The 230,686-nt window shown below is 64.0% G+C and carries 203 protein-coding genes and 2 pseudogenes (2 of these 205 only partly in view); 119 read left to right on the forward strand and 86 right to left on the reverse strand.

From position 1 onward, the window contains the following. The 6 genes from QCE83_RS21505 to QCE83_RS21530 form a co-directional block, all read right to left on the reverse strand. Positions 1-1,102: the 5' portion of an amidase gene (locus QCE83_RS21505; RefSeq protein WP_309815788.1), read on the reverse strand. The gene continues 380 nt to the left of window position 1, outside the view; the window shows 1,102 of its 1,482 coding nt (coding positions 1-1,102); the start codon lies at positions 1,100-1,102; its stop codon lies off the left edge, out of view. A 26-nt stretch (positions 1,103-1,128) separates the two neighbouring features. Further along, positions 1,129-2,061 carry an LLM class oxidoreductase gene (locus QCE83_RS21510; RefSeq protein ID WP_309815791.1) on the reverse strand — a complete coding sequence of 311 codons (933 nt, stop codon included), beginning with the start codon at positions 2,059-2,061 and terminating at the stop codon, positions 1,129-1,131. Positions 2,062-2,184: 123 nt separating this feature from the next. Then, entirely contained in the window at positions 2,185-3,666 is a 1,482-nt protein-coding gene (gene mctP, locus QCE83_RS21515) for a monocarboxylate uptake permease MctP (protein WP_309815794.1), read from the reverse strand. Beyond that, the gene (locus tag QCE83_RS21520; protein WP_309815799.1) at positions 3,663-3,863 is read right to left on the reverse strand and encodes a DUF3311 domain-containing protein; all 201 of its coding nucleotides are present in this window, start codon (positions 3,861-3,863) and stop codon (positions 3,663-3,665) included. The genes mctP and QCE83_RS21520 overlap by 4 nt, the downstream gene beginning before the upstream one ends. 205 nt (positions 3,864-4,068) lie before the next feature. Further along, on the reverse strand, positions 4,069-4,812 hold the full coding sequence (gene mnmD, locus QCE83_RS21525; protein WP_309815802.1) for a tRNA (5-methylaminomethyl-2-thiouridine)(34)-methyltransferase MnmD: 744 nt from the start codon (positions 4,810-4,812) through the stop codon (positions 4,069-4,071). 17 nt (positions 4,813-4,829) lie between these two features. Then, entirely contained in the window at positions 4,830-5,543 is a 714-nt protein-coding gene (locus QCE83_RS21530) for a YceH family protein (protein ID WP_309815807.1), read from the reverse strand. Positions 5,544-5,940: 397 nt separating this feature from the next. Here QCE83_RS21530 and QCE83_RS21535 point away from each other — a divergent pair, with 397 nt between their 5' ends. Together QCE83_RS21535 and QCE83_RS21540 are read left to right on the forward strand one after the other, a co-directional pair. After that, the gene (locus QCE83_RS21535; protein WP_309815810.1) at positions 5,941-7,413 is read left to right on the forward strand and encodes a circularly permuted type 2 ATP-grasp protein; all 1,473 of its coding nucleotides are present in this window, start codon (positions 5,941-5,943) and stop codon (positions 7,411-7,413) included. Between the two features lie 75 nt (positions 7,414-7,488). Next, a complete protein-coding gene (locus QCE83_RS21540) occupies positions 7,489-8,529 on the forward strand; it encodes an alpha-E domain-containing protein (protein WP_309815813.1) in 1,041 nt (346 codons plus the stop codon). Between the two features lie 16 nt (positions 8,530-8,545). On the opposite strand, the gene QCE83_RS21545 is transcribed toward QCE83_RS21540, so the two are convergent. Further along, positions 8,546-9,619 (reverse strand): putative zinc-binding metallopeptidase, encoded by a 1,074-nt coding sequence (locus QCE83_RS21545; protein ID WP_309815816.1) that lies wholly within the window; start codon positions 9,617-9,619, stop codon positions 8,546-8,548. Positions 9,620-9,755: 136 nt separating this feature from the next. Between QCE83_RS21545 and QCE83_RS21550 the strand changes: the two genes are divergently transcribed. From QCE83_RS21550 to QCE83_RS21560, 3 genes are read left to right on the forward strand one after another with little or no spacing between them, the layout of a single operon-like run. Then, entirely contained in the window at positions 9,756-13,202 is a 3,447-nt protein-coding gene (locus QCE83_RS21550; RefSeq protein ID WP_309815819.1) for a transglutaminase family protein, read from the forward strand. A gap of 36 nt (positions 13,203-13,238) precedes the next feature. Next, complete coding sequence (locus QCE83_RS21555) at positions 13,239-15,860, forward strand: circularly permuted type 2 ATP-grasp protein (protein WP_309815822.1); 2,622 nt, start codon at positions 13,239-13,241, stop codon at positions 15,858-15,860. Further along, positions 15,857-16,753, forward strand: a complete 897-nt coding sequence (locus QCE83_RS21560; protein ID WP_309815826.1) for a transglutaminase family protein — start codon at positions 15,857-15,859, stop codon at positions 16,751-16,753. Before QCE83_RS21555 ends, QCE83_RS21560 begins: the two co-directional genes overlap by 4 nt. Before the next feature lie 12 nt (positions 16,754-16,765). On the opposite strand, the gene QCE83_RS21565 is transcribed toward QCE83_RS21560, so the two are convergent. Further along, positions 16,766-17,620 (reverse strand): oxidoreductase, encoded by an 855-nt coding sequence (locus QCE83_RS21565; RefSeq protein ID WP_309815829.1) that lies wholly within the window; start codon positions 17,618-17,620, stop codon positions 16,766-16,768. A 232-nt stretch (positions 17,621-17,852) separates the two neighbouring features. Between QCE83_RS21565 and QCE83_RS21570 the strand changes: the two genes are divergently transcribed. Further along, positions 17,853-18,830: an aldo/keto reductase gene (locus tag QCE83_RS21570; RefSeq protein WP_309815832.1), complete on the forward strand. Its 978-nt coding sequence runs from the start codon at positions 17,853-17,855 to the stop codon at positions 18,828-18,830. 30 nt (positions 18,831-18,860) lie between these two features. Here the strand turns inward: QCE83_RS21570 and QCE83_RS21575 are convergent, their stop codons facing one another. The 3 genes from QCE83_RS21575 to QCE83_RS21585 all read right to left on the reverse strand — a co-directional run bounded on the left by QCE83_RS21575 (position 18,861) and on the right by QCE83_RS21585 (position 22,859). Beyond that, the gene (locus tag QCE83_RS21575) at positions 18,861-20,417 is read right to left on the reverse strand and encodes a phospholipase D family protein (RefSeq protein WP_309815834.1); all 1,557 of its coding nucleotides are present in this window, start codon (positions 20,415-20,417) and stop codon (positions 18,861-18,863) included. Continuing rightward, positions 20,414-21,799 (reverse strand): TAXI family TRAP transporter solute-binding subunit, encoded by a 1,386-nt coding sequence (locus QCE83_RS21580; protein ID WP_404985282.1) that lies wholly within the window; start codon positions 21,797-21,799, stop codon positions 20,414-20,416. Before QCE83_RS21580 ends, QCE83_RS21575 begins: the two co-directional genes overlap by 4 nt. Positions 21,800-21,953: 154 nt before the next feature. Continuing rightward, positions 21,954-22,859 carry a hypothetical protein gene (locus tag QCE83_RS21585; RefSeq protein WP_309815839.1) on the reverse strand — a complete coding sequence of 302 codons (906 nt, stop codon included), beginning with the start codon at positions 22,857-22,859 and terminating at the stop codon, positions 21,954-21,956. 273 nt (positions 22,860-23,132) lie between these two features. On the opposite strand from QCE83_RS21585, the gene QCE83_RS21590 reads away from it, so the two are divergent. Then, the gene (locus QCE83_RS21590; RefSeq protein WP_309815842.1) at positions 23,133-24,086 is read left to right on the forward strand and encodes a D-2-hydroxyacid dehydrogenase family protein; all 954 of its coding nucleotides are present in this window, start codon (positions 23,133-23,135) and stop codon (positions 24,084-24,086) included. A 9-nt stretch (positions 24,087-24,095) separates the two neighbouring features. Here the strand turns inward: QCE83_RS21590 and QCE83_RS21595 are convergent, their stop codons facing one another. After that, positions 24,096-24,518, reverse strand: coding sequence for a hypothetical protein (locus tag QCE83_RS21595; protein ID WP_309815845.1), 423 nt, complete (start codon positions 24,516-24,518; stop codon positions 24,096-24,098). 176 nt (positions 24,519-24,694) lie between these two features. Here QCE83_RS21595 and QCE83_RS21600 point away from each other — a divergent pair, with 176 nt between their 5' ends. After that, positions 24,695-25,843, forward strand: coding sequence for a peptidyl-alpha-hydroxyglycine alpha-amidating lyase family protein (locus QCE83_RS21600; RefSeq protein ID WP_309815848.1), 1,149 nt, complete (start codon positions 24,695-24,697; stop codon positions 25,841-25,843). Here QCE83_RS21600 and QCE83_RS21605 read toward each other — a convergent pair whose 3' ends face one another. Both QCE83_RS21605 and QCE83_RS21610 read right to left on the reverse strand, forming a co-directional pair. Then, positions 25,844-27,865 (reverse strand): MFS transporter, encoded by a 2,022-nt coding sequence (locus tag QCE83_RS21605; RefSeq protein ID WP_309815852.1) that lies wholly within the window; start codon positions 27,863-27,865, stop codon positions 25,844-25,846. A gap of 232 nt (positions 27,866-28,097) precedes the next feature. Further along, positions 28,098-29,021, reverse strand: a complete 924-nt coding sequence (locus tag QCE83_RS21610) for an AlkA N-terminal domain-containing protein (protein WP_309815855.1) — start codon at positions 29,019-29,021, stop codon at positions 28,098-28,100. Between the two features lie 206 nt (positions 29,022-29,227). Between QCE83_RS21610 and QCE83_RS21615 the strand changes: the two genes are divergently transcribed. After that, positions 29,228-29,395, forward strand: coding sequence for a hypothetical protein (locus QCE83_RS21615; protein ID WP_309815856.1), 168 nt, complete (start codon positions 29,228-29,230; stop codon positions 29,393-29,395). A 27-nt stretch (positions 29,396-29,422) separates the two neighbouring features. Here QCE83_RS21615 and QCE83_RS21620 read toward each other — a convergent pair whose 3' ends face one another. Both QCE83_RS21620 and QCE83_RS21625 read right to left on the reverse strand, forming a co-directional pair. Continuing rightward, entirely contained in the window at positions 29,423-29,746 is a 324-nt protein-coding gene (locus tag QCE83_RS21620) for a hypothetical protein (RefSeq protein WP_309815861.1), read from the reverse strand. 145 nt (positions 29,747-29,891) lie between these two features. Next, the gene (locus tag QCE83_RS21625) at positions 29,892-30,632 is read right to left on the reverse strand and encodes a GntR family transcriptional regulator (RefSeq protein WP_309815866.1); all 741 of its coding nucleotides are present in this window, start codon (positions 30,630-30,632) and stop codon (positions 29,892-29,894) included. A 162-nt stretch (positions 30,633-30,794) separates the two neighbouring features. Between QCE83_RS21625 and QCE83_RS21630 the strand changes: the two genes are divergently transcribed. The 5 genes from QCE83_RS21630 to QCE83_RS21650 all read left to right on the forward strand — a co-directional run bounded on the left by QCE83_RS21630 (position 30,795) and on the right by QCE83_RS21650 (position 38,739). After that, positions 30,795-32,015 (forward strand): aminotransferase class V-fold PLP-dependent enzyme, encoded by a 1,221-nt coding sequence (locus QCE83_RS21630; RefSeq protein ID WP_309815868.1) that lies wholly within the window; start codon positions 30,795-30,797, stop codon positions 32,013-32,015. Next, a complete protein-coding gene (locus tag QCE83_RS21635) occupies positions 32,012-32,776 on the forward strand; it encodes a 2-keto-4-pentenoate hydratase (protein WP_309815871.1) in 765 nt (254 codons plus the stop codon). Before QCE83_RS21630 ends, QCE83_RS21635 begins: the two co-directional genes overlap by 4 nt. A 25-nt stretch (positions 32,777-32,801) precedes the next feature. After that, positions 32,802-35,855: an FAD-linked oxidase C-terminal domain-containing protein gene (locus QCE83_RS21640; RefSeq protein ID WP_309815876.1), complete on the forward strand. Its 3,054-nt coding sequence runs from the start codon at positions 32,802-32,804 to the stop codon at positions 35,853-35,855. A gap of 249 nt (positions 35,856-36,104) precedes the next feature. Continuing rightward, positions 36,105-37,394 carry an MFS transporter gene (locus QCE83_RS21645; RefSeq protein WP_309815879.1) on the forward strand — a complete coding sequence of 430 codons (1,290 nt, stop codon included), beginning with the start codon at positions 36,105-36,107 and terminating at the stop codon, positions 37,392-37,394. Between the two features lie 196 nt (positions 37,395-37,590). Next, positions 37,591-38,739, forward strand: coding sequence for a DSD1 family PLP-dependent enzyme (locus QCE83_RS21650; RefSeq protein WP_309818686.1), 1,149 nt, complete (start codon positions 37,591-37,593; stop codon positions 38,737-38,739). Positions 38,740-38,746: 7 nt separating this feature from the next. Here QCE83_RS21650 and QCE83_RS21655 read toward each other — a convergent pair whose 3' ends face one another. The 3 genes from QCE83_RS21655 to QCE83_RS21665 form a co-directional block, all read right to left on the reverse strand. Then, the gene (locus QCE83_RS21655; RefSeq protein ID WP_309815883.1) at positions 38,747-39,784 is read right to left on the reverse strand and encodes an FUSC family protein; all 1,038 of its coding nucleotides are present in this window, start codon (positions 39,782-39,784) and stop codon (positions 38,747-38,749) included. A 174-nt stretch (positions 39,785-39,958) separates the two neighbouring features. Then, entirely contained in the window at positions 39,959-40,603 is a 645-nt protein-coding gene (locus QCE83_RS21660; RefSeq protein ID WP_309815886.1) for a LysE family transporter, read from the reverse strand. A gap of 75 nt (positions 40,604-40,678) precedes the next feature. Continuing rightward, positions 40,679-41,746, reverse strand: coding sequence for a hypothetical protein (locus tag QCE83_RS21665; RefSeq protein ID WP_309815891.1), 1,068 nt, complete (start codon positions 41,744-41,746; stop codon positions 40,679-40,681). Between the two features lie 48 nt (positions 41,747-41,794). Between QCE83_RS21665 and QCE83_RS21670 the strand changes: the two genes are divergently transcribed. The 11 genes from QCE83_RS21670 to QCE83_RS21720 all read left to right on the forward strand — a co-directional run bounded on the left by QCE83_RS21670 (position 41,795) and on the right by QCE83_RS21720 (position 53,793). Continuing rightward, positions 41,795-43,003, forward strand: a complete 1,209-nt coding sequence (locus QCE83_RS21670) for an efflux RND transporter periplasmic adaptor subunit (RefSeq protein ID WP_404985289.1) — start codon at positions 41,795-41,797, stop codon at positions 43,001-43,003. A 1-nt stretch (position 43,004) separates the two neighbouring features. Next, positions 43,005-43,697 (forward strand): ABC transporter ATP-binding protein, encoded by a 693-nt coding sequence (locus QCE83_RS21675; protein ID WP_309815897.1) that lies wholly within the window; start codon positions 43,005-43,007, stop codon positions 43,695-43,697. A gap of 6 nt (positions 43,698-43,703) precedes the next feature. Next, positions 43,704-44,858, forward strand: coding sequence for an ABC transporter permease (locus tag QCE83_RS21680; protein ID WP_309815900.1), 1,155 nt, complete (start codon positions 43,704-43,706; stop codon positions 44,856-44,858). Between the two features lie 9 nt (positions 44,859-44,867). Beyond that, the gene (locus QCE83_RS21685) at positions 44,868-46,034 is read left to right on the forward strand and encodes an ABC transporter permease (RefSeq protein ID WP_309815903.1); all 1,167 of its coding nucleotides are present in this window, start codon (positions 44,868-44,870) and stop codon (positions 46,032-46,034) included. A 141-nt stretch (positions 46,035-46,175) separates the two neighbouring features. After that, positions 46,176-46,568, forward strand: coding sequence for a tautomerase family protein (locus QCE83_RS21690; RefSeq protein ID WP_309815905.1), 393 nt, complete (start codon positions 46,176-46,178; stop codon positions 46,566-46,568). Positions 46,569-46,721: 153 nt separating this feature from the next. Then, the gene (locus QCE83_RS21695; RefSeq protein WP_309815908.1) at positions 46,722-48,191 is read left to right on the forward strand and encodes an alkaline phosphatase family protein; all 1,470 of its coding nucleotides are present in this window, start codon (positions 46,722-46,724) and stop codon (positions 48,189-48,191) included. A gap of 149 nt (positions 48,192-48,340) precedes the next feature. After that, the gene (locus tag QCE83_RS21700) at positions 48,341-49,426 is read left to right on the forward strand and encodes a linear amide C-N hydrolase (protein WP_309818687.1); all 1,086 of its coding nucleotides are present in this window, start codon (positions 48,341-48,343) and stop codon (positions 49,424-49,426) included. Between the two features lie 88 nt (positions 49,427-49,514). Further along, the gene (locus QCE83_RS21705; protein ID WP_309815911.1) at positions 49,515-50,234 is read left to right on the forward strand and encodes a DUF3348 domain-containing protein; all 720 of its coding nucleotides are present in this window, start codon (positions 49,515-49,517) and stop codon (positions 50,232-50,234) included. A gap of 10 nt (positions 50,235-50,244) precedes the next feature. Further along, positions 50,245-52,581, forward strand: coding sequence for a DUF802 domain-containing protein (locus QCE83_RS21710; protein ID WP_309815914.1), 2,337 nt, complete (start codon positions 50,245-50,247; stop codon positions 52,579-52,581). Next, a complete protein-coding gene (locus QCE83_RS21715) occupies positions 52,578-53,225 on the forward strand; it encodes an OmpA family protein (protein ID WP_309815917.1) in 648 nt (215 codons plus the stop codon). The genes QCE83_RS21710 and QCE83_RS21715 overlap by 4 nt, the downstream gene beginning before the upstream one ends. Next, the gene (locus tag QCE83_RS21720) at positions 53,218-53,793 is read left to right on the forward strand and encodes a DUF2894 domain-containing protein (RefSeq protein ID WP_309815919.1); all 576 of its coding nucleotides are present in this window, start codon (positions 53,218-53,220) and stop codon (positions 53,791-53,793) included. Before QCE83_RS21715 ends, QCE83_RS21720 begins: the two co-directional genes overlap by 8 nt. A 15-nt stretch (positions 53,794-53,808) precedes the next feature. Here the strand turns inward: QCE83_RS21720 and QCE83_RS21725 are convergent, their stop codons facing one another. The 10 genes from QCE83_RS21725 to QCE83_RS21770 form a co-directional block, all read right to left on the reverse strand. After that, the gene (locus QCE83_RS21725) at positions 53,809-54,792 is read right to left on the reverse strand and encodes a transketolase C-terminal domain-containing protein (protein ID WP_309815921.1); all 984 of its coding nucleotides are present in this window, start codon (positions 54,790-54,792) and stop codon (positions 53,809-53,811) included. Further along, positions 54,789-55,631 (reverse strand): transketolase, encoded by an 843-nt coding sequence (locus QCE83_RS21730; protein WP_309815925.1) that lies wholly within the window; start codon positions 55,629-55,631, stop codon positions 54,789-54,791. The genes QCE83_RS21725 and QCE83_RS21730 overlap by 4 nt, the downstream gene beginning before the upstream one ends. A 26-nt stretch (positions 55,632-55,657) precedes the next feature. Continuing rightward, the gene (locus QCE83_RS21735) at positions 55,658-56,986 is read right to left on the reverse strand and encodes an MFS transporter (RefSeq protein ID WP_309815928.1); all 1,329 of its coding nucleotides are present in this window, start codon (positions 56,984-56,986) and stop codon (positions 55,658-55,660) included. Positions 56,987-57,069: 83 nt separating this feature from the next. Next, positions 57,070-57,819: an SDR family NAD(P)-dependent oxidoreductase gene (locus QCE83_RS21740; RefSeq protein ID WP_309815931.1), complete on the reverse strand. Its 750-nt coding sequence runs from the start codon at positions 57,817-57,819 to the stop codon at positions 57,070-57,072. Positions 57,820-57,912: 93 nt separating this feature from the next. After that, positions 57,913-58,806 (reverse strand): LysR substrate-binding domain-containing protein, encoded by an 894-nt coding sequence (locus QCE83_RS21745; protein ID WP_309815934.1) that lies wholly within the window; start codon positions 58,804-58,806, stop codon positions 57,913-57,915. 4 nt (positions 58,807-58,810) lie between these two features. Continuing rightward, complete coding sequence (locus QCE83_RS21750; protein WP_309815937.1) at positions 58,811-59,401, reverse strand: peroxidase-related enzyme; 591 nt, start codon at positions 59,399-59,401, stop codon at positions 58,811-58,813. A 39-nt stretch (positions 59,402-59,440) separates the two neighbouring features. After that, complete coding sequence (locus tag QCE83_RS21755) at positions 59,441-62,065, reverse strand: PAS domain-containing protein (protein ID WP_309815939.1); 2,625 nt, start codon at positions 62,063-62,065, stop codon at positions 59,441-59,443. Positions 62,066-62,304: 239 nt separating this feature from the next. Further along, positions 62,305-62,481 (reverse strand): hypothetical protein, encoded by a 177-nt coding sequence (locus tag QCE83_RS21760; protein WP_309815941.1) that lies wholly within the window; start codon positions 62,479-62,481, stop codon positions 62,305-62,307. 75 nt (positions 62,482-62,556) lie between these two features. Next, positions 62,557-63,933, reverse strand: coding sequence for a gluconate:H+ symporter (locus QCE83_RS21765; RefSeq protein ID WP_309815943.1), 1,377 nt, complete (start codon positions 63,931-63,933; stop codon positions 62,557-62,559). Next, positions 63,930-64,304, reverse strand: coding sequence for a hypothetical protein (locus tag QCE83_RS21770; protein ID WP_309815944.1), 375 nt, complete (start codon positions 64,302-64,304; stop codon positions 63,930-63,932). The genes QCE83_RS21765 and QCE83_RS21770 overlap by 4 nt, the downstream gene beginning before the upstream one ends. A 47-nt stretch (positions 64,305-64,351) precedes the next feature. Here QCE83_RS21770 and QCE83_RS21775 point away from each other — a divergent pair, with 47 nt between their 5' ends. The 6 genes from QCE83_RS21775 to treA all read left to right on the forward strand — a co-directional run bounded on the left by QCE83_RS21775 (position 64,352) and on the right by treA (position 69,807). Then, positions 64,352-65,233 (forward strand): RNA polymerase sigma-70 factor, encoded by an 882-nt coding sequence (locus tag QCE83_RS21775; RefSeq protein ID WP_309815947.1) that lies wholly within the window; start codon positions 64,352-64,354, stop codon positions 65,231-65,233. Positions 65,234-65,374: 141 nt separating this feature from the next. Beyond that, complete coding sequence (locus QCE83_RS21780; RefSeq protein ID WP_309815950.1) at positions 65,375-65,854, forward strand: carboxymuconolactone decarboxylase family protein; 480 nt, start codon at positions 65,375-65,377, stop codon at positions 65,852-65,854. Between the two features lie 56 nt (positions 65,855-65,910). Then, positions 65,911-66,300: a cupin domain-containing protein gene (locus QCE83_RS21785; RefSeq protein ID WP_404985683.1), complete on the forward strand. Its 390-nt coding sequence runs from the start codon at positions 65,911-65,913 to the stop codon at positions 66,298-66,300. A gap of 98 nt (positions 66,301-66,398) precedes the next feature. Continuing rightward, positions 66,399-67,403, forward strand: a complete 1,005-nt coding sequence (locus QCE83_RS21790; protein ID WP_309815957.1) for a LysR family transcriptional regulator — start codon at positions 66,399-66,401, stop codon at positions 67,401-67,403. 109 nt (positions 67,404-67,512) lie between these two features. Beyond that, positions 67,513-68,022 carry an Ohr family peroxiredoxin gene (locus QCE83_RS21795; protein WP_309815958.1) on the forward strand — a complete coding sequence of 170 codons (510 nt, stop codon included), beginning with the start codon at positions 67,513-67,515 and terminating at the stop codon, positions 68,020-68,022. A gap of 204 nt (positions 68,023-68,226) precedes the next feature. Continuing rightward, complete coding sequence (gene treA, locus QCE83_RS21800; protein ID WP_404985299.1) at positions 68,227-69,807, forward strand: alpha,alpha-trehalase TreA; 1,581 nt, start codon at positions 68,227-68,229, stop codon at positions 69,805-69,807. An 18-nt stretch (positions 69,808-69,825) separates the two neighbouring features. On the opposite strand, the gene QCE83_RS21805 is transcribed toward treA, so the two are convergent. Both QCE83_RS21805 and QCE83_RS21810 read right to left on the reverse strand, forming a co-directional pair. Next, complete coding sequence (locus QCE83_RS21805; RefSeq protein WP_309815964.1) at positions 69,826-70,062, reverse strand: 4-oxalocrotonate tautomerase family protein; 237 nt, start codon at positions 70,060-70,062, stop codon at positions 69,826-69,828. Positions 70,063-70,099: 37 nt separating this feature from the next. Beyond that, the gene (locus tag QCE83_RS21810) at positions 70,100-70,810 is read right to left on the reverse strand and encodes an SDR family oxidoreductase (protein ID WP_309815966.1); all 711 of its coding nucleotides are present in this window, start codon (positions 70,808-70,810) and stop codon (positions 70,100-70,102) included. A gap of 205 nt (positions 70,811-71,015) precedes the next feature. On the opposite strand from QCE83_RS21810, the gene QCE83_RS21815 reads away from it, so the two are divergent. After that, the gene (locus QCE83_RS21815; protein ID WP_309815968.1) at positions 71,016-71,738 is read left to right on the forward strand and encodes a haloacid dehalogenase type II; all 723 of its coding nucleotides are present in this window, start codon (positions 71,016-71,018) and stop codon (positions 71,736-71,738) included. Between the two features lie 41 nt (positions 71,739-71,779). Here the strand turns inward: QCE83_RS21815 and QCE83_RS21820 are convergent, their stop codons facing one another. From QCE83_RS21820 to QCE83_RS21835, 4 genes are all read right to left on the reverse strand, one after another. Further along, positions 71,780-72,073, reverse strand: coding sequence for a DUF1330 domain-containing protein (locus tag QCE83_RS21820; protein ID WP_309815970.1), 294 nt, complete (start codon positions 72,071-72,073; stop codon positions 71,780-71,782). Between the two features lie 107 nt (positions 72,074-72,180). Further along, positions 72,181-73,062: an oxaloacetate decarboxylase gene (locus tag QCE83_RS21825; RefSeq protein ID WP_309815973.1), complete on the reverse strand. Its 882-nt coding sequence runs from the start codon at positions 73,060-73,062 to the stop codon at positions 72,181-72,183. A gap of 108 nt (positions 73,063-73,170) precedes the next feature. Then, on the reverse strand, positions 73,171-74,034 hold the full coding sequence (locus tag QCE83_RS21830; protein WP_309815975.1) for an amidohydrolase family protein: 864 nt from the start codon (positions 74,032-74,034) through the stop codon (positions 73,171-73,173). A 6-nt stretch (positions 74,035-74,040) separates the two neighbouring features. Further along, positions 74,041-75,324, reverse strand: a complete 1,284-nt coding sequence (locus tag QCE83_RS21835) for an MFS transporter (RefSeq protein ID WP_309815977.1) — start codon at positions 75,322-75,324, stop codon at positions 74,041-74,043. Between the two features lie 147 nt (positions 75,325-75,471). Here QCE83_RS21835 and QCE83_RS21840 point away from each other — a divergent pair, with 147 nt between their 5' ends. Both QCE83_RS21840 and QCE83_RS21845 read left to right on the forward strand, forming a co-directional pair. Continuing rightward, on the forward strand, positions 75,472-76,353 hold the full coding sequence (locus QCE83_RS21840; RefSeq protein WP_309815979.1) for a LysR family transcriptional regulator: 882 nt from the start codon (positions 75,472-75,474) through the stop codon (positions 76,351-76,353). Positions 76,354-76,377: 24 nt separating this feature from the next. Continuing rightward, positions 76,378-77,556: an alpha/beta fold hydrolase gene (locus tag QCE83_RS21845; RefSeq protein ID WP_309815981.1), complete on the forward strand. Its 1,179-nt coding sequence runs from the start codon at positions 76,378-76,380 to the stop codon at positions 77,554-77,556. 16 nt (positions 77,557-77,572) lie between these two features. Here the strand turns inward: QCE83_RS21845 and QCE83_RS21850 are convergent, their stop codons facing one another. Then, positions 77,573-78,478, reverse strand: a complete 906-nt coding sequence (locus QCE83_RS21850) for a phytanoyl-CoA dioxygenase family protein (RefSeq protein ID WP_309815984.1) — start codon at positions 78,476-78,478, stop codon at positions 77,573-77,575. 699 nt (positions 78,479-79,177) lie between these two features. On the opposite strand from QCE83_RS21850, the gene QCE83_RS21855 reads away from it, so the two are divergent. Next, complete coding sequence (locus tag QCE83_RS21855) at positions 79,178-80,398, forward strand: acyltransferase (protein ID WP_309815987.1); 1,221 nt, start codon at positions 79,178-79,180, stop codon at positions 80,396-80,398. Here QCE83_RS21855 and QCE83_RS21860 read toward each other — a convergent pair. Beyond that, positions 80,359-81,723: an MATE family efflux transporter gene (locus QCE83_RS21860; RefSeq protein WP_309815990.1), complete on the reverse strand. Its 1,365-nt coding sequence runs from the start codon at positions 81,721-81,723 to the stop codon at positions 80,359-80,361. The genes QCE83_RS21855 and QCE83_RS21860 overlap by 40 nt on opposite strands. 336 nt (positions 81,724-82,059) lie before the next feature. Next, the gene (locus QCE83_RS21865; RefSeq protein ID WP_309815995.1) at positions 82,060-83,433 is read right to left on the reverse strand and encodes a sigma 54-interacting transcriptional regulator; all 1,374 of its coding nucleotides are present in this window, start codon (positions 83,431-83,433) and stop codon (positions 82,060-82,062) included. A gap of 443 nt (positions 83,434-83,876) precedes the next feature. On the opposite strand from QCE83_RS21865, the gene QCE83_RS21870 reads away from it, so the two are divergent. Next, on the forward strand, positions 83,877-84,740 hold the full coding sequence (locus tag QCE83_RS21870; RefSeq protein ID WP_404985306.1) for a response regulator: 864 nt from the start codon (positions 83,877-83,879) through the stop codon (positions 84,738-84,740). Here the strand turns inward: QCE83_RS21870 and QCE83_RS21875 are convergent. Continuing rightward, positions 84,698-85,708, reverse strand: coding sequence for a diguanylate cyclase domain-containing protein (locus tag QCE83_RS21875; RefSeq protein ID WP_309816003.1), 1,011 nt, complete (start codon positions 85,706-85,708; stop codon positions 84,698-84,700). The genes QCE83_RS21870 and QCE83_RS21875 overlap by 43 nt on opposite strands. A 1-nt stretch (position 85,709) precedes the next feature. Next, entirely contained in the window at positions 85,710-89,693 is a 3,984-nt protein-coding gene (locus QCE83_RS21880; RefSeq protein ID WP_309816006.1) for a response regulator, read from the reverse strand. A 480-nt stretch (positions 89,694-90,173) separates the two neighbouring features. On the opposite strand from QCE83_RS21880, the gene QCE83_RS21885 reads away from it, so the two are divergent. Both QCE83_RS21885 and QCE83_RS21890 read left to right on the forward strand, forming a co-directional pair. Beyond that, positions 90,174-90,350 (forward strand): DUF3563 family protein, encoded by a 177-nt coding sequence (locus QCE83_RS21885; RefSeq protein ID WP_309816009.1) that lies wholly within the window; start codon positions 90,174-90,176, stop codon positions 90,348-90,350. 25 nt (positions 90,351-90,375) lie between these two features. Then, the gene (locus tag QCE83_RS21890; RefSeq protein WP_309816014.1) at positions 90,376-91,203 is read left to right on the forward strand and encodes an alpha/beta hydrolase; all 828 of its coding nucleotides are present in this window, start codon (positions 90,376-90,378) and stop codon (positions 91,201-91,203) included. On the opposite strand, the gene QCE83_RS21895 is transcribed toward QCE83_RS21890, so the two are convergent. The 3 genes from QCE83_RS21895 to QCE83_RS21905 form a co-directional block, all read right to left on the reverse strand. Beyond that, complete coding sequence (locus QCE83_RS21895) at positions 91,192-91,839, reverse strand: VC0807 family protein (RefSeq protein WP_309816016.1); 648 nt, start codon at positions 91,837-91,839, stop codon at positions 91,192-91,194. The two genes, QCE83_RS21890 and QCE83_RS21895, sit on opposite strands and share 12 nt — an antisense overlap. A gap of 136 nt (positions 91,840-91,975) precedes the next feature. Next, entirely contained in the window at positions 91,976-92,305 is a 330-nt protein-coding gene (locus QCE83_RS21900) for a hypothetical protein (protein ID WP_309816020.1), read from the reverse strand. A gap of 151 nt (positions 92,306-92,456) precedes the next feature. Next, entirely contained in the window at positions 92,457-93,347 is an 891-nt protein-coding gene (locus QCE83_RS21905) for a LysR substrate-binding domain-containing protein (protein WP_309816023.1), read from the reverse strand. 82 nt (positions 93,348-93,429) lie between these two features. Between QCE83_RS21905 and QCE83_RS21910 the strand changes: the two genes are divergently transcribed. Continuing rightward, a complete protein-coding gene (locus tag QCE83_RS21910; protein ID WP_309816026.1) occupies positions 93,430-94,197 on the forward strand; it encodes a sulfite exporter TauE/SafE family protein in 768 nt (255 codons plus the stop codon). Between the two features lie 177 nt (positions 94,198-94,374). On the opposite strand, the gene QCE83_RS21915 is transcribed toward QCE83_RS21910, so the two are convergent. Beyond that, positions 94,375-94,728: a hypothetical protein gene (locus QCE83_RS21915; protein WP_309816030.1), complete on the reverse strand. Its 354-nt coding sequence runs from the start codon at positions 94,726-94,728 to the stop codon at positions 94,375-94,377. 89 nt (positions 94,729-94,817) lie between these two features. On the opposite strand from QCE83_RS21915, the gene QCE83_RS21920 reads away from it, so the two are divergent. Beyond that, positions 94,818-94,994: a hypothetical protein gene (locus QCE83_RS21920; protein WP_309816032.1), complete on the forward strand. Its 177-nt coding sequence runs from the start codon at positions 94,818-94,820 to the stop codon at positions 94,992-94,994. A gap of 109 nt (positions 94,995-95,103) precedes the next feature. On the opposite strand, the gene QCE83_RS21925 is transcribed toward QCE83_RS21920, so the two are convergent. The 6 genes from QCE83_RS21925 to QCE83_RS21950 all read right to left on the reverse strand — a co-directional run bounded on the left by QCE83_RS21925 (position 95,104) and on the right by QCE83_RS21950 (position 101,309). After that, on the reverse strand, positions 95,104-95,307 hold the full coding sequence (locus QCE83_RS21925; RefSeq protein WP_008347993.1) for a cold-shock protein: 204 nt from the start codon (positions 95,305-95,307) through the stop codon (positions 95,104-95,106). 324 nt (positions 95,308-95,631) lie between these two features. Continuing rightward, the gene (locus tag QCE83_RS21930; protein ID WP_309816035.1) at positions 95,632-96,903 is read right to left on the reverse strand and encodes an ABC transporter permease; all 1,272 of its coding nucleotides are present in this window, start codon (positions 96,901-96,903) and stop codon (positions 95,632-95,634) included. 33 nt (positions 96,904-96,936) lie between these two features. Beyond that, a complete protein-coding gene (locus tag QCE83_RS21935; RefSeq protein WP_309816039.1) occupies positions 96,937-98,454 on the reverse strand; it encodes a sugar ABC transporter ATP-binding protein in 1,518 nt (505 codons plus the stop codon). Positions 98,455-98,471: 17 nt separating this feature from the next. Continuing rightward, a complete protein-coding gene (locus tag QCE83_RS21940) occupies positions 98,472-99,446 on the reverse strand; it encodes a substrate-binding domain-containing protein (protein WP_309816041.1) in 975 nt (324 codons plus the stop codon). Between the two features lie 75 nt (positions 99,447-99,521). Continuing rightward, complete coding sequence (locus QCE83_RS21945; protein WP_309816044.1) at positions 99,522-100,631, reverse strand: LacI family DNA-binding transcriptional regulator; 1,110 nt, start codon at positions 100,629-100,631, stop codon at positions 99,522-99,524. Between the two features lie 96 nt (positions 100,632-100,727). Further along, a complete protein-coding gene (locus QCE83_RS21950) occupies positions 100,728-101,309 on the reverse strand; it encodes a DUF1349 domain-containing protein (protein WP_309816047.1) in 582 nt (193 codons plus the stop codon). A gap of 144 nt (positions 101,310-101,453) precedes the next feature. On the opposite strand from QCE83_RS21950, the gene QCE83_RS21955 reads away from it, so the two are divergent. After that, a complete protein-coding gene (locus tag QCE83_RS21955) occupies positions 101,454-102,815 on the forward strand; it encodes a DUF308 domain-containing protein (protein WP_309816048.1) in 1,362 nt (453 codons plus the stop codon). A 15-nt stretch (positions 102,816-102,830) separates the two neighbouring features. Here the strand turns inward: QCE83_RS21955 and QCE83_RS21960 are convergent, their stop codons facing one another. The 3 genes from QCE83_RS21960 to QCE83_RS21970 all read right to left on the reverse strand — a co-directional run bounded on the left by QCE83_RS21960 (position 102,831) and on the right by QCE83_RS21970 (position 106,403). Further along, entirely contained in the window at positions 102,831-103,088 is a 258-nt protein-coding gene (locus tag QCE83_RS21960; RefSeq protein ID WP_309816050.1) for a hypothetical protein, read from the reverse strand. Between the two features lie 128 nt (positions 103,089-103,216). Continuing rightward, on the reverse strand, positions 103,217-104,278 hold the full coding sequence (locus QCE83_RS21965; protein ID WP_309816052.1) for a glycosyltransferase family 2 protein: 1,062 nt from the start codon (positions 104,276-104,278) through the stop codon (positions 103,217-103,219). A gap of 1,072 nt (positions 104,279-105,350) precedes the next feature. Next, positions 105,351-106,403, reverse strand: coding sequence for a LacI family DNA-binding transcriptional regulator (locus tag QCE83_RS21970; RefSeq protein ID WP_309816055.1), 1,053 nt, complete (start codon positions 106,401-106,403; stop codon positions 105,351-105,353). Between the two features lie 147 nt (positions 106,404-106,550). Between QCE83_RS21970 and QCE83_RS21975 the strand changes: the two genes are divergently transcribed. From QCE83_RS21975 to QCE83_RS21985, 3 genes are read left to right on the forward strand one after another with little or no spacing between them, the layout of a single operon-like run. Continuing rightward, positions 106,551-107,630 carry a fatty acid desaturase family protein gene (locus tag QCE83_RS21975; RefSeq protein ID WP_309816057.1) on the forward strand — a complete coding sequence of 360 codons (1,080 nt, stop codon included), beginning with the start codon at positions 106,551-106,553 and terminating at the stop codon, positions 107,628-107,630. Positions 107,631-107,657: 27 nt separating this feature from the next. After that, the gene (locus QCE83_RS21980) at positions 107,658-107,966 is read left to right on the forward strand and encodes a non-heme iron oxygenase ferredoxin subunit (RefSeq protein ID WP_309816061.1); all 309 of its coding nucleotides are present in this window, start codon (positions 107,658-107,660) and stop codon (positions 107,964-107,966) included. A 4-nt stretch (positions 107,967-107,970) separates the two neighbouring features. Then, a complete protein-coding gene (locus QCE83_RS21985; protein WP_309816065.1) occupies positions 107,971-109,212 on the forward strand; it encodes an FAD-dependent oxidoreductase in 1,242 nt (413 codons plus the stop codon). Between the two features lie 9 nt (positions 109,213-109,221). Here QCE83_RS21985 and QCE83_RS21990 read toward each other — a convergent pair whose 3' ends face one another. Then, the gene (locus QCE83_RS21990) at positions 109,222-111,177 is read right to left on the reverse strand and encodes a Cache 3/Cache 2 fusion domain-containing protein (RefSeq protein ID WP_309816068.1); all 1,956 of its coding nucleotides are present in this window, start codon (positions 111,175-111,177) and stop codon (positions 109,222-109,224) included. Positions 111,178-111,272: 95 nt separating this feature from the next. Continuing rightward, on the reverse strand, positions 111,273-112,145 hold the full coding sequence (locus QCE83_RS21995; RefSeq protein ID WP_309816071.1) for a DMT family transporter: 873 nt from the start codon (positions 112,143-112,145) through the stop codon (positions 111,273-111,275). 375 nt (positions 112,146-112,520) lie between these two features. Between QCE83_RS21995 and QCE83_RS22000 the strand changes: the two genes are divergently transcribed. Further along, positions 112,521-113,810 (forward strand): MFS transporter, encoded by a 1,290-nt coding sequence (locus QCE83_RS22000; protein ID WP_309816074.1) that lies wholly within the window; start codon positions 112,521-112,523, stop codon positions 113,808-113,810. Between the two features lie 49 nt (positions 113,811-113,859). Here QCE83_RS22000 and QCE83_RS22005 read toward each other — a convergent pair whose 3' ends face one another. Beyond that, entirely contained in the window at positions 113,860-114,849 is a 990-nt protein-coding gene (locus tag QCE83_RS22005) for a LacI family DNA-binding transcriptional regulator (RefSeq protein ID WP_309816077.1), read from the reverse strand. A gap of 199 nt (positions 114,850-115,048) precedes the next feature. On the opposite strand from QCE83_RS22005, the gene QCE83_RS22010 reads away from it, so the two are divergent. The 3 genes from QCE83_RS22010 (at position 115,049) to QCE83_RS22020 (ending at position 118,364) form a co-directional block, all read left to right on the forward strand. Beyond that, a complete protein-coding gene (locus tag QCE83_RS22010; RefSeq protein WP_309816080.1) occupies positions 115,049-115,879 on the forward strand; it encodes an NAD(P)-dependent oxidoreductase in 831 nt (276 codons plus the stop codon). After that, positions 115,876-116,784 (forward strand): SMP-30/gluconolactonase/LRE family protein, encoded by a 909-nt coding sequence (locus QCE83_RS22015; RefSeq protein ID WP_309816083.1) that lies wholly within the window; start codon positions 115,876-115,878, stop codon positions 116,782-116,784. Before QCE83_RS22010 ends, QCE83_RS22015 begins: the two co-directional genes overlap by 4 nt. Positions 116,785-117,017: 233 nt before the next feature. Further along, entirely contained in the window at positions 117,018-118,364 is a 1,347-nt protein-coding gene (locus QCE83_RS22020) for an MFS transporter (RefSeq protein ID WP_309816086.1), read from the forward strand. An 84-nt stretch (positions 118,365-118,448) separates the two neighbouring features. On the opposite strand, the gene QCE83_RS22025 is transcribed toward QCE83_RS22020, so the two are convergent. Beyond that, positions 118,449-119,126, reverse strand: coding sequence for a FadR/GntR family transcriptional regulator (locus QCE83_RS22025; RefSeq protein ID WP_309816088.1), 678 nt, complete (start codon positions 119,124-119,126; stop codon positions 118,449-118,451). 252 nt (positions 119,127-119,378) lie between these two features. Between QCE83_RS22025 and QCE83_RS22030 the strand changes: the two genes are divergently transcribed. From QCE83_RS22030 to poxB, 6 genes are all read left to right on the forward strand, one after another. Beyond that, complete coding sequence (locus tag QCE83_RS22030) at positions 119,379-120,224, forward strand: NAD(P)-dependent oxidoreductase (protein WP_309816090.1); 846 nt, start codon at positions 119,379-119,381, stop codon at positions 120,222-120,224. A 122-nt stretch (positions 120,225-120,346) separates the two neighbouring features. After that, complete coding sequence (locus QCE83_RS22035) at positions 120,347-121,093, forward strand: amino acid ABC transporter permease (protein ID WP_309816093.1); 747 nt, start codon at positions 120,347-120,349, stop codon at positions 121,091-121,093. Next, positions 121,090-121,743, forward strand: a complete 654-nt coding sequence (locus QCE83_RS22040; RefSeq protein WP_309816097.1) for an amino acid ABC transporter permease — start codon at positions 121,090-121,092, stop codon at positions 121,741-121,743. Before QCE83_RS22035 ends, QCE83_RS22040 begins: the two co-directional genes overlap by 4 nt. After that, the gene (locus tag QCE83_RS22045) at positions 121,727-122,455 is read left to right on the forward strand and encodes an amino acid ABC transporter ATP-binding protein (protein ID WP_309816100.1); all 729 of its coding nucleotides are present in this window, start codon (positions 121,727-121,729) and stop codon (positions 122,453-122,455) included. Before QCE83_RS22040 ends, QCE83_RS22045 begins: the two co-directional genes overlap by 17 nt. Positions 122,456-122,528: 73 nt before the next feature. Further along, positions 122,529-123,326 (forward strand): transporter substrate-binding domain-containing protein, encoded by a 798-nt coding sequence (locus tag QCE83_RS22050; RefSeq protein ID WP_309816103.1) that lies wholly within the window; start codon positions 122,529-122,531, stop codon positions 123,324-123,326. 420 nt (positions 123,327-123,746) lie between these two features. Further along, complete coding sequence (poxB, locus tag QCE83_RS22055) at positions 123,747-125,468, forward strand: ubiquinone-dependent pyruvate dehydrogenase (protein WP_309818688.1); 1,722 nt, start codon at positions 123,747-123,749, stop codon at positions 125,466-125,468. Between the two features lie 89 nt (positions 125,469-125,557). Here the strand turns inward: poxB and QCE83_RS22060 are convergent, their stop codons facing one another. The 3 genes from QCE83_RS22060 to QCE83_RS22070 form a co-directional block, all read right to left on the reverse strand. Then, positions 125,558-126,220 (reverse strand): hypothetical protein, encoded by a 663-nt coding sequence (locus QCE83_RS22060; protein ID WP_309816106.1) that lies wholly within the window; start codon positions 126,218-126,220, stop codon positions 125,558-125,560. 195 nt (positions 126,221-126,415) lie between these two features. Further along, positions 126,416-127,210 carry a DUF899 domain-containing protein gene (locus QCE83_RS22065; protein ID WP_309816109.1) on the reverse strand — a complete coding sequence of 265 codons (795 nt, stop codon included), beginning with the start codon at positions 127,208-127,210 and terminating at the stop codon, positions 126,416-126,418. A 126-nt stretch (positions 127,211-127,336) separates the two neighbouring features. Then, entirely contained in the window at positions 127,337-127,846 is a 510-nt protein-coding gene (locus QCE83_RS22070) for a DUF6622 family protein (protein WP_309816112.1), read from the reverse strand. Between the two features lie 432 nt (positions 127,847-128,278). On the opposite strand from QCE83_RS22070, the gene QCE83_RS22075 reads away from it, so the two are divergent. After that, a complete protein-coding gene (locus tag QCE83_RS22075; protein WP_309816114.1) occupies positions 128,279-129,238 on the forward strand; it encodes a bile acid:sodium symporter family protein in 960 nt (319 codons plus the stop codon). A gap of 82 nt (positions 129,239-129,320) precedes the next feature. On the opposite strand, the gene QCE83_RS22080 is transcribed toward QCE83_RS22075, so the two are convergent. Continuing rightward, complete coding sequence (locus QCE83_RS22080) at positions 129,321-129,881, reverse strand: thioredoxin family protein (RefSeq protein WP_309816119.1); 561 nt, start codon at positions 129,879-129,881, stop codon at positions 129,321-129,323. A 615-nt stretch (positions 129,882-130,496) separates the two neighbouring features. On the opposite strand from QCE83_RS22080, the gene QCE83_RS22085 reads away from it, so the two are divergent. From QCE83_RS22085 to QCE83_RS22125, 9 genes are all read left to right on the forward strand, one after another. Then, positions 130,497-131,783, forward strand: coding sequence for a glycine betaine/L-proline ABC transporter ATP-binding protein (locus tag QCE83_RS22085; protein ID WP_309816122.1), 1,287 nt, complete (start codon positions 130,497-130,499; stop codon positions 131,781-131,783). Further along, positions 131,780-132,673, forward strand: coding sequence for a proline/glycine betaine ABC transporter permease (locus QCE83_RS22090; protein WP_309816124.1), 894 nt, complete (start codon positions 131,780-131,782; stop codon positions 132,671-132,673). The genes QCE83_RS22085 and QCE83_RS22090 overlap by 4 nt, the downstream gene beginning before the upstream one ends. Positions 132,674-132,770: 97 nt before the next feature. Next, positions 132,771-133,652, forward strand: coding sequence for a glycine betaine ABC transporter substrate-binding protein (locus QCE83_RS22095; RefSeq protein WP_309816127.1), 882 nt, complete (start codon positions 132,771-132,773; stop codon positions 133,650-133,652). A gap of 46 nt (positions 133,653-133,698) precedes the next feature. Then, a complete protein-coding gene (glyA, locus tag QCE83_RS22100; protein WP_309816130.1) occupies positions 133,699-134,976 on the forward strand; it encodes a serine hydroxymethyltransferase in 1,278 nt (425 codons plus the stop codon). Between the two features lie 45 nt (positions 134,977-135,021). After that, on the forward strand, positions 135,022-135,909 hold the full coding sequence (locus tag QCE83_RS22105; protein WP_309816133.1) for a dihydrodipicolinate synthase family protein: 888 nt from the start codon (positions 135,022-135,024) through the stop codon (positions 135,907-135,909). Between the two features lie 6 nt (positions 135,910-135,915). After that, positions 135,916-137,247: an FAD-binding oxidoreductase gene (locus QCE83_RS22110; RefSeq protein WP_309816136.1), complete on the forward strand. Its 1,332-nt coding sequence runs from the start codon at positions 135,916-135,918 to the stop codon at positions 137,245-137,247. A gap of 18 nt (positions 137,248-137,265) precedes the next feature. Beyond that, positions 137,266-138,759 carry an aldehyde dehydrogenase gene (locus QCE83_RS22115; protein ID WP_309816139.1) on the forward strand — a complete coding sequence of 498 codons (1,494 nt, stop codon included), beginning with the start codon at positions 137,266-137,268 and terminating at the stop codon, positions 138,757-138,759. Between the two features lie 16 nt (positions 138,760-138,775). Then, on the forward strand, positions 138,776-139,543 hold the full coding sequence (locus QCE83_RS22120; RefSeq protein WP_309816143.1) for a pyrroline-5-carboxylate reductase: 768 nt from the start codon (positions 138,776-138,778) through the stop codon (positions 139,541-139,543). A 119-nt stretch (positions 139,544-139,662) separates the two neighbouring features. Further along, a complete protein-coding gene (locus QCE83_RS22125) occupies positions 139,663-140,664 on the forward strand; it encodes a LysR substrate-binding domain-containing protein (protein WP_309816144.1) in 1,002 nt (333 codons plus the stop codon). Between the two features lie 6 nt (positions 140,665-140,670). On the opposite strand, the gene QCE83_RS22130 is transcribed toward QCE83_RS22125, so the two are convergent. Then, positions 140,671-141,123 (reverse strand): YaiI/YqxD family protein, encoded by a 453-nt coding sequence (locus QCE83_RS22130; RefSeq protein WP_309816148.1) that lies wholly within the window; start codon positions 141,121-141,123, stop codon positions 140,671-140,673. Between the two features lie 3 nt (positions 141,124-141,126). Beyond that, complete coding sequence (locus QCE83_RS22135; protein ID WP_309816151.1) at positions 141,127-141,831, reverse strand: GntR family transcriptional regulator; 705 nt, start codon at positions 141,829-141,831, stop codon at positions 141,127-141,129. 169 nt (positions 141,832-142,000) lie between these two features. Here QCE83_RS22135 and QCE83_RS22140 point away from each other — a divergent pair, with 169 nt between their 5' ends. The 14 genes from QCE83_RS22140 (at position 142,001) to QCE83_RS22205 (ending at position 157,262) form a co-directional block, all read left to right on the forward strand. Then, positions 142,001-143,275: a glucarate dehydratase family protein gene (locus QCE83_RS22140; RefSeq protein WP_309816154.1), complete on the forward strand. Its 1,275-nt coding sequence runs from the start codon at positions 142,001-142,003 to the stop codon at positions 143,273-143,275. Positions 143,276-143,320: 45 nt separating this feature from the next. After that, the gene (locus QCE83_RS22145) at positions 143,321-144,637 is read left to right on the forward strand and encodes an MFS transporter (protein WP_309816158.1); all 1,317 of its coding nucleotides are present in this window, start codon (positions 143,321-143,323) and stop codon (positions 144,635-144,637) included. Between the two features lie 107 nt (positions 144,638-144,744). Continuing rightward, positions 144,745-144,987 carry a hypothetical protein gene (locus QCE83_RS22150; protein ID WP_404985685.1) on the forward strand — a complete coding sequence of 81 codons (243 nt, stop codon included), beginning with the start codon at positions 144,745-144,747 and terminating at the stop codon, positions 144,985-144,987. Positions 144,988-145,126: 139 nt separating this feature from the next. Further along, positions 145,127-146,722: an ABC transporter substrate-binding protein gene (locus QCE83_RS22155; RefSeq protein ID WP_309816161.1), complete on the forward strand. Its 1,596-nt coding sequence runs from the start codon at positions 145,127-145,129 to the stop codon at positions 146,720-146,722. 11 nt (positions 146,723-146,733) lie between these two features. Further along, positions 146,734-147,714: an ABC transporter permease gene (locus QCE83_RS22160; protein WP_309816164.1), complete on the forward strand. Its 981-nt coding sequence runs from the start codon at positions 146,734-146,736 to the stop codon at positions 147,712-147,714. A gap of 17 nt (positions 147,715-147,731) precedes the next feature. Continuing rightward, a complete protein-coding gene (locus tag QCE83_RS22165) occupies positions 147,732-148,664 on the forward strand; it encodes an ABC transporter permease (RefSeq protein ID WP_309816167.1) in 933 nt (310 codons plus the stop codon). Between the two features lie 12 nt (positions 148,665-148,676). Then, entirely contained in the window at positions 148,677-150,365 is a 1,689-nt protein-coding gene (locus tag QCE83_RS22170; RefSeq protein ID WP_309816170.1) for an ABC transporter ATP-binding protein, read from the forward strand. A gap of 37 nt (positions 150,366-150,402) precedes the next feature. Further along, on the forward strand, positions 150,403-151,614 hold the full coding sequence (locus QCE83_RS22175; RefSeq protein ID WP_309816173.1) for an acyl-CoA dehydrogenase family protein: 1,212 nt from the start codon (positions 150,403-150,405) through the stop codon (positions 151,612-151,614). Positions 151,615-151,648: 34 nt separating this feature from the next. Further along, positions 151,649-152,992 (forward strand): LLM class flavin-dependent oxidoreductase, encoded by a 1,344-nt coding sequence (locus QCE83_RS22180; RefSeq protein ID WP_309816174.1) that lies wholly within the window; start codon positions 151,649-151,651, stop codon positions 152,990-152,992. A 112-nt stretch (positions 152,993-153,104) separates the two neighbouring features. After that, positions 153,105-153,365 (forward strand): hypothetical protein, encoded by a 261-nt coding sequence (locus tag QCE83_RS22185; RefSeq protein ID WP_309816177.1) that lies wholly within the window; start codon positions 153,105-153,107, stop codon positions 153,363-153,365. Between the two features lie 119 nt (positions 153,366-153,484). Beyond that, positions 153,485-154,459 (forward strand): sulfonate ABC transporter substrate-binding protein, encoded by a 975-nt coding sequence (locus tag QCE83_RS22190; protein WP_309816180.1) that lies wholly within the window; start codon positions 153,485-153,487, stop codon positions 154,457-154,459. A 58-nt stretch (positions 154,460-154,517) separates the two neighbouring features. After that, positions 154,518-155,666, forward strand: coding sequence for an FMNH2-dependent alkanesulfonate monooxygenase (gene ssuD, locus QCE83_RS22195; protein ID WP_309816183.1), 1,149 nt, complete (start codon positions 154,518-154,520; stop codon positions 155,664-155,666). Between the two features lie 7 nt (positions 155,667-155,673). Beyond that, positions 155,674-156,459: an aliphatic sulfonate ABC transporter permease SsuC gene (ssuC, locus tag QCE83_RS22200; RefSeq protein WP_309816188.1), complete on the forward strand. Its 786-nt coding sequence runs from the start codon at positions 155,674-155,676 to the stop codon at positions 156,457-156,459. Next, positions 156,456-157,262, forward strand: coding sequence for an ATP-binding cassette domain-containing protein (locus tag QCE83_RS22205; protein WP_404985327.1), 807 nt, complete (start codon positions 156,456-156,458; stop codon positions 157,260-157,262). The genes ssuC and QCE83_RS22205 overlap by 4 nt, the downstream gene beginning before the upstream one ends. 51 nt (positions 157,263-157,313) lie before the next feature. Here the strand turns inward: QCE83_RS22205 and QCE83_RS22210 are convergent, their stop codons facing one another. After that, positions 157,314-157,952 carry an NAD(P)H-dependent oxidoreductase gene (locus tag QCE83_RS22210; protein ID WP_309816191.1) on the reverse strand — a complete coding sequence of 213 codons (639 nt, stop codon included), beginning with the start codon at positions 157,950-157,952 and terminating at the stop codon, positions 157,314-157,316. Positions 157,953-158,144: 192 nt separating this feature from the next. Between QCE83_RS22210 and QCE83_RS22215 the strand changes: the two genes are divergently transcribed. From QCE83_RS22215 to QCE83_RS22265, 11 genes and pseudogenes are all read left to right on the forward strand, one after another. Further along, the gene (locus tag QCE83_RS22215) at positions 158,145-158,738 is read left to right on the forward strand and encodes a nitroreductase family protein (protein ID WP_309816193.1); all 594 of its coding nucleotides are present in this window, start codon (positions 158,145-158,147) and stop codon (positions 158,736-158,738) included. An 82-nt stretch (positions 158,739-158,820) separates the two neighbouring features. After that, positions 158,821-159,519 (forward strand): annotated as a pseudogene (locus QCE83_RS22220) (GNAT family N-acetyltransferase); the annotation flags it as partial. 187 nt (positions 159,520-159,706) lie between these two features. Then, on the forward strand, positions 159,707-161,059 hold the full coding sequence (locus tag QCE83_RS22225) for an LLM class flavin-dependent oxidoreductase (RefSeq protein WP_309816196.1): 1,353 nt from the start codon (positions 159,707-159,709) through the stop codon (positions 161,057-161,059). Between the two features lie 150 nt (positions 161,060-161,209). After that, on the forward strand, positions 161,210-162,217 hold the full coding sequence (gene deoC, locus QCE83_RS22230) for a deoxyribose-phosphate aldolase (protein ID WP_309816199.1): 1,008 nt from the start codon (positions 161,210-161,212) through the stop codon (positions 162,215-162,217). Positions 162,218-162,244: 27 nt separating this feature from the next. Further along, a complete protein-coding gene (locus tag QCE83_RS22235; protein WP_309816200.1) occupies positions 162,245-164,635 on the forward strand; it encodes an aldehyde dehydrogenase family protein in 2,391 nt (796 codons plus the stop codon). Positions 164,636-164,701: 66 nt separating this feature from the next. Next, a complete protein-coding gene (locus QCE83_RS22240) occupies positions 164,702-165,184 on the forward strand; it encodes an RbsD/FucU family protein (RefSeq protein WP_309818695.1) in 483 nt (160 codons plus the stop codon). Continuing rightward, complete coding sequence (gene rbsK, locus QCE83_RS22245; protein ID WP_309816203.1) at positions 165,181-166,113, forward strand: ribokinase; 933 nt, start codon at positions 165,181-165,183, stop codon at positions 166,111-166,113. The genes QCE83_RS22240 and rbsK overlap by 4 nt, the downstream gene beginning before the upstream one ends. Continuing rightward, on the forward strand, positions 166,110-167,150 hold the full coding sequence (locus QCE83_RS22250; protein WP_309816206.1) for an ABC transporter permease: 1,041 nt from the start codon (positions 166,110-166,112) through the stop codon (positions 167,148-167,150). The genes rbsK and QCE83_RS22250 overlap by 4 nt, the downstream gene beginning before the upstream one ends. 58 nt (positions 167,151-167,208) lie before the next feature. Beyond that, complete coding sequence (locus tag QCE83_RS22255; RefSeq protein ID WP_309816209.1) at positions 167,209-168,213, forward strand: substrate-binding domain-containing protein; 1,005 nt, start codon at positions 167,209-167,211, stop codon at positions 168,211-168,213. Between the two features lie 53 nt (positions 168,214-168,266). Further along, complete coding sequence (locus tag QCE83_RS22260; protein ID WP_309816212.1) at positions 168,267-169,796, forward strand: sugar ABC transporter ATP-binding protein; 1,530 nt, start codon at positions 168,267-168,269, stop codon at positions 169,794-169,796. A gap of 2 nt (positions 169,797-169,798) precedes the next feature. Beyond that, positions 169,799-170,854: an ABC transporter permease gene (locus QCE83_RS22265; protein ID WP_309816215.1), complete on the forward strand. Its 1,056-nt coding sequence runs from the start codon at positions 169,799-169,801 to the stop codon at positions 170,852-170,854. 172 nt (positions 170,855-171,026) lie between these two features. Here QCE83_RS22265 and QCE83_RS22270 read toward each other — a convergent pair whose 3' ends face one another. Then, positions 171,027-171,749 (reverse strand): DeoR/GlpR family DNA-binding transcription regulator, encoded by a 723-nt coding sequence (locus QCE83_RS22270; protein ID WP_309818697.1) that lies wholly within the window; start codon positions 171,747-171,749, stop codon positions 171,027-171,029. 143 nt (positions 171,750-171,892) lie between these two features. Continuing rightward, positions 171,893-172,573, reverse strand: coding sequence for a dihydrofolate reductase family protein (locus tag QCE83_RS22275; protein WP_309816219.1), 681 nt, complete (start codon positions 172,571-172,573; stop codon positions 171,893-171,895). Between the two features lie 164 nt (positions 172,574-172,737). Here QCE83_RS22275 and QCE83_RS22280 point away from each other — a divergent pair, with 164 nt between their 5' ends. Further along, positions 172,738-173,952, forward strand: a complete 1,215-nt coding sequence (locus QCE83_RS22280; protein ID WP_309816223.1) for a YeeE/YedE family protein — start codon at positions 172,738-172,740, stop codon at positions 173,950-173,952. A 39-nt stretch (positions 173,953-173,991) separates the two neighbouring features. Here QCE83_RS22280 and QCE83_RS22285 read toward each other — a convergent pair whose 3' ends face one another. From QCE83_RS22285 to QCE83_RS22305, 5 genes are all read right to left on the reverse strand, one after another. Further along, complete coding sequence (locus tag QCE83_RS22285; protein WP_309816226.1) at positions 173,992-174,861, reverse strand: type II secretion system F family protein; 870 nt, start codon at positions 174,859-174,861, stop codon at positions 173,992-173,994. A 232-nt stretch (positions 174,862-175,093) separates the two neighbouring features. Continuing rightward, a complete protein-coding gene (locus tag QCE83_RS22290) occupies positions 175,094-176,788 on the reverse strand; it encodes a POTRA domain-containing protein (RefSeq protein WP_309816229.1) in 1,695 nt (564 codons plus the stop codon). Between the two features lie 115 nt (positions 176,789-176,903). Then, the gene (locus QCE83_RS22295) at positions 176,904-178,364 is read right to left on the reverse strand and encodes a collagen-like triple helix repeat-containing protein (protein WP_309816232.1); all 1,461 of its coding nucleotides are present in this window, start codon (positions 178,362-178,364) and stop codon (positions 176,904-176,906) included. A 233-nt stretch (positions 178,365-178,597) separates the two neighbouring features. Beyond that, positions 178,598-178,768: a Flp family type IVb pilin gene (locus QCE83_RS22300; protein ID WP_309816234.1), complete on the reverse strand. Its 171-nt coding sequence runs from the start codon at positions 178,766-178,768 to the stop codon at positions 178,598-178,600. Positions 178,769-178,913: 145 nt separating this feature from the next. Continuing rightward, complete coding sequence (locus tag QCE83_RS22305; RefSeq protein ID WP_309816239.1) at positions 178,914-179,135, reverse strand: hypothetical protein; 222 nt, start codon at positions 179,133-179,135, stop codon at positions 178,914-178,916. Positions 179,136-179,268: 133 nt separating this feature from the next. On the opposite strand from QCE83_RS22305, the gene QCE83_RS22310 reads away from it, so the two are divergent. The 5 genes from QCE83_RS22310 (at position 179,269) to QCE83_RS22330 (ending at position 183,293) form a co-directional block, all read left to right on the forward strand. Next, on the forward strand, positions 179,269-179,523 hold the full coding sequence (locus tag QCE83_RS22310; protein ID WP_309816242.1) for a hypothetical protein: 255 nt from the start codon (positions 179,269-179,271) through the stop codon (positions 179,521-179,523). A 301-nt stretch (positions 179,524-179,824) separates the two neighbouring features. Continuing rightward, complete coding sequence (locus QCE83_RS22315; protein WP_309816245.1) at positions 179,825-180,148, forward strand: DUF3649 domain-containing protein; 324 nt, start codon at positions 179,825-179,827, stop codon at positions 180,146-180,148. Between the two features lie 47 nt (positions 180,149-180,195). Continuing rightward, positions 180,196-181,773, forward strand: coding sequence for a PepSY-associated TM helix domain-containing protein (locus tag QCE83_RS22320; RefSeq protein ID WP_309818699.1), 1,578 nt, complete (start codon positions 180,196-180,198; stop codon positions 181,771-181,773). After that, on the forward strand, positions 181,773-182,051 hold the full coding sequence (locus QCE83_RS22325) for a DUF3325 domain-containing protein (protein ID WP_309816249.1): 279 nt from the start codon (positions 181,773-181,775) through the stop codon (positions 182,049-182,051). The genes QCE83_RS22320 and QCE83_RS22325 overlap by 1 nt, the downstream gene beginning before the upstream one ends. A 72-nt stretch (positions 182,052-182,123) precedes the next feature. Next, positions 182,124-183,293 carry an L-dopachrome tautomerase-related protein gene (locus tag QCE83_RS22330; protein WP_309816251.1) on the forward strand — a complete coding sequence of 390 codons (1,170 nt, stop codon included), beginning with the start codon at positions 182,124-182,126 and terminating at the stop codon, positions 183,291-183,293. Positions 183,294-183,303: 10 nt separating this feature from the next. Here QCE83_RS22330 and QCE83_RS22335 read toward each other — a convergent pair whose 3' ends face one another. Next, positions 183,304-184,428 carry an alanine racemase gene (locus tag QCE83_RS22335; protein WP_309816256.1) on the reverse strand — a complete coding sequence of 375 codons (1,125 nt, stop codon included), beginning with the start codon at positions 184,426-184,428 and terminating at the stop codon, positions 183,304-183,306. Positions 184,429-184,444: 16 nt separating this feature from the next. Further along, positions 184,445-185,347 (reverse strand): annotated as a pseudogene (locus QCE83_RS22340) (DMT family transporter). A gap of 189 nt (positions 185,348-185,536) precedes the next feature. Here QCE83_RS22340 and QCE83_RS22345 point away from each other — a divergent pair. The 13 genes from QCE83_RS22345 to QCE83_RS22405 all read left to right on the forward strand — a co-directional run bounded on the left by QCE83_RS22345 (position 185,537) and on the right by QCE83_RS22405 (position 199,374). Next, positions 185,537-185,842: a non-heme iron oxygenase ferredoxin subunit gene (locus QCE83_RS22345; RefSeq protein ID WP_309816258.1), complete on the forward strand. Its 306-nt coding sequence runs from the start codon at positions 185,537-185,539 to the stop codon at positions 185,840-185,842. Positions 185,843-185,867: 25 nt separating this feature from the next. After that, a complete protein-coding gene (locus tag QCE83_RS22350; RefSeq protein WP_309816260.1) occupies positions 185,868-187,112 on the forward strand; it encodes an FAD-dependent oxidoreductase in 1,245 nt (414 codons plus the stop codon). Beyond that, entirely contained in the window at positions 187,099-188,391 is a 1,293-nt protein-coding gene (locus tag QCE83_RS22355) for an aromatic ring-hydroxylating dioxygenase subunit alpha (RefSeq protein WP_309816262.1), read from the forward strand. The genes QCE83_RS22350 and QCE83_RS22355 overlap by 14 nt, the downstream gene beginning before the upstream one ends. After that, complete coding sequence (locus QCE83_RS22360; RefSeq protein ID WP_309816265.1) at positions 188,392-188,901, forward strand: aromatic-ring-hydroxylating dioxygenase subunit beta; 510 nt, start codon at positions 188,392-188,394, stop codon at positions 188,899-188,901. It abuts the gene before it with no gap. 30 nt (positions 188,902-188,931) lie between these two features. Beyond that, complete coding sequence (locus tag QCE83_RS22365) at positions 188,932-191,337, forward strand: xanthine dehydrogenase family protein molybdopterin-binding subunit (RefSeq protein ID WP_309816268.1); 2,406 nt, start codon at positions 188,932-188,934, stop codon at positions 191,335-191,337. Further along, positions 191,334-192,170, forward strand: a complete 837-nt coding sequence (locus QCE83_RS22370; RefSeq protein ID WP_309816270.1) for an FAD binding domain-containing protein — start codon at positions 191,334-191,336, stop codon at positions 192,168-192,170. Before QCE83_RS22365 ends, QCE83_RS22370 begins: the two co-directional genes overlap by 4 nt. 19 nt (positions 192,171-192,189) lie before the next feature. Continuing rightward, the gene (locus tag QCE83_RS22375; RefSeq protein WP_309816273.1) at positions 192,190-193,374 is read left to right on the forward strand and encodes a 2Fe-2S iron-sulfur cluster-binding protein; all 1,185 of its coding nucleotides are present in this window, start codon (positions 192,190-192,192) and stop codon (positions 193,372-193,374) included. A gap of 79 nt (positions 193,375-193,453) precedes the next feature. Next, positions 193,454-194,419: an amidohydrolase family protein gene (locus QCE83_RS22380; RefSeq protein WP_309816276.1), complete on the forward strand. Its 966-nt coding sequence runs from the start codon at positions 193,454-193,456 to the stop codon at positions 194,417-194,419. A gap of 50 nt (positions 194,420-194,469) precedes the next feature. Further along, a complete protein-coding gene (locus QCE83_RS22385; RefSeq protein WP_309816277.1) occupies positions 194,470-195,222 on the forward strand; it encodes an Asp/Glu racemase in 753 nt (250 codons plus the stop codon). An 11-nt stretch (positions 195,223-195,233) separates the two neighbouring features. Beyond that, entirely contained in the window at positions 195,234-196,073 is an 840-nt protein-coding gene (locus QCE83_RS22390) for an alpha/beta hydrolase (protein ID WP_309816280.1), read from the forward strand. Beyond that, positions 196,060-197,094, forward strand: coding sequence for a 2,5-dihydroxypyridine 5,6-dioxygenase (locus tag QCE83_RS22395; protein WP_309816282.1), 1,035 nt, complete (start codon positions 196,060-196,062; stop codon positions 197,092-197,094). The genes QCE83_RS22390 and QCE83_RS22395 overlap by 14 nt, the downstream gene beginning before the upstream one ends. 17 nt (positions 197,095-197,111) lie before the next feature. Further along, complete coding sequence (locus QCE83_RS22400) at positions 197,112-197,735, forward strand: N-carbamoylsarcosine amidohydrolase (RefSeq protein WP_309816284.1); 624 nt, start codon at positions 197,112-197,114, stop codon at positions 197,733-197,735. A 43-nt stretch (positions 197,736-197,778) separates the two neighbouring features. Next, the gene (locus QCE83_RS22405) at positions 197,779-199,374 is read left to right on the forward strand and encodes an MFS transporter (RefSeq protein WP_309816287.1); all 1,596 of its coding nucleotides are present in this window, start codon (positions 197,779-197,781) and stop codon (positions 199,372-199,374) included. A 22-nt stretch (positions 199,375-199,396) separates the two neighbouring features. Here the strand turns inward: QCE83_RS22405 and QCE83_RS22410 are convergent, their stop codons facing one another. Then, the gene (locus QCE83_RS22410) at positions 199,397-199,903 is read right to left on the reverse strand and encodes a MarR family winged helix-turn-helix transcriptional regulator (protein ID WP_309816291.1); all 507 of its coding nucleotides are present in this window, start codon (positions 199,901-199,903) and stop codon (positions 199,397-199,399) included. Positions 199,904-200,309: 406 nt separating this feature from the next. Here QCE83_RS22410 and QCE83_RS22415 point away from each other — a divergent pair, with 406 nt between their 5' ends. Continuing rightward, a complete protein-coding gene (locus QCE83_RS22415; protein WP_309816294.1) occupies positions 200,310-201,632 on the forward strand; it encodes an MFS transporter in 1,323 nt (440 codons plus the stop codon). Between the two features lie 78 nt (positions 201,633-201,710). Continuing rightward, positions 201,711-202,940 carry a benzoate/H(+) symporter BenE family transporter gene (locus QCE83_RS22420; protein WP_309816297.1) on the forward strand — a complete coding sequence of 410 codons (1,230 nt, stop codon included), beginning with the start codon at positions 201,711-201,713 and terminating at the stop codon, positions 202,938-202,940. 7 nt (positions 202,941-202,947) lie between these two features. Here QCE83_RS22420 and tssM read toward each other — a convergent pair whose 3' ends face one another. The 10 genes from tssM to tssH form a co-directional block, all read right to left on the reverse strand. Continuing rightward, entirely contained in the window at positions 202,948-206,964 is a 4,017-nt protein-coding gene (gene tssM / locus QCE83_RS22425; protein ID WP_309816300.1) for a type VI secretion system membrane subunit TssM, read from the reverse strand. 66 nt (positions 206,965-207,030) lie between these two features. Beyond that, a complete protein-coding gene (gene tssL / locus QCE83_RS22430) occupies positions 207,031-208,329 on the reverse strand; it encodes a type VI secretion system protein TssL, long form (RefSeq protein ID WP_404985688.1) in 1,299 nt (432 codons plus the stop codon). Positions 208,330-208,418: 89 nt separating this feature from the next. After that, positions 208,419-209,765, reverse strand: coding sequence for a type VI secretion system baseplate subunit TssK (gene tssK, locus QCE83_RS22435; protein ID WP_309816305.1), 1,347 nt, complete (start codon positions 209,763-209,765; stop codon positions 208,419-208,421). A gap of 11 nt (positions 209,766-209,776) precedes the next feature. Then, complete coding sequence (gene tssJ / locus QCE83_RS22440; RefSeq protein ID WP_309816308.1) at positions 209,777-210,364, reverse strand: type VI secretion system lipoprotein TssJ; 588 nt, start codon at positions 210,362-210,364, stop codon at positions 209,777-209,779. Between the two features lie 67 nt (positions 210,365-210,431). Next, positions 210,432-210,914 (reverse strand): type VI secretion system tube protein Hcp, encoded by a 483-nt coding sequence (locus tag QCE83_RS22445; RefSeq protein WP_309816312.1) that lies wholly within the window; start codon positions 210,912-210,914, stop codon positions 210,432-210,434. Between the two features lie 29 nt (positions 210,915-210,943). Next, a complete protein-coding gene (locus tag QCE83_RS22450; RefSeq protein WP_309816314.1) occupies positions 210,944-211,480 on the reverse strand; it encodes a hypothetical protein in 537 nt (178 codons plus the stop codon). Beyond that, a complete protein-coding gene (locus QCE83_RS22455; RefSeq protein ID WP_309816317.1) occupies positions 211,477-211,839 on the reverse strand; it encodes a tlde1 domain-containing protein in 363 nt (120 codons plus the stop codon). Before QCE83_RS22455 ends, QCE83_RS22450 begins: the two co-directional genes overlap by 4 nt. A 20-nt stretch (positions 211,840-211,859) precedes the next feature. Further along, positions 211,860-213,362: a type VI secretion system contractile sheath large subunit gene (gene tssC, locus QCE83_RS22460; protein ID WP_309816321.1), complete on the reverse strand. Its 1,503-nt coding sequence runs from the start codon at positions 213,360-213,362 to the stop codon at positions 211,860-211,862. A 75-nt stretch (positions 213,363-213,437) separates the two neighbouring features. After that, positions 213,438-213,977: a type VI secretion system contractile sheath small subunit gene (gene tssB, locus QCE83_RS22465; RefSeq protein WP_309816323.1), complete on the reverse strand. Its 540-nt coding sequence runs from the start codon at positions 213,975-213,977 to the stop codon at positions 213,438-213,440. 52 nt (positions 213,978-214,029) lie between these two features. Next, positions 214,030-216,738 (reverse strand): type VI secretion system ATPase TssH, encoded by a 2,709-nt coding sequence (tssH, locus tag QCE83_RS22470; protein WP_309816326.1) that lies wholly within the window; start codon positions 216,736-216,738, stop codon positions 214,030-214,032. A 713-nt stretch (positions 216,739-217,451) separates the two neighbouring features. On the opposite strand from tssH, the gene QCE83_RS22475 reads away from it, so the two are divergent. Genes QCE83_RS22475 through QCE83_RS22495 form a run of 5 tightly spaced genes read left to right on the forward strand, consistent with a single transcriptional unit; the run spans position 217,452 to position 222,655 of the window. Continuing rightward, positions 217,452-218,054, forward strand: a complete 603-nt coding sequence (locus tag QCE83_RS22475; RefSeq protein ID WP_309816330.1) for a TagK domain-containing protein — start codon at positions 217,452-217,454, stop codon at positions 218,052-218,054. After that, positions 218,051-218,569 (forward strand): type VI secretion system baseplate subunit TssE, encoded by a 519-nt coding sequence (gene tssE / locus QCE83_RS22480; RefSeq protein ID WP_309816333.1) that lies wholly within the window; start codon positions 218,051-218,053, stop codon positions 218,567-218,569. The genes QCE83_RS22475 and tssE overlap by 4 nt, the downstream gene beginning before the upstream one ends. Before the next feature lie 50 nt (positions 218,570-218,619). Then, positions 218,620-220,515, forward strand: coding sequence for a type VI secretion system baseplate subunit TssF (gene tssF, locus QCE83_RS22485; protein WP_309816336.1), 1,896 nt, complete (start codon positions 218,620-218,622; stop codon positions 220,513-220,515). Further along, a complete protein-coding gene (tssG, locus tag QCE83_RS22490) occupies positions 220,515-221,621 on the forward strand; it encodes a type VI secretion system baseplate subunit TssG (protein ID WP_309818701.1) in 1,107 nt (368 codons plus the stop codon). The genes tssF and tssG overlap by 1 nt, the downstream gene beginning before the upstream one ends. Beyond that, positions 221,618-222,655: a type VI secretion system ImpA family N-terminal domain-containing protein gene (locus QCE83_RS22495; protein ID WP_309816339.1), complete on the forward strand. Its 1,038-nt coding sequence runs from the start codon at positions 221,618-221,620 to the stop codon at positions 222,653-222,655. The genes tssG and QCE83_RS22495 overlap by 4 nt, the downstream gene beginning before the upstream one ends. 30 nt (positions 222,656-222,685) lie before the next feature. On the opposite strand, the gene QCE83_RS22500 is transcribed toward QCE83_RS22495, so the two are convergent. Both QCE83_RS22500 and QCE83_RS22505 read right to left on the reverse strand, forming a co-directional pair. Next, entirely contained in the window at positions 222,686-223,081 is a 396-nt protein-coding gene (locus QCE83_RS22500; RefSeq protein ID WP_309816342.1) for a hypothetical protein, read from the reverse strand. After that, positions 223,078-224,493 carry a GMC oxidoreductase gene (locus tag QCE83_RS22505; RefSeq protein ID WP_309816345.1) on the reverse strand — a complete coding sequence of 472 codons (1,416 nt, stop codon included), beginning with the start codon at positions 224,491-224,493 and terminating at the stop codon, positions 223,078-223,080. Before QCE83_RS22505 ends, QCE83_RS22500 begins: the two co-directional genes overlap by 4 nt. Before the next feature lie 386 nt (positions 224,494-224,879). On the opposite strand from QCE83_RS22505, the gene QCE83_RS22510 reads away from it, so the two are divergent. From QCE83_RS22510 to QCE83_RS22525, 4 genes are all read left to right on the forward strand, one after another. Next, positions 224,880-225,728: an ABC transporter permease gene (locus tag QCE83_RS22510; RefSeq protein ID WP_309816348.1), complete on the forward strand. Its 849-nt coding sequence runs from the start codon at positions 224,880-224,882 to the stop codon at positions 225,726-225,728. Positions 225,729-225,768: 40 nt separating this feature from the next. Continuing rightward, positions 225,769-226,872, forward strand: a complete 1,104-nt coding sequence (gene wecB, locus QCE83_RS22515; protein WP_309816352.1) for a non-hydrolyzing UDP-N-acetylglucosamine 2-epimerase — start codon at positions 225,769-225,771, stop codon at positions 226,870-226,872. Positions 226,873-227,051: 179 nt separating this feature from the next. Then, on the forward strand, positions 227,052-228,473 hold the full coding sequence (locus QCE83_RS22520; protein WP_309816357.1) for an ABC transporter ATP-binding protein: 1,422 nt from the start codon (positions 227,052-227,054) through the stop codon (positions 228,471-228,473). Next, positions 228,470-230,686, forward strand: partial view of a glycosyltransferase gene (locus QCE83_RS22525; RefSeq protein ID WP_309816359.1) — the 5' portion only. It continues 1,032 nt past the right edge of the window; only the first 2,217 of its 3,249 coding nucleotides appear in the window; its start codon is at positions 228,470-228,472; its stop codon lies beyond the right edge, outside the window. Before QCE83_RS22520 ends, QCE83_RS22525 begins: the two co-directional genes overlap by 4 nt.

Here is a 230,686-nt window from a genome sequence, read left to right on the forward strand (position 1 = left end):
TTGTCAGCTTCAAGCCGCGTTCTATCTCCCATACCGCCTCGGGCTTGAGCAGCGCACGTTTGGCGGGGTCGCGCCAGAGCGGGCCGTTGGTCCCTGAAAAGGTCAGGCTGCGCAGATCGATCCAGGCACGCCAGAGACGTTCCGCATCGAAGTCCACGCGCACGTCTTCCACCACACAGCCGATGGTTTCGAAGTGGCGCAAGGCCGCTTCGCAAGTGGCCATCAAGCCCGGCTCGGTCGGCAAGTGTCCGTTCAGGTCCCCAAGCCAGCCGATGCGCTTGCCCCGCAGGTCGCACTCCAGCGCGTGGGCGAAGTCCGCCGGTTGTTCGCTTCTGCGTGAAAGCGGCGCGCGGCTGTCGAAGCCGGCTTGCACGGATAACAACAAACCAAGGTCCGGTATCGAACGCGCCATCGGGCCCGCCACGCTGAACTGCTGGAAGAACACGTCATCGCTCGGCGCATAGGGCACGCATCCGGGCGTCGTGCGAAAGCCGAATACATTGTTGAATGCGGCCGGCGTGCGCAGCGATCCCATCATGTCCGATCCATCCGCGCAGGGCAGCATGCCCAACGCCACGGCAACAGCCGCACCGCCGCTGCTGCCGCCGGCGGAGCGCGTCGGGTCGAAGGCATTGCGCGTGGTGCCATACACCGGGTTATAGGTATGGCCGCCCAGGCCGAATTCCGGCGAATTCGTACGGCCCACGAAGAGCGCGCCGCCCTGGCGCATGCGCTCGAAGATCACCGCATCGGTCTGGCTGACTTCTCCGGCATAGATAGGCGAACCCTTGGTCGTGACCATGCCGGCAACGGGCAGGATATCTTTCGGCGCCTGGGGAAAGCCATGCAGCGGCCCGAGGCTCTTGCCCGCGGCCAGTTGCGTGTCACGTTCGCGGGCTTGCTCGAGCAGGGCGTCCCGGTCCTGCAAGGCCACGATGGCATTGACCACCGGATTGAGCCGGTCGATCTGCGCGAGATGAGCCTGCATGACCTCGACGCATGAAACCGCGCGTGAATGAATCGCGCGGGACAGCGCGACGGCGCCGAGGGACACGATATCGTCGCTCGGCGGAAGATCGGGAGTGGCGTCGGATGCGGTCATGGTCTCGTTGAAGATAAGCCGTGGGTTCAATGATGAAACTGCGGAAGCACGCTGGTTGCGAGTTCTTCGATGATGTCGCGCGCAGGCCGCCGCTCTGACGTCACGTTGAGCGTGACATGGTGCGTGCCGTTGTCGCGCATCCGTTGCAGGATGTCGATCAGCGCGCGGTGCCCGGTGCGATAACCCAGCGCGAGCTCGTGCGCCGGTTCGGCGGGATCGTCGGCGAGGTCGAGGCGCATCGCGACGCCGAAGGCCCGAAACGCGCCGCCCGCCGCGCGCTCCACGGCCGCACGCCACATGCTGTAGCGGCCGCGCTGTGCTTGCGGTTCGCGGTGATAGGTCATCCAGCCGATCGAATGGCGCGCGATCCAGTCCACGCTCTGGCCGCCCGAGCCCACGGCAAGCAACGGAATGGGCGCGGCCTGGCGGGGCAGCAAAGTGAACTCGGGCGCAGCGTCGCTTGCGTGATCGGGAATGACGGTCGAAGGCGTTGCAACGGCCGCTGAAAGCGTGTCCCAATGCCGTCGATACAACTCGCGCCGCTCCTCCGGATCGCGGCCGAATGCGGCATATTCCGGCGGCCGGTCGCCTGAGCCCACGCCAAGCACGAAGCGTCCGCGCGACAGATCATTGACCGAGAACGCCGCCTTGGCGATATGCAACGGATGCCGCAGCGTCAGCACGATCGCGCCGCTGATCAGCGCGGCGCGCTGTGTGTTCGATGCAAGCGCGCCCAACAGCACCCAGGGGTCGAGGTGTCCGACGGGGTCCGGGTAATCGGCGCTGTTGAGCGGCACGTCGCGCACCCAGAGCGCACGAAAACCCAGCTGATCCGCCAGCCGCGCGAGCTCGATCTGCTCGTTGAAGTCGACCACGCTCTGATGGTCGCCGGTGATCGGCAAGGTCAGGCCGATGGAAAGCGCATTGGGAGCGAACACGTGGTTCGCGATGGAGGACATGACACGAAGGGCATCGGAATGGATTCGCCGTCGATGGTATCACCGCGACCCGTATTGGCGCGTGGATGAAAAAGAGCCCGGCGCCTGTATGGGGCCGGGCTCCTTCGTGCCGCTGACGCGGGATCAGGCGGCAGCGACTGCCGTGCGTCGCGTGACCAGCGACACCGCGAACGTCACGATCACATTCACGACGAGCGCGATGATGCCGATGTACAGCGGCCAGCTGGCGTCGCCGGCATGCAGCACATAGACAGGCTTGAGTCCTTGCGAGATCGCGAGTCCGGTGCCGAGCACGATGCCGCAGAGCCAGCCGAGGAACAGCCCCGGCGTCGTCAGGCGGCGCGTGAAGAGCGTGAACACGATGGCGGGGAAGATCTGCAGGATCCACACGCCGCCGAGCAATTGCAGGTCGATCGCATATTGCGTCGGCAGGAACACGATGAACAGCAACGCGCCGAACTTGACGACCAGCGACACGACCTTGGCCGTCGATGCTTCCGAAGCCGACGTCATGTCGGGCGATACCAGCGGACGCCAGAGATTGCGCGTGAAGAGGTTCGCGGCGCCGATCGACATGATGGCGGCGGGCACAAGCGCGCTGATCGCGATGGCGGCGGCCGCGAAGCCGACGAACCACGACGGAAACAGCGTGCCGAACAGCGCCGGCACGACATCGGATGCCGACTTCACGTGGATGCCGGCTGCAATCGCCATATAGCCGAGCAGGGCGATCAGACCGAGCAGCAGTGTGTAGGCGGGCAGGAAGATCGCGTTCTTGCGCACCGTTGCGGCCGACGACGACGACAGCACCGCGGTCATCGTATGCGGATACATGAACGCGGCAAGCGCCGAACCCAGCGCGAGCGATGCATAAGCCGTGAACTGGCCGGGCTTGAGAATGATGCCGGTCGGACCGCCCTTCGCCTTGAAGTATTGATCGGCGGCGTCGAAGACGTGGCCATAGCCGCCCAGCTTGGCCGGAATCAGCCACACGGCGGCGATCACCACGATATAGATCATGATGTCCTTCACGAAGGCGATCATGGCCGGCGCGCGCAGGCCGCTGGTGTAGGTATAGAGCGCGAGGATCACGAACGCGACGATGAGCGGCAGTTCACCGGTCACGCCGAGCCCCTTGATGACGACCTGCATGCCCACCAGCTGCAGCGCGATGTAAGGCATCGTGGCCACGATGCCGGTAATCGCCACGGCTGCCGGAAACCATTTGCCGCCATATTCGCCCTGCACGTAATCGGCGCCGGTGATGTGGTTCTTCGCATGCGCGATTTTCCACAGCTTGGGCATCACGGCAAACACGAACGGATACACGATGATCGTATAAGGCAGCGCGAAGAAGCCGTACGCGCCCACCGAATAGACGAGCGCCGGCACGGCAATGACGGTGTAGGCCGTATAGAAATCGCCGCCGACCAGGAACCACGAAATCACCACGCCGAATTGACGGCCGCCGAGGCCCCATTCATGCAACTGGGTGAGATCGCCGCGTTTCCAGCGTGCAGCAAAGAAGCCGACGATGGTCACGAGCGCAAAGAACGCGATGAAGATGGTCATCGCGAGCGGATCGACTGGAGTGAGATCGTTCATTTGAGGCCCCTGTACACGACATAAAGCAGGAGCGACGTGAGCGGCACCCACAGGAACTGATACCAGTAGAAGAATGGGAATCCGCCGATTGAAGGACGGGTGTCGTTATAGAACGGCAGCCACAGCAAGGCTACGTACGGAATGAGTAGCGCAATCCACAGCCAGGGGCTGCGTGGCGCATCGTTATTGGGTTCCAAGACCTTTCTCCTCGTGAATCTGCGCTGACAAGAACTTGCCGGCGCGTCCGCGCCATTCGATTCGCCGATCGAAGCGAGTACCGCGCCGCCAACGGGTGCGCATTATCCGGGATATTCCGGATTATTGCCGGGAGCTTCAGAGAAGAGTTGAACGATAAAAGCTGTATTACTGATAGCTTTCTGTTGCGAGCAATAACCGCGAAGATTACAAAACAATTTCATCGCTAACCGATGCGCGCTTGCCGACAAGCATCGCGCGCTTGCCGCCAAAGCCGCGCACCTTGCGATATTCGAAACCGTTCTGAAGCAGCGCGCGCTTGACCTGGCCCGCGCTCGTATAAGTGGCGAAGCTGGCGTCGTCGCTTGCGATGGCGGCCAGCGACGCGAACAGCGCAGGCGTCCACATGTCCGGATTCCTGGCAGGCGCGAAGCCGTCGAGATAGATCGCGTCCGCTGTCGTGCCGTCCTGCTTCAGGCGCGGCATGACATCGATCACATCGCCGAAAGCGAGCGTGAGCGTCACTGCGCGTTGTTCCAGTTCAATCCGGTGAATGCCCGTCACGAGCACCGGCCACGCAGCCGCGAGCGTGTCGGCCAAGGGCATGACGGAGGCATCGTCGAAGATTGCCGCATGCGCGCGGCGCAGGTCGGCGGCATTGAACGGATACTTCTCCACCGAAATGAAGTGGAGAGCAGCGGGACGTTGAGGATCGATGCGCCACGCAGCCCAAGTTGCAAGGAAGTTGATGCCCATGCCGAAGCCCGTCTCCAGCACATTGAAGCGCGGCTTGCCGCGCCATCGTTCGGGCAGGCCATTGCCGTTCAGGAATACATGCCGCGCTTGCGACAGCGCCCCGGCGGCGCTGTGATAGATGTCGTCGTGACGGGGCGAGTAAGGCGTGCCGTCGTCGCGAAACACGAGCGGTGCCGGGACAAGCGGTTCGTGCATGGGCGCATCCCGATGGATCAGGCATCCGGCGACGGTTGATCGAGCGCAATGCCCAGTTCGCCGGCCATGCGCACGACCATCGCACGCAGTTGCACGACTTCGTGAGCCAGCCGCTTCTGTTCCGACTTGAGCGCTTCGAATTCCGAAGCCGAAAAGCCTTCGCCGCCTTGTGCCTCGCGTGCTAAAGGCTCGCTTGCGCTCACGCTGACTTCGCCGCACAGCAAGTGCATCCAGCGGCTTTCGCGCTCGCCGGGTACGCGCGGCAACCTGACGACACGGGGCGGCTCGTTGCCGGCCAGTTCATCGAGAAAGCTTTCCACCGACGATATGTCCGCGAACGCGTGCAGCCTTGCGCTATTCGCGCGCAGTTCGGCTGCTGTCTGCGGTCCGCGCAGAAAGAGCGTGGCGAGCAGCGCGACCGACTGGCTCGGCACGCCAAGCACGCGATTGACATTGTGTTCAAAGCGCGGCACACGGCTGCTGCTGCCCTCGATCACGAGGCTTAGCCGCTTGAGGCCGTCGATGGTCGTCAGCACTTCGTCTTCGCTGACGCTCATCACGGGAAAGCGCGCGGTCTTCTGATTGCAACCGGAGGTCAGGGAATTCAGCGACAGCGGATACGTGTCCGGCACCGTATGCTGTTTCTCGACGAGCACGCCGAGCACGCGCGCTTCGAGCGGGGTGAGTTCGCGCAACGCGGGGCGGGGAGCGGCTTCGGATGGAGTGTTCATGGCGTCGTTCGGCTTGCTGGAAGACGCCTATCATACCGGTGGGGCGCGCACCGTCTTGCGGCATGGACCAGGATGGCGCGTCGTTCTGGTGCATGAGGCGGCATCTGGTTTATCGGCTTAAGCGTTTTTACGAGGATCCAACCCGTTTTATCGATTGGCATTGAAGTTGCTTTTTTGTATTCGGCACTGGGCTGCCCACGCAAACGATGCGCGGTTCGATCGATCTTGTTGAGTCGACTTACCTGCGCGCATCTCGCTTCGAGGTCGCCTAACGGCGTGACCGGTATCACCGGCGCGCCGCGTCTTTCAGGCTCTTCAGGCATTGCGGGAGTGCAACCAGAAATATGAACGCCGGGGCACCGCCATCCCGGCATGCACTTCATATGGAAGACCGGTTATGACGCAAGCATTCTTCAACGAGATGTTCGAGCGCAACGATCTCGAAGCGCGAGGCATGCCGGCATCGGCGTTCCGCGCGGCGGGCGATCCTCGCACGCATTACCGCGACTTCATGAACTGGCTGACCGTGCAAAGCGAGCAGCAGATCGATATCAAGCGTGCGGAAGCCGATCTCAACTTCAGGCGCGTCGGCATCACCTTCGCGGTGTACGGCACCAGCGACGTGCCGGGCATCATTCCCGAACGCACGATTCCCTTCGACGTGATCCCGCGCATCTTTCCCGCCGATGAATGGCGCGCGCTCGAACGCGGCTTGCGGCAACGCGTGAATACGCTCAATCGCTTCATTCACGACATCTATCACGAGCAGGACATCATCCGCGCGGGCATCATTCCCGAGGCGCAGATTCTAGGCAATGCGCAGTATCGGCCGCAGATGCGCGGCGTGAACGTGGCGCGCAACATCTATGCGCATATTGCCGGCATCGATATCGTGCGTGCCGGACAAGGCGAGTTCTACGTGCTGGAGGATAACCTGCGCGTGCCGTCGGGCGTGTCGTACATGCTCGAGAACCGCAAGATGATGATGCGGCTCTTTCCGGATCTCTTCGCGCGCAATCGCGTCGCGCCGGTCGCGCATTATCCGGATCTGTTGCTCGATACCTTGCGCGCCGCCGCGCCCGCCGCTGCCGGGAATCCGACCATCGTCGTGATGACGCCCGGCATGTATAACTCGGCCTATTTCGAGCATGCGTTCCTGGCGCAGCAGATGGGTGTGGAACTGGTCGAGGGACAGGATCTGTTCGTCGATGACCATCAGGTCTTCATGCGCACGACGCAGGGACCGCAGCGGGTCGATGTCATCTATCGTCGCGTGGACGACGACTTTCTCGATCCGCTCGTCTTCCGTCCGGATTCGGCGCTCGGGGTGCCGGGTCTGATCGACGCATACCGGATGGGCAATGTATCGCTATGCAATGCGGTGGGCACCGGCATTGCCGATGACAAGTCCATCTATCCGTATGTGCCGGACATGGTGCGTTTCTATCTGGGTGAAGAACCCATCCTGAACAACGTGCCGACCTGGATGTGCCGCAAGCCCGACGATCTCAAGTATGTGCTCGATCATCTGCCCGAACTCGTCGTGAAGGAAACGCACGGTGCGGGCGGCTATGGAATGCTGGTGGGGCCTGCGTCGACTGCTGCGCAGATCGCGGAATTCCGCGCGGTGCTGGAGGCACATCCGGAAAAGTACATCGCGCAGCCGACGCTCGCGCTGTCCACCTGTCCCACTTACGTTGAAGCGGGCATTGCACCGCGTCATATCGACCTGCGTCCGTTCGTGCTCTCGGGCACTGAAGTGCGCATGGTGCCGGGCGGACTGACGCGAGTCGCGTTGCGTGAAGGATCGCTGGTGGTCAATTCGTCCCAAGGCGGCGGAACCAAGGACACGTGGGTACTGGAGCGCTAGAACATTCACTGACGAACGCTTGAGCATGGCACGCCATGCGGTATTGAAGACAACGACAAACCACCGGGAACACCCATGCTGAGCCGCACCGCGGATCATCTCTTCTGGATGGCGCGCTATACCGAACGCGCCGAAAACACTGCCCGGATGCTCGACGCGAACTATCAGCTTTCGCTCCTGCCGCAGTCCGACGAATACGCGGAACTCGGCTGGCGCGCGATGTTGTCGATATCGGAGTTGAGCGGGATCTATTCAGCGGCGCACCATGGCATGAAGAGCCGTGACGTGATCGATTTCATGGCGGCCGACCTGACCAATCCTTCGTCGATCATCAGTTGCCTGCGGGCCGCGCGCGAGAATGCGCGCGCCGTGCGCAGCTCCACCAACAGCGAGTTGTGGGAGTCGCTCAATACGACCTGGCTCGACGGTCAGCGCATGCTCGCCGACGGCATTCTCGAACGCGAGCCTTATACCTTCTTTGAATGGGTGAAGTTCCGCTCGCATCTGTCGCGCGGCGTGCAGCTGGGCACGCTGGTGAAGGACGATGCTTTTTATTTCATGCGTCTCGGGACGTTCATCGAACGCGCCGACAATACGGCGCGGATTCTCGACGTGAAGTTCGAGATGATGGAACAACGCGACGATACCGCTGCGCAACCGTTCGACTATCACCACTGGGTGGCGGTGCTGGGTTCGGTGTCGGGCTTCGAGGTGTATCGCCGGGTGTATCGAGATGTCATTACGCCGGAGCGCGTCGCCGGGCTGCTGATCCTGTATGGCGACTGGCCGCGGTCGCTTGCCGCGAGCATCGCCGAAGTCGAGCAGCTGATCGCGCACGTCACGAAGGGCCGCGACACGGATGCCGGGCGGCTGGCGGCGGAATTGAGCGCGGAACTGAAGAACGGGCGCATCGGCGACATTCTGCAAGCCGGATTGCATGCCTACCTCGTCAGTTTCCTTGCGCGCGTAAATGATCTGGCGGGTCGGGTGAGCCGCGAATTCCTGTTGCCGATTGCGCCCGAGCCTAAGCCTGAGCAGACCCAGTCTCAATCCCAGACGCAGCCGTTGTCGGAGCCGTTGTCGCAAACCCAGACGCAATCGCAGAGCAAGGGCTGAACGCGTGCCTCGGGGTTCAGCGCTTGGCGGCCGCCGCGACGACGCGATGCACGAAGCGCAGCTTGTCGACGACCGGCGGCGCGAGCGTGAACGGATAACCGTCCGGCATGCCGAGGCTGCGGTTCAGGCTGTTGAGCACATAGGTCAGCGGATACCAGCGCTTCATCAGGTTATCGAAGCTGGCGTCTTCGACCGGCGTCTGGTCGGTGAGCGTCGGCTCGTTCGGCGTGTCCGGCACGAGCGCGAGGCCGCAGGACACGGCCGTGTCGAGCGTATCGACGATATGCAGGTAGTGCGCCCAGGTTTCCGCCCAGTCTTCCCATGGATGCATCGTCGCGTATGCGCTGATGAAGTTGTCCTCCCACTGCGCGGGCGGACCTTCGTGATAGTGGCGGTCGAGTGCGGCGGCGTAGTCGGCCTGTTCATCGCCGAAGGCCGTGCGGTACGGGCCGATGCGCCCGGTATCGGCGATCAGCCGGTCGAAGAAGTAATGTCCGGACTCGTGCCGGAAATGCCCGAGCAGCGTGCGATACGGTTCGTGCAGCGAGGCGCGCGTCTTCTCGCGATGCGCGTCGTCGGCTTCGGCGACGTTGAGCGTAATGATGCCGTTGTTATGTCCCGTCATCACGCCGTGGCCTTGGGCATCGGCTTCGAGGAACTGGAATTCGAGGCCGCGCTCGGGGTCGGTCTGGCGCGAGACGACTTCAAGGCCGAGTTCGGCGAAGGTATAAAGCAGCCGGCGCTTGGCGGATTCGATGCGATACCAGAAGACGCGGTTATCCGGATTCGACAGATTGGGGATCACGCTGGTGAGCTGGCAGGAACAACACAGGGCATCCGCAGGCGTGTCTTCGTCAGTAGCGGGAACGACCCAGTTGCAGACGTTCTCGACGGCGTAGTTGTGGCACGGCCGATAAAGCTGATCATTCGCGAGCGGATGCAGACTGCGCCAGCGGCCGTCTTCGGTTTCGTCGAATGCGCTGATCTGATTGATCTCGGGGATGTAACCGAGTCGCGCGCCACACTTTTCGCAATGCGTGTTTTCGAAAAAAACAAGCTGATTGCAACGGTTGCAGTGGAAGGTTTTCATCGTGTGGCCGGTATGAGTGAAGCCGCGCGGGATGGAGAGGTGCGGGCGCTGGCGGCGGACCATGCGCAAGCTTTGTGCCGCGCAGGCCTCGCTGTACTGCCTGCGGCGTCATTCGATTTGAACAAAGGAGTGCGGTGTGTCCATTCGTGTCGCGTTGAACCATGTCACGCATTATCGTTACGACCGGCTCGTCGGTCTCTCGCCGCAAGTTGTGCGTCTGCGGCCGGCTCCGCATTGCCGTACGCCGGTCGTGTCGTATTCGATGCGCGTGGAACCTGAAGAACATTTCATCAACTGGCAGCAGGACGCGTTCGCCAATTATCAGGCGCGGCTCGTGTTTCCCGAGAAAACGCGCGAGTTCAAGGTGACCGTCGATCTCGTCGCCGAGATGGCCGTCTACAATCCGTTCGACTTTTTTCTGGAACCGGCCGCCGAAAAATTTCCGTTCGCTTATGCGCCGGAATTGCTGCACGACCTCGCGCCCTACATGGTCAAGCGCGAGCCGACGCCGCGCTTTGCGGCTTTCGTCGACAGTATCGAGCGCACGCCGCAGCCGACGGTGGATTTTCTCGTCGCGCTGAACCAGCGGCTGGCGAATGAAATCCGCTATCTGATCCGTATGGAGCCCGGCGTGCAGACGCCGGAGGAAACGCTCGAAACGGCGGCGGGATCGTGTCGCGATTCGGGCTGGCTGTTGGTCGAGGCACTGCGGCATCTCGGACTGGCTGCACGTTTCGTGTCGGGCTACCTGCTGCAACTGGCGCCGGACACGAAATCGCTCGATGGTCCGAGCGGAACCGAAGTCGACTTCACCGACCTCCATGCCTGGTGCGAGGTGTACTTGCCGGGGGCGGGCTGGATCGGCTTCGATCCGACTTCTGGCCTGCTGGCGGGAGAGGGCCACATTCCCGTCGCCTGCACGCCCGAGCCCGACAGCGCCGCGCCTGTCTCCGGCGCGGTGGACAAGAGCGAAGTGGCGTTCGATCACACGATGTCCATCGCACGCGTGCTGGAAACGCCGCGCGTGACCAAGCCCTACAGCGAAGAAGACTGGCAGGCCGTGCTGCGCATGGGCGAGCAGGTAGACGTGAAGCTGGACGAAGGCGATGTGCGCCTGACGATGGGCGGGGAACCGACCTATGTATCGGTGCGTGACCGGGATGCACCGGAATGGAACACCGACGCGCTGGGTCCGACGAAGCGTGCCTACGCCGTTTCGCTGATGGACAAGTTGCGCGCGCAGTACGGTGCCCGCGGCTTTTTGCATATCGGGCAAGGCAAGTGGTATCCCGGCGAACAGCTGCCGCGCTGGGCGCTTTCCCTGTTCTGGCGCGCGGACGGCGAGCCATGCTGGCACGATCCCACGCTGTTCGCGGACGAGCGTCAAAACGCGTCATTCACCTCGGACGATGCCGGGCGTTTCATCCGGCATCTTGCATGCAAGCTTTCGCTGGATGCGAAATACGTTCAGCCCGCCTACGAGGACACGTGGTACTACCTGTGGCGCGAGCGCCGGCTGCCGGTGAACGTCGATCCGTTCGACTCGCGTCTCGACGACGAACTCGAACGCGCACGCCTGCGCCGGGTTTTCGACGCCGGTCTGCCTTCCGTGACCGGCTACGTGCTGCCGATTTCCCGCGACGAAGGGCTCGCGTTGCAGCCGGGCGAATGGGTGAGCGGTCCGTGGTTTTTCCGCGATGAGCGCATGTACCTGATTCCCGGCGATTCGCCGATGGGCTACCGCTTGCCGCTGGAGTCGCTGCCCTGGGTTTCGCAGGCCGACTATCCGTGGCAGCACCAGCACGATCCGTTCGCTCCGCCGACGCCGCTGCGTACGGCAACGGAATTACGCATGCAATATGCCGATCTGGATGTTGCATCAGGCATGCAAGATACCGGCTCGACGGACTCGGTTGCCTCAGGCGAAAGTGGTAGTTCACCCGGCGGCGCAAGTGCAGGCCTTCCCCGGCGCGGTCAATCCGCCGCCGACACCCTTCGTACGGCGCTCTGCGTGGAAGCACGCGATCCGGCGCGCGCCGCCGGCCCCAAAGCGGAAGCCGAAGCATTCGAGAAACTCGGCAACGGCAACAAGCTGATCCACGTATTCATGCCGCCGCTCACCGCGCTCGATGACTACCTGGACCTGCTGGCCGCCGTCGAATCGACCGCCGCCGATCTCGCCATGCCGGTGATCGTCGAGGGCTATCCGCCGCCGCGCGATCCGCGTCTGAAGATGCTGCAGGTCACGCCGGACCCGGGCGTGATCGAAGTGAACATTCATCCGGCGGCAAACTGGACAGAACTGGTCGAGCACACCGAGTTCCTGTACGGGGCGGCCCACGAGACCTACCTGAGCCCGGAGAAGTTCATGCTCGACGGCCGCCACACCGGCACTGGCGGCGGCAATCACTTCGTGCTCGGCGGGGCCACGCCGGCGGACAGCCCGTTCCTGCGGCGTCCTGATGTGCTCGCCAGCCTCATCGCGTACTGGCTCAATCATCCTTCGCTGTCGATGCTGTTCTCGGGTCTCTTCATCGGGCCGACCAGCCAGGCGCCGCGTGTGGATCAGGCGCGCAACGACCAGGTCTTCGAACTCGAGCTTGCGTTCGCCGAGTTGCAGCATCAGCTTGACCGGCTTGGCGGACGCGACAGTGCGACGGTGCCGCCATGGCTCATCGACCGCATCCTGCGCAATATCCTGATCGACGTGACGGGCAACACGCATCGCGCGGAATTTTGCATCGACAAGCTGTATTCGCCGGAGGGCGCCACAGGCCGGCTCGGGCTGCTCGAACTGCGCGGCTTCGAAATGCCGCCGCATGCGCGCATGAGTCTGGTGCAGCAACTGTTGCTGCGCGCGCTGGTGGCGCGCTTCTGGGACACGCCCTACACGACGCGCCTGACGCGCTGGGGCACCGAACTGCATGACCGCTTCATGCTCAGTACCTTCGTGCAAATGGATTTCGACGACGTGCTCGCCGAGTTGCGCGAGGCCGGCTTCGCGTTCGAGCGCAGCTGGTTCGAACCGCATTTTGAATTCCGTTTCCCGCTGGTGGGTTCATACGACACCAACGGCATCGCGCTGACCATCCGCAACGCGCTCGAACCGTGGCACGTGATGGGCGAAGAGGGTTCCGCCGGCGGCACGGTGCGTTACGTGGATTCGTCCGTCGAACGGCTGGAAGTGCGCGCGCTGGGGTTGAACGGCAACCGGCACGTCGTGACCGTGAACGGCGCGGCACTGCCGTTGCAGCCGACCGGACGCGTCGGCGAATACGTCGCGGGCGTGCGCTTTCGGGCGTGGTCGCAGGCGGCGTCGCTGCATCCGACCATCGGCGTGCATGCGCCGCTCACCTTCGATATCGTCGACACCTGGACGGGGCGCGCCATCGGCGGATGCCAGTACCATGTCGCGCATCCCGGCGGACGCAACTACCAGACTTTTCCCGTCAACGCCTATGAAGCAGAAAGCCGCCGCCGCGCACGCTTCTTCGCGACCGGACACACGCCCGGCACGATGTCCGTCGAAGCGCGCGAGCGCAGCCTTGAATTTCCGTTCACGCTCGACCTGCGTTATCGTTGAAATGCATTCATCATTCAAAAGATAAGCGGGAAGACTTTGGCCTATCAATCGACCTTGCCCTTCGACATCGCCGCCGCCCGCGCCGATGCGCTCGCGCTGCTGCGCACGCTGCCGGGGCGGCCGGGGCACTGGGACGAGTTGCGCGATGCCTCGGGCGCATTGCGCGAGCCGTGGCGGCAGTTCTTCGATCTGCTGGGCGAGCAGGGCATCGCGCGTCTCGACGACGGCGTCGCCGCGGTGGCCCAGCAAGTGCGCGACAACGACATCACCTACAACGTCTATGCCGACAACGGCAAGCCGCGCGCGTGGTCGCTCGATCTGTTGCCGCTCATCATCGACGAAGCGGAGTGGGCGGGCATCGAGCGCGGCGTCGCGCAGCGCGCACGGCTGATGGAAGCCATCGTCGCCGATGTCTATGGTCCGCAGACCTTGCTGCAGCGTGGTCTGCTGCCCGCTGCGCTCGTGTTCGGAAATCCAGGCTATCTGCGTTCGGTGAAGGGCTTCGTGCCGCCGCTCGGGCGCTTCCTGCAGATCGTCGCGGTCGATCTCGCGCGTGCGCCCTCGGGCGAGTGGACCGTGATCGCGCATCGCACCGAGGTGCCGTCGGGTCTGGGCTATGTGCTGGAGAACCGGCTGATCGTCGCGAGCCTGTTCGCCGATCCGTTCCGCGCCATGCGCGTGAGCCGGCTCGCGGCGTCGTATGCGCAGCTGATCGCGACCATCGCGCAGGCCGCGCGCGCCACGATGCGCGACGACGAAGGCGGCCGCAGCAGCGCGGACGACGTGCCGCACATTGCGCTGCTCAGTCCCGGCCCGTTCAGCGAAACCTATTTCGAACATGTGTTCCTGGCGCGCTATTTCGGCGTGACGCTCGTCGAAGGCAAGGACCTCACGGTGCGTCACGACAAGCTCTATCTGAAGACGCTGGCCGGCCTGTCGCGCGTGCATGCCGTACTGCGCCGTCTCGACGACGCCTTCTGCGACCCGGTCGAACTGCGCGCCGATTCGAGCATCGGCGTGCCCGGTCTGCTGCAGGTCATGCGCGCGGGCAACGTGATGGTGTCGAACGTGCCGGGCGCGGGCTTCACGGAATCGCCCGCATTGAATGCGTTCCTGCCGGGCATCGCGCAGGCCCTGCTCGGCGAGACGCTCGAGCTGCCCACCGTGCCGACCTGGTGGTGCGGCGAGGAAGCGGCCCGTCGCGAGGCCTTCGAACGATTCGACAGCGCACTCATCGCGCCCACCTGGCCGGGTGCGCAGGCGGACCGGGCGCCGGGCATCGACGCGGGCGTGCAAGTGCTGGCGGACTGGCGCGAACGCATCGAGCGCGCGCCGGATGTCTTCACGATTCAGGCGCATCAGCCGTTCTCGTGCGCGCCGCGCTTTCACGATGGCGCGCTGGGATCGCGCCCGTGCGTGCTGCGCGCCTACGCGGTCGCCAATCCTGATGGCGGCTGGAGCGTCGTGCCGGGCGGCTTCACGCGGCTGGCGGCCGATCATCGCGCGACGGTGTCGATGCAGTTCGGCGGCAGCAGCGTCGATACCTGGGTGATGTCGAGCCAGCCGGGCAGTTCGGTATCGCTGCGTCCCACGCCGATCCGGCCCGGCGATCTTCGCAAGCATCGGACCGTGTCGAGCCGGGCTGCCGAGAACCTGTTCTGGGCCGGCCGCTACGGCGAGCGCGCAGAGAACAATGTGCGCCTGTGCCGTCTGCTGCTCGGCATGCTCGAAGGAAGCGATGCCGAGGAACTGTTTCCGACGCTGGCCGAACTGGCCGCGCAAAGCGGCCTGATCCCGTCGGGCGATACGCTCGCGCGCGCCACGCCGCAAGCATTCGAACGCGTGTTGATCGCGGGCTTGCCGGAGACGAGCATCGGCACCAGCATCGGCGGCAATCTCGCGGACCAGGCGCGCGTGGGCGGCGAGATTCGCGACCGACTCTCGACCGATCACTGGCGCGTCATTCTCGCGTCGCGCAACGACTTTCGTGATGCGCTCGTGCGTCTCGATCTCGACGAGTCCCGCGCCGAAGGCATCCCGCGTCTCGGCCGCAGCTACGATCGCGTGTTGCTGATGAATGCGCTCGAACATCTCGCGACCCAGCTGTGCGCAATCAGCGGCGCACAGGGCGACCGCATGACGCGCGACGAAGCATGGCGCCTGCTGTTCATCGGCCGGCACATCGAACGCGTCTCGACGATGGCGACCATCCTGCGCGTGGTCGCCGAATGCGGCACGCTGGCTTCACCGGCAGGCTTCGATCTGTTGCTGCAATTGTTCGACAGCACGCTGACCTATCGCTCGCTGTATCCGGGAAGGCTCGAAGTGCCGGCGCTGATCGATCTGATCGTCGTCGATCAGACGAACCCGCGCGGCCTGTACGGCGTCCATGCGCGCTTGCGCGTGAAGCTCGAGGAAATCGCGGCGGCGGCGGGCGGCGCACGGCGCATGCAGGCCACGCGTTTCGCCGATCTGCTCGCGCCTGCCGACGCCTTGCCGCCGCTCGCCACGCTGTGCGAGACGCGCGGCGACGGCCTCCATGTTGCGCTGATTGCGTTGTGCGACAGGCTGGTTGCATCGATGAGCGCTGCGTCCAACGAAGTGAGCGCGCGCTATTTCAGCCACGCGAACACGCCGGCCGCGCAGGTGTCGTCATGAACATCGGCATGCACGATACCGTGCTCGCGGTGACGCACCGCACGACCTATCGCTATTCGACGCCGGTGGAGATCGCGCAGCACCTGGCGACCATCCGGCCGCTGCACTGTCCGTGGCAACAGGTGATTTCGCATACAGAACGCATTGAACCAGTGCCGTCCTATGTGCATAGCCGCGTCGATGCATTCGGCAACGACGTGCTGTACTTCTCGCTGGACGCGCCGCACGAGCGTCTTTCGATGACGAGCGAAACCACCGTGCGCCTGACGCCGCGCTGGACCGCACTAGATCCGGATGCGACGCCACCTTGGGAAACCGTCGCGGAACGGCTGCGCTATCACGCAGGCGAAGCGTTTCTCGCGCAAGGCGAGTTCTGCTTCGCGTCACCCAATATCCCAATCGCGCACGCGTTTCGTGAGTATGCGCAGGCGAGCTTTCCGGCGGGCAGGCCGCTCGTCGCGGGTGCAATCGATCTGATGCACCGCATCCACGCGGATTTTGAATACAAACCGTCTTCCACATCGGTCGATACGCCGGCTTCGCGCGCGTTCGAACTGCGGCATGGCGTATGCCAGGACTTCTCGCAGGTGATGATCGGCTGCCTGCGCGCGCTGGGCTTGCCCGCGCGCTATGTGAGCGGCTATCTGCGCAACGATCCGCCGCCGGGACAGCCGCGCCTCATCGGCGCGGATGCCTCGCATGCATGGGTGTCGGTGCATTGTCCGCAGAGTGGTTGGATCGATCTCGATCCGACCAATGACGTGCTGGCCGATCTGGATCATGTGACGCTCGCCACGGGCCGCGACTATAGCGACGTGTCGCTGTTGCGCGGCATGATACTGGGCGGCGGCGCGCATCACATGGATGTCGCGGTGAACGTGCTGGCCTTGTAACGGCTCCTTGCGTCACTCGCCTTCGGGAAAGTCCGCGCCCACGGAAACCGCTTCCCAGCCGTCGAAGTCCTTGCGCAAGGCGTCGATCTTCACGCGTGCATTCGTCACCGCGGCCTTGCCGAGCAGCAGGCGCAGCGGCGGGTCCTTGCTTTCCACGGCCTGGATGATCGCTTCGGCGGCGCGCACCGGATCGCCGGGTTGCTTGCCGCTGTAGCCGCGCATCGTATCCGTGCGCGCCTGCGCGGTGCCGGCGTAATCGGCGATCGTGCGCGGCGCCTCGTTCGCCGAGCGTCCCGCCCAATCCGTGCGGAACGGACCCGGCTCGACGATCAGCACCTTGATGCCGAGCGGCGCCAGTTCGTGCGACATCGACTCCGACATGCCTTCCACCGCGAACTTCGTCGCGTGATAGAAGCTCACGCCGGGGAACGCGATGATGCCGCCAATCGACGAGACATTCACGATGGTGCCGTGCTTCTGCTTGCGCATCTGCGGCAGCACCGCGCGCGTCATGTCCACCAGGCCCCAGACGTTGATGTCCACCATCTTGCGCACTTCGTTCAGGTCGCTCTCCTCGAACGAACCGAAATAGCCGATGCCCGCGTTGTTCACGAGCACGTCGATGCGCCCGAACTTGTCTGTCGCTGCCTTCACGGCGGCCTGAACCTGCTCGGGCTGCGTGACGTCGAGTTGCAGCACGAGCGCGAGGTCGCCGTATTGTTCGGTGAATGCCTCGAGTGTCTTCGGATTGCGCGCGGTGACCACGGTCGGATAGCCGAGCGCGAGAGTCTTTGCGGCAAGATCGCGGCCGAAGCCGGTCGAGCAGCCGGTGATGAACCAGATGGGTTGAGTAGCGGGTGTCGTCATGGGAAGCATCTTCAGTTCAGTCAAGGGAATGAAAGCGTTCGGCGGGATGATGCGACGCAGGGCATGTTAGCAGGGGCGGTCTGTTTCGGTGCAAATGGTCCGGATGGTTCACCCCTGGCTTAACATGACAGGCAGCGCGATTCGCTGCATTGTTATAAGGTGCGAAGTTTCGCAGCATGCGCACGAGCATGCGCGCTCGCAGTTCCTTTCGCTTCGCAAGGAGATTCGCACGATGGATTACGTGAAACTGGGTACGACCGGCCTCGACGTCTCGCGGCTCTGTCTCGGCTGCATGACCTATGGCGTGCCGGAACGCGGCACGCATCCGTGGTCGCTCGACGAGGAGAAGAGCCGTCCGCTCATCAAGGAAGCGCTGGACGCAGGCATCAACTTCTTCGATACCGCCAATGTCTATTCCGACGGTACGTCTGAAGAAATCGTTGGACGCGCACTGCGCGACTTCGCGAAGCGCGACGATATCGTGATTGCGTCGAAGGTGTTCAACCGCATGCGGCCCGGCCCGAACGGCGCGGGCCTGTCGCGCAAGGCCATTTTCAACGAGATCGACAACAGCCTGCGGCGCCTGGGCACCGATTATCTCGACCTGTACCAGATCCATCGCTGGGACTATGCGACGCCGATCGAAGAAACCCTCGAAGCGCTGCACGATGTCGTGAAGGCGGGCAAGGTGCGTTATATCGGCGCGTCGTCGATGTATGCCTGGCAGTTCAGCAAAGCGCTTTATACGTCGCGCGCGAACGGCTGGACCGAATTCAGGACCATGCAGAACCACCTGAACCTGCTCTATCGCGAGGAAGAGCGCGAGATGCTTCCGCTGTGCAAGGATCAGGGCATCGGCGTCGTGCCGTGGAGCCCGCTTGCTCGAGGCCGTCTCACGCGTGACTGGGACACGACCAGCGCGCGTCAGGAAACGGACGCCTTCGGCAGCACGCTGTACAAGACCGACGAAGCCGATCGCGCCGTAGTCGAAGCCGTGGCCGCGCTGGCTCAGAAGCGCGGCGTGCCGCGCGCGCAGGTGGCGCTGGCATGGGTCGCGCAGAAGGCGCCGGTGAGCGCGCCGATCATCGGGGCCTCGAAGCCCGGTCATATCGGCGATGCGGTCGCGGCCTTATCGCTGAATCTCACAGCGGAAGAGATTGCTGCTCTGGAAGCACCGTATGTGCCGCACGCGGTGTCGGGATTCAAATGAAGCGCGTGCGGTAGAGCCAGGCCGCGCGGCTCATAACTGCGATTCGATCGGCAGCAGCCCGAGCATCCAGATGCCCGCGCGTTTCAGCGTGGACACCTCGGGCTCCGCGTTAAGCACGCGTGTCGTGCCATCGGCGGCGGTGTCGATCCAGACCATCCGTTGATGGCCGGCGCCGTCGTCTTGCCACTCGACGCGCCAGGCAATGCGGTCGATCTGCTTGCCGATGCCGTCCGCCACTTCCGTGGCCGCCTGCGCACTCTCGCAATACACGCCGATTTCCGTATTCAACTGCACGGAGCGCGGATCGAGATTCATCGAGCCGATGAAGATGCGCGTCCGGTCGAACACATAGGTCTTCGCATGGAGCGAAGCCTTGGACGAACCGAATGTGCTCTGCTTTTGCATTTTGTCTTCATTATTCGATGTGACGGGTTTGAGTTCATAAAGCGTCACGCCGGCTTCGAGCATGTCGCGGCGATAGCGCTGATAACCCGCATGCACCGCCGCCACATCCGTGGCCGCGAGTGAATTGGTGAGCACGGTGACGTGCACGCCGCGCGCGGTCATCGAACGCAGCCATTGCACGCCTTCGCTGCGCGGCACGAAATACGGCGACACGATCAACATGTCCTTGCCGGGCGCGAAGTCCAGCGCCTTGAATTGCGACATCAAATGCCCTTCGCTGTCGCCGGGCGCGCGGGTGATCTTCGCGGGATCGTCGTAGAGCAGCGTGGCTTTGCCCCATGAGAAGGCTTCATCGTGTGCCTGAAGCACGTCGGCCATGCGCTGGCGAACTTGCGCGACATAAGGCGAATGACGTTCCGCCAGCAGATAGGCCTCCAGCTTGTCGCGATAGCTTCGCAGCGCGTCGGGATCGGCGGAACGGCCCACGAGATGCTCGATGGGATAAGCCGCGGCCGAATTCCAGTAGAGGTCGAACGCATCCGACACATCGCGCACCACCGGTCCGTGCACGAGCACATCGAGATCGCCGAACGCCACCGTGCTCGACGCGCCAAAGTATTCGTCGCCGATATTGCGGCCGCCGAGAATGGCCGCCTGGTTGTCGGCGATGATCGCCTTGTTGTGCATGCGGCGATTCACGCGAAAGAACTCCATCGCCGAGCCGAGCTTCTTGAAGGTGCGGTTCGCCACCGGGTTGAAGAGCCGCACCTGGATGTTCGGATGTGAGGCGAGCGCGAGCAGGAAGCGGTCGTCGGCATTGGTGCCGAGGTCGTCGAGCAGAAGACGCACGCGCACGCCGCGATCGGCCGCCCGCATGATCGAAGCCGCCATTTCGCGGCCGGTCAGGTCGTCGTGCCAGATGTAGTACTGCAGGTCGAGCGAACGTTCGGCGCGCTCGCTCAGGATCACTCGCGCAATGAGCGCGTCCATGCCGTTCGGAAGCAGATGGAAGGCGTTGTCGCCCGGATGCGCTTGTTCGCTCGTCGAGAACGCCCGGCCCAGGGACGTGCCGGCGGTGTCGGTGAAGGCTTGCGTCTGCACGCGTCCCGCCTGCGGCGGCAGGCTGGCGCAAGCGCCCAGCAACAGCAGCGCCAGCGCGGCCAGCCATGCGCGCAGGCTCATCGCGGGCTCTCCGCCGCGCGATCATGCAGCGGCGCCGTACCGGCACGCCGCCTGCCTTCGCTGAGACGCGCGCGCACGAAGCCGATGTGTTCGCGCAGTACGTAGAGTGCATCGACATGGGCGAGCGGCATCTTGAGCGTGTTGAGCGACTCCTCGATGTAGTCGAGTTCGACGAGGAGCGTACGCCGTTCGTTTTCATCGACGAGCTTCATCGCGCCGCGTTCCACCGCGATCAGCGCGCCGTAGTAGCGATAGATGCGGGAACGCACGCGCCAGCGATAGAGCCAGGGCACGATGCGCAGCGCCGGAAGGATCAGCACCGCGACCGGCAGCAGCAGCACGAGCGCGCGGTCCGCAACATTGGCAAGCCAGAACGGCAGCGTGCGATACAGGAAGCTCTTGCCCGAACGATAGTATCGGCTGGCATCCTCGCTGATCGGAAACTCATGCGCGACTGCGCGCGGAAACTGCCCGGCGGGTTGCAGCAAGCTCGCCGTGCCGTGGACCTCCTGCGCGGCTTCGATGAGCAGATCGGACAGCGCGGGATGCAGGCTCGGCCGCGCGACCAGTTCGAGCATCGGGCTCACCAGATGCACGGTCTCGGGCGGAATGAGGCGGCCCAGGTCGAGTATGCCGGGCGGCAATTCGATGTCGTCCAGATATGGGAAGAGGCGCGTATAGGCGCGCGCTTCCGTGAAGTTCATCACGGAGATGCCGGGCACGCGCAACAGACGCAGCATGAGGTCGCGCGTCGCGGAGTCGCCGGAGAGCAGCACGGCGTCCGCTTCGTTGCTGACGAGTTGCGTGGCGGCCTCGAGGCCGTCGGTCGGAAGCAACTGCGTGTCGGCGCCCGGATAGATGCCGTTTGCTGCGAGCAGTTTGAGCGACAGCGTGCGCGTGCCGCTGCCTTCACGGCCGATGGCAATCCGCTTGCCCTCCAGTTGCGACAGCAGGCTGAGCCCCTTGCCGCGATAGAACACCACCAGCGGCACATACGACACGCTGCCGAGCGAGACCAGCTTCGACACCTGTTCCTTCGTCGCGATGCCGCCTTGCACGAGCGCGAGATCGACATGCTGTTGCGGATCGAGCAGACGATCGAGGTTCTGCACGGAGCCGTCCGAAGGCAGCACTTTGAGCGTGATGCCGTTGCGCGCGAGGATGGCCGCGTATTGCTTCGAGATGACGTAGAACGAGCTGTCGGGCTGGCCCGCACTCATGGTGATGGTGCGGGGCGGCGCGGGATCGACGAGCCAGTAGACCAGCGCGGAGATGATCGCAATGACCAGCACGACGGGGCCCGCGGTCCAGATGACGTCGTGCAGGACCCCTTTCGCGTGATCGTCGGGCAGGTGAGGACGCTTCATGCGATGTCTCGTCATGAGCGCTTGCTCGTGGTTGCCTGGGCGTCGGGGAAGACATCGGGCATGGCGTGCCTCTGCCGGAAGCGGCGTTGATCCGCAGTGTAACGCCTCGTGCCGGCAAAGCGACAGGGCCGGCGCACAGGCGTTCGAACCTCGGGTTCGCGGCTGCCGGTCATGCCCAGTGCGCAGGCACCCACACCGCGCCGGCATAGTGGCCCGGAATCCAGATGGCGCGGCGCGGTGCGACATAGATGACCTTGACCGGCGGCGGGGGCGGGGCGACATACACCGTCTTGACCGGCGGCGGCGTCGTCACGACGACTGCCGGCGGCGGCGGGGGAGGCGTCGTCACGACCACGGTCGCCGGCGGCGGAGGCGGCGGCACGATCAAGGGCGCGGCAACCACGGCAGCCGATCCCGTGACGACAGCCGTGCTCGTCGTGGTGACCGTGCCGCCGCCCGATACCGTCGTGACATGCGCGCCGTTCGTGGCCGTCGCGCTGCCCGACGTGACCACGACGCCCGGCGCCACGCTCGTCGCGCTGCCCGAATGCGTGACGGTGCCGCCGCTGGCCGTATTGACCGTTCCGGAGCGGTTGCAGGTATAGCCCGCGCATTGGGTCGATGCCGTATGCGTCGACGTGTTGCCGTTCGGACCCGTCACCGAGCCCGACGAGTTGTATTGGCCCGGCGCGGTGCGCGTGACGGTATCGGTGCCGGACGCGGTCTTGCCGTTCGGGCCGGTCGCGCTGCCGCTGTGCGTGCAGCTGCCGCTGGCGCAGCTCGTGTCGCCGGCATGCTGGACGGAGCGGCCGTTCGGGCCGTATGCAGTGCCGCTGTTGCTGAACTGTCCCGGCGCGGTGCGTGTCACCGTGCCTGAATTGGTGGCCGTGCGGCCCCAGGGATTTTCGACGCCGCCTGCATGCGAGCAGCTGCCGCCGCCGCAGGAACCGACATGCGCGCCCTGATACTCGCCGCGCCCGGTATAGGCGGTGCCGCCGCGCGCCCAGCCCGCGAAGGCGGAGCCGCTGCACAGCGTGAGCGCTGCGGCGGTGGCGGCAACGAGCAGGGTATGCATGCCGCGCTTCTGAAGACTTCTGTTTGATGCGAAAGTCGAACGGGTATTCACGGGATGTTCCTCTCGGTTGCCTGAGCCACGTTGTGTTTCGTGTGGCGACGGAACGGACTATAGAGGCAGCCTCATCCAAAGTCCCGCGATGACTTGTTTCACGCGATGTCATCGGTCGCAGCGGCCGGCCGCAAGGCGTCCCGACATGATTTCGCGGCTTGCGTCACACTAGCGGCTGCCGCGGATTCGCGCATTCGTCACAACAAAATCGAAGGCTTCATCATGTCCAGTTCTTCACGCATCAAGGTCGCGGTGCTCGACGATTATCAGAACCTCGCCCGCTCGATGGCCGACTGGTCGGCGCTCGAATCGCGCGCCGACATCACCGTCTTCAACGATCACATCGCCGAGCGCGAGGCGCTGCTCGAACGACTTCAACCGTTCGATGTGATCTGCGCCATGCGCGAACGCACGCCGTTGCCGCGCGACATCATCGAGCATCTGCCTAACCTCAAGCTGATCGCATCCACCGGCTCGGCCAATGCATCGATCGATCTCGACGCTGCGGCGCAACGCGGCGTTGAAGTGCGGCACACGGGCTATTCGTCCGCGCCGACGATCGAGTTCACCTGGGCGCTGATCCTCGCCATGGTGCGCGACATTCCCGGCGAGAACCGCTCGCTCAAAGAGGGCGGCTGGCAGATCGGTCTCGGCACCGAGCTTGCCGGCAAGACGCTCGGGTTGCTCGGGTTGGGGCGCGTGGGGTCGGCGGTCGGTGTGATCGGCCGGGCGTTCCGCATGAACGTGATTGCGTGGAGCCAGAACCTCACCGCCGAACGCGCGGCGGAGAAGGGGATTGAACGCGTCGACAAGGACACGCTCTTCAAGACCTCGGACGTGCTATCGGTTCACGTGCGTCTGAGCGAACGGACGCATCATCTCGTCGGCGCAACGGAACTCGGTCAGATGAAGCCGACCAGCCGCATCGTCAATACATCGCGCGGGCCGATCATCGACAATGCAGCGTTGATCGATGCACTGAAGTCCAAGCGTCTGGCAGGCGCGGCCATCGACGTGTACGACCAGGAGCCGCTCGCCGCAGACGATCCGCTGCGCTCGTTGCCGAACCTGCTCGCGACGCCGCATATCGGTTATGTGTCGGAGGAGCTGTATCGCACGTTCTATGGCGATACGGTGCGCAATGTCGTCGAATGGCTCGATGCCCGCGAGGGCTGAATGCAACGCCTATTGGCCCTGTGAAGGCGGTTGCGGATTGTTCGCGGGATTCGTATCGTACTTGCGGATCTCCGTGATCGCGTCGCTGGCCAACGCGTGGAGATCCGCTTCCAATGCATCGGCCAGGGCCTTTTCATAGACCTCGTCGCCGTTCACGTAGAAGGTGAACGCTTCGAGGTACTTCGCCTTCTTCGCGGGATTCTCGATGGTGTCGCGCGTCCATCGATACAACGGATAGCCTTCGACGCCATCCCGCTCCGCCTGCGCCACATAGTCCGCGAAGGCGTCGTACTGGCAGATCAACGTCGCGCGATGTTTCGCGAGCAAGGCGCCGAGCGGCGCGAGCTTGCCATCGAAGCGATCCTGACGCGCCATCGCGGCGCATTCAGGCGTGAGCCTGATACGAACCTGATACAGCAAACTTGAGTTCATGACGTCCTTTCAGTATTGAAAGCGATGGAAGCGCTCGCGTGCGCGCGCTGCAACTCTTGCACTACACTCCCGAAGCATCGCGCAGCACGCCAGCCCACGCCAGCCATCACCGTCTCTTCATTGCAGTTCTTCATCGCAGTTCTTCATTGCACGCGACGAACAGAAGGAGGGTAACAATGAGTCTTCGGCATTCGATGTACTGTCCATGTTGCGATACTCAACCGGCTGGCGCAAGCCGCCGCCGTTTTCTTGCGCTGGCGGGTCAGGGCGCCGCGGCGCTCGCGCTGTTCCCGCATCTCGCGTACGCCGATAACGACGTGCCGTCGATTCCCTACGGCTCCGTGCCCGATCCCGTGCGCTTGCCGCGCGACATGTACTTCGGCGAATGCTCGGGCGTCGCGGTCAATTCGGCGGGTCATGTGTTCGTGCTGTCGCGCGGCAACAGCACCGGGCCGGCCTATGGCGCGGCCGCTGCGCAGCTGCTGGAGTTCGACCGCAATGGACGCTTCGTGCGCGAGATCGGTCATCGTCTCTATGCGTGGTCGTTCGCGCACACCGTGAAGGTGGACCGGCAGGACAACGTCTGGGTCACGGACAAGGGCTCGGACATGATCATCAAGTTCACGCCGGAAGGGCGTGTGGCGATGGTCTTCGGCCGCAAGCAGGAAGCAGCGGATGAAGAGACCGCTCCGCTCAAGCATCCGAACCCGCCCTTGCCTTCGGAGCCGGGACGCTTCCGCCAGGTCACGGACGTCGCATGGGATACCTCGGGCAACACGTACATCAGCGATGGCTACATCAATTCGCGCGTGGCGAAGGTGGATCGCGACGGCAACTGGCTCAAGTCATGGGGCGACCGCGGCACGGGACCGGGGCAGTTTCATACGCCGCACAGCATTGCCATCGATGCGAACAACATGGTCTATGTCGCGGACCGCAGCAACCGCCGCATCCAGGTCTTCGACGGCGAGGGCAACTTCCAGCGGCAATTCACCATCGACGTGCCGGTGCCGCCGGATGCGCGGCCGGCCATCGGCAACATGCCCGATGAGGCGGCGCTTGCAGCAGGCACCTTCGCGCCGGGATCGCCGTGGGCCATCTGCATCTCGCCGGGTCCGAATCAGGTGCTCTATTCCGCCGATGCGTTCCCCGGCCGCATCTACAAGCTGTCGCTCGACGGCAAGCTGCTCGGCGTGCTCGGCCGCTCCGGCAAGCAGCTCAAGCAGTTCGGCTGGATTCACGAGATGGCATGTCCTGCCGAGAACACGCTGTTCGTCGCCGAGTTGCTCAACTGGCGCGTGCAGAAGCTGGTGCTGCATGCGTGATCATTGACCGGTGCGTCGCCTGGAACCCATCGACATGATGGGTTTGGGCTGTGCGTCGCGCCGGTCTTCGCGCCATGCCCGCAGCGTGTCGAGGGCCACCGAGTTGCGCACATAGCGATGCCAGACGAAGGCGAGATCGAAGATCAGGATGGCGAGCCACCACGCATAAAGAAAGAACAGTCCGCCGAGCACGACGGGCCACAGCGGCTTGCCCGCGAGATCGCCCCATAGCCTCACGCCGACGATGAGCACCATCATCAGCGTGCCCAGCGCGACGAGCACGCGCCGTCCCCAATGCGGTTTGCGCGGCGCTATCCAGCCGCTGAGCGCGCAGACGAGTCCGGCCAGCACGAAGACCGCTTTGCCGACGAGTGGATCCGCGACATCGCGATGGAGGATGTTAGCGAACGGGCTCGCGAGGAACGCGGCGACGCCGCTCACGAGGACGAACCAGAAGAGGAGTGCGCCGGCTGCGAATGCCGCGAGCGCGACGATGCGCCATCGCAGCCATGCGCCCGTGCGATGCGTGCCGCGTGCTTTCACCAGCCGTGGAATGCGTGCGGCGATGGTGGTGCCCATCAGCAGGCAAGCGAGGGCGAATACCGAGCGCGTGAGATAGATGAACTCCGGCGCCGTGCTGGCGGAACCGGCGCCCGCATCCGATGAAGCCGTGACGGCCTTGTAGATGAAGAACACAGCAAGAAGATGCAGGGCAAAGCTGAGCAGGTAGGGGATCGCGGTGCTGACGAAGCCGCGGGCGCGCCTGTTTCCCGGCGGGGTTGCTGTCTGCTCGCCGAGCACGACGTTGTCGATGAAGTGGCCGAAGACTTCGGAGTCGGTCCAGTAATCGGTATGCGCCTTGCCGGGCAGCCAGTAGCGCGAGAAGCCGATGTCGTCGGCGTGTTCGTCGAACTCGAATGCGCGGCAGCCATGGTGATCCAGGAACGCGCGCGCCGTGTCCAGCGCGAAGCCGACGGGATCGCCGTAATCGTAGTAGTTGCGCCACTTGATCTGAGCCGGCAGCGCGAGCGGCCCGCCTGGACGGTCGACCTGCGTGACCGTGTCGCCCTGTGTTTCGCTCCTCAGTTGCATGCCTTCCCATAGCTTGGGCCAGAGCAGGATGTGCTTGTCGATGGGCGAGCCGATGGTCATGAAGCCGCGCAGGCTTTGCACCCAGTCGGTGCTGATGACCTGCTTGCCGTCCTTCGGATCCGCCACGGTGGGCGTGGACAGCGCCTGCAGGATACCGAGGAAGCTGATCACGGTGCCTTCGCTGTGCGCGACGACGTAGACCTCGGGCGCGCACTGGCAACGCTCCGTGGCGAGCGCCACGAGTCGTTCCATCACGCGATGAAAGCGGAAGACGATGGTGTCGCGATGCTGCTTGAAGTCCGCGACGAGCTGCACGTCGCCGACGTAGTCGCGCAGCATCGGCGCGAGATCGAACTTGAAGATGCCCGCTTTCTCCGCAACGGCAAGCAGGCTTTGCATGACGGCGACGGTCTCGACGATTTCTTCCACCACGCCTGCGGCCAGCGAGAAATCGGCGGGCTCGAGCTTGCGTTCTTCGACGTTGAGCATGTAGGCCGCTTGCGCGCGGCTGACGATGGAAAGGCCCCAGGCCTTGCTCTCCTCGAGCGTGTCGTCCTGCTTGACGACCTCGCGCGGGATGTCGGCCCAGTAGACCTCGGCGAAGCCCAGTGCCGAGTAGAACTCGCGCTGCGCCGGCGTATAGGAGCCGGTTGCCGGGAGATCGAGCTGGCGCACGTCCACTTCGCCGACACCCGCGATATCGAAGTAGCCGAGCGGCATGACGGGGAGCGGCGGATCATAGCGCGCACCGAACTGGCTGGCGACCGAGCGCACCGTGTCGCTGTGCAACTGGTTGCCGATGCCGTGAATCGCAACGACGATCTTCTGCACGCGTGGTGCAACAGGCAGTTCAGCTGCCGATGCGGTGGAGGGTGAGGCGGACCATGCGTTGCCAGAGCCGGCTTGTGCGTCGAGGGATGAGGCGTTCATGTGCGTCTCCCGATGGCGTTGCGTCAGCGCTTCTTCGTGTCCCTGCGTGGTATGGCATGAATGGGCCGGTAGGGTGGGTCGCCTGCGTGCCCCGGCCGCGTTCGCGATGCTCGAAGGAGATTAGTTCATTTTCAAGACAAGGGGACGACTTTGGGCATGCGGGGCATACGCGGGCATTCGCGGGCTGACGCGGCGCCTTGGCATTTTGCGTGCGTAATGCTGCATGCAAGATTCAACCGCCGCGCGACTGTCCCGTGGCGATGGCCACGCCGTTCCACAGATGCATTGCCGCGTAGGCGCGCCACGGCCGCCAGCGTTCCGTGCGAGCGCGTTGCTGCGCGGGTTTGACGAGCGACGGATCCCGTCTGGCGATGGCCTGCATGAGCACGAGGTCGGCATCGGGCCAGGCATCGGGATCACGCAACGCGCGCATCGCGACATAGCCGACCGTCCAGGGTCCGATGCCGGGCATCGCGAGAAGATCGCGCTGCAGTTGGACGGTATCGGCGCCGGGTGTGTCGAGCGGCAGCGCGCCGGAAGCGACGGCCTGCGCGAAGTTCTGCACGGCCTGGACGCGCTTCGTCGGCATGCCGATCTTGTCGAGATCCGCGGCGGCGAGTTCGGCCGGTGTCGGAAAGCGCCACGCGGTGCCTTCATGCGGGTGCCCTTCGATACGCCTCCCCGCACGCTGGACGATGCGGTTCATGATCGTCGAAGCGCCTTTCACGCTCACCTGCTGTCCGACGATGGTGCGCACCACCAGTTCGAAGCCCGACCATGCGCCCGGCACGCGCAGGCCGGGTGCGGCTTCGACGAGGGGGGCGAGGATAGGATCGGCGGACAGGCAGCGAGTGATTTCACGCGGGTCGGCGTGCAGGTCGAACATGCGGGATAGCGGCGTGGCGAGTTCCTGCGCGTGGCGGGCCGCGGCGCCTTCCACTGTCACGACCAGGCGATGTTTGCGTGCATGCGGCCGGACTTCGATCGTACCGTCGTCGCCGCGCCATTCGATCGCCCGCCGATAGATGCCGTCACTGACCGATTCCACGCCCGCGGACGCGCGCCCGCCGATGAAGCCCAGCATGCGGGTCCAGTCGAACGGGCGCTTGAAGGGAAGCTCGAGCGAGGCGGACGGTGCGTCGATGGTCGAATGCATTTTGAATGCAGGATGCCGGATGGTCGAATGAACGCCGATCTTAACCCGGTTGTTTACCCGATAGGCCAGGATGGCCGGGCGCGACATGGCAAGCGGATGAAGCCGCGGCGCACTCATTCCCTGCTAAGTCTCGGCGACGACAATGCTTCTCACAGGCAGCGCAACACGCAGCCCGATCCAGCCAACGCAAGATAAAGGAGCTTGTCATGAACGCCTTCTCGATCAGCATCGCCGCCATCCTCTTGACCGCCGCTCTTGCCGCCGTGGCGCCCGTGACGCACTATGCGCAGCACGAAATCGCCGCGCTGCGCGCACACGAAGCCAACACCCGCGCCCTGGTGCAACCGGGTGCGGGAAGCGGTCTTCAGGCCTGAGAGGGCTGGTGAGTCAGCGGAGGCGCGTTACGGGCGGCGCGCGAGGTGCAGGGTTTGCGCGTTCACGAGCTGCCTGAACTCCGCATCCTGGGACAGCAGCTGGCGCGCACTCGTGACCAGTTGCGGACGGCGGTCCCACTGATCTGAACGCACGATGCAGCGCGACAGTACATCGGTATAGATGGGCCGCATCCCTTCCCGGTCATGGCCGGCGGTGAGATGGGCGAGGCGGAATTTCTCGTCGCGCGTGAGACTGCGGCTGAGGCAGTCGACGGTCTGCCGGTCCATCGCGGCCTGCGCCGCTTCGAAATCCGGCGAACGGTAGGTCGCGAAAGCTGTAATGGCGAGCACTGCCCCTGACACAATGCACGCACCTCGAAATCCGGTCACGATGATCCCCCCAGTGGATGGCTCTGACGGCCAATCGGGTCGTATCGTACCTTACATCTGACGTTATGGTGCGGACGCTACATTGCTTCGTGTGGTCTGACGCGCGTTAGTCTTCGACCGACTTCCTCTTCCTCGCCGCCGGGGCCTTCACTGTCGTCAGCGTGCGTTCGGCCAGCACCGCATCGCGCTTGGAAAGCAGGTGCCGGCGCAGGATCTCGCCCATGCGCTTGCCGTCGCGCGTCTCGAGCGCCTCGATCATGTCTTCATGATCGTGAATGGCGCTGTCCCACTTGGGCGTCTGGAAATTCGAGCGAAACCGCAGCGCCATCAGGCGACGGTTGATCGACACATAGGTCTGGCGCAAGGCCGTGTTACGCGCGGCTTCGTTGATCTTGTCGTGGATGGCCTGATTGCGGCTGTAATAGCCGGAGAGGTCGTTCTGCGCGCGGCAGGCGAGCATTGCATAGTGCAGCGCCTTGATTTCCGCGATTTCGAGCGGCGTGATGCGCTCGCACGCCAGTTCGCCTGAAAACGCCTCGAGCCCGCTCATCAGTTCGAACATCTCGCGGATTTCCAGCTCGCTCATTTGCGATACCGACGCGCCGCGATTCGGCGAGATATCGATCAGGCCTTCGGCGGCCAGCACCTTGAGCGCTTCGCGCAGCGGTGTGCGCGAAATCCCCAGCGTCTCGCAGAGCTTGCGTTCATTGAGCTTCACGCCAGGCGCGAGCAAGCCTTCGACGATGAATCCGCGCAAGTGATCGACCACGGTGTCGTGCAGGCGCAGACGCTCGACCCTCGGCAATGACTGGGCAAGATGCGATGAAGGTAAATCGGGATTTTGCATTCAATACCTCGAATTTCATTTGCGGCAATTTTAACCCAGCCCGATTGAAAAAAACCGCCAGCGGGTTATCCCTAGGCCGTTCGGCCGATGTTTTCCTTTACCCCGGCAAGTCACCGCGTTATTGTATTTTGCATGCAAAATCACATTCAAGGACGCGATTTCATGCTCAAGCTCGACTTCCATCCCGCCGGCCGTCACTTCCTGCAGATTCCCGGACCCAGCCCTGTGCCCGACCGGATCCTGCGGGCGATGAGCTATCCGACCATCGATCATCGCGGTCCGGAGTTCGGTGCGCTGGGGCTGAAGGTGCTGGAGGGCATCCGGAAGATCTTCAAGACGGACCAGCCCGTGGTGATCTATCCGGCTTCGGGGACGGGAGCGTGGGAAGCGGCGCTTTGCAACACACTGAGTCCGGGCGATACGGTGCTCATGTATGAGACCGGCCACTTCGCGACGCTGTGGAAGAAGATGGCCGAGAACCTCGGGCTCAAGCCGGAGTTTCTCGGTTTGCCGGGTATCGAAGGCTGGCGGCGCGGCGTGCAGGCGGACCAGATCGAAAAGCGTCTGCGCGAGGACACGCAGCATGCGATCAAGGCGGTCTGTGTCGTCCACAACGAAACCTCGACCGGCGTGACCTCCGACATTGCCGCTGTGCGACGTGCCATCGATGCCGCCGCGCATCCTGCATTATTAATGGTGGATACCATTTCCGGGCTGGCCTCGGCGGATTATCGGCATGACGAGTGGGGCGTCGACGTGACCGTCTCCGGATCGCAGAAAGGGCTCATGCTGCCCCCGGGAATCAGCTTCAACGCGGTGTCGCAGAAGGCGCGCGAGGCGTCGAAGCGCGCGACGCTGCCGCGCGCGTTCTGGGACTGGACCGACATCATCGAGATGAACCAGCAGGGCTACTGGCCCTATACGCCGAATACGAACCTGCTCTACGGGTTGTCCGAGGCGCTCGACATGATCCTCGACGAAGGGCTCGACAATGTCTTCGCCCGGCATCAGCGACTGGCGGCCGCCTGTCGCGCGGCGGTCACCGCATGGGGGCTGGAGATCCAGTGCGCGGATCCGGCCGTTTATTCGCCGGTGCTGACCGGCGTGATGACGCCCGAGGGTGTCGATGCCGATGCCGTGCGCAAGCTCATCTACGAGCATTTCGATCTTTCGCTGGGGACGGGTCTCGGCAAGGTGAAGGGCCGCATGTTCCGCATCGGGCATCTGGGCGACTGCAACGACCTCACGCTGATGGCCGCGCTCACCGGGTGCGAAATGGGCCTCAAGCTGGCGGGCGTCGGGCTGAAGGGCAGCGGCGTAACGGCCGCGATGGACTATCTGACGAGCCACGTCGCGAAGCCGGCGTTCAAGGCGGCCGCATGAGCGCCGCATTCGACGCCCACGCGCTCGCCCGGCTTTTCGTGGAAGCGCGCGCACATCACGCGCAACTGGATTCCCTGCCGTCGGGCCTGCGTCCGGGTCATTCCGATGAAGCATGCGCCGCGCAGGACGCCACGCTGCGCACACTCGACGCGGCCATCGGCGGATGGAAGGTGGGCGCCAAGTCGGCCGACGGACCCATTCAGGGCGCGCCGCTTCCTGCCGGCGGCGTGCAGCAGTCCGGCGCGCGCCTTGCGATGTCCGCGTTCGGCCGGGCGGGTCTCGAACTCGAAGTGGCCTTCAGGCTTGGCCGGCGTTTCGAGCCCGGCAGCGGGCCGTATGCCGAAGAGGAAATCCTCGCGTCGATCGAGTCGGTACATGCCGCGATCGAGATCGTCGCGAGCCGCTTTGCTGCGTGGCCTGACGTGGACAAGCTCTGGCAACTCGCCGATCTGCAAAATCACGGTGCGCTGATCGTGGGCGACGGCGTGCCGTACGACGCCTCGTATCCCTTCGTCGCGCCCGCCATGACTTTTGAATACAACGGTGCGCCGCTGTTCGACGGCACGCCCGCCAACCCGGCGGGCGATCCGCGCCGGTTGCTGGCGTGGACGGTGAATCACTGCGTGTCGCGCGGACATGCGCTCGAACGCGGCACGGTGCTGACGGCGGGCTCGTACACCGGCATGGCTTTCCCGAAGGCGCCCGGTACGGCGCTGGGCAGGATCGAAGGTCTGCCGCCCGTCGAATTGCATTTCGCATAACGCATTCAGCATTCAGACAGCGACAATGCTCAACTCTCCGACCGACCGGCTCGTCAAGCCCATCCATCTGATGCCCGCCTCGGCGCGCGCCCGTCCGGGGTCTTCGCCGACACCGTTGCAGGCGCGTCTCCAGCGTGAACTGAAGGGCGACGTGCTGTTCGATCCGGCGTCGCGCGGACGCTATGCGACCGATGCGTCGATCTACCAGATCATGCCGCTCGGCGTCGCCGTGCCGAGAGATCAGGCGGACCTGCGTCTGGCGTTGCAGATTGCCGCGGATCAGGGGGCGAGCGTCCTTGCGCGAGGCGCTGGAACGAGCCAGTGCGGGCAGACGGTGGGCGAGGCGCTCGTCATCGATACGACGAAGTGGCTCAACAACATCGTTCACTTCGACAAGGACGCGCGCACCGTCACGGTCGAGCCGGGTGTCGTGCTGGATCATCTCAATGCGTGGCTGAAGCCGCATGGGCTATGGTTTCCGGTGGATGTCTCCACGAGTGCGCAATGCACGATTGGCGGGATGGCGGGCAACAACTCGTGCGGGTCCCGGTCGATGGAATACGGGATCATGGTGCACAACGTCGACGCCATCGATGCGATCCTCGCCGACGGGCTTGAAACGCGCTTCGGCAAGCTCGCGGACATGCCGCAGGACACGCGTACCCGGGATCTCGTCGAGGCCGTGCGCGGCATTGCGCTGCGCGAACGCGCCGAACTGCGTGAACGCATCCCGAAGGTGTTGCGGCGCGTGGCCGGCTACAACCTCGATCTGTTCGACTGCCAGAGTCCGCTGCCCTTCAACGATGACGGCCAGCCCAACCTGGCCAATCTGCTGGTGGGTTCGGAGGGCACGCTCGCGTTCAGCCGGCAGTTGACGTTGAAGCTTGCGCCGCTGCCTGCGCACAAGACTTTGGGCGTGGTGAACTTCCCGACCTTCTGGGCGGCGATGGACATGACGCAGCACATCGTCAAGCTCGGCCCGGTTGCGGTGGAGCTGGTGGACCGCACGATGATCGACCTGGCGATGTCCAATCCCGCCTTCCGTCCGGTGATCGGCAAGGCGCTGACTGGCAATCCCGAGGCGATATTGCTCGTCGAGTTCGCGGGCGCCGACCGCGATGAGCAAGTGACGAAGCTGGCCCGTCTCGTCGAACTGATGAGCGATCTCGGCCTGCCGGGCTCCGTCGTCGAAATGCCCGATGCGGGTCCGCAGAAGGCGCTATGGGAGGTCCGCAAGGCCGGGCTGAACATCATGATGAGCATGAAGGGCGACGGCAAGCCGGTGTCCTTCATCGAAGACTGCGCGGTTCCGCTCGAACATCTCGCGGACTATACGGCGCGGCTGACGGAAGTGTTCCGCAAGCACGGCACGGAAGGCACGTGGTACGCGCATGCGAGCGTCGGCACGCTGCATGTGCGGCCGATCCTCGACATGCGCCGCGACGGCGCCGGCAAGATGCGCGCGATCGCGGAAGAAGCCGCGGCCATGGTGCGTGAATACAAGGGCGCGTATTCGGGCGAACACGGCGACGGGCTCTGTCGCGGCGAATGGGTGGCCTGGCAATACGGTCCGCGCATCAACGAAGCGTTTCGCGACATCAAGCAATTGTTCGATCCGGAGAACCGGCTGAGCCCGGACCGGATCGTGGCGCCGCCGAAGATGGACGATGTCGCAAACTTCCGCTTTCCGCCTTCGTATCGTGAGCGCGCGGTCAAACCGTTGCTCGACTGGTCGGCGTGGAATGTCACGCGCGATCCGCTGACGGGCGACGAAGGCGCACCGGGTTCCGGCAGCGATCGTTCCGGCGGTCTCGCGAAAGCGCTCGAAATGTGCAACAACAACGGCCATTGCCGCAAGTTCGATGCAGGCACGATGTGTCCGAGCTATCGCATCACGAAGGACGAGCAGCATGTCACGCGTGGTCGCGCCAATACGCTACGTCTGGCGTTATCGGGGCAACTCGGCGAGGACGGCCTGGCCAGCCGCGATGTCAAGGAGGTGCTCGATCTGTGCGTGTCGTGCAAGGGCTGTAAGCGCGACTGTCCGACGGGCGTCGACATGGCACGCATCAAGATCGAGGCGCGCGCGGCCTGGAAGAAGCGACATGGCTTGCGGCTGCGTGAAAGACTGATTGCGTTCCTGCCGCGCTATGCGCCTCTTGCGAGCCGCATGCCGGCGCTTGCCAACGGGCTCGAAGACAACATGCCGGGCGCGGCGCGCTGGCTCAAGACGAAGCTGGGCCTTGCGCCGCAGCGTGGCCTGCCGCGCTTCAGCAAGCCGTTTCTCGGCGATGCAACCGCAAAACAAGTTGCATCCGCAACCAAAGAGGTCCTGCTGTTCGTCGATACGTTCAACAACTATATCGAGCCTGAAAACGCCCGCGCTGCGCAGCGGGTGCTCGAAGCGGCGGGCTACGCCGTGCATCTGAATGTGAAGGCGGGTGAGCGGCCGTTGTGTTGCGGGCGCACGTTCCTCTCGGCGGGACTCGTCGACGAGGCGAAGGCCGAAGCGCGCCGTACGCTCGATGTATTGCTGCCGTTCGTCGAGCGCGGCGTGGCCATCGTCGGACTCGAGCCGTCGTGCCTGCTCTCGTTACGCGACGAATTCCTTGGCTACGGCTATGGCGAAGCGGCGCGCAGGCTCTCGGAGCACGCGTTCCTGTTCGAGGAATTCCTGGTGCGCGAAAAAGCGCAAGGGCGATTGCATCTTGAATTCAATGCGCTGAATGCAAAGAACGCGTTGCTGCACGGACATTGCCATCAGAAGGCTTTCGACGCCGTGCGTCCGATCGAGCAAGTGCTGGGCTGGATTCCGGGCCTCAGCGTGAAGACGATCGAATCGTCGTGCTGCGGCATGGCCGGAAGTTTTGGCTACGAGGCGGAACATCATGCGGCGTCGCAAGCCATGGCGGAGTTGTCGCTCCTGCCGGCGGTGCGCGAAGCCGGCGATGCGCTGATCGTGGCGGACGGAACGAGTTGCCGCCACCAGATCGCGGAGGGCGCACAAAGAGACGCCCTGCATGTGGCGCGCGTCCTTGCCATGGCACTGGATACACGAGCACGCGATTCGAAAGACTGAATACAGCTTCATCCATCGAGCACACATCGAACACACAAGCGGGCCGTAACGAGCCGCGAAGGAGACGAGACATGACATCACCGCGCAAGCCCCGCATCCGCAAGCTGCGTCGCCGCATGCAATAGCCGTCTTCAGCCGGCTACCAGCAATCTCATCCGACGTACCCAAAGGAAGTCCCGCATGACGTGATGACCGGAGCCCGGCCTGCGCAGGGCGCCGTGTTCACGCACGCGGCTACACAAGGAGACGATGATGTTCCGTCGAGCCACGACGCGCGTTCTGCTGCTGCTATGCGCGATGTATTTCATCACCTATATCGACCGCGTGAATGTCAGCACGGCGGCCAGCCAGTTCGGGGCTGAACTGGGTCTATCGCATACGCAGGTCGGCTTTGTGTTCTCGGCCTTCGCGTACCCGTATCTCGTGTTCCAGATCATCGGCGGCTGGGTAGGGGACCGCTTCGGGCCGCGTCGTACTCTGACGCTGTGCGCGATCATCTGGGCCGGCGCCACCGTGCTGACCGGCCTCGCGGGCGGCTTCGTGTCGCTCATCGTGGCGCGGGTGCTGCTGGGTCTGGGCGAAGGCGCGACCTTCCCGACGGCGACGCGCGCAATGTCCAACTGGATGCCGGCCGATCAGCGCGGCTTCGCGCAAGGCATTACGCATGCCGCATCACGCATCGGCAATGCCGTTGCGCCGCCGCTCATCGTGTGGCTGATGGTCGCGACGAGCTGGCGCGGTGCGTTCCTGATCACCGGTGTCATCAGTTTCGTGTGGGCCATTGCCTGGGTGTTCTATTTCCGCGATAACCCGCGCGACCATCCGCGTATCACCGAGACCGAATGCGCGACCCTCGCCACGTATTCCGGCGTGAAGGAGCGCGCACCCGTGCCGTGGCGAATTCTTCTGGGCCGCATGGCGCCGGTGACGGCCGTGTACTTCTGCTATGGCTGGGTGCTCTGGCTGTTCCTCGGCTGGATTCCGCAATATTTCCTGCATAGCTATCACATGCAGCTCGGCAAGTCCGCGCTGTTCGCGTCGGGCGTGTTCTTCGCGGGTGTGCTCGGCGACTGGCTCGGCGGCTCGGTCACGGATCGCATCCTGCGCAAGAGCGGCAATGTGCGCCTCGCCCGCAACGTGATGGTCGGCGTGTGCATGTTCCTCACGCTGCTGTCGCTTGCACCGATCATGTTCGTTTCCAACATTTCGATCACACTCGCCGCCGTCTGTCTGTCCGCGGGCTTCTTCTTCAACGAGATGACGATTGGCCCGATGTGGTCCGTGCCGATGGATATTGCCCCCAAGCATTCCGGCACCGCCGCCGGCATCATGAATTCAGGTTCGGCGCTGGCGGCGATCATCAGTCCGGTGGTGGGCGGCTGGCTGATCGACCGTACGGGCAACTGGAACCTGCCGTTCACGGTTTCGATGATCCTGATGGCGGCGGGCATCATCCTGTCGTTCATGATGCGGCCTGACCGGGTGCTGGAGGTGGAGGCGGAAACGCAGGACGCAGCGCACGCGCGCAAGTTCGTCTAGTTTGGTGGGCCGCGGTTCAATGCGTTTTGCATGCATTGAACCGCGGCGAATGGAGCCTTGTTGCAGCGTTCAGACCAAGGCGGCGCAACCCATGAACACCCGCAACGACAAAGCTGGAATTTTGCGTAATGCATTCATCATGCCGCATGCAGCGACATGATCGGAACCTGACTTGACAGAGACTCCCGCCATCGCCATGACGTTTTCGCCTCCACCCGCCGCCCGCCCTGGCGATTCACTCTCCTCGGTTGCCACGCCGTCGCTGTTGCTCGACCTCGAAGCCTTCGAAGCCAACCTCGCCGCGATGGCGACATTCGCCGCTGATCAAGGCGTCGCGCTACGTCCGCATGCGAAGGCGCACAAGTCGAGCGAGATCGCGAAGCGGCAGATCGAGGCGGGTGCCGTGGGCGTGTGCTGTCAGAAGCTCTCGGAGGCGTATCCGTTCGCCGCAGCGGGTGTTCGCAGTATTCATGTCAGCAACGAGTTCTCCGGTGCCGACAAACTGGCTATGGCCGTCGAACTTGCATCGCACGTGCAGCTTTCCGTGTGCGTGGATGCCTTGCCGCAGGTGCAGGCCCTCGGACGCGCGGCCGCTGAGGCCGGCGTCAAGATCGACGTGCTGCCCGAAGTCGATGCAGGGCAGCATCGCTGCGGCGTCACCCACGAGGACGCCTTGCTCGAACTCGTGGACGCCATCGCGGCGCAGCATGCCCTGCGCTTCGCCGGCATCCAGGCGTATCACGGCGGCATTCAGCATGTCGCCGACTGGAATGCCCGCAGGACCGCCGCTAGCCGCGCGGCCGATATCGCCGCAGGCTATGTTCGTGCGCTGGACGCGCGCGGCGTGCGCTGTGATGTCGTGACAGGCGGCGGCACCGGTACGGTCGAATTCGATGCCGCAAGCGGCGTGTTCACCGAATTGCAGCCCGGTTCATATCTTTTCATGGACGGCGACTATGGCGGCATCGGCTGGGACGGGGCTTTGCACTGGCGGCATAGCCTCTTCGTGCTGTCGACCGTCATGAGCGCAACGCGGCCAGGCATGGCCGTCTGCGACGTCGGCCTGAAAGGGCTCGCGGTGGATTCGGGCCTGCCGCGCAGCGCGCACTGGCTCGACGGCCGCAGCGCGCCGGTGTTGAACTACATCGCCGCGAACGATGAACACGGCATGCTGCATGCAAAAGACAATCCCGAGGACGATGTCGGACCGCTCGTCGGCGAACGCCTCCTGCTGCCGCCCGGTCATTGCGATCCGAGCGTCAATCTCTACGACGAGTACGTCTGCTATCGCGGCGGGCGCGTCGTCGACATCTGGCCCATCGACGCACGCGGCCTGTCGCGCTAGGCGCGCGTCACTTCGGCGGATAGAGCGTGCTGATCAGCGCATCGAGATCGGCGACGATCAGGCCGATGACGAATTGCGCCGCTTCCTGCGCTCCATGCGTCGGCGCTTGTGCGGCCAGCGCCGTCTTCAGTGCGCTGACTGAAGCCCGCGCCTGCTCCAGCTTGTCGCCATCCTGCTGCGGCGACGCCATCACACCTGCCAGCAGCTCGAAGAGCGTCTGCAACGTCCGGCCCATGTCGCCGAGATGCACCGCGCAGGATTGCCGATCCAGACCCGCTACTGCTTTCGCGAGGAACGTCGCATCGCTGTGCAGACGCTGCAAAAAGGGCGCGGCCTTGTCGATGCCATCCGAGCGGCTGTTGTGTACGAGCACGATGATGTGCTCGCGCTCGGCTTCCTTCAGGGCGTCGTCGAGCGCCTTCTGTGCGGCCACGCTTTGCGCTTCGAGTTGCGTCTCGCGTGCTGCATCCTGCGCGCCTCTCAAATAGAGGCCGATGAGCTGGCCGAGACTTCTCAGCGTATCGGCGACGCCGTGATGTGCGGCCCGCAACGCGCGATTCGGCCAGAGTGCGGTCACCACGAACGCGGAGATGGCGCCGATCAGGATCTCCAGCACGCGATGCAGCGGGCGCTCGAACGGTGAGCCCGGCCCTGCCGGAATCAGCACGACGATCACCAACGTTACGCAGGCCAGCCGGAAGGCGGGACGCTTCGCGCTGACGGCGGCAAGCGGGATCAGGGCAACGCTGAAGACCGCGAGCGGCGGTGCGCCATACTGCATCGCGACGATGCCGAGCACGCCGACCATCGCACCGATGCACGCGCCGATGATCTGATCCCGCGCCGTGTCGACGGCTTGCGTGAGGCTCGGCTGCGTGACGACGACGAGTGTCGTGATGAGCGCCCAGTAACCTTCGGGAAGCGCGGCGAGACGCGCAGCAATGTAGCTGATGGCGCAACTCATCAGCGTGCGCAGCAGACGGCGCGCTTCGGGTGCGCCGAAGAACGCGTGCAGGCGGCGCCGGGTGCGGGTGATCGCAATCATGCCTGGCATAGGGTCGACGAAAGGGTCGGTGTCGCATTATGCCAAGGTGTCATGCAGCAAGCCCGCGCCATGCACAAGAAAGCAGGTGAGTCAGCGAAACGAAAGGAGCGCGCCGCTTGCTTCAGTCATTTGCATTCAAGATGCCGGATGGCGTTTTGTGTTCTGCATGCGAAATCACAAGCCGGCCTTGCTCGCAGTCAGCAGAAGCCGCAAGCCGAGCGCCGCGATCACGCCTGCCGCCACGCGATCGATCCACTTCTTCGCCCGCAGATAGAGCTCGCGCGGCCGCTTGCTGGAGAAACCCAGCGCGACGATGGTGTACCAGCCGGTCTCGATGGCGAACACCATCGGCGGCAGGACGAAGTAGCACCACAGCGGCGGGTGCTGCGGCAGCAGCGCAGCGAAGATGCTGCCGTACCAGATCGCGGTCTTCGGGTTGCTCAGTTGCGTCGAGAGCCCGAGCCAGAACGATCTTCCGGCGCTCGGTTTGCGGGACGACGCATCGCTCGATATCGGCACCTCCATGGGACGGGCGGCGCCGCGCCAGATGTTCCAGGCGATGTAGACGAGATACAGGCCGCCGGCCGCCTTCAGCGCCACATACAGCCATTCGACGGCGACCAGCAGCGTGTACAGCCCGGCGAGCGCGATGCCGCCGAAAAAGATGCCGCCGACACCCATGCCGAGCGCGGTCGCGAGCCCGTCGGCGCGTGAAACGCCGATCGAGTTGCGCGCCACGACCACGAAGCTCGGCCCAGGAATCATCGCGCCCAGCAGCAGGGAAAACAGGATGGCGAGTACGGCGTTGGAAGCTGGCATCGTGTCGACTCCTTGTATGACGCATGCAAAACGCATGATTCAATACGCATGATGCAAAACGTACGACGTCCCCGGCTATTTGACCAGCCGCAGCCGCCGCGTCACGATCGACCCGTCCTTGCGGTCGACGAGCCATGCCGCCGCGACGCTGCCGTTCAGCGTCGAGGTTCTGCGCGTGATGTCGGTGGGTTCTTCCTCGGAGGGGGCGCTGTGCGTGACGTCGTCCGTCAGATAGGGCGGTTCGAGGGCGCAGACGAGAACGATCGCAAAATCGCCTTCGCCGTGTTCATGCGAGAAGTTCGGCAATAGCGCCCGGCCCGTCACCGTGGTCCGGGCGCCGCCGTCCGGTTGCAGCTGAATGACGTCGAAGGTCTGCAAGAAGCCCTTCGCCCTGGCTTCGGCCGCGACGACAAGCTTGCGGCCGCTTTGCCCCTTGACCGTTTGCTTCAGCAGGATGGCATTCGGGTTGCCGGGCGCCGCGAGCGAGACATTGACCGTCAGAACCTTCTTCTTCGACTGATAGCGCACGCCGTATGTCACGGGAATGACGAATACAAAAGTGCGGTCTGCCTGCGTAGCGCTCGCGGCCTGGGGCTGACTCGCGCCCTTTACACCCGATGCGCCCGATGCCCCGTGCTCCCATCTGCGGAACGGTTGTGAGAGAAACGTCCGCACCCGGCTCGTGATCGAGGGCGCCTGGCCCGGCGCGGGCCGGCCGGCGAGCGCGTCCCGCACGTGCTCGGGATCGTCGCCGGCGAAACCGGGCGGCAACGACTCCACCGCAAGAATGTTCTCGCCCGTCACCCCGCTTGCAGCACCGATCGTCCGTTCCGCGTGCGCGCCATGCGTCTCCATGGCACGCGCGGAGGTGCAGCAGCATAAGAATGCCCAGACGGCGCAGGCGACAAGGCGTCTTTGTGTCGAGAAAAGCACGTACTTCTCCTGGCGCAGAACGCCGAATCCACGATATAGGCCGTATCTTAAATGGAAGCATCTGCTTTGGCAGTCTGGCTCGCAGCGGACACCGGCGCCGGATCGCGCGAACGAGCCGCCGGCATTTTGCACGCGGAATGATGAATTCAAAATGCCAATCCCCGCGCGGCCCCGGAAGGACCGGATCGCGGCGCTATACTGGACGTCCACTCACCGCACACCGGTCCGCGATCCCAAGCAGCGGCGCACGTTCGAAAATTGGCTGAACACGACCTCGAAAAACTAAAGATCGACCGGGGACCCTCCGCTGCGGTGCCGCGGCGTCGGCGCCACTGGCTTCGCTGGGCAATCGCCGCGCTCATCGTGCTTGCGTTGATCGCCATCGCATTCCGGCTCACCGGGCCGCAGGCGATAGAGACGGCGACTGTCACGTCCGCCTACCCCTCGCAAAGCTATACGCTCCTGAACGCGACCGGCTATGTCGTGCCGCAGCGCAAGGCCGCGGTGGCGTCGAAGGGGCAGGGCCGCGTCGAATGGCTCGGCGTCCTCGAAGGCTCCGTGGTCAAGCAGGGCGAGGTGATTGCCCGTCTGGAAAGCGACGACGTCGCTGCATCGCTCGCCCAGGCCCAGGCGCAGGTGAAGGTCGCGCAGGCCAACCTGCAACTCCAGCGCGCCGAACTCAAGAACGCCGAAGTCGATCTCAAGCGCTACCGCATTCTCGTGCCGCAGGGCGCCATCCCCGCGACGCAGTACGATGCCGCGCTCGCCCGTTTCGACAAGGCGCAGGCGTCCATCAACAGCGACGAAGCCGCGATCCTCTCCGCGCGTGCCAATGCGCAGGCGGCGCAAGTGGCCGTCGACCAGACCGTGATCCGCGCGCCGTTCGATGGCGTCGTGCTCGAAAAGCACGCCAACGTGGGCGACAACATCACGCCGTTTTCATCGGCGTCCGACAGCAAGGGCGCGGTCGTCACCATCGCCGACATGAAGACGCTCGAAGTCGAGGCCGATGTCGCCGAGTCGAACATCGCCCGTATCGCCGTGGACCAGCCGTGCGAGATCCAGCTCGACGCGCTGCCGGACGTGCGTTTCCCGGGCCGCGTGTCGCGCATGGTGCCCACCGTCGACCGCTCCAAGGCCACCGTGCTCGTGAAGGTGCGTTTCGTCGACCGCGACGCACGCGTGCTGCCGGACATGTCCGCGAAGGTCGCGTTCCTGTCGAAGCCGGTGCCGCCCGATCAGAAGCAGGCGGTCATCGCGGTGCAGCCGTCGGCGGTCGTGACGCGCGGCGGCAAGCAGGTGGTGTATGTCATCAGCCAGGACATCGCGCACGAAGTACCGGTGACGGCCGGCGCGCGTATCGGCGATCTGCTCGCCGTGCAGGGCGTCAAGCCCGGCGACGTGGTCGCGCTGTCGCCCGGCGAAACGCTCAAGGATGGCGCCCGGGTCACCGTGGCGAAGAAGTAGCGTGAGCACGCCGCCGCTCGTCCAGATCAGTCATGTCGCGAAGTCGTATCGGCGCGGCGTGCAGACCGTGCCGGTGCTGACCGACATCACGCTGTCGATCGCGGAAGGCAACTTCGTCGCGCTGATGGGGCCGTCCGGGTCCGGCAAGAGCACGCTGCTGAACCTGATCGCGGGCATTGACCGGCCCGACAGCGGCGAACTGCTCGTCGGCGGACTCGACATCACGCGCCTGCCCGAAGCCGCGCTGGCGGACTGGCGCGCGGCGAACGTCGGCTTCATCTTCCAGTTCTACAACCTGATGCCGGTGCTGTCCGCGTTCGAGAACGTCGAACTGCCGCTGATGCTGACGCGCCTCACGCGCCACGAACGGCGCGAGCGCGTCGCGATGGTGCTCGACATGGTCAACATGGCCGACCGCATGAGCCACTATCCGTCCGAGCTGTCGGGCGGGCAGCAGCAACGCGTGGCGATTGCGCGGGCGCTGATCACGGACCCGAAGCTGATCGTCGCCGACGAGCCCACCGGGGACCTCGACCGCAACTCCGCCAGCGATGTCCTCGCGATGCTGCAACGCCTGAACAGCCGGCTCGGCAAGACCATCATCATGGTCACGCACGATGCGCACGCCGCCGGCGCGGCGAAGGCGCTCGTGCATCTGGAAAAGGGAGAGCTGACCGATGGCGCCCGCCCCTGAATCGTCATGTATCTCGCCAAGCTGATCCTGCGCAACGCGCTGCGCCACCGCTTGCGCACCGCGCTGACGGTGCTCGGGCTCACCATCGCGGTGCTCGCGTACGGCCTGCTGCATACGGTCGTGGACGCGTGGTATGCGGGCGCATCGGCGGCCTCGAATGCGCGGCTCGTCACGCGCAATGCCATCTCCCTCGTGTTCCCGTTGCCGCTCGCCTACGAGAACCGCATCCGCGGCGTGGACGGCGTCACGCTGGTCGCGCGCTCGAACTGGTTCGGCGGCGTCTATCGCGACCCGAAGAACTTCTTCGCGCAGTTTGCCGTGTCGGACAACTATCTCGACCTCTATCCGGAGTTCATCGTCGGCGAAGAAGCGCGCGCCGCATTCCAGCGCGACCGCAAGGGCGTGCTGATCGGCAGGCAGCTTGCCGATCAGTTCGGTTTCAAGGTTGGCGACGTGATTCCGCTCAAGGGCACGATCTATCCGGGCACCTGGGACTTCGTCGTGCGCGGCATCATGGAAGGACGCGACGAATCCACCATCACGCGTCAACTGCTGATGCACTGGGACTATCTCAACGAGACCATCCGCAAGACGACGAAACGCAATGTGGATCAGGTCGGCGTGTACGTGGTCGGCGTGAAGGATCCGGACCAGGCGGCGGCCGTCTCGCGCAATATCGACAGTGTCTTCAAGAACTCGCTCGCCGAAACGCTCACCGAAACCGAACAGGCCTTCCAGCTGGGCTTCGTCGCGATGTCGAACCAGATCATCGCGGCCATCCGCGTGGTGTCCTACGTGGTGATCCTCATCATCATGGCCGTGATGGCCAATGCCATGGCCATGAGCGCGCGCGAGCGCATCACCGAGTACGCGACGCTGAAGGCGCTCGGCTTCGGCGCGGGCTTTCTCTCGGTGCTGGTGTTCGGCGAATCGATTGCGATCTGCGCGATCGGCGGCGGCATCGGCATTCTCGCGACGCCGCCGCTCGCGGTAGTCTTCAAGCATGCGACGGGCGGCGTGTTCCCGGTCTTCCGCGTCTCGCACGAGACCATGCTGTTGCAGGCCGCCTGCGCGTTCGTGGTCGCGCTGGCTGCGGCGATCGTGCCGGCCGTGCAGGCCAGCCGGGTGCGCATCGTCGAAGGCCTGCGGGCCATCGGCTGAGGGCGCGCGATGGCCATTCCCGTCTCCTATGTCGCGCGCAACCTGTGGGCGCGCCGCCTCACGACGGCGCTCACGGCGGGCGGTCTCGCGCTCGTGGTGTTCGTGTTCTCGACCGTGCTGATGCTGGATGCCGGCCTCAAGAAGACGCTGGTCTCGACAGGCGAGGCGGACAACGTCGTCGTGATCCGCAAGGGCGCGGAGACCGAGATCCAGAGCGCGATCGATCGCGGGCAGGCGAACGTGATGGAGATGCATCCGTCCGTCGCGATGAACCGCGACGGCCAGCCGCTTGCATCGAAGGAAACGGTGGTGCTGATCTCGCTCACCAAGCTCGGCAGCAGCACGCCCGCCAATGTCGTGATTCGCGGCGTCTCGCCGATGGGTCCGCAACTGCGTCCGCAAGTGAAACTCACGGCTGGCCGCATGTTCCGCAGCGGGTCGTCGGAGATCATCGTGGGCAGCAGCATCGCGAAGGGCTTCGGCGGCACGCGCATCGGCGATCATCTGCGTTTCGCGCAACGCGACTGGACCGTGGTCGGCCATTTCGATGCAGGCGGCAGCGGCTTCGATTCCGAGATCTGGGGCGACGTCGATCAACTGATGCAGTCCTTCCGCCGCACGAGCTTTTCGTCGATGGTCGTGCGGCTCGCGCGCAGCGACGCGTTCGAGCGCTTCAAGGCGGATATCGACGTCGATCCGCGCCTCGCCCACGAAGCCAAGCGTGAAAGAATCTTCTACGGCGACCAGTCGAAAGCGCTCTCGACGTTCATCAATATCCTGGGCTTCACGCTCTCCATCATCTTCTCGATCGCGGCGATGATCGGCGCCATGATCACGATGTACGCGTCGGTGGCGAACCGCGTCGCTGAAATCGGCACGTTGCGCGCGCTCGGTTTCAAGCGCCTCGACGTGCTCGGCGCGTTCATGCTCGAAGCCTTGCTGCTCGGCCTGACCGGCGGCATCGCGGGGCTGTGCTGTGCCGCGCTGATGCAGTTCGCCTCGTTCTCGACGACCAACTTCCAGACCTTCGCGGACCTGTCGTTCCGCTTCATCCTGACGCCGTCGGTTATCGTGCGGACACTGCTGTTCTCGCTCGCGATGGGCTTTGTCGGCGGCTTTCTTCCGGCGCTGCGCGCGTCACGCATGAATATCGTCGATGCGCTGCGCACGCGTTGACCGCGCTTTCTCAACCATTCGATTTTTCTGCATCGTCGCTTCCAAACTTTGCCATGTTCAGGGCAGACAGGGCGGCGTAGAGTGGCCTGACCGGGCGATGCCAGCATCGCTCTCCGCATTCACCGCGAAGGAGAATCCATCATGCCGCTCGTTCACATTTCGCTTCTGAAAGGCAAGCCGCGCGAGCACATTCGCGCCATCGCCGACGGCGTTCACGAGGCGCTCGTCGAGACATTCAAGGTACCCGCCGACGACCGCTTCCAGTTGATCCAGCAGTTCGAGCGCGACGACTTCATCTACGACGATGGTTATCTCGGCGTGGACCGCAGCGACGATGTCGTGTTCATCCACATCACCGCGAGCGACTGGCGCGACACGGCGACCAAGCAGGCGTTCTACCGGGCGCTGGTCGCGAAGCTCGTCGCGTCTCCTGGCTTGCGGCCCGAGGACGTGATGATCGTGCTGGGTCCGAATCGCCGCGACGACTGGTCGTTCGGACGCGGCATTGCGCAGTACGTCGAGAACGCTGCATGAAGCTCAGGCACTCCATGTGAAGGTAGGCGCCGGGAATGCGCCTTGCTACTTTCCGGCACCCACAAGCCGTTCGCCTTCGATGTGACGAAGCGCAACCGCGCCCCGGCACGAACATGAAGGCGTGCGAGAAAAGCACTTACACGGAGCGCCATCATGACCGACAAGCCGTCCAAGCCCGTCTCCAGCGAACCCGATGCAGTACGCCGCCGCCTGCTCGCAGCGCTCGCGAGTTCGGCGATGCTGTCCGCCTGCGGTGGCGGCGGCAGCGACGACAACTCCGGCACGGTCACGCCGACGAGTCCCATCGGCATGATCCCGGCGGATCGCGCCAATCTTCCGCGTCCTGCCTTGCCGGCGCCCGCGACTTCGGGCATCGATCACATCGTGCTGGTCACGATGGAAAACCGCTCCTTCGATCACCTGATGGGCTGGGTTCCCGGCGCGGAAGGCACGCAGACGGGCAGGCAGTTCACCGACGCCTTCGGCACCGTGCAGACGAGCTTCTCGCTCGCGGCCAATGCGGCGTTCGGCTTCCAGGGCTGCCAGTACGCGGACCCCGATCACCAGTACGACGCCGGCCGCACGCATCTCGCGAACGGCGCGATGAACGGCTTCCTGCTGACGCCCGACACGAACGAGACGCGCGGCGACCTGTTGCCCATCGGATACTTCACCGGCGCCGATCTCGACTTCTATCGCCAGGCGGTCGCGCAATACACGGTCTGCGACTACTACATGAGCGGGATCCTCGCGGACACCTTTCCGAACCGCGTCTATCTGCACAGCGGCGAGACCGACCGGCTCAGCGATACGCTCGATACGTCATCGCTTTCGACCCTCTGGGACCGGCTCGATGCGAAGAACGTCTCGTCGAAGTACTACTTCCACGACGTGCCCTTCACCGCGCTCTACGGCACGCGCTATGTGGGACGTTCGAAGCTGTTCTCCGATTTCCTCTCGGATGCGGCGGGCGGCAACCTGCCGTCGTTCTGCATGGTCGATCCGAGCTTCGCCGGCGAAGCGAACGGCACCTCGAACGACGATCATCCGCACGCCGACGTCCGCAACGGCCAGGCCTTGCTCGGCCAGATCTACGAAGCATTGCGTGCGGGCCCCAACTGGAAGTCGACGCTGATGATCGTCGTGTACGACGAGTGGGGCGGCTTCTTCGAGCACGTGGCGCCGCCGGTCAAGTCACTCTCGGTGGCGGAGCAGAAGCTCGGCAACGATGGCCGGCTCGGCTTTCGCGTGCCTTGCATGCTGCTCGGTCCGCGCGTGCGCGCGGGCAGCGTGTCGCGCTATCCGTTCGATCCCAGCTCGATCCACCAGCTGCTCGCATGGCGCTTCGGGCTCGACCCGCTGGGCGTGCGCGCAAGCGATCCGACGACCTTCAACATGGCCTACGCGCTCGACCTGAGCGATGCGCCCCGCACCGATGCGCCCGCGTTCGTCGTGCCGCCGGGACCGTTCGGCCTCGAATGCTCGAACACGCCTTCGAGCGGATCGGGACTCGGCACCGTGGACAAGCGCGCGGGCGAGGGCGCGGCGCAAACGCTCACGCCCGGCGGCCGCTTTGCCGATCTGCGTGCTAAGGCCACGACTTTGGGATTCCCTTCGCGTTGATGCAACAGCGAGTCTGAAACCCGGGTTCGACGCGCGGCGCATATGCGTGCATCATGTGCGTTCGCGTCGCGGGCGCCGTTTCGCATGGTCCGTGGCCTGATGAAGCATGAGGCAGCTGTTCCTATCATCGACACAAGGACTCCATGGCCATGACTCGTCTGCTGCAAAGGTTCACGTGGTTCATCGCGCTTGCATGCCTCTCCACCTCGCTCGCGCTGGCATGCACACGCGTGCTCTATACGGGCGACAAGGGGCTCGTGGTCACGGGACGCTCGATGGACTGGTCCGAGGACATGCGCTCGAACCTGTGGGTGATGCCGGCGGGCATCGAGCGCGACGGCAACGCCGGGCCGCGCTCCATCAAGTGGAAGTCCAAGTACGGCAGCGTGGTGGTGTCGGGCTATGAGATCGGCAGCGTGGACGGCATGAACGAGCGCGGGCTCGTCGCCAATGCGCTGTACCTGGCCGAGACCGATTACGGCAAGCCCGACCCGAAGCGCGACCCGATGTCCATCAGCCTGTGGGCGCAATACGCGCTCGACAACTTCGCGACCGTCGCGCAGGCGGTCTATGTGCTGAGCCGCGAGCCGTTCCAGATCATCGCGCCGCCCCTGCCCAACGGCAAGCCGCTGACCATTCATCTGTCGCTCTCGGATGCGCGCGGCGACTCGGCCATCCTCGAATACATCAACGGCAAGCTCGTGATTCACCAAGGCAAGAAGTACAAGGTGATGACCAATTCGCCCATCTACGACGAGCAGCTTGCCATCGATACGTATTGGAAGAGCGTCGGCGGGCTCGGCTTCCTGCCGGGCACGAATCGCGCGGCGGACCGCTATGTGCGCGCCTCCTTCCTGCTGGACGCCATTCCGAAGCAGGCCGATCCGAACTACCTCGCGGGCGTGCCGCAGCAGTCATACGCGTTCCAGGCAGTGGCCAGCGTGATGAGCGTGGTGCGCTCGGTCAGCGTGCCGCTCGGCATCAGCACGCCGGAGCAACCGAACCTCTCTTCGACCATCTGGCGCACGGTGGCGGATCAGCAGAACCTCGTCTATTACTTCGATTCCGCCACGCGCCCCGACACCTTCTGGGTGTCGCTCAAGAAGCTCAACCTGAGTCCCGGCGCGCCGGTGATGAAGCTGACCATCGACGGCGGGCAGGTGTTCTCCGGCGAAACGGCGGGCAGTTTCGTGGCGACGCCGGCCTTTGCCTTCATGCCGGCGAAAGCGCCCTGACAGGCGCGTGACGGCTGCATGACGGGCAAACGGGGCGAGCCATGCGCGCGGGCAGGTAAAATACCGTCCTTTTGCCTCTGGTGATCGCGTGCAAGGCCTTAAGCGCACGGCATTCAGCGGCCCGGCGCTCGTGCGCCTGCTGGCGCAATGTGCCGATCTCGATGTCCACGAACCCGCGCAATCGCTGTCGGACCGCCTGAGCCAGTGGCTCGGCTGGACCGATGCGATCGCGCTGTCCACCGCGCTCGGCGCCGATCCGCAGCCTGTCGCCAGTCCGCGATCCGCTGCCGGCGACGATGCAGCGGCAGGTGCGCAGACGCGCGCGCGCCTCGTGAGCGCCATCACGCGCGATGAAAGCGCCGAGCCGAGCCTGCATGGCCGGCGGCGTGCGGTGGCGCAGACGCCGCCCGACGCGATGCAGATCGATTTCGCGATCTTCCGCCAGCACTATTTGTCGTTGCAACAGACGATGGAGTCCGACATCGGCGAACTGCGCAGCCGGCTGCGTGCGTCCGTGGCGGCCCGTGCGGGCGGCATGACGCGTCTCGCGGTCGTCGATGCCGTCATGGAGCGTACCTTCGCGGCGCGCGAGCGCACGCTGCTGGCGCAGGTGCCCGTGATCCTCGGCCGCCACTTCGAGCGGCTCAAGCGCGGTCAGGCGCAGGCCGAAGCCGACGCCGGTGCAGCGCCCGGCGCGTGGCTCGCGACGTTCCGCACGGACATGCGCAACGTCCTGCTCGCCGAACTCGAAGTTCGTTTTCAACCGGTCGAAGGCCTGCTTGCGGCGCTTCGTACTCAGTCTCAGTAACTGGCACGCTATGCCCCGAAATTTCGTCAAACTCGCAGTCTTTCTGGTGGGCCTTGCAGCGGTGTGCGGCATCGCCATCGGCTATATCGTTTCGAATCCGCTCGCGTTTGCGGTGACCGTGCTGATCGGCGCCTGTTATGTCGTCGGCGCGCTGGAGCTGCGCCGCTTCCAGCAGACTACCGAGGCCTTCGTGCAGGCCCTCGACGCGCTGCTCAACGCGCCGAAGAGCCTTGCCGTCTGGATCGATACGGTGCCGCCGGGCCTGCGCAATGCCGTGCGTGCGCGCGTGGAAGGCGAACGCGCCGGTCTGCCCGGACCCGCGCTCACGCCGTATCTCGTCGGATTGCTGGTGCTGCTGGGCATGCTCGGCACGCTGCTCGGCATGGTGGTGACGCTGCACGGCACCGGCGCCGCACTGGAAAGCGCAACGGACCTGTCCGCGATCCGCGCCTCGCTTGCCGCGCCGGTCACGGGTCTGGGCTTCGCGTTCGGCACCTCCATTGCGGGTGTCGCGACCTCGGCGATGCTCGGCTTGCTGTCGGCGCTGTGCCGGCGCGAACGGCTGCACGCCGCGCACACGCTCGACACGAAGATCGCCACGACGCTGCGCGCGTTCACGCAGACCCATCAGCGCGAGGAAGCATTCAAGCTGATGCAGAAGCAGGCCGATCTGATGCCCGCACTCGCCGAGCATCTGCACGCGATGATGCACGCCATCGAGCAACACAGCCTCGCCGCGCACGAGCGGCAGGTGGCGAGCCAGGGCGAGTTTCATGCGAAGACGGAAACGGCGTACCGCAGGCTGGCGACATCGGTGGAACTGTCGTTGAAGCAAAGCGTCGCCGACAGCGCCCGCGCCGCCAGCGCCGCGCTCCAGCCGGTCATGCAGGCGACGATGGACGGCATCGCGCGCGAAACGGCCGCGCTGCATGGCACGGTCGAACAAGCAGTGGCGCGCCAGCTCGACAGTCTGAACACGGGCTTCGAGGCATCGGCGACGAAGGTCGCGGAAATCTGGAATCAATCGCTCGATGCGCAGCGTCATGCGAACGACGCGCTCGCGGAGAAGTTCGAGGCGCGCTCGATCGTGCTGCTGGACGGCATCGCCACGCAGATGAGCGCCGTCAGGGAAGGGCTGGACAGCTTCGTCATCAGGCAACGTGAAGCCAGCGATGCACAGTCCGACCGCATGGCCGCTTCGCTGGACCGTTTCGCCGACAGCTTCGAGCAGCGCTCGACGCGTCTGGTCGCGGATGTATCGACGGAAATGGCGGGCGTGAAGCAGGGCCTCGATACGCACGTCGGGCACATGTCGGCTTCGATGGAGCAGTTTGCCTCGGCATTCGAGGCACGTTCGTCGAGTCTCGTCGACGGCATCGCGGCGCGCATGGAACACGCCACATCCGGCATGTCGGAAGCGTGGCAGAAGGCGCTCGCGCAGCAGACCAGTAGCGGCGAACAACTCGCCGCACAGCACGAACAAGCGCTTGCCAATGCCGCCGCGACCTTCGAAGGGCACGCAGCGTCGTTGCTGGATTCGATGAACCAGGCGCATGCAGCGTTGCGTACGGAGATCGGCACGCATCACGATGCGCGTCTCAGCGCATGGACCGATGCGCTCGGCGCGCTCGCCACGACTTTGCGCCAGGAATGGCAGAGCACCAGCGCGTTTGCCGCAAGCCGTCAGCAGGACATCTGTGACACGCTCGCGCGCACCGCAAGCGAGATCTCGGAGCAGAGCAAGCTCCGCGCGAACGAAACCATCGCGCAGATCGGGCAACTGGTGCAAGCGGCTTCCGCAGCGCCTAAGGCCGCAGCCGAGGTCATTGCCGAACTGCGCCAGAAGCTCTCCGATTCCATGGTCCGCGACACCGCGATGCTCGACGAGCGCGCGCGTCTGCTGGCCACGCTGGAAACGCTGCTCGATGCGGTGAATCACGCGTCTACCGAACAACGCGCGGCGGTCGATGCGCTCGTGACCGGCTCGGCCGATCTGCTCGAACGCGTGGGCACGCAGTTCACCGGCAAGGTCGATGCCGAGGCGGCAAAGCTGAGCGATGCGGCCGCGCATGTGACGAGCGGCGTCGTCGAAGTGGCGAGTCTTGCCGATGCCTTCGGCGCGGCCGTGCAGGCCTTCGGTGAGTCGAACGAGACGTTGGTCGCGCAGCTGCAACGCATCGAGGGGGCGCTGGACAAGTCCCTCACACGCAGCGACGAGCAACTCGCGTACTACGTTGCACAGGCACGCGAGGTCATCGATCTGTCGATGATGTCGCAGAAGCAGATCGTCGAGAACCTGCAACATCTGGCCGGCGAGCGCGGCGCACACGGAGCAAAGGCCGCATGAACGAGGAGATCGACGGCGGCGTCGAGACCGCGGCGCCCGTATGGGCGGCATTCGCCGATCTGATGTCGGTGCTGCTGGGCGCGTTCGTGCTGATACTCGTCGCCGTGCTCGGCGTGCAGTTGCAACTGTCGACGCGGCTCGAACAGGCCATCAAGCAGCAGCAGAAAGAGACCGAGCGCCGCAAGACGCTCGAACAGGCGCTCGCGGGGCCGCTCGCTTCGGGACGCGTGACGCTGGTGAACGGCAAGATCGGCATCAGCGGCAACGTGCTGTTCGCGTTGAATTCGGATCAGCTGCAGCCGCAGGGGCGTGACGTGCTGAAGAGTCTCGCGGGTCCGTTGACCGCGTATCTGGGATCGCACGAACAGATCCTGATGGTGAGCGGTTTCGCCGATGATCAACAGGTCCACGAAGGCAACCGTCGCTTCGCGGACAACTGGGAACTGTCGGCCAAGCGCGCGCTGACCGTGATGCGTGCGCTGATCGACGCGGGCGTGCCGTCCTCTTCGGTGTTTGCGGCGGCATTCGGCTCGGAGCAGCCGGTGAGCTCGAACGCCGACGATGCGGGCCGCGCGAAGAACCGTCGCGTGGAAATCTCGGCGGTGCCGCGTCCGGTCAATGCAGCGGTGCCCGCGCATGACTGACAGCGTGACGCGTGCGCGCGAGATGCTCGACACATGGCGCGAGCGCGGCGACGCACGCGTGGGCGGGATGTCATATCGCATCATCGAAGCGTTGACGCAGCGCGCTTCATGTCATGAAGGCGATGCAAGGCACGTGCTGGATGAACGTCTCGCCGCGCTGCTCGACGCGCAGAAGGCTGCGGACGGGTCCACCGCGGTCACGCAGGACACCGTCGACACGCCGTTCGCCGCATTGCTCGACGAACTGAACCAGCGCGCGCAAGCCCGTCCCGCACCCGCCGAGTATCTCGATGCATTGCGCGCCGTATGGACCTCGGTCAGCGCGGAGAAACGCCTGCGCGAATCGCTCGCCCAAGTGCCGAAGAATGCCGGGCCGCTTAATTCGAGCAGCCTCGTGCATCGTTCACTGGCGCTGATGGGTGAAGTCTCGCCGGATTATTTGCAGCACTTTCTCGGCTATGTCGATGCGCTCTCGTGGCTCGACGCATTGACGCTCGTGAGCGCCCCGGTGAAGGATGCGCCGCGTGCGGCCTCGCAGAAGAAGACCACACGCGGCAAGTCGCGCTGAAGCCGCCGGGCTGCGCTATGCGAGCCAGCCTTTGATCGAGCTTGCCATTGCGTTGGTTGAAATGCCGTAGCGTTCGTGCAGCGTCGGCAATGCGCCGGCATCGAGGAACGCATCGGGCAAGCCGATCTGCCGATACGCGCACGACACGCCCTCGGTCAGCAGCGTGGTGGCCACCGCTTCGCCCAGGCCGCCGATCACCGTATGATTCTCCGCCACCACCACGAGCCGTCCGGAACGACGCGCCTCGCGGATGATCGTCGCCGTGTCGAGCGGCTTGATCGTGGGCACATGCAGCACCGCGACATCCACGCTGTCCTTCTGCAGCGCCTGCGCCGTTTCGAGCGCGCGCATCGTCATGATGCCCGACGAGATGATGAGCACGTCCCGGCCATCGCGCAGCAGCTTCGCGCGGCCCAGTTCGAAGCTGTAGTCGTATTCGTCGAGCACGGCCGGCACGTTGCCGCGCAACAGGCGCGCATACACCGGACCCTTGTGCGCGGCGATGGCGGGGACCATCTGCTCGATGTCGAGCGCATCGCACGGGTCGATCACGGTCATGTTGGGCATCGCGCGCATCAAGGCCAGATCCTCGGCTGCCTGATGGCTCGGGCCATAACCGGTGGTGAGGCCGGGCAGCGCGCAGACGATCTTCACATCGAGATGATCTTCCGCAATGGTTTGATGGACGAAGTCATAGGCGCGCCGCGTGCCGAACACGGCGTAGGTCGTCACGAACGGCTGCGCGCCCTCGTGCGCGAAACCCGCCGCCGCGCCCATCAGCAACTGCTCGGCCATGCCCATCTGGTAATAGCGCTCCGCAAACTCCTTGGCGAAGATATGCAGGTCCGTGTACTTGCCGAGATCGGCCGTCATGCCGATGACGTTCGCCTTCGTGCGAGCAAGCTCGCACAGCGCATGGCCGAAGGGCGCGGAACGCGTGAGCTGCCCTTCGCCTGCAATCGAGGCGATCATCGCGGATGTTTTCAAACGAGTGCTCATGCCTGTCTCCCTGCTTCAAGTGCTTCGAGCGCCAGCTTCCATTCGTGCGGATCGACGCGGATGAAATGGTTCTTCTCGCGCTGCTCGAGGAACGGCACGCCGCAACCCATCTTCGTATCGCACACGATGATGCGCGGCTTCGCTTCCTTCGAATTGCGAGCGTTGTCGAAGGCCTGCTTGACGGCGTCAATGTCGTTGCCGTTCACGCGCTGCACATACCAGCCGAAGGCGTCAAGTTTCTCGACCAGCGGTTCGAAGGACATGATCTGCGTCGAGGGGCCGTCGGCTTGCTGGTTGTTGACGTCCACCATCGCGATCAGGTTGTCGAGCTTCCAGTGCGCCGCGGACATCAGGCCTTCCCAGATCGCGCCTTCATCGAGTTCGCCGTCCGAGAACAGCGTGTAGACGAAGGACTTCGAACCCTTGCGCTTCAGACCGAGACAACGGCCCACCGCGATCGTCAGCCCTTGTCCGAGCGAGCCGCCCGACATCTCCATGCCGGGCGTGTAGCTCGCCATGCCGGACATCGGCAGGCGGCTGTCGTCGCTGCCATAGGTTTCGAGTTCCTCGGGCGGCAGGATGCCCGCTTCGAACAAGGCGGCATACAGCGCGATCGCATAGTGACCATTCGAAAGCAGGAAGCGGTCGCGGCCTTCCCACTCGGGATCGTCGGCGCGGTAATGCATCGCGCCGAAATACGCGACCGCCAGCACGTCGGCGATATCCAGCGCCTGGCCGATGTAGCCCTGGCCCTGCACCTCGCCCATCAGAAGCGCGTTGCGGCGAATGCGCCAGGCGCGTTCGGCGAGGGTCGTCTCCTCGATGACGGGACTGCTCATGGTTGTGTCTCCTTGGAAGAATGCGTTCAGCGATTGACCGTCCGGGCCGGCACGAAGAACACCAGCACCGCGCCCACCACGACGGCCGCCGAGATGAAGATCAGGCCCGCGGTGGACTTGCCCGTGAAGTCGTTGAGCCAGCCGACGATGGCGGGCGAGAAGAAGCCGGCGAGATTGGCGAAGCAGTTCACCGCCGCGATGCCCGCCGCCGCCGACATGCCGCCCAGCACGGCGGTGGGCAGCGACCAGAACTGCGACGACGACGCGAGAATGCCGGCCGCCGCGACGCTCACGCAGACGATCGAGGCGCCCACGCTGCCGAGCATCGGCAAGGTGGCGAAGCCGGCGGCGGAGATGAGCATCGGGATCGCGAGATGCAGGCGGCGTTCGCGGCGGCGGTCGGCGCTGGCGCCGATCAGCGGCAGGGCGACGATCGCGCAGAGATACGGAATGGCGGTCAGGATCCCGACCCACAGCGGGTCCGCGACGCCGGTCCTGCGCACGATGGTCGGCAGCCAGAAGGTGAGCCCGTACTGACCGAGCACGACGCAGAAGTAGATGGCCGCCATGAGCCACAGCCTGCGGTCCGCGACGAACGCGCGGATCGACACGTGCTTCACCGTCTGCGCGTTGTCCTTGTCGACGTTGCGCTTGAGCAGCGCCTTTTCGTCGTCCGTGAGCCACTTGGCGCCGGCGATGCCGTCGTCAAGATAGAACAGGATCGCGACGCCGAGGCACAGCGAGGGCAGCGCTTCGAGCATGAAGAGCCACTTCCATCCGGCCAGCCCATGCGCGCCCTGGAAGGCATGCATGATGTAACCGGACAGCGGACCGCCGACGATGCCCGCGAGCGGAATCGCCATGAAGAACAGCGAGAGCGCCTTGGCGCGCCGCGCGGCCGGGAACCAGTACGTGAGATAGAGAATCACGCCGGGCGCGAAGCCCGCCTCGGCCACGCCGAGCAGGAAGCGCAGCGCGTAGAACTGGGTGGGCGTCTGGACGAACACGAAGCTTGCCGAGATCAGCGCCCAGGTGAGCATGATGCGCGCGAGCCACTTGCGCGCGCCCACGCGATGCAGGATCACGTTGCTGGGCACTTCGAAGAGGAAATAGCCGAGGAAGAAGATGCCCGCGCCGACGCCGTAAATGGTCTCCGAAAAGCGCAGGTCGTTCAGCATCTGCAGCTTCGCGAAGCCGACGTTGACGCGGTCGAGATACGCGCCGAGATAGCACAGCATCAGGAACGGGATGAGGCGGCGTCCCACCTTGGCGTAGGTCTTCGTTTCGAAGCTGGCGGCATCGTCGGCGGAGGCGAAGTCAGCCGCGGCCGCCGGTGTGGCGAGTCTGGATTTCATGAATGTCTCCTGCCATGAAGCGCCCCGGTTGTTCCGGGTGCGCAGGTGGGTGCGTCCGTATGTGCGTCTGTAGGCGCGATCGATCAGTGGATCAGCATGCCGCCGTTCACGTCGAGCGTGACGCCGGTGAGATACGACGAGAGGTCGCTCGCGAGGAACAGGCAGGCGTTGGCGATGTCGGCGGCGTCGCCGAGACGGCCGAGCGGGATGCCCTTGATGATGTCGGTGCGCATCTCGGGCGTGAGCTTGTCGCCGGTGATGTCGGTCTGGATGAGGCCGGGCGTGATCGAGTTCACGCGGATCCTATCGGACCCGAACTCGCGCGCCATGGCTTTCGCGAGGCCCAGCACGCCGGCTTTCGCCGCGCTGTAGTGCGGTCCGCCGAAGATGCCGCCGCCACGCTGCGCCGATACCGACGACATGCACACGATGCTGCCGCGCTGCTGCTTCTTCATCTGCGGAATGACGGCCTGCGACATGTACAGCGTGCCGCGCAGGTTCACGCCGATGACGGCGTCGAAGTTGTCCGCGCCGATCTCCAGCGTCTTGATCGGCTGCGTGATGCCCGCGTTGTTGATGAGCGCGTCGATGCGGCCATAGCGCTCCGTCGTGGCGGTCGCGGCGGCGACGCAGGCGGCCTTGTCGGTGACGTCGCAGGCGAGGCCGAGATGGCCTTCGCCGAGGTCGGCGGCGGCGGCTTGCGCATCGGCTTCCTTCAGGTCGAGCACGACGATGCGTGCGCCCTGTGCGGCCAGCGCGCGCGCCGTGGCCTTGCCGATGCCGCGCGGCGAGGCCGCGCCCGTGACGATCACTACCTGGTTCTCGAGCAACATCGCTGTCTCCGTTGATGGTCTGGTGTAGGCGCAGTGTCTTCGCCTTCCGCCTGACGATCAACGCAGTTTGGCTCAACTATCGCTGAGAAATTTTCAGGTATCGGCGTGCAGCGCCATTTGTTGATCCATCCACGCGAGGAACTTGGCGACGCGCGGCAGGCCCGCGTTCTGGCTCGGGTAAACCAGATGATGTGCGCCCACTTCAACTGCATATTCGCGGCCGAACACCGGCGCCAGCGTGCCCCGTGCGAGATGCCGCGAGGCCAGCATCGTGCTCTCCAGCGCGATGCCGTGGCCCAGCGCCGCCGCTTCCAGCGACATGTACGAGCGGTCGAACGAGAAGTCGAATGCCTTGCGCCTGACCGCCACGCCGAACTTGCCGAACCACTGCTGCCATTGCACCAGCGGCGACTCGGAGAGGATCAGGCGGCGTTCCAGCAGGTCGTCGGGCGAAGCGACGGGGAAGCGTTCGAGGTACTCGGGCGAAGCCAGCGGCGCGATGGTCTCGTGCCGCAGGGTCCGGATCTCGACATCGCTCCAGTGCGCATAGCCGTGACGCACGGCGACGTCGTAGTAACCCGAGGTGAACGACACGTCCTCGTACGAGCACGCGAGGTTCATCTGGATGTCACCGTTCGCCTCCTGGAAGGCGGCGAGACGCGGCAGCAGCCACATCAGGCCGAAGCTCGGGCTCGAATGGATCCGCAGAATCTCGACCGAGGTTTCACTCGATGCGCGTTCGGTGGCGCGGTTCAGTTCGGCGAGCGCGCCGGTCACGTCGGACAGGTACTGCGTGCCGGTCGGCGTCAGCACGAGTCCGCGTCCGAGGCGCGTGAACAACGGCCGCCCGACGATGCTCTCCAGGTTCGCCAGTTGATGACTCACGGCGGAGGGCGTGAGGCCGAGTTCGTCGGCGGCGCGGTTGACGCTTTTCGTCCGCGCCACGCTTTCGAAGGCGATGATGGCTTTCAGCGGAGGCAGGCGCATCGGCTTACTGCTTCGGCTCGCGCGGCACGCGTCCCATCAGGAAGAACTCGTCGTTGGGCCGCATCGAGATCACGTTCGCCATGCGGTTCGACAGGCCGAAGAACGCGGTGATGGCCGCGATGTCCCAGATGTCTTCATCGTTGAAACCGTGCGCGCGCAGCGTGACGAAGTCGCTGTCGTCCACGCTGCCCGACGCGCGGCAGACCTTCAGCGCGAAATCGAGCATGGCGTGCTGGCGCGGCGTGATATCCGCCTTGCGATGATTCACCGCGACCTGATCCGCCACCAGCACGTTCTTTTCGTAGATGCGCAGGATTGCGCCATGCGCGACGACGCAATACAGGCAGTCGTTCACGGCGCTCGTCGCGACGACGATCATCTCGCGCTCGCCCTTGCTCAGGCCGCCTTCCTTCAGCATCAGCGCATCGTGATAGGCGAAGAATGCACGGAACTCTGCGGGGCGGTGCGCCAGCGTGAGAAACACGTTCGGCACGAAGCCGGCTTTCTCCTGGACCTCGAGGATGCGAGTGCGGATGTCGTCGGGCCAGTCTTGCGGTTGGGGAACGGGATAGCGGCTGATGGGCGGGGTCGTCATGGCGTCGTCGCGAATGAAGGCGTTGATCGAACGCTCATTCTAGTTCGACGGCGCGCCTCGTGTGGCAGTCAGCGAACCCAGCAGCTTGAGCAGGCTTTCCACGTTCACGGGCTTGACGAAGTGATAGTCGAAGCCCGCCGACTGCGCGCGCAGCCGGTCTTCGGCCTGACCATAGCCGGTGATCGCGATCAGCAGCGGCATGGTCTCGCCCTTGCGGCGCAGGCGGCGCGCGAGTTCATAGCCGTCGATATCCGGCAAGCCAATGTCGAGCAGCGCGACGTCCGGTTCCAGCTGCGGCGCCGCTTCGAGCGCTTCCGACGACGAATACGCCACCTGCGCGACATGACCTTCGGACTCGCACAGCATGGCGAGCGAATCGGCGGCGTCGCGGTTGTCATCCACCACGAGGATGCGCAAGGTCTTGCGCGCGGTGCGCGTGCCCTGGTCGGCGAGCGCGAGCGCCGAGTGCCGTTCATGATGATGCAGGCGCGGCAGGCGGATCGTCACGGTCGTCCCGAGTCCCGGGCCCGGACTCTGCACGCTGATGGTTCCCTTGTGCATCTCGACCAGCTTCTTAACCAGCGAGAGCCCGATGCCAAGCCCGCCGTTCGAACGGTCGAGCGTGCGCTCGCCCTGCGAGAACAGCTCGAAGACCTTCGGCAGGAGATCCGCCGAGATGCCGGTGCCGGTGTCGGCGATGACGATCGCCACCACTTCCTCGTCGGCCCGCACGCTCACGGTGATGCGGCCGTTTTCGGGCGTGTACTTGCTGGCATTGTTCAGCACATTGACGAGAATCTGCGACAGACGCGTGACGTCGCCGCATACCCAGGTGGTGGCATCGGAGACATCGACGTGAATGGATTGCGCGCGCGCCTCGACCATGCCCGCGATCGCCTCGACCGAGTGATAGACCGCCGTGCCGACGAGGATCGGTTCGAGTTGCAGTGCAATGCGTCCCTGCGTGATGCGCGACACTTCGAGCAGATCGTCCACGATGCGCGTCATGTGCTCGACCTGCCTGCGCATCAGATCGATCAGGTCGCGCAGATGCGGGTCGCTGTCCTTGTCCTTCTGCAGCAGCGCGATAGCGGTGCGCAACGGCGCGAGCGGATTGCGCAGTTCGTGGGCGAGCATGGCGAGGAACTCGTCCTTGCGCCGGCCCGACTCGCGCAGCATCAGTTCCATGTGCTTGCGCTCGGTGATGTCGATCACGCTGCCGATGATGCGCAGCGGCTTGCCGTCCTTGCTGCGCTGGAGCAGTGCGCTGCCTTGCATCCATTGTTCGCCATGCAGGTTTCGCACGCGGAATTCAAAATGCCCGCCGGGGTTTTCGCCGGCGGCGAGACTGCGCATATAGCGGTCGAGCGACGCGCTGTCCTCTGGATGCACGCGCGCGAGCGCCGCGTCGTAGGTGAGCGTCTCGTGGATCTGGCGCTCGCCGCCGGTTTCGAGGAAGAGCGTCCAGGTGGCGAGTTCGAGCGAGGCGATGTGGATGTTCGCGGCCTGCATGGCCACGGTGAGGCGCAGGCTGCGCGCTTCGATGGCGGCCTGCGCCTCGTAGCGCGGCGTGACGTCGGTGGTCGTGCCGAACCATTCCTGCAGCTTGCCTTGATCGTCGTACAGCGGCGCGGCGTGTGCCTGCACCATGCGATACACGCCGTCGCGCCGGTACATGCGGAAGGTGAAGGTGCGCGCGGCGCCTTGTTCCAGTGCGTCGAGCCAGTCGCGCTGCGTGCGTTCGCGGTCGTCCGGATGAATGAATTCGAGCCAGCCCCAGCCGGACAGCGCTTCGGGCGGGACGCCGGTGAAGCGCTCCCATTCTCCGCCCGACGGACGGATCTCGCCGTTTGCATCGGCGGACCAGACCAGCGCTCCCGTCGATTCCACCAGCGCCCGATAGCGCCGTTCAGAGAGGCTCAGGCGGTCTTCGTCGGCGCGCTGCGTGCTGATGTCGAAGCTCACGCCATAGACGCGCGTGAGCACGCCTTCGCGGTCGAACTCGGGATGGCCGCGCATGCGCAGCCAGCGGCGCGTGCCGGGATCGGGCTCGAGCACGAAGTCGAATTCGAACGGACCGCCGTCGCGTAGTGCTTCGGTGAGATTGCGTTGAAACGGCGCGCGATATTCCGGGGCGACCCGGTCCCATACTTCCGATAGCAACACGGCCTCGGTGCCGGGCGGGAACGAATAGAGCGCCGCGAGCTGCGCGGTCATGCGCACCACGCGCGTCTTCATGTCCCATTCCCACGCGCCCATGCGCGCGCCGGCAAAGGCCGCCTGCAGGCGCCGCTCGCTGGCTTCGTACATGGCCCACGCATGGCGGCACTCGTGAATGTCGATGGCCACGCCCACGGTCTCGCCGATCAGCCCTTCCTCGTCGCGCCGCGCCTGCAGATGCAACGTGTGCCAGCGGAACGCGCCGTCGGCGCGCAGCAGGCGCACATCGACGTTGCGCAGCAGGGTGCCGTCGCGCATGAGGCGCAGCGCATCGAGCACCGGAGGGATGTCATCGGGATGGACGAAGGCGTTCCAGTGCCGGCCGGACAGCTCTGCAAGCGCCACGCCGAGATAACGGCACGCCCAGGGATTTGCGTATTGGATAGTGCCGTCGCGTGCGGCGCGCCAGACGAACGACGGCAAGAAATGAGCAGGATCGTGCATGGGCGTCCTTGCTTCTGCTGACTCGTTGTCGGCGATACGCGTCGCCGTACGCGGCATCGAACGCTGCGATAGCCTGGGGCTACCATACAACAAAAGCGCCGCCCGGACGCTCATGGCAGGGGCTCTTGCCGCTTGTCGGGCGAGCCGGAAAAAAATCAGGAGTAATTTCTACGTGACGCGCGGCAAGCACGGATGCCGAAGCCGGTCCCGGGCATTGCGAAAGAGCGAAGTTTGGCGTATCAGCCCGCTTCGCCCACTTCCTTCGGATCAGGCAGATTGCCGGACTGGCCGCCGCTCGGCTTCTCGGGTTCGTTCTTCAAGTCACGCTTTTGTTCGTCGGAAAGCCGCCGGTCTGCGACATTCGGGTCGTCGGGCGTTTGCTTCGGCGGGGTCGGACGGTCGTTTTCGTCGGTCATGATGTGCGCTCCCTGTTCGTCATGAGATCGGATTCATGTTCATAGGGGCGCATGTCGCGTGCCAGCGTGCACGTCTTATGTCAGGACATTCCACAGCACGAGTGTGAGCACCAGTCCGACCACCGAGACGATGGTCTGCAAGATTGACCACACCGCGACCGTGCGCTTCAGCGTGAGGCCGAAGTATTCGCGCACCATCCAGAAGCCTGCATCATTGACGTGGCAGAAGAACACCGAGCCCGCGCCGATGGCGAGCGCCATCAGCGAGTTGTGGGTCGCGGTGAGTCCGCTGACGACCGGCGCGACGATCCCCGCGGTGGTCGTCGTGGCGACGGTTGCCGAGCCGGTCGCCTGGCGCAGCGCGACGGCGATCAGCCATGCGAGCAGGATCAGCGGCAGATGCGTGCCGACGGCAATCTTGCCGATGGTCACGCTGATGCCCGCGTTGACCAGCATCTGCTTGAGGCCGCCGCCGGCGCCGATGGTCAGCAGCAGCGCGGCGATGGGCGGCAGGCTCTTGCGCAGGATGCCGCCGACGCGTTCCCGCGCCATGCCGCGCGACCAGCCCAGCATCACGATGGCGAACAGCACGGTCAGCGCGAGCGCAACGAGCGGTTCGCCGACGAAGTCGAGCATGTCGTACAGCAGCGTGTCCTTCGTGAGCGCGAGCTTGGCGACGGTGCGGCCGAGCATCATCACGACAGGCAGCAGAATGGTCACCAGCGAGATCGCGAAGCCAGGTGTGGCTGCGCCTTCCTCGCGGGCGGTGAAGAGCTGGCCGATTTCCTCGGGCGCCTCGATATGCAGCCGCTTCGACAGCCAGATGCCGTAGACCGGTCCGGCGAGGACGACGGCAGGCAGCGCGACGATCAGGCCCAGTCCGAGCGTCAGCCCGAGGTCGGCATGCAGCGCGCTCACGGCGATCAGCGGACCGGGGTGTGGCGGCAGCAGCGCGTGCAGGGTGGTCATGCCGGCGAGCGCGGGAATCGCGATGCGCAGGATGGGTTGCCCCGAGCGGCGCGCCATGACGAAGATGATCGGCACCATCATCACGAGGCCGACTTCGAAGAACAGCGGCAGCCCGACGATGATCGCGACGAGCGCCATCATCCACGGCAGGCGGCGTGGCGTGGAATGGTCGAGCAGGGTGGTCACGAGCCTGTCGGCGGCGCCGGATTCGGCCATCAGCGCACCGAGCATGGCCCCGAGCGCGATGATGATGCCGACGTCGCCGAGCAGCGCGCCCGCGCCCTTGCTGAACGCCTGTGCGATGGCTTCGAGCGGCTGATGCGCGGCGAAGCCTGCCGCGAACGTGCCCACCAGGATGGAGAGGAACGGCGCGAGCTTCAGGACGCTGATGGAAACGATGATGATCGCGAGGCCGAGCGCGCATGCGATGAGGAGCTGGGTGTCGTGGGCGGACCAGGGGGCGAGGGTTGTCGTTGGGTTCACTGTGGGCTTGAGGTGGTTCTTGAGATGACGCTTGCTCTGACGTTTGATCTGACGCGGCTGAGCGCGGCGGCAATACGATTACGGTTTGCTTTCGCAGTGCGAGTGATGCCGGCTTCCCGCGAGGCCGTGTCGTAATAGCATTTTTCGCGGCGCCGGTCAAAAAATCGGACCAATGAGGCCGGCGCGCCGAACAGTTTAAGCAGAGGCGCACGCGCTTGCATTTTGCGTTTTGCACTTTGCATGCGAGATGGCATTTTGCACTTTGTATTCGAGATGCCATCCGTTGACGGGACGAAACCCGCGTCGAGGCTGAACGAACGGGTCGCGCCGTCATGCGTCCCGGCAGACAGGCTTGCGCTACGATTCTGCATGGACCTTTTTCAGAGACTTGAACCCGCACGGACCCGGAGCCGACACCATGGATGACGCCACGCGCGAGTTCGATCGCCTGCGCCCTCGTCTGCAAGCCATTGCCTATCGCATGCTGGGCTCGGTGGCGGAAGCCGAGGACATCGTCCAGGATGTCTGGTTGCGCTGGCATGCGGCCGCGCGCGAGGCCATCGAGAATGCGGAGGCGTGGCTGGTATCGGTCACGACGCGTCATTCGATCGACCGCCTGCGCGCCGCGAAGATCCAGCGCGAACACTACACCGGTATCTGGCTTCCCGAGCCGCACATCAGCGAGCCGCCCGCGACCCCTGAAGAGATGACCGAACGGGCCGATGACGTCTCCGTCGCCTTCCTGATGCTGCTCGAACGTCTGACGCCGGAGGGGCGCGCCGCCTTCCTGCTGCGCGAGGTATTCGACGCCGACTACCCGGAGGTGGCGCGCATCATCGGCAAGACGGAGGCCGCCTGCCGGCAGCTCGTGAGCCGCGCCAAGGTGCAGTTGCGCGAGGAACGTCCGCGCCGTCCGGTGTCGCGCGAGCTTCATCGGCACGTGCTGCTGGCCTTCGTGAGCGCGCTCGAACACGGCGACTTCGCATCCATTCATGCGATGCTCGCCGACGAAGCCATGCTCATCGGCGACGGCGGCGGCCGCGTGCAGAGTTTCCCGGAGCCGATGCGGGGCGGCCGGCGCATTGCGCAGCTGTTCTATGCCGCGTATCTGCGCTACGGAGGCGACGTGCGCATGGAACCCGTGATGCTGAATGGCCAATGGGCGTTGCTGCGCTTCATCGAGGGCAAGCTCGAGTCCGCGCAGTCGTTCGAGATCGAGCAGGATCGCATCGTCGGCATCCAGGTGCAGCGCAACCCCGACAAACTTGAACGGATCGCCTCCTGGCTGGACAGCCGGTAAGAGCGTTAGGGACGATTGATGCCTGGCGGGCAACAGCGTGAGGCTTGCCGCGGGTCTACCGGCGCAAGGCGTGCAAACCTACGATGACATCCATGCCGGGCCGCGCCCGCGGCCGGCAAAACCCACCTGCATGGAGCCGTCATGTCGCAGCGCATCAACTACGTTCACCAGTCTCCGGAACTCTTCAAGAAGTTTTATGAATTCAGCAACGTCGTCGCGGAATGCGCGATCGAGCAGACTGTTCGCGATCTCGTCTCGCTGCGCGCGTCGCAGATGAACGGTTGCGGCTTCTGCGTCGACATGCACGTGAAGGAAGCGAAGATTCATGGCGAGCGTGAACTGCGCACGCATCATGTAGCAATCTGGCGCGAGTCCACCTTGTTTTCGCCGCGCGAACGCGCCGCGCTCGCCTGGACCGAAGTGCTGACACGTCTTCCGGAGCATGGCGTGCCCGACGAGCTGTATCAGCGCGTGCGTGAGCAGTTCAACGAAAAGGAATTGTCCGACCTGACCTACGCCATCATGGCGATCAACGGCTGGAACCGCGCCAACGTCGCGTTCCAGACGGTGCCGGGCTCGTCGGACAAGGTGTTCGGCCTCGAGAAGGCAAACTTGTCCTGAAGCCTCGGGCGCCGTCCTTCCACTCACGGAGACTCATCATGCAGAACCTCAGACGCATGGGACTGGCGCTCGCCCTCGGAAGCGCGGCGCTCGTTGTGCAAGAGTCGCGGGCCGCGCCCGAGGCCGTCGTCACCGAGCTGATGACCCGGCCGCTGCCGGACTATCCCGGCAAGGAAGCGTTGATGATCAACGTGGACTATCCGCCGGGCGCGGTGGATCCGGTGCATCGGCACGATGCGCACGCGTTCGTCTATGTCGTCGAAGGGTCGATCGTGATGCAGCTCAAGGGCGGCAAGCAAGTGACGCTGAAGCCGGGCGACACCTTCTACGAAGGCCCCGACGATATCCACACGGTCGGCCGCAACGCCAGCAAGATGAAGCCCGCGAAGTTCATCGTGCTGTTGCTGAAGGACAAGGGCAAGCCTGTGCTGACGCCGGTGAAGTAACGCGCGAATCGGGCGCGAGAATTTTTTTCAGCAGGCGATGTCACAAACCGGGCGGCGCAAACGTCTTGTAAGTCAGAGCCACTCCGTTTAGCGCCGCCATGCCACTGGACCTCGTTTCCCATTCCGACGATTTGCTCGCCTACAGCTTCAGCACCAGTTATGCGGGCGTCGTTTCGTTCCTGGCCGTCGCCAATGAAGGCAGCTTCGCGAAAGCGAGCGATCGCCTGGGCATCGGCCGCTCCGCCGTCAGCCGCAACGTGCAGAAACTCGAAGCGCAACTCGACGCGCGCCTGTTCCTGCGCACCACACGCAGCACGTCGCTGACGCGCGAGGGCGAACTCTTCTACAAGAACTGCCAGCCGGGCGTCGAACGCATCGTGCAGGCGCTCGAAGACATGCGCGAACTACGTAACGGACCGCCGCGCGGACACCTTCGCATCGCCTCGACATCGGGCTTCGGCCGCAAGGTCGTGGCGCCGCTGCTGCCCGGCTTCAATGCGCGCTATCCGGACATCGCATTGGAACTGCTGTTGAACGATGCGGCATGCGACTTCACCGCGGATCGTGTGGATGTGGCCTTCCGCGACGGCCATATCGACGATTGCGAAGTCGTCGCGAAACAACTCATACCGATGCAGATGATCGTCTGCATGTCGCCCGGCCATGCGCGCGAACATGGGCTGCCGCGCAGCGTCGAGCAACTGGAGCAGCATCGCTGCATCAGCTTGCGCACGTCGTCCGGACGTATTGCCGAATGGGAATTCAAGGTCAATGGCGTGGCGCACAAGGTGATGCCTCATGCGCGCCAGATCTTCAACGATATCGATCTGATGCTTCAGGCCGTGATCGACGGACAAGGCATTGCGCAACTGCCGGCCTATCTCGTGTGCGATGCCTTGAAGGCCGGCCGGCTGGTCATGTGTCTCGCGCAATATGCGCCGGACGATGGCGGTCATTACCTGTGCTATCTCAGCCGCAAGCATCTTCCGACGCGTGTGCGCGTGTTCGTCGACTACATGACCGAGCACACGCGCGCGCTGGACCTGCATTGTCTGACGACCACGATCAGCAACGCGGCGCACCCATTGAGCGGCGCGGATTGATGCATGCAGGGCAACACCGTGCGTCCGCCGATGGCACTACCGGATGCGCGCCGGCACGCATACGATGCATGCTGGACAGACGTCGGGCATGCGCATCGAAGAGACCATCATGGCATCACTCACTCCGCCTCCTGCGACTCTGCTCGACAAGTACCAGGGCCAGGACACGCACACGCTGTATTCGACGACCGTGACGATCACCGGCGGCGACGCGGGCCATGGCCGCGCCTCGGGCAACGCACGCTCCGACGACGGCAATCTCGATCTCGCTCTGCGGCTCCCCGAGTCGCTGGGCGGCGCCGGCGGCGGCACGAACCCGGAGCAGTTGTTCGCAGCCGCGTATGGCGCCTGCTTCCATGGCGCGCTCACGCTGCTCGCGACCCGCGCGGGCATCGAGGTCGCGCAGGCCGCCGTGTCCGTCACGGTGAACTTCGCGCGCGATCCGGTGGATGGCCTCTTCGTGCTCACCGCGCATACCGAAGTGCAGCTTCCCGGCGTCGAGCGTGACGTCGCCGAGGAACTCGTGCGCAATACGGAACGCTTCTGCCCGTACACGAAGATGGCACGCAAGGGCATCGTGAATGTCGTTGCGCTCGCGGGAAACGCGGACCAAGCGTAACGAGGGTTGCTACTCGCGATCAGGCGTTCTATGCTTCGCCGTGCTGCCGAACAAACCCATAATCAGAACGCGCCGCCCGAGCGAGACCAGTCCGGTTCAACATCCTTCGAGGGAGGGAGCATGATCGCACTGTCATCGCATCGCGCGGTTCCTGACGTGTCATTGCATGAACCTGTAAAGACACGACGAGCCAGGACGCGCCGAATGCTCGGCGTCTGGCTCTTCCTGAGCATCGCCGCAAGTGCGGCCCATGCCGACGCCACCAGCGGTTATGTATTGCCCCCGCCGCCGAGCGAGCTTTATGGCGATCTCTTCGTCGCGGTGCAGACCCAAGGCGTCTATCCCGATCAGAAGACCTTCGTCGATGCGACCCCGAACATCGATCCCGCGCAGATCCTGCAGGACTATCACACACAGATGTCCACGCCGGGATTCGACCTGAAGGCATTCGTCGCGCAATACTTCACGCCGCCCACGGACCAGAGCATTACGCCTCCGCCGGGTCAGTCGTTGCGCGATCATATCGACTGGCTCTGGCCGCAGCTCACACGCCTGACGACGACAGCGAACGTGCCGCAGAACAGTTCGCTGATCCCGCTGCCGAACTCGTATGTCGTGCCAGGCGGGCGTTTCCGCGAAGGTTACTACTGGGACACCTATTTCACGATGCTGGGCTTGCAGGAAGCGGGCCGCGAAGATCTGGTCGACGACATGCTCGATAACTTCGCGTATCTGATCGACACGATCGGCCATATTCCCAACGGCAATCGCACTTATTACGTGAGCCGTTCGCAGCCCCCGTTCTTTTCGTACATGGTGGAACTTGCCGCGCAGAAGGAAGGCGGGCGTGTGTATCAGAAGTATTTGCCGCAGTTGCGCCGCGAGCATGAGTACTGGATGAAAGGCGCGCGTTCGCTACAACCGGGCGAGGCGAAACGCAACGTCGTGATGCTGCCGGACCGGACGGTATTGAATCGCTATTGGGACGAACGTGACACGCCGCGCGACGAGTCGTATCTGGAGGACGTGACCACCGCGAAGCAGGCGAGCAGTCGTCCGCCGAACGAAGTCTATCGGGACTTGCGGGCGGCGGCCGAGAGCGGCTGGGACTTCAGCTCGCGCTGGTTCGGGGACAACATGACCCTCGCGACCATCCGCACCACGTCCATCATTCCCGTCGATCTCAACAGCCTGATGTTCCACCTCGAAACGACGATTGCAATTGGCTGCGGCGAGGTGCGCGACTTCGGCTGTGTCGGCGAATACATCGGCCGCGCGGCGAAGCGGGCGATCGCCATCAACAAATATTTGTGGAACGACAACGGCTATTACGGCGACTATGACTGGAGGCTCGGAAAGCCACGCAATAATCCGTCGGCCGCCATGCTTTATCCGTTGTTCGCGGGCGCCGCATGGCCGGACCGGGCGCAGAAGACAGCGAATACGGTCGCCACGACCTTGCTCAAGCCGGGCGGCCTCACGACGACGACCTTCAATACGTCACAGCAATGGGATGCGCCGAACGGCTGGGCGCCCTTGCACTGGATAGCAGTGCAAGGGCTCAAGCGCTATGGGCGCGGTGACCTGGCGCGGCCTATCGGCACGCGCTTCCTCGCGGACGTGAACAACGTCTACTCGAAGCAGCAGAAGCTCGTCGAGAAGTATGTCGTCGAAGGCGAGGGCACGGGCGGTGGAGGCGGCGGCGAATATCCGTTGCAGGACGGCTTCGGCTGGACCAACGGCGTGACGCTCAAGTTCCTCGACCTCTACGCGCCAGGGCAATGACGCGCCCGACGTAAAGCGTCAGCCCGGCCCGGCCTGCTTCTGCCGGCGATACGCCTGCACCGGCAGGCCGCCCACGCCCCAGTTGTCCATGTCCACTTCCTCGATCACGACGAAGGTGGCGTCCAGTGGCTTGTTCAACACGTCGAGCAACAACTGGCTCACGCCTTGAATGAGCCGCGCCTTTTCGGCGGCGGTGACGGCGTTCGTGCCTGGCGTCGTGCCTTCGCGCGTCACTTGAATGGTTACGATCGGCATGGGTGGCTCCTTCGAACAACGGTTGTAACGGCCGTCATCAATGTCCCGCGCTTTGGCCGCCATCGACGTGGAGAATCTCGCCGGTCACGAACGACGCATTGTCGAGATACAGGACCGCCCCGGCGATATCGCTCATTTCGCCCATGCGTCCCACCGGATGCAGTTTGCCGAGCGCTTCGTGCGTGTCAGGCGCATGCATCGGCGACTTGATGATGCCGGGCGAGACCGCATTGGCGCGAATGCCGGACTTCGCGTACTCGATGGCAAGCGACTTGATAGCGGCATTCAGGCCGCCCTTGGTCAGCGAGGCGAGCACCGAGGGTACGCCGCTCACCGCGTGATCGACGAGGCTGGTCGTGATGTTGAGCACATGCCCGCTCTGGTTCTTCTCCATCTGTTCGATGGCAAGCTGCGTGACATGGAAGAACCCATTGAGGTTCACGTTCAGCATCGCCGCATAGTCCTCCAGCGTGTACTGTGTGAAGGGCTTGGCGATGAAGATGCCGGCGTTGTTGATCAGCGTATCGATCCGACCGAAGTTCTCGATCGCCGCCTCCACTACGCGCTGAGCGGTGGCGCGTTCGCCGATGTCGCCCGCTACGGCAATGATGTTGGGATCGTCGGCTTGCTGGATGGAACGCGCGGTGGCGACCACGGCATGACCTTGCGCGCGGAATGCCGCGACGATCTCTGCGCCGATGCCTTGCGACGCACCCGTGACGATAATGACTTTCTGCAAATTGCTCATGATGAACCTCGATAAGAGAACAGGGGCCTGTTGCGGATCGGACCGTTGGCTCCGATGGCTTGTAATCTAGGCGCTTCGAGGTTCGTTGCGTACACCCGCGGTGGACTTTCAGTCTTGCGCGGCAGGAACAAATCGCCCCGCATGACCGTTCATTCATAATTCAACACGCAAAACTCAAAATGCAAAACTCGAAAGGGAGCACCCAGTGAGCTTGTCCCAGGTAAAGGCTTTCGTTTTCGATGTGTTCGGTACGGTGGTGGACTGGCGCGGCGGCGTCACGCGCGAGGCTGATGCATTTCTGAAGCGTCACGGGCGTCCCGGCGCGCGGCCCGAAGCCTTCGCCGATGCCTGGCGCAGCCGCTATGTGCCCGCCATGCGCAAAGTGATCAGCGGGGAGCGGCCGTTCGTCCGGCTGGACGTGCTGCATCGCGAGAATCTGCTGGACGTGCTGCCCGAGTTCGGCATCGATGCGGCCGCGGTCCCGCCCGAAGCGCTCGATGAGCTCAATCTCGCGTGGCATCGTCTCGATCCGTGGCCGGATTCGGTGCCTGGCTTGCAGCGGTTGAAGGCGCGCCATATCATCGCGCCGCTTTCGAACGGCAATATCAGGCTGATGGTAGATATGGCGAAGCGCGCCGGCCTGCCGTGGGATGCGATCCTCGGTGCTGAAATCGCGCAGATCTACAAGCCGGCGCCGGAGGCCTATTTGCGTACGGCTGAAGTCCTGATGCTCGCGCCCGCCGAGGTCTGTCTCGTCGCGGCGCACAACAACGATCTTGCGGCGGCGAGGCAATGCGAGCTCAAGACGGCGTTCATCGCGCGGCCGCTGGAGCACGGTCCCGGTCAGACAAGCGACCTGCAAGCCGAAAGCGACTGGGATGCTGTCGTGAACGACCTGAACGAACTGGCCGATGCCGTCGGCGCTTGAGCGCGGCGGACATCGGCCGGATAGTGCGGTTCAGCGATGAATCAGGCCGCGCCTTCAACGATGCGGAAATCACGCACCACGGCGTCGCCGAGCACGCGCAGCGCTTCCTTGTAGGTGTCGCTGTTGTACGCGGCCATCGCGGCTTCGAGCGAATCGTACTCGACCACGACCGTGCGTTCGAGCGCGCCTTCGCCTTGCGCCAGGGCCGCGACGCCGCGGACCAGCGGACGGCCGCCGCCTTCCTTGATGGCCTGCGTGGCGAGTTTCGCGTATTCGGCGGCCTGCTCGGGCTTCATGATCGTCTTGTACACGCTGACCCAATAACCTTTTGCCATCTGTATCTCCGTGGTTTGAGCGGCGCCCTGGCGCCTCGAGACGGACACCACGCGTCAAGCGCGCGTGCGTCCGGTTGCGGCGGCCAGCATAGCAAATAATCGGGCGATCAATCGGCAGCGTACTTGCGGTCGAGTTCGTCGAAGAGCGGTTTGTTCACGAGCCTTTGACGCTCCGCAAACGGCGCGACGACCGCGGGATCTTCGTCGAGCCGGCCTTGCGACTTCAATGCGCCCAGCGCGGTCTGCATGCCGCGCACCGCGCCTTGCAATGCTGCATTCGCATACAGCACAATGCTGAAGCCGAGCTGCTGCAGATCGGCGCGGTCCGTCACCGGCGTCTTGCCGCCGATCACGATGTTGATCAGCTGCGGCGCGTCGAGCAGTTTGGGCAGCGACGCGATCTGCTCCGGCGTTTCGATCGCCTCGACGAAGAGAATGTCGGCGCCTGCTTCCACGAAGGCGCGCGCACGTTCGATTGCAGCGTCGAAGCCCTCGACCGCGCAGGCATCGGTGCGGGCAATGATCTGGAAATTATCGTCTTCGCGCGCATCCACGGCGGCGTGGATCTTGCCGACCATTTCGCTTGTCGATACCACCGCCTTGCCCGCGAAATGCCCGCACTTTTTCGGCATCACCTGATCTTCGAGCTGGATGGCATCGGCGCCTGCGCGTTCGAGCGTGCGCACCGTATGGCGCACGTTGAGGGCATTGCCGAATCCGGTGTCGGCATCGACGAGGAGCGGCAGATCGACGGCATCGCGGATGCGCGCGGTATGTTCAGCAATTTCCGCGAGACCGACGAAGCCGAGATCCGGCATGCCAAGCGACATGTTCGTCACGCCCGCGCCCGTGATGTAGATCGCTTCGAATCCCAGGTCCGCGACGACGCGCGCGCTCATGGCGTTGAAGGCGCCGGGCAGGAGCAGTCCGCGCCGTGCCTCGACCAGTTCACGGAAGGCGGCGCGGCGGCGGGAGGAAGATGTCGTCATGGCTGGGTTCCGAAAAAAAGTGGAATGGGGCGTTTCGATACGCCCGGCGTTTGCCATGCTAACGCGGGCGTCGCTTTAGTGCTCGCCTTCCCTCGTACTTCGTTTCCATCAATCGAAACGAAACAGCGTGCGCGCCGAGTCGCGGATGACCGCCGTGCGCTGTGCGGGGTCCGGAATCCAGCGGTCCAGCGCGGCGCGCGAGTCATCGTATTCGATCAGGCTGCGATGCTGCGTATGCGGCCAGTCGCTGCCCCACACGAGCCGCTCCGGTCCGAAGGCATCAAGCAGGGCGGCGGTCAGCGTCTGGCCGAGCGCCGCGCCGTTTTCGCCGACGACGTTGCGATACGCCGCCGATAACTTCACCCATACCTTGCCGCTCGATGCTGTCGTCAGCAGATAGCGGAAGCCTGCATCGGCGGCGCCCCGCGCCGGGTCGGGACGGCCGAAATGATCGATCACCACGGTGCAGCGCTGTTCGAGCAGCGGCGTGATGAGCAGCGGCAGGTCGATGGCGTTGCGATGGATCTCGACATGCCAGCCCAGCGCATTGACGCGTTCGAACAGGCTGCGCCAGTGCGCCGCCCGCACATCCGGCAACGCCAGGCCGATGAGATTCAGACGCATGCCCACGACGCCCTGTTCTGCAAGCCGATGCAATGCGGCGTCGCTGATCGACGGATCGATGACGGCCACGCCGCGAAAACGTTGCGGAAAACGTTGCAATACATTCAGAAAAAAAGCGTTGTCCGTGCCGAGAAAACTGGGCTGCACGAGCACGCCATGCGAGACGCCGTTGGCGCGCAAGTGCGCCGCGTAGTCATCGAGGGTCGCGTCATAGTCGGGTGCATGACGGCGATGCGGCGCGAGCGGCAGGCCGCGCACGAAGACATGCGCATGACTGTCGATGGCGTCGATGGGAGCGTGCACTGCGTCGAGCCACTGCTCGTTTCTGGTGTCGAGTAATTGCGTCATGGCGTGTCAGACATGGTTGGGCGAACGTTCGCGCGACGCGCCCTGTGCAGCATCCGTGGCGATGCGGCGGCCCCGGGTCTCCGGCAGCAGCAACGCGGCGATGACCACGAGGCCATAGGCGATGCCGGCGTCGATGCCGAGTGCCTGTCCGATCGGCATCGAATTGCCCATGTGCCCGACGAGCACCGGAAACACCGCGGACACGACGCGTCCGAAGTTGTAGCAGAAGCCCACGCCCGTGCCGCGCACGCCTTGCGGATACAGCTCGTTGAACAGCGCGCCGAGCGTGGCGGGAATGCCGGCGGAGAACAGCCCGAGCGGAAAGCTCAGGATCAGCATCGCGAGATCGCCGATGGGCAGGAACACATAGACGTTGACCGTGATGGCGCAGCAGACCGCGAAGAAGATTACGTTCCTGCGGCGGCCGATCTTGTCCTGCAGCCACGCGCTGACGAAGCAGCCGACGATGAACGCCGAGATCACCACTGCCAGATAGCCTCCGGTGCCGAGCACCGACAGATGGCGTTCCGTTTTCAGATAGGTGGGCAGCCATGTGGTGATCGCGTGGTAGCCGCCATGCGCGCCCAGCCCGATGAGCCCGCCGACGATCGTCGTGCGCAGCACCGATGGATGAAAAATGCCGGCGAGGATCGCGAATGTGCCTTGAGGGCGGACGTCGCCGGCTTCGGCGGTGCGCACCGCGCGAGGCGGCTCTTCGATGTTGCGCCGCATGTAGATCACGAGCAGCGCGGGAATCAGGCCGATGGCGAACAACACGCGCCAGGCCCATTCCGGCGAGACCCACGAGAACACGATCATGTACAGCAGCACCGCGCCCGCCCAGCCGAAGCCCCAGGCGCTCTGCACGATGCCCATCGCCTTGCCGCGATGTTCGGCGCGAATCGTCTCGCCGAGCAGGACCGCACCGGCCGTCCATTCGCCGCCGAAGCCGAGTCCTTGCAAGGACTTGAGCACGAGCAGCTGCTCGAAGTTCTGCGCGAAGGCGCTCAGGAAAGTGAATACAGAAAACCACAGCACCGTGATTTGCAGCGCCTTGACGCGGCCGATGCGGTCGGACAGCACGCCCGCCAGCAGGCCGCCGAGCGCGCCCGCCACGAGCGTCGCGCCGCCGATCAGGCCCGCCTGGCCCTTGCCGATGCCCCAGGTCGCGATGAGCGTCGGGATGACGAGGCTGAAAACCTGCGTGTCGACGCCGTCCAGCGCCCAGCCGGCGAAGCATCCCCACAGCGTGCGCTTTTCGGCTGTGGATACCTCTCGGTACCAGTTCATGTCTTGTCTCCTGCGCGGCTTCACATCCGCCTTTTGTGTCAATGAATGGCCAATGAATGCAGATTGCCCGTGCATTCTAAAAACCAATGTGCGCCGCGCATACTATGGATATGTTCGTTTTTCATAGCATTTTGATATGCTCGCGCCATGGAGACCCGCAACCTCAAATACTTTCTGGCCGTCGCCGATGCGGGCAGCGTGACGCGCGCCGCGGAGTTGCTCGACATCGCCCAGCCCGCCTTGAGTCAGGCGTTGTCGCGCATGGAGCGCGATCTGGGCGTCAAGCTGTTTTCACGCACGCGGCGCGGCGCGCAGCTGACGCCGGCGGGTGAAGCCATCGTCGAGGATGTGCGCCTGAGCGTGGCGCGCATCGAGGCCGCTTCGCATCGCGCCAGGGAGATCGGCGCGCAGCGGGGCGGCCGCCTGACCATCGGCTTTGCGTCCGCTGCGCTGTTCAACCTTCTGCCGCGCGCCATCGGCGCGCTGCGCGCCGAAGTGCCCAATGTCGAGCTGATGCTCAAGGAGATGAGCAACGCGGAGCAGGCCAGCGCGCTGGAACAAGGCACGATCGATATTGGTCTTTTGCATACACCGGTCGCGGTCGGCGGCCGGATGCGGGAGAAGCTGATCGTCCGCGAGCGGCTGCTCGCGGTGCTGCCCCACGCGTTCCGCACCGGCGAGGACGGCAAGGTCGGCCTAAAGGATCTCTCGGACGCCGGTCTCGTGTGGTTTCCCGGCGACCAACTACCCGTCGTGCGCGCTGGCATTTTGAGTGCATTCCGCCAGGCTGGCTGCGAGGCGAATGTCGTGCAGGACGCGAACCGCTCCCTGACCGTGCTCGCTTGCGTCGCGGCGGGATGCGGTGCATCGTTGCTGCCGCAGTCGGTGACGGCGCTGCAATTCGCAGGCGTGCGCTTCTGCGACGTGCGCGACGGAGACAACCTGCCGCCCTTCGAGCTGAGTGCAATCTGGCCGATGCGTTCGCGTCCCACGCTGGCAGACCGCTTCGCCGCGCTGCTCGAAGGATGATTTCAATTCAAAAGTGACAGTGAAATGAGCCAACCGTTGAACGATCTACCTTTGCCCGAAGGCATTCGCGCGCGCAATGTCGACAACGGCAACGGCCTGTCGATGCATGTTCTCGAAGCCGGGTTCGATGCGCCGGACCGGCCGTGCATCGTCCTCCTGCATGGTTTTCCCGAGCTGGCGTATAGCTGGCGCAAGGTCATGCTGCCGCTGGCCGCGGCGGGTTATCACGTCATCGCGCCCGACCAGCGAGGTTATGGCAGGACCACGGGCGCCGACACGTCCTTCAATGCCGATCTCACCCGCTTCGGCTTTCCGAATCTCGTGAGCGATGTGCTGGGACTGGTCTCGGCGCTGGGCTACCGCCGGGTGGCGGCGGTGGTCGGTCATGATTTCGGCTCGCCGGTGGCGGCATGGTGCGGCGTGATACGGCCGGACGTATTCGCGTCGGTTGTCATGATGAGCGCGCCGTTTGCCGGACCGCCGGCATTCGCCTTCGATACCGCGCAGGACGATCCATCGCGCGCGCGCATCGACGTGACGGCCGCCTTGATGAAGGACGCTGTCGATGGGCTCGCATTGCTCGATCCGCCGCGCAAGCACTATCAATGGTATTACTCGGGTCCGCAGGCGGACCACGACATGCGGCATGCGCCGCAGGGACTCGCCGCGTTTCTGCGTGCCTACTTCCATGTGAAGAGCGCGGACTGGGCGGGCAACCGGCCGCATACGCTCGATGGCGTCACGGCAAACCAGCTTGCCTTGCTGCCTGCCTACTACGTGATGAACGCAGACGCCACCATGCCCGCAACGGTCGCGGAACATGCGCCGAGTGACGAGCAGGCCGCTTCATGCGCGTGGCTCACGAATAGCGATCTGGAGATCTATGCGAATGAATACGCGCGCACCGGCTTTCAAGGCGGTTTGAATTGGTATCGCTGCGCTACGGATGCGTATCAGGCGGCCGCGTTGCGGACGTGGTCGGGTGCGACCATCGACGTGCCGGCGTGTTTCATCGCGGGGAGCAGTGACTGGGGCGTGTATCAGCGTCCCGGCGACTTCGATGCGATGCGCCTGCTGGCTTGCAGAAATTTTCGCGCCGCGCATCTGATTGAAGGGGCGGGACATTGGGTGCAGCAGGAACAGCCGGCCACCGTGGCCAGCCGTATCCTGCGTTTCCTGAGGCAGGACGCGCCCGCGTTCTAGCAGGCGTGTCCTTGCATCACTTGGCCGGCGTGCGTCCCTTCTTGATGAGACGCGCGACGCGATGTGCACCGAGCCGCCATTCGTACGGATTGGTGTAGTCGAACTCCTTGACCTTGCGATACAAGTAAGGCCAGAACGAGCCCTGCGCGCGCCGTGATTCATGTACGCGCTGATCGCGCGACAGTTTCCGGTTGTCGTTCCAGGGAAAGCTGCGCACTTCGCTCGATGCCCGTCGCGGCAGGCCGAACACCAGCGAGTAGGCGTAGCGCGGTGCATTGGACGGATTGGGGCCGGCAAAGTGCAGCGTGCGCCCGCCATGGATCGTGCAATCGCCGAGCTGCAACGGGCAGATCACCGCTTCGTTGACTTCGAAACCCGACGTGCATTCGAGCCCGTGCGTGCTAGGGTCTCCGCCAATCGGCCCATGCGGCAAGACCGGGCCCAGGTGTGATCCGGGAATGAACTGCATGCAGCCATTCTCGAGCGACACCGGTTGCAACGGGAACCAGAAGTTCACTTCACGATGTTCGATGCGCGGGTCCGTGAACGCCTCGTCCTGATGCCAGGGCGTGACGGCTTCGGTATGCGGCGGCTTGTGGAAAAAGCTGTCGCTGACGAAGCGCGCCTTGGGTCCGAGCAACTGCATCGCCACGCGCTGCGCGCGCCGTGCCAGGTCCATTTCGAGCAGGCTGCGCTCGAAATGCGAAGGGTGATGCAACTGGGCGAGCTTCGGCTTTTCCGGCCCTTCACCTTCAGGGTAGAAGTCGAAGAGCAAGCCTTCGTTGAATCCCGCCTTTTCGCGCAGCAGGCGGTCACCCACACTGCGCAAGGTCTTGAGTTCCGCGTGCGTCGCGACGTTTTCCAGACGGAGAAAGCCGTCCTTCCAGAAGCTCCCGCACTGCGATTGGGATAGCGTTGTCATCTCCCTTGTCGCCCCGCTCAAAAGATTCCTCTGCCGGTTTATAAAATCCGGTCAGTGGAACAGCACACAAATTAACGTACTGTTCGGTATCGCACAGTACGCCACCCTGGCCCCCTAAAACCCGGCATAAAAACTGCCGCTTTATTCTTCAACTTTTTTCGACGCGACAAAGGACGAAAAGCTGTAATGTACAGCTTTCAGCGGTGTCGGTAGTTATTGCCTGCAGCGTAAGACGGATAAAACAAAATTTCCGGTTTGCATCCGTTTCGTCAAGAAATCGGAAAGCTTTTCGTGCGATTGCACTAACTTCAGCAACAGTCTAACGAGAAAAGCCTACGATAAGCTTTCAAAACAGGACCCGCTGAAATGTCATTTGGTTGGCTAATGCACCAACCGAACCTACTTTGTCGGATATTGCCGGACGACACGGCGGCATATAACTAGAGCGTTCACTAATCGAGCGGTCGCGGATTTCGTTATTGCACGAAAAGATACGGAACGAAGCTTTCAATTTATTAACTCATAGCATGCCGCTTCGCAAAAGCCGGAAGTTGTATCCATACGTGTATCAAGTTTCATCGTGTAAGAGTCTCCGGAATTGCGCTGATTTGTAGGAACTACGGCGTAGGCGTCTGTGTCCACGGGCCTCGCGGCCTGTCAAGTTTTTGGAGGTCGGAACGAACCGCGAGGAGAGAAGTAATGGAGAAGGGACGTGTTGCCGCGCTCGACGCCGGACGGGCGCTTGCGATCGTCGGGGTGGTCGGCGTACACCTTTCGTTTCAGTTTCCCAATTTGCCCGGAAGCGTCGCGCTGATTGCGCGCATGGGGCAGTACGGCGTGCAACTGTTCTTCGTGATCAGCGCGATCACGATCTTCATGACACTCGAAGTGGATCACGCGCGCTGCGCGGATGCGCGCCACGTCACGCTGCGCTTCTACATCAAGCGCTTCTTCCGCATCGCGCCGCTGTACTACGCGGCCATCGCCGTCTATGGGCTCATCAGCTACGGCGCGACGCAATCAGGCATCGAGCGCGCGTGGATACTCGGTGCGCACGGCCCGATGGACGTCCTTCTCAATCTGGTGTTCCTGCATGCGCTCTCGCCGACGGCCATCAATAATGTCGTGCCGGGAGGCTGGTCGATCGGCGTCGAGATGCTGTTCTACATGATCGCGCCGCTGCTGTTCTTCGTCGCGGTGGATCGCATGCGCCTGATGCTGGCCACGGTGGTCTTGCTGGCGATATCGCTCGGCGTGATGTCGATGAGCGAATGCCACGGCACGCTCGAATGCAATGTCGCCAACAATACCTTCGGCTATTTCTGGCCACCGGTGCAAGGGCCGTGCTTCATCGTCGGCATGTGGGCATGGTATGCGTTCCGCTCGAATCTGCTCGGCGCGTCCGCGGTGACGCGGCGCGTGTGCCTGACTTACTTTGCGCTTGCCATTGCCTTCGCCTTGGTGACGGGCGCGCTAGGCGTCTGGTTCGACAAGGCCCATGCGCTTGCGCCCATCGCAGCGGCGTGCAGCGCGGTGGCGTTCCTGCTGTTCGTGTGCTCGCAGCAGGCGCGCAGGCAGCGCGGCACGCCGCGCGCAACCTCTCGCGTACGCTTCATCGGACTAAGGCGTTGCACCGCCGCGTTGGGACGCGAAAGCTATGGCATCTACCTGTGGCACTTCATCTGCGTGTACCTCACCTTCCATTTCTTCGATCGTGTCTTCGGGCAGAAGAACGGCGAGACGTCCATCGCGCTGTTCGGCGCGACGCTGATCGGCGTGCTGGCGGTCTCCTATGCGCTGTCGCGCGTGTCGGATCGGCTGATCCAGGGACGTGCGACGCGACTGTCCCGACGCCTCCTGGAAAGCGTCGACCGGCGCTTTCACCTGACGCGCGAAGCCCGGGCATCGGCGTTGAAATAGCGCATGACAGACAGCCGGCGCCCCCTCAGCCGATACAACGCGATACTCGCCACCAGCGTGACCGCTTCGGTGAGCGCGACGGTCATCCAGATTCCGCGCGGGCCGAGCCATGCGCTCAATAGCCATAACATCGCGAGCAACAGCAGCCAGCTGCGCATGAGCGCCACGAGCATCGAGGCAAGCGGCGCCTCGATGGCCGTCAGATAACCGCTGATCGCGACATTGATCGCTGCGGGCACGAACGCCAGCGCGCACCATGGCAAGGCCTGATGCAACAACGCTTGGGCAGCGGAATCGCTGGGTACGAAAAGGTCGCCGAGCGGTTGTGCAAGCGCAAGGCAGGCGACAGCGGCGAGCAGCGCGAAGCCGGCAGTGGTGACGAGCCCGGTGGTGAACGCGCGTGATACGGCGTGCGCATGGCCCGCGCCGCGCTGGAAGCTCACGATCGGCTGCATGCTTTGAACCAGCGCGATCATCGTGACCGAAGCAATCATCGTTACATACTCGACGACCGCGAACGCGACCAGCCCGGTGTCGCCGAGCGCCCGCAAGACAGCGTGATTGAAAGCGAAGATCGTGACGCTCGGCGCGATCTCGCCCAGGAATTCCGACACGCCGTTATAGGCCATGCGCCACGCATTTCCGGGCGCTGCGAAAGCGCGCGCGACCGGACGCAGACGGCGCGCGCGGACCAGGTGAAAGGCGAACATCGGTACGCATGCCAGTGCCTGACTGAGCCCTGTCGCCCATGCCGCGCCACGCATGCCCCATTGCAGATGACCGACCATCCACCAGGTGAGGGCGACGTCGGCGATGCCGCCTGCGATCAGGCAGGCCAGGCCGAACTTCGCCGCGCCTTCGATGCGCAGGAAGAGTTCGAGTGCATAGCACGCGGTGGGAGACAGCACGAAGGGCGCGTAGGCATGGAGGAATTGCGTCGCCAGCACGGCAAGATCGCCGCGCGCGCCGCTCAGGCGCACGAAGGTATCGGCGTGAAAGAGAATCGCCAGCGTGAAGCCGGCGCCGCATGCGCCGAGCAGCCATAGCGCCTGCGTGAAGGCTTCGGCTGCTTCGGGTTCGCGCTGTTCGCCGAGCAGTCGTGCGACGAGCGTGGAGCCGCCCACGCCGATCATCACACTGAATGCATACGGCAGATAGAGCAGGGGAACCAGCAGGTTCAGCGCGGCGAGCGCATCGGCGCCGATGTACCGTCCGATGAAAATGCCGCTGATGACCGAATGCATGCAATAAACCCATGCAGCGAGCACCGTGGGAATGGCGAGGTTCGTGAACTGCCGGAACAGGGAATCGCTTGACGAATGCATGACGACAAAACCATACGTGACTCGCGGGATAGGTCAACCGGAGCACGCGACATTTCGATCATGCGCGGCGAGGCAATGACATGGCACGGCGGACGCAGGCCGAAGCCGTTCAGGCGACAGGACTGCGCAACGCATTCTGGCGGCGCGAGATCACGCCAGCGGGCTCAACAGCAATGGGACATGCGCGGATGGCATCTTGCATGCCGAATAATGAATGCAACATGCATCGATGACGACGCAGGCATTCGAGCGCAGCGCGGGGAAAGAGGTTCCTGAAAACATGCGTAACCTAATCATGATTCGCATGCAGTATTCAAACGGCAAATAATGTGAAAGTCAGCTTCCCGACGCTTCCATCGGCCGGTCGGATTTGACCCGCAAGCCATACGCCGTCAGCATGCGATACAGCGTGACGCGCGAGATACCGAGTTCGTCGGCTGCTTCGCCCAGACGTCCCCGATGGCGCAGCAAGGCCACTTCGATCGCCTGCCGCTCGGCGGCTTCCCGTGCCTGTGCGAGCGTCATCGGCGCGGCCTCGGCATACTCGCCGAGTTCGAGGTCGCTCGCGAGAATCTGCCGTCCTTCCGACATGACGATTGCACGGCGCACACGATTGATCAGCTCGCGCACATTGCCGGGCCAGCCGTAGTTATGCAGCGCCGCGATCGCGCAGGGCGAGAAGCCGCGCAGGCGGCGGCTTGCATCCTTGCGAAAGCGTTCGAGCATGTGATTCGCCAGCAGTTCGATGTCCTTGCCGCGCACGCGCAATGGCGGCTCGTCGATCTGCAGCACGCACAGCCGGTGATACAGGTCCGCGCGAAACCGTCCTTCGATCATTGCAGCCTGCATGTCGACGTGGGTGGCCGAGATGATGCGCACGTCGACGTCCGTCGAGTCCTGCCCGCCGAGACGTTCGATCTTGCGTTCCTGCAGGAAGCGCAGCAGGCTCGCCTGGCTTTCGAGCGGCAGGTCGCCGATTTCATCGAGGAAGAGCGTGCCGCCGTCGGCCGCTTCCACCCGGCCAATCTTGCGTTGATTCGCACCGGTGAACGCGCCGCGTTCATAGCCGAACAGTTCGGATTGCAGCAGGTGCGGCGGAATGGCGCCGCAGTTGATCGCCACGAAAGGCTGTTCGCGCCGCACCGAACGCTCGTGGATGGCCACGGCCGTGAGTTCCTTGCCGGTGCCGGATTCGCCCGAGATGAAGACGGGTGCGTCGGTCATCGCCACTTTGCGGACCGAGCGATACAAGGCCAGCATGGCGTCGCACGAACCCACCATGCCGCCTTCCACACAGTCGTCCTTGCGGGTGTCGCGGGATGCATTGTCGTGCAGCGACACCATGCCGTACGCATGCCCCACTGCATCGACCAGACGGTCCGCCGCGGAGGGCACGGTCACATAGTCGAAACAGAAGTCGCGGATGAGGCGGCAGATTTCCGGGCTGTCGACGTAATCGGCGTCGACAGTCGCAACCCAGCCCACCTGATAAGTGGCGAGCATTTCGCTCAGCAGCGCGGGTTCGCTGGCGAAGCCGCGCCGGGTCAGATCGACGATGCCCGCCGCCGCGCGCTTGCCATGCTTCGAGGATTTCGCGAGCTTGGCCGGATCGATGCGTTCGATGGCCCAGCCGCGTGCATGCAGCCGTTCGGAGAGTTCTTCCGATACCGTGCGGCCTGCGTAATAGAGTGTTCTGGATTCCCCGTGCATGGCTGTTCTTCCCGTTCTTATATATGCAGAAGCAAGTATGCATTGGAATGCATCGCGACGACACGTCTCGCAAACGATAAGCGGAATTTGAATGTTTGCATTGGTCGGCGGATATCGATTAATAAATGCAAGGCACTTATTGCTTTACGTTCGTTCGAAACGGGCAAGCCTTGCTGCGATTAGCCGCCGCCATGGCGAAGCCGCGCCGCCGCTCGCGCGGGTTGCGAATTGCCGTGCAGCGCCCGAATGAATAAAATTTGGCGGATCATGGAATATCAGATAATTATCGAGTCGATGCAATTTGCGTTTGCGGGCTGCACAAGGCGAGCGTAAAGTTCATCAATGTTGATCGTCTGAAGAATTTCCCGCGAAACATGGACACAGCCGAAAACTCCTCTTCTGTATTTCAGCCGCGTTTGCTTCTCGTGGACGACGACCCGGCGATGATTCGCATCATCGGCGAGATGCTCGCGGAATGTCCCGACCAACGCTTTGCCACCACCGGCGAGGCCGCGCTTGCACTGGCGCGCGAAGCCACGCCGGACCTGATCCTGCTGGACGCCAACCTGCCGACCATGACTGGCTTCGACGTCTGCGAAATCCTCAAGCATGACGCGAAGCTGTCGCGCGTGCCCGTGATCTTCGTCACAAGCCACGATGCGCCGGCGCTCGAAGTCGATGCCTTCAACATGGGTGCCTCCGACTACGTCATCAAGCCGCTGGTCGCCTCGCGTCTGCAGGCCCGCGTGCGCGCGCAATTGCGCCTGACGGACCGCGCGCTGCACATGCGGGCCCGCGCGCATGAAGCGGATGCGCTGGCATCGGCATCGGCGGGGCCGGGTGTGCAACTGCTCGGCATCCTCGGCAACGATACGGCGCTGGCGCAACGCGACGCGCTCGAAGCGCTCGGTACGCTCGATGTCGTCACGGATCGCGAGGCCGCGCTGAATCTCATCGCGCGCGACGAACCGGACGCCATCGTGCTCGATTCCCGCTGCAGCAATGCACCCGGCGAAATGGAAGCGCTCGAACAGACCGTCCGCGCCTTGCTCGCGCCGAATCCGCTCGTGCCGCTCATCGTGCTCGCCGATGCCTGCGACGCCGACACCGAACGCCATATCCTCGATGCAGGCGCGGCCGATGTCATCGCGAAACCCGCGAAGCCCGCCGTGCTGCAAGCGCGCGTACGCGCGGCGCTCGCTTCCGCCCGCCGTGCGCGTGAAGCGCTGCGTGCGGCGCTGGAGGCATCGGCGGGGGCGAATGTTCATCCGTTCCCCGTGTCCGTGCGCGACCCGCGCGGCATGTGATCCTCATCCATCGCCTGGGTCGCTTGTAACGCTTGGGTCGCTACCGCGAAGCGCGCACGTCCTGCGCGTTTCGCCTGATAGAGTGCATCGTCGGCGGCCTTGAGCAGCATGTCGGGCGTGCTGCCGCATGCCGGCCGCACGCACGCCACGCCGACGGAGATCGTCACGCGCGTCTCCACGTCCGATGACACATGGCCGATGTCGAGCGCATGCACGCCATCGACGATGCGTTGTGCAATGCATTGCGCGCCCGCGAGATCGGTCTTCGGCAACAGGCAGGCGAACTCCTCGCCGCCATAACGCGCAAGCTTGTCGTACGGGCGGCGCAGCGCCTCCGCCAGTGCCTTCGCAATGGCCTTGAGACAGGCATCGCCAGCCATATGTCCGTAGTGGTCGTTGAAGCGCTTGAAGCAGTCCACGTCCACCATCAGCAGGGCAAGCGAAGTCTCTTCGCGCGCGCAGTGGCGCCAGTCCGCGTGCAGGTCTTCATCGAACTTGCGGCGGTTCGACACGCCCGTGAGTCCGTCGAGCAGCGCACTGGCGCGCAGCAGGTCGCCCTGGAACTTGATCGTCAGATGCGTGCGCACGCGCGCTTTCGTGACGACCGGGTTGATTGGCTTGCTGATGAAGTCGACGGCCCCCAGTTCGAGCGCCTTGACTTCATCGTCCGCGCGGTCCTGCGACGTGATGAAGATGACGGGCACATCGCGCGTGAGCGGATCGGCCTTGAGACGGCGGCAGACTTCGTGTCCGTCGAGATCGTCCATCACCACATCGAGCAGGATCAGGTCCGGTGCTTCGGCCTGGCATATCTGGAGTGCCTGCGAGCCGCTCGTCGCCATGAAGATGTCGCACACGTCATGCAGCAACTCGTAGAGCACGCGAATGTTAAGCGGCTGGTCGTCGGCGATCAGGAGCTTGGGACGCCGGTTCGCATGCAGCAGCCAGGTTTGCAGGAGCGCTTCCATGTCAGACCTGCTCCAGCATGTCGCGCGCGATCTTCGACGCACGCGCGAAGTCCAGCGCCCTGACGCGCGCAAGGAAATGCTCGAAGTCCTCGCGCTGCCCGTTGGGCGCATGTGCCGACAGGTTCTCCGAGAGCGCGATGGCCTGCAGGTTCGATGCGTCGAGCAGGTTCACGATGGCCGTGAGGCGCGCGCGCCAGTCCTGTTCGTCGAGCGGCTCAGGCTGGGCGGGCGCGTGTGACGGCGGTGGCGCGTGCTCGAATGCCTGCGTGAGTTGATCGACGCTCGATGCGAGCAATTGCTGCATGCGTGGCAGTCCGGCGCGGATCGAGGCGAGCGCGCGATCGTCGTCATCGCGGTTGAGAAGATCGCTTTCGAACTGGCTCGCAAGCTGCGCGAGCGCGATGGCGCCCACTGTCCCCGCGCTGCCCTTGATGGCGTGCAGCACCGAGGCGGCGCCGTTCGCGTCGTGATCGGCGAGCCGTCCGGCCAGACGAGCCAGTTGCGCTTCGGCTTGCGCGCCGAAGTCGCCGACCACCTGATGGATCAGATCCAGATTGCCGCCGAAGCGCGCGATGATCGAACCGCGTGACTCGATCGTCGTCGTCGTCGTCATCGTGAATGCTGCGCCCGGTTCGCTTGCCGTTTCGACAGGTGCCTGCGAACGCAGCACGGCAACGAGCCGCTCCACGTCGATCGGCTTGCCGACGTGATCGTTCATGCCCGCTTCCAGGCAACGCTCGCGATCCGCGCCGGATGCATTGGCGGTCATTGCGATGATCGGCAGCGCGGCGAAGCGGCTGTCGGCGCGAATCAGCCGCGTGGCCTCCAGGCCGTCGAGATCGGGCATCTGCACGTCCATCAACACGGCGTCGAAGTGCATGTCGCCCATGCACACCCGCTCCACGCCTTCGCGCCCGCCTTCCGCCAACGTCACGTGCGCGCCCTCGGCGAGCAGCAGGCCTTCGGCGACCTGACGGTTGAGCGCGTTGTCTTCGACGACCAGCAGCGTCATGCCCGCGAGACGCCGCACGCTTGCGGCATGGCCCTGCGCCGGCGCATGGGATGACTTTGAGCCGCCCGGTCCGGGCAGTGCCGCGCGAATCGCGTTGACGAGCTGCTTCGGCGTGACGGGCTTCGTGAGGAACCCAGCGAAGGGCGCGCTGCCTTCGTCCTGCGATTCACGCAAGGTCTCGCGGCCGAACGCCGTCACGAGCAGCACCAGCGGCGCTGGAGCGCGGCCCTTCATCGTGCCGATGAGTCTGGCGGCGTTGAGGCCGTCGAGGCCCGGCATGCGCCAGTCCAGCAGTGCGATGTCATAGGGCGCGTCGCTGCGCGCGGCGTCGCCGATGCGCTCGACCGCCTCGATGCCGCTCGTGACCACGTCGGCCTGCCAACCCAGCGCGCGCACCGTACGCGAGAGGATTTCGCGGGCGATCGCATTGTCGTCGGCGATCAGGATGCGTGCGCCATGTTCGAGGACCGGGCTTTCGTCAGGCATTACCACGGCCGCACGCTCGATGCCCAGCGTGATATCGAACCAGAAGCGGCTGCCCTCGCCGACACGGCTCTCCACGTCGATCCGGCCACCCATCATGCCGACGAGGCGCTTGCAGATGACGAGCCCGAGCCCCGAGCCGCCATAGCGCCGCGAGGTCGAGGCCTCCGCCTGCGTGAAGCCTTCGAAGATGCGTTCCAGTTGCTCCGCGCTGATGCCGATGCCACTGTCGCTCACCGAGATGCGCACGCGCGCCGTCTCGCCGGCCGCGTCGCGAGAACTGTCGAGGAGATGCATGCCGACGACGATCTCGCCGCTCGACGTGAACTTGAGCGCATTGCCCGCCAGGTTGATGAGCACCTGTTGCAGCCGGAAACCGTCGCCGATCAGGACGTCGGGCACGGCGGGGTCGAGATCGAACAGCACTTCGACATCTTTCGGACCCTGATTCCCCGAGAGCACGACGCCCAGTTCCTCCAGCAGCTTCTCCGGCTCGAACGGATGAATGTCCAGCTGCAGCTTGCCGGCCTCGATCTTCGAATAATCGAGGATGTCATTGAGCAGGTTCAGCAGCGACCGGGCCGCCATTTCCGCCTTGCCGATGTAGTCCTGCTGCCGGAGATTGAGCGCGGTGGACTGCACCAGATGCAGCATGCCGAGCACCGCGTTCATCGGCGTGCGGATTTCGTGACTCATGTTCGCGAGGAACGAGGACTTTGCCGCGCTGGCGGCATCCGCCTGTTCCTTCGCGTTGCGCAGATGGAATTCGAGTTCGTACTGGTCCGTGATGTCGTAGTTCACGCCCGTCATGCTCAGCGGCTTGCCGTGCGCATCGCGTTGCACCCGCAGCCCGCTCTGGATGCGGCGCGTGGTGCCGTCGGGCAGGACGATGCGGAACGGCGGCAGGGCATCGGCATCGCCTGCGGCCACAGCGCGCAGGCCGGCATCGACGCCCTCGACATCCTCGGCATGAATGCGGCGGCGCCAGTGTTCGTAATGCAGGCCGTTGTCCAGCAGTTGCGGCGGGTACTGGTAGATCTCGAACATGCGCGCATTCCAGTGCAGCTTGTCGGTGGCGAGATCCCACGACCAGATGCCCAGTTCGGCGATGTCCGCGGCGAGGAGCAACTGGTCGCGCGCATCGGCGAGTTCGCTACGCGCCTTCTTTTGCCGCGAGATATCGGTGATTACAGATACAAAATGCAAAGCACCACCGAGGCGCATTGCGCCGGTGGAGACGTGCGCCGGGAACGAACTGCCGTCCTTGCGCAGTCCGGACAACTCGCATTCGGCCGTCGCGACGCCTGACTCGCCCTTGAATTGCATTATGTATTCGTTATACGCGTCGAGATGCGGCGGCGGCACGAGCATGCGGATGTTCTGCCCGATGATCTCGCTCGCCGCGTAGCCGAACACGCGCTCGCCGGCGGAATTGAAGGAGCGGATTGCGCCGCGTTCGTCCACGGTGATGATCGGGTTGATGGCCGTGTCGAGCACGGTGCGCGTGGTGGCGAGACTGCGGGCGAGCTCCTGTTCGACGCGCGTGCGTGCGTTGATCTGGCGCACGAGGCTCGAGCCGAACAGGGCCAGCACCAGTGCCAGCATCCCGGTGATGGCGGCATGCCAGAGCGTGTCGCGCCACCATGGCGCGATGATCTCGTCGCGCGACAGCGCCGCCGCGACGAACAGCGGATAGTCCGGCAACTCGCGGAAACTGTTGAGGCGCGTGATGTGATCCTGCGACGAGCTGGTCGTGAAGACGCCCGAGCGTCCTTGTTCGAGGTGCGCGCGGAACAGCGTCGTATCGACTACGTTCTTGCCGACAAAGCGGTCCTCGAACGGACGGCGCACGACCATCGCGCCGGAGTTCAGCACGAGCACGGCCGCGCCGTCCTCGCCGAGGTCCAGGCTTTCGTAGAAGCTCGAAAAGAAGGTGACATTAATGGTCGCCAGCGCGACGCCGGCGAAGCTGCCGTCGGGCGCGTCGATGCGACGGGACACCGGCACGATCCATTTGCCCGTCGAACGGCTCTGCACCGGCACGCCGATATGCGTGCCCTGATCCGTGTGCGTGCGGTGGTATTCAAAATACTCGCGGTCGGAGTTGTTGAAGCGCTGATCAAGCACCGGCTGCGAGTTGACGATCCAGGTGCCGTTCTTGTCGTAGATGAACAGGCCGTTCAACTGCGGCAACTGCTCGACCCGCGAGACGAGCGAGCGATGCAGCCGCGCCAGTGCCTCCGGGCCGGTGCCGTCCTCCTCGACGCGTTCCACCATGCCGAGCAGCGTGACATCGGCTTGCCTGAAGGTGTCGTTGGCGTGCTGCGCCATCGCGCGCGCGAGGTTGGATGTGGCGGTCGTCATCTCGTCGAGCTGGGCGCGACGGGCGGCGAGACTGCGCCATACGTCGGTGCCGATCAGCAGCACGCAGACTGCGACGATGAACACCGTCATCCTGGAGGTGAGCGAATGACGACCGGAACTGAGCAAGCCGTTTATCTCCGAGTGAGCGTGGCAAGGGGCAGGCCGGGGCGCTAGGACCGTAAGCTGCCGTATCTTATCGCGCCCTTCGCAGGTGGCCGGCTGTCGCGCCGGCCGAGGCTTTGCGCGGCTGTTCAGACTGTTTACGGCACCCACGCCGGACAGCTTGATCCCTTATTTCGGGAATTTTCCCCGAGCAAACGCAGTTTGGATGCCTGAAAGGCAGATCACGCACGGCTTTGGACGTGTTGGGCACGCGCCGACTTTCAAGTTTGAAAGCGTTGGCCGCGGTCCGACACAGCGCCGCATCAGTGCGCTGCGAAGCCTTGCTGGACAAGCCTTTCGCAGAACTGGCACGGCTGGTGCAAAGGTATTCCGACACCCGCCGCCTCAGCGACTTCCTGATCGAACCAAGCATCAGTGAACCAATGAATCCATCGCTCTGCCGGCATTGAAACGCATGACCTGCTGCCGAAAGTGGAGTGAACCATGTTGGGAATCCTGATCGACGTGTCCAGAGAAATTCTTTTGCCCCATCTGATCTGCTGGGTTCGTGTGCTGCTCAACCGCGCCGAACACGGCCGGCGCGATGCATGGCTGGATTCGTGCGCCGACATCGGCGAACTCGAACGGCGCATGCGTGCATGCGATCAGACGGACGCCTGACTCCATCATCCATCCGCCTTCCACCATGTCGACAAATTCGAAGAACGATAAAGCTGCTGTTTCCGTGATCGCCCTGCATTGCTCCGGCTCAGGTGCAAACCAGTGGCGACCCTTGCGCGAGACGCTTGCCGCGATGCATCCGCGCCATGCGTTCTTCGCGCCCGAGCATTACGGTTGCGATGGCGTCGGTCCATGGGGCGGCGAGCGCGCCTTCACGCTGGCCGACGAAGCGGCTCGCACGGTCGAGATCATCGATCGTCATCCGGGTCAGGTGCATCTGGTCGGTCATTCGTATGGCGGCGGCGTGGCATTGCGCGCGGCGCTCGAACGGCCGCGCGACGTCGCGAGCATCACGCTGTATGAGCCTTCGGCCTTCAACCTATTGAAGGGCATGGGTGCGGACGGCGCGCGCGAGTTCGCCGAGATTGTCGCGATTGCGTCGCGCACGGCGGAGGGCGTCGTCGCTGGAGACTTGCGCGGCGCTGCCACGGCTTTTGTTGATTACTGGGGTGGAGAGGGCGCGTTCTCGGCATTGCGGCCCTCGGTGCAGGCGATGCTCACGCGCTGGGTCCCGAAGGCGCCGCTCGACTTTCGCGCGCTGATCCACGAGCCGACACTGCCCAGCGCCTACGCGAAACTGCGCATTCCCACGCTCGTGATGCGCGGCGAGGAAGCGCCCCCGCCGACGCGGCTCATCGCAGAGATCCTTAGCACGCTGATGCCCGTTGCGCAACTCATGACCGTGCCGGAAGCCGGGCACATGGGTCCGCTCACGCATGCGGAGACGGTCAACGGGGCGATTGCCCGTCACATCGCGCAGTGTGGCGCAGCGCTCGAAAGCCTAGCCGAGTAGACCGTCGCGGGAAGGACCGCTCTCGCCCTGGCGTTCGATGAGCCGCGCACGAAACCAGAAGGTCCAGGAAAGAAGGCCGCCGTACACCGTGTAGCTCACGACTGGCGACACGACCAGATAGCGCTCCACTGGCCAGGTCCACGCGAACCAGAAGCGCAATGCGGTCTCGGCAGTCAGCCCGATGCCCCAGACGAGCGTCATGAGCCGCAGCGAGCGGCGCAGGCCGGCGCTTTCATTCCAGTACGCTTCGAAGCGCTCGGCGCCGTTTTCCTGTTCGCGCGTAACGGTGGCGCGCGCCAGATAGAAGATCAACGGGCGGTCGAACAGCAGCGAGAAGAGGAAGACGATGGCCGTTGCTCCCGCAGCGAGCGATTCGCGCACGAGCAGGATGCGGGGACTGCCGCCCAGCGCGAGCAGCACGATGGACAGCGCGATGCCGAACAACACCAGTGCGGAGAGCGCGTCGACGCGCCTCGAGCGCGCGAACTCGGCAAGACTCCAGACGAGCGGCGGTGCAGCCGATGCATACAGCGCCCCGACATCGCCCCAGTGGGGCAGCGCGAGCCGGTAAGCGAGCCACGGCAACAGAAGGTTGGCAACGAGTTCGAGCAGCAGGCCGGGCTTGATCTTTTTCATGAGCTCGCGGAAGGAAGTCGCGCGGTGCGCGAGAACATCTTGACCTTGAAGCCAGTATAAAAGATCAGCCGTGCGGGAATAGGGCAGATTGGCCGCCCGGTGCGTGGGCGGCCCTTTTCAAGCCTGGAACGAAGTCTTACTTCCTGCCTGCCGCGGCGGCGCCATTTGCGCTGTTGGCGCTGTTCGCGCCGTTGACCGTGCCTGCGTTGGCGGCATTGGGGTTGTAGGTCGAGTTGTTGTTATAGCCGGGATTGGTCGTATTGCTGTTGGCACTGTTCGAATACGCGTTGTTGTTCGAGCGCAGAGGCTTGGGCTGCAGCGTCTGATTGATGATGCCCATCTGCCCCATCTTCTTCGCGGCCTGGCTGTCGGCATTGGCCGCCGATGCAAAGCACAGCCCGGCCGCGCCGGCGATCAGCGCGATGTGCATGGCGCGTCGCGGCGCGCGCGTGGAAACTTTCTTCATGACCGCCTCCTGTTTGGCGCTTGTCGTATGAGCAAGCGTGTGAACGCGCTAGGAGCGCGTGGCAAGCACATAAGCATATAGGGTCGTGCAAGCCGAATGCCCAGTACAGAAAGGGTTTTGCCTAGGGGATTCATCGGATGTGAGGCACGCTTCAAGCATGTTGTGCCGCTTCCTTGAGCGCTTCGGCGAGCAGGCGTGCGTGCGGTGTGAGCGCATCGAAGTCGCGCGCGCACAGATGCAGGCGGCGCGTGGCCCATGGCTCCGAAAGCGGCACGATGGCGAGTCCCGGCCGTTCGAGCATGCGTGCCGACGCTTCCGACAGGATCACGAGCCCGATGCCCGCCGCCGCGAGCATGCCGACATTGTCGACGCTGCGCATGCGGATGCGATAGTTGATCTGCCGCCCGATACGCGAGGCGCGTTCGGCCAGATGCATTTCGAGCGCGGCATCGGAGAGTCCGACGAACGCTTCTCCGACGATCTCCGCAAACGCCACCGCGCGTTCATCCGCGATGCGATGCGACCGGTGCGCCACGACGACCAGTTGATCCTGCGCGATCAGATGCGTCTGGAGCATGCCGAGATCCGTGGTATCCGAGACGACGCCGAGATCGGCGCGACCCTCGGCGATGATCTGCACGATGTCGACGCTCGGACGCTCATCGAGGTCGATGGAGAGATCGGGGTACTCGGCGAGGAAGCGCGCAAGCCGTGGCGGCAGCAGCGTGGCGAGCGCGGCGGTGTTCGAGAGCAGCTTGATGCGGCCTTTGAGGCCGGTGGCGAAGGAACGCAACTCGCCGCGCATCTGCTCGACCTGGCCGAGGATGGCGCGTGCGTGGCGCGCGAATGCTTCGCCGGCGGCGGTCGCCTGCACCCCGCGCCGGTTGCGCTCCAGCAGCGGCGCACCGAGCGCCGTCTCCATGCCCGCAATGCGTTCGCTCGCGGAAGCCAGCGCAAGATGCATGGCCTGCGCGCCCGCCGTGATGCTGCCGCGCTCGATGACGGTCAGGAACAGGCGCATGTCGGTGAGGTCGAAACGCATGACGCATGCTTCGGCGGAACCGAAGTCTCACATTGGAAATGCCAGATTGTAAGCGTGCAGTCCTGCCGATAGCATCTGTCGCATGCAATCCATTCTTCTCGTCAGCGGCGCAGGTTTTCTCGCGGGCGCCATGAACGCACTGGCCGGCGGGGGCTCGTTCGTCAGCCTGCCCGCGATGATCGCCGCCGGCTTGCCCCCGGTTCAGGCGAACGCTTCGAGCACCGTTGCGCTGTTTCCCGGCGGCGTCGTGAGTGCGTGGGCGTATCGCGACGGGCTTGGGCCCGTCGGCTCGGTGTCCATTCGCAGGATGCTGGTCGTGACGCTGATCGGCGGCTTCGTCGGGGCGGCGCTGCTGCTCTCCACGTCGTCGAAGACCTTCTCCTTCGTGTTGCCCTGGTTGCTGCTGTGCGCGAGCATCACGCTCGCCTTCGGACGCAGGCTCGGCGAAACCTTGCGGCGCCGCTGGCGTATCGGCGCGCCTGCCGTGCTGTCCATTCAATTTGTGCTTGGCGTGTATGGCGGCTACTTTGGCGGCGCGGTCGGCATCATGATGATGGCCGTCTGGGGACTGCTCGATGCACGCGATCTGAAGAGCCTCAATGCGCCGCGTACGCTGCTGGTGAGCGCGGCCAATTCGGTTGCGGTGCTCACCTTTGCGGCCGCGCACGCCGTGCGCTGGCCCGAAACCATCGCCATGCTGCTCGCGGCGATGCTCGGCGGCTATGGCGGCGCGCAGCTCGGCCGGCGCGCGCCGCCGCAACTGATCCGGGCGGGCACCTTGCTCGTCAGCGCAGGCATCACGGTCGCGTTCTTCGTCAAGACCTACGCGCCGATGCTGTCCCACCGTTAAAGCCCGTCCTGATGCACGGAGGCGATCATGATTCCCGCGCTGCTTGAAACCATCGGCGTGCTGTCCTTGCTGGCCAGCATGCTGGCGAAGATCGCCTGGCTTCGCGATGACCCTCAGGGTGACGCGAAAGTCGCACATGCTGTGAGCTTCAAGCGCAGGGCACGCGAGGTGCGGCGCTCAATGCGAGCCGGGAGCCAGCACAGGAAGGCCGAGCGCGGTGCGCGCCGCCTCATAATCGCGGACGAAGCGCGGATCGTCGTCCATTTCACGCGTCATCCAGCGCGTGAGGTCATCGCGGCAGGCAGGGTCGGCGATATCGGTGAAGCATGGCGAGTTCGCCGACATCATGCTCGCGGCCCAGTAGAACCCGAATAGCGCCTGTTTCTCGGCGGGGTCCATCACGATGGCGTGCGGATCCTTGCCGGAGAACCAGTGCTCGAGCTTCGCGGCAAGCGCTGCCTCGGTTTCATGGCTGTCGTAGGAGAATACATAGCCGCCGCCTGCCTGTGCCGTGTGGAAGTCGTTGAGCACGACAGCGGACGCAAAGCGCGCGGCGCGAGCGTTCAGGGCGAAAGACTCTGCATGGGCGTCGCAAGCGGCAAACCACAAGGCGAAGAGCAATGCATTTGTTTTTTGCCGTACGCTTGCGCGGCATTTTTTCCGATCGCTTGCCTGAATCACGGGATATAGAAGAAAGAATTTCGCCTAAGCGCGAGGGCGGCCGAGCTAAAAATCATATTAAATCTACGGAATTCCGCCGCTTGCCGCGCGAAACGGAAACCTTGCACGTTGCATGAGGCAAGTCCGGCCAAGGCTGGAGCAAGGAGCCGGCGTTTCGATTCCTGGCTTACCAATGCAAAACGGCCCTTGCGGGCCGTTTCGTGCCTGAAGGCTAAACCGCCTGACTTACAGCGGCTGGATCGTCGAAGCTTGCTTGCCCTTGGGGCCTTGCTTGACTTCGAAGCTCACCTTCTGGTTCTCCTGGAGCGACTTGAAACCCTTGGATTGGATTTCGGAGAAATGTGCAAACAGGTCTTCGCCGCCGTCATCCGGCGTAATGAAGCCAAAACCCTTTGCATCGTTGAACCACTTAACAGTACCCGTTGCCATTTGTCCAAACCCTTTTGAGACGTATTCGGTTGAAGATGCGCTCTTAAATTTCGAGCGGCAGAGAGTTTTACCACGCCAGAACGCGAACTTCAAATAAGCGTTTCTGCTAAGAGACGTGACATTACATCGTCATACTCGCTGCAGCCAGTCTTGTCCGCCCGAATGTTTAGTTCGGAGACGCTATGTTCGGACTTTAATCAGGGGCGTGTATAGGATTATCCATGACTTTCAGCCAGCCAAAAACAAATAAACATCATGCAAGGCACAAGTTATCCCTGGGGAGATGGCCGTAGTCCCGCTCCGGAACCGGGTGCCAGAGCGGGCTCATCGTCCGCGTCCTGTGAAGCGCTTTAGCAGCCCGCGCTTGCCGATGTCGGTCTGCTGCAGGAAAACCGCAATGACGATGATTAACCCTTTCAGCACTAGTTGCGTGTTGCTGTCGATATCGTTGAGCAACAGGATATTGCTCAAGAAACCGAATATCAGCACGCCCGCGACCGTTCCCGACACGCGTCCGACCCCGCCCGCGAGACTCGTGCCGCCGATCACCACGGCGGCAATGGCGTCCAGTTCCCAGCCCATGCCCGCATCGGCCTTGCCTTGCCGGTATTGCGCCGCGTACAGCACGCCGACCAGCGCGGACAGCAGCCCCGAGAGCGCGTACGCGGCGGTCTTGTGACGCGCGACGGAAAGCCCCGAGATCAGCGCGCATTTCTCGTTGCCGCCGATGGCGTACAGGTACTTGCCGAACACCGTACGGTTCATCACGAAGCTGACCACGACCGCGATCGCCAGGAAGAACAGCGCGGGCACCGGCACCACGTTGAAGAGCAGGGCGCGCAAGGCCTCGATGTCCGTGGTGGCGTTGGTGCCGCTGTAGATTGAATAGACCGCCGTGTCCTGGCCGGCAATCAGGCGCGCCGCGCCGAGCACGCCGACCATTGCGGCCAACGTGACGATGAAGGGCTGCATGCGTCCGCGGGTGATGATCCAGCCGTTGAGCGCGCCGACCGTGAAGCCCGCGAGCGGCACGATGCCCATGACAGCGAGAAGCGGCATGCGATGCGCGCCGTGCAGCGCGATGCCGGCGCAGGCCAGCAACGCCGCGACGAAGGCGATGCCTGCCTGCGGCAGCACACTCGCGGGCCGTCGTGCGGTCTGCGGGTTTCTTGTATTCAAAATGCCGCATGCGATGCCGGACACGGTAAAGACGATGACGAACACCGCGATTGCCACCAGCACGAGGGACGCGTGGGTCGCGCGGTTCCAGCCGTCGGTGGTGAGCAGCATTGCGGTGAGCACGCTGCCGAGGCCCATGATCGCGCCCACCGAGAGATCGATGCCCGCCGTGATGATGACGAGCGTCATGCCGATGGAGATCACGCCGACGTTCGCCACCTGACGGAACACGTCCGAGATATTGGCGCTCGACAGGAAGATGTTGGCGCCGTCGGCGGCATGCGGCGACGTGAGTGCGCCGACCACCAGCAACACGATGAGCCCCAGGTAATACTTGAGCGTCGTGAGGAAGGTGCTCAGGTGTCGCTGGCGGGCGTTGGCCGCGGGCTCGGCGAGTTGGTCCTGCGCATGCAGCATGATGAATGCCTCCGTGTTTTCGTCCGGCTTGCTTCAGGGCGATGCCATCCTGATGAGCACGTCGCCTGAAAACTGCTCGCGTTTCAGCACGCCGCGCGCGCGTCCTTCACACATCACGAGGATGCGGTCGCACAGCAACATCAGCTCGTCGATCTCCGAGCTCGCGACGATCACCGTCACCCCGCCGCGCGCGGCGGCCAGCACTTGCCGGTAGATCTCCGCCTTGGCGGCCACGTCTACGCCGCGCGTCGGTTCATCGAGCAGCAGGATGCGGGGCCGGGTCATCAGCCACTTGCCGATGATGAGCTTCTGCTGGTTGCCGCCCGATAACGTGCTCGCGTCCTGCGCGAGACTGCGATGCTTGACGTTCGACGCGCGCGCCTGCGATGCGGCCCATGCGTGCATGCGTGCGCGCCGATACAGCGGAAAGCCCGGCGCGCGCGACAGCGAGGGCAACAGCAGATTCGCTTCGAGCGAGTGATCGAGCACGAGGCCGTCTTTCTTGCGGTCCTCGGTAACGAACGCGAGTCCGGCTGCGGCCGCGCGATCCGGCGAGTCGATCGTGCGCGGCTGCCCGGCAATGCGAATCTCGCCTGTGCGGCGATACGGCGACACGCCGAAGATCGCTTCGAGTATCTCGGTCTTGCCCGCGCCGAGCAGTCCCGAGATGCCGAACACCTCGCCCTGCTGCACGGCGAACGAGACCTCGGCCACCGGCGCGCGTGCGGCGCCGCCAAGCGTGAGATCGCGCACCTCGACCGCAAGCGGGCGCGCCTGCGGCGCCTCCGCCTCAGTGCGCTCGCTCGGCGCGAAGTCTTTCCCGATCATCATCGAAACGAGCGCCTGCGAGGACTCCACGTGTCGCATCGGCAGCGTCGCGATGCGCCGGCCATCGCGTAACACGGTCACGCGGTCCGCGACCGCGAAGACTTCGCTCAGGCGATGACTGATCAGCACGATGCCCATGCCGCGTTCGCGCAACTCGCGGGTCAGGCCGAGCAGCGCCCGCGTTTCCGTGTCCGAGAGGGCGGAGGTGGGTTCGTCCATGATGAGGACGCGCGCGTCGGCGAGCAGCGCCTTGGCGATCTCCACGAGTTGCTTCTCGCCGACGCGCAGCGTGCCGACGAGCGTCTCCGGCGCAAGGCGAAAGCCCAGTTGCGCGAGCACGTTCATGGCGGCGGCGCGCATCGCGCGGCGGTCGGGGAAGCCCATGCGCGTGCGCATCTCCTTGCCGAGGAAGATGTTGTCGACGGCGGACAGCGTATCGACGAGGTTCAATTCCTGATGAATGGTCGCGATGCCGGCGCGCGCGGCGTCGTTGACGCTCGACATGCGCGTGGCCTCGCCGCGCACACGGATGCTGCCCGCATCGGGCGCATACAGGCCGCCCAGTATCTTCATCAGGCTCGACTTGCCCGCGCCGTTCTCGCCGACGAGCGCATGAACCTCGCCCGCGGTGATGTCGAAGTCGACGCCCGCGAGCGCGGGACTGCCGTTGAACGATATCGACAGGCCCGCGGCCTCGACGAGCGGCGCAGTGACGGTTGCCATGACGCGTGTGCGCTCGTTCAGTGGCTCGCGATGTACTGCTTGGCGTTGTCGGCGAAGATGCCCTGGGTCGGCAGCGTCACCTTCTTCGGCACCTTGTCGCCGTGCAGGACCTTGAGCGACTCGCGGATGCCTTCGGCACCCGGCGTGGGATACATGAACGTGCCGGCGAGCAGGCCCTGTTCGACCCACGTCGCGCCTTCCTGCGGCAGGCCGTCGATGCCCACGAACTTGATGCTCTTCTCGCGGCCCGCATCCTTCGCGGCGAGATACGCGCCGTAGGCCATCGGGTCGTTGTGCGCGTAGACCACGTCGATCTTCGGCTGCACCCGCAGGACGGTCTTCATGTAGTCATAGGCCTTGTCCTGCTTCCAGTCGCAATCGACGCGTTCACCCACGCGCTTGACGCCTTTCTCCTTGGCGAGCGCCTTGTCGGCGCCGTCGTGACGGTCGTGCGCGGGCTGTGCGCCGAAGCCGCCCCAGATCTCCACGAGACTGCCTTGCGCCTTTCCCGGGCCGCCCATCAGCTTGACGATGAAGTTGCCCGCTTCCTCGCCGATCTGCACGTTGTCGCCGCCGATGAACTGCGTGAACTGCTCGCCGTTCACTTCGCGATCGAGCACGAACACGGGAATGCCTGCCTTGAAGGCCTTTTCCACGACGCCGGTGAGCCCGGCCGACTCCTTCGGCGAGATGAAGATGGCATCCATCTTCTGCGCGATGAAGTTCTCCATGTCGGCGTTCTGCTTGTCGGTGCGATCGCCTGCGTCGGCGATGATCAGCTCGACCTCCGGATGCTTCGCGGCCTCCGCCTTCATGTCCTTGTTGAACTGCACGCGCCAGGGTTCGACGGTCGTGACCTGCGAGAACCCGAAGCGATACTTCTTCTGCTGTGCGAACGCGGGCTGCGAGATGAGCGCCGCGAGCGATCCCACCGTTCCGGCCAGCGGCACGGCGATGAGACTCGCGGTGATGATGCGTCGTTTGCTGTCCATTGCGTCTCTCCTGATGGGTTGGCCAGCTTGTGCGTGGTCTTTCAACGCTAAAAAATAAAACGTTATAGTGCGCCGCTAATGATCGGCGAGCGTCGCCCGCCTGCGGCCGCGCCCGGCGTTCTGCTGCGCCGGCAGGGTCTCCGCGCTGCCTTCCTTCTCCGTTGATCTGCGAGGCGGCGCGGTGCTCTCCCGCACGCGCAAGTCCGCCCGCATGCGCAAATGCACCGGCTCCGCGGCTTCGCCCTGCAACTGCTTGTGCAGCAGTTGCCAGATCGCTCCGCCCACCGCATCAACCGGCTGATGAATCGAGCTGATGCGCGGATGCAGCACGGACATCCACGGCGCGTCGTCGAACGAGAGCAGCGAAATATCCTCAGGCAAGCGCAGCTCGGCGTCGCGAATGGCACGCAGCGCGCCGAGCGTCGCCACGTTCGCGCCCGTGAACAGCGCCGTAGGGCGCTCGCGTTCCGCCAGCAAGCCGAGCGTGACCGTGTGGCTCTCGGTGTCGGTCATGCCGCAGACGACGATGCGCGCGTGACGCGTGAGGCCTGCGCGCTTCATCGCCGCGAGATAGCCGTCCGCGCGCTCGCGGCTGTTGACCAGATCGAGCGCGTTGACGATGAACGTGATGCGCTTGTGGCCGAGCGCGATCAGATGTTCGGTGCCGTCGCGGGCGGCGCGGCGGCTGTCGGTGGTGACGGTATTGGCGGGGAAGGTGTCGTCCACGCGGTCGGCCATGACGAGCGGGACATCGCATTCACGCAGCTCGTCGATCGCGTGGGCATAGCCGTGGCAGGGAATGATGATCATGCCGGCCACCTGCCGTGACAGCACGAAGCGGATGCGCTCCGCCTCGCGCTCCGGATCTTCCTGCGCATGCGCGAGCAACAGGCGATAGCCGCTTGCCAGCGCGTGATCTTCGACCACACACAGTAGTTCGATGAAGAACGAGTTGGTGAGGTCAGGCACGACGAAGCCGATGGACGTCGAGCGGCTGCTGCGCAGTTCCGCCGCCAGGCTGTTGCGCCGGTAGCCAAGCTGGCGCGCCGCCTCCCAGACCTGCTGGCGGCGGGCGTCGCTGACGCCGTCGGCGCCCGCCATGACCTTCGACGCAGTGCCGAGCGAAACGCCGGCCGCGTTGGCGACATCCTTGAGCGTGCTGGTGATCTTCTTTCGTGAGTCCAAGGCGCGTTGACCGTCGAGATTCTGAAACGTTTCAGAATAGTAGAAAGCGTCCCGCGATGGCGCAAATGAGTGTTTTTACCGAGCCGGCCGAAAGGCCTATATCGCGACGTCGTGCAGACCCTTGACGACGGGCGGTCCTATTTTGAAGTCCGAGAACCGGACCTCGAGACCGCCGCGCTCGGGCGTGCAGCACATGGGTCCGACGTGCCAGCCCGAGCCCGAGTGTGCTGGAAAGGGCGCGAGACGCATCAGGATCCATTCTTTCTGGTCCGCGCTGCATTGCACTTTCAGCACGTTCTCCAGTACCGTGATGCGCAGGCGGAAGCGGTGCGCGTCGGCACGTGCGCCGAGTGACCAGTCGGAGTGTCCGTCGGTCAGGACCGTGCTGAAGGTGAGGGCGCCGTCGTTGTACTCGGCGCCCGCCTTGACCCAGCGCTCGGCGCTTTCGCGCACCATGAGGCCTGCCTGGTCATAGAGCGCGGAGAACGCGCCGTCGACCGTCACTTCAGCGGTGAAGTCGCCCTCGACGGTGGCGGCGAACACATGGCCGTTGTCGCGCACGAAGCCGTAGTGCGTCTTGCGCCAGAAATCGGTGCTGGCGTCGGTGGTGACATGGAGCGTGCTGCCGTCGAGTTTCCATTGCGCGGGCTCGTTGATCCATTGGCACTGGTCGAACATGGCGTCTCCGTCGCTTGGGTCGCGGCGCCAGTATGGCATGGCTCGCCGCGCGGCAGGCGCCGGATCATGACGCGGTGCAGCGCGCGATCTGCACTAACATGAACGATGAAGCGCATGCGGCGTCCTCGGTCAAAAGGAAGAACGATGGTCAAGCTGATGATGATCCTGCTGGGCGTGGACTATCTGCGCAATCGCTGGCGCAGCCTGATGGTGATCGGCTGGCTGTTGCTTATCGTCGGCATCGGCGTGTTCATCGATGCGCTCGACGGTGCGCTGGGCTTTCCCATCGAGTTCGTGGGCTGGCTGCTGCTGATCGAGAGCGTGCTTTCTCTGGCGGTGGCATGGGCCGGCGTCGGCGGACAGCGCAGGCTGCGTCATGCGAAGGGCATCGTCTTCCTGCTCACGGCCGCGCTGATTTTCGAGGGCAATCATCATGGCCACTTCATTCTGTCGATCCTGATCGGCGTGGCCTTTGTCTTCGATGGACTGCTGCAGGCGACGTCCGCGCTCGTCGTGCGCTACCGGCGCTTTCGCGTGGCGCTCGGGTTTGCGATCTTCGAGATCCTGCTCGGGGTCTTCATGCTGCAACCCTATCCGACGCACTACAAAGGGACCGTGCCGTATTGCGTCGGGGCGTTCTTCATCTTCGCAGGGGTCAATCTGATCCTGATCGCTACCCGCGTCCGCAGGCTGACGCGCAATCCCGCGATGCAAGAGGTGGAGGTCGCGCGTCCCGCGCAGCCGGCGCGCGAATGGGACGGTCCGCCCGCCGATGACGAGCCCGCCCTCACGGTGCACGTGTGGACGCCCGTGGGATCGTCGAAGGCGGAGACACAGTGGCATCCGGTCGTGGACCGCTACATTGCGGCGGTGGACCGCAACGGCGTCATCTCGACGGGGCATGCGGCGCTCGAAGCGCCTGGCGGGCTTTATGTGAGCCTGTATCCGGCGGTGGAGATCGACCGCTCTCCGGACGACTTCGCGCGTCTGTTGCGGGCGACGCGCGAGAACGACGTGCCCGGCACGTTCCAGCCGAGCTATGAGTTCGAATCGAAAGCATGGTGCCCTTCGACCGTGCGCGTGCGCATCCGTAATTACGACGCCGTGCGGCTCGATAGTTTCTGGCGCAACTATCGGCAGGACACGACGTATAACCTCACGCACCGAAATTGTTCGAGCAGTGTCGCGCGTGCACTGGAGGCCGCGCTCGAAGGCGCGGCGGGGCGTCTGTACGGCGCGCGTGCCGGCTGGGGCGCGCTGGTTCGCATGATCCTGACGCCGGAGCTGTGGGTCGCGGCGCAGATCCGCAAGCGCGCCGTGACGATGGCCTGGACGCCCGGTCTCGCGCTCGACTATGCCCGCGCGCTCAGCATGGTCGCCGATCCGCGGCCGTATGGCTGGCTCAAGGTTGCGCGCATGGCGTTGACGAAGATGCGCGACTCGCGGCGCGCGTGGCGTGGAGAGGGGCCGCTTGCAGAGAGTAGTGAACGAAGGGTGCGGGATTAGACGTGTGCGAGACCGTCAGAGGTCGAGCTCGTCCTCGGCCTTGCGTGCCCGGCGCTCTTCGTTGGCGCGGCGTGCGCGCAGGCGCTGGCGCGACAACTGGGCGATGACTTCACCGGTGCTGGCGCCCGGCGGAATTTCGTTGCGAATGACCTTCGGCACCATGGGCAGACCCATGCGTTGTCTGCGCAAGGCGCGTGCAATATGGGTGCGGCACTCCTGCCCGTGACAATCCCATTCGTCACGGATTCGCTCGCAGTAGGGACATTTTTCCATCCCGGCAGTTTATCGCGAATCGCCGAAAGGTCTGTAAGCCGGGCGCGCCAGGGGAACGTGCTGACAGGCGAGTCAGCGTGCGGGCGAGGGAAGCGCAATCGATACCTCCCGCCCGCACGCTGGCGCGCTCATCCGCTGAACTGGTTCGAGGCGCTCGAACGCCGCTCGCGCTGATGATGATCGAGACTGCGCCGCAAGACCTTTTTCACGAGACCTTTGAGGAAGTGGATCGAACGATCCGCGCGCACGTTCAGGTCGAAAGGCTTGAGCTCGACGACTTCGCGGCCGCTGCGTTCGGCAAGTGTCGTGCGCGTCTTGCGGTGATCGACCGCCATCGCCGACAGCGTCTCGGAGGCCTGCTTGAACGAGGCGCGATCCACGCGCGCGCACACGTGGCAGGCGCGATGGAACAGCTTGTCGAACACGGTGAGCCAGTAATCGTCCATCTCTCCGCCGTTGCAACGCGCGAGCGCTTCGCGGCCATTGCGATGGAGATCCTCGACATCGTTCAGCGACGCGCATTGCGTGATGCTGCCGAAGCGCCGGCGATAGCCGATGAGCGGCGTCGGGACGCGGTACAGGCTGCTCGCGCGAAGATACGTGGAGGGCACCACGGCCGCGTCCTCGTAATGACGGCCGACCGGGAACGGCGCTTCGTCGAACAGGGAGGTGCGATAGACCCGCGCCCACACGAAGGTGTGGAAGTCGTCGGCGAAGTGCTGCAGCGCGGCCCGGTCCATGGGCGCGCCGCCGCGCGTGTCGCCATCGACGATATTGATCTCGTCGAGTTCGCGGCCTTCGTCGTCGATGATCTTGACGTTGTATTCGACGATATCCCACTTGTTCTCGGCCAGCACCGGAATGATCGACTCGCCGAAGCCCTTGAGAAAGACGTCGTCGCCATCGAGAAAGCCGACATAGGGCGTGCGCACCGACTTGAGGCCGGTATTGCGCGCCGCACTCAGGCCGCCGTTCTCCTGATGCACGAGTTCGATGTGTACGCCGCGGTCGCGCTCGACAATCGCGCGTGCCGCGGCATAGGTCTGGTCGCGAGAACCGTCATCCACCACGATGATCTTCATCGCATCGATGTAGGGCTGGCTCAGGAGGGACTCGAGCGCTTCCTCGATGTAACCCTCGATGTTGTAAGCCGCGACGACGATGCTGAGCAGCGGGGTCGTGTCTCGCAAGGAGTCACTCTCAAACGGCATATATGACGCTCTCCGTCGATGATTGGGCTAACTCTCCTTGCATCGTGTGCAAGGAGCCTCGTCAATACGCGACGTGTGGCGAAACAGAGCGGTTTCGCGCCTACGCGAAAACGCTCCGCCCAACGCGCCACACGGCGAGTCATGCAGTGGTCTCACAGTAACGGCGGGCTCGTTCACCGTATAACGGCGGGGAGAGCCATTCGAAATGCCGATGCGGCGCAGCCAGGCACACAGGACTTGCAACAAGCAAGCCGCATGATCGGTCTGTCGACGCTTATTATTGGTGCATGTCGCGTCATTCGGCCGGCCCCGGAAGCCCCGGCGTGACGCACATGTCAATCGAGCCAACGCCACACAGCGCGTTGTATGGGGCGCATGTTAGCGGTTCAAAAAAGACCGGTTTGCGCGACCGTTCAGGCTGGTCATAGGCCGGTCATCGAAGTCCTGCCTCTTTGAAGACAACAATACAAAATCGTTCACGCAATACGCGTACTTATTGCATCGCGCGTGCATCCCTTGCCCTTCCTGATTCTTGCATTGCGACTTCAGTGATAACCCTTACTATGCTCCGGGCTCGAGTTTGCCTGCTCCGTGCGGTCCGCCACATGGGAGCAACATCGAACCCTCTGATTAGTGACAAACCGTTTCATTTTGCAAGCACATATAGCAGGCGCAGGCATATTTTTCGTGACAGCGCCGATAGTGCGGCAAGGCGCTGAAAAATATGCTGGTTACGTCCAGATGGGATGCCGCCTGGATATCCATGCTGTTCGTTTCAGCGCAAGCAGTCGAGAGGCTTTAGCAAGCGTAATGCCACTGCTTGTTTGCTTCGGCCTTTTCTTCCGAAGCGCCGCAGTGAAAGGAAAATGAATGAAAGCAAGTTTTCAACGATGCATATAAAGCGACTGTCCAAGCGCTTGCTCTGAAGGCTGGGTCAGTCATGCGTCCTGACGAGGGCTGCCACCGGACCTCGGTTCTTGCATGCGCTGCGTATCAGCATAGATGACTTTTGATTGACGCAAAGGGCCATCGTGCAGCAAGCCCGACCTTTTCAGACGTTCTCCGGCGTGTAGAGCTGCGCGGGCAACGGGTACTGACTCGCCAGTGCGGGCTCGCCGGGGAGTGCCTGCAAGGCGCGCAACATGGCCTGCACGGCTGTTTCGGCAATGCGTTGCAGCGGCGTGTCGATCACCAGGTCGATGACGCCCTCGACGAGCGCTTCGTAGCGGTCCGGCATCAGGTCGCTGCACACGGTGACGATGCGTCGCTCCGAAGCCTCCTCACGCAGCGCGCGAATCACGCCGCCCACGCCGCCGCCGGGAATGTAGAGGCCGGCGAGATCGGCATGGCGCGCGAGCATCGCAAGGGTCGCTTCGTAGGCGAGCTGTTTGTCTTCGAGGTTGATTTGCGTGTCCAGCACGCGCAGTCCTGGTGCATGTTCACGCAGATAGGAACGAAAGCTGATCTCGCAGCTTTCCTGCCCCAGATAGCGCGGCGTGCCGACGAACACGCCGACCGTCCCTTCGTTGCGATGAGCCAGCCGGCTCACGGCCCATGCGGCGGTGCGTCCGCTCTTGCGCGGATCGACGCCGATGTAGCCGGCGCGCAATGGCGCGCTCAGATCGGATAACAGCGTGACCGTGGGCTTGCCTTGCGCGTGCAGGGTTTCGATGGCGGCTGTCACATGCGGATGATCGACAGCCACGACGCCGAGCGCGTCCGCGGTATCGCCCAGTGCGAGCAGCGTGCGGGCGATCGAAGCCGGATCGAGTTCGTCCATGTATTCGATGACGGCCTTGCAGTCCTCGGGTTCATGTCGCGCGGCGGCGTCGGTGAGGATGCGCGCAAAGCTCTGATAGAACGGATCAGCGCGTTTCTGAAGACAAAAGCCCAGCGTGTGACGCTCGCGGCGTTCGCCGCGTTGCGCGCGCAAGCGCTCCCGCATCAATCCGGCGCCGTGATAGCCGATGCGTTCGGCGGCTTCGATGACGCGTAGCGCAGTGCCGTCGCGGACGCTCAGACGTCCGTTGAACACGCGATCGACGGTTGCCGGACTCACGCCGGCCGCTTCGGCCACTGACTGAAGTGTGGGACGCTTGCTCATCGATTGATGTAAATGATGGGTTTCAGACGCGCGCAATGATGCTTAAAGATAGCAAATGCGCGCGCATATTGCGTGCGGGAAACGTCGCTCCTATTATCGATTCCAACAAGAACCGATGATGTGAATCCAATCAAAGCTTGAGGTGACATGATGGAATCGCGGCAGCCCGAGGAGACGGGCGAGCATGAGCGGCATCGCGCATACCGGCTGATCGATGGAGACGGAGAGCGGGCGAAGCTGGCCGGTCTCGTGAATGCGGAGTGGTACAAGTGCGCGGTTCCGAGGCCGTTGATGAAAGGCCTGATGCAGCGAAGCGATGCTCGTGCGATACGCGACACGCTGCTGTGGTATGCGGCGATCGTTGCGAGCGGCGTGCTTGCAGGGTTCGCCTGGCGCGCGCATTCGCTATGGGCAATTCCCGCGTTCTTCCTGTACGGCACCCTGTATTGCAGCCCCGCGGACTCGCGCTGGCATGAGAGCGGCCACGGCACCGCATTCAAGACGCCGTGGATGAACCGGGTGCTGTATCAGATGGCATCGTTCCAGGTGTTCCGCCGGCCGACCATCTGGCGCTGGAGTCATGCACGCCATCACACGGACACACTGGTGGTGGGCCGCGACCGCGAGATTGCCGTCCCGCTGCCCACCGACTGGCTGAGTCTCGCGCTGAACGTGTTCGCGCTGAAGCACGCGGCGGCCGAGGTGCCGAGGATGATCTCGGCGGCGTTCGGCGACATCGGCGCAGAAGAAAAGACCTTCGTGCCCGAATCGGAATGGCCGAAGGTGATCCGGGATGCACGCATTCATCTGAGCATCTACGTCGCGGTGATTGCGTCGTGCTTCGTGTTCCGCTCGATCCTGCCGCTGCTCTATGTCGGCTTGCCGAGCCTGTATGGCGCGTGGCTTTATCTCTACTTCGGTCTCACGCAGCATGCGGGCATGCCCGAGAACGTGCTCGATCATCGCAAGAACTGCCGCACTGTAATGATGAATCCGGTCTTCAGGTTTCTTTACCTGAACATGAACTATCACGTCGAGCACCACATGTTTCCGATGGTCCCTTATCACGCGCTGCCGCGTCTTCACGATGCCGTCAAGCACGACATGCCGCCGCCTTATCCGAGTTCGCTCGCGGCCTATGCCGAGATCATTCCCGCGCTGATGCGGCAGACGCGCGATCCGTCGTATCACGTCGAGCGGCCCGTGCCGGCCGCGACGCAGCCCTGAGCCCAGAGCCTTGAAGGAGACAAGAGCATGACGCAATGGATCGATGCAGCCGCGCTGGACGACATCGAAGACGAGGATGTCATGCGTTTCGACCATGACACGCGCACGTTCGCGATCTATCGCGTGAACGACGCCGTCTATGCAAGCGACGGCCTGTGTACGCATGAACAGGTTCATCTGAGCGATGGCTTCGTCATGGATCATGTGATCGAATGCCCGAAGCACAACGGCCGTTTCGATATCCGCGATGGCCGGCCCTTGTGCGCACCGGTGTGTGAGAAGCTCAGGACCTATCCGGCGAAGGTCGAGGGCGGTCGCATCTTCATCGAGATCTGATGCCATGACGGACCAGCACGATGCCCGGGCGATGGTGATCGTCGGCGCCGGGCATGCCGGCGGGCGCGCAGCCGCTGCGCTGCGCGAATTCGGGTGGCGCGGGCGCATCGTGATGATCGGCGCGGAGCCGCATCTGCCTTATGAGCGGCCGCCTTTGTCCAAGCAAGTGCTGACCGGCGAGCGCGATGCGTCTCAGTGTGCGCTGCGCAGCCGCGATGCATGGCAGGCGGACCGGATCGAGCACAAGCTGGCCAGCGTCCGCAGCATCGTGCCGGGTTCGCGCGAAGTGCTTCTCGCCGATGACAGCCGCATCGCGTATGAAGCCTTGCTGCTGGCTACTGGTGGACATGTGCGCAAGCTCTCTATCCCCGGCGCGCAGCTCGACGGCGTCATGACGCTGCGCACTCTCGACGATGCCTTGTGCATCGCGCCGCGCCTCGTCAGCGGAGCGCGCGTGCTGATCGTCGGCGGCGGCTTCATCGGGCTGGAGGTGGCAGCGTCGGCACGCATGCGCGGTTGCGAGGTCAGTGTGATCGAAGGAGCTGCGCGCCTGCTTGGACGCGCAGTGCCCGCAGATATCGCGCAGAGCGTGCAGGATCTGCACGAGCGCAATGGTGTCGCCGTACACGTCGGCGTTGCACCGCTCGAGATCACTCGCACATCACAGGGCGCGCTGCGCGTCCTGCTGTCCGATGCGCGTTCAATCGACGCGGAAGTCGTGATCGTCGGCATCGGTATCGAACCGGCACACGAACTCGCGCGGGACGCGGGTCTTGCCGTGAATCGCGGGGTCATCGTGAATGCGCAACTCGAAACGTCGGCGCCGGGCATCTTCGCGGCGGGAGATATCGCGATCCATCCAGGCCGCTTCACGGGCGCGCCCATCCGTCAGGAAACCTGGCACAACGCCGAAACCCAGGCGCGCACGGCTGCCAGGAACATGCTCGGCGCGCAGGCCGCGTATGACGAAGTGCCCTGGTTCTGGTCCGATCAGTACGACCATCAGTTGCAGGTGGCGGGCGAGCCGTCGCTCGGCATGCGCACGGTGCGGCGCGTGCCGGGCGTATCGGCTTCGATGGACTTTCATTTCGGTGCGGCGAACCGGCTCGTGGGCGTCAGCGGATTCGGCCCGGCCCACGTCATCGCGAAAGACATGAAGCTTGCGCGCATGCTCGTGGAGCGCGGTCTGTCGCCGTCCGCGGATGTGCTCAGCGACGCAAGCTTCAAGCTGAAGGCACTGCTGTGAAGCGGCGCGTCAGACGCGGAAGCGGCTGACTGCTTCTTCGAGTTGCCCCGCCTGATCCCGCAGTTCGGCGGCGGAGTGCTCGGCATTGCCGACGAGCGTCGCATTCTGCTGCGTCGCTTCGCCGATCAACATGACCGCGCTGTTGACCTGCTCGATGCCGCTTGCCTGCTCACGCGAGGCCACGTCCATCTCCCCGACGATGGCGTTGACGCGCGCCACGCGTTCGAGAATGCCGTTCATCGTGTTGCTCGCTTCCTCGGCGATGCGGTAGCCGTGCGAGACCCGCGTGGCCGACTCGGCGATGAGCGCTTCGATCTCCTTCACGGCGCCCGCGCTGCGTTGCGCGAGCACGCGCACTTCGGCGGCGACCACCGCGAAGCCCTTGCCGTGCTCGCCTGCGCGCGCGGCTTCGACCGCTGCATTGAGCGCCAGGATGTTGGTCTGGAACGCGATGCCTTCGATGGTCGCGGTGATGTCGGCGATGCGGCGCGCCGCTGCATCGATGTCGCCCATGGTCTGCACCACGCGCGTGACGGCGTCGCCGCCGGCGCGCGCCGCATCGGATGCCGACGCCACCAGCTCGCCGGCCTGCGCGGTATTGGCGGCGTTCTGCCGGACCGTGGAGGTGAATTGCTCCATGCTCGCGGCCGTTTCCTCGACGCTCGCGGCTTGCGTGGCGATGCGCGTGGCTATGTCGCTGCTGTCAGAAGCAATCCGTCCCGTCCCTTCGTTCATGCCGGCCGACGCATGGCGCACCTGCACGACGATGCCGGCAAGACCGCGTGCGATGCCGTCGATGGCGCGCATCAGGCGGCCGATATCGTCCTGGCGCGTACTGTCGATGCGGACCGTGAGATCGCCGGCGGCGATGCGTTCGGAAGCGCGCGTGATCTGGTCGATTGGATGTCCGACGAGCCGCGCGACCGCATAGAGCAGCACGCCCACCAGCAGCACGACGACGATGAACCCGATGGCAAGGAACAGGGTGCGGCTATGGTCCACGTCCGCGAGCAGTTCGTCGCGATAGGCAATGCCGCCGATCATCCATTGCCATTGCGGCACGCTCATGTAGACGATCTCCTTGGTGCCGCCATGCACGCGCGGATCGGCGCCGGGGATGTCGGCGCCTTCGAACACGAGCTTGCCTTCGCGGGTATCGAGCATGTGCGCGAAGGGCGCGACGCGTTCATCGACGCCCTGGCCTTGCGAGCCGGGATGCACCAGCAGCTTGCCGCGATTCGCGCCGTTCGATGCATCGACGACGAAGTGATAGCCGCTCGCGCCTATTGCCAGCTTCGCGATGGTGTCCTGCAGCGCGGCGAATTCCGCGGTGACGTCGACGCCGACGAACAGCGCGCCGATCACGCGGCCCGACGTGTCCAGGACCGGCTTGTACTCGGTGATGTATTGCTTGCCGAACAGCGCCGCAATGCCGATATACGGCTTGCCGGAGAGGATCGGCGCATAGGCCGGGCCCTTGCGGTCGAGCAGCGTGCCGATGGCGCGCGTGCCGTCCTGCTTCTTGAGCGACGTCGTGACGCGGACGAAGTCGTCGCCGGTGCGGGCGAAGATCGTCGCGATGGCGCCGCTGTCCGCGAGGAATGCATCGGGAATCGTGAAGTCGTTGTTGAGGGGCTTGTCGCCGGCCAGCATGGTGGGTGTCGACGTGCCGGCGATCTCGACCGTATGCGCGGGGTCGAGCGTGAACGAAGACGGCAGGCGATGCGCGAACAAGGTCATGAAGCGCGAGACCTCGGCGCTCACGGCCTTGTCATAGAGGCCGATCATCGTGGCAATGGAGCGGTTCTCGCTCTTGACACGCGCCAGCGCATGCGTGTCCACCTGTTCTCCGGCGCGTTTCGTGACAGCGAGGGTAAAGAAAGCAATGGCGATCGCCGTGAGCGCGCAGGCCAGCACGGCAAACTGGGTCCCGACGTTCATGCGGGCCAGACGGGTTCGAAACATGGGCAGTGATTGAACGTAATGAGTAGGTGTGGTCCTTATCGGCAGCCGGTGCGCGCGTCTTTAATTTTTTGCTTGGGACAGGACACCGTAATGTGCTAGCGACGCTGACGCATGGCGAGCGCGACGCCCGACAGCGTCAGCGCCATCGCAAGCGCTTCGCGTGCGCCGAGCGGCTCGCCCAGCGTGAGGGCCGCGGCGACGATGCCCATGACCGGCACGAGCAGCATCCCGATGGAAGCGACCTCGGCGGACAGACGGCGCAACGTGGCAAACCACGCCAGATAGCATGCGCCCATCGGTACGAGGCTCATGTAGACCATGACGGCCCAGCCATCGAGCTTGAGCGCCGCGAACGACGGATGTTCGATCAGTGCGCCGAGCAGGACCATCGGCACGCAGCCGATGCCGACTTGCCAGGCGACCAGCGTGATCGGGGCGACGGGCATCGGTCCATGCGTGATGACGGTGCCGAGCGCGAACAACACCGCGGCTGCCAGCGCGAAGGCGATGCCGGCGAGCTTGCCGCCATCGAAGGAAAGGCCGTGCCCGGAAAGCAGGACGATCACGCCGGCCAGGCCCAGAGCGAGAGCGCAAAAGCCGGCGAAGGAGGGCTTGCGCTTCGAGATGGGCCACGCGAGCAGCATGGCCCAGATCGGCATGGTGTAGACGAGCAATGCACCTTCGCTCACGGAAAGCCATTTCATCGACAGTGTGGCGAAACCCATCCAGGCGAACACGTTGATCGCGGATGCGAGGAGCAGGCGCGGAACGCATGCGCGCGGCACGCGAAGGTCTTGCCCGGCAAAGAGCGCGATCAGACCCAGCAGGACGGCCGCCGTCACGCCCGCGACGCCGCGGGAGAAGAGCGGCGGCCACTCGCGCAGCAGGACCTTCATGGCCGGCCAGTTCAGCGCCCAGCCGATGGCGGTGACGAACAGATAGATGAACCCCGTGAGACGAGAAGGCATGGAGCGCGGGACGGGTTGCCGTGAATGAATGGGGATCGATCTTACAGGCGCGGGTGCACGCGGTTGGCATGCAAAACACCTAATGCATAAAACCGTCTGCCTTTGGGAAAAATCGTAGAAAACGATTAACTTTCGGCTTGAGGCCGGCTCGGATCGCGCCAGAATGCGTGTGAGAGCTGTGCTGGTGAGCGACCTAGGGCAAACACCAGGATGGTCACTCCCGTTCAAAACGACTATTCTTGATAAAACGTTTTCCAAACGGCTATATGGGTGACTGTCCAGGTGCTTCCGAATGGTCCGCCCGCGGCGCTCGTCGCCGAATCCACGCAACAAAGAACGCGGCACGACGAGCGCCGCCGCGTCCGGAGACTTTTCATGAACACTGTCGTTGCCGGCGTCGTACGAACCGCCAGCCGTTATCGCTGGACCGTGTGCGCGCTGCTTTTCTTCGCCACGGTCATCAACTACATGGACCGGCAGATCCTCGGCCTGCTGGCGCCGATGCTTCAGCACGACATCGGCTGGACGCAGGTGCAGTACGGCCGCATCGTCATTGCGTTCTCGGCGTTTTATGCCATCGGCCTGCTGTGTTTCGGGCGGATCGTCGACTGGCTCGGCACACGCATCTCCTACGCGGCGGCGATGTTCATCTGGAGTATCGCGGCGATGCTGCATGCGGCCGTCGGCTCGGTCATGGGCTTCGCGATGGTTCGCGCGCTGCTCGGCATCGGCGAAGGCGGCAATTTCCCGGCTGCGATCAAGACCACCGCCGAGTGGTTCCCGCGTCGCGAGCGTGCACTCGCCACTGGCATTTTTAATTCAGGCGCCAACATCGGCGCGGTCTTTGCGCCTGCGCTCATTCCTGCGCTTGCGGTGGCTTTCGGCTGGCGCGCGGCGTTCGTGCTGGTGGGCGCCGTCGGCCTCGTGTGGCTCGTGGTGTGGTTCGTGATGTATCGCCAGCCGGACGGCAGCGCGCACGATGACGAGCTCGCCGATGAAGGCGACGAGGCGAAGATCGCCGACGCCGCCCATGCGAAGGCCGGCGCGCCGGGCTTCAAGGAACTCATCAAGAAGCGTGAAACGTGGGCGTTCATCGTCGGCAAGTTCCTGACGGACCCGGTGTGGTGGTTCTATCTGTTCTGGCTGCCGAAGTGGCTGAATGAATCGCGTGGCATGGACATGCAGCACATTGGCATGCCGCTCGTCGTGATCTACGCGATCACCACGGTGGGGAGTATCGGCGGCGGCTGGATTTCGTCGGCGCTGCTGCGCTCGGGCTGGACCGTGAATGCGGCGCGCAAGACCGCGATGCTGATCTGCGCCTGCGCGGTACTGCCGATCGCATTCGTCTCGCAGGCGGAGAACCTGTGGGTCGCGGTGGCGATCGTGGGTCTCGCGGCGGCGGCGCACCAGGGCTGGTCGGCGAACCTGTTCACGACGGCATCGGACCTGTTTCCGCGGCGCGCGGTGGGTGCGGTGGTCGGTATCGGCGGCATGGCCGGGTCGATCGGCGGCGTGCTGTTCTCGGAAGTGATCGGTCAGGTATTGCAGCGCACGGGCCACTATTGGGTGCTGTTCGCGATCGGTGCATCGGCTTATTTGATTGCTTTCGCAATCATGCACGTGCTGACGCCCAAGATGACGCCGGCGAAGCTCGCAGGTTGAAGTTGCGCATGACCGGCGCGCACACCACGCGCCGTGCATCATGCATGCATCAGGTTGCGGCAGCCGTGGATTCACGCACGATGAGGCGCGGCTCGAACATGGAATTGCCTGGATCGGGATGTCCGGCGAGCGCGTCGATGAGTTTCTGCATGGCGAGTTCGCCCATCTTCTCGCTCTGGATGTCCACCGTAGTGAGGCCGGGCGCGGCATAGGCGCCGTACGGGACGTTGTCGATGCCCGTGACGGAAACGTCATGCGGCACCCGTATGCCGAGTGTTGCGGCTTCCTTCATGAAGCCGAGCGCGATGAGGTCGTTGTAGCAGATCACCGCCTGCGGCCGCTTCGGTCCGAGCATCACGCGCGAGCACGCCTGTTCGCCCGCGATCGAAGTCGGTGCATGCGCTTCGTAGACATCGAGTTCGAGGCCCGCTTCGGCGAGGCAATCGCGAGCTCCACGGATGCGTTCATCGTTGATGCGCGCATGCTCGAAGCCGAGGTAGGCGATGCGCCGATGCCCCAGGTCGAGCAAATGGCGCGTCAGCATGTAGGTGGCAAGGCGGCTGTTGATGCCGACGCTCGGAATGGGCAACTCGGCGTTGCGCAGAAGCACGACGGGTTTGTCGAGTTCAAGCATCCAGTGCGCGTCTTCGTCGGGCAGGCGCGAACTGACGAGCAGGCCGTCCACGCGTTGCGCGAGGGCTTCGATGAGAGGACGTTCGCGCGCCTGATTCTCGTCGATGTCGACGAGCAGCAGCGTGTAGTCATGACGCAGAGCGATGCGGTTGGCGCCCTTGACGACGTGAGTGAAGTGCGGATTGCTGATGTCGAGAATGGTGAGTCCGATGGTCCGGGTCTTGCCTGTGATCATCGAGCGCGCCAGCGGATTCGAACGATATCCGAGCGTCTCGATCGCCTCCTTGAGCCGCGCTTCCACCGGCGCCGAGAATCGTTGTGCGCCGTTGATGTATTTGGAAACTGTCGCGACGGACACGCCCGCTGCGGCAGCAACGTCGCGAATGGTTGAGGAATTTTTTTTCATTCGGAGGGTAACGTTTTCGCGGAATTCACGAATTGTCGCAGAAAATCGGGAAACCTGGAAAACGGGTTTTGCATTTCGAATGATGCGTTTTGGATGCAAAACCTTCCTAACGTTGTTGTTTCCGTGCGCCCGTGACGCCGAAAACGTTTTCTTCATTTTTGCTTTCAACGCAGTTGCAACGTAATACACAGGAGTTTCGATGAATCAGCCAACGGCAGCGGGCAAACCGTTCAAGCGTCTGCTTCTCACCGGCGCGGCCGGCAACCTGGGCCGACAGCTGCGCGGTGCAGTCTCGCAGTGGGCCGATGTGGTGAGGCTCTCGGACATCGCGCCGCTCGACGACGCCGCGCGTCATGAAGAGACAAGCGCCGTCGATCTCGCTGATATTGCCAAGGTGATGCAGCTCGTCGAGGGCGTGGATGCGATCGTGCACCTGGGCGGTATCTCCATCGACGCACCGTTCGATGACCTGATCGAAGCCAACATTCGCGGTACCTACAACATCTACGAAGCGGCGCGTCGCCATGGCGTGAAGCGGGTGGTGTTCGCGAGTTCGAATCATGCGATCGGCTTTCATCCCGTGACCGACGTGCTCGACGCCGACTCGCCACAGCGGCCGGACAGTCTCTACGGTGTGACGAAGTGCTTCGGCGAATCGCTGTCGCGCTATTACTTCGATCGCTTCGGCATCGAGACCGTCTGCCTGCGCATCGGTTCGTCGTTCGAGGAACCGAAGAACCCGCGCATGCTGGTCACTTACCTGAGCTATCGCGACTTCATCGAACTCGTGCGCTGCTCGCTGTTCACGAATCGCGTGGGGCATACGGTCGTGTATGGCGCATCGAACAATCCGGTGAAGTGGTGGGACAACTCGAAAGCGGGCTTCCTCGGATTCAATCCGCAAGACAGCTCGACGCAGTTCAACGATCTGTTCCCGCCGAAAGCGCCGACCGCCGATTACGACGATCCCGCCCAACGCTTCCAAGGCGGGCAGTTTGTCATCGGCGAGCCGATGGAGCGCAAGCGATGAGCAGCGCCGTGCGCGTGGACCGTCTCGACGCGGCGGGCGCCGCGACGGTCGGCGAGTGCCCGGTCTGGCGCGCGAAAGAGGGCGCGCTGTACTGGGTCGACATTCCGGCACGACGTATCGTCCGGCTCGTGCTCGAAAGCGGACAGCGCTCGGAATGGACCTTTGAGGAACAGGTCGCATGCATCGCATTCGATGCCGCCGGACAGATCGTCGCCGGCATGGAGAGCGGCGTCTTCGCCGTGACGCTGCACGACGGCGGCGATGTTTCCACGGCGAAGCTTGTCGCACCCTCGTTCGCCGCACCGGGCATGCGCTTCAACGATGGCCGCTGTGACAGGCAGGGCCGCTTCTGGGCGGGCACGATGGTGCAGGACATGTCGCTCGCGAGTGCGGCCGGCGCGCTGTACCGCTTCGATCGACATGGCGTGCTGTCGGACCCGCTTGTCGAGGGTTTGATCACGCAGAACGGACTGGCCTGGTCGCCCGACGGCAGGACCATGTATCTGTCGGACTCTCATCCGCAACGCCGCCTCGTCTGGGCGTTCGACTTCGACTTGGACAGCGGCACGCCTGGCGCGCGACGTATGTTCGCTGATCTGAATCATCACGCGGGACGTCCGGACGGCGCAGCGGTCGATGCGGACGGTTGCTACTGGACCTGCGCGAACGATGCCGCGCGCCTGCTGCGCTTTACGCCGCAAGGCCGGCTCGACCGCGAAATCGCGTTGCGTGCCAGCAAGCCGTCCATGTGCGCGTTTGGCGGCAGTGACCTCTCGACGCTTTTCGTCACGACGATCCGCCCGTCAATAAACGCAACTGACGACGACGGTCAGGTGTTCGCGCTGAACGCCGGCGTGCAAGGATTACCGGAACCGGAATACGCCGGAATGTTACCGGTCGCATGACCGGTACGAAACGGAACGATCCGTTCAAATTTTATTCGAGACAAGACGTTGCAAATGCTGGGATGCAAGGCGTTCCAGCACCGGATTGGCGCATGCCGTTCCGCTTGTCGGGCGGGCTTCGGAACCGATACCAAGGCTAAACACCAATGCTGTAGTTCCTCCTTAAAGAGTAGGCTCCGCAGGTATCCCAAGTACCCGCGATCTAGCGATTCTTCTATCCGGAGGAGACATAGATGGACCTTGAAACCCGCACCATGAAGCGCGTGATGGTTCGCCTCGTGCCGTTCCTGATTTTGTGTTACTTCATTGCCTATCTGGACCGCGTCAATGTCGGCTTTGCAGCCTTGCAAATGAACAAGGCGCTCGGCTTCACGGCGAGCATGTTCGGATTCGGCGCCGGTATTTTCTTCATCGCGTATTTCTTTTTCGAGGTTCCTTCGAACCTGCTGCTCGAACGATTCGGCGCGCGCCGCTGGATTGCGCGAATCATGTTCACCTGGGGCATCCTCGCTGCCGCGATGGCGTACATACCCCACATCGCGCAAGCAACCGGTCTGTCCAACGCCTATGTGTTCTATGGCTTGCGGATCCTGCTTGGCGTCGCCGAAGCGGGCTTCTTCCCCGGCATCATCTTTCTGCTGACGCTGTGGTTTCCGGCCAAGTACCGGGGACGCGTGGTCGGCTATTTCATGGCGGCGATTCCACTCTCGACTGTGATCGGCGGCCCGATCTCCGGTGCGTTGCTGCAGATGGACGGTCTGGGCGGGATGCAAGGCTGGCAGTGGCTCTATCTGATCGAAGCCATTCCGGCGCTGCTGCTCGCATTCGTCGTGTACTTCTACCTGACCGACAAGCCCACGGATGCACACTGGCTTGCGGATGACGAGCGCAAATGGCTAGTCGACCGTCAGGCCCACGAGCGCGCGCATCGCGAATCGGTGCATGCGTTCAGCGTCAAGGAAGCGATCTTCAATCCCCGCGTGCTGGCGATCGCGCTGATCTATTTCGGCGCCAATGCCACCAATTACGGCCTCAGCTTCTTCCTGCCGCAGATCGTCAAGGCGTTTGGCCTCACCAATCTGCAGACGGGCTTCGTGACGTCGCTGCCGTATGCGGTGGGTGTCGTCAGCATGGTCTTGTGGGGACGTCATTCGGACCGCAAGCTCGAGCGTCGCTGGCATGTGGCGATTGCGTTGATGGTCGCGGCCGGCGGCATCGCGGTCTCGGCCGGGCTCGACGATCCGGTCATGAAAATGATCGCGCTGTCGATCGCGGGCTTCGGCATCTTCGGCTGCCTGCCGGTGATCTGGACCTTGCCTGCATCGTTCCTGTCGGGTGCCGCGGCTGCCGGCGGCATCGCCGCGATCAACTCGCTCGGTAATCTCGCCGGGTTCTTCGGTCCTTATGCAATGGGCTGGATCAAGGACAGCACGGGCGGTTTCGGCGCGGGCCTGCTGTGTCTCGCGGGGGCAGGTATGGTCGGCGTAGCGGCGGTTCTGCTGCTGCACCATGACTCGGCGCTGGAGACCATCTCGGGCGCCCACGACGTCAACGATGCGGAGCCCAAGCTCGCGCGCTGAGCGAATGTGAGGCGGATGTTGCAAGAGACAAGGGACCGCGGCAAGAACGCGGTCCCTTTGTATATTTAATCTTGCATCATGAATTCAATCGCTTGATGTCTGCGCGCGGCGCAGGCGTTCCCGGCTGTTGATGAGATGAAGACGCATCGCCGTGCGGGCGGAGTCGGCGTCGCCGCGCTCGATTGCATCGGCGATCTGTTCGTGTTCCCGATTCACCCGCGTCAGATATTCGGCGTGGCGTTCAGGCGCGACAGGTGTCGCGGTCAGGCGCGTGCGCGGAATCATCCGCGCGCCGAGATGCGCCATGATCTCCACGAAATAACGGTTGCCGGTCGCCTGTGCGATTTCCATGTGGAATCGCAGGTCCGGCGCGATGGTGTCGGCGTGTCGCTCGACGTTCCTCGCGAAATCGACGAGCGCAGCGCGCATGGCCGTCACGCGTGCCGCATCGCATCGCAGGGCCGCGAGTCCTGCGCTCTCGGTTTCGAGGCTGATGCGCAATTCGAGTATCGCAAGGGCATCGAGGGAGCCGGGGACATCGGCGGGATCGATTTGCAGCAGCGGCGCTGCGGCCGCTTCGCAGATGAACGTGCCGATGCCATGGCGCGTCTCCACGAGTCCCTCCGCCTGCAGGCGCGATAGCGCTTCGCGCACCACGGTGCGGCTCACACCGAAGTGCTGCACCATTTCTGCCTCGGTAGGGAGGCGGGCGCCAGCCTTAAGTTCGCTCGCGTCGATCTGCGCGCGCACGGCGTCCACCATTTGCAGCGTGAGGCTTCGGCGCGTGCCTGAAGCGCTGTTCGGAGCACTCGAAGATGCGTGCGCGGAAGGGAAGGAATCCGCGTGTTTGTGAGGATCGGGCGATTGCGTCACGGCGTTCTCGTTGGAATGGGTTTTACACACATTGACAAATCGATTGGCAAATGATGATATGCGTCATGCGGTGATATGACAACGTACAAGAAGAGGCGTGCAGGGTAATCCCTAGCCGAATCTCGCAGGAGACATGAATCGATGGAACAACGAAATAACGCGTCGTCACGCGAGCATTCCGCTCGCTTCGAAAGACTGCTGCTCACCGGCGCCGCTGGGGGTATCGGGCAGGCAATCAGGCATCGGGTGGCCGAATTCGCGCGCCACGTGCGCATTTCCGACCTTCCTGGCGTACTCGGCAGCGAGGCTGCGCCGCACGAAGAAATCGTGCCTTGCGACCTTGCGGATCGTGAGGCTGTCGACGCGCTGGCAAAAGAATGCGACGCCGTCATTCATCTGGGCGGAGTATCGGTGGAGCGTCCGTTCGAGGAAGTGCTCGAAGCAAACATCAAGGGCGTGTTCAATCTCTACGAGGCAGCGCGCCGACAGGGCGTGAAGCGCATCGTGTTCGCCAGTTCGAATCACGTCACGGGCTTCTATCGCCAGGACGAGATCATCGATGCGACCGCACGCAAGCGTCCCGATGGCTACTACGGACTGTCAAAGTCCTTCGGCGAGGACATGGCGCAGTTGTACTTCGATCGCTACGGCATCGAGACCGTGAGCATCCGCATCGGTTCGGTTTTTCCGGAGCCCAAGGATCGCCGCATGATGGCGAGCTGGATGAGCCAGGACGATTTCCACGACCTGTTGCGCCGCAGTCTGTTCACGCCGGATGTCGGCCACACGATTGCCTTTGGTATGTCCGCCAATGCGCACACATGGTGGGACAACCGGTGCGCCGCGCATCTCGGCTTCGTACCGCATGACTCGTCGGAACCGTTCCGCGAAAAGATCGAAGCCACGCCGCCGCCCCTGCCGACCGATCCGGTCGCGGTTCTCCAGGGCGGCGCGTTCACGACGATCGGACCGTTCGACCCGGTTTAATGCATGCAAGATTCATTATCACCAATCGTAGTATGTCGTCATACATCCAGCGCAGGATCGGCTCAGCGGCGCCAGAGCCGTCATAACGTGTAAAACGTCAACCTGACAGGGACATCGCCTCCATGTTTTCACTCGATTTTTCACCCCTGTGGCCTTATTGGCCGACGTTCCTGCTAGGGGCGTGGCTCACGCTCAAGATGACGTGCGTCGCGGTCTTCTTCGGCTTGATCGTGGGGATGCTCGTGGCATTCGCGAAGCGCGCCCGCGTACCCGTGCTGACGCGCCTCTGCATCATCTATATCGAGGCGGTGCGTAACACGCCGTTCCTCGTGCAGATCTTTCTGCTCTATTTCGGACTGGCGAGCATCGGCTTGCGCATGCCGACCTTCGCGGCCGCTGCGCTTGCGATGACGATCAACATCGGCGCCTATGCAGCCGAAATCATTCGGGCGGGTCTGGAATCCGTGCCGCGTGGACAGATCGAGGCGGCGGAATGCCTGGGCTTGTCGAAGTGGCGCATCGGCTGGCATGTGATGTTGCAGCCGTCGATCGAAAAGGTTTATCCGGCGCTGACGAGCCAGTTCCTGCTGATGATGCAGGCGTCCGCCATTGCATCGCAGATCTCCGCGGAAGAACTCACGGCCGTTGCCAACACCGTGCAGTCCGATACCTTCCGTTCACTCGAAACCTACATCGTGGTCGCGGGCCTGTATCTCGTGCTCTCGCTGATCATCAAGCTGATCGCGTGGCAGGTCGGCGAGCATCTGTTCAAGCGTCGCCGCGCGATCCGTCTGGCGGCGAAGCGGGCAGGCAAGGCGCCGCCCGATCCGCAACGGATCGATACGGTGATACCCGGGGGTGCAGCATGAGCGGCGGATTCACGGCTGCGCACCTGGCCTACCTGGTGCAATCGATCGGCTGGACCGTGGTGTTGTCGCTGCTGGCGTTCGTGCTGGGCGGCATTGGCGGCTTCGTCGTGATGCTTGCGCGCATCTCGCCGCGCGCATGGCTGTCGCGCGTCGCGCTGGTTTATATCGAAGCCATCCAGGGCATCCCGCTGCTGATCCTGCTGTTCATCGTGTACTTCGGCCTGTCCGTGTATGGCTATCAGGTGCCGGCGCTGATCGCGGCGGGCCTTGCCCTGATGGTGTATTCGAGCGCCTATCTCGGCGACATCTGGCGCGGCTGCATCGAGGCGATGCCCAAGCCGCAATGGGAAGCCTCGGAGTGCCTGTCGCTGACACGCTGGCAGACCCTGCGGCTCGTGATCATTCCGCAGGCCATGCGCCTCGCGTTGCCGCCCACGGTCGGCTTTCTCGTGCAGCTCATCAAGATGACTTCGCTCGCCTCGGTAATCGGCTTCATCGAACTGACGCGCGCAGGTCAGATCATCAACAACTCGATCTTCCAGCCGTTCCTTATCTTCGGCCTGGTGGGCGCTTTTTATTTCGTGCTGTGCTATCCGCTTTCGCGCTGGAGCCAATCGATGGAGAACAAGCTCAATGTCAGCAATCGTTAAGGTCGACGATATTCACAAGAGCTTCGGCTCCAATCATGTGCTCAAGGGTGTGTCGTTCGAAGTCAACAAGGGCGAGATGATTGCTGTGATCGGCGCAAGCGGCTCGGGCAAGAGCACGGCGTTGAGATGCATCGACCGGCTGGAAACCGTCGATCAAGGTCAGATCGAGGTATGCGGTATACGTGTCGACGATCCCAAGGTGAATCTTCACCACCTGCGCCGCGAAGTGGGCATCGTGTTCCAGAGCTATAACCTCTTCCCGCATCTGACGGTGGAGGAAAACATCATGCTTGCGCTGCGCCACGTGAAGAAAATGTCCCGCGACGAGGCACGGCGCATTGCGCTGAATGTGCTGGAGCAAGTCGGACTCGGACAGAAGGCGGATGCGTATCCCGAACAGCTGTCCGGCGGACAGCAGCAACGGGTCGCGATTGCACGCTCTCTGGCCATGTCGCCGAAGGTGATGTTATTCGACGAAGTGACATCGGCGCTCGATCCGCAACTCACCGGCGAAGTTCTTCGCGTCATGGAAGATCTTGCCGCGGACGGCATGACCATGCTGCTCGTCACGCATGAAATGGCCTTTGCTAAGCGTGTGGCGGACCGCATCATTTACATGCACCAGGGCCGGGTCTGGGAAGTCGGTGACGGCAGCATGCTCGATTCGCCGCAAACGCCGGAGCTTCGTGCCTTCCTCGATAACGGGCTGTGATCCCCGCTGCATGGGAACACGCATTCGACTCACGCATCAATCCACGCAACAACCATAACGACGGAGACGTAACTTGAAAGCCAAGACTATCATTGCACGCGCGGCCCTTGCCACCTTGATGCTGGCAGGCGCGGTGCACAGCGCCATGGCCGACCAGCTCGACGACATCAAGAAGGCCGGCGTCGTGCGCGTCGCCATTGCAATGGGCACGCCGCTCTTCAGCTATGCCGACGAGAACCTGAAGCCCGCGGGTTCCGACGTGGATACTGCCGCCGCGCTCGCCAAGGATCTCGGCGTCAAACTCGAACTGGTGCAAATCACCAATGCCGCGCGCATTCCGACGCTGCAAGCCAAGCGGGCGGACCTCGTGATCGCCGACTTGTCGATCACGCCGGAACGCGCGAAGGTGGTCGACTTCTCGAATCCTTATGCGGTGATCACGATCATCGTCGGCGGCTTGAAATCGATCAAGGTGAAGGACTATGCCGATCTCGACGGCAAGACCATCGGTCTCACGCGCGCAACCGTGAACGACACGCTCACGACGCAGCAGGCGAAGGGCGCGCAGATCCAGCGTTATGAAGACGATGCAACGCTCATCACCTCGATGGTGACGGGCCAGATCGACGTGTTCTCGAGCACCCCGTCGAACCTGCAGGAAATGCAGCACCGCGCGCCTCAGCGCAACATCGAGATGAAGTTCGAGCAGAAGAATTTCGATCTTGGGATTGCGATGAACAAGGATCAGCCGCGTCTGAAGGAGTGGGTGAACAACTGGGTCGGCACGAACATGAAGAACGGCAACCTCAATGCGATCTATAAGAAGTATCATGGCCGCGATCTGCCGGATAACGTTCGCAAGGGTGCGTGACGTGCGTGACGCATCACGCGTCGCGGTAGCCTGAAGGCCCGCCAGGGCGATGAAGAAGGGCGGATAACGCAGGGCGACGAGCCTTGACGCTATTCGCCCTTTTACATTTTGCATGCAGAAGACAATCGGGCATTACGTATTCGAAATGCCCAATTCAACGCTTCTTCGGATCGTAGGGCAGGATCCGTTCATGCGCTGTGCAGCGCCGTGATGTGCCGTGAAGCGCCGCCAAACGCTGCAGGCAAGGTACAAGACAATATTCACAGACCCGGCATACACTTGCGTCTGCATTTTGCATCGTGCATTCAAAGAGCCGTCGGTCGTGCGTGGCTCGTCGCGCACGAAGCCTCGTGTCCTTCGCGCCCCGAGTCCGCACGACTGCGCCATCTCCCGGAATCCTTTCCACGCATGGAGCTCAACATGGCCACCAAAACGATTGCCGATTACCTTGCAAGGACGCTTGCTGCAGCCGGAGTCGAGCGCATCTGGGGCGTCACGGGCGACAGCCTCAACGGACTCGCCTTCAGCCTGGATCGCGTCGGTTCGATCCGCTGGATGCATACCCGGCACGAGGAAGCCGCCGCGTTCGCTGCCGGGGCCGACGCCGCGACGACCGGCAAACTGGCCGTCTGCGCGGGCAGTTGCGGGCCGGGTAATCTTCACCTGATCAACGGGCTCTACGACTGTCACCGCAACCATCAGCCGGTGCTCGCCATTGCCGCGCACATCCCATCGACAGAAATCGGCCTCAACTATTTCCAGGAAACGCACCCGCAGGAATTGTTCAGGGAATGCAGTCACTTCGTCGAACTCGTGTCGAACGCATCGCAGTTTCCCCGCGTGCTCGAACGAGCGATGCGCGCGGCGCTGGATCAGCGCGGCGTCGCGGTGATCGTGCTGCCCGGCGATGTTGCGTTGAGTGAGGGCCCAGGTATCGAGCCTCGCTGGACGGCGAGCGCACCCGGCGCGATCGTTCCTTCCGACACCGAACTCGACAAACTGGCCGGCCTCCTCAACGGCTGCGAGGCGGTGACGATCATGTGCGGCAGCGGCGTTGCAGGATCGCACGATGAAGTCGTGACGCTGGCGGACACGCTCGGTGCGCCTGTCGTGCATGCGCTGCGCGGCAAGCAGTTCATCGAGTACGACAATCCATTCGATGTCGGCATGACGGGTCTCATCGGCTTCAGCTCCGGCTATCACGCGATGATGAACTGCGACACGCTGCTTCTGCTCGGCTGCGACTTTCCCTATCGTCCGTTCTATCCGCCGAATGCGAAGATCGTCCAGATCGACTGGCGCGGTTCGCAACTGGGGCGTCGCGCGCAGCTGGAGATGGGCGTGGTCGGCACTGTCAAGGAAACGCTCACGGCACTGCTGCCGAAACTCACGCGCAAGGACGAACGACGCTTTCTCGACAACGCGCTCAAGCACTATGCGAGCGCCCGCAAGGGGCTCGACGACCTCGCGACGCCTTCCGCGCCGGGCCGGCCGATTCATCCGCAGTACCTGACCAAGCTGGTCGACGACATCGCCGCCGAAGACGCCATCTTCACGGCGGATGTCGGCACGCCGACGCTGTGGGCTGCGCGCTATCTCACGATGAATGGCAAGCGCCAGTTGCATGGGTCGTTCAATCACGGCTCCATGGCCAATGCGATGCCGCAGGCGCTCGGAGCGCAGGCGGCGCATCCGCAGCGTCAGGTGGTGTCCCTGTCGGGCGATGGCGGTCTCGCGATGCTGCTCGGCGATCTGCTGAGCGCCGTGCAGCTCGAGTTGCCGATCAAGGTCGTCGTGTTCAACAACAGCCTGCTCGGATTCGTATCGATGGAATTGAAAGCGGCGGGCTACGTCGATACAAATGTGGATCTCAGCAAGACCGATTTTTCGCAGATCGCGAAGGGAGCGGGAATCTGGTCGGTGCGCGTCGAGGAATCGGAACAACTCGAGAGCGCACTGCGCGATGCGTTCGCGCACAAGGGGCCGGCGGTCGTGGATGTGGTGACGTCCAAGCATGAACTCTCGCTTCCGCCGACTATCGAGCTCTCGCAGGCGAAGGGGTTCAGCCTCTATATGTTGCGAGCCATCCTGAGCGGCCGCGGCGACGAGATCATCGAGCTGGCGCGCACCAATCTTCGTTGAAACGACACGACGAGCGAAAGCCGGGCACGCGCATGAAGCGCGCGCCCGGCCCGGAACATCAGTAGTGTGGATACGAGCGCGATACGCGCTCAGAAGCGATACGTGACGCCAACCTTCACGATCGGGAAGAACCGCAGCTTGTCAGCCTTGTTCTGCAGATCCTGTTTTTCCGCGTCGACGTTTTCCTGTCCTGCTTCAGCGACGATATCGGCGGGCACATCGAAGTCGATGCGCGGACGGCCGTACGCGACGCCGGCATCGAAGAAGGCGGAGAAGCCCTTCTGCGCCACCGGCGTATGGCCGAAACCAATGCCGATGTAAGGACGGACCGTCGGGAAGCGCGCCTTCGCGTGAATGCTTTGCCCGAGCGTCGAATACTGCACGCCATTGATGGTGTACGTGCCGCTCATGCTGGTCGCGGTGGCATCGACGTTATCGCCGCCGACGAGCGCGCCGGCCGTGATGCGAAAACCGACGGTGTCAGGCGCCGGAAAAAAATCGAAATAAAAGCCGCCGTGATAGATGCTCGCCGTTCCGTCGTAGTGCAGGCCGCCGGCATTGAAGCTATGCGAAAAACGGAATCCGTTGAACTCGGCGCGCACATTGTCGCGGGTGCCGAGTGGCTCGGAGTAGCCGACGCCGAAGCCTTCGGTGCCGATCTGGCCATAGATTTCGCGAGCGTGCGCAAGCGGCGTGGCGAGCGCGGCAAGCGTGCCGACGAGGGCCGCGACCGCGGCCAACGATTTCTTCATTGCAAGAATTTCCAGAGAGGGATTGGACGGGAGGGCGTCCTGGCGAAAGCGGCGGGGGGTGCCGGCTGGTGCGAGAGGCCATGCGCGATGAGCTTGCATCGCGGATAGTTTCGATAACGGAAACGTTTGGCGGATTCTTTAGACAAAAAAAGAGCGGCTAATGAAGCCGCCCTTCTCGCAACCGGTATTTTCGACTTATTGCTTTTTCTTTGCGCTCTCCGCACGGAACGCAGCTTCGCCCGCGTCCGAAATTTCCACCCATTTCTTGTCGGGCTGAGCATCCTGCACGTAGCTGTCATGCCAGTTCCACCATTTATAGGTGGGCGTCTGCGGGTAGCCTTCAGGCGAGTCTTCCCAGAGTTCCTGCCGGCCCAGCGGCGTGATGTCGAGATAGTTCCACGTATTGCCCATCTGCTCATCACCGCGATTGTTGATGAAGTAGGTTCGGTACAGGTTGTCGCCGTCGCGGAAGAAGACATTCGTGCCGTGCCATTCGTCCACGGCGAAGTCCTTGTCGAACTGATCCGTGATGGTGACCCACGGTATGTCCCATCCCATGCGCTGCTTCAGTCTTGCGATGTCTTCCTGCGGCGCGCGCGATGCGAACACCAATGTCGTGTCGCGTGCATTCAGGTGGGCAGGATGCGCGACCTGGTCAGCGACCATCGAACAGCCGCGGCAGGCATGCTCGGGCCAGCCGAATACGCCCGGCTCGAAGAAGGCGCGATAGACGATCAACTGACGCCGTCCATCGAAGAGATCGAGCAGGCTCCGTGTGCCTTCAGGAGTGTCGAACTGGTAATCCGCTTTCACAGCCATCCACGGCATGCGGCGACGTTCGGCGGCAAGCGCATCGCGTGCGCGAGTGTGTTCCTTTTCCTTCACGAGGAGCCGCTCGCGCGCCGCCTCCCATTCAGCCGGCGAGACAACCGCCGGCGTTTGCATGGCCGCTTGCGGGCCGTTCCCTGCCTTTTCGTCCGATGCAGTCATGACTTGTGTCTCCTCCTGAACAAGACCGTGAGCGTTGCGCCAGTGTGAGGCTGTGACGCGCGGTTCGGGAGTAACAAGTGTGACGCCATTTGCATCGGACGGTCTGGAGCAAGGCCGTGCGCACCATCACGCGGCCGCGGGGCGGCACGAATCGAGCCCGCGCCAGTAGGTGATGAAGCGTCCTCCGAACATGCCTGCAACGAGTCCCGAGATGGCCGCATCGAGCAACGCATAGTGGACGAGCGAGGTGGCAAGCATCGTCGTGGCCATTTCGAAACCGATCCAGAACTTGGCGATGAAGATGACGGCGATCAGCACGAGCGGAACGAAGGAGCCCGGCAGCATCACGGTGCGAGCAATCGGATCGACGATGAAACGCGTGCGGCTCGCGGTGAACATGCCGCCCGCGATACCCGCTCCGACACCGATGATCCACGCCATGACGGCGCTCCAGCCCGCGTAGGGATCCGACATCAGATGCGCGATACCGAGGCCGGCAAAAATCAGCGGCACCACGGCGAGTTTCGAAAGCGGCGCGGTGTTGGTCTGCAATGCCTTGATTCCGCGATAAAGAAGAAATGCGAGCAGCACCCAGACCCAGGTGGGCGTGCCCTGAAGAATTGCGATTGGTGACATGACGATCTCCTTGTTGTGATCACCGGGCGACTCATGGGGCTGGCATTCGCGCCATGACTCTTCGTTCTTGCGCAGCATGAAGGAAACGAATTAGCGCGAAATTAAAAAACGGAACGGCCCGTATCGACGCAACCGGCGTCGGAATTAAGCGAATTCAGAATAGAGCCGCGCCGACAGGTAAAATGCGGCGCCTGATTGATTTTTCTTGCCCCACCGCGCGCGATCCGCGCCTGACGGCACGGCGATCAGCCGGCCCAGGTGCCCAGGCGGCCGCCCCACGAGGGCAATCCTGCTGCGCATGGCCCCATTTGTTTCACGCGAGATCACACGATCGGTCCTGTGCAGTCGGCACCCCCGGCGCCGCGGCAGCCACCGCGGCTCCGCCAGGAAGGCACGACACGCTACCCATAAGACTTTCGAGGATTGTTTTTCATGTTTGCCCGCATCACCCGCCTTTTTCCGCTCTGGGCCGTGCTGGTTTCCATCGCCGCCTATGCCGAGCCTTCGTCCGTGACGGGCATCGCACCGCACGTCACGACGCTTCTGACCATCATCATGTTGTCGATGGGCGTCACGCTTTCCCTCGACGATTTCCGGCGCGTGTTCACGCGTCCCGCACCCGTGATTGCCGGGATCGTTCTGCATTACCTCGTCATGCCGCTCGCCGCCTGGGTGATCGCCAAGGCGCTGCGCATGCCTCCCGACCTGACGGCCGGCATGGTGCTCGTGGGCAGCGTCGCGAGCGGTACGGCGTCGAACGTGATGATCTATCTGGCGCGCGGCGACGTGGCGCTGTCAGTCACGATCAGCGCACTGTCGACCCTGGTCGGCGTCTTCGCCACGCCGTTGCTCACGCGCCTGTACGTCGATGCATCCATCGTGGTCGACGTGCACGGCATGTTGATGAGCATCGTCCAGATCGTGGCGCTGCCGATCGTCGTCGGGCTCGTCGTCAATCATCTGTTTGGCAAGGTCGTGCGCAAGATTGAATGGGTCTTGCCGATCGTGTCGATGGTGTCGATTCTGCTGATCATCGCGGCGGTCGTCGGGGGTACGCAAAAGAGCATTGCCTCGGTCGGTCTCGTGGTGGCTCTGGGCGTGGTGCTGCACAACGGCATCGGGCTGCTGGGCGGTTACTGGGGCGGACGTCTGCTCGGCTTCGACGAGGCTGTCTGCCGCACGCTCGCCATCGAAGTCGGCATGCAGAATTCGGGTCTTGCCGCGACGCTCGGCAAGCTGTACTTCACGCCGATCGCCGCGCTTCCGGGCGCCTTGTTCTCGGTGTGGCACAACCTGTCGGGCTCGATGCTGGCCGGCTATTGGGCAGGCCGCCCCGCCAAGGGTGCGACGCGGAATGAGGATGCCGATGCCGCCGTCGCTCGACATGGCTAAGAAATAACGGAACCCCTTGTTCCGGATAGAAGGCGTGCCGCAACTTGCGGGCACGCCTTTTTTGTACAGCGGCGCCTCGCGATTACGCTCCCAGCAGTTCCCTGATCTTCGCCTCAGTCTCCGCATAACGGCCTTCCCCATAGTGCCGGTACACGATCCTGCCGTCCTGGTCGATCAGGTACAGCGCGGGCCAGTACTGGTTGCCGTAGGCGTTCCACGTCGCATAGGCATTGTCCTGCGCAACGGGAAAGTCGATGCCATAGCGTTGAATCGCCTTCTTCAGGTTTTCGGTGTCGCGCTCGAAGCCGTATTCGGGCGTATGCACGCTCACGACCACGAGTCCCTTGTCGCGATAACGCGCATACCAGTCCTTCACATGCGGCAGCGTATGCGCGCAGTTGATGCAGTCGAAGGTCCAGAAATCGACCAGCACGACTTTTCCGTGCATTTGCTTCAGGTTCAGTGGCGCGCTGTTGAGCCAGTTGTCGATGCCGGTGAATTCCGGCGCTTGGACCGCGATCTGCCGCGCCGGGTCCGGTTCGGACGAGGCCCCCGTCGATGCGAAGGCGGTCAGCGCAGCCACCGCTCCGAAGGCGGCGATCATGGCGGCAGCGAAGGCGGCGATCTTGATGCGATCGAACATGAGGTTTCTCCTTTCCGGTTGGCGTGGAGCGTATTGAAGCGCGCGGATGTATCGGGCGCTTGTCCCGGTGGAGGTCCTTCGGCATCGCTGTGTATCCGGGGGCATTGCAGATACATGGCGATACATGGAGCGCGTTCGTCTCGCTTTGCCCAAGCCCAGTCATTGCAATAAAAGACCGAACGTTTCAGACCGGTTTTTTCCGGAACGCGGGGCGAATTTCGTCACCGCAAGGACCCTTAACCCCACGAAAAGGTCATGCAGAACCGCCCGTCTAGGTGCATTCCCTAGCGCCGCCGGATCAGCCTCACCCCGCCAGACCCGCCTCCGCTCAAGCTCGACGCCCGCAAAGCCGCATCCACACACGCTTCCAGCGTTTCTCCCGTCCCCGCACTGTTTCCCTGCATGGCCTGCACCACGGGAATCCATTACCAGAAGTATCGGAAAGGGCGCAGAAAATGTCGGTGGATGATCGAAATTGACCAGTTACGCTTCATTCCAACGCAACGAACGCCGGAATGTGATCGGCGCTGTCGACCCGGATCGTACTCAAAGGACGCACATGGCAGACGTCCTCAACGTTTCGGTTTTCTCGAACTTGCCAGCTGGAATGAATCGATGATTCCGAACCTAACGCTCGCACCGGGCGACCTGTCAAAAGCGGTTTCCGCAGAGCCGGACACCCTGTCGCCGGCCCGATCCGTCGCCGCTTCGCAGACTGAGATCCTCACGGTCAAGAATCTCTCGAAGATCTTCGGCGCCAAGCCCGAGCGTGCGCAGGAACTCCTGAAACAAGGCCTCGGCCGCAACGAAATCTTCGCGCAGACCGGCAACATGGTCGCCGTCGACGACGTCAGCCTCGCGGTCAACGCGGGTGAAATCTTCGTCATCATGGGACTGTCCGGCTCGGGCAAGTCCACGCTCGTCCGCCTGCTCAATCGCCTGATCGAGCCGACTTCGGGTCAGGTGATTCTCGAAGGCCGCGACATCGCGCCGATGAACGTGAACGAACTGCGCGCGGTGCGTCGCGAAAAGATGGCGATGGTGTTCCAGTCTTTTGCGCTGCTGCCGAACCGCTCGGTCATCGACAACATCGCGTACGGACTCGAAGTCGCCGGCAAGAAAAAATCGGAACGCTATGACATTGCTCGCGCCGCGTTGACGCGCGTCGGCCTGGCTTCCTACGAAAAACTGCTGCCGAGCGAACTGTCGGGCGGCATGCAGCAACGCGTCGGACTGGCGCGGGCGCTCGCAGTGAATCCCGCGGTGCTCCTGATGGACGAAGCGTTCTCGGCGCTCGACCCGCTGATCCGCTTCGAGATGCAGAACGAACTGCTGCGCCTGCAGAAAGAAGAGCAGCGCACGATCGTCTTCATCTCGCATGACATCGAGGAAGCCGTGAAGATCGGCGGGCGCATCGGCATCATGAAAGATGGCCGGCTGATCCAGGTCGGCACGCCCGCTGAACTCATTCAATCGCCCGCCGACGATTACGTGCGCGACTTCTTCCGCAACGTCGACGTGTCGCGCTTCCTCGCTGCATCGAGCCTGCTCACGAAGGTCGAGCGCGGCCTCATTGCCTGCGACGGCGGCGCACCGTCGGAACGCTATCTGAACAGCCTGATCGACAGCGGCGCCGACTGCGGTTACGTCTGCGACGAAGCCGGACGCTATCAGGGATGCGTGACGCCCGCATCGCTGCACAAGAGCGGCGCACGTCCGATTCGCGAAGCCTTGCTGCGCGACGTCGCCGCCGTGCCGCTCGACGCCGATCTGCACCGGCTCGCGGCCATCGCACTCAGTCAGGAACACGACGTGCCCGTCACCGACGAACAAGGCCGGCTCGCCGGCGTCGTCTCGTGCCGCACGATTCTCAAGCAGGTCATGGAGCGGAGGGCAGCATGAACGGTACGAGCAGTTCGATTTTCGGCAAGTTCGCCGAGGACGCGGTCAATTTCTTGTTCTCGCATTTTCGCGGCGGTTTCGATGCCTTTTCTGCCGCACTCGGCGCGGTGATCAAGGTGCTCGAAGATGGCCTGGGCGCGGTCCCGTTCATCGCGATGCTGGTGATCCTGATGGCGCTCGCGCTGTGGCGCAAGGGCGTGGTGTTCTCGGCCTTCGTCGGCGTGGCGCTCTATGCGATCAACTACATGGGCCTCTGGGCGCAGACGGTTTCCACGCTCGCGCTGGTGATCGCGGCGACGTTCTTCAGTCTTGTGATCGGCGTGCCGCTCGGCATCTGGGGCGCGCGCAGCAATCGCGCCGAAGTCGTGCTGCGCTCGCTGCTCGACTTCATGCAGACGATGCCCGCGTTCGTCTACCTGATCCCCGCCGTGATCCTGTTCGGTCTCGGACGCGTGCCGGCCGTGATCGCGACCATCGTGTTCGCCATGCCGCCCGTCGTGCGCCTGACCACGCTCGGCATCCGCCAGGTGCGCGAAGAACTGCTCGAAGCAGGCCGCTCGTTCGGCAGCACCGATGCGCAACTGCTGTGGAAGATCCAGTTGCCCAACGCGCTGCCGTCGATCATGGCAGGCGTCAACCAGACCATCATGATGGCGCTCTCGATGGTGGTGGTCGCATCGATGATCGGTGCGGGCGGCCTTGGCGAATACGTGTTGAGCGGCATCCAGCGGCTCGATATCGGCATCGGCTTCGAAGGCGGTCTCGGCGTCGTGCTGCTCGCGATCATCCTCGATCGTCTGACGGAAAGCTTCGGCGTCAAGGCCAAGAAGGCAAAGAAGAAGAAGGTGATCTCAACGCCGGTCACGCCGTCCAAGGCGGCGCAGACTTGAGAGACGAGTGAGAGAAGACTGAGAGAAGAAAGGCGCCGGCAACGACCGGCGCAACAGCGAACCAGACCACACACTGACACACCCATCCGGAGTCGAAATGAAGAACCTGTCCATCAAGGCGGTGCTCGCGAAGGTGCTGATGCCCGCTGTCGTCGCCTTCGGCGTGGCGTCCGCTCCGGCCATGTCGGCCGAGCCGCTCAAGATCGCCGTCACCAACTGGGCCGACGTGCTCGCCGTCGCCAATGTCGCTAAGTACGTGCTCGAGACGCAGCTGAAGCAGCCGGTGCAGTTCGTGCAGGCGGACATCGGCATCCAGTATCAGGGCGTCGCGCGCGGCGACCTGGACATCATGGTGGGCGGCTGGCTGCCGGTCACGCACGGTCAGTATGTGGCGCGCTACAAGAACGATCTCGATGACGTCGGCATAATTTATACGGGTGGCAAGAACGGCTGGGCCGTGCCGGCGTATGTACCGGAGTCGCAGCTGTCGTCCATCGAGGACCTGAAGAAGCCTGACGTGCAGAAGCAGCTCAACGGCGTGATCCAGGGCATCGAACCGGGCGGCGGACTGATGCAGGCATCGGAGAAGACCATCAAGGCCTACGACCTCTCCGGCTATCACCTGCAATCCGCCAGCGAGGCAGGCATGCTCGCGTCCATCCAGCGCGCCTATCAGTCGAAGCAATGGATCGTCGCAACGGTGTGGAGCCCGCACTGGCTGTTCCAGAAATGGCAGATGCGTTACCTGAAGGATCCGAAGGGCACGCTCGGCGGCGAAGAACAGGTGCATGCATTCGCGTCCAAGCAGTTCGCAGGCAAGTTCCCGCGCGCCGATGTGTTCTTCAAGCATCTGAAGCTCAATCTCGCGGATGTGGAAGCGATCGAGTTCGAGGGCAACAGCACGAACGACTATGCGACGGCCGCCAAGAAGTTCGTCGATGCGCACCCCGACAAGCTGAAGGCATGGCTGGCGCAGTAACGCCGACGCCCAGCCATTCGCTGCACGATCCACGCGGAGTCTTCCTGTGAACGCACATGCGCGCTTCTTTGGCGAGAGCCTGCAGAGCCACGATCCCGTCATCGCTGCGGAGATCGCGCTGGAACTGCGTCGCCAGCAGAGCCAGATCGAGTTGATCGCATCGGAGAACATCGTGTCGTCGGCCGTGCTCGAGGCGCAGGGCACGGTGCTGACGAACAAGCTTGCGGAAGGCTATCCGGGCGAGCGCCATAACGGCGGCTGCGAGCACGTGGACCGGATCGAGGCGCTGGCCATCGATCGCGTGAAGGCGCTGTTCGATGCAGGCTTCGCCAACGTGCAACCGCATTCCGGCGCGCAGGCGAACAGTGCAGTGATGCTTGCGCTGCTCGCACCGGGCGACACCGTGATGGGCATGTCGCCCGATGCGGGCGGCCATCTCACGCATGGCGCGCGTCCGGCGCTTACGGGCAAGTGGTTCAACGCCGTGCAGTACGGCGTGAGCCCGGAGACATTGCGCATCGACTACGACGCGGTCCGGCGGCTTGCCGAAACGCATCGGCCAAAGCTGATCATCGCTGGCTTCTCCGCCTATCCCCGCGCGCTGGACTTCACTGCGTTCCGCGACATAGCGGATCGCGTCGGCGCGATGCTGATGGTGGACATGGCGCCTTTCGCGGGCATCGTCGCGGCGGGCAAGCATGAGAACCCCGTGCCGTTCGCCGACGTGGTCACGTCGACGACCCACAAGACACTGCGCGGCCCACGCGGCGGCTTCATCCTGACCAACCACGCCGACCTCGCGAAGAAGATCGATGCAGCCGTGTTTCCGGGCGCGCAGGGCGGTCCGTTGATGCATGTGATCGCGGGCAAGGCGGTGGCCTTCGGCGAGGCGCTACGGCCCGAATTCGGCGCTTACATCGAGCGGATGCTGCGCAATGCACAGGCGCTCGGCAAGGTGCTGCAAGCAGGCGGCCTGCGTCTCCTCACGGGCGGCACCGACAACCATCTGCTGCTCGTTGATTTGCGCAGCAAGGGCTTGACCGGCACGCAGGCCGAGAAGGCGCTGGAGCGCGCGGGCATCACCTGCAATCAGAACGGCATCCCGACCCTCACCTCCGGCATTCTCCTCGGGACGCCGGCCGGCACCACGCGAGGCCTGGGTGTCGCGGAGTTCGAAGAGGTTGGCGACATGATCCTGCAAGTCATCGCGGCGCTCGTGCGCGATCCCGGCGGCGACGAGCAGGTGGAGCGTTCAGTGCGCGCGCGGGTGCGCGAACTGTGCGCGCGGTTCCCTATTTACACGCGTGCGGAAGCACTGGTCTGACGCATCGCAAACGACGACACACGATCCTACTTCAGAGAGACGATCATGAGCTTCGAAGGCGTACATACTCCGCTGGTCACCCCGTTCAAGGCCGACGGCGAAATCGATCACGACATGCTCGGCAAGCATGCGGCGAGTCTTGCCGGCCGCGTGACCGGACTCGGCGTGGGCGGCACCACGGGCGAATACTATGCGCTGAGTTTCGACGAGCGCGTGAAGACATTCGATACCGTGGCGCAGGCGGTGGGCGGCAAGACCTGGCTCACGGCGGGCATCAATGCAACCACCACGAACGAAGTGCTGCGCCTCGGCCGCGAGGCGAAGCGCGCGGGCTATGACGCGCTGCTGGTGGCCGCGCCGTACTACGTGCAGCCGACGCAGGACGAACTGCTGACGCATCTGCTGAAGATCGACGATGCGCTCGATCTGCCGGTCATGCTCTATAACTTTCCTGCACGCACCGGAACCGCGATCGGCGATGAAGTGCTCATGAAGCTGCTCGAACGTCCCAACTTCGCCGCGATGAAGGAGAGCACGGGCGATGTCGCGCATCTCCATCATCTCGCGACGCAACTGCCCGAGCGCTTCGTCCTCAGCTGCGGCATGGACGACCAGGCGCTCGAATTCTTCGCGTGGGGCGTGCGGAGCTGGGTGGCGGGCGCATCGAACTTCCTGCCCGAAGCGCATACCGAACTGCTCGAAACCTGCGTAAAACAAGGCGATTTCAACGCAGGGCGCAAGCTGATGACGCAGCTCCTGCCCGTGCTCGAACTGCTCGAACGCAGCGGCAAGTTCATCCAGTACGTGCGTTACGGCTGCGAGCTCGCGGGCACGCGTGTGGGTCATGCGCGCGCGCCGCTCGGCACGCTTACCGACGAAGAGCGCAACGCTTTCGCGAAGCTCGTTCAACCTCTGCTGCGCAACGCTCAGTGAACCTGCATGGCCTCGAAACTGGATTTCGCGCATCTGCCTGCCCCGGATGGCGTCAACGGCTGGTGGGAAAGCCTGCCGCCCGCCGCGCCCGCGAGGACCGTGACGGGTGAACACGCCTTCGACTACGTCGTGGTGGGCGGCGGCATTACCGGGCTATGTGCGGCGCGGCGGCTGGCTGAACTCGCGCCGGACGCATCCGTCGCCTTGGTCGAGGCCGACCGTATCGGCCGCTCGACGGCAGGCCGCAATTCGGGCTTCTTTGTGGATCTGCCGCACGACATCAGCAGCGAGAGTTATTCGCGCAGCGTAGAGGCCGACAAGGCCGATGTCCGTCTGCAACGGCACGGCATCGACTATGTGCGTTCGATCGTGAAGCAGCATGGCATCGATTGCGACTGGCGCGACGACGGCAAGTATCACGCGTCGGTCAACAAGAAGGGACATGCGGCGCTCACGCACTTCGCAGAAGGTCTCGCACGCATCGGCGAAGCGTGCGAATGGCTCGATCGCAGCGCCATCGAAAAAGTGACGGGCACGCCGTTCTATGAGAGCGCGCTGTTCACGCCGGGATGCAGCACGGTTCAGCCGGCCGCGCTGATGCGCGGCCTTGCGGCGACGCAACCGGCGAACGTAACCGTGTTCGAGCTGAGCGCGGTGAAGGGCATGGACACGGGCGGCGCCGCGAAGCTGCTGAAGTTCGCCGGCGGCAGCATCACGACAGCGCGCGTCGTGCTTTGCACCAACGCCTATGCGGCGACCTTCGGCGGCCATCCGAACGGCCTGCTGCCGGTCTACACGTTCGCGTCGATGTCGCGGCCGATGAACCCCGACGAGATCGCGCGGCTGGGCGGCATGCAGTCGTGGGCGCTGATTCCCGCGGACCCGATGGGCACCACCGTGCGCCGCCTCGCCAATCACCGCATCTGCATTCGCAATCACTTCGCGTTCCGGCCCAACCTGTCCGTCTCGGACAGCGATCTCGCGAAGTCGCGACAACTGCATCAACGTTCGTTTGAACGGCGTTTTCCGATGTTGAAGGACGTCGAGTTGCAATACACCTGGGGCGGGGCGCTGTGCCTGTCGGCGAACAACGGCGCGTTGTTCGGGCAGCGCGAGCAGGGCGTGTTCGAAGCGGTCGGCTGCAATGGATTGGGACTGAGCCGCGGCTCGGCATCGGGCAAGCTGATCGCCGAATATGCGCTCGGCGAATCCCATGCGTTGATCGATCAACTGCTGCGACAACCGCATCCGCGTTCGTTGCCGATGCGGCCGATTGCCGATGTGGCGGTGACCGCCGCGATCTGGATGAAGGAATTCTCGGCGGGCGCCGAGCTTTGAATCTGTGAGGATAGACACATGACGACGCACCAGGAATGGACAAGCAAGGCACAAGGTCTGGCGCTCGATGGCCGCGCCCTGATTGCCGGGGCACGCTGCAACGCGGCGTCGAACGAAACCTTCGATACGCTCAATCCTTCGACGGGCAAGGCGCTTGCCGCGATTGCGAAGTGCGATGCGAAGGACGTGGACCGCGCGGTTGCAGCCGCGCGCGAGGCCTTCGAAGCGGGCATCTGGTCGAAGGCCGCGCCATCGCATCGCAAGGCCGTGCTGCAGCGTCTGGCGCAACTCATCGACGACAACGCCGAAGAGCTCGCGCTGCTCGAAGCGCTCGAAGCCGGCAAGCCGATCAGCGAATGCATGGGGCTCGACATTCCCGAGTCGGCGGCGTGCATCCGCTGGCATGCGGAAGCCACGGACAAGCGTTATGACGCGCTGTCGCCGTCGGGCGCGAGCGTCGTGAGCATGATCACGCGCGAGCCGATCGGCGTGGTCGGCGCAGTGTTGCCATGGAATTTTCCCGCGCTGATGCTGGCCTGGAAGATCGGGCCGGCGCTCTCGGTGGGCAACAGCGTGGTCGTGAAGCCGGCCGAGCAGACGTCCCTGTCTACCTTGCGCATCGCCGACCTCGCACTCGAGGCGGGCGTGCCGTCCGGCGTGCTGAGCGTGGTCACGGGGCTGGGCGAGAGCGCCGGGCAGGCTATCGGCTGTCATGCCGACATCGACCTCGTGGCCTTCACCGGTTCGACCGAAACGGGCAAGCGCTTCCTCCGCTATTCCGCCGATACCAACCTGAAGCGCGTCGTGCTCGAATGCGGCGGCAAGAATCCGCAGGTGGTGCTGCCGGACGTCGCCAATCTCGATGTAGTCGCGGAACAGGCCGTCGCCGCCGCGTTCTGGAACATGGGCGAGAATTGCAGCGCCGGGTCGCGCATCATCGTGCATGTGAGCCAGAAGGAGGCCTTGCTGCAGAAGATGCAGGCCGTGCTGGAAGGCTGGAAGACCGGCGACCCGCTCGATCCCGATGTGAAGCTCGGCTCGCTCATCGAGGAAGCGCACTACCGCAAGGTGCTGGGCCACATCGAGAAGGCGCGGGCCGAGGGCGCGCGCGTGGTGTGCGGCGGGCAGGCGACGCTCGCCGAGTCCGGCGGCTGGTTCGTCGAGCCGACCATCATCGATCAGGTCACGCCCGAGATGAGCATCGCGCGCGACGAGGTCTTTGGCCCGGTGGTGTGCTTTATCGAATATGCTGACGTCGACGAGGCCGTGCGCATCGCCAACGATACGTGCTATGGCCTCGCGGCATCGCTGTGGACCGACAATGTCAATCACGCTCACAAGGTGGCGGCGCGCATTCGCGCAGGCACGGTGACCGTGAACTGCTTCGGCGAAGGCGACCTGACGACGCCGTTCGGCGGCTTCGGGCAGTCGGGCTTCGGGGGGCGAGACAAGTCGATCTACGCGCACGATCAATACTGCGAGCTGAAAACCACGTGGCTTAAGCTCGACTGACTAGAGACGAGGAAGTATGCGGATTGGATTCGTCGGCACCGGCGCGATCACGCGGGCGGTCGTGACCGGGATGATCAGGTTCGAGGTTCCCTTCGAGCGTATCGCGCTGTCGCCGCGCAATGCGGACACGGCAGCCGAGCTTGCGCAACTGGACACGCGCGTCGAGGTAAGCGCCAGCAATCAGGCGGTGCTCGATTCCTCGGACGTGATCTGTCTCGCGGTGCGGCCGCAGATCGCCGCCGATGTCCTCCCGACGCTGAAGTTCGAGCCGCGCCATCATGTCATCAGCTTCATTGCCGGCAAGTCGCTTGCGCAGGTGCGTGAATGGCTGGGTGACGTGGCCGCGGTGATTCGCGCCATCCCACTGCCGGCGGTGTCGGAAGGCAAGGGCAGCACGGCGTTGTGTCCGCCGGATGCGGTCGCGCGCACGCTGTTCGCGCCGCTCGGCGCGGCCGTGGAAGTCGAGGACGAGCATCAGTTCGATGCACTGTCCGCCGCCACCGCGACCATGGCGAGCTACTTTGCGTTGCTGGAAGAGCAGGCCTCGTGGCTCGTCGCGCAAGGTCTGCCGTATGCGTCGGCGCGGTCGTTCCTGTCGGGGTTCCAAGTGGGCCTCGCGCATGAAACCACCAAGGACGCCCGGCCGTACTCGGAATTGATCGGCGAAATGTGCACGCCGGGCGGACTCAATGAACAAGTGACCAACGAGCTTGCGCAGCGGGGCACCTACCAGCATTACATCGAAGCGCTCGAACGGATCCTGAAACGCGTGCAGGGACGTTGATGGACGGCAACGGGAAGCCATCACATCAAGACAGGCAATAAAATCAATAAAATGACTCATCAGCGGCGCCGCGTACCGGGCGCCTGCAGGTGCCCGCAAGCCCTTCGAAGGTGATCCCGATGCAGAAGAAACAGCAGTTCGCCGACCGGCTGCTCGCACAGATGCCCTCGTTGCGCGCGCTTCGGTGCTTCGTCACCGCAGCGCGCTATGAAAGCTTCACGCAAGCCGCGGAAGTGCTGTGCGTGACGCAGGCGGCCGTCAGCCGGCAGATCAAGGAGCTCGAGGACACCCTCGAAGTTGCGCTGTTCGAGCGCGCCGGCCGTCATATCGCGCTGACGGATGCGGGGCGCATCCTGTACAACGCGTCTTATCTGTCGATCATGAATATCGCGGAGGCGGCGCAGGCAGTGCGGCGCGTGGATCGTCACGCGCTCACACTGTGCATCTCGCATACTTTTTCGGCACTGTGGCTGTCGGGCAGACTGCCTGAATTCCGTCGCCGCTTTCCGGAAATCCGCCTGCACGTGATGGTCACCGACCAGTTCATGGAACTGGACGATCTCATGGAGCCGGACGTCATCATCACGAAAAATCCGCCGCGCGAGGCGGAATACGAAGTCGAGCCGCTGTTTCACGACATCGTTTATCCGGTATGCAGCGTTCCGTTTCATGAACGCCATTTCCATGGCCGCACGCTCAAGCCGCTCGATCTGCTCCAGCATCCCACCCTGAGTCTTTCGCTGCTGGGTCGGGCGCAGGTGTGCGAGCACGTCGACTGGCGCGTATGGAAGAACTGGTTCCAGCAAGGCGACGGCTCGGAGCGCCTCGACCAGAACGACAACTTCGAGAGCAACGACTATCGGTTGCTGGTGGCGCAGGCCGAGGCCGGCGAGGGCACGCTGCTCGGCTGGCATCATCTCGTGCATCGGCAGGTCGAGCAGAAGAAACTCGTGCGGCCCGTCGACGATGCGCTCGTTTTCCACGACCGACATCACTACCTGATCACGCATCGCAATGCGCGGGCGCGGCCGGAGTACATGCAGTTCCGCCAATGGCTCGACGACGAAATCGACGCGATGATGCAGGGCTGGCCGTCCGAGCAGGCGAAGGTCGCGCAGTGATCCGCTTCAGCCGCGCGCGTGCCGGGCAAGAAAGCGGTCGAGCTGCGCGGCGAACTGCTTGCCGTCGCGCGGGCTATAGGGCGGCGGTCCGCCGGTGGCGACGCCGCTGCTGCGCAACTGGTCCATCATCGAGCGGATCGACAGACGCTCCTCGATATTTTCCTCACTGAACCATTCGCCGCGCGGGTCCAGCGCGTGAGCCGCCTTGGCGAGCACGGCGGCGGCGAGCGGAATATCGGCCGTGATGATGAGGTCGCCCGCTTGCGCCATCTCGACGATGCGCGCGTCCGCTACATCGAAACCCGCGGGCACCTGAATCGCCCGGATGAATGGCGAGGGCGGCGTGCGCAAGAACTGGTTGGCCACCAGCGTGACGGCGACCTTCACGCGCGGCCCCGCGCGGAACAGGATGTCCTTGACCACGCTCGGGCAGGCGTCAGCATCGACGAGGATTTGCATGCGTCAATGGTCCGTCAGATAGTCGGGATGGCTCGCGCGGATTTCGTCGAGCTGGCTGAGCGTGCCGGACAGATGCGCGCGCAGGGCGGCATCGGCGGCATCGGCATTGCCTTGCTCGATGGCGTCGACGATGGCGGTGTGGTCGCGCACCACGGCCAGCGTCTTGCCTTCCACTGGCAAGTGCAGGCGCCGCAAGCGGTCTATGTGTCCGCTCAGCCGGCGCACCAGATCCCAGAGCTGCGGCACGCCCGCGGCCTCATACATCTGCCGGTGAAACGCATGATCGAGCAATGCGAACTGCTCGACGTCCTGCGGCTCCAGATAATCCATTTGTTCCGCGATCGTCGCGCGCAGCCGCGCGACCAGTGACGCCTTGTGCGCTTGCGCGAGCGTGCGCACGATTTCGAGTTCGATCGAGCGGCGCAGAAAGTGCGCCTGCAACGCCGATGCGATGCTGATCTGGCTCACAACCGTAGCGTGCTGCGGAAAGATGTCGACGAGCCCTTCTTCACCGAGCTTGATGAGCGCGTCGCGCACAGGGGTCTGGCTCAGGCCGTAGCGCGTCGCCAGTTCGCTGCGCGACAGCACGGTGCCTGGCGCCAGTTCAAGCGACAGGATCAGTTCGCGCAGGCGTTCGAACACCTGCGGCGCCGCGTGACGCGAGCGATCCAGGCGATGGGCCGCGCGGGGAGCATCGATATTACTCATATGAATGATGAAGCGTGCTGAAACATTAGTACTATAGCCCGCCTTTGCGGCCATGCCGAGCGGCGCGAAGCGCGAGCGACGCTTGGTGATTTCCCTACTGACACACTAATGTATTAGTGCTTTACCATGACTTCATTCTCGCTTCCGTCCATTCGCAGGAAATATCGCCATGACTCGACAGATCGCCATTACTCACGTGCGCATCACGCCGATCGCCTTTCGCGACGGCCCGCTCCTCAATGCCGCGGGCATCCACGAGCCGTGGGCACTGCGCGCGATCGTCGAACTGGAGACGAATGACGGACGAGTCGGCATCTCCGAAACCTATGGCGACGAGCCCATGCTGCGCGTGCTGCAACAGGCAAAGGATCTCGTCATCGGCCTCTCGCCGTTCGAACTGAATCAGATGGAAGAGCGTGTGCGCGCGACCATCACGGCCACGCCGGGCGCCGTGGAGTTCGAACTCGCACCGGGCTCGCATGCCGCGAAGAATGCGCCGAAGGTCATCAGCACGCTGGAAGTGGCGATGCTCGACCTGCAGGGGCAAATCGTCGGCGCGCCGGTGGTGGATCTGCTGGGCGGCAAAGTGCGCGACGCCGTGCCGTACAGCGCGTATCTGTTCTTCAAGTACGCGGAACACATCGGCAAGCCCTACGCGCCGGATGCGTGGGGCGAGGGCATCAGCCCGGAGCAGATCGTCGCGCAGGCGCGCCGCATGATCGACCTGTACGGCTTCCAGAGCATCAAGCTCAAAGGCGGCGTGTTCGAGCCTGCGCATGAAATCGCCTGCATGCAGGCGCTTGCCGAGGCCTTCCCTGGCATGCCGCTGCGTCTCGATCCGAACGCGAACTGGACGCTTGCGACGAGCATCAAGGCCGCGCCCCAGCTCGACGAAATCCTCGAGTATTACGAAGACCCATGCCCTGGCCTCGAAGGCATGGCCGAACTGCAAAAGCATACGAAGCTGCCGCTCGCGACCAACATGGTCATCACGACCATGGACGACTTCCGCAAAGGTTGCGAGATGGGTTCGATCAAGGTGCTGCTCTCGGATCACCACTACTGGGGCGGACTGCGCGCCACGCAGACGCTCGCGCGCATGTGCAGGCTGTGGGGCTTCGGCATGTCGATGCATTCCAACTCGCACCTCGGCATCAGCCTGATGGCGATGACCCACGTGGCGGCGAGCGTGCCGAACCTGACCTACGCGTGCGACACGCACTACCCGTGGCAGGAAGAAGAAGTCATCAAGGGCGGCCGCGTGAAGTTCGACAACGGCGCGGTGCGCGTACCCGTCACGCCGGGCCTCGGCGTCGAGCTGGATCGGGAGAAGCTGGGCGAACTGCATGAGCAATATTTGTCATGCGGCGTGCGCAATCGCGACGACCTCTCGCAGATGCGCAAATATCAGCCGGAATTCACCGGCAAGAATCCGCGCTTCTGATTCGAATAAAAAGGCGTTCGCAGCGCTACTCCAGGAGACATCTTCATGAGCACTTCCAGCGCGCTGTCGAGCGCCGTACGCAAGATCAAGTGGCATGTGCTGCCGCTGTTCGTCGTGATGTTCATCGTCAATTACATCGACCGGGTGAACATCGGTTTCGTGCGTCAGCATCTGAGCGCGGACTTGGGCATCGGCGCTGCGGCCTATGGGCTCGGCGCGGGTCTGTTCTTCGTCAGCTATGCCGTGTTCGAAGTGCCTTCGAACATGCTGCTGCAACGCTTCGGCGCGAAGGCCTGGCTCACGCGCATCATGGTGACGTGGGGACTGGCTGCGGTCGGCATGGCCTTCGTAAAGGGCGAAACGTCCTTCTACGCGATGCGTCTGCTGCTCGGCGCGGCCGAAGCGGGCTTCTTTCCGGGCGTCGTCTTCTATTTCACGCAATGGCTGCCGCGCGATCAACGCGGCCGGGCCATGGCGGTCTTCCTGAGCGGCTCGGCGCTGGCATCGGTCTTCTCCGGACCGATCTCCGGCGGCCTGATGTTGATCGAAGGCGGGGGCCTGCATGGCTGGCAGTGGATGTTCATCATCGAAGGCGTGGCCTCCGTGGTGCTCGCCGGCTTCGTCTGGTTCTGGCTGGACTCGAAACCGCGTGACGCGAAGTGGCTCACGCGTGAAGAACAGGATGCGCTCATCGCTGAGGTGGAAGCGGAACAGCGTCAGCGCGATGCCGCGCATACCGTGAAGCCCTCGTCGTGGAGCCTGTTGCGCGATCCGCAGATCCTGATCTTTTGCCTGATCTATTTCTCCGTGTCGCTGACCATTTACGGCGCAACCTTCTGGTTGCCGAGCATCATCCGCAAGATGGGGCATCTGAATGACTTCCAGGTCGGTCTCTTCAATTCGATTCCCTGGCTGATCTCGATCGTCGCGATGTATCTGTTTGCCGCTCTCGCTGGACGCTTCAAGTTCCAGCAGGCGTGGGTGGCGTGCGTGCTGTTGATCGCGGCGGCAGGCATGTATGCCGCCGGTCTGGGCAGCCCGGCGTTCTCGTTCGTCGCCATCTGTTTCGCGGCGATCGGCTTCAAGGCGGCATCGTCGTTGTTCTGGCCCATTCCGCAAAGCTATCTGGATGCGCGCATCGCGGCGCCGGTGCTCGCGCTGATCAACTCGATCGGCAATCTCGGCGGCTTCGTGGCGCCCGCGGCCTTCGGCTTTCTCGAGCAGAAGACCGGCTCGATCCGGGGCGGCTTGACGGGCCTGGCGATCATGTCGGTCGTGGCCGCGGTCATCGTTTTCCTGGCGCGCATGGCGCCGCGCGAAGGTCGTACCTCACTCGGACTGCAATCTCGCCCCACGAAATAAGTCCTGACGGCAGCGCGCATTAGCTAAGACCAAAGCCTTGGTTTGAAGGGCGCGGCACGCGTATTAGCATGAATCGCATCGGGCGCTTTTGCCCTCTGGAAAGCCATATGCGATACAAGGGATACGATGTCGCGCCCTCGGCGCATGCATTGCCGAGCGGCCTCTTTGCCGCCAACCTCACCATCGAAAGCGGCGCATCGCCGCATGCCGCGTCGTTCACCTTCGATGCGCTCGACTACTTCTTCGAAGCCGATCACGCCGTGGCCTATGCTGCGCGCTGGGCGCGGCTGTGGATCGATCAACGAAAGCGCGGTCAAGCAGAACGTACCCGTTCGCTCGTTTCCTCATAAGCTTTTCTCGCCGCCGTGCTTTTGCATATGCGGAACGCTTGGTTCTCTTGCATGCGATGCCGTTCTATCGTGAGCGGCGCGGCAGCATCATGCCGCGTCATATCCGAACGATCACGGCACACAAGAGGAACGGCAGCACATGGCAGGTTTCAATCGGCGGGACTTCCTGGTTTCATCGGGCGCGGCGCTCGCGTCCGCAAGCCTGTCTTCACTGACTTTCGCACAGGGCGCGGCGAAGCGGGGCGGCACGCTCAACATGCTGATCAATCCCGAGCCGCCCGTGCTCGTCTCGATCTTCCAGACCACGGGACCCGCGCTCGTCGCAAGCTCGAAGGTGCTGGAAGGGCTGCTCGCCTATGACTTCGATCTCAAGCCGCAGCCGCAACTCGCCACCGCCTGGAAGGTCAGCCCGGACGGCCTCAAGTACACGTTCACGCTGCGGCAGAACGTCAAGTGGCACGATGGACAGCCTTTCACCTCAGCGGACGTCGCGTTCTCGATCGACCTGCTGAAGTCGATTCATCCGCGCGGCCGCAGCACCTTTGCGAATGTCGTGCAGGTCACGACGCCGGACGCGCGCACTGCTGTCATCGAACTGTCGAAGCCCGCGCCTTATCTGCTAAAGGCGCTTTCGGCAGGCGAGTCGCCGATGGTCCCCAAGCATCTCTATGCCACGGGCGACCCGTTGTCAAACCCGCATAACAATGCGCCCGTCGGCACCGGTCCGTTCCGCTTCAAATCGTGGACGCGCGGCGCAAACATCGTGTACGAACGCAATCCGGACTACTGGGACGCGGGCAAGCCGTATATCGACGCACTCGTCTTCAAGGTCGTGCCCGATGCCGCCGCGCGCTCGGCCGCCTTCGAAACCGGCGCGCTCGATCTCGGCGGAGAGAACCCGGTGCCGTTGTCGGACTTGCCGCGTCTGACGCAATTGCCGCAACTCGCGGTGGAGACGCGCGGCTATCGCTTCCTCGAGCCGCTTTCGGAGATCGACTTCAATCTCGATCATCCGGTCCTGAAGGACCTGCGGGTGCGTCAGGCTATCGCGCATGCAGTGAATCCGCAGATCGTGCAGAAGACGATTGCGTACGGTTATGCCGATGTCTCGCCGACGCCCATCACACCCGCTTCGCCGTATCACGATGCCAAGCTCGCGCCGTATGCATTCGATATCGCGAATGCAGAGAAGCTGCTGGATGCGGCCGGTTATCCGCGCAAGAACGGCGGTCCGCGCTTCCAGCTGACGCACGACTATCTTCCCTATGGCGACATGTACCGGCGTCAGGCCGACTATGTGAAGTCCGCGCTGGCGCGCGTGGGCATCGAGGTCACGGTGCGCTCGCAGGATCTGCCGTCGTTCCTCAAGCGCGTGTATGCGGACCGTCAGTTCGATTTCACGAGCATCGGCGTAAATACCTTGTTCGATCCGAGCGTGGGCGTGCAACGTTTGTACTGGTCGAAGAACATTCGTCCGGGCGTGCCGTTTTCCAATGCACCGCACTACAACAATGCGCAGGTGGATAGCCTGCTCGAAGCGGCGTCGATTGAGACCGACGAGAGCAAGCGCGTGGCGCTGTATCAGCAGTTCCAGCAGATCGTGTATCGCGACCTGCCGATTCTCAATCTCGTCGCGCCGCGAATGGTCACGCTCGCGAACCGTCGCGTGCGCAATCACACGGTGTCCGCGCAAGGCCTGGAAGGCAATCTCGCCAATGTGTGGCTGGCTGCATGAGGAGCGATGCGATGAACCGACGCAGCCGCTTCGCCGCCATAGCGCGACGCACGGCATGGCAGGCGCTGCCGACGATGATCGCCATCGTGATCGCCAACTTCTTCCTGCTGAAGCTGATGCCCGGAGACGCCGCCGATGTACTGGCAGGCGAGTCCGGTTCCGCCACGCTGGAAACGGTGCAGGCCTTGCGCGCGAAGTTCGGCCTTGATCAGCCGGTGCTGCATCAGCTCGGCGCGTATCTTGGACATCTTGCGCACGGCAGCCTCGGCTATTCGCCGCGTTATGACGCGCCTGTCATGCAGCTGATCCTGTCGCGCCTTCCCAGCACATTGATCCTGATGGGCACGGCGCTCGCGCTGGCCATCGTTGCGGGGATCGTGCTGGGCGCGGTCATGGCGCACTGGGCGGGCAAGTGGCCGGACCGCGTGCTCTCCGTGCTCGCGCTGCTGCTGTATTCGACGCCGGGCTTCTGGATCGGGCTGCTGGCCATCGTCCTGTTCTCGGTGCATCTCGGCTGGCTGCCGAGCGGCGGCGACGTGACGGTGGGCGCCAATTTGCATGGCTTTGCCCATCTCGCCGATCTTGCCCGGCATGTGCTGCTGCCGGCCGCGACGCTCGGCTCCTTCTTCGTCGCCATTTATGCACGGCTGACCCGCAGCGCGATGCTCGAAGTCACGCGCCAGGACTTCGTTCGCACCGCGCATGCGAAGGGGCTGCATCCTTTGCGTGTGACGGTGCGCCATGTGCTGCGCAACGCCCTCATGCCGCTCACGACGATGGTCGGCATTCACTTCGGCACGCTGCTCGGCGGCGCGGCCGTGACGGAGACGGTCTTCAGCTGGCCGGGCCTTGGCCGTCTCGCGCTTGATGCCGTCATGGCGCGCGACTTCAGCGTGTTGCTCGGTGTGCTGCTGTTGTCCTCGTTGCTGGTGATCGTCGCGAACGTCGTGGTCGATCTGCTTCAGGCGTGGCTCGATCCACGCATCGCTTGACTCACTCACTCTCACGCATGGCTACTCCTTCACCTCATTCCGCGTGGCGACGCCAGCTTGCGGGCGCGTTGTTCGGCTCGCGCCGTGCACAGCAGACGACGTCTTCGCATGGCTCGCGCGGCGCGTGGCATGCGTTGCTGCGCAATCCTTCCGCGCTGGCGGGCCTCGCGCTGCTGGCCGCCTTCATTGCACTCGCGCTCGGCGCGCCGCACTTCTTTCCTGGCGATCCGCTCGACATGGTTGCAGCGCCGTTCGAATGGCCAGGCGCTGATCCGCTATATCGACTCGGGACCGATTCGCTCGGCCGGGATGTGGCAGCAGGGGTTGCGCACGGTGCGCGCGTGTCCTTGCTGATCGGCGCATCGGCGGCGGCGATCGGACTCGTGATCGGCACGCTGGTGGGCGCGATAGGCGGCTTCTTCGGCGGGCTGATCGATGACGTGCTCGTACGCGTCACCGAATTGTTCCAGACGGTGCCTTCGTTCCTGCTGGTGATCGTGATCGTGGCGATCGGCAATCCGGGCGTCACCGTCATCGCGCTGGCAATCGGCATTGCCTCGTGGCCGACGGTCGCGCGGATCGTGCGGGCCGAGTTCCGTACCTTGCGACAGAGCGATTTCGTACTGGCCGCGCGCAGTCAGGGCTTCAGTCATACGCGCATCATATTCGGGGAAATATTGCCTAACGCATTACCTCCGGTGATCGTGACGGCGTCGGTGATGGTGGCGAGCGCGATCCTGATCGAATCGTCGCTGTCGTTTCTCGGCATGGGCGATCCGAACGTGGTGACGTGGGGCGGCATGATCGGCGCGGGCCGCGATTCGCTGCGCACCGCGTGGTATCTCACCGCGATTCCCGGCGCGGCGATCGTGCTGGCCGTGCTCGCGCTGAACCTGCTCGGCGACGGTCTCAACGACGCACTCAATCCGCGCATGCGGCCGCTTTCCTGACGAGGTGCAGGCTTGACTCAACTTCTTGAAGTGCGCGGTTTGCACGTGGATTTCGGCGCGCATCGCGCGGTGCGCGGCATCGATCTGGATATCGCGGCTGGGGAGACGCTGGCGCTCGTCGGTGAATCGGGTTGCGGCAAGTCGGCTACGGCGCTCTCGCTGATGCGGCTGTTGCCCGCGCCCGGACGGGTGACGGGAAGCGTGCGTTTCGACGGACGCGACGTGCTCGCATTGAAGCCGCGCGACATGCGTGCACTGCGTGGTCGCGACATCTCGATGATCTTCCAGGAGCCAATGACCTCGCTGAATCCGGTGTTGCCGGTCGGGGCGCAGATTGTCGAGACCTTGCGACAGCATGAATCGCTGTCGGAGCAGGCGGCGCAGCGGCGCGCAGTGGAATTGCTCGATCTGGTGCATGTGCCCGAGCCGCAGCGGCGCGTGGCGGATTATCCGCACGAACTGTCGGGCGGGCAGCGGCAACGCGTGATGATTGCGATGGCGGTGGCATGCCGTCCGCGTCTCCTGATCGCCGATGAACCGACCACCGCGCTCGACGTCACCATCCAGGCACGCATTCTCGAACTGCTGGACGAATTGCGCCGCGAACTGTCGATGTCGCTGCTGCTCATTACGCACGATCTCGGCGTCGTCGCGCAGCATGCGGACCGCGTCGCCGTGATGCTCGCCGGCGAGAAAGTCGAGGAAGGGCCGGTGGAACAGCTGTTCACGCGGCCGCAGCATGCTTATACGCGCGGGCTGCTGGGCGCGTCGCTGAATCTGTCGAACGAGGTTCACTATCGCGAATGGAAGCTGCCGGAAATCCGGCACGCAGCTTCCGCCGACGGCAAGACGGCCTTCAACGTGACGCCTCTGGCGCGCGTGAAGACGCCGCCGGAAAAGCAGGGCGAAGGCGAACCCTTGCTGTCGGTAAGTGGCCTGACCGTGGACTATGCGCATCGCCACGGCAAGGGCATCGCGCGCGCGGTAGATGGCGTGTCGTTCGACATCGGACGCGGCGAGACCGTGGGTCTGGTCGGCGAATCGGGGTGTGGGAAATCCACGCTGTCGAAAGCGATCATGCGCCTCGTGCCGGCTGCGGGCGGCGCGATCCGCCTGCGCGGCACGAACCTCGCGCCGCTCGACGAACGCGCGTTGCGGCCGCATCGGCGCCATGTGCAGATGGTGTTCCAGGACCCGTATGCGTCGCTGAATCCGCGCCGCACGGTGGGCGCGATCCTGGAGACGGTGCTGGCGGTGAACGGCGTCGGCGATGCCAGTGTGCGCCGTGCGCGTGCCGTCGCGATGCTCGATCGCGTGGGTCTGCCCAGTACGGCGCTCGCGCGCTATCCGCACGAATTTTCGGGCGGTCAGCGGCAACGCATCGGCATTGCGCGCGCGCTCATTCTCGAACCTGCACTGCTGATCTGCGACGAACCGGTTTCGGCGCTCGACGTCTCGATCCAGGCGCAGATTCTCAATCTGCTGGTGGAGCTGAAACGCGATCTGGGCCTAGCCTATCTTTTCATTTCACATGATCTTTCGGTGGTCCGCTATATCGCCGACCGCGTGCACGTGATGCATGGCGGGCGTATCGTCGAAAGCGGCCATCACCGCGAAATCTGGCGCGCGCCCCGGCATGCCTATACGCGCACGCTGCTCGACGCCGTGCCGGCCCGCCAATTCGACGCGCAGGCCGCCTGACGGCCGGCCGCGCGCCATCAAACAACAGGAATGAACGATGTCACAAGACTCTCAAGCCCGCGACGCACTGCATGACGCACTGGCCGCGTTGCCCGCGCTGGCGGAAGCAATCGGTGCGGACGCTGCCGCGCGGGAAGTGCGCCGCGATCTGCCGTTCGAGGCCTTCGCGCTGTTTCGCCGCTCCGGTCTCGGCAAGTTGCGCCTGCCGGTGGAGTGGGGAGGACTCGGCGGTTCGCTCGAAGACGTATTCCACGTGATCGCGACGCTTGCCGCACACGAGAGCAATGTGGCGCATGCGCTGCGCATCCATTTCGACCAGACCGAAGCGTTGTTGTTGTCGCCGCGCACACCGTTCAACGAAGTGCAGATCCGGCGCGTGGCCGAGGGCGCGATTTTCGGCGGCGCGTCGACCGAAGCCGGCACTTCGCGTCCCGGTGAGATCACCACGCAACTGCGTCGCGAGGGTAATCAATATCGCCTGAGCGGCCGGAAATATTACTCGACGGGCACGGCGTTCTCGGACTATGCGCGGCTCAACGTGCAGGACGAGCACGGCGAGTCGGTCAGTGCGATCGTGCCGGTGCAGCGCGAGGGCCTGCGCGTGCTCGACGACTGGGACGGCATGGGGCAGCGCATGACCGCGAGCGGCAGCCTGGAGTTCGACAACCTCGTCGTCCACGAGGACGAAGTCGCTCCGCGCGTGCAATCGACGCTCGTCGGACGCCACGGCAGCGCGCTGCGACAACTGCATCTGGTGTCGGTCGCGGCGGGCATCGTGCGCAATGTCGTCGCCGACGCGAAGCGCTATGTGCTGAAGCACGGGCGTCCCGTGCTGCACAGCGCGGCGCCGAGTGCGCGCGAGGATGGGTTCATCCAGCAGGTCGTCGGCGAGCTGTCGGCGCACAGCCACGCAATCGATGCGCTGATCGCCGAGAACGCGCGTGTGCTGGACCGGACGGCTCGCGCCATCCGCAATGGGTCCGCCGATGCCGAAGCGCTCGTGCTGGAAGGCTCGCTTGCGACGGCGCGCACGCAGATCGTCGTCAGCAAGCTCGCGCTGCAGGCCGCGGAGCGTCTGTTCGAGGCGGGCGGCGCGTCGGCGACTTCGCGCGCGCACAACTTCGACCGGCACTGGCGCAATCTGCGCACGATCTTCAGCCATAACCCGCTGTTGCATAAAGCGCGGGTGCTGGGCGACTACGAACTGAACGGCGTGACCACGCATCTGACCGAAGGCCGCGTTTTCTGAACCGGATGTTCCGAACTTTTCTGGAGTCTCATTCATGAGCGCCGCTGCTCCGCGCCAGTTGCACCTGAATATCAACGCGCTGCATTCCGGTTTTGTGCCGTCGGCATGGCGTCTCGCCGATGCCGATCCCGCCGCGTTCATCGACGTGAACCACTATGTGCGGCTGGCGCAGATTGCGGAACGCGCGTGCCTCGACGCCATCTTTCTCGCCGATAACGCCGCGATCGCCGACCAGCTCGACATGCGGCCGATCACGGCCCTCGAACCGACGCTGTTGCTGACCAGCGTGGCGGCGGCGACCGAGCATCTGGGGCTCATTGCGACCGCATCGACGAGTTATAACGAGCCGTACAACCTCGCGCGCCGTTTCGCGACGCTCGATCTCATCAGCGGCGGACGCGCGGGCTGGAACATCGTGACGACGGCAGACTTGCCGTCCGCGCGCAACTTCGGCCTCGACGCCGTGCCCGATCACGCGCAGCGTTACGCACGCGCCGACGAGTTCGCGACGCTCGTGAAGACGCTGTGGAACAGCTGGGAGGATGACGCGCTGATCGCGGACAAGGCCAGTGGCCGCTTCGTCGATCTTGCACGCGTGCATCCGGCGGCGCATCGTGGCCGCTTCTTCGGTGTGCAAGGCGCGCTCAACCTGCCGCGCTCCGCGCAAGGTCATCCGGTGCTGGTGCAGGCAGGCGCATCCGGCGATGGCCGCGACCTTGCGGCCCGTCATGCGGAAGCGGTCTTTTCGGCTTCGCAATCGTTCGATGAATCGCGGGCGTATCGCGAGGATCTGAACCTGCGCGCGGCGCGTCATGGCCGTGGACTGGACGCCGTGAAGGTGCTCGCGGGCCTGACCACGATCATTGGCGGGACCGAAGCCGAGGCGCTGCGCCGGCGCGATGAACTCGTCGACCTGATTCCCTGGCGCTACAGCCTGAACCGTCTGGCGGGCACACTCGGCGTGCCGGCCGATAGTCTTTCGCTGGATCAGCGTTTGCCCGACGACCTTCCGCCGCCGAATAACGGTAACGGCAATCACACTTTTTTCAACGCAACGCTGGCCCAGGCGCGCACGCACGGCTATACGGTGCGCGAACTGGTGCGCGCGCTTGCGGGCGGCGGCGGGCATCGCGTGATCGTGGGCACGCCGGAGCAGATCGCGGACGACATCGCTCACTGGTTCGAACAGGGCGCCGCCGATGGCTTCAACCTGATGCCCGATGCGTTGCCCGGCGGGCTGGAAGCATTCACGGAAGGCGTGGTGCCGATCCTGCAAAAACGCGGCATCTTCCGCCGCGCGTATGAAGGCAAGACGTTGCGCAGTCATCTCGGGCTGGGTGTGCCCGAAGGGCGCCGTGCGGCGGAGAAGGCTGCCTGAAGCGGTCCGTGCGCGAAATTGGGGCGCTGAAATGCATTGCAGAAAAGTTTGTTTGCCGGAATTTTTGCAACGGTCTAGATTCAAGGCATTCACGCTACGCGGGAGCGCAGCCATGCAGCACATCCTGACTCGTTACTGGCAAACCCTGTCGACTTCCGTGCGGGAGAGGCGCGATCGCAGCCGGATGCGCGCATTCCAGCGTGTGCGCCAGGACTGTGCGTGCGGAACAGCCTCCGCCAAGACGCAGCATGACGATCCGCCGAGCCGCACCGAGCGGCTGGAAACCATCGCGCTGTATGCGCGCGCGGGCTACTTCAACATGGGCTATACGGTGGACGTGTTTCAGTCGCCCGCCGATCTTCCGCCGGAGTGATGCCGTTTTTCTGAATTGATTATGACGATTGCTCGCTTAGCGATGGCTGGACCCGTTGCTAAGATCGATGAACCCAGACGGCATCACCGATGTCATCGTTCATCGCCAGAGGAATCCTCATGTTCGTTCCGGAAAATGTGTCGCGCCGCCGTGCGCTCGTCAGGCTCGCCGCACTCGGCGCGGGTATGACGGGGGCCTTCACCGCCAGCGGCGCGCTTGCCGCTGACGCGTCGAAGACCTTGCGTATCGGCTATCAGAAATACGGCAACTTCGTCGTCTTGAAGGCGCGCGGCACGCTCGACAAGCGTCTCGCGGCGCAGGGCGTCACCGTGCAATGGCTCGAGTTTCCAGCGGGGCCGCAATTGCTGGAAGGACTCAATGCCGGCGCTGTCGATATCGGCACGGTGGGTGAGACGCCGCCCATCTTCGCGCAGGCGGCGGGCGTGGATTTTGTCTATATCGCCAATGAACCGCCCGCGCCCAGGGCGGAGGCCATCGTCGTGCCGCAGCAGTCGCCGCTGCGCTCGGTCGCGGACCTGCGCGGCAAGAAAGTGGCCTTGAACAAGGGGTCAAACGTTCACTATCTGCTGGTCGAGGCGCTGAAGAAAGCGGGCCTCGCCTATGCGGATATCCAGCCCGTCTATCTCGCTCCCGCCGATGCACGCGCGGCCTTCGTTCAGGGAAGCATCGACGCATGGGTCATCTGGGATCCGTATCTGGCCGCCGTCGAGAAACAGGCGCATGCGCGGCAGCTCGTCGACGGCACGAACCTCGTCAGCAACGTGCAGTACTACCTCGCGACGCGCAAGATCGCGAGCACGCAAGCGCCACTCGTGCATGCGGTGCTCGACGAACTCGATCAGGTGGATCGCTGGGCGCGCGACAACGTGCCCGCAGTTGCGGCGCAGCTATCGCCGCTTGTGGGTCTCGATGCGGACATTCTCGACACCGCGCTCAGGCGCACGGCATACGGCGTGCAGCCGGTCACGAATGCCACGCTCGCGTATCAGCAGCGGATCGCGGATGTGTTCACGAACCTCAAGCTGATTCCGAAACAGCTCGACGTGAGCGCGGCGCGCTGGAACGTCGCCTGATGCGCTGACCCGCCTGCATCGATTTAAAAAACGAGACGCTTACGCAAGGTTTATCGCAATGAATGTTTTCTGGTTCATCCCCACGCACGGCGACAGCCGCTATCTCGGCACCACGCAAGGCGCGCGCGCAGCGGACTACGACTATTTCAGGCAGATCGCGACCGCCGCCGATACGCTCGGCTACGAAGGCGTGCTGCTGCCCACCGGACGTTCCTGCGAGGATGCGTGGGTGGTGGCGTCGAGCCTGATTCCGGCGACGAAGCGTCTCAAGTTTCTCGTCGCGATCCGGCCGGGCCTGAGTTCGCCGGGTCTGTCGGCGCGCATGGCTGCCACGTTCGACCGGCTCTCCAATGGCCGCCTGCTGATCAACGTGGTCACGGGCGGCGATCCGTCCGAGCTCGCGGGCGACGGCGTCTTCTACGACCACGATACGCGCTACGAACTCACCGATGAATTCCTTAGCATCTGGCGCGGCCTGCTGGAAAGCGCGCACGAGAACGGCAGCTTCGACTTCGAAGGCAAGCATCTGCGCTCGCAAGACGGCAAGGTGCTGTATCCGCCGGTGCAGAAGGCGCATCCGCCGTTGTGGTTCGGCGGGTCCTCGGCGGCCGCGCACGAGATCGCCGCAAAGCATGTCGATACCTATCTGACCTGGGGCGAGCCGCCTGCCGAAGTCGAGAAAAAGATCAACGACATTCGCCGCCGCGCCGCCGCAGCCGGCCGCGACATCAAGTTCGGCATCCGGCTGCATGTGATCGTCCGCGAGACGGAGCAGGAGGCGCGGGCGGATGCGGACCGCCTGATCAGCAAGCTCGACGATGAAACCATTCGCCGTGCACAGGCTTCGTTCGCAAAGATGGACTCGGAAGGCCAGCGGCGCATGGCCGCGCTGCACGGCGGCAACCGCGAAGCACTCGAGGTGTATCCGCATCTCTGGGCCGGCGTGGGCCTGGTGCGAGGCGGCGCGGGCACGGCGCTCGTCGGAAATCCGGAACAAGTGGCCGGATTGATGAAGCAATATTCGGAACTCGGCATCGACACTTTTATTCTGTCCGGCTATCCGCATCTCGAAGAGTCGTATCGCTTCGCCGAACTCGTGTTCCCGCTGCTGCCGCGCGGCCAGAAGGCCACACCCACGGGTCCGCTGTCGGGGCCCTTCGGCGAAGTGATCGGCACCTCGGAACTGCCGCGTGCGGCGCAGGGTTGAACGGGCGATGAAGATCGAAAAAAACATCGCCCGGCATCTGCTGCCATGGGTCGTGCCCGTGCTGATCCTGATTGCCTGGGAAAGCGCGGCGCGCAGCGGCGGGCTGTCGGTCCGCGTGTTGCCCGAACCGCTTGCGGTCGTGAAGGCGGCATGGACGCTGATCCTGTCCGGCGATCTGTGGGCCAACGTCAAGGTCAGCGCATGGCGGGCGCTCGCCGGCTTTGCGATGGGCGGCTCGGTGGGCTTCGTGCTCGGGCTGGCAACCGGTCTCAGCAGACCCGTGGAAATCGCGCTCGACTCGACCGTGCAGATGATCCGCAACATTCCCGCGCTCGCGTTGATTCCTCTGCTGATCCTGTGGTTCGGCATCGGCGAGGAAGCCAAGCTCGTGCTCGTTGCGCTGGGCGTGTTCTTTCCGGTGTACGTCAATACGTATCACGGCATCCGCTCGGTGGATCGTGACCTGATCGAAATGGCGAAGAGTTACGGGCTCTCCGGCGGCGCGTTGTACTGGCATGTGATCCTGCCGGGCGCATTGCCTTCGATTCTTGTCGGCGTGCGCTTCGCGCTGGGACTGATGTGGGTCATGCTGATCGTCGCGGAGACCATCTCGGCACAATCGGGCATCGGCTACATGACGATGAACGCGCGCGAGTTCCTGCAAACCGATGTCGTGCTGGTCGGCATCCTGCTGTATGCGCTGCTCGGCAAGCTGGCGGACATGGCGGCTCGCCTCATCGAGCGCGCGACGCTGCGCTGGCATCCGTCCTGGCAGAACGAGGTGCAATCATGAGTTCAGTGAAACCGGCCGCCGGTCGACAAGTGGACCCGCCTGGACGAACCCCCACGCGGATGTCGCCGGTTGCGCGGCTGCCTGTCGGGCGCGACATGGCGGTCGCCCTGCGCGGCGTAGGCAAGCACTTCGGCGAACGGCGGGTACTGCATGACCTGGACCTGTCGATCGAACGAGGCAGCTTCGTCTCGATCGTCGGGCGCAGCGGTTGCGGCAAGTCCACCTTGTTGCGTCTGATCGCGGGACTGGAGGACAGTTCGACCGGCGACGTGCAACGCCACGCCGCGACGCCCGGCGACACGCTCGGCATTCGCATCATGTTTCAGGACGCGCGGCTATTGCCATGGAAAAGCGTGCTCGACAACGTGATGCTCGGCCTGCCGCGCAGCGCATGCGAGGACGCCCGCGCGACACTCGCCGATGTGGGTTTGAGCGGACGCGAACGCGACTGGCCCTTGCGTCTCTCAGGCGGACAGAAGCAACGGGTTGCGCTTGCGCGGGCGCTGATGCATCGGCCGGATCTGCTGTTGCTCGACGAACCGCTCGGCGCGCTCGACGCGTTGACGCGCATCGAGATGCAAGACCTGATCGAGCGGCTGTGGCGCGAACATCGCTTCACGGCTCTGCTGGTGACGCATGACGTGCAGGAGGCGGTGTCGCTGGGAGACCGGGTCGTGCTGATCGAGCAGGGGCACATCACGCTGGACACGGAGGTAGCCCTGCCGCGGCCGCGCAGTCGCACGGCCGAACGGTTTGCGGAACTGGAGGAAGCGGTGCTGTCGCGGGTATTGCGCCGGACGTGATGATGAGTCGAGACAGGAGGCTGTCTCGACTCGCTTGAATCAGCGCTTGAATCAGCCTTGCACGATGCTCGCTTCGCGTTCCACCGCGTGATACGCATCGCTGTCATGTGCGCCGAAGGCCAGCGCGAAGCTCGCTGCCTGGCGGCCCACGGTGCGCAACTGCTCGACCACCTTCGGGTCCGAGCACGTATCCGCCGTGTCGAAGCGCGTTTCGAGCGTATTGACGGTGGCGCCAAAGGGCGTGGGCCAGCCACGCAGCGCATGGACGATGGAACGCAGCGAGGTCAGCACCGTGCCGGCAGCCTGCCATCCATACGCTGTGACGATGCAGCCGACGGCGCGGCCGTCGAGATATGGACGTTCATCGCTGCGCAGTTCCTCGAGGGTGTCGAGTGCGTTCTTCACCAGCCCCGATACGCCGCCGTGATAGCCGGGTGTGGCGATGACGAGCGCGTCGGCGCTGCGGACAGCCTCGATCAGTTCATGCTGCTCGTCCGTGAGCTGGCGTGTTTCCGGCGAGTAGTGCGGCAGGCCATGCAGGAAGGCGCCGCCGAACAGTTGCACGCGTGCGCCGGCTTCCTGTGCGCCCTTCAGTGACAAGGCGAGCGCGCGCTCCGTGGACGAAGCCGGACGTGTCGTGCCGCCGATTCCAACCACGAACGGGCGGCGCGATGAGTGTTGTCGAGTCAAGATCGATGCTCCAGATGAACGGGCGGTCCGCCACGCAGCGCATGACAGTCCCGCGGATCATTCATGATAACCAGTGGCTCCTCGCACAGGAACGCATGATTTTCGCTAAGGTTATGCATCGAACGTTTCATTCCGTTTTTTATCTACTTGAGACGCCTTGCTTTTTTATCTCAACTCGCTGACGCATACACCATGACGGATCGACCCGCACAAACCGACCTTCCCATCCATTCCCTGCTTGCCGAACGCTGGAGTCCGCGCGCCTATTCCGAAAAGGCCGTCGCCCACGAGCAGGTTCTCTCGCTCCTCGAAGCGGCGCGCTGGGCGCCCTCGGCGTTCAACGCGCAGCCCTGGCGCTTCGTCGTGTTCGAGAAAGCGGTGGATCCGAACGCCTTTACGCGCGCCTTCACCACGCTGATTCCGTTCAACCAGACGTGGAATGCGCCGGCTCAGGTGTTGATCGCCGTGCTGGCGGATACGCTGACTTCGAAGGGCACCGTGAACGCGACTGCGAGCTACGACGCCGGCGCCGCCGCCATGGCGCTGTTGCTTCAGGCCCATGCGCTACGACTCGCGGCGCACCCGATGAGCGGCTTCGATGGTCCGGCCTTTCAACAAGCCTTCGATATTCCCGAGCGCTACGTGCCGCTCAGCATGATTTCGGTCGCGCATCACGGTGACGCACAGGCGCTTCCCGCCCAGCTTGCGGAGCGCGAAGCCGCGCCGCGCGCACGCCTGCCGCTCGAAAAAATCGCGCATTTCGGCGGCTGGTCGGGCGATGCCTGAACCCGGCGGGCGCTAGGTCCATGGCGAGGTTTGCGGTACCGTAGCGTATCGAGACCCTTTCACGGTCAGGAGCGCCCGACGTATGACGAGAACCAACGAACATCAGCAGCCCATCGGCGATGCGGTGAATGACTGGACCCCGCGCGAGCGGCCGGCCCGCATCGTCATTGAAGGCAAGCATTGCCGTCTCGAGTCGCTCGACGTGGACCGTCACGGCGCCGATCTCTTCGACGCCTATGGCCGCGCGCCGGACGGACGCGACTGGACCTATCTGTTTGCGGGACCGTTCACGGATGCCGACGCCTTTCGCGACTATCTGACGAAGGCCGCGGCCTCCACCGATCCGCTGCACTACAGCGTCATCGATCTTTCGAGCGGCAAGGCGGTCGGCACACTCGCGCTGATGCGCATCGAGCCTGTGCATGGCGTCATCGAAGTGGGCAGCGTGACCTTTTCGCCGCTGCTCAAGCAGACGCGCATCTCGACGGAAGCGCAATATCTGCTGATGCGTTATGCCTTCGATGACCTTGGCTACCGCCGCTATGAATGGAAGTGCGACAGCCTGAACGCGCCCTCGCGCAAGACTGCACTGCGGCTGGGCTTCGAATTCGAAGGTATCTTCAGGCAAGCGATTGTTTATCGCGGACGCAATCGCGATACCGCCTGGTACGCGATCATCGACCGAGACTGGCCGCGCGTGCGCCGTGGTTTCGAACGCTGGCTGGCGGACGATAACTTCGATGCGGACGGCAAGCAGCGCGCGTCGCTTGCGCAGTTGCGGGAGGACTGATTCCCGCGCGGCGTGCAATGCATTTCACGCGCGGCGCACTGAGCTATGCAGTTTTGCTTCGTTTGAAGGCCCTTTGCCGGGCTTGAGAATCGGGGAGCGTGACGCGGCCTGCCGTCAGGGCCGCTGTTCCGATCCATCAGGCTCTCAAGCAAGTTTTCAAGCGAAGGACGATCCCAGCATGACTCGACGAAGCGGGCATCTGCATCTTGGTGCATTTCTCTATCCCACCGGTCATCACATCGCTGCATGGCGCCACCCTCGGGCTGTGGCCGACGCAGGCAGCAACTTCGCGCACTACACGCAACTGGCGCAGGCCGCCGAGGCCGCGAAATTCGATCTTGTGTTTCTCGCCGATGGCTCCGGCACGCGCGGCGACGACGCACCGTTCCTCAGCCGCACCGCGCACAGCTACGTAGCTCAGTTCGAGCCGCTCACGCTGCTTTCGGCGCTGGCAGCGGTGACTCAACGCATCGGTCTGGTCGGCACCGCGTCGACGTCGTTCAACGAGCCGTATCACATCGCACGCAAGTTCGCGTCGCTCGATCACATCAGCGGCGGGCGTGCCGGATGGAATCTCGTGACGTCGTCGAGCGAACATGAAGCGCGCAATTTCGGTCACGACGAACACTTGCAGCATGCGCACCGCTACGAACGCGCCGCGGAATTCGCGGACGTCGTCGCGGGGCTGTGGGACACCTGGGACGAGGATGCCTTCCCGCGCGACAAGGCCTCCGGCATCTTCTTCGATCCCGCGAAGCGCCGCGTGCTGAATCACCGCGGCGCGTTCTTCAAGGTGCGTGGACCCTTGAACGTCGCGCGCGCGCCGCAGGGACATCCGGTGCTCGTGCAGGCGGGATCGTCGGAGGCTGGCAGGACGCTGGCGGCGCGCACGGCCGAGGTCGTCTTCACGGCACAGCAGACACTCGAAGACGCGGCCGCGTTCTATGCGGACGTGAAGGGCCGCATGGCGCACTTTGGCCGGCATCCGGATTCGCTCAAGATCATGCCTGGCGTCATGCCGATCGTCGGGCGCACGGAAGCGGAAGCGCAAGAGAAGTTCGAGGAACTGCAGGCGCTCATCGATCCTGTCGTCGGCCTCGCGATGGTCTCCACGCTGACGGGCGGTGTCGATCTCTCGTCGTTCCCCCTCGACGGTCCCATCCCCGAGTTGCCTGAAACCAATGCCAGCAAGAGCCGTCAGTCCCTGATGATCGAACTGGCGCGCCGCGAGAACCTGACGATTCGCGGACTCTATCGCCGCATTGCGGGAGCGCGCGGACATTGGCAAATTGTCGGGACCGCCGCCCAGATCGCCGACGAACTGGAACAGCGCTTTCAGCATTTCGGCGCCGACGGCTTCAACATCATGCCTGCGCTGCTGCCGGGATCCCTGCACGACTTCATCGAAGGGGTGTTGCCGGAACTACGGCGGCGCGGACTGTTCCGCGGCGAGTACGAAGGTCGCACCCTGCGCGACCATCTCGGCCTGGCGAAACCGCGCGTTCCACAAAAAAACGGAATCGCAGCCTGATTTTTTCTGCAACGGCATCCCCGACATACCCGGCCGGCTGAAGCGCCTCCGAACTTTCCCTATGTTACGATCGTAACAAAGTTGATATAAACTGAGATCAATCTATCAAAACATGTTGTGCGTCGCACAAGACGCCGGCACACCGATCTCATGCTGGAAACTGCATCGAAGTCCATCGTCGCATGGCCTGGAAAGGTTCAGGACCACGCTGGCACACGTAATCCCGGCGTGCCGTTCGACCTGGCGTGGCTGGACGGGCTGCGCGTCAATCAGTCAGCCGTGGCGCGCCGCGCGTCCACCCTCGGTACGCGGCGCGCGGTCAAGAAGGACGCGCAGGCGGCATGGCTGCTGAAGGCCATCACCTGCATCGACCTGACGACGCTCAATGGCGACGACACCCACGGCCGCGTCGAACGCCTGTGCGCGAAGGCGCGCCGGCCGTTGCGCGACGATCTGCTCGACGCACTCGGCATGCCGCCTGCGTCGATCACGACCGGCGCCGTCTGTGTCTATCACCGCTATGTGAAGACCGCCGTGGACGCGCTGCGAGGCAGCGGCATTCCGGTCGCCGCCGTGTCCACCGGCTTTCCCGCCGGCCTCAATCCGCATGAATTGAAGCTGCGCGAGATCGAAGCTTCCGTCGCCGACGGCGCAGCGGAGATCGATATCGTCGTCACGCGCGAGCACGTTCTGACTGGAAACTGGAAGGCGCTCTACGACGAGATGCGCGACTTCCGCGCCGCCTGCGGACCGGCGCACGTCAAGGCGATTCTCGCGACGGGCGACATCCGCACGCTTTCGAACGTCGCCAAGGCGTCCATGATCTGCATGATGGCCGGCGCCGACTTCATCAAGACCTCGACGGGCAAGGAAGGCGTGAACGCCACGCTCGACGTGTCGCTCGTCATGGTGCGGATGATCCGCGACTATCTGGCGCGCACCGGCGTCCTGATCGGCTTCAAGCCGGCGGGCGGCGTCTCGACGGCCAAGTCGGTGCTCGAGTATCAGATCCTGATGAAAGAAGAACTCGGACGCGAGTGGCTCGAACCCGAACTGTTCCGCATCGGCGCATCGAGTCTGCTGGCGGATATCGAACGCCAGCTCGAACATCACGTGAGCGGACGCTATTCGGCGTTCAATCGTCATCCCGTCGCCTGATCCGCACGACTTCACATTCCAAGCCTCATGAGCGTTGCCGACTATTTCTCCTCGATGGACTACGGACCCGCACCGGAAGACGATCGCGCCGCGCGCGCCTGGCTCGATCAACATGAAGGGCGCTTCGGTCACTTCATCAACGGCGCCTGGCGCGACAGCGATGCCGCCGAGCGTTTCGATTCACGCGAACCCGCCACGGGCCGCGTGCTCGCATCGGTCGCGCAGGGCGAGCAAGCCGATATCGATGCCGCCGTACAGGCCGCCCATGCGGCGTTCGAAGGCTGGCAGGCCATCGGCGGTGCCGGACGTGCGCGTCATCTGTATGCGCTTTCGCGCATGGTGCAGCGGCATGCGCGCCTCTTTGCGGTGCTCGAATCGCTCGATAACGGCAAGCCGATCCGCGAGTCCCGCGACATCGATATCCCCCTTGTAGCAAGGCATTTTCTGCATCACGCGGGATGGGCCCAGTTGCAGGACAAGGAGTTCCCGGACTGGGCGCCGCTCGGCGTGGTCGGCCAGATCGTGCCGTGGAATTTTCCGCTGCTGATGCTTGCATGGAAAATCGCACCCGCACTCGCGCTCGGCAACACGGTGGTCCTGAAACCGGCCGAGTTCACCTCGCTCACCGCGTTGTTGTTCGCCGAACTCGCGCATCGCGCGGGCTTGCCGAAGGGCGTGCTCAATGTCGTCACCGGCGACGGCCGCACTGGCGCCGCGCTCGTCGAACATCAGCGGGTCGCGAAGATCGCGTTCACCGGATCGACCGAAGTGGGCCGCCTGATTCGTGCGAGCACGGCGGGTTCGGGCAAGTCGCTGACGCTCGAACTCGGCGGCAAGTCGCCGTTCATCGTGTTCGACGACGCCGACCTCGACAGCGCCGTTGAAGGCGTCGTCGATGCGATCTGGTTCAATCAGGGACAAGTGTGCTGCGCCGGTTCGCGCCTGCTCGTGCAGGAGGGCATCGAGGCGCGCTTCGTCGAGAAGCTCAAGCGCCGCATGGACACGCTGCGCGTCGGGCCGTCGCTCGACAAGGGCATCGACATGGGCGCGGTCGTCGACGACATCCAGCTCGAACGCATCCGCGCGCTGGTCGCGCAGGGTGCGAGCGAAGGCTGCGAGATCCATCAGTCGACGCGTGTCGGCGTGCCCGAAGGCGGCGCATTCTTTCCGCCGACGCTGGTCACCAAGGTCTCGCCCGCCTCGACGCTCGCACAGGAAGAAATCTTCGGCCCCGTGCTCGTGACGATGAGCTTCCGCACGCCGGAAGAAGCCGTCGCGCTCGCGAACAACACGCGCTACGGGCTTGCCGCGAGCGTGTGGAGCGAGAACATCAGCCGCGCGCTGGATGTCGCGCCGCGCCTGCAATGCGGCGTCGTGTGGATCAACGCGACCAACCTGTTCGATGCGGCCGTGGGCTTCGGCGGCTATCGCGAGTCGGGCTTCGGGCGCGAGGGCGGACGCGAGGGCATCTACGAATACCTGAAGCCGCGCGCCTGGGCGAAGCTTCCGCTGCGCAGCGAAAGCAAGGCAGCGCCGGCCGAGCCGGATTCACTGACCGATGCGGGCAACGTCAGCGCGCTCGATCGCACGGCGAAGCTCTTCATCGGCGGCAAGCAGGCGCGTCCGGACAGCGGCTATTCGCGACTCGTGCGCGCGCCTTCGGGCGAGATCGTCGGCGAAGTGGGCGAGGGCAATCGGAAGGACATTCGCAACGCAGTAGCGGCCGCGCGCGGCATGACCAAGTGGACGTCGGCGAGCGCGCACAATCGCGCGCAAGTGCTGTACTACCTTGCGGAGAACCTGAGCGCGCGCGCCGATGAATTCGCCCGGCAACTGGTGCGGCGCGCCGGCGCCAGCGAACGGGATGCGAAGCGCGAAGTGGAAGCATCGATCACGCGCTTCTTCACGTACGCCGCATGGACCGACAAGTTCGATGGCGCGGTGCATGCGCCGCCGCTGCATGGCGTGGCGCTGGCGATGCATGAGGCGCTGGGCGTGATCGGCGTGGTGTGCCCGGACGAGGCGCCCTTGCTGGGCTTCGTATCGCTCGTCGCGCCTGCGCTCGCGCTCGGCAATCGCGTGGTGGCGGTGCCCAGCGAGACGTGTCCGCTGATGGCCACGGACTTCTATCAGGTCGTCGAGACCTCGGATGTGCCGGGCGGCGCGCTCAACATCGTGACCGGCGATGCGCGCTCGCTGGCGCAGACGCTTGCGCAACATGATGATGTCGATGCGCTCTGGTGCTTTCATGGCGCCGCGCTCTCGGCGCTTGCCGAGCGTGAATCGGTGGGCAACCTGAAGCGCACCTTCGTCGATCAGGGCCGTGTGTTCGACTGGCACGATGCCGCAAGCGAAGGCCTGCCGTTCCTGCGTCAGGCCGTGCAAGTGAAGAACATCTGGGTGCCGTACGGAGACTGATCAAGGAATTGACCGGGCGCAGATCTCGACAAGACAAGAGACGCGCCCATGCATGGAGGAGACGCTGTGCTGAAGAACATCGATCCGCTCTTGAACGCCGATATCCTGCACGCGCTCGCCGCGATGGGTCACGGCGACGAAGTGGTGATCTGCGACGCTCATTTTCCCGCCGATTCCGTGGCGCGCAAGACCGCGCTCGGACACGTGCTGCGCATGGACGGCGCGAGCGCGCCGCGTGCGGTGCGCGCGGTGCTGTCGGTATTGCCGCTCGATACGTTCGTCGACGACCCTGCGGGCCGCATGGAAGTGGTCGGCGACGCCGCCACGCTGCCGGCGGTACAGCGCGAGGCACAACGCGAAGTGGACGACGCCGAAGGCCGTGCGTTGCCGTTCGCGCCCGTCGAGCGTTTCGCTTTTTATGAGCGCGCCAGACAGGCTTATTGTGTGATCGCGACGGGCGAAGCGCGCGGCTATGGCTGCTTCATCTTCAAGAAGGGCGTGCTGCTTGCACCCGATGTACCTGAAGCTTCAGACGGAGGCGCGCGATGAAGAGCGTCGTCATTCTCGGCATCTACGTGACGGACCTCGCGTTTCGCGCGCAGCGCATGCCCTTGCTCGGCGAGACCGTCGCGGGCTCCGCGTTCAAGATGGGGCCCGGCGGCAAGGGCTCGAATCAGGCGGTGGCCGCCGCGCGCGCGGGTGCGAACGTGATCTTCTGCACGCGCATCGGCGCGGATGCTTTCGGCGACATCGCGCAGGCCACCTGGGCCGCCGAAGGCATCACGTCGCGGGCCACGGTCATGCAGGATGCCGCCACGGGCGCCGCGCACATCTACGTCGATGAAAACACCGGCGGCAACGCGATCATCGTGGCAGCGGGCGCAGCGGGCACGCTCGTGCCCGAGGACGTGGAAGCCATCGAAGCAGACATCGCGGGCGCGGGCGTGTTCGTCACGCAACTGGAGCAGCCGATTCCGGCCGCGCGACGCGGACTGGAACTTGCGCGCAAGCATGGTGTGATCACCGTGTTCAACCCGGCCCCGGCGCTGCCGCTGACCGACGACATCTATCCGCTGTGCGACTACATCACGCCGAACGAAACCGAAGCGGCTGCATTGACGGGCATCGGGATCGCATCGGTCGATGACGCGCGGCGTGCCGCCGACGTGCTGCTCGACAAGGGCGCGCGTGCCGTGATCGTGACGCTCGGTGAAGCGGGTGCGCTGCTGCACACGGCGCAAGAATCGACGCTCGTGCCGGCGTTCAACTGTGGCCGCGTGGTGGAAACAGCGGGCGCGGGCGATGGCTTCACCGGCGGCTTCGCGGCAGCGCTCGCACGCGGCGACAGTCCGCTCGATGCAGTGCGTTTCGGTTGCGCGCTCGCGAGCCTTTCGGTCACGCGGCCGGGCACGGCGCCTTCGATGCCGCGTCTCGACGAAATCACCGCGGTGCTCGAGCAAAGGAGCGTCACGCAATGAAAGGTGCGAAGTGGCTCGCTGACCGCCAGTTCAATTTCCTGATCGGCGTGAACATCCTGGTGGTGCTGGTGGCCACGGCGATGTCGCACGGTCAGTTCCTCGACATCGACAATCTTCAGTCGATGGGCGGACAACTGCCCGAGCTCGGCCTGCTCGCGCTCGGCATCATGCTCTCGATGGTCTCGGGCAACGGCGGCATCGACCTGTCGGGCGTGGGACTCGCGAATCTCTCGGGCATGGTCGCGGCGTTGCTGCTGCCGCACATGGTTTCCGCCGATGATTCCCCCGCGCTCTATACCGGCGTGTTCGTATGCGTCGTCGTGATCATGGGCCTGCTTGGCGGTTTGATGAACGGCGTGGTGATCGCAAAGCTCAGGCTCACGCCGATTCTCTGCACGCTCGGCACGCAGCTGCTGTTCACGGGCATTGCGGTGGTGCTGAGCAATGGGGCATCGGTGCGGGTCGAATACGTCGATCCCTTGTCGAACATCGGCAACGGCACCTTCCTGCAAGTGCCCATTGCGCTGTGGATCTTCATCGCGGCCGTGCTGGTGCTCGGCTGGGTCCTGAAGCGCACGCCGTTCGGCCTGCGTCTGTACCTGATGGGCACGAACCCGAAGGCCGCCTTCTATGCGGGCATTCCGCGCGCGCGCATGCTGATCGTCACGTATGGATTGTGCGGCGTGCTCGCCTCGCTCGCAGGTCTTATCAGCGCGACGCATACGTCCAGCGCCAAATGGGATTACGGCAACTCGTATCTGCTGATCGCGATCCTGATCGCGGTGATGGGCGGCGTGAATCCGGCGGGCGGTTATGGGCGCATCGTCTGCGTGTTCCTTGCGGCGACCGTGCTGCAATTCCTGTCGAGTCTGTTCAATCTGCTCGGCGTATCGCAGTTCTTCGGCGATTGCGCATGGGGCTTTCTGCTGCTCGCTTCGCTCGCCTTCGCTGGCGGTGAACGCGTGCGCGCGATCTTCGGCATCGGCGGGGCTGCGCCCAAAAGCAAGGTGCCGCCGCCTGCATCGACCGGACGTTAGTGTTGCGTGTGACATATCAAAGAAGCCAATTCAATCGATACCTGAAGGAGACAACGCAATGAAGCTCAACAAACTCGCCACCGCGCTGACCGCGGTTGCACTCGCAGCAGGCGCCATCGCGGCGGCGCAGGCTGCGACCAACGAGACCATCGTGACGGTCGTCAAGGTCACCGGCATCAACTGGTTCAATCGCATGGACGAAGGCGTGAAGGAGTTCGGCAAGGACAACCCGAACATCAACGCTTATCAGACGGGACCGGGCCGCGCCGATGCCGCGCAGCAGCTCAAGATCATCGAGGATCTGATTGCGAAGAAGGTCACGGCCATTGCCGTGGTCCCCTACGATCCGCCTACGTTGGAACCCGCGCTCAAGAAAGCAATGGACCGCGGCATCAAGGTCGTCACGCATGAAGCGGACAACGCGAAGAACACGATGGTCGACATCGAAGCCTTCGACAACACCGCATATGGCGCGGGCCTGAACGAACGGCTCGCGAAGTGCATGGGGCAGCAGGGCAAGTGGGCGGTGCTGGTCGGCTCGCTCGGCAGCCGTTCGCAAGTGCAATGGGCTGACGGCGGCATCGGCAACGCGAAGGCCAAGTATCCGAAGATGGATCTCGTCGAGCCGAAGCTCGAAACCAACAACGACGGTGAGCGTGCCTATCAGGTCGCCAAGGAAGTCTTGCGCAAGCATCCGGACCTGACCGGCTTCCAGGGATCGTCGTCGCTGGATGTGATCGGCATCGGCCGCGCTGTGGAAGAGGCGGGCAAGGTCGGCAAGATCTGCGTGTACGGCACGGGCCTGCCGACGGAAGCCGCGAAGTTCCTCGAGAGCGGCGCGGTCAACGGCATCGCGTTCTGGGATCCGAAGCTCGCGGGACTGGCGATGAACAAGGTCGCGCAGATGCTCGTCGAGGGCAAGGAAGTGCAGAACGGCGCTGACCTCGGCATCACCGGCTACAACAAGGTGACGGTCACGAAAGGCCCGGGCAAGGGCGTGATCGTGCGCGGCACCGGCTGGGTCGACGTCGACAAGACGAACTACAAGCAATACAACTTCTGATGTGACGTGCGCGGCGCGCTTTTGCGGAAGCGCGCCGCGCGCCCTGGACAGACATGACCAACACGACACCGCTTCTCGAAGTCGTCAACATCCACAAGCGCTTTACCGGCGTGTATGCGCTGCGCGGCGTGAGCCTCGCGTTCGAACGCGGGCAGATCTATCACTTGCTGGGCGAGAACGGCTGCGGCAAGAGCACGCTCATCAAGATCATCTCGGGTGCGCAGCCGCCTGACGAAGGCGAACTCGTGATCGAGGGCGTGCGTCATAGCAAGCTCTCTCCGCTCGAATCGCTTTCGGCGGGTATCGAGACCGTCTATCAGGACTTGTCGTTGCTGCCGAATATGAGCGTGGCGGAGAACGTGGCGCTGACTGCGGAGCTGGCCATGCATCAGGGCAAGCTGGCGCGCACCTTCGACCGTCGCGCGCTCGCGCAAACCGCGGCGCGCGCGCTCGAAGCAGTGGGCCTGCCGGGCGACGCCGCGTTCCAGAAAACACTCATCGAACAATTGCCGCTCGCGACGCGTCAGCTGGTTGCCATCGCGCGCGCCATTGCCAGCGAGGCGAAGTTTGTCATCATGGACGAGCCGACCACCTCGCTCACGCAGAAGGAAGTCGACAATCTGATTGCTGTGCTCGCACGACTGCGGGCGGACGGCGTGGCCGTGCTGTTCGTGAGCCACAAGCTGGACGAATGCTATGCGATCGGCGGTGAGGTGATCGTGTTGCGCGATGGCCAGAAGATGGCGCAAGGGCCGATCGAGCAATACACGAAAGCGCAGATCAGCGAGCTCATGACGGGCAAGCATCTTTCGACCGAGCGATATCGCGCGGAAGGCGAGGGCAGTGCGCAGCACGTGGTGCTGGACGTGCAGGCACTTGGCCGCAAGGGCCAGTTCGCGGATGTTTCGTTCAAGCTGCACAAGGGCGAAATCCTGGGCGTGACCGGTCTGCTCGATTCGGGCCGCAACGAACTCGCCCGGGCACTGGCCGGTGTGGCGCCCGCTGATCACGGCGCCGTCACGCTCGACGGCATGCGCGTGCGCCTGCACTCTCCCGCCGACGCGAAGATGCAGCGCATCGGCTATGTGCCGGAAGATCGTCTCAACGAGGGCCTGTTCCTCGACAAGCCGATTCGCGACAACGTCGTCACTGCGATGATCGCGAGCCTGCGCGACCGTTTCGGGCAGATCGACCGCAAGCGCGCGCAGGAACTCGCGGAGCGCACAGTGAAGGACCTGCAGATCGCGACGCCGGATGTGGACAAGCCCGTGCAGTCGCTTTCAGGCGGCAATCAGCAGCGCGTGCTGATCGGCCGGTGGCTGGCCATCGATCCACGCGTGCTGATCCTGCACGGCCCGACCGTGGGTGTCGACGTGGGTTCGAAGGACATCATCTACCGCATCATGCAGCGGCTCTCGAAGGAGGGCATCGGCATCATCCTGATCAGCGACGACCTGCCGGAACTGCTGCAGAACTGCGACCGCATCCTGATGATGAAGAAGGGCCGCATTGCGAGCGAATATCGCGCGGACCGGCTCGATGAAGCCGGTCTTTATCACGCGCTACTATCAGAGGCAGCATAAGCATGAGCGAATTTATCCGCCGCACGGGGAGCGAGACGATGCCGCAGCACGTGGCCGAAGTCGCACCGCGTGTGCGCAAGGGCAATCTTTACGCGCAGCTGATGCGCAATCCGGAGTGGTTCACCGTCGGGCTGATCGTGGTGACGTGTCTGGTGGTGGGCGGCCTCAATCCGCGCTTCTTCCAGTTCGCGACGCTGTTCGACATGCTGCATTCCGCCACGACCGTTTCGCTTTTCGCGCTCGGTACGCTGGTGGTGCTGGCTTCGGGCGGCATCGACGTGTCGTTCACGGCGATTGCAGCGCTCACGATGTATTCGATCACCAAGGCCGTGTTCGCCTGGTGGCCCGATTGCCCGTTCGCGCTGATCCTGCTGGCGGGGGCCATCGGCGGCGTGATCCTCGGCATCGTCAATGGCATGCTCGTGCACCGGCTGAAGGCGCCGTCGCTGATCGTCACCATCGGTACGCAATATCTGTTTCGCGGTTTGTTGCTGACTTTCGTCGGCACGCAGTTCTTCATGAACATTCCGCACAGCATGGATACGTTCGGGCGTCTGCCGCTGTTCTTCTATCACACGTCCGATGGCCTGCGCGCCGTGTTGCCCGTATCAGTGCTGGCGCTGGTGATTGCCGCAGTGGTCACGTGGTGGCTGCTGAACCGGACGATGATGGGCCGGGGTGTCTATGCAATGGGCGGCTCGCTCGCCATCGCGGAACGGCTCGGCTACAACCTGCGTGCGATCCATCTGTTCGTGTTCGGCTATACGGGGTTGCTGGCGGGCGTGGCGGGCATTCTCCACGTTTCGACCAACCGCCTCGCGAACCCGTTCGATCTCGTCGGCACGGAACTGGATGTGATCGCCGCGGTGATCCTGGGCGGTGCGCGCATTACCGGGGGCACGGGAACGGTGGCGGGCACGCTGCTCGGCGTGGTGCTGGTGACGCTCATCAACAGCGTGCTGATTCTGATCGGCGTGCCGAGCACCTGGCAGAAGGTGATTATCGGCGCGTTCATTCTGGTGGCGGGGACGCTGTTCGCGCTGGGGCGCAGGCAGTAGGTCGGCTGGCTTCCGAGGATCTTTTCACGGTTGGCGTTGAGCGATGGACCCTGAAAACCGAAATGGAAAAAGGCTCGTTCAAGAACTGAACGAGCCTTTTCGATTTTTAACGGAATGCGGCTTTCCATTTATAAGCGGAACGTCGCTTTCTGCTTTTAATCGGAATCCGGGGTCAGGTACGCGCGCGCTGCGTCTGCCCTTCTTCCGTGATGACTGAATCGAACTCCGAAAGCTGCGAGAAGCGCACGGCCTTGACCTTGCCGAACTTGCTCGCATCGACGACAAGATGCCGTTCGACCGCGCTCGCCATGGCCGCCTGCTTGATGGCCACTTCGTGGAAATTCCAGCAGGTCACGCCGCGCGCTTCATCCACTCCGCCCGCCGACATGAACGCCTTGTTGATGCCCATGCGCCGCAAGGTTTCGACGCTTTCATCGCTGGCGAACGATTCCGAGGAAGGCACATAGACCCCGCCGAGCAGGATCATGCGGACGTTGGGCTTGCGTCGCAGAATTTCTGCGACGTTCAGGGAATAACACACCACCGTGAGATGCATCTCGATCGGGATCTGCCGCGCAAGCGTGGTCAGCGTCGTGCCGCAGTCGATGAAGATGGTTTCGCTGTCTACCAGCAACCGCGCCGCATGGTTCGATGCGATTGCCTTGGCTTGCGCGAAGTGATCTTTTTCTTCCTCGATGGTGTAGCCCGCATTCGGCACGTCGGCCGCGCTGACGATATAACCGCCGAGATACGTGAACTGATGTGGGTGGGCCGCGATATCGCGGCGTACCGTCATTTCCGAGACGCCGAGCAACGCGGCCGCATCGCGCAGGCGCATCACATTCTGTTTTACAAGCGCGCCGGAGAGGGTGCGCAAGCGGTCGTTTTTGGCCATCGGGGCGGCGCGACAAGGCGCAGTGATGCTGGCGGCTATCGCGCGAAGAGTGTTAGATTTTGGTCGTTCGTTGAAAGGATTATAACAACGCAAGCCGCGTTTTTTGCGGCTTGCGTTCATTGGAGCGGGTAAATCCCGAGGCGTCAGTCAGCGCGTGAATAGCGCACCCAGACCACGTCGTGATCCAGTTTCTCGACCGATTCCAGTTTCAGGTAGGCCGGCTTCTTCCATTGCTCCATCGACACTTCGAAAGAGGACGTATGCGCCTCGCGACCGTCGACGAGCGGAATCAGCAGCACGCTGACCTCATCGACGAGGCCTGCATTGACGAACGCGCCGGATACATGGCCGCCGCCTTCCACGATCAGCTTGCCGATCTTCAATTCACGCGCGAGGGTATCGACCACCCGTTTCAGCTCGATGTCTTCCTTGCCGCCGAACACATACGACGCGCCGATCGATTGCAGATACGCGAGATAGTCATCGTCGACGCTCTCCGCCAGTATTTCGACGACATGCGAATCCAGCGCCGTGCTGCTCTTCCACGCGACGCGTCCCTTGGGATCGATCGAAATGGCGTACTGGCTCGCGTTGCGGTCGGCGAAATGGTCGGTGCGGGGAATCGGGCCTTTTGCCATGCCGCGCGGATAGTCGCGGTCCTTGCCGTGCGAGATTTCCTGCATCGTGACGCGGCCGCAGGCCCAGGCGTCCGCCTTGAAACTCGCGGCGGTTTCCTCATAGGTCGGCGACGCGTAATCGAGGTTCCAGTTGTCGGTGAGACTGCGGCCGTCAATTGACGACATCATGTGACAGACGATGTACATGCGGTTCTCCAGTGCGCGAGAGCAGGTGAACCCTCGGTGCAAGCACCGTGCCGCGACCAGGTTGTTCCGGAAAAAAACGGAATGTCCGCCTGCGAATTTTTTCCAAACACGCGACAATCCCGGGTTGTCACGCTTTTTCCAATTCCCGGATTCACTTTTTTGTCATGTCAGATCTCGCCAGTTCTCTCCCACGCCGTACCGACATCGATCCGAAGCCGCTCGGCATCGCCGCGCTGCTGATCGTGCTCGGTGTGGTGTATCTCGGGCAGACCGTCGGGGCGCGTCAGGCTGCGTTGTACGCGGTCGGCGCGCTGCTCGGCGTCACGCTCTATCACGCCGCGTTCGGCTTCACGTCGGCCTGGCGCGTCTTCATCGCCGATGGCCGCGGCGCCGGGCTGCGTGCGCAAATGCTGATGCTCGCGGTAGGCGTCGCACTGTTCTTCCCGGCGCTGGCGGCCGGCTCGCTGTTCGGCATGCCGGTCACGGGACTGGTGTCGCCGGCGGGGACGTCGGTGGTAGTGGGCGCCTTCCTGTTCGGCATCGGCATGCAACTCGGCGGCGGATGTGCATCCGGCACCCTGTACACGGTCGGCGGCGGCAGCACGCGCATGATCGTGACGCTGATCGCGTTCGTCGCCGGATCGGTCATCGGCACCGCGCACATGCCGTTCTGGACCTCGCTGCCGCAGCTGCAGCCCGTGTCGATCGTCAAGACGTTCGGGGCAGGACCTGCGCTCGCGCTTAACTGGCTCGTCTTCGCCTTGATCGCGGCGCTGACGGTGGTCATCGAGAAGCGCCGTCACGGCAGGCTCGTCGCGGCGCACGTGCAACCGGCGCACACGTCGCCGTGGCTGCATGGTCCGTGGCCGCTGATGGCCGGCGGCATTGCGCTCGCCGTGCTCAACTTCGCAACGCTGGCGCTGTCGGGACGGCCGTGGGGTGTCACGTCGGCGTTCGCGCTGTGGGGCGCGAAGGCGGCGGCCCTGATGGGTGTCGATACCGCCAGCTGGCCGTACTGGATGAGCAAAGCCAACGCAGCCGCCCTGGCTGCGCCGATTTCGCGCGACGTCACGTCGGTGATGGACATCGGCATCGTGCTCGGCGCCATGCTCGCCGCCGCGCTCGCGGGCCGCTATGCGCCCATGTGGCGCCTGCCGTTGCGCTCGCTGGTGGCGGCCATCGTCGGCGGCCTGCTGCTCGGCTATGGCGCCCGGCTGGCCTATGGCTGCAATATCGGCGCGTACTTCAGCGGCATCGTGTCGGGCAGCCTGCACGGCTGGCTATGGCTCGTCGCTGCGTTCTTCGGCAATGTACTGGGTACGCGGCTGCGTCCCATGTTCGGTCTCGAAGTGGAACGCGTGCGGCCGACTTCCTGCTGATTGTTTCTGCAAGCGCGACCGTGCTTGCGGTCGCGCATCTCAGTCGTCAAGCCGCGCCTGGCGGAACAGCAGATACGCGCCGATCCCCTGCATGATGACCGCGGCGTAGACGAGCTTCCTGCCGAGCATGTCGGTCCACATCGAGTCGAAATATTCCGGATTGAGCGCGATGACCGCGCAGCCGATCAATGCGGCCAACAGCGCGGGCATCCATGCAGCTGCGCTGAGCTTGGCCGGCGCGTGCTCGTCCGGTTCGAGGTCACGCAGGGTCGACGCCATGCGCTCGAGCACGCGCTCCGAGCCTCCGCCGAATTTCATCGAGACCTTCAGCACCGCGCCGATCAGTTCAAATTCGTGAACGCGATAGGTGCGCGCCGCTGCTGCGAACGCCTGATCGATGTTCGCGTCGATGCGAAATTGTGGAACGGCCCGTTCCAGACATGCGGAAAGCGGCGCCTGCATGCTCGCGGCGGCCGCCTGGAACGCAGCCGGAATGCTGTGACCCGTATCGACCCGGCGCGTGATCCCTTCAAGGAACGCGGGCAACTGACGCACGATATGGCGCTGGCATTGCCGCGCACGCCATGCGAGCCACGCGTAGCACGTCAGCGTCGAGGCTGCGAGGGCAAGCACTGCTGCCAGCGGTGCATCGTTGGTGACGCAAAGAATGGCGGCTGCCCCGCTGATGAGCGCCCATAGCGCTAGCGCCACGCCTGGATTCGGTAGGTTGGAGCGGTGCATGAGATCGTCGAATTCGCGCAGCAGGTGAGCGGGCGGCGTCATGCAACGACCGAGGATGCGTTTCGCGAGCCGCGCGTCGTGTCGGAGCGCGCCGCAGACCCACATCATGACGGCGCTCGCCGCGCACAGCATGGCGAGCGTGAAGACCAACACGATTCCAGTGGGCACCGAAGCCTCCGGCAAATAAGCAGCGGCCCGCAAGCGGGCGATTTGTGTAATCGATCAGGCTGCGGTACACGTCTCCCCGAGGTCGCGTGTTTCACCGTGATGCAAAGCCTGTGGATCTGGACGATACCGGCGATCGTCTCCGCGATCTGTTTTCTCACGCTCATTTCCGCGCGCCGAAATCCGGCGTTTCCCGCCAGCTCGAGCAAGTGGCGGGATCGCGGGACTACGCGCCTCAATACAGCTGATACGAGAAGGTCGCATTCAAGCGCGGACTGCGTGACGGGCTTTCGATCGGTGCATCGCCGATGGCACGCGCCAACGACAAATCGATGCTGTAGTGCTTCGCATCCGACACGCGGAAGCCCACGCCCACCGACGACAGCCGGCGCGGATTCGGCGTGCCGCCATGCAGGTAGACGCGCGCGGCATCGATCGACGCATACGGCGTGAGCGATTTCAGCCAGGTCCATTCGAGCGCGAACGGACGGTTGAGCTCGAACGATGCGCCCCAGCCCGAGTCGCCCGACACCTCGCCCGGCTGATATCCGAGCGCGAAACGTTGGGCGCCGAACGCAATCTGCTCGGACGTGGGCAGCGTGTCGGGCGAGAACTGACCTGTCGTCGCGACCACCGAGCCGATCTTCCAGGGCCACTCATTGGTCTGCGAAAAGCTCGCGCCGGTGCGCAGGAATGTGAGCGACACCGGATTCGTCAGCGCCAGTCCGGTGATATTCGTTTCAGCCGTCTTCGAGGCGCCGAGGATGTTCATCGCCTTCGCCACGTTGAGGCTGGCGCGGCGCGTCATGCCGGTGTCGATACCCGTGTAGTCGAGCGACAGTTGCGCCACGCGAATCTGCGAGCGGTTCGTGAGCTGCGGATTGCTCGCCACCGCCATGTTTTTCAGGCGATCTTCGTCGTGGGTCGCGTAGACGCTCGCCGTGCCGAGCAGGCTGCGCGTGTTGCCGAGCACGAACGGATAGACCGCTGAGAGGGCGAGCTTGTCGTTGATGACCGTGCGCTCGATGTACGACGGCAGGCCTGGGTTGTCGACCGGATGACCGTAGTAATGCGAGGCATCCACCTTGAACGCGAAGCCGTCGGCGCCCACTGGCAGCATCGCGTTGACGCCGTAGTAAGTCTGATCGTTGCGTCCCGGAGGCGCGAGCGCCGATGCGGTGATCGATTCGCCCAAGCCGAGCAGGCCGTTCTCGGTCGCGCTGAAAATGCCTTGCACGCCCGGATGATTCAAGTCGATGCCACTCGACACATTGAAACGCTTGCGCGTGACGTTGAGTTCGAGGGTGGTCTTGCCATCGGTGTTCTGCGGGGGCGCGATGGTCGCGTCGATCTTCGCGCCGGGAATCATGCCGAGCAGGTTGATCGTGCGCTCGAATGTACTTTGACGCAGCGGGCGGTCCGTCGCGATATGCTGCGCGACCGCGCGAATCCGCTTTTCCAGGTTGCCCGGTTCGCCCTTGATTTTGATGTCGGCCACATAGCCTTCGACGATCGTCACGCGCACGACGCCGTTCTCGAAGGTCTGCGCGGGCACGAACGCGAACGACAGCGCGTAGCCCCGCTCCTTGTAGAGCGCGGTGACGCCGTTGGCCGTCTCCATCAGCTGCGCAATCGTGATGTCGCTGCCGACAAGGCTCTTGAAGCGTTGCGCGACTTCCTCGAAGGGCAGGGACTTCACACCTTCGATCTGGATCGATTGCGGCGTGATGTGCCGCGCGAGCAAGTCCTGCAATTGTTGCTGCGGCGCCTGCACCTCGACTTCCACCGCCGGCGCGCGAGCCGGCGCATTCACCTGAGGCAGGGCTTCGAGCGGATTGCCGCCGACACTCGGGCGCGGCGCGTTCTGCGCATGCGCGGCCTGGACGAACGCGAGCGCCGCCGCGACTGCGGCCGCTTTCCAGTTGAACATTTTTTAGCTTGGATCGTGATTGATTTTTTTTGCAACGCACGGCCCGGGTGCCGCACGTCGAACGCGTCATGTCGCGTCCGACGTGTGCGGAACCGGGCCGCTGTGCGCCGTTGCCTTACTTCTTGATTCCGCCGCCGAGGACGCTGCCGAGCGTCGACGTCAGGCCGCCGAGCAGGCCCGTCGAGCCGCTCGTGCCGCTCGACGTGGTGCTGGCGGTGAGCGTCGTCGTCGCCGAGACGGTCGAGGTCGAGGTCGTGGTTGCAGGTGCGGGGACCGGCGCGGCCATCGTCATGGTTGCGGGCGCGGCCGGCGTCTTCACGCCGGTCGTGACCGTGCTGACGAGCGACGTGACCGGCGCGAGGGCGCCCGCCACTGCCGTCGAGCCGGTGACAGCCGACACCGCGCTGCCCACCGTCGCTACCGCGCCGCTGACAACGCCCGTGACCGCGCTGACCACCGGCGCCGTGCCGGTTGCCGTCGTCACGCCGGACACGACGCCGCCGATCGCAGCAGGCATCGAAGTCGCCGGCGTGCCGCCGACGAGCGTGCCCGCCGATGCCACCGTGGTGCCCGTCGCCGAGACGAGCGAGCCCACGCCCGTCGCAACCGGATTGCCGCCGGCGGACAGTTTCTGGCCGCCGCTGACGAGGCCCGCGCCGACGTTCGACAGCAGCGTGGAGACGGGCGCGCCGAGGCCGGTCGCTGCGCCGACGGTCTGGGTCGTCGTGCTGACGAGCGAGGTGATCGGCGTGATGGTCGTGCTGACCTGTTGTGTCAACTGCTGCACGGGGGCGCTCGTGAGCGCGGTCGTCAGATTGCCGCCCAACTGGTTCACGCCCGTGCCGACGCCGCTGACCAGCGCGCCGACCGGCGTCGTCACCGCGGCGAGCGGAGCGAGGGCGCCGGTGTTCAGACTCGTGACGGCGTTGCCGCCGCTCGTGACCGCATCGCCGACGCGCTGCACGACGCCGCCGACGCTGGCGACCGTCGTGCCGACCGGGTTCGTCGTCGCGCCGATCGAACCGATGCCGTTGCCGACGCCATTGCCGAGCGTCGTCACGGCCGCACCCAGGTTCGAAACCACGCCGCCAAGGTTCTTCGTGGTGTTGTCGCCGAGACCGGTCAGCTTGGTGTCGCCGAGCGCGTTGCCGAGATCCGTCACCGTGCCGCCCGCGGCCGTCACGATGTTGCTCGTCTTGTCGACGACCTGCGCGATCGGCTGCGCTGTCGGACTGGTCTTGATGACAGGCGTGCCGCCGTTGCCGCCGGTGTCCTTGCCGCCGTTGCTGGCGGTGGTGGTGACCGGCGTCGTCGGCGTGCCGGCGTCGGTGCCGCCGGTGCTGGATTCGAGCGTCGCGCCGTTGCCCTCGGTGCCGGCCATGCCGGACGAGTCGCGTGCGCCGGAGGCGGAAGCACTGTTGGCGCCGGTGGTGCTGGCCGTATGGTTGGCCGTTCCGCCGGCCGATTTGCTGACGGAGCCCGAACCGCCGCAGGCCGACAACGCGAGGAGTGCCGCTACCGCCCCGGCCAGGGCGGTCATGCGGATGGTTTCGCTATAAAACGTGGGTGTCTTCATTTCTCAGAGATATCTGTTTATTGTTTGCTGCACCGATTTCTTCCGGCTTACGCTGAAAAAAACGGCGGACTGCGTAAAAGCACGAATATCGAGACCGGTCGGATCTTTAATGACGTGCTGAGACAACCGCGTGCCTGCCTGTGCGATTACCACAGGCGAGCGCGGTCCCCCGCGACTTGTGATCGCGGTTTGCCCGAAGGCGAGTTAATTTCCGATATGCGCGTTAAAGCGAATCAAACGCCTTTTAGCGTGGTCGAGATATTCTGGAAGGTGGATTTGAGCTGATCGGCCACGTCGCCCACGGCAGTCATGATGCCAAGAGCCAGCACACCGGCAATGAGTCCGTACTCGATGGCGGTGATGCCGCGTGTGTCCGCGAGATAGTGCTTGAAGACGCGTTTCATGATGTTCCTCGGTTCTTTCCATTCACCGGGTCATGGGCCAGCAGGAGGCGCACCGGACGTATCCGTCTTGCTTGCAAGGACGGGTCCGTCATGTGGGGCGCTTCTCGCTGGCCGATGCCTGGCGTCTGCTCTCAGGTTCTGTTTTTTAGTCTTCCCGTGTGCCCGGGTGAGAAGCCTCGTTCCGCATTTTTTCGAAATGCTTTCCGGTAAAAATAGGAACAGGTACTTCTTGAGCATGTTGTCGACGCGCCTTTGTCCGGCCTGAGCCCGGCTTTTGCAAATCTTTAATCTTTTTTTTGCACGAAGTAATTTCTTCTCCATAAGCACAAGTCAGCGCGCAGGCGATCAGGGTTTTCAGGCTTGCCATTTCGCGTCTGGAAGTCTAGGAAGATGCGTCGACATTCCGGATAAAAGCACCGGGAGACCTTCGTTGAGCAAGCAGCAATCCGCTCGGCGTGCCGCAGAAGAGAAACACGAACGCTTATGCGAGAATTCGGTCCATGAAAAAAATCCAGATCCTCATCCTCTCGGTGGCGCTCGCGGCGCTCAGCCCGCTTGCTCACGCCAGCGTCGCGGAGGGCGCCCATGAATTCAAGGAAGACGTCAAATCGGCTGGGCGCCAGACGGGCCATGCAGCCCGTGACGCGGCGCACGCCATCGGTCAGGGTGCGAAAACGGCGGGGCACGCCGTCGCAGACACCTCGAAGCGCGGCTATCACGCCACCAAAAAATGGATTGCCGGCGATAGTGAATAGCCCGCGTCGGCCAGCGATTCATACCGGTTTTTAAGCGTCGCATGACAAGTCTCGACGCAGGTTAATAATAAGCGTTATCATTTACGTCACTTTGCTGGCTCATCGGGCTGGAACCGGGCAGCGTGCGTCGTCATCGCGCAGCGCGCCCGGAAAGCGGCGACATTGGCAGTTCCAGTCACGCATCCGGGCTCGATCGAAGCCCGATCACCATCACCCACAGCTTTGAATCCGCGCAGTCCGATCCGGCGTTCCGGTTCGATTCGTGCGGGCGCAGTGGCGCGAACGCATCCAAGGAACTGAGTTGAAGACACACGCCACAGCGGGCGGGACGGGACGCCCCGCAGCAATCGGCAAATACGGGCCGCTGATCTCCCGCATCGTTGCCGCAATCCTGGGCGGCTATGCGCTCGCTGCGCTCACGAGCGTCGCGGCGCTCGTTCTGCCCATGAGCAAGCCGCAGGCGGTGCTCACCGGCATGCTCGCGAGTTTCATCGTGTATGTGTGCGCGGTGATCTGGGTGTTCGCCGTGCGCAGTGCGCGCCGCGCCTGGGGCGGTCTGATGGTCGCGGCGCTGCCGTTGCTGCTTGCGTCGTGGAGCGTGTGGTCCGGAGGAAGCGCATCGTGAAGTCCACGCATGACGCGAAACCGCGAGCACGCGGCATCCGCCAGACCATGTCGGACCTGCATACATGGGCCGGTCTGCTGGCCGGCTGGATTCTTTATGCAATGTTCCTCACCGGCACCGTCAGTTACTTCAAGGACGAGACCTCGCAATGGATGCGCCCCGAGCAGCCGCATCAGCGCGCCTTGCCCGATCCTGCAGCGGTCGCGCAACGCGTGACGACGACGCTCGGCTCGATTGCCGCAGGCAGTCCGCAGTGGAGCTTCGGATTACCGGATGAGCGCACCAGCGTGATCGACTCGTTCTGGCGCGCGCCGCCCAAGGCAAACGGCAGGCGCGCATTCGAGGAGGCGAGCTTCGATCCCGCCACGGGCGAGCGCAGCAGCGCGCGCAAGACGCTCGGCGGCGAATTTTTTTATCGCTTCCATTTCCAGTTTTATTACATGCCGGTGCTCTGGGGCCGCTGGCTCGCGGGCCTGTGCGCGATGTTCATGCTCGTCGCGATCGTGAGCGGCGTCATCACGCACAAAAAAATCTTTACCGATTTCTTCACGTTCCGCTGGGGCAAGGGTCAGCGATCCTGGCTCGACGCGCATAACGCACTCTCCGTCTTCGGGCTGCCGTTCCACGCGATGATCACCTACACCGGTCTCGTGACGCTGATGGCTATGTATATGCCGTGGGGCGCGCAGACCGCGTTCAAGACGCCGGCGGAACGGCAGGCGATGATGTCGCAGCTGAGCGCATTCATCCAGCCCGGCAAGCCATCCGGGCAGAAGGCCGCACTTGCGCATGTCGATGCGATGGTGCGCGAAGCCGAAGCGCGCTGGGGCCGCGACAAGGTCGGCCGCGTGACGATCACCAATCCCGGCGACAGCACGGCGCGCGTGGCAGTTTCGCGCGGCGAAGCGCAACGCGTGTCGATGAGCCCGCAATATCTACTCTTCGACGGCGTGAGCGGCAAGCTCATCGACGTGAAGGACAGCGTCGGCGGCGCGGCTGAAACGCGCGGCGTGCTGTACGCGCTGCATCTCGGACGCTTCAGCGATCTGCAGCTGCGCTGGCTGTACTTCATCGTGAGTCTTGCGGGGACGGCAATGGTCGGCACAGGGCTTGTCATGTGGACCGTCAAGCGCCGTCAGAAGTTGCCTGATCCGGCGCGGCCTTACTTCGGTTTCCGTCTAGTGGAGCGCCTGAACATCGCGAGCATCGCCGGACTCTCGGTTGCCATGACGAGCTTCCTGTGGGGCAACCGGCTGCTGCCGGTGGGCATCGCCGCGCGCGATGAAGCGGAGATCAACGTGTTCTTCACGGTATGGGCCGCAACCTTGCTATACGCAATGATGCGTCCGGCCAAGCGTGCGTGGATCGAACTGTTGTGGCTTGCCGCTGCAATGCTTGCGCTGCTGCCCGTGCTCAACGCGCTGACCACGGATCGTCCGTTCTGGCGCAGCATCGCCCAAGGCGACTGGGTCTTCGCGGGATTCGATCTCATGATGCTGGCCTTCGCGCTCTTGCATGCGTCGCTGGCGCTGCGCGTCACGCACCATCGTCCGCGCGTGAAGGCAGCCCGAAAAGAAGTGCCTGCGCGCGTGATGACCGCCGAGCGCGAAGAGGAGAATGCGTGATGCATCTCCTGACTTTCCTGTTCTGCCTGATTGCCTTCGCGTGTCTGGCTGCTTCAATGGACCGCCACCAGCAAGCCGTATGGCGCCGTGAATGGTCGCCGCGAACGTCGCGTGGCTTGCGAATCGCCGGATGGTGCGGGCTGGTGCTTGCATTGCGCCTGATCGTCGATCAGGACGGATGGGCGCTCGGACTCGTTCGTTTTAGCGGCTTGACGAGCCTGGCCGCAGGACTCGTGTTCGGCTCGCTAATCATGTGGCAAAGGCGCGCTGCGCCTTGACAGTCCACGCATGCCTTCCTAGCATCAAGCGGTACTCGCGGGATCCACGCTGACACACGAGGGAGACGCTTGATGAGGGATCGGGATGCACACCGCACGATGCGTCGACGCGTGCTGGCTTCACTCGGCGCGGGAACGCTCGCGACGCTGGGCTTCGGGCAAGCGGCACATGCCGCAACGCCCAAGCTCGAAACGGTGGCCACGTTCGACGATGACTTCCGCCTGGTCGGCATCGGTGTATCGAAGCAGGGTCGCGTGTTCGCGACCGCGCCTTCATCCGTCAAGCGCTCGCGCTACAGCATGGTCGAGGTCGATACCGAGACAGGCGCGCTCACACCCTTTCCGGATGAAAGCTGGAACGTGTTCAAGCCGGATGAAGACGGCGCGCATCAATGGATCTCGCTTCAGGCGCTGTGGGTCGATGAGCACGATCATCTCTGGGCGCTCGACTCGTCCTTGCCTTCGGTCGATCAGACACGTCAGCCGCCGAAGCTCGTCGAGCTCGATCTCGCCACGCGCAAGATCGTGCGTCAGTTCGATTACGGCAAGCTCGTCACGCCGAAGGATTCCCTCAACGACATACGCGTCGATCACACGCATGGCTTCGCGTACATCAGCAACGCGGGCAATCAGGGCGGCGTAGTGGCGACGAACCTCAGGAGCGGCGCTTCACGCCTGCTGCTCGCGGGCGATCGTTCGAGCGTAACGGATCCCGCGCAACATCTGATGTTCGGCGACCAGCCTGCGCGTAAGCTCGACGGCGGCGTGCTGGTGCTGCAAACCGACGGCATCGCGCTGTCTCCCGAACGCAAGTGGCTGTATTACCGGCCGTTGACGGATCATCACTACTGGCGCATCGAGACCGCTGCGCTCATCGACGACACGCTGACGGCCGAGGCGCTCGCGCAGCGCGTGCAATCTCTCGGCGACGGCGCACTGACGGGCGGCCTCATCATGAGTCCGGCGGGCGTGCTGTATGGCGGCGATCTGGAAAAACGCACGGTGGTCGGGTTCGACGTGATCGAGCACAACGGCAAGCCTGCGCTCAGGGAGCACACGCTGGTGGGCAAGCATCGCGAGCTGTCATGGGCCGATGGTTTCGCATACTCGAACGGCTATCTCTACATCGCGGATTCCCATCTGCACGAAACCAATTTCTCCAATGGCTATCCGCGCGAGGGCAAGTTCGCGATCTTTCGCGTGCGCTTGCCGAGGCAGCCCGCGCACGGTCTCGCAGGATAAGGTTCCTCGATCACCAGCCGTGAAAACGCGGCCATACGGTGGTGCTTCCGTCGCTCGATAGCGCGTGGTACTCGGGATACTGGGCGCCCGTGGCGCAGGCGTGATTCGGCAGGATGCGCAGCTTCATGCCGATGGGAAAACGTCGCGTGAGATCCTCGCCTGAGGCGACGGCGATGATGCCGTGCTCCTGATTCGCGCCGACGACTTCGCAGCCCGGCAGCGGCGTGCCATCCAGCGCGCAGGCCAGGCCGTAGCCGAAGTCGCGTGTCTGCTTCGATGTGCCGCGGTCACGGCTCATCGCCATCCAGCCCGCATCGACGATGACCCAGCCCTTGTCGGGCTGATGTCCGATGACACTCGCCAGCACGCTCAACGCTATCTCATCGGTCGTGCATGCGCCGACGTTCGCCATCACCAGGTCGAAGAACACATAGACGCCCGCGCGCACTTCATCGATGCCTTCGAGATGGGTCGCCGCGAGCGCGGTCGGCGTGGAGCCGATGCTCACGTTCTTGCAAGCGATACCCGCTGCACGCAGACGTTCAGCCGCGCGTACGCAACCGTCGCGTTCCTGGGCGGCCAGTGCGGCGAGCGCGTCGGGCTCGTTCAATTCATAGCTGGAACCCGCATGCGTCAACACGCCGCCCACCCCGACGCCGCCTTCCTGCAAGATGCGGCCGATGTCGATCAATGCGTCGTCGTCGGGGGCGAGGCCCGAGCGATGACCGTCCGTGTCGATCTCCAGCCAGACTTCGAGCGATGCGCCTTCCGCCTTGCAGTAGTCGACGATCGCACGCGCCGCCGCCGCGTTGTCCGCGATGATCTTCAGATCGCAGCCACGTTGCCTGAGCGCGAATGCGCGCGGCAGCTTCGCGGGTGCGATGCCGACCGCATAAAGAATATCGGTGATGCCGGCCGAGATGAACTGTTCCGCTTCCTTGAGCGTCGACACCGTGATGCCGCGCGCGCCGGCCGCAATCTGTGCGCGCACGACATCGAGGCACTTCGTGGTCTTCACATGCGGACGGAACTTCACGCCGAGCGCGTCCATGCGCGCCTGCATCGCGGTGATATTGCGCTGCATCCTGGCGATATCGATGATCGCCGCGGGGGTATCGAGCTGAGCGAGTTGCATGATGTGATTGAGAGAGTCAGGCGATGGGACCTTCCGGCAGCTTGCTCTGCCACGCTACAGCGATCGCGCTGCCGACGATCAGTGCAATGCCCGCAAGCGACAGCGGCGCGATCGTCTCGCCCCACGCCAGATAAGCGAAGAGCGCGGCCCACACGATGCTCGTGTAGTTGAAGGGCGCGAGCGTGCCGGCGTCCGCGCGGCGGAATGCAACGGTCATCAGGACCTGGCCAGCGGTGGCAAGCGCGCCGAGCAAGGCCATCAGGAGCAGCGCGTCGAGCGTCGGCGCTTTCCAGCTGAATGGAAGGGTCGCGGCCATGACGACCGTGCCCACCGTGGTGAAGAACAGGACCGTGGTGCGGGAATCGTCGCTGGCGCGTATGCGCTTGATCTGGATGATCGAAAGTGCGCCGCACAATGCGCTCATGATCAACAGCGCCGGGCCGAGCCAGCTCGACTCTCCGCCGCCTGGACGGACCACCAGCAAGACACCGGCAAAGCCGATCATGGCCGCCGCGGCCGCGCGTGGCGTGAGCCGTTCCTTGAGCAGTCAGGGCGCGAGCACGACGACCAGCAGCGTCTCCGAATACGCGATCGCCACGGCCTCGCCGAGCGGAATATAGGGCAAACCCGCAAAGAAAAAACCGGAAGCGCCGAGCAGCGTCAACGCGCGCCAGGTCTGCCCGCGGAGGTCGAGCCGCCTGACGCGCTGCACGAGCGAGCGCTCGCCGATGCAGCACATCGCCACGGCCGGCACGAGACCGAACAGCATGCGGAAAAAAGTCAGTTCGTTGGCCGGATAGTGCAGCGCGACAGCCTTCGCCAGCGTATCGACGATGGCGAAGCAGAGCATCGACACAAGAATGAAACCGATGCTCGCAAGCGGAAGGTGTCCGGCGCGGGTGGCGACAGTCGAGGGCATGACGCGTGAAGTCGTGACAGAACCCGAATCATCGCATGACCGCGACCGCACACGTTCCGGTCCAGGTTGTTCCGCTTTTTTCCGATACGGGAAACCACTATTTTTGATCAGCTTGACTCGCAGAAAAGTCCTGCTAGCATACGTTCATCGGATTCATCAGCATACTGAACATATCGGAAGGAGCGACAGATGGCTCTCAAGTTCGCGGCGAAGTTCGCCGACCTCGTGGAAGACGAGCCGCTTGGCGTGACGATCGGCGAGGAACGCATCGCGCTGTATCTGCTGGACGGCGATGTGCATGCCACGCACAACGTCTGCACGCATCAGTTCGCCCTGTTGAGCGACGGCTATATGGAAGACGGCTGCATCGAATGTCCGCTGCATCAGGGACGTTTCGACATCCGCACGGGCGCCGCGCAGTGCGCGCCCGTGACCGAGCCGCTGCGCGTCTACGGCGTGCAGGTGGAAGGCGGCGAGATCTTCGTCGATCTTTGATACGCGGGAAGCGGAGCCGGGAATCATGACTCAGACGGTATTGATCATTGGTGCAGGGCAGGCCGGCGCGCGCGCCGCCGAGGCGCTGCGCACGCATGGCTTCGACGGACGCGTCATGCTGGTCGGCGACGAGGCGCACGCGCCCTACGAGAGGCCGCCGCTGTCGAAAGACGTGCTGACGGCACAGTCCGATGCGGACTGCTTCAAGGGCTGGGTACATCCGGCGCAGCTGTATGCGGATGCGCGCATCGAATGGCTCAGTGACCGAGTGCTGCAACTCGATCCGCAACGTCACGTCGCAGTGCTGGAGCAGGGCGGTGAGGTGCGTTACGACCACTGTCTGCTGACCACAGGCGGACGCGCGCGCCAGTTGCCCGGCATGCCCGAAGGCCCGCATACGTTTTATCTGCGCACACTCGACGATGCCATGCGCCTGCGCACCCGCCTTGTGGACGCGCGTTCCGTGGCGGTGATCGGCGGCGGCTTCCTGGGGCTCGAATTCGCCGCCAGCGCACGCAGCCGTGGACTCGATGTGAGCGTGTTCGACTCGGCATCGAGCCTGCTGAGCCGCGCGTTGCCGCCGTCGATGGCAGAACGCCTGCGCCTGAAGCACGAAGATCACGGCGTGCGCTTCTTCTTCGATGCAAAGCCGCTGTCGCTGCAGGCGCATACCGCGGGCGTGCAAGTCAACGACATGCCTTTCGATTTCTGCGTGATCGCCATCGGTCAGGAACCCGACGACGCGCTTGCACGGGCCTCAGGCATCGCGACCGACAACGGAATAAGCGTGGATCGCCATTGCCGCACATCCGCGCCTGATGTCTACGCCGCCGGCGATTGCGCGAGCTTCCCTTGCGGCCCGGCGGATCGCGCGGTGCGTCTCGAATCGTGGCAGAACGCGCAGGAACAGGCGCTGGTCGCGGCGCGCAACATCGCGGGCGAGTCCGTCGCCTACGCTCCGACGCCCTGGTTCTGGACCGATCAGTACGACTGGAACATCCAGATGCTCGGCTGGCCCGGCATCGGCGTGGAGCAATGGATCGAACGCGCGGGCGCGGACGGCAAGACCGTGCTGATGGGCTTGCGCGACGGCGTCATCGTGCAGGCGCTCGCCATCAATCAGGGCGGCGAGTTGCGCGCGCTCCGGCGGCTCGTCGAGGACGCCATGCCGGTGGACCCGAAACTGCTGTCCGACCCCACGGTCAAGCTGCGCCAGCTGGAACGGCTGATTCGCTCAACACAATCGGGAGATCAAGGTGTACTCGTCTGAAACGGTCATCGGGGTTCATACGCCCCAAACAAAGAATCCGTCGATAGAAGGCCTCGCCTGGCCTGAAGAAGGGCTGCAGTGCATCCCCGACTGGGTGTACACGAGCGAAGCGGTCTACACGCGCGAAGTGGAACGGATCTTTCATGGACGCACCTGGAACTTCGTCGCGCTCGAAGCGGAAGTGCCGAATGCGGGCGACTACAAGCGCTCCTATGTCGGGCCCACGCCGGTGGTCGTATCGCGTGCGGAAGACGGTTCGATCAACGTCTTCGAGAACCGCTGTGCGCATCGCGGCGCGGAGTTCTGCCGCCATAGCCGCGGCAACAACAAGGAATTCGTCTGTCCGTATCATCAATGGTCGTACGACCTGAAGGGCAATCTTCAGGGCGTGCCATTCCGGCGTGGCGTCAACAAGCTCGGCGGCATGCCGAAGGACTTCCGCACCGATGAACACGGTCTGCGCAAGCTTGCCGTCGCGACCCGCAACGGTGTGGTGTTCGCATCGTTCACGCATGACATGGAGCCGCTCGAGGACTATCTCACGCCCGAGATCCTCACGGACTTCGACGCCGTGTTCAACGGCAAGAAGCTGCGCGTGCTCGGCTTCTACAAGAACGAGCTGCCGTGCAACTGGAAGATGTATCACGAGAACCTGAAGGACCCGTATCACGCGACCCTGCTGCATTCGTTCCTCGTCGTGTTCGGCCTGCTGGTGGCGGGCAACCGCTCGGCGATGGTCGCGGACAGCAAGTACGGCATTCACGGCACCATGGCCTCGGCCAAGAGCGACACGCTCTACGCAACCGTCGACGAAGACAAGAAGAAGGAGATGCGGTCCTTCCACGACGGCATGGTGTTGCAGGACGAACGCTTCCTCGAATTCGTCAAGGAGTTCGATTCCGAATGGTCCGTGACGATGCAGACCATCTGGCCCAACCTGATCGTGCAGCGCGAGATGAACACGCTGGGCGTCCGCCATATCGTGCCGAACGGCCCGAACAGCATGATCATGCTCTGGACCATGTTCGGCTATGAAGACGATACCGACGAGATGGTGCGTCATCGTTTGCGCCAGGGCAATCTGATGGGACCGTCGGGCTTTCTCGGCCTCGAAGACAACGAAGCGATGAAGTTCGTCCAGGAAGGCGTGCGCCGCTCGGTGACGGACCGCAGCATCATCAAGCTGGACGGCGACAAGATCGGCACGGCGGACAACCTGATCTCCGAGGCTGCCATTCGCGCCATGTACAAACACTATCGTGAAGTGATGGAGTTCTAGATGTTGCCAGGATTCGAGAAGCAGCCCATTGCGCACGACAAGGCGTTGATCGCACGCGCCGCGGTGGAGGACTTTCATGCCGAGTATTGCGCGGCGCTGGATAGCGGCGACATCGAGCGCTGGCCCGAGTTCTTCACCGAGAACTGCCTGTATCGCGTGACCGAATACGAAAATGCCGCGAACGGCTTTCCGGTCGGGCTCGTGTATGCGGAAGGCCGCAACATGCTGCGCGACCGGGCCGTGGCTATCTCCCGCACGCAGATGTTCGCGCCGCGTCAGATGCTGCATTTCGTGTCGAACGTGCGCATCCTGAACGCGACCGATGAAGAAATCGTCGCGCAGAGCAACTACATGCTGCTGCAGACGCTGGTGGAAGGCGCGACCACGCTGCATCAGGCGGGCAGGCTTTTTGACCGCTTCGCGCGCAATGGTAACGTGCTGCTGCTGAAGGAAAGGCAGGCGGTGTACGACACGGCGATGATCGCCAACGATCTGGCCTATCCGGTCTGAACGTCAGCGCTGATCCGGGAGAGTGCGCATATGAGTCACACGGAAAATACGGAAGCACCCGTCGAGAGCGGTGGTGTCGGGGCGCGCGTCAGGCGTCGAGAAGACGAACGGCATCTGCAAGGCAAGGGCAAGTTCGTCGCCGACTACACGTTTCCCGATCTGCAGGAGGTCGCGTTCCTGCGCAGTCCGGTGGCGCATGCGCGCATCGTGCGTATCGGCAAGCCCGAGCGCTACGCACAACAGGTGATCCTGCGCGACGACATGCAAGGCGCGACCGATATCGTCGCCGATTCGAGCCTGCCTTCGTACAAACCCTCGTCACATCCGCCGCTGGCGTCCGGCAAGGTGCGCTTCGTCGGCGAGCCGGTGGCAATGTGTTTCGCGAAGACGCGTGCGCAGGCGGAAGACATCGCAGAGGAAATCGAGCTCGATCTCGATGAACTGCCGGCCTTCGCCAATGCCTTCACCGCGCGCGAGCGCACCGACGTGCGCGTGCACGATCACTGGACGGACAACCTTTTTCTCGACCTCAAGGCCGACGTGAACTTCGACGAACGCGCGAAGGACGCGCCCGTCGTCGTGAAGCAGAAAGTGGATCTCGCTCGTCAGTGCATGGTGCCGATGGAAGGCAAGGCCGTGCTCGCGTACTGGGACGATACGCATGGGCAACTCGTCGTGATTACATCGACGCAGGTGCCGCACATGATCCGCACGGTGCTGTCGCAGTGCCTGGGTATCGATCATGCGCAAGTGCGCGTCATTTCACCCGACGTGGGCGGCGCGTTCGGCTACAAGTGCGTGTTGCAGCAGGAAGAGCTGTGCATCGCGTGGCTGGCGTTCACTTTCCGGAAACCGTTCCGTTTTATTGAAGACCGCCGCGAGCATCTGATCGCCGGCGCCAACTCGCGTCAGCACCACTACGAACTTACCGCCTACGCGGACGAGACCGGCCGCCTTCTTGCCCTCGATGCGGAATTGCTGATCGACGGCGGCGCCTATTCCGCGTGGCCCTTCACAATCGGACTGGAAACCGGCCAGGCGCTCGGCAATCTTCCGGGACCGTACGATTTCAAGGGTTATCGCTGCCGCACGCAATGCGCGGCCACCAACAAGCCGGGCTTCCTGCCGTATCGCGGCGTGGCGCGCACGGGCGTGTGCTTCGCGATCGAACTGACGATGGACGCGATCGCGCGTGCGGTCGGACGCGAGGCGTGGGAAGTGCGTCACGACAATCTCGTGCGCGGCGCTGACATGCCTTATACGAACGTCGTGAAGAAGCACTACGACAGCGGCGACTTCCAGGAAAGCCTGCGTCGCGCGGTCGAACAACTCGACGTGCCGAAGTGGCGCGCGCGTCAGAAGGCGGGCGAGAAGGATGGTCGTCTCGTGGGCGTCGGCTTTGCGACTTTCACTGAACAGTCCGCGCACGGCACGGCGGTGTTCGCCTCATGGGGCCTGCCGGTGGTGCCGGGCTACGATCTCGCGACGGTGCGCATCACCGCTGACGGCGGTCTCGAAGTGCGCGCGGGCATTCACTCGCATGGCCAGGGCATGGAAACCACGCTTGCGCAGATCGCAAGCGAAGTGCTCGGCGTGACGCTGCAAAAGATCAAGGTCGTACACGGCGATACCGCGCTGACGCCGTACTCCACCGGCACCTATGCATCGCGCAGCATCGTGATGGCGGGCGGCGCGGTCGCCGCGACCTGCCGCGAACTCGTGCCGCGCCTGCTGTTCATCGGCGCGCATCTGCTCGGCGAACCGCAGGAAGCGGTCCGCTTCGAGCAGGGCGAAGTGATCGGCACGCAAGGCCGTGTGTCGATCGGGGAGATCGCGGCCGCGTGGTATCTGCGTCCCGAGCGGCTTCCCGCCGGCGTGAACCTCGCCGGTCTGGAAGCAACGCAAGGCTTCAAGCCCAAGGTGGACACCGGCGCGTTTAGCTACGCGACGCACGCCGCCGCCGTAGCCGTCGATCCGAAGACGGGCCACGTCGAGATCCTCGACTATGTGATCGTCGAAGACTGTGGCCGCATGATCAATCCGATGGTGGTCGAAGGACAGACGATCGGCGGGACGGCGCAAGGCATCGGCACCGCGTTCTATGAGGAAACGCTCTACGACGACAACGCGCAGCCGCTGACCTCCACGCTCGCCGACTACATGCTGCCCGGGCCGACCGAATTGCCTCCGCTCAGGATCATTCACATGGAGACGCCGTCGCCTTATACCGAGTTCGGTGCGAAGGGTGTCGGCGAAGGCGGCGCGATTGCTCCGCCCGCCGCGCTGTTCAACGCGGTGAACGATGCGCTCACGCCGCTCGGTGCGACCGTATCGGAGACGCCGCTCACGCCGCGCCGCCTGCTTTCGGCGATCGAAGCCGCGCGAGCGAAGAGCCAGGCGAAGCGTGAAGAACTGAGCCAGGAGGTGGCGGGATGAAGGCCGCTGCATTCGATTATGTGAGGCCGGCATCCTTGCCGGAAGCACTCCGCGAGTTGAGTGACGCAAAGCCCATCTCCGGCAGTCAGTCGATGGGACCGATGCTGAACCTGCGCCTCGCGCGCCCGTCACGCGTGATCGATGTGTCGCGCATCGCGGACCTGCGCAGCGTGACCGAGAGCGGCGACTTCGTGCGCGTCGGCGCGGCGGTGACGCATGCGGAGATCGAGGACGGCAAGCACGAACTGCTGCGTCATCCCTATTTGCAGCACGTGGCGAGCGGCATCGCGTATCGCGCGATCCGCAATCGCGGCACCATCGGCGGCAGTCTGGCGCATGCCGATCCGGCCGCGGACTGGCCGCTCGCGCTGTCCGCGCTGGATGCCCGTCTCGAAGTGGCGAAGGACGGCGGCACGCGGCAGGTGCGCGCGAGCGGCTTCATGCTCGGCGCGTTCACGACGCTGCTCGAAGGAGGCGAAATCATCACTGCCGTACTGCTGCCCAAGCTGGGTCCGACGCTGCGTTGGGGCTATTACAAGCTATGCCGCAAGACCGGCGAGTTCGCGCATGCCAGCGCGGCGGCCGCGTTCGATGCACGCTCGGGACTCGCACGCGTGGTGCTCGGTGCGCTCGACGGTCCGCCCGCCGCACTCGACGACCTCGCGCGCCAGATCGCCCAGCGCGGCCCGTGCGCCGTCACTGAAGATGCGCTTGCGCAAGCGGTGGCCGGGGCGATGCCCAACGCCGACAGCATCGACCGCTCGATCCACGCCGCCGCGTTGCAGCGCTGCCTTGCGCAGGCGCTCGGCGACGCCGGCACGACGCAAGCCTAGAAGAGACTGAGAGACTGCAATGTCCGTCATCGAACTCACCATCAACGACCGTTCCGTGCGCAGCGATGTGGAGTCGCGCGTGCATCTCGGCGACTTTCTCCGCGAAACGCATCATCTCACTGGCACGCACCTCGGCTGCGAGCATGGCGTGTGTGGCGCATGCACCGTGCTCGTCGACGGCGAGCCGGTCCGTTCGTGCATCACCTTCGCCGTGGCATGCGATCAACAGAAGGTGCGCACGATCGAGGGCTTCGACGACGATGAGCTGATGCGCCGTCTGCGCCGTTCGTTTTCGATCCATCACGGCCTGCAATGCGGATACTGCACACCGGGCATGCTGATTACGGCGCGCGATATCGTGCGACGCTTTCCCGACGCCGACGAAGCGCGCATCCGTCTCGAACTTTCGGGCAATCTGTGCCGCTGTACGGGCTATATGGGTATCGTCGCGGCGATCAAGGCAGTGCTCGCGGACCTGAAGGAGAATCCGATCGCGGATGCACCGGTCGCACGCAAAGTGGTTAGCGATGCAACCATCGCCGCCCCCGCGTTCGAGACTTTCGCGGCGGCGCCTGTCAGTGCGCCTCAGGCGGCTGCACTCACGGCAGCGGCCGTCAGCGAACCTGCGGGCACACAGCGCAAGGGCTGGACTGCGATCGACGACAGCTTCGTCGTGCCGTTCCCGCTCGATCAGGTCTGGACCTTCATGGGCGACTTGCCTTCCGTCGCGCGCTGCCTGCCAGGCGCTGAACTCCTGGATCACGACGGCGAATCACTGAAGGGCAAGATCGCGATCAAGTTCGGTCCGATGTCGGCGAACTTTGCCGGCGCCGCACGCCTGGAACGCGATGACGCTGCGCATCGCGCGGTGATGCGCGGCGCAGGGCAGGACAACATCAGCCGCTCGCGCGCCAACGGCGACGTCACATACGCCTTGTCCAGCGAGGCGAACGGCGCGCAGACGCGCGTGGCGGTCACGCTCGAATACATGCTGCAAGGCCCGCTCGCGCAGTTCTCGCGCTCCGGGCTCGTGAAGGATTTCGTGCGGCGCATGATCGCGGACTTCGGCGCGCGCATCACCGCGCAGCTCGGCGGCAGCGATGCGCCGGAGGCATCGGCAGCGTCGGCGAAGTTCAATGCTGGCGGTCTCGTCTGGAGTGTGATCTGGAGCCGCATCAAACAGCTTTTCGGCAAGCGCGACTGAACGGCGCATGACTGGCCAAGCGCCCGGTTTTTCGGCCATATCGTCAGCCTACTGATCAAATAATCCATTGAGGTTTTACATGAGCAAGCGGATTCGCAAGATCGCTCTGGAAGAGCACTTCAGCACGCCGGGTTTCCAGGGCTATTCGAAGAGCTTCACGCAGCACATTGCACCGGAAGTACTGCGCGATCTCGCGGCGCGCCTGAACGACTTCGACGAGCAGCGCATCGTCGAAATGGACCGCGCCGGGATCGACTATACGATCCTCTCGCAGACAGGTCCGAGCGTGCAGGGCGAGCCTGATGCCGCGCTCGCGATCAGCCGCGCGCAGGAGAGCAACGACTTCCTCGCCGCGCAGATTGCACGACATCCGGCGCGCTTCGGCGGCTTCGCCACCTTGCCGATGCACACGGCGCAAGCCGCATCGAATGAACTGACGCGCGCGGTCCGTGAACTCGGTTTCAAGGGAGCGCTCGTCAACGGCCATACGCTCGGCGTCTACTACGACGACCGCGCCTACGATCCGTTCTGGGCAACGATGCAGGAGCTCGACGTGCCGCTCTACCTGCATCCCACCGATGCATTCGTGAATCCGCGCGTGCTCGACGGTCATCCGGAACTCACCGGCGCGACCTGGGGCTGGGGCGTCGAAACGGGCAGCCATGCATTGCGTCTGCTGTTCAGCGGCGTCTTCGACCGCTTCCCGAAGCTCAAGCTGATTCTCGGTCACATGGGCGAGGGCCTGCCTTATCTGCGCTGGCGCTTCGACAGCCGCTTTGCCGTGTACTCGCATGGCCTGACGCTGGAGCGCGCGCCCTCGGAATACATCGGCACGAACATTCTCATCACGACCTCGGGCGTGTGCTCGGCGCCGGCGCTCATGGGCGCGATCGGCGAAATGGGCGCGGAGGCGGTGATGTTCTCGGTGGACTATCCGTACGAATCGACGGCCATTGCAGCGGACTTCATCGAACGCGCGCCGCTCGACGACGCCACGCGCGCGCTCGTCTGTCACGGAAACGCGGAACGCCTGTTCCGCCTTTGATCGGTCGCAAGCAAGCAATCAGGCAATCAATCAAGCACAGGGAGCAGCACATGACGAAGCCATACCGTATCGGCCAGATCGTGCCGAGTTCGAACACGACGATGGAAACCGAAATCCCCGCGATGTTGCTCGCGCGCCAGTCGATCCGGCCCGAGCGCTTCACGTTCCATTCGAGCCGCATGCGCATGAAGAAGGTCGTCAAGGATGAACTGGCGGCCATGGATGCGGAGTCGGACCGCTGCGCCGTCGAGTTGTCCGATGCACGCGTGGACGTGCTCGGCTATGCCTGCCTCGTCGCGATCATGGCGATGGGACACGGCTATCACCGCGTGTCGCAAAAGCGTCTGCATGAGCGCACGGTCGAGAACGGTGGCGATGCACCGGTCATCACGAGCGCGGGCGCGCTCGTGGATGCGCTGAAGGTGATCGGCGCGAAGCGTGTCGTGGTGGTCGCGCCCTACATGAAGCCGCTGACCGAACTCGTGGTCGACTATATCCGCAACGAGGATTACGAGGTCATCGACTATCGCGCGCTGGAGATTCCGGACAACCTCGAAGTGGGTCGCCACGATCCGAGCCGCCTGCCCGAGATCGTGATGTCGATGCGTTATCAGGAAGCGGACGCCATCGTCTTGTCGGCGTGCGTGCAGATGCCTTCGCTGCCGGTCATCGCGAAGGTCGAGGCGTTGACGGGCAAGCCGGTCGTCACGGCGGCGGTCGCGACCACGTACGCGATGCTCAAGCAACTCGGCCTCGAAGCCGTGGTGCCGGGCGCGGGCGCGCTGCTGTCAGGCGCTTACTGAACGAGGCGCCCATGTCTACCTTCGTCTGCGGCGCGAATCTTCACGCCAACGGTATCCGCCAGCATTACCTTCGTTACGGCGGCGAGCGCCCCGGTCGCGATCCGGTCATCATCGTGCCGGGCATCACGAGTCCGGCCGTGACGTGGGGATTCGTTGCGGAACAGCTCGGTCAGGTCTTCGATACCTATGTGCTCGACGTGCGCGGCCGTGGCTTGTCGTCGGCATCGAACACGCTCGACTACAGCCTCGACGCGCAGGCCGCCGATCTGATTGCATTCGCAACTACTTTGGGCCTGGGACGCTACAGCGTGCTCGGGCATTCGATGGGCGCGCGTATCGGCATTCGTGCTGCACGGTCGGCCCCCAAGGGCATGATGCGGCTCGCGATGATCGATCCGCCGGTATCGGGTCCGGGACGACGCCCGTATCCGTCGCAATTGCCGTGGTATGTCGATTCGATCCGTCAGGCGCGCGAAGGCATGAGCGCCGAGGCCATGCGTACGTTCTGCCCGACGTGGACCGAGGCGCAGCTCGCGTTGCGCGCGGAATGGCTGCATACCTGCGATGAACGTGCGATTCGTGCGAGCTTCGAAGGCTTCCATACCGACGACATCCATGCCGATCTGCCACATCTGGAGATTCCAGCGCGTCTGGTGACGGCGGGGCGGGGCGACGTGGTGCGCGACGAGGACGTCGAGGAAATCCGCGCAAGCGTGCCGCAGCTCGAACACACGCGCGTGCAGAACGCCGGCCACATGATTCCGTGGGACGACGAGGCCGGCTTCTACGCGGCGCTCGGTGAGTTCCTCGGTGCGCCGCTCATTCAAGGAGGCCATCATGCCAGTCAGTGACTATCAAATGGTCGATGCCTGGACCCGGGTTCTGAAGCTTTCGCGCCTCGAAGCCGGCCAGACGGTGACGATTCTCACGAGCGCGTCCACGCATCCGCAGACGCTCGCCACCGCGTTGATCGCGACGCAGGCGCTGGGCGCTATCGTGAACCGTCTCGACCTGCCGCCGGTGAATGGCGAGAAGTCCCTGAGCCGCGATTCGCTCGCGTATCTCGGCACGACGCCGCTCACGGGCAATCGCGCCGCCATCGCGGCGCTCAAGGAAAGCGATCTCGTCCTCGACCTGATGACGCTGTTGTTCTCGCCCGAGCAACTAGAGATTCTCAAGACCGGCACGAAGATCCTGCTTGCTGTTGAACCGCCTGAAGTGCTCACGCGTCTGGTGCCGACCGAAGGCGACCGGACGCGCGTCCTCGCGGCGCAGGCACGCATTGCGCGCGCGAAGAAGATGCATATCGTGTCCGCGGCGGGTACGGACTTTCATTGTCCGCTGGGCGAATTCGAACCGATCGCGGAGTACGGTTTCGTCGATGAACCGGGCCGCTGGGATCATTGGCCAAGCGGCTTCGCGCTAACCTTCCCGGACGATCGCACAACTCATGGACGCATCGTGATCGATCGCGGCGACATCCTGCTGCCGCAGAAGAGCTACGTGCAGGACCGCATCGAACTGACGGTGGAAGGCGGCTATGCGACGCGCATCGAAGGCGGCATCGACGCGCAGTTGCTGAGCGAATACATGGCCACCTTCAACGATCCCGAAGCCTACGCGATCTCGCATATCGGCTGGGGTTTGCAACCGCGCGCGCACTGGTCGACGCTCGGCCTCTACGATCGTGAAGCGACCATCGGCATGGATGCGCGCGCTTTCGAAGGCAATTTCCTGTTCTCGCTCGGACCGAACAACGAAGCAGGCGGCAGCCGCACGACGACCTGTCACATCGACATTCCGCTGCGGCACTGCGATGTCTTCCTCGACGGCGAGGCCGTCGTGCGCAACGGCGTCGTGCTCGATCGATAAATCACGAAAGGCACCCCATGTCCCACGATATCGAAACCTACCAGCGTCAAAGCTTTGGCACGGCGCTGGAACCGAAAGCGCCGTTCGGTCTGTTGATCGTCGATCTGGTGAACGGATTCGCCGATCCCGACGTGTTCGGCGGCGGCAATATTCCGCAGGCCATCGAGAACACGGTGCCGCTGCTGGCGCACGCGCGCGCGAAGGGCTGGCCGGTGGCGCACAGCCGCATCGTGTTCGCGGACGACGACGCCGATCACAACATCTTCACGATGAAAGTGCCCGGCCTGCTGACGCTGAAGGAAGCGGCGCACAACAGCGCGATCGTGCCGCAACTGACGCCGCGCGACGGTGAACTGGTCGTGCGCAAGACCGTGCCTTCCGCGTTCTTCGGCACGCCGCTCGCGGCATGGCTCACGCAGCACGGCGTGCGCACGCTGTTGATCGCGGGCGCGGTGACGAGCGGCTGCGTGCGTTCGTCGGTCGTCGATGCGATGCAGTACGGCTTCCGTCCGTTCGTGTTGTCGGATTGCGTCGGCGATCGTGCGATCGGGCCGCATGACGCGAACCTGTTCGACATGGCGCAGAAATACGCGGCCGTGATGAAGCGCGACGAAGCCTTGGCGTTGCTCGAGGACCTCTGATCGTCCGCATGGACGGCGCGCACGTCAACCGCATGGGATCGACATGGATACCTCTGTTTCCGGACAGCCGCAGCGCGCCGTCACGCGCCACGAGTTCACGCTGATCGTTGCGTCATCGTTCGGCGCGCTGCTCGAATGGTATGACTTCTACATCTATGCGGCGCTCGCGGGCACGTTCGGCGCGCTGTTCTTCCCGAGCGGCAACGATACCGTGGCCTTCCTGGCGAGCCTCGCCACCTTCGGCGCCGGCTTTCTGGTGCGGCCGCTCGGCGCGCTGTTCTTCGGACGGCTCGGCGACCGCATCGGCCGCAAATATACGTTCATGGCGACCATCGTGCTGATGGGCGTCGCGACGGTGGGCGTCGGCTTGCTGCCGTCCTTCGAGCGCATCGGCATGCTGGCGCCGGCCTTGCTCGTCGCGCTTCGGTTGCTGCAGGGCTTCGCGCTCGGCGGGGAGACCGGCGGCGCGGCGACGTATCTCGCCGAGCATTCGCCCGCGCAACGGCGCGGCTTCTACACGAGCTCGCTGCAAACCACGGCGACGCTCGGATTGCTGGCGTCCATCGCGGCTGTCAGCATCAGCCGCGCGGCAATGGACGAAGCCGCGTTCCGCAGCTGGGGCTGGCGCATGCCGTTCCTCGTGTCGATCGTGCTGCTCGCGGTCTCCGTGTATCTGCGGACAAAACTCGCGGAATCGCCCACTTTCCGCGACATGAAGCGCGCCGGGCGGCTCTCGAAGTCGCCGATCGGGGAAAGCTTCGGCACGTGGGGCAATCTCAAGTACGTGTTGATCATGCTGTTCAGCACGGCATCGGGCGTCGGGGTCGTGTTCGGCACGGGACACTTCTATTCGATGGTATTCCTGCAGAACACGCTCAAGGTCGCGCCGAACACCGTGAACCTGTTTCTCGCCATCGCGCTGATCGGCGTGTTTCCGTGTTATCTCGTGTTCGGCTGGCTCTCGGACCGCATCGGACGGAAGTGGATCATGATGCTCGCGTGCCTGCTGCTCGCCGCGACCACGCAGCCGATCTTCCACGCGCTGACGCACTATGCGAACCCGGCGCTCGAAGCCTTCCAGAAGCAGGCGCCCGTGACCGTTCGCGCCGACGATTGCCGCTTCACGCTGTTCTCGGCGCCCGTGACGGAGTGCGACCGCATCCGCGCGTTCCTGAGCGCGTCGGGTGTCTCTTATGAGCAGGCGCGGCCGGCGGCGGGCGAGGGCGCAGCGACGACGATCGGTGCGCGCGTGGTGCAGGGCAGCGACCGGCACGCGCTGGAGCAGGCGCTGATCGCCTCCGGCTGGTCGCCCCACGCGGATCCCGCCCGCATCGACGCGCCGATGGTCATCTTCCTGATGTGGCTGCTGCTGCTCTATCTCGCGATGATCTACGGCCCGATGGCGGCCTTCATGGTCGAACTGTTTCCCGCGCGCATCCGCTACACGTCGCTGTCGTTGCCGTTTCATCTCGGCTCCGGCTGGTTCGGCGGCATGCTGCCTTTCGTGGTGTCGGCGATGGCGGTGGCGCGCGGCGACGTGTACTTCGGCCTGTGGTACCCGGTGGTGATTGCGCTCGTGTCGTTCGCGGTCGGCGTGCTGTTCGTGCCCGAGACGTTCCGGCGCGACATCACGCAGTGACGCGCCGTGACGACAGCAGAACTCAGTCGAAGTGCTTGAGCGAAGTCCGGCCGTACTGGTTGTTCCCCTCGACGAGCTTCATCATCATGCGCACGAAATGAACGCGATCTTCGGCACTCAGCGGTTCGAGAAACTTCACCTGCGCCTGGCGCATGCTGCCGTACATCTCCTTCATCGTGCGGCGGCCCTTCGCGGTGATGTTGGCGAGCTTCAGACGGCCGTCGTTCGGGCTCGGCTCGCGCTTGACCAGGCCGCGTTCCTCGAGCCGGCGCAACACGTCCGCCATGGTCGTGCGATCCACGCCCACCTCCGCACACAGCGACGTCTGGTCGAGGCCGGGACGTTCGCTCAAGGTGGTCAGCAAGCCGTATTGCACCGGCGTGATGGCGAAGTCCTTGCAGCACTCGAAGAAGAGCGCGATGTGAATCTGGTTGAGCCGCCGGATCAGAAAGCCCGGGCGTTGCCACAAATGTCCGGTTTCGATGCCGCTATCGGCGACGGCCGCTTTTTTCTCGGCTGCGGTGCCCATCCTTTACCTTTTTCGAAGAAGTTTCGTCACTCGGGAGTGTAGCGTTCGCGCGCGGGGTCTGTCACAGGCGCGGTCACGGAGCATGCTTTCACATGGTGCCCGATGCACCGTATCCGGGACCATGACGGCCGCGTCGATTGTAGGGGCAATCATGCTTGCGCCGCCATTTTTTTCCGGATACAAAGCTATCAATCAGCGTACTGATGAAATGCCTCGGGTTGCATTGCAGCATGTCGATGATGGATGTCGGATCACGAAGTCAATAGAAGGACGCGTCGCGCAATGATCAGTGCGATCAGTGCGATCGGTTCATGTGCAAGGTCCCGCCATGCGCATGAATGTTCAGCATGCTGATCAAGTGGCGAATGCGTTGAACCTCACCTCACTCAGTGCCTTGGAGTTTCATATGAGTTCTACCCCTGTACGGACGGACGACGTCGCCATCAAAGGGCGGTCGATGTCAGGCAACGACATCAAGACGCTGATGCTGGCGTCGCTGGGCGGTGCGCTCGAATACTACGACTTCATCGTCGCGGTATTCTTCACCAAGCTGCTCGCGACGGTGTTCTTCCCGCCGCAGACGCCCGAGTGGCTCGCGCAACTCGAAGTGTTCTGCATCTTCGCGGCGGGCTATCTGGTACGGCCGATCGGCGGCATCTTCTTCGCGCACTTCGGCGACCGCATCGGCCGCAAGAAAATGTTCGCGCTGAGCCTGTTCCTGATGGCCGCGCCGACGCTGCTCATCGGCCTGCTGCCCAGCTACGCGATGCTCGGCATCGTCGCGCCGCTGCTGTTCCTGTTGTGCCGCGTGCTGCAGGGGCTGTCGGTCGGCGGGGAAGTGCCGGGCGCGTGGATCTTCTGTTCGGAGCACGTGCGGCGCGACCGCATCGGTCTCGCGTGCGGTCTGCTGATGTCGGGGCTGTGCACCGGCATCCTGCTCGGCGCGCTGTCGGCGAAGTTCCTGATCGGCAACATGGATCCGGCCGAACTCAAGACCTGGGGCTGGCGCGTGCCGTTCATCGCGGGCGGCGTGTTCGGTCTGATCTCGGTCTATCTGCGCCGCTATCTGCAGGAGACGCCCGTGTTCGAGGCGCTGCGCGCCAAGCGTGAGGCCGATGCGCGCCTGCCGCTCGCGGTCGTGCTGAAGGAGCATCGCGGCGCGGTGATCGTCTCGCTGCTCGCCACGTGGGTCTTCTCGGGCATCTTCGTGCTGTATTTCCTCTACACGCCGACTTTCCTCCAGACGCAATTCCACTTCGCGCCGAAGGACGTCTTCACCAACAACTCGTGGTCGATCTTCGGCCTGATTCTCGGCAGCACCTTCGCCGGATGGGCCGCGGACAAGATCGGCGGAGGGCGCGCGTATGCCATCGGCAGCGTGGCGATGCTGCTCGTGACCGGCGCTTTCTATCTGAGCCTGAACGCGGGCAGCACGTCGGTCTGGGCGCTGTATATCGCCGGCGGCTTCCTGATCGGCACCATCACGCTCGGACCGTACATCATCGTCAAGAGCTTTCCGGCCGAAGTGCGCTTCACCGGCTTTGCGCTCTCGTACAACACGGCCTATGCGATCTTCGGCGGCACGGCGCCCGCCATCGCGTCCTTCATGGTGGGACGGCAGGGCATGACGATGGCGCCCGCATGGTACATTGCCGCGTTGTGCGTGCTCGGCGTGATCATCGGCCTCATCTGGCGCGCGCCGGTGCACGCCGAAGCGGCCGCGCACTGACGCACGGCCTGGGTTCCGTCGCGGTCTTGCACGCTTGCAGTGTTTCAGTGCGAGACCGCTTGCGCAAGAGCACTCTCCATGTCCGTTGGCGACACAAGCGGCAAAAGCAGCGGTAGCGGCGATCACGGCCTCGGCCGCTCGTGGCTTCTCTATCTCTCACTCGCGTTCGCGAGCATGAGTTTCTCCGCGACCGGCCCGGTCGCCATCATCATCGCTGCGTCGCGTGAAGGCGGCTTGAGTTTCGCGCAGACGTCGTCGTGGCTGTTCGCGTCGATCGGCATCAACGGGCTCGCAAGCATTGCGATCAGTTGGAAGACGCGCCAGCCGCTCCTGTTCCTGTGGACGATTCCCGGCGCGGTGCTCGCCGCGCCAGTGATCGCACAATACGGTTTCGGGGCCGCGGTGGGGACGTACCTCGTGTGCGCGGCCGTGTTGCTCGTGCTGGGCGTGACGAACCTCGTCGGCCTGCTCGACCGCTGGGTGCCGATGCCCATCGTCATGGCGATGATCGCCGGGCTCTTCATCAAATACGTGCTGGCCGTGGTGCATTCGACCGTGGCTGCGCCGCTCATCGGCGGCTGCATGCTGCTGTGCTTCTTCGGCCTGCTGTGGCTCGAACGGCGCAATGCAGCGCCCATCCCGCCGCTGATCGGCGCCATGCTGGCGGGCGCGGCGGTGCTGTTCGCGACCGGCTTCAGGCTGCCGAGCCACAGCGGCGGCGCGTGGATCGCGACGCCAGCGTTGATCGTGCCGCGCTTCGACATTCACGCGATCTCGCAACTGCTGCTGCCGCTGCTCATCACCGTGCTGTTCGTGCAGAACGCGCAGGGTATCGCGGTGACGCGCGCGTCGGGTTATCGGACGTCGTTGCGCCTCGTGACGCTCGTCAGCGCGGCGCTCACAGCGATCACCGCGCCCTTCGGCGGCTGTCCCTCGGTGCTCGCCGGGCCGAGCAATGCGATCCTCGTTTCAGGCGGCACGCACGGACGACACTATCTCGGCGCGTTGATGGCCGGCGTGATCTGCGTGGCGATCGGCGTGTGTTCCACGGCTTATGTCTTTCTTCTGACGAGCCTGCCCGGCGCGTACATCGCGATCCTCGCCGGACTGGCGATGATGGGCGTGCTCGAAAAGTCGTTCGTCAGCGCGTTCCGCTCGGCCTTGCCCCTGAGCGCGATGATCGTCTTCGTCGTCACCTTGAGCGATGTCACGCTGCTGGGCGTGGGCGCGGCCTTCTGGGGCGTCGTGGCCGGTTGCCTCGTGTATTACGCGATCGAACAGCCGCGCGGCGGGCCAACGCGCGCGTAGCCTTCGTTCAGGGCGAAGCCGGCATGGTCGACGGCGCCGGCAGTCCGGGCGGCGGACCGCTGTCGGCGAGGTCGAACAGCGGAACGGCGGCGGGACAATGAAAGGCCGTGAGCAGGTCGCTCGTCAGCGGATTGGCGAGGCTGCCGGTGCTCGCGATATCCAGCGCCGCCTTGCGCCCGTCGAAATCGAACACGACGCGCACGCGCCCCGGCGTCGCGGTCGGCACGATCTGGCCGCGTCCGAGCAGGCGCATGAGCGCCCATGGGCCGTCCACCGAGAGGGTCGAGGTGTCGGTCCGGATCCGCGGGCTCGCCGTGAGCTCGACGTGCACGCCGCCGCGTGGTCCCGGCCACGCGATGCGCAGCGGCGTCACCGGCCCGTGCTGGTACAGCATGCCTTGCCCATCGATGTCGATGGCCAGACTCAGGATGGTGGGGTCGAGTTCGGGCACGCGCACATCTGCTTTCCACGCAATCTGCTTGCCCTGTTCGCCGAAGAAGACCTGACGGATCGCCTGCGCGCGCTGGAAGGGCACGAGGTCCGGGCCTTGCACGGGGGCCGTCGAGCCGGGCAGGGTCCGGTAGCGCCACGGCTGTGACGACGTATCGACGAAAGGCGCCAGGTTCTTGGTGAAGAAATCGTCGAGCAGGCCGCCTTGCGCGAACATGCGGGTGAAATCGTCGATGCTGATGTCGCGCGCGCTGTCCCGTACGAACGGATAGTGGCCCTCGACGGCCAGCCGGCATGCATCGCCGACTACCGCCTGCGTCTGGCGCGACAGCAGTTGTCCGACGCCCTGGTTCACGTCGCGCGAGCCTTGCAGGGCGAGCGCCTGCAACACCGCGCGAAACGGCGCGGGCATGGTGTCGGCGGCCATCTTGAGCTTCGCGGAGGCGTCGTTCGGCGGCGGCAGGCCATTGTTCGAGAGCGCGTTTTCGGCGATGGTAAGCGCCGTGTAGGTGTCATTGAGCAAGGTGGCGACGCCGTCGAGCCCTGTCCGGCGTGCCTGCGTCGCCGCCGGTGCCGCCGGTGCACCCTGCGCCGTTCGCGCAGGCGTGTCCGGCTGGACCTGCGCCTCGCCCGTCACCATTTCGCGCAGCGCGGCGAAGCGGTCGTCGACGAGTTCGCGCTCCACGCGCTCCTGCGCCCGCAGTCCGAATCCCTTCGCCTTGTTCGTGAGCGCCGCGTCCGCCTGATCGAGCAGTGAACGCTTTTCTTCCGTCAGGCTTTTGGTGAGCGTGGTTTCGCGCGCGGCGGCGAATGCCAGTCGCGCGAGCGGCGAATCCGGCGCCGCGAACTGGCGCATGATCTGCAAGTTGAAGCCGGCACTCGATCCGGTCACCGGACGAATGTCCGCCAGGAACGCGCTCCAGTGCTGTTGATACTCCGTCAGATACAGGCGGCGGATGGCGTCGGTCAGCGCATCGTCTCCGCCGCCGGCGGCGCTTACGAATTCAGCCGTTTTTTTTTGAGCCTCGCGCACGCCGCCGGTCCAGCCCGAGAGATACGCCCGGCCCATGACCCAGGCGTCGTCGTCGCGCGCGATCTTGAGGAATTCCGCCAGACGACGGTCGAACAGGGCACGGTAGCCATCGAACGTGAAGAGACCCGGCACGCCGCGCGAGAGCGGTTCTCCGCTCGCACGCGTGAACGACATGCCCGCCTGCGGTCCCACCGCGCGCAGCAGCGTGAAGTCGTCCGGTGCGTCGTCCTGCATCGCGGCCTTCGCGCGGTCATACAGCCGTTGCGTGCCGTTGCTCTGGTCGAGAAAGCTTCGCGCGCGCTCGATCAGTGCGTCGTTGCGGATGAGCGGCGACTGAACGACGCGCTGCCCCGCGAAGAGCCGGTCCAGATGCTCCAGCATCGATGCACGGCCGCCGTAGGCCGACGCGCTGTCCGTTCTCGACCAGTCGTCGAGCACCCAGGCCTTGATCTCGCCGCCGTTGAACATCGCGGGCTCGTAGAGCATCAGGTAGACGCGCAGCGCGCCGTAGGCCGCCTTCGGGTCCTGCCGTGCGATGGCCTGCGCGATGACCGCCTCGATGCGATGCACGATTTGCGGCAGCAGCAGGCTGGCTTCGAGGGCGCGATAGGTTGCGCCGCTCGCATCGACGATGTCGGGCGCCGCGTACAGCCCATACCGATAGCTTGCGTCGGGATGAGCGAGATCGAGGCCGGTGCGGGCGGGCAGGTGCAGGGCGTCGGTCAGGGCATCGGGTACGCCGTCGGGCTTGGGCTCGCGATAGAGCTGCGCGACTTTTGCGGAGAGCGCCTGGGTCTTGCGCGTGACGGCCTCCAGATAGCTGCGGTTGTTGCCGAAGCTCTCGTACAGGGCGACGGACAGCCAGGTGAAGAGCAACACCGCGAGCGCATGGCCGATCAGCCGCAGCAGGCGGAAGCGAACCTCCCAGCGCAGGTTGGGTTGCACCAGATGCGCTTCGGGCAGGATCACCTTCCTGAAGACGTCGTGCAGGAAATAGCTTCGGTTGCCGGCCGGACTCGCCGGACTTGCCGAGGCGTGACTGCCCGCCAGCGCGCGTTCGACGCCCTCGGCCAGTCGCCGGGCGATCGTCGCGGGTTCGGCCGGCAGCGGCAGGCCCTCCTGCGCGGCGCTCGTGAAATACACGCCGCGCAACATCGGATGATGTTCGGTGTCGTCGTAGCGCGTGCCGGTGAACAGCCGCGCGAAGCACTCCGCGAGCGGCGCGGCGAGCGCGGCGAAGGCTTCGGGAAAGGCGACGAGACGGCGGCGACGGTCGAGATCGAATTCGTCTTCGAGGCGCGTGTTGAGGCCGTCGGCCAGACGCGCCGTCAGCAACGCGAGCTCTTCACGGCAACGCGCCTCGGTGGCCGGCGACGCGACCGGCAGCGTGAAGCCCCAGACCTGCGCGCGATGTTCCTCGGTCAGCGCGGCAAAGTAGTCGGCAAAGCCGCTCAGGCGGTCCATCTGCGTGACGATCAAATACACCGGAAAGCGAATCCCGAGCGTACGGCGCAGGTCGGCGAGCCGCGCGCGGAGGGCGTCGGCTTCGGCTTCGCGCAGGGTGGCGTCGGCGGCGGTGAGCAGGTCGAGGCGGATCGTCAGCAGCGCGCCGTTGATCGGCGCACGCGGACGGTGACGGCGCAACATCCGCAGGAAACCCAGCCATTCCTGCGTGTCGGTCTCGCGCCGGTTCGGAAGGTCCGTCTGGATGCTGGGATGCAAGGGCGCGACATTCGCTGAGCGAAGGCTCGCGGCTGCGGCCTGTGTTTCGCTGGCCGAGGTCAGCGGATGAGAGGACTGGCCCGGACGCGTGTAATAGCCCGGGGTGTCGATGCACAGGGCTTCGTCGGTAAGCCACCAGTCGACGGACGGATCGGCAGGCGCATCCGGGCGCGCCTGCCGGAGCGCGACGCTCGCGGGCACCGGCAGGCCGGCATTGAGCAGTGCGCGCGTCTTACCTGAGCCCTCTGAACCGAGCGCGATGAACCAGGGCAATTCATACAGGTAACGGGTGCGCTGGAACAGACGGGCGAAACCGCTCGTGCGCGTGCTTTTTAGGCTCTCCAGCACGCTCCTGAAGTGCGTTTCGAGTTGCCGGAGCCTGGGATTCACCGGCGATTCCTGTTTGTTGCCGAAAGCGAGCGCGCGGCGCAGGAACTGCTCGTCGCTGCGCATGCGGCACCAGATGCGATAAAGCAGCCAGCCCGCGAAGACCGCGACGACGGCGGCGATCGCGACGATGCGCGTGTCCGAGGACGCGAACGGTTTCTTCTCGCCGAAGCTCAGCAAGGGCGCGGCATGCCAGATGAGCAGGCAGAGCAGCGCGCCGAAGACGACCGCCATCGACACGTGTCTGAGCCGGAGCAGCGCGCCGCACAGGATCAGCGCGATCACGATCACGCGCAACGCGACGCTTTCGAGCGGCTTGAGTCCGCCGAACGCGAAGTACGGTCCGATGAACCATACGGCCAGCACGAGCATCAGCAGCGCGATGATCGCGAGAAACAGGCGTGAAAACAGGAACGACAACAGCTTCTTCATTCTTCGGGTCCACTTCTTCGGGTCGAGTAGCGACGAGCGACGTTCGGCGTGAAGGCTCACGCACCGTTACGGCACGACGGCGATCTCGACGCGCCGGTTCAGCGCGCGGCCTGACGCCGTGCGGTTGTCGCCGAGCGGACTGGATGCGCCGCGGCCGACCGCTTCCAGCCTTCCCGCCGGCACGCCGGCCGCTTGCAGCTGCTGGACGACTTGGGTGGCGCGTTCGAGCGAGAGCGCGTCGTTGGAGGCGTAGCGACGGCTGCGGATGGGAAGGTTGTCGGTGTAACCGGTGACCGTGACCCGGCCGGGAACCCGGGTCACTTCGCCGGCAATTTTCGCGATGAGCGGGGTCATCGCGGCATTCACGGCAATGGCGCCCGGCGCGAACATCGCGTCGCCCCGGAAGGTCACGGTGCTGTGCTGCGCATCTTCAACGACGCTCACCATGCCGGCCGCAATCTCGTTCGCCAGCAGTTCGCGCAGGCGGGGCACGCGTGGCGCGGGCGGCGGGGTCATGCGGCCGATCTCAATGATGCGCGTTGCGAGCGAGGCGCCTTCGCTGAGCAAGTGATACTTGAACCAGCCGAACAGGCCAAGCAACGCGAGCCCGAGGACGGCGAAGCTGATCCATGCGGGGAAGTTCCATAACGAGAGGCGTTTGCCGCGGGCGGTGGAGTCGGCGTGGGGGGAGAGGGCTAGGGGGAGGGGATTGCGGCTTTCCTGAATCTTGTGGAACAGGAGGCGGCGGATTCCGTCATGCCTGCGCGCACCGTCCGCCAGCGTTCGATACGTGCCCATGAAACCCAGGCTGAGCACCCGATAGATGACTTCGAGAAGGTCCAGGTGTTCGTGAGAATCCTCCAACAGGCGACCGATGAGATTGAAGGTCTTTACGCCGCCTTCGGCATCTTCATGGAACTTCGCCGCCAGAGTTTTGGTACTCCATTTGGCGCCGGATGATTTTTTGTCCCATTCAGTTTGCATCGCCGCTTCATCGAGAGCAGTACACAGGCAATAGCGTGCACCGAGCATGTGGTCGCGACGGATATTGGCCTGTTCGCACAGGCGCTGGAAATTACGCACTTCATCGACGAGCAATTGCCGGAACGCCCTCATTCCGGTCTGATCGAGTCTATCGGGGATCTCCGCGAGCGCGCGCAGAAGCGGACGCGCCGCTTCGAGCAATGGATTACGCGCCGCGAGAATCGCACGCAGACGTGCTGCGGGGACTTCGCTTGGTGGCACGCGGTCCATGAAGCGGGCGAACGTGGCGTCGTCTTTCTCTTTTGCTTCGGCTGCCGCTTTTGCTTCCGCTTCCGCTTGCTTGTTCGGAGCCGGTTTGGCGTGCGTCTCGTTTTGCCGCAATGCCTCGTCAGCATCCGTCGTAGTGTCAGCGTGTGTAATTTTTAGCCTCCCGATGCCTGCACTCAGTTCTTCCCCCGTCTGCCGCCGCTTCAACCGCGCACGCCCCACAACTGGAGCTGCAGCCCAGGAAAATCGCCCGCGATATGCAGCGCGATGCCGCCGTGTTTCTCAACGACACTCCACAACGGCCCGCCGCGCGCGATTTCGAAATAGACGAAGCCGGCGTTGAAGGGAATCTGGCGCGGCGGTACCGGCAAGCCTTGCAGCGGAATGCCCGGCAGATGCGCGCGCACGAGATCGGGCAGACGCTCGGACGGCCCGACCTTCGCCTGCGACGCGAAGCGGTCCGCCAGCGTGTCCAGCGGCATTTCCGCGGACACGGCGAGCACCACGGCGGAGAACGAACGCATCTCGCCCGGATCGACGACGGCATTGCTCACGCCGTAGCCCGCATCGTCGAGCGGAATACGCTGGGCGCTGCGCACCAGCACCGCGTTGAGCAGCCACTGCGTGTCTTCGACGAGCGGCCGCAGACACAGATGCGGCTCCTCGTGCCGATACGGCGGATGCGTTTCAAGTGGACGACGCGTCGCCGGTCGGACATAGGTGGACAGTTCGCCGGCCATGCTCAGCAACAGCGCGTAGAGCTCTGCCGGAGACGTGGTCGGCACGCGCCGCAGATGCTGCAACAGCGGCTCGTAACGATTGAGCGTCTGCAAGAGCAGATAGTCCGATACTTCGGCCACGGAACCCGCCTGACCGTCGCTGCCGGTGAGCCGCTTCGCGAGCTTGTCGGCGCGCATGTGGAGCAGATCGTGGACGTCACCGAGCCAGGTGGTGAGCAAGGCACTCGCCCCGTATCCGCAAACGGGCGGGACGAGCGAATCGTCCAGTTCGATGCTGCCATCGGCGCGCAAGGACTTGACGCGCGCGAGCGGCAGGCCGATCCACCCGCCGGTCATCTCCTTGCGGGGCAACAGGCGCACGCGCAGGTTCGACAACTGGACGGTCTTGGGCCCCAGCCCGGTGGAATTGGCGTCGCGCAAGTCGGTGGCGAACACGGAGTGACGCGCGAGTGAATCCGCCGAATCGTCGAACGTGGTTTCTTCGCCGTTGGGCACACGCACCGGCACCGCAAGGCAGATCTCCTGTTCGAGATGCTCCTGGCGGATCGTCAGCGGCGCGGGCGGGGGCGTGCTGCCGGGCATGTCGAAGGGCGTGCCGTCGGCGAACAGGCCGCTCGCCGATTTCACGATGACCTTGCCGAGCGCGAGCGCCTCGGAATCGATCGCATAGTGCGAGAAGCCGAAGAAGAACGGTGACAGCGGCGCGGCGCGCTTGTGCGCGAAATGCTCCAGATACCGCTCCTGTTGCTGGAACAGTTGCGGACAGAGGAAAAGGCCTTCGCTCCAGGTGACTTTGTTGTGCCAGCTCATGCGCTAAGTGCTCATTCGTTGTGTGGCCGGTTGCCGGACGGGGCGCTCGAGGGATCCACCGACGGAGATTGCGCGTCGCTGATCCGGATGGCATCGGTGTCGAGGTCGATGGCGAGGCGCAGCTTCGGCGCGCGCCGGTACCACGCCGCCGTGGGTGTCGCGGGCAGCAGCGTTGTCGCGCGCCACACGGCGTGGGGCAGGTCGCGGTATGCCGCGATCACGCCCAGCGCCGTGGTGGCGCCCTGGGCGTTGCGCGCGATGCGCCTGCTCTCGCCCGGCCGCAACATGAACTGGTCCCTCGCCACGAGGTCTGCGGCGAGCACGGTCTTGTCCTTGTCCTGCAGCGACTGGAAATCCGCCTCGTTGAATGCATCGAGACTCTTCAGTTCGTACACGCGCACGAGAATGGGCGCGGCCCGTTTCTGGTCGTCGGGGTTGACCGTCGATGACGCGCGAATCGCGACGTCGAGCTTCAGCGGCTCGCGTGGAGGCGGCGCGTCGGAGCTTGCGCAGGCGCCGAGTGCAAGCGCGCACACGGGCGCAGATAACCACGCGGGCGCGGTGGTGGATCGGATGAAACGAGTCGGCAGAAGTCGCATGGATGGCGTGCAGGGCGGAACCCGCTGCGTGCGCGTCGGGTTCCGTGTGAAAAGGCGTCGGCTTCGTTCAGGCTTCCTTGTTGCCCTTGATGTCGAATGCCGCCGTGACGGCTCCGCCGCTGCCGCCCTGGGCGTTCTGCACGATGTACTCCTGCTTGACCTTGGCGAACGCGAGGCGCACTTCCTCGCGGACGCCGTTCTCGCCATGGGAACCCGACGGCTGCACTTTCGTGACCATCACGTCGCTCATCGTGATCTTCAGATATTCGAGCGGATTGCCGCCCGCCTTGCGCACGGTCAGGACGGCCTGATCGATATGCTTGCCGGTCAGGCAATACTTCATCAGGTTGGGACTGGCGCGGTCCATCAGATGCTCGAAGCTGAGATCGTCGACGCTTGCCTTGCCCGCGCCGCCGCCGCTGCCTGCGTGCATCATCGAATCCTGCGAGACGCGCCAGCCCCAGCTCGCCACTTCAATTTCGCTCTTGTGCGCGGCATCCTGGGATTCGCCGTCGATACCGTTGATCTTGATGAAGATGTCTTGTGCCATGGTTCTCTGTTCCTTGAGGTTGACGATAGTTATTGAAGTTGCGTGGAGCTCGTTTCGAGCTGCCGCTGCATGTGCGCGAGCCGGTCCAGACAGGGCGCGCGCCGGTCCGCATCGCCTTCCGGCACGTCCAGTACCGCAGGAATGGTCCGGTCGAGATAGGCCTTCACCTCTCCCGGCGCGGGCTCGATGAACGGCACGCCGCACACGGCGGAGGTGCCGAGCACCGTACCGTCGTCGAGCACGCGCAGGACGGCCGCGGGATTCTTCGGCAGTGCCGTGGCGAGGGCGATGGTCAGGCCAATGGAAGCGCTCCCGTCCGTGCCCTGCGCGAGCCGGGGCGCGAGTTCGACCCAGGCGGCGTTGCCGGTCGCGATGCGGTCGAGCACGGCGTCGAACTGACCGTCGCGGTCGAGCGAGGCCACGGCCGGCCGGGCGCCTTGCGTGTCGATCTCCCCGGCGATGCGTGCGGCGTCCGGCGCGACCTGGGCACTGGCGCATGCCGAAGCAAGCAGCGCACAGGCCAAAGACGCAGGCAAGCCCGATTTGAGCAACAGGAATCGCATCATTGGACGATCAATCCCTTGTCGGCGCTTCGGTTGATCTGTTCCCGCACGGGCCGCCCGAGGATCACGCAGCCGGTGGACGCCGTGTGATCGAGGTTGTCGCCGTGAATCATGAAGGCGGATCGTCCGAAGGTGGCGGTGCCGGTTTCCGGCGTGAGGTCCATCGAGACAGCGCCTGTGCGTACCGAATGACGCGCATTGCCGATTCGATAACTGCCTCGCGGAATCGGGCCCATGTTTCGGACGTTCTCCATGGCGGGATTGTTGCGGCCATCGCCTGCGCCGGAATAGCCGTTTCGGGCGACGATGTTGCCGTCCGGATCGCTGAGCGTTCCGGTGCTGCGGGTGTAGGTCCAGGGCATGACGGTTCCTCCAGACTGATTCAGGCGGTTTTCTTCACGGAAGGCAGACGGGCGACGAGTCTCAGCGAGACCGTCAGCCCTTCGAGCTGGAAATGCGGACGCAGGAAGAACTTCGCCTGGTAGTAGCCCGGGTTGTCCTCGAGATCCTCGACGACGACTTCGGCAGCCGCGAGCGGACGGCTGGCCTTCGTGTCCTGCGAGGAGTTGGCGGGGTCGGCGTCGACGTAATTCATGATCCAGCCGTTCAGCCACTGCTGCATTTCCTCGCGTTCGCGGAACGAGCCGATCTTGTCGCGCACGATGCACTTCAGGTAATGCGCGAAACGCGAACACGCGAACAGATACGGCAGACGAGCAGAGAGATTCGCGTTCGCGGTGGCGTCCGGGTCGTGGTATTCCGCCGGCTTCTGCAGCGACTGGGCGCCAATGAACGTGGCGTGGTCGGTGTTCTTGCGGTGGATCAGCGGAATCAGGCCGTTCTTCGAGAGTTCTGCTTCGCGACGGTCGGAAATGGCGATCTCGGTCGGGCATTTCATGTCGACGCCGCCGTCGTCGGTCGGGAAGGTATGGCAGGGCAGGCTGTCCACGGTGCCGCCGGACTCGACGCCGCGAATCAGCGAACACCAGCCATACAGCTTGAAGGAGCGGTTGATGTTCACGCCCATCGCATAGGCGGCGTTGGCCCATGCGAAGCGCTGATGATCCGCGCCGTCGGTTTCCTCTTCGAAATCAAATTCGTCGACCGGATTGCTCTTGGCGCCATAGGGCAGACGCGCGAGGAAACGCGGCATGGCCAGGCCCACATAGCGCGCATCCTCGGTGGTGCGCAGCGAGTTCCACGGCGCGTATTCGAGGTTCTGCGCGAAGATCCGGGACAGGTCGCGCGGGTTGGCGAGTTCCTGCCACGATTCCATCTGCAGGACGGCGGGCGACGCGCCCGAGATGAACGGCGTATGCGCTGCCGCGGCGACCTTGGCGATCGACCCGAGGAGGTCCACGTCGGGCGGCGTGTGGTCGAAGTAGTAATCGGCGACGAGACAGCCGTATGGCTGGCCGCCCAGTTGCCCGTATTCCTCCTCGTAGATCTGCTTGAACAGCGGGCTCTGGTCCCACGCAAGCCCCTTGTAGCGCTTCATCGTGCGGCGCAGGTCGCTCTTGGACACGTCCATGAAGCGGATCTTGAGGCGCTCGTCCGTCTCGGTGTTCGACACCAGATGATGCAGACCGCGCCAGGCCGATTCCAGTTGCTGGAAATCGGCGTGATGCAGGATCAGGTTGATCTGCTCGGAAAGCTTGCGGTCGATCTGCGCGATGATCGCTTCGATGCTCTTGTAGGCGTCGTCGCTGATGGTGAGCGTCTGCTCCAAGGCCTGCTCGGCCAGCGTCTGCACGGCCTGTTCCACCGCCTCGCGCGCGGCCGGCGTCTTGGGGCGGAACTCCTGATTCAGCAGGGTGGCGATGTCGCTGTGGGCGAACGGGGTTGTCGGGGCGGCTGCGCTCGCCTGGACCTGGTTGACTGTCATGACGGGTTTCGGTCTTGTCTCGGTCGGGTTCGGTGTGCCGGAGCCGCGCATGCGCGCAAGGCTACCGGCGGCGGATCAGTTCAGCGTGGTTTCGACGGCGTCCGGCGCGCTGTCGGCGGCCGGCTTCGGCGCGGCCGTGAGGGACTTGAGCAGTGCCGGGTCGCGCAGGAGCGTGTTGACGAGCGCTTCCGCGCCGGATTTGCCGTCCATGTACGTTTGCAGGTTGGCAAGCTGGGTGCGTGCCTTCAGCAACTGGCTCAGTGCGTCCACCTTGCTCGCGACCGCGGCAGGCGAGAAGTCCTCGATGCTCTCGAAGGTCATGTCCACCATCAACTGCCCTTCGCCCGTAAGCGTGTTGTGGACGGGGAACGCCACACGCGGCTTGATGGCCTTCATGCGCTCGTCGAAGTTGTCGATGTCGATTTCCAGGAAACGCCGGTCCGCAACGGCCGGCAATGGCTCGACCGGCTTGCCGGAGAGATCCGCGAGCACGCCCATGACGAAGGGCAGTTCGACCTTCTTCTCGGATCCGTAGACCTCGACGTCGTATTCGATCTGCACGCGCGGCGGGCGGTTGCGCGCGATGAACTTCTGGGAATTGTTGGCCTGCGACATACGTGCCTCCGTGATCTAAAGAGCGGCGGAATGGGTGACGAAAGGGTGGGCGCTAACGGGTCAACGCGACGTCTGCTGCATGCGACGGCGGCGACGGCGCAGTGAGCGCGAAGACGATGGCCTCGCGAGGGTCGAGCAGCGGATTGACGACGTCGGCGTCGATCCGCGTGATCGGCTGCTGCGCCGACATTGCGTCAAGCCACAGCCCGGACAGACGCGGCAGCACATGCTTTTCGATGAAGCCGATGAGCACGCGCGCGCCGGTTTCCTGCACGAGACAGCGGCTGACGATGTAATCCGTCAGGCGTTCGCTGCAGACGAGCGAGATGCCGTGGCTCTCCGCCATGCGGCGTACGACGCGATTCAGATGCAGCCGCACGATGACGGCAAGCGATGCCTGCGCAAGCGGCCGATAAGGCACGACGGTCACGCGGCCGAGGAATGCGGGCGGGAAGGTCTTCAGCAGTTCGGGGATGAGCGCTGCCTGCAACGTGTCCTGATCGGGCGCAAGCGCGGGGTCGGCGCACAGGCTCGCGATGCGTTCCGCACCGGCATTGCTCGTGAGCAGGATGGTGGTGTTGCGGAAATCGATATGGCGCCCGTCCGCGTCTTCCATGTAGCCCTTGTCGAACACCTGGAAGAACATCTCATGCACGTCGCGATGCGCCTTCTCTATCTCGTCGAGCAAAAGCACCGCGTAGGGACGGCGCCGCACCGCCTCGGTCAGCACGCCGCCCTCGCCGGAACCCACGTAACCCGGCGGCGCACCCTTGAGACCCGAGACGCTGTGCGCTTCCTGGTACTCGCTCATGTTGATGGTGATGAGATTCTGCTCACCGCCATACAGTGCTTCGGCCAGCGCCAGCGCGGTTTCCGTCTTGCCGACGCCCGATGGCCCGGCGAGCAGGAACACGCCCACCGGCTTGTGGGGATCGGCGAGCCCGGCGCGCGCGGTCTGGATGCGTTCTCCGATCAGCGCAAGCGACGCAGGCTGCCCGACCACGCGCGCCGCCAGCGTGCCGGACAACGCGCGGATGGCCGTGATTTCGTCAGTGACCATGCGGCCCACGGGGATGCCGGTCCAGTCCGCCACGACCGCGGCTACGACCGCCTCGTTCACCTCCGGAAACACGAGCGGCATTTCGCCTTGCAGTTCAAGCAGGCTCTGCTCGAACTGGCGAAGTTCGGCAGGCGTGGGACGGCGCTCGACAGGCGCAACGTCGGGGACCGGCGTCAACGCCGCTTCGCGGGCACTGACGAGCGCTTCCGCCGCAGCGGACTGCGCCTGCCAGTGCGCTTCGAGCGCGCCTTGCTCGGCCAGCAAGGTATCGATGCGCGCGCGTGCCTCCTGCATTGCGCGCCCTGTCTCCAGGCCGATGCGCGCCTCTTGTTCGAGCAGGTCGAGTTCGACTCGTGCCGCCTGCAAGCGCTCGGTCAGTTGCAGAAGTTCACGCGGCGGCGCTTGCTGTGAGAGCGCAACGCGCGCACAGGCGGTATCGAGCAGGCTGATTGCCTTGTCGGGCAACTGGCGCGACGGGATATACCGGTGCGAGAGCCGGACCGCTGCCCGGATCGCTTCGTCGCGCACGATCACGCGATGATGGCGCGCGAACATTCCGGCGAGCCCGCGCACCATCTCGATTGCCGCGGCTTCCTGCGGTTCGGCAATCTGAAGGACCTGGAAGCGCCGTGTGAGCGCCGGATCCTTTTCGATATGACGCTTGTATTCGGCCCAGGTGGTCGCGCCGATGATCCGCACCGCACCGCGCGCAAGGGCGGGCTTGAGCAGGTTGGCCGCGTCGCCGGTGCCGGCCTGGCCGCCCGCACCGACCAGCGTGTGGATCTCGTCGACGAACAGGATGACCGGCACTGGCGACTTTCTTGCCGCTTCGAGCACGCCCTTGAGGCGAGCCTCGAATTCGCCCTTCATGCTGGCGCCCGCCAGCAGTGCCCCGACATCGAGCGACAGCAGGCGGACATCGGCAAGCACCCGCGGCACGTCGCCGCTTGCAATGGCCAGCGCGAATCCTTCGACTACGGCAGTCTTGCCGACGCCGGCCTCGCCGGTCAGCAACGGATGATTCTGACGCCGGCGCAGCAGGACATCGGTCAGTGTGCGGATTTCCTGGTCGCGGCCGCTGATGGCGTCGATCTCGCCGCTGCGCGCGAGCGCCGTGAGGTCGGTGCAATATTGGCCGAGCACGCCTTCAGGCGTTGCGCTCACGGCTTGCGACGCCTCGCCGGGCAGCGCCGGATCGAAGGCGCTGCCGTCGTAGGGCGGATCGGCGGCTTCGGGCGAGCCGGTCGTCCATGAGGCAAAAGTTTCGTCGAGGTTCTCGGAGGGAAGACGCATGAACTCCCGCGATACCGCCAGCAATTCCCGGCGCAATTCCGGCGTACCCGCAAGCGCCGCCAGCAGCCACGCGCCGCGAATGCGCTGCTCGTTGCGCCCGAGCGATGTAATGACCCAGGCGCGTTCGATCGCCATCTCGACGGGGTGTGAAAAATCGCTGATGGAACTCGCGCCCGCCGGAAGCGAGCGCAGTGTGCGCACCAGATCCTGTTCGAGCGTCTCGTATTCGATGCCGGCATGCCTCACGATGCGATGCAGGTCGCTGTCGGTCAGCTGAAGCAATTGATGAATCCAGTGCGCCAGTTCCACGTAGGGATTTCCCCGCAACTTGCAGAACGTGGTCGCGGATTCAATGCCGCGAAATAGCGTCACTCCCAGTTTTCCGAATAACGTTTGCCGAGAAATCATTTTCGTACGCGCGCCTGATTCACGCCCTTGAATATTTATCCAGGGCGTGGGTTGGGTTCATGTTTTATTTCGAGCCCGAATAAAGACAGGTGCCAGTGCAATCCTGTCTTCTTTTCCGGAATCAATGTTATGCAACCCATCATGAATTTCGATTCTGTAAACGTCAAGCAGACTCCATGGGTCTCTGTGTCCCATATATTCAAGTGACAAAAGGCAGTAGACCTGCCTGAAAAACCGCTAAGAAGAGTAATTTAGTATTTAAAATCAACGTGGTATCCATGTATTGCCAAATCCGGAGAAACCTCATTCGATATGGCTGAGCAGCCGATGCTAACTGAGTAAAATCCTAATTGAGGGATTTTCCGATCTTCAAATGGCACAAAAAATCACAATCAAACGTTGTAGAAGATTCTGATTAGGCTAAATCGGGGTTTGGATGTCTGGACAGGCATATTCGATTCGTGCGCTAATTCTCTTTATCGGGAACGGGCTGGATTAAAAGACTGTTCAGGCTAGTTTTAACTCGCAGGTATTTTTGCGGGCATCAGGGCGCGCCACCCTGGCGGCGAGCGTGCGGGGGTTATCGAATGCTGTTTGAATCACTCTTCAGGCGTCGTTTTTCCATGCGTGAATGCGTGGAGCCTACGTTATTCGCCGCGCCTTCTCCTTCATTCGATCGGGCGGAATCGGGAGGCTGTGCGTGGATAGACGCAGTGCAGCCGGATGTCGACACGGGCGCTTACGTTCCGGTTCGCAAGGACGCCGACCTCAGTGCGGCGCGGCAGACGGCACGCGCGAGTTCCACACCTTCCGCAAGTCTCGATGCAGACGCACTGATCGCCGCCTTGAATGCGGGCTATTACGAGGCACTTCGTTCGGGCGATGGTCAGGCCGGTGGCGCATGGGAGACGGCGCTGGCGGTGTCCGATCCCGGTCACCAGGAGGACGCGTCGTCGGAATCCAAAAACGCCGGAGAAGCGCTCGGCACGGAATCGATCAGTGCGTTCCTGGGTGAAGCGCAGCGCGTCGAAGACGTCTTTGGCCCGCTGGGTGACAGCCTTGCGTCAGGCGGCGTGGACATGAGCATTCCACCTACGCCGGAAATCCTGCGGCTCTTCGCGCCGGCCGGGCATCCTGCCGATCACGCGAGCCGAGCGCGTACGCCGCCGCCCGCGCTGGCGCGTCGCGAGCATCATGCACTCGCCCTCGACAGCTGGTTGCCCGACCTCCAGGCCAGACCGGAGCGGGAGGCCGCGTGCGCGGTCAGCGACGCCGTCGCGCGCACGCCGGAGCTCAATTGCGAGCATCCGGCATGAGCGAAGCCAGGTTGCCGCGTCGCGCCGAAAGCCATCTGCTGCCGACGTTGATCGATCGCCTGCGCGACGACGCGCCGCAACGTCAGACGGAGGTGCCTGGCGAATACACCGTGACGCGCGCACAACTCCGCGACATCATCCAGCGCGACCTTGCCTATCTGCTCAACGCGACCAGTCCCGGGCCGCTGATCGACGCCGTGCGCCACCCGCATGTCGCGGCCTCGACGATCAATTTCGGCGTGCCGCCGCTGGCGGGCGCGTTCGTCGCGTCGCGTCAATGGGTGGCGATCGAGAAAGCCGTCAGGCTGGCCATCGTGCGCTTCGAACCGCGCCTGATACCCGAGTCGCTGCGGATCGTGCCGCGTGTACAAGGTGAGCGCCTTGCACGGCATGGCGAAGTCGCCTTCGAGATTCATGGTCTGGTGCAGGCCGAACCGTATCCGCTCGAATTCATGGTGCAAAGCTCGCTTTGCCTGGAGTCGAGCCGCCTGCTGGCCAGCCCGAAACAAGCCTGAGACAGCGCTGGAATCGAACCAAGCCGAACCGAACCGTTACCCAACGCCGCATGGACCCGCGACTCCTCGATTACTACAACCAGGAACTGATCTACCTGCGTGAGAGCGCAGGGGAATTCGCGCAGGCTCATCCAAAGATCGCACGGCGTCTCGGGCTGCAATCCGGCGAAATGACCGATCCCTACGTGGAGCGGCTGATCGAGTCTTTCTGTTTCATGTCCGCGCGCATGCGCCTCAAGCTCGACGCGGAATTCCCGCGCTTCACCCAGCGCCTGCTCGAGGTCATCTATCCGAATTACGTGTCGCCGACGCCTTCGATGGCCGTCGTGCAGATCCATCCGTCTCGTACCGCGGGCGCTCTGAACGATGGCCCGGTGTTGCCTCGCGGCACCACGCTGAAGACCCGCGAGGCCGATGGAGAAGCCACGTGCTGTACGTTCCGCACGAGCCAGGACGTGGCGCTGTATCCGCTGGAGATCGTGGACGCGCGGCTGACCGGCGTGCCGCCGGATATTCGCCGGCTCGACCGGCACGTGCCCGGCCAGGCGCAGGTTCGCGGCGCGCTGCGCCTGCGCATCCGCACCACGGACAAGTCGAACATCGCCACGTTGACGCAGCTGGACCGCCTGCCGGTCTATCTGGCGGGCGACGAAACCGTGGCGTCGCATCTGTTCGAACTCGTGCATGCGGCGAGCATCGCGTCGATCGTCGGCGAGCCAGGCCAGTTCGGCGAAGCGAGCCAGCGATTCGCCGCGGTCCGGACGAACGCCGTGACGCACGAAGGACTCGGACTCGACCAGGGACTACTGCCGCTCACATGGTCGAAGTTTCATGGCCATAACCTGTTGCACGAATACTTCGCATGCCCCAGCCGCTTCCTGTTCTTCACGCTGACCGGTCTGAAAGAGGGGCTCGCCCGGACTCGCGGACAGGAAGCCGAAATCGTCGTGCTGCTGGACCGTGCGTCCGGCCAACTGGACAATCTCGTCGACGCGGCGCGCTTCGCGCTCTTCTGCACGCCCGTTGTCAATCTGTTCCCGGACAGGCTGGACCGCGTCGACATCTCGGCCGCCGGCACCGAAATCCATCTGGTGCCGAAGCGGCAGGCCCCGCTCGACTACGAAGTCCATTCCATCGAGCGCGTGTACGGGCGCCAGTCGGCGTCTTCGAACCGGCTCGAATTCCGCGCGCTCTATCAGACGCTCAACCACGACGAAGGCAATCACGGACGCTATTTCTCCGTGCGCCGGGAACGGCGGCTGTTGTCGGACCGGACCCGGCGCTATGGCACGCGCACGTCCTATATCGGCAGCGAGACCTTCGTTTCGCTCGTGGATCAGCACGAGGCGCCGTATCACGAAAACCTGCGCATTCTCGAAGCCGACGCCTGGCTAACCAACCGCGACTTGCCCCTGCTCGTGCCGCGTAACGGCGTCAAGGATTTCGAGGCGCTCGAGAATAGCGATGCGCCGGTCGACAGCATCGGTCTGATCCGGCCGCCGAGCGCGCCACGGCCGCCCTGCGCGGAAGGCGAGATTGCCTGGCGGCTGATCCGGCAGTTGAACTTCAACTATCTGCCGCTCGAAGAGCTCGACCACCGGCCCGGAGGACAAGGCCTGCGCGACATGCTCAGGCTCTTTCTGGGCAGTCACGACGTCGAACAGCATCGGCAGGTGGAATGTTTGATCGGCGTGAAGACCAACGCCGTCACGCGCAAGCTGCCCGGCGGCGGACCGCTCGTGTTCGGACGCGGCATCGAATGCTGTCTGACGGTGGACGAAAGCGGCTTTTCCGGAGCCAGTCCTTATCTGTTCGGCCTGATCCTCGAGCATTACCTCGCGCGTCACGTGTCCATCAACTCGTTCACGCAAACGGAACTGGTGTCGATGCAGCGCGGCCGCATCATGCGCTGGCCGGTGCGCATGGGCACGCGCGGGGTGGCGTGATGGAGCGCAGGCCGTCCACTACGCTGTTGCGCGAATCGGCCCTGTCGGCGGCGCTGCTCGAACGTCTTCAGAGCGAGCCCTGGCGCTTCGGCTTTCTCGCTCTTGTGCGCCGGATAAGCGCGGACCCGCGCATTCAACCTGTCGGCACCGCGGCGCGTCCGGGTGCCGAACCATTCCGGCTCGGACAGCAGCCGAGCCTGGCGTTTGCACCGCGCGAGATCGCGAGCGTCGGGGAAATCGACGGCCGCCTGCATCTGCGCCTGTTCGGACTCGGCATGCTGGGCCCGAACGGACCTTTGCCCATCCATGTCACCGAGATCGCGCGCGAACGCGAGGAAGCGCGGCACGACGCTACCCTGAGCCGGTTCCTCGACATCTTTCACCATCGCTACCTGACGCTGCTGTATCGCGCGTGGAGCAAGGCGCAGGCAGCAGCCGGGCTGGACCGTGCGGACGACGAAAGCTTTTCGTTTTATGTGGCGTGCCTGACCGGGCAGGAGCGCGGCGAGATTGCCGGGCGACGATGGCCCGCGCATGCGCAACTGGCCGCTTCCGCCAATCTGGTGCGCGAGGCGCGCAATCCCGACGGACTGCGCATGACGCTCGAACATTACTTCGGCGTGCCGGTGAGTCTCGACGAATACGTGTTCCACTGGATCAAGGTCGCGCGCGAGGAACAGACCCGGCTGGGCCTGCCGAGTCCCGCGTCGGTGATGGGTGACGGCGCCATGCTCGGCGAACAGGCGCCGGACCGGCAGTTCCGCTTCCGGATCGTGATCGGGCCGGTGGGAATCGACGAATATTTGCGCTTCACGCCGCGCGGCGCGGCCTTGCCGGAACTCGTCGATATCGTGCGCAGCTTCGTGGGCCGCGAGTTCCAGTGGGAACTCGTGCTGCGCATCAGGGCGGACAGTGCGCCCTGTGCGCGAATCGGCGGCATCGAGCAGCTGGGGTGGTCGGGCTGGCTCGGTTCCTCCGTGGACGGCGCACCCGTGACCGGAATGCGCTTCGATCCCGAAGACTATGCCGGGCAGCACGAGCCGAACGTCGCGGACATGCAGGGCGACGCAGTGCGGAGCGGTCCGGCAATCAGGAGAACAGCATGAGCAAGAAGCGCGGAGCGACGTCGCGGCCAGACGCGACGGACGACTGGATGACGCCGCTCGACCCCGCCGCGCCGTGTGGCGTGGACCTCGAATACGACCCCGAGTGCGTGGTGCTGTTCGCTCAGGCCGTGGCGCGCGTCGATGCCCAGTACGGCGACTTCGTCGGCACGGCGGAGCCGGTCAACTGGAGCGAGATCGAACGCGATTGCCGCCGGCTCATGCAGCGCAGCAAGGATATCCGTCTGGCCATCCTGTTCACGCGTTGCCGCACGCGGCTGGCGAGCGCGCACGGACTGGCTGACGGACTCGGTGTGCTGTCGGCGTGGCTGACAGCGTATGGCGACACGATCCATCCGCAGCAGGGCGTGGATGAAGACCGGGACGCCGCGCAGGAGATCCGCATGAACGCGTTGCAAACCCTGACCGATACGAACGGTCTGCTTGCCGATGTGCGGGATATCGCGCTGGTGCGCTCGTCGGTGGCGCGATTGCAGGTACGCGACGTCGAGCGCGCCTTTGCGCAACCGAGACCGAGCGATGCGTTGTCGGCGCAATCCGTGTCGCAGCAACTGCGCGACCTGCGCATACGGCAGCCCGACGTGCTCGCGGGCTTCGATCTGGCGCTGCACAGTCTCGGCCTCATCGATGCTTGGAACCGCGAGAAGCTGGGCGCCTTTGCGGCCGATCTTGCGCCTTTGAAACGCGTGCTCGAACGCGTTGTGGGCGAGGGTCCGGTGGAGCGGGCGGCAGTGGAACTCGAAGAACCTGAGGAAGCAGAAAAACCCGAGCAGGCGTCAAGCCCGGCAAACCCCTCCCCAATACCCGACGAGCCGCACAATGAAATCACCTTGCCCGGACGCGACGCCGCGCTGCACGCCATCCGCGATGCCCGGCACTGGTTCGAAGCGCACGAACCCAGCAGCCCGATCCCCGTGTTGTTGCGCCGCGCGGAACGGTTTGTCGGCAAGCGGTATGGGGAAGCCGTAAAGGCTATTCCCGCCGCCGTGCTCGCGGAGTGGGAGGCTGAGCCGTGACCCGATCGGCATCAGCGCCCAATCCAGTCCTCAGCAGGCCGCGCGGAAGCGGTCGGCGGTCAGCGCGCCGCTCGACAGGCCCATCAGCAGCATCTCGGTCTGCGTCACGGAGACGCCCGCTTTCTCGACGAACCGGTTCTGCCGCATGTCGCCGCTGACCGACGCCGCCACGGCCGAGCGTAGCGCGGCATCGCCCGACTGGTTCCCAAGCGAGGCGAGCAGGGTCTTCGCAGTGGGCGCGAGCGGGTCCCATTGCAGCTCGGCCGTCCATTCCGGCACGGACGCGATGTTCTGTTTGGCGAAGGCCACGAGCCGGTCGATCGACGCGCCTTGCGCGCTCGAACATGATCCGGCCTCGTTGCGGCACGCGGCAAGCGAGAGACCGAGAGCCGGCAGTACGGCAATGAAGCGACGGCGAGAGATCATATTTGCTTTTGCTGGGAGGCGAGGTGATCACCCAGGCGGATCGCCAGGGCAACGATGGTGTAGGTCGGGTTGGCGAAACCGCCGCTCGGGAACACGGAGCTGCCGGCCATGAAGACGTTGTCGATGCCGAACACGCGGCAGTCCGCATCGACCACGCCCTTGTCCGGCGTCTGCGCCATGCGCGTGGTGCCGTGCAAATGGCCCACCGCGACGATGGGCGACTCCGTGGTCGGCGAAACCCACGCATGCGCGCCGTTCGCCATCAGCCACGTCTTTGCGGCATCGACAATCTTCTTCTGCGCAGTCAGGTCGAGCGTCAGGTGACCGTCGTTCTTGCGCTTGAGCGTGCCGTCGTCGAGCACCGAAAAGTCTTTCGAGTGCACCGTCTGCTCCATGCCGAGCGTGGCGTTGTAGACGGCCGGCTCGACGCCGTAGATCGCCTTGTAGTTTTTGGCGATCGCCGCTTCACGGCTGTCGAGCTTGTCCGCCGGGACCGTCGAGAGCTGGAAGTTGAAGTCGGTGAGCTTGTTCTTGACGAGGAAGTCCGCTGTCGGCATCAGCGAGATAAACGACGACGACTGGTATTGCTTCTTCGTCAGTTCCTGCGCCAGTTCAGGCGCGAACAGGATCCTGGCGAGTGAATAGCAATGCGGATGCTCGAAGAAGTACCTGCCGACATTCGCGGACGTGGCATCGGACACGCCCAGCTCGGCGGCCGAGCGCGCCAGCAGCCGCGCGTTGCCTACCGCGCCAGCAGCCAGCACGATGGCCTTGCCGCACTTGAGCGTGCGCGCTTCGCCGCCCACCGACAGTTCCAGCGCTTCCGCGTGGCCGTGGCGGCCCTTGATCGACAGCACCGTCACGCCTTGCACCAGCGTGATCTTCGGCGACTTCTCGATGTGCTCGCTGAAGTCCTTGCCGTAGCGCACCGGCGGGGAGAAGCGGAAGGGCTTGACGTTCAGCTGATCGAAGCCGCTCACCGGAATGGCGTCGACGAGCGAGGCCTCGTAGTCGGGAATCTTGAGCCACGTGCCCGCGCGGCCATAGAACGGCGTGAGGTCCGCGCGCTTCAGCGGCCACTGGGGATAGTCCGCGATGTCCGTGCGCGACATCGACATCTCGCGCATGGTCGTGCACCAGCCACCCCAAACGTTCGATCCGCCGCCCAGTTGACGGCGAATGTGCAGCTGGGTGTACGAGTCGGCGACACCGTAGTCCGCGCCCTTGAAGCCACCCGTCAGGACGTTCCATTGTTCCGTCTTGCTGGCCTCGCCCGATTCGAGCAGGACGCTCGGAACACCACGCTCTTCCAGCGCGTAGGCCACGGCGAGCGCGGCGGGGCCGGAGCCGACAATCACGACTTGAGACTGCAATGCACCAGAGCTGGCCAATTCCGTAAAGGCAGTGAGCACGTTTGATTCCGTTGATGTGACGGCCTGTTTTCGAGCAAACTCGTTGCGTTCTGCGAAACGAGCAAGACGAATTCACCGCCGAGGAAAAAAGTGCGCACATTCTGCCATAACGATTCCGCCGCCCAAATAACAGATCCTTACCCGGACGGATTAATCGCCCCGGGTAAAGGTCGTGCGCGCGCTTCAGGCAACGCGGCGGGTGGAGTGCGGCACACGACTCACGTATATTACGGGCAGCCGTGTTTGAGTTCGTACGCGCGGGCGTTCAACACGCTCATATAGAATGAAATAAGAACAAGTTACTTGTAATTGTTGTTTTGTGTTACCGAATTTCGCGCAAAGCGGTAACAATAGCCATATCGAATCTGAAGGATGAACCGCCACACATGAGCGTTACTTATCGACATGACGGCCGCGATGAAGGTCGCAAGCGCGCGCACTTCAGCACCTTGTTTGCCGTGCCATGGCGAAATCGCCGGCTGATCTACGAACTGACCAAGCGGGACATTCTCGGCCGTTATCGCGGCTCCGTGATGGGTCTTGCATGGTCCATCGTGCAGCCGCTCATCATGCTTGCCATGTACACGGTCGTTTTCGGCACGCTGCTGAAGTCGCGCTGGCCCGGAACCACCGACAGTTTTCAATTCGCCGTCATTTTGTTTTCGGGGCTGATGCTGTTCAACTTCTTCGCGGAATGTCTGAATCGAGCGCCGACCATCATTACGTCGAATCCCAACTATGTGACGAAGCTGATTTTCCCGCTCGAAATCCTGCCGTGGATTTCCGTGGCGTCCGCAGCATTTCATCTGCTGATGAGCATCGTCGTGTGGGTCGCGTTCGCGTTGTATGTGTATGGCCGCATTCACTGGACCATCGTGTTTCTTCCAGTGGTCTTCATTCCGCTTGCAATCGTGAGCGCGGGCGTAGGCTGGTTGTTTGCCGCCACCGGCGTGTATATCCGCGACCTCACCTATGTGACCGGTCTGCTTTCGTCGATGCTGATGTTTCTTTCGCCCATTTTCTATTCGCTGGATAATCTCTCGCCTGCTTTCCGGACGCTGATTCTCGCCAATCCGCTGACGTTCATCGTCGAGCAGACGCGGGTCGTGCTGGTGAAGGGCGATTTGCCGGATTTCACGGGCATCGGCCTGTATCTGGTGGGAAGCGTCGTCTTTGCCTGGCTGTGTCTGGCCTGGTTCCAGAAAGCGCGCGAAGGTTTCGCGGACGTGCTCTAGTCTTTCATCACATTCATCACCTGGTTTTTACGGAATCGTCGTGAACAAACGCAAGATCTTAGTCACTGTCGGGACGCGTCCCGAAGCCGTCAAGATGGCGCCGCTCATCGGGCGGCTGCAGAAGGAAGACTGGGCCGAGTGCCGCGTGCTCGCCACCGCCCAGCATCGCGGCATGCTCGACCAGGTGCTCGACCTGTTCAAGATCCACGCGGACGTGGATCTCGACATCATGCAGCCGAACCAGTCGCTGCCCGAACTAACTTCGCGGCTCATCACGCGGCTCGACCAGGTTCTCGAAGTCGAAAAGCCGGATGTCCTGCTCGCGCAAGGCGACACCACGACGGTGCTCACCGCCGCGCTCGCGTGCTTCTACCGGCGCATTCCGTTCGGCCACGTCGAAGCGGGACTTCGCACCGGCGACCTGGACAATCCGTTCCCGGAAGAGATGAACCGCGTCGTCGCGAGCCGGCTGGCGCGCTGGCATTTCGCGCCGACCCAAAGCTCGCGGCAGAACCTGTTGCGCGAGGGCGTGGACGACGCCTCGATCTTCGTGACCGGCAACACCGTGATCGACGCGCTGCTCGACGTCGCCAGCCGCTGCGACGGCGAGGCGCCTTATCAGGGCGAGCGCCGTCTGATCCTGGTGACGTCGCATCGCCGCGAGAATTTCGGTGAAGGCTTCCGCAACATCCTGCGCGCGATCAAGGCAGTCGCGGATGCCAACGAGGACACACACATCCTCTATCCGGTGCACCCGAATCCCAATGTGCGCGATCCGGCGTACGAACACCTCGGCGGGCATCCGCGCATCACGCTGTGCGAGCCGCTGTCGTACCTCCCGTTCGTCGCGGCGATGAAGCAGGCCTACCTGATCCTGACCGACTCGGGCGGCGTGCAGGAAGAAGCGCCCGCGCTCGGCAAGCCGGTGCTCGTCATGCGCCGCGAGACCGAGCGTCCTGAAGCAGTCGAACACGAAGTGGTGAAGCTGGTGGGTACGGACTATGACGAGATCGTCTCGAGCGTGCAGCGTCTGCTCGACGACCCGGCCGAATACAAGCGCATGGCGCGCGGCGTGTCGCCTTATGGCGACGGGCTGGCATCGGGGCGTATCGTCGATGTCCTCAAGCAGTATTTCGGAGCGTAAGCGCATGGCAGACGTATCCGGGTGGTTGGGCAGGGCGAAGGCGGCCGTGCGTCTGGACGTTCGCCGCGCGGCGCGTCACGACGCTGACGGCTCGCCGGCAGAACGCGCTTTCATCCTGCGCGGCGGCCGTGTGCCTGCCGCGCGTTCGACACGGAATGGCGATGTTTTCTGATCCGGGCATGAATCGCCCCCATCCTGACAAGCAGGAAGAGATCGCCATTCGTGTCGAGGGCCTCTCCAAGCGTTTCGCCGTCTACGAGACGCCGCTCGAACGGCTGAAGCACCTCGTCATGCCGAAGCGCAAGAAAGGCTGGAGCGAATTCTGGGCGCTGGACAATGTCGATCTGAAGATCGGGCGGGGCGATACCGTCGCCATCATCGGCCGCAATGGTTCGGGCAAATCCACGCTGCTGCAGATCCTGTGCGGCACGCTCACCGGCACGTCGGGCAGCGTCGAGGTCAATGGCCGCATTGCGGCGCTGCTCGAACTGGGCGCGGGGTTCAACATCGAATTCACCGGCCGCGAGAACGTCTATGTGAACGGCGCGGTGCTCGGGCTGTCGCGCGAGCAGATCGACACGCGTTTTGCGGATATCGAGGCTTTCGCCGAAATCGGCGAGTTCATCGACCAGCCGGTCAAGACCTATTCCAGCGGCATGTACGTGCGGCTGGCTTTCGCCGTGGCCATTCACGTCGATCCGCAGATCCTCATCGTGGACGAAGCGCTGGCCGTCGGCGATTCGCGCTTCCAGGCCAAGTGTCTGAACCGCATCAAGGCGATGCAGAAGGACGGCGTCACCATCCTGTTCGTCTCGCATGACGTCGGCGCGGTGCGCACGCTCTGCGAGCACGCGCTGTGGCTGGATCACGGCAAGGTGCGCATGTACGGCGACGCGTTCTCGGTCACGGCGCAGTACAACCAGTTCCTGTTCGAGAAGGACGACGAGGAGACGCCGACGCCGAAGCTGACGCACGAGGCGCCCGCCAGCGAGCCCGAGGCTGAAGCCGAGGCCGAAGCAGAAACCGAAGCCCAAGTCACTGAACCAGCGGACGGCACGCCAGCCGAAACGCAAGCCGCCGAACCCGAACCCGAGCAGGACAGCGCGGTCGGGCTGATGGCCAAGCATCGGCCGATCAACCATTGGGGCAGTCACGTCGGCTGCATCGTCGACGTGGGCATGTATCACGCGAACGGCGAGCGGCTCTCCACCGTCAACGCGCTCGACGAAATGGAAATTCGCGTGCGCGTGACGCCGCCCGCGACGGCGGACCGGTCCACCATGAGCGTCGCGTTCTCGCTGAAGGATCTGCGCGGCACGGACCTGATCGTTTCCACGACGTGGGACCAGGGCTCGATGGACTTCACGCAGGCCGGCGAGACGGTGCTGGTGCGCTTCAAGCTGACCAACCGGCTCAACGCCGGCAATTACCTGCTGGCGGTGGCGCTCGAAGATCGCGCCAGCGTCCTGCCGCAATACTACGAATACATAGAAGGCGCGCATTACTTCACGTCGATGACGGAGCACAGGGTGTACGGCACCTTCGTCGCCGACGTCGAACAGGTCATGGAAGCGCAATCCGGACGGCGAGTCTACGCATGAGCGATCAAAACCACATCAACAGCAACGAGTATTGGGACGCGCGTTTCGAAACCGACTGGGACAAGCTCGGCGGCCGCGAGCAGAGCCGCTTCTTCGCGCGCGTCGCCGTCGAGGCGCTGCCTGCCTGGTTCGTGCAGAAGGTCCGGCACGAGAAGCTGCGCGTATGCGATTTCGGTTGCGCGGAAGGCGACGGCACGGACGTCCTCGCGCAGGTGCTGGCGTGGGACATGACGGGTATCGATTTCTCGCAGCCGGCCATCGAGAGCGCGAATGCGATGTACCACAGCGCGCGTTTCTCGCACGAGAACCTGCTGGATCGCCCGGACCGTCCGGCGTTCGACGTCATGTTCTCGTCGAATACGCTGGAGCATTTCGCGCGTCCCTGGGACGTGTTCGACGCCATCTCGAACTATGCGACGAAGTATGTCGTGCTGTTGCTGCCTTACCGCGAGTTCGACCGTCATTCCGAGCACGAAGTCACCTTCGACGCGCCGAACATTCCGCTCGCGCCGAAGGCCGGCTGGACGCTCGTATACGAGTCGGTGGCGGATACGCGTCTGCACCAGCCGAGTTACTGGCCGGGCTTCCAGATCCTGCTGATCTATGCGCGCAACGAGGAAGTCGCTGCGCTGCGGATGACGATGTCCGATGCGCGCATCAACGGCTCGGCCAGCGCGGACCATACCCTCGCCGAACTGCGCGCGGAACAGCAGCGCATGCGCGAGGTCGAGGCGCAGTCCGCCGCCGACAAGGCCCGCGCGGAAGAAGCGGTGGCGCAGCTGGACGTCGTGAAAGCCGAGGCGCGCGATGCACAGCTTGGCGTGGCGCATGCGGCGACGCATCTGGCCACGCTCACGCAGCGCTGCGACGTACTGCGCGAGCGGCTCCAGACGGCTACCGAAGAACACGGGGCCCAGATCGCGGCGTTCGAGCGCATGCATCGCGACAACCTGAAGGAACTGGATGCCGCCGCTCAGCGCGCGGCCACGGTCGCGAACGAGCTGACCGCCTACATCCACTATCTGCGGCAACGCGAGCACTCGCTGCAGAGCGAACTGAACCTGATCCACAGGAGCCGCAGCTGGCGCTGGACGTCACTGGCGCGCCGGGTGCCGGGCTGGCTGCGGCGCCGCATGAGCGATGTCAACTACGCCTACACGCACGGCGGGGTGATGGACACGGCGCAGCGCATGTTCGCCTATGTGCCGAAGCATCTGCGGCGGCGTGCCGGCGCGGACGCGGCGCCGGCGCCGGTTGCATCGGCCGCGCCCGTGGAAACCGCTGCGCCGGTGGTCGCGGAACCCGTCACGCCGGTCACCGTGATGCCGCCGAAGCTGCCGCGCCAGCGCCCCGATGCCCAGGCCGATGTCTTCGTCTTCAGCATCATCGACTGGCACTTCCGGATTCAGCGCCCGCAGCATCTGTCGCGCGAACTCGCGCAGGCGGGCCATCGGGTGTTCTTCTTCACGAACTATTTCGAGGAAGCGGACGAGCCGGGTTTCTCGGTCGAACGGCTGGACGAAGCCTTGCCGCTTTTCCAGATCAAGCTGAAGGTCAAGGGCGCGCCGCAGATCTACTTCTCGCCGCCCGACGAAGACGCGCTCAGCCAGATGCGCACGGGCATGCGGCTGTTCACGGAGTGGACCGGCACCGATCATTCGTGGTCGATCATCCAGCATGCCTTCTGGTATCCGCTCGCGACGAGCCTGCAATCCGACGACCTGCTGTACGACTGCATGGATCACCATGAAGGCTTCGGCAATGTCTCGCCGGAACTGATCGAGGTCGAGAACCAGCTGATGCACAACGCGGACCTGCTGATCGCCACCTCGTCCTTCCTGGAGAAGGAAGCGCGCGAACGCAATCCGCGCGTCGCGGTGATCCGCAATGCCTGCCAGTACAGCGACTTCTGCAACGCGCCCGCCGAACGCTTCGTCGATCCCAAGGGCCGGCGCATCATCGGCTACTACGGCGCGATCGCCGACTGGTTCGACGCGGATCTGGTCGCGCAAGTCGCGGAGTCCTTCCCGGATGCGCTCGTCCTGCTGGTCGGCGCGGACACGGCCGGCGTGCGCGAGCGTCTCGCGGGTTACGACAACGTGCAGATGACGGGCGAGGTGCGTTACACCGAGCTGTCGTACTACCTGTACGCCTTCGATGTCTGCATGATGCCGTTCCAGGTGATCCCGCTCACGCTGGCGACCAACCCCGTC

This window comes from Caballeronia sp. LZ034LL, assembly GCF_031451215.1.
Lineage (GTDB): Bacteria > Pseudomonadota > Gammaproteobacteria > Burkholderiales > Burkholderiaceae > Caballeronia.

Excerpts from the sequence above, each read along its gene's own strand:
- QCE83_RS21995 (WP_309816071.1), bottom strand. The coding sequence starts at position 112,145 with ATGCCTTCTCGTCTCACGGGGTTCATCTATCTGTTCGTCACCGCCATC.
- treA (WP_404985299.1), top strand. The coding sequence starts at position 68,227 with ATGCTCGGCGTCTGGCTCTTCCTGAGCATCGCCGCAAGTGCGGCCCAT.
- QCE83_RS22510 (WP_309816348.1), top strand. The coding sequence starts at position 224,880 with ATGAGCGTTACTTATCGACATGACGGCCGCGATGAAGGTCGCAAGCGC.
- QCE83_RS22400 (WP_309816284.1), top strand. The coding sequence starts at position 197,112 with ATGTCCCACGATATCGAAACCTACCAGCGTCAAAGCTTTGGCACGGCG.
- QCE83_RS22010 (WP_309816080.1), top strand. The coding sequence starts at position 115,049 with ATGAATCAGCCAACGGCAGCGGGCAAACCGTTCAAGCGTCTGCTTCTC.
- QCE83_RS21730 (WP_309815925.1), bottom strand. The coding sequence starts at position 55,631 with ATGAGCAGTCCCGTCATCGAGGAGACGACCCTCGCCGAACGCGCCTGG.
- QCE83_RS21830 (WP_309815975.1), bottom strand. The coding sequence starts at position 74,034 with ATGACGCAATTACTCGACACCAGAAACGAGCAGTGGCTCGACGCAGTG.
- QCE83_RS21835 (WP_309815977.1), bottom strand. The coding sequence starts at position 75,324 with ATGAACTGGTACCGAGAGGTATCCACAGCCGAAAAGCGCACGCTGTGG.
- QCE83_RS22305 (WP_309816239.1), bottom strand. The coding sequence starts at position 179,135 with ATGGCAAGCCTGAAAACCCTGATCGCCTGCGCGCTGACTTGTGCTTAT.
- QCE83_RS21755 (WP_309815939.1), bottom strand. The coding sequence starts at position 62,065 with ATGCACGATCCTGCTCATTTCTTGCCGTCGTTCGTCTGGCGCGCCGCA.
- QCE83_RS21595 (WP_309815845.1), bottom strand. The coding sequence starts at position 24,518 with ATGAACTCAAGTTTGCTGTATCAGGTTCGTATCAGGCTCACGCCTGAA.
- tssB (WP_309816323.1), bottom strand. The coding sequence starts at position 213,977 with ATGTCGCAGGCCAACAATTCCCAGAAGTTCATCGCGCGCAACCGCCCG.
- QCE83_RS22125 (WP_309816144.1), top strand. The coding sequence starts at position 139,663 with ATGCAGAAGAAACAGCAGTTCGCCGACCGGCTGCTCGCACAGATGCCC.
- QCE83_RS22180 (WP_309816174.1), top strand. The coding sequence starts at position 151,649 with ATGAGCGCCGCTGCTCCGCGCCAGTTGCACCTGAATATCAACGCGCTG.
- QCE83_RS21810 (WP_309815966.1), bottom strand. The coding sequence starts at position 70,810 with ATGAGCAATTTGCAGAAAGTCATTATCGTCACGGGTGCGTCGCAAGGC.
- QCE83_RS21590 (WP_309815842.1), top strand. The coding sequence starts at position 23,133 with ATGTCCAGTTCTTCACGCATCAAGGTCGCGGTGCTCGACGATTATCAG.
- QCE83_RS22025 (WP_309816088.1), bottom strand. The coding sequence starts at position 119,126 with ATGGTGGACGCCGTGCGCGCGCAGATCGACGCGAGCGAACTTAAGGCT.
- QCE83_RS21720 (WP_309815919.1), top strand. The coding sequence starts at position 53,218 with ATGACTGACAGCGTGACGCGTGCGCGCGAGATGCTCGACACATGGCGC.
- QCE83_RS21845 (WP_309815981.1), top strand. The coding sequence starts at position 76,378 with ATGAGCCAACCGTTGAACGATCTACCTTTGCCCGAAGGCATTCGCGCG.
- QCE83_RS22080 (WP_309816119.1), bottom strand. The coding sequence starts at position 129,881 with ATGTTCGATCGCATCAAGATCGCCGCCTTCGCTGCCGCCATGATCGCC.
- QCE83_RS21930 (WP_309816035.1), bottom strand. The coding sequence starts at position 96,903 with ATGCTGCATGCGCAGGACCAACTCGCCGAGCCCGCGGCCAACGCCCGC.
- QCE83_RS22255 (WP_309816209.1), top strand. The coding sequence starts at position 167,209 with ATGAAGCTCAACAAACTCGCCACCGCGCTGACCGCGGTTGCACTCGCA.
- QCE83_RS21635 (WP_309815871.1), top strand. The coding sequence starts at position 32,012 with ATGAGCGCCGCATTCGACGCCCACGCGCTCGCCCGGCTTTTCGTGGAA.
- QCE83_RS22365 (WP_309816268.1), top strand. The coding sequence starts at position 188,932 with ATGAGTCACACGGAAAATACGGAAGCACCCGTCGAGAGCGGTGGTGTC.
- QCE83_RS21630 (WP_309815868.1), top strand. The coding sequence starts at position 30,795 with ATGCTCAAGCTCGACTTCCATCCCGCCGGCCGTCACTTCCTGCAGATT.
- QCE83_RS21580 (WP_404985282.1), bottom strand. The coding sequence starts at position 21,799 with ATGACGAGACATCGCATGAAGCGTCCTCACCTGCCCGACGATCACGCG.
- tssH (WP_309816326.1), bottom strand. The coding sequence starts at position 216,738 with ATGATTTCTCGGCAAACGTTATTCGGAAAACTGGGAGTGACGCTATTT.
- ssuC (WP_309816188.1), top strand. The coding sequence starts at position 155,674 with ATGAAGATCGAAAAAAACATCGCCCGGCATCTGCTGCCATGGGTCGTG.
- QCE83_RS22250 (WP_309816206.1), top strand. The coding sequence starts at position 166,110 with ATGAAAGGTGCGAAGTGGCTCGCTGACCGCCAGTTCAATTTCCTGATC.
- QCE83_RS22455 (WP_309816317.1), bottom strand. The coding sequence starts at position 211,839 with ATGCCCTGGACCTACACCCGCAGCACCGGAACGCTCAGCGATCCGGAC.
- QCE83_RS21785 (WP_404985683.1), top strand. The coding sequence starts at position 65,911 with ATGGGACTGGCGCTCGCCCTCGGAAGCGCGGCGCTCGTTGTGCAAGAG.
- QCE83_RS21925 (WP_008347993.1), bottom strand. The coding sequence starts at position 95,307 with ATGGCAACGGGTACTGTTAAGTGGTTCAACGATGCAAAGGGTTTTGGC.
- tssJ (WP_309816308.1), bottom strand. The coding sequence starts at position 210,364 with ATGCGACTTCTGCCGACTCGTTTCATCCGATCCACCACCGCGCCCGCG.
- QCE83_RS22190 (WP_309816180.1), top strand. The coding sequence starts at position 153,485 with ATGTTCGTTCCGGAAAATGTGTCGCGCCGCCGTGCGCTCGTCAGGCTC.
- QCE83_RS21820 (WP_309815970.1), bottom strand. The coding sequence starts at position 72,073 with ATGGCAAAAGGTTATTGGGTCAGCGTGTACAAGACGATCATGAAGCCC.
- QCE83_RS21605 (WP_309815852.1), bottom strand. The coding sequence starts at position 27,865 with ATGAACGCCTCATCCCTCGACGCACAAGCCGGCTCTGGCAACGCATGG.
- QCE83_RS22320 (WP_309818699.1), top strand. The coding sequence starts at position 180,196 with ATGTCGGACCTGCATACATGGGCCGGTCTGCTGGCCGGCTGGATTCTT.
- tssE (WP_309816333.1), top strand. The coding sequence starts at position 218,051 with ATGAGCGAAGCCAGGTTGCCGCGTCGCGCCGAAAGCCATCTGCTGCCG.
- QCE83_RS22420 (WP_309816297.1), top strand. The coding sequence starts at position 201,711 with ATGTCCGTTGGCGACACAAGCGGCAAAAGCAGCGGTAGCGGCGATCAC.
- QCE83_RS21890 (WP_309816014.1), top strand. The coding sequence starts at position 90,376 with ATGTCGACAAATTCGAAGAACGATAAAGCTGCTGTTTCCGTGATCGCC.
- tssM (WP_309816300.1), bottom strand. The coding sequence starts at position 206,964 with ATGAAGAAGCTGTTGTCGTTCCTGTTTTCACGCCTGTTTCTCGCGATC.
- QCE83_RS22450 (WP_309816314.1), bottom strand. The coding sequence starts at position 211,480 with ATGATGCGATTCCTGTTGCTCAAATCGGGCTTGCCTGCGTCTTTGGCC.
- QCE83_RS22175 (WP_309816173.1), top strand. The coding sequence starts at position 150,403 with ATGTCACAAGACTCTCAAGCCCGCGACGCACTGCATGACGCACTGGCC.
- QCE83_RS21850 (WP_309815984.1), bottom strand. The coding sequence starts at position 78,478 with ATGACAACGCTATCCCAATCGCAGTGCGGGAGCTTCTGGAAGGACGGC.
- QCE83_RS21860 (WP_309815990.1), bottom strand. The coding sequence starts at position 81,723 with ATGCATTCGTCAAGCGATTCCCTGTTCCGGCAGTTCACGAACCTCGCC.
- tssG (WP_309818701.1), top strand. The coding sequence starts at position 220,515 with ATGGAGCGCAGGCCGTCCACTACGCTGTTGCGCGAATCGGCCCTGTCG.
- QCE83_RS22005 (WP_309816077.1), bottom strand. The coding sequence starts at position 114,849 with ATGAAAAAAAATTCCTCAACCATTCGCGACGTTGCTGCCGCAGCGGGC.
- QCE83_RS22380 (WP_309816276.1), top strand. The coding sequence starts at position 193,454 with ATGAGCAAGCGGATTCGCAAGATCGCTCTGGAAGAGCACTTCAGCACG.
- QCE83_RS21740 (WP_309815931.1), bottom strand. The coding sequence starts at position 57,819 with ATGTTGCTCGAGAACCAGGTAGTGATCGTCACGGGCGCGGCCTCGCCG.
- QCE83_RS22295 (WP_309816232.1), bottom strand. The coding sequence starts at position 178,364 with ATGAAGACACCCACGTTTTATAGCGAAACCATCCGCATGACCGCCCTG.
- QCE83_RS22145 (WP_309816158.1), top strand. The coding sequence starts at position 143,321 with ATGAGCACTTCCAGCGCGCTGTCGAGCGCCGTACGCAAGATCAAGTGG.
- QCE83_RS21910 (WP_309816026.1), top strand. The coding sequence starts at position 93,430 with ATGCAATCCATTCTTCTCGTCAGCGGCGCAGGTTTTCTCGCGGGCGCC.
- ssuD (WP_309816183.1), top strand. The coding sequence starts at position 154,518 with ATGAATGTTTTCTGGTTCATCCCCACGCACGGCGACAGCCGCTATCTC.
- QCE83_RS22075 (WP_309816114.1), top strand. The coding sequence starts at position 128,279 with ATGTTTGCCCGCATCACCCGCCTTTTTCCGCTCTGGGCCGTGCTGGTT.
- QCE83_RS21795 (WP_309815958.1), top strand. The coding sequence starts at position 67,513 with ATGGCATCACTCACTCCGCCTCCTGCGACTCTGCTCGACAAGTACCAG.
- QCE83_RS22270 (WP_309818697.1), bottom strand. The coding sequence starts at position 171,749 with ATGGCCAAAAACGACCGCTTGCGCACCCTCTCCGGCGCGCTTGTAAAA.
- QCE83_RS21585 (WP_309815839.1), bottom strand. The coding sequence starts at position 22,859 with ATGCATACCCTGCTCGTTGCCGCCACCGCCGCAGCGCTCACGCTGTGC.
- QCE83_RS21770 (WP_309815944.1), bottom strand. The coding sequence starts at position 64,304 with ATGCAGAATCGTAGCGCAAGCCTGTCTGCCGGGACGCATGACGGCGCG.
- QCE83_RS22280 (WP_309816223.1), top strand. The coding sequence starts at position 172,738 with ATGTCAGATCTCGCCAGTTCTCTCCCACGCCGTACCGACATCGATCCG.
- QCE83_RS21960 (WP_309816050.1), bottom strand. The coding sequence starts at position 103,088 with ATGGAAAAATGTCCCTACTGCGAGCGAATCCGTGACGAATGGGATTGT.
- QCE83_RS22445 (WP_309816312.1), bottom strand. The coding sequence starts at position 210,914 with ATGGCACAAGACATCTTCATCAAGATCAACGGTATCGACGGCGAATCC.
- QCE83_RS22165 (WP_309816167.1), top strand. The coding sequence starts at position 147,732 with ATGGCTACTCCTTCACCTCATTCCGCGTGGCGACGCCAGCTTGCGGGC.
- QCE83_RS21600 (WP_309815848.1), top strand. The coding sequence starts at position 24,695 with ATGAGTCTTCGGCATTCGATGTACTGTCCATGTTGCGATACTCAACCG.
- QCE83_RS22150 (WP_404985685.1), top strand. The coding sequence starts at position 144,745 with ATGCGATACAAGGGATACGATGTCGCGCCCTCGGCGCATGCATTGCCG.
- QCE83_RS21610 (WP_309815855.1), bottom strand. The coding sequence starts at position 29,021 with ATGCATTCGACCATCGACGCACCGTCCGCCTCGCTCGAGCTTCCCTTC.
- QCE83_RS21985 (WP_309816065.1), top strand. The coding sequence starts at position 107,971 with ATGACGGACCAGCACGATGCCCGGGCGATGGTGATCGTCGGCGCCGGG.
- QCE83_RS21535 (WP_309815810.1), top strand. The coding sequence starts at position 5,941 with ATGACGCAAGCATTCTTCAACGAGATGTTCGAGCGCAACGATCTCGAA.
- QCE83_RS21560 (WP_309815826.1), top strand. The coding sequence starts at position 15,857 with ATGAACATCGGCATGCACGATACCGTGCTCGCGGTGACGCACCGCACG.
- QCE83_RS21790 (WP_309815957.1), top strand. The coding sequence starts at position 66,399 with ATGCCACTGGACCTCGTTTCCCATTCCGACGATTTGCTCGCCTACAGC.
- QCE83_RS21865 (WP_309815995.1), bottom strand. The coding sequence starts at position 83,433 with ATGCACGGGGAATCCAGAACACTCTATTACGCAGGCCGCACGGTATCG.
- QCE83_RS21905 (WP_309816023.1), bottom strand. The coding sequence starts at position 93,347 with ATGCGTTTCGACCTCACCGACATGCGCCTGTTCCTGACCGTCATCGAG.
- QCE83_RS22095 (WP_309816127.1), top strand. The coding sequence starts at position 132,771 with ATGAAGAACCTGTCCATCAAGGCGGTGCTCGCGAAGGTGCTGATGCCC.
- QCE83_RS21700 (WP_309818687.1), top strand. The coding sequence starts at position 48,341 with ATGACTCGTCTGCTGCAAAGGTTCACGTGGTTCATCGCGCTTGCATGC.
- QCE83_RS21725 (WP_309815921.1), bottom strand. The coding sequence starts at position 54,792 with ATGAGCACTCGTTTGAAAACATCCGCGATGATCGCCTCGATTGCAGGC.
- QCE83_RS22395 (WP_309816282.1), top strand. The coding sequence starts at position 196,060 with ATGCCAGTCAGTGACTATCAAATGGTCGATGCCTGGACCCGGGTTCTG.
- deoC (WP_309816199.1), top strand. The coding sequence starts at position 161,210 with ATGCTGGAAACTGCATCGAAGTCCATCGTCGCATGGCCTGGAAAGGTT.
- QCE83_RS21715 (WP_309815917.1), top strand. The coding sequence starts at position 52,578 with ATGAACGAGGAGATCGACGGCGGCGTCGAGACCGCGGCGCCCGTATGG.
- rbsK (WP_309816203.1), top strand. The coding sequence starts at position 165,181 with ATGAAGAGCGTCGTCATTCTCGGCATCTACGTGACGGACCTCGCGTTT.
- QCE83_RS21940 (WP_309816041.1), bottom strand. The coding sequence starts at position 99,446 with ATGGACAGCAAACGACGCATCATCACCGCGAGTCTCATCGCCGTGCCG.
- QCE83_RS21900 (WP_309816020.1), bottom strand. The coding sequence starts at position 92,305 with ATGAAGAAAGTTTCCACGCGCGCGCCGCGACGCGCCATGCACATCGCG.
- poxB (WP_309818688.1), top strand. The coding sequence starts at position 123,747 with ATGGCCACCAAAACGATTGCCGATTACCTTGCAAGGACGCTTGCTGCA.
- QCE83_RS22110 (WP_309816136.1), top strand. The coding sequence starts at position 135,916 with ATGGCCTCGAAACTGGATTTCGCGCATCTGCCTGCCCCGGATGGCGTC.
- QCE83_RS21655 (WP_309815883.1), bottom strand. The coding sequence starts at position 39,784 with ATGATTGCGATCACCCGCACCCGGCGCCGCCTGCACGCGTTCTTCGGC.
- QCE83_RS21935 (WP_309816039.1), bottom strand. The coding sequence starts at position 98,454 with ATGGCAACCGTCACTGCGCCGCTCGTCGAGGCCGCGGGCCTGTCGATA.
- QCE83_RS22500 (WP_309816342.1), bottom strand. The coding sequence starts at position 223,081 with ATGATCTCTCGCCGTCGCTTCATTGCCGTACTGCCGGCTCTCGGTCTC.
- QCE83_RS22225 (WP_309816196.1), top strand. The coding sequence starts at position 159,707 with ATGACTCGACGAAGCGGGCATCTGCATCTTGGTGCATTTCTCTATCCC.
- QCE83_RS21570 (WP_309815832.1), top strand. The coding sequence starts at position 17,853 with ATGGATTACGTGAAACTGGGTACGACCGGCCTCGACGTCTCGCGGCTC.
- QCE83_RS22020 (WP_309816086.1), top strand. The coding sequence starts at position 117,018 with ATGGACCTTGAAACCCGCACCATGAAGCGCGTGATGGTTCGCCTCGTG.
- QCE83_RS22140 (WP_309816154.1), top strand. The coding sequence starts at position 142,001 with ATGACTCGACAGATCGCCATTACTCACGTGCGCATCACGCCGATCGCC.
- tssK (WP_309816305.1), bottom strand. The coding sequence starts at position 209,765 with ATGAGCTGGCACAACAAAGTCACCTGGAGCGAAGGCCTTTTCCTCTGT.
- QCE83_RS21690 (WP_309815905.1), top strand. The coding sequence starts at position 46,176 with ATGCCGCTCGTTCACATTTCGCTTCTGAAAGGCAAGCCGCGCGAGCAC.
- QCE83_RS22275 (WP_309816219.1), bottom strand. The coding sequence starts at position 172,573 with ATGTACATCGTCTGTCACATGATGTCGTCAATTGACGGCCGCAGTCTC.
- QCE83_RS21695 (WP_309815908.1), top strand. The coding sequence starts at position 46,722 with ATGACCGACAAGCCGTCCAAGCCCGTCTCCAGCGAACCCGATGCAGTA.
- QCE83_RS22390 (WP_309816280.1), top strand. The coding sequence starts at position 195,234 with ATGTCTACCTTCGTCTGCGGCGCGAATCTTCACGCCAACGGTATCCGC.
- QCE83_RS22360 (WP_309816265.1), top strand. The coding sequence starts at position 188,392 with ATGTTGCCAGGATTCGAGAAGCAGCCCATTGCGCACGACAAGGCGTTG.
- QCE83_RS21855 (WP_309815987.1), top strand. The coding sequence starts at position 79,178 with ATGGAGAAGGGACGTGTTGCCGCGCTCGACGCCGGACGGGCGCTTGCG.
- QCE83_RS22415 (WP_309816294.1), top strand. The coding sequence starts at position 200,310 with ATGAGTTCTACCCCTGTACGGACGGACGACGTCGCCATCAAAGGGCGG.
- QCE83_RS21685 (WP_309815903.1), top strand. The coding sequence starts at position 44,868 with ATGGCCATTCCCGTCTCCTATGTCGCGCGCAACCTGTGGGCGCGCCGC.
- QCE83_RS21975 (WP_309816057.1), top strand. The coding sequence starts at position 106,551 with ATGATGGAATCGCGGCAGCCCGAGGAGACGGGCGAGCATGAGCGGCAT.
- QCE83_RS22130 (WP_309816148.1), bottom strand. The coding sequence starts at position 141,123 with ATGCAAATCCTCGTCGATGCTGACGCCTGCCCGAGCGTGGTCAAGGAC.
- QCE83_RS22260 (WP_309816212.1), top strand. The coding sequence starts at position 168,267 with ATGACCAACACGACACCGCTTCTCGAAGTCGTCAACATCCACAAGCGC.
- QCE83_RS21530 (WP_309815807.1), bottom strand. The coding sequence starts at position 5,543 with ATGAACACTCCATCCGAAGCCGCTCCCCGCCCCGCGTTGCGCGAACTC.
- QCE83_RS21735 (WP_309815928.1), bottom strand. The coding sequence starts at position 56,986 with ATGAAATCCAGACTCGCCACACCGGCGGCCGCGGCTGACTTCGCCTCC.
- QCE83_RS22015 (WP_309816083.1), top strand. The coding sequence starts at position 115,876 with ATGAGCAGCGCCGTGCGCGTGGACCGTCTCGACGCGGCGGGCGCCGCG.
- QCE83_RS22235 (WP_309816200.1), top strand. The coding sequence starts at position 162,245 with ATGAGCGTTGCCGACTATTTCTCCTCGATGGACTACGGACCCGCACCG.
- QCE83_RS21990 (WP_309816068.1), bottom strand. The coding sequence starts at position 111,177 with ATGTTTCGAACCCGTCTGGCCCGCATGAACGTCGGGACCCAGTTTGCC.
- QCE83_RS21745 (WP_309815934.1), bottom strand. The coding sequence starts at position 58,806 with ATGCGCCTGCCTCCGCTGAAAGCCATCATCGCCTTCGAAAGCGTGGCG.
- QCE83_RS22290 (WP_309816229.1), bottom strand. The coding sequence starts at position 176,788 with ATGTTCAACTGGAAAGCGGCCGCAGTCGCGGCGGCGCTCGCGTTCGTC.
- QCE83_RS21970 (WP_309816055.1), bottom strand. The coding sequence starts at position 106,403 with ATGAGCAAGCGTCCCACACTTCAGTCAGTGGCCGAAGCGGCCGGCGTG.
- QCE83_RS21680 (WP_309815900.1), top strand. The coding sequence starts at position 43,704 with ATGTATCTCGCCAAGCTGATCCTGCGCAACGCGCTGCGCCACCGCTTG.
- QCE83_RS21540 (WP_309815813.1), top strand. The coding sequence starts at position 7,489 with ATGCTGAGCCGCACCGCGGATCATCTCTTCTGGATGGCGCGCTATACC.
- QCE83_RS22410 (WP_309816291.1), bottom strand. The coding sequence starts at position 199,903 with ATGGGCACCGCAGCCGAGAAAAAAGCGGCCGTCGCCGATAGCGGCATC.
- QCE83_RS21780 (WP_309815950.1), top strand. The coding sequence starts at position 65,375 with ATGTCGCAGCGCATCAACTACGTTCACCAGTCTCCGGAACTCTTCAAG.
- tssC (WP_309816321.1), bottom strand. The coding sequence starts at position 213,362 with ATGACAGTCAACCAGGTCCAGGCGAGCGCAGCCGCCCCGACAACCCCG.
- tssF (WP_309816336.1), top strand. The coding sequence starts at position 218,620 with ATGGACCCGCGACTCCTCGATTACTACAACCAGGAACTGATCTACCTG.
- QCE83_RS22310 (WP_309816242.1), top strand. The coding sequence starts at position 179,269 with ATGAAAAAAATCCAGATCCTCATCCTCTCGGTGGCGCTCGCGGCGCTC.
- QCE83_RS22325 (WP_309816249.1), top strand. The coding sequence starts at position 181,773 with ATGCATCTCCTGACTTTCCTGTTCTGCCTGATTGCCTTCGCGTGTCTG.
- QCE83_RS21615 (WP_309815856.1), top strand. The coding sequence starts at position 29,228 with ATGAACGCCTTCTCGATCAGCATCGCCGCCATCCTCTTGACCGCCGCT.
- QCE83_RS21775 (WP_309815947.1), top strand. The coding sequence starts at position 64,352 with ATGGATGACGCCACGCGCGAGTTCGATCGCCTGCGCCCTCGTCTGCAA.
- QCE83_RS21870 (WP_404985306.1), top strand. The coding sequence starts at position 83,877 with ATGATTCGCATCATCGGCGAGATGCTCGCGGAATGTCCCGACCAACGC.
- QCE83_RS22330 (WP_309816251.1), top strand. The coding sequence starts at position 182,124 with ATGAGGGATCGGGATGCACACCGCACGATGCGTCGACGCGTGCTGGCT.
- QCE83_RS22375 (WP_309816273.1), top strand. The coding sequence starts at position 192,190 with ATGTCCGTCATCGAACTCACCATCAACGACCGTTCCGTGCGCAGCGAT.
- QCE83_RS21885 (WP_309816009.1), top strand. The coding sequence starts at position 90,174 with ATGTTGGGAATCCTGATCGACGTGTCCAGAGAAATTCTTTTGCCCCAT.
- QCE83_RS22185 (WP_309816177.1), top strand. The coding sequence starts at position 153,105 with ATGCAGCACATCCTGACTCGTTACTGGCAAACCCTGTCGACTTCCGTG.
- QCE83_RS22035 (WP_309816093.1), top strand. The coding sequence starts at position 120,347 with ATGTTTTCACTCGATTTTTCACCCCTGTGGCCTTATTGGCCGACGTTC.
- QCE83_RS22215 (WP_309816193.1), top strand. The coding sequence starts at position 158,145 with ATGACGGATCGACCCGCACAAACCGACCTTCCCATCCATTCCCTGCTT.
- QCE83_RS22265 (WP_309816215.1), top strand. The coding sequence starts at position 169,799 with ATGAGCGAATTTATCCGCCGCACGGGGAGCGAGACGATGCCGCAGCAC.
- QCE83_RS21565 (WP_309815829.1), bottom strand. The coding sequence starts at position 17,620 with ATGACGACACCCGCTACTCAACCCATCTGGTTCATCACCGGCTGCTCG.
- QCE83_RS21805 (WP_309815964.1), bottom strand. The coding sequence starts at position 70,062 with ATGCCGATCGTAACCATTCAAGTGACGCGCGAAGGCACGACGCCAGGC.
- QCE83_RS21640 (WP_309815876.1), top strand. The coding sequence starts at position 32,802 with ATGCTCAACTCTCCGACCGACCGGCTCGTCAAGCCCATCCATCTGATG.
- QCE83_RS22060 (WP_309816106.1), bottom strand. The coding sequence starts at position 126,220 with ATGAAGAAATCGTTGGCCGCGGTCGCGGCCCTCGTCGGCACGCTTGCC.
- QCE83_RS22000 (WP_309816074.1), top strand. The coding sequence starts at position 112,521 with ATGAACACTGTCGTTGCCGGCGTCGTACGAACCGCCAGCCGTTATCGC.
- QCE83_RS22405 (WP_309816287.1), top strand. The coding sequence starts at position 197,779 with ATGGATACCTCTGTTTCCGGACAGCCGCAGCGCGCCGTCACGCGCCAC.
- QCE83_RS21660 (WP_309815886.1), bottom strand. The coding sequence starts at position 40,603 with ATGCCAGCTTCCAACGCCGTACTCGCCATCCTGTTTTCCCTGCTGCTG.
- QCE83_RS22070 (WP_309816112.1), bottom strand. The coding sequence starts at position 127,846 with ATGTCACCAATCGCAATTCTTCAGGGCACGCCCACCTGGGTCTGGGTG.
- QCE83_RS22205 (WP_404985327.1), top strand. The coding sequence starts at position 156,456 with ATGAGTTCAGTGAAACCGGCCGCCGGTCGACAAGTGGACCCGCCTGGA.
- mnmD (WP_309815802.1), bottom strand. The coding sequence starts at position 4,812 with ATGCACGAACCGCTTGTCCCGGCACCGCTCGTGTTTCGCGACGACGGC.
- QCE83_RS22030 (WP_309816090.1), top strand. The coding sequence starts at position 119,379 with ATGGAACAACGAAATAACGCGTCGTCACGCGAGCATTCCGCTCGCTTC.
- QCE83_RS21645 (WP_309815879.1), top strand. The coding sequence starts at position 36,105 with ATGATGTTCCGTCGAGCCACGACGCGCGTTCTGCTGCTGCTATGCGCG.
- QCE83_RS22495 (WP_309816339.1), top strand. The coding sequence starts at position 221,618 with ATGAGCAAGAAGCGCGGAGCGACGTCGCGGCCAGACGCGACGGACGAC.
- QCE83_RS22105 (WP_309816133.1), top strand. The coding sequence starts at position 135,022 with ATGAGCTTCGAAGGCGTACATACTCCGCTGGTCACCCCGTTCAAGGCC.
- QCE83_RS21750 (WP_309815937.1), bottom strand. The coding sequence starts at position 59,401 with ATGACGACCCCGCCCATCAGCCGCTATCCCGTTCCCCAACCGCAAGAC.
- QCE83_RS21955 (WP_309816048.1), top strand. The coding sequence starts at position 101,454 with ATGGTCAAGCTGATGATGATCCTGCTGGGCGTGGACTATCTGCGCAAT.
- QCE83_RS22300 (WP_309816234.1), bottom strand. The coding sequence starts at position 178,768 with ATGAAACGCGTCTTCAAGCACTATCTCGCGGACACACGCGGCATCACC.
- QCE83_RS22385 (WP_309816277.1), top strand. The coding sequence starts at position 194,470 with ATGACGAAGCCATACCGTATCGGCCAGATCGTGCCGAGTTCGAACACG.
- QCE83_RS21510 (WP_309815791.1), bottom strand. The coding sequence starts at position 2,061 with ATGTCCTCCATCGCGAACCACGTGTTCGCTCCCAATGCGCTTTCCATC.
- QCE83_RS21950 (WP_309816047.1), bottom strand. The coding sequence starts at position 101,309 with ATGTTCGACCAGTGCCAATGGATCAACGAGCCCGCGCAATGGAAACTC.
- QCE83_RS21710 (WP_309815914.1), top strand. The coding sequence starts at position 50,245 with ATGCCCCGAAATTTCGTCAAACTCGCAGTCTTTCTGGTGGGCCTTGCA.
- QCE83_RS22370 (WP_309816270.1), top strand. The coding sequence starts at position 191,334 with ATGAAGGCCGCTGCATTCGATTATGTGAGGCCGGCATCCTTGCCGGAA.
- QCE83_RS22350 (WP_309816260.1), top strand. The coding sequence starts at position 185,868 with ATGACTCAGACGGTATTGATCATTGGTGCAGGGCAGGCCGGCGCGCGC.
- QCE83_RS21825 (WP_309815973.1), bottom strand. The coding sequence starts at position 73,062 with ATGACGACATCTTCCTCCCGCCGCCGCGCCGCCTTCCGTGAACTGGTC.
- QCE83_RS21650 (WP_309818686.1), top strand. The coding sequence starts at position 37,591 with ATGACGTTTTCGCCTCCACCCGCCGCCCGCCCTGGCGATTCACTCTCC.
- QCE83_RS21760 (WP_309815941.1), bottom strand. The coding sequence starts at position 62,481 with ATGACCGACGAAAACGACCGTCCGACCCCGCCGAAGCAAACGCCCGAC.
- QCE83_RS21840 (WP_309815979.1), top strand. The coding sequence starts at position 75,472 with ATGGAGACCCGCAACCTCAAATACTTTCTGGCCGTCGCCGATGCGGGC.
- QCE83_RS21895 (WP_309816016.1), bottom strand. The coding sequence starts at position 91,839 with ATGAAAAAGATCAAGCCCGGCCTGCTGCTCGAACTCGTTGCCAACCTT.
- QCE83_RS22335 (WP_309816256.1), bottom strand. The coding sequence starts at position 184,428 with ATGCAACTCGCTCAGCTCGATACCCCCGCGGCGATCATCGATATCGCC.
- QCE83_RS22345 (WP_309816258.1), top strand. The coding sequence starts at position 185,537 with ATGGCTCTCAAGTTCGCGGCGAAGTTCGCCGACCTCGTGGAAGACGAG.
- QCE83_RS22065 (WP_309816109.1), bottom strand. The coding sequence starts at position 127,210 with ATGACTGCATCGGACGAAAAGGCAGGGAACGGCCCGCAAGCGGCCATG.
- mctP (WP_309815794.1), bottom strand. The coding sequence starts at position 3,666 with ATGAACGATCTCACTCCAGTCGATCCGCTCGCGATGACCATCTTCATC.
- QCE83_RS22115 (WP_309816139.1), top strand. The coding sequence starts at position 137,266 with ATGACGACGCACCAGGAATGGACAAGCAAGGCACAAGGTCTGGCGCTC.
- QCE83_RS22045 (WP_309816100.1), top strand. The coding sequence starts at position 121,727 with ATGTCAGCAATCGTTAAGGTCGACGATATTCACAAGAGCTTCGGCTCC.
- QCE83_RS22090 (WP_309816124.1), top strand. The coding sequence starts at position 131,780 with ATGAACGGTACGAGCAGTTCGATTTTCGGCAAGTTCGCCGAGGACGCG.
- QCE83_RS21980 (WP_309816061.1), top strand. The coding sequence starts at position 107,658 with ATGACGCAATGGATCGATGCAGCCGCGCTGGACGACATCGAAGACGAG.
- QCE83_RS22520 (WP_309816357.1), top strand. The coding sequence starts at position 227,052 with ATGAATCGCCCCCATCCTGACAAGCAGGAAGAGATCGCCATTCGTGTC.
- QCE83_RS22160 (WP_309816164.1), top strand. The coding sequence starts at position 146,734 with ATGAACCGACGCAGCCGCTTCGCCGCCATAGCGCGACGCACGGCATGG.
- QCE83_RS21545 (WP_309815816.1), bottom strand. The coding sequence starts at position 9,619 with ATGAAAACCTTCCACTGCAACCGTTGCAATCAGCTTGTTTTTTTCGAA.
- QCE83_RS21875 (WP_309816003.1), bottom strand. The coding sequence starts at position 85,708 with ATGGAAGCGCTCCTGCAAACCTGGCTGCTGCATGCGAACCGGCGTCCC.
- QCE83_RS22040 (WP_309816097.1), top strand. The coding sequence starts at position 121,090 with ATGAGCGGCGGATTCACGGCTGCGCACCTGGCCTACCTGGTGCAATCG.
- QCE83_RS21920 (WP_309816032.1), top strand. The coding sequence starts at position 94,818 with ATGCATTTGTTTTTTGCCGTACGCTTGCGCGGCATTTTTTCCGATCGC.
- QCE83_RS22135 (WP_309816151.1), bottom strand. The coding sequence starts at position 141,831 with ATGAGTAATATCGATGCTCCCCGCGCGGCCCATCGCCTGGATCGCTCG.
- QCE83_RS21575 (WP_309815834.1), bottom strand. The coding sequence starts at position 20,417 with ATGAGCCTGCGCGCATGGCTGGCCGCGCTGGCGCTGCTGTTGCTGGGC.
- QCE83_RS22155 (WP_309816161.1), top strand. The coding sequence starts at position 145,127 with ATGGCAGGTTTCAATCGGCGGGACTTCCTGGTTTCATCGGGCGCGGCG.
- QCE83_RS22085 (WP_309816122.1), top strand. The coding sequence starts at position 130,497 with ATGATTCCGAACCTAACGCTCGCACCGGGCGACCTGTCAAAAGCGGTT.
- QCE83_RS22120 (WP_309816143.1), top strand. The coding sequence starts at position 138,776 with ATGCGGATTGGATTCGTCGGCACCGGCGCGATCACGCGGGCGGTCGTG.
- QCE83_RS21625 (WP_309815866.1), bottom strand. The coding sequence starts at position 30,632 with ATGCAAAATCCCGATTTACCTTCATCGCATCTTGCCCAGTCATTGCCG.